Origin of the sequence: Paenibacillus sp. SC116 (assembly GCF_024733555.1) — a bacterium.
Taxonomy (GTDB): domain Bacteria; phylum Bacillota; class Bacilli; order Paenibacillales; family Paenibacillaceae; genus Paenibacillus_B.
This window is the reverse complement of the sequence record NZ_JANIOF010000006.1, coordinates 1-230,686: the sequence shown is the minus strand read 5'-3', so window position 1 is coordinate 230,686 and position 230,686 is coordinate 1. Positions and strand designations below refer to the sequence as shown.

At 44.4% G+C, this 230,686-nt stretch carries 211 protein-coding genes, 5 tRNA genes, 4 riboswitches and 1 other annotated feature (1 of these 221 cut by a window edge); of the genes, 54 read left to right on the top strand and 162 right to left on the bottom strand.

Features of this window, described 5'->3' with window-relative positions:
* From lonB to NQ117_RS21090, 8 genes are all read right to left on the bottom strand, one after another.
* Positions 1–1,114 carry the 5' portion of an ATP-dependent protease LonB gene (gene lonB, locus NQ117_RS21125; RefSeq protein WP_258279992.1) on the bottom strand. Its footprint begins 626 nt before the window's first position, so 1,114 of the gene's 1,740 nt are visible here — the first part of the coding sequence; the start codon lies at positions 1,112–1,114; the stop codon falls past the left edge of the window.
* A 15-nt stretch (positions 1,115–1,129) separates the two neighbouring features.
* Positions 1,130–1,258, bottom strand: coding sequence for a hypothetical protein (locus NQ117_RS21120; RefSeq protein ID WP_258279991.1), 129 nt, complete (start codon positions 1,256–1,258; stop codon positions 1,130–1,132).
* Between the two features lie 48 nt (positions 1,259–1,306).
* Positions 1,307–2,743, bottom strand: coding sequence for an alanine/glycine:cation symporter family protein (locus NQ117_RS21115; RefSeq protein ID WP_258279990.1), 1,437 nt, complete (start codon positions 2,741–2,743; stop codon positions 1,307–1,309).
* A gap of 418 nt (positions 2,744–3,161) precedes the next feature.
* Complete coding sequence (gene ispG, locus NQ117_RS21110) at positions 3,162–4,262, bottom strand: flavodoxin-dependent (E)-4-hydroxy-3-methylbut-2-enyl-diphosphate synthase (protein ID WP_258279989.1); 1,101 nt, start codon at positions 4,260–4,262, stop codon at positions 3,162–3,164.
* A gap of 121 nt (positions 4,263–4,383) precedes the next feature.
* Entirely contained in the window at positions 4,384–5,637 is a 1,254-nt protein-coding gene (gene clpX, locus NQ117_RS21105) for an ATP-dependent protease ATP-binding subunit ClpX (RefSeq protein ID WP_258279988.1), read from the bottom strand.
* A gap of 13 nt (positions 5,638–5,650) precedes the next feature.
* Positions 5,651–6,244 (bottom strand): ATP-dependent Clp endopeptidase proteolytic subunit ClpP, encoded by a 594-nt coding sequence (clpP, locus tag NQ117_RS21100; protein ID WP_258279987.1) that lies wholly within the window; start codon positions 6,242–6,244, stop codon positions 5,651–5,653.
* A 363-nt stretch (positions 6,245–6,607) separates the two neighbouring features.
* Complete coding sequence (gene tig / locus NQ117_RS21095) at positions 6,608–7,888, bottom strand: trigger factor (RefSeq protein WP_258279986.1); 1,281 nt, start codon at positions 7,886–7,888, stop codon at positions 6,608–6,610.
* Positions 7,889–8,047: 159 nt separating this feature from the next.
* Entirely contained in the window at positions 8,048–8,905 is an 858-nt protein-coding gene (locus NQ117_RS21090) for a hypothetical protein (RefSeq protein WP_258279985.1), read from the bottom strand.
* Between the two features lie 275 nt (positions 8,906–9,180).
* Here NQ117_RS21090 and NQ117_RS21085 point away from each other — a divergent pair.
* Together NQ117_RS21085 and NQ117_RS21080 are read left to right on the top strand one after the other, a co-directional pair.
* Positions 9,181–9,257: transfer RNA gene (locus NQ117_RS21085), tRNA-Arg, on the top strand.
* A 337-nt stretch (positions 9,258–9,594) separates the two neighbouring features.
* Positions 9,595–9,891, top strand: coding sequence for a magnetosome magnetite crystal formation protein family (locus NQ117_RS21080; RefSeq protein WP_258279984.1), 297 nt, complete (start codon positions 9,595–9,597; stop codon positions 9,889–9,891).
* A gap of 98 nt (positions 9,892–9,989) precedes the next feature.
* On the opposite strand, the gene NQ117_RS21075 is transcribed toward NQ117_RS21080, so the two are convergent.
* Genes NQ117_RS21075 through NQ117_RS21065 form a run of 3 tightly spaced genes read right to left on the bottom strand, consistent with a single transcriptional unit; the run spans position 9,990 to position 10,838 of the window.
* Positions 9,990–10,136 carry a hypothetical protein gene (locus tag NQ117_RS21075; RefSeq protein ID WP_258279983.1) on the bottom strand — a complete coding sequence of 49 codons (147 nt, stop codon included), beginning with the start codon at positions 10,134–10,136 and terminating at the stop codon, positions 9,990–9,992.
* A 36-nt stretch (positions 10,137–10,172) separates the two neighbouring features.
* Positions 10,173–10,520, bottom strand: coding sequence for a carboxypeptidase (locus NQ117_RS21070; protein ID WP_258279982.1), 348 nt, complete (start codon positions 10,518–10,520; stop codon positions 10,173–10,175).
* An 18-nt stretch (positions 10,521–10,538) separates the two neighbouring features.
* Positions 10,539–10,838 (bottom strand): hypothetical protein, encoded by a 300-nt coding sequence (locus tag NQ117_RS21065; RefSeq protein ID WP_258279981.1) that lies wholly within the window; start codon positions 10,836–10,838, stop codon positions 10,539–10,541.
* Between the two features lie 143 nt (positions 10,839–10,981).
* Here NQ117_RS21065 and asnB point away from each other — a divergent pair, with 143 nt between their 5' ends.
* Positions 10,982–12,835, top strand: coding sequence for an asparagine synthase (glutamine-hydrolyzing) (gene asnB / locus NQ117_RS21060; protein ID WP_258279980.1), 1,854 nt, complete (start codon positions 10,982–10,984; stop codon positions 12,833–12,835).
* A 74-nt stretch (positions 12,836–12,909) separates the two neighbouring features.
* On the opposite strand, the gene NQ117_RS21055 is transcribed toward asnB, so the two are convergent.
* The 4 genes from NQ117_RS21055 to NQ117_RS21040 all read right to left on the bottom strand — a co-directional run bounded on the left by NQ117_RS21055 (position 12,910) and on the right by NQ117_RS21040 (position 17,045).
* The gene (locus NQ117_RS21055; protein ID WP_258279979.1) at positions 12,910–14,211 is read right to left on the bottom strand and encodes a homocysteine synthase; all 1,302 of its coding nucleotides are present in this window, start codon (positions 14,209–14,211) and stop codon (positions 12,910–12,912) included.
* A gap of 184 nt (positions 14,212–14,395) precedes the next feature.
* The gene (rdgB, locus tag NQ117_RS21050; protein ID WP_258279978.1) at positions 14,396–15,052 is read right to left on the bottom strand and encodes an RdgB/HAM1 family non-canonical purine NTP pyrophosphatase; all 657 of its coding nucleotides are present in this window, start codon (positions 15,050–15,052) and stop codon (positions 14,396–14,398) included.
* Between the two features lie 4 nt (positions 15,053–15,056).
* Positions 15,057–15,818 (bottom strand): ribonuclease PH, encoded by a 762-nt coding sequence (gene rph, locus NQ117_RS21045; RefSeq protein WP_258279977.1) that lies wholly within the window; start codon positions 15,816–15,818, stop codon positions 15,057–15,059.
* Positions 15,819–15,953: 135 nt separating this feature from the next.
* Positions 15,954–17,045, bottom strand: a complete 1,092-nt coding sequence (locus tag NQ117_RS21040) for a GerMN domain-containing protein (RefSeq protein ID WP_258279976.1) — start codon at positions 17,043–17,045, stop codon at positions 15,954–15,956.
* 190 nt (positions 17,046–17,235) lie between these two features.
* On the opposite strand from NQ117_RS21040, the gene NQ117_RS21035 reads away from it, so the two are divergent.
* Complete coding sequence (locus NQ117_RS21035) at positions 17,236–17,832, top strand: phosphatidylglycerophosphatase A family protein (RefSeq protein ID WP_258279975.1); 597 nt, start codon at positions 17,236–17,238, stop codon at positions 17,830–17,832.
* Between the two features lie 127 nt (positions 17,833–17,959).
* On the opposite strand, the gene NQ117_RS21030 is transcribed toward NQ117_RS21035, so the two are convergent.
* The 7 genes from NQ117_RS21030 to NQ117_RS21000 form a co-directional block, all read right to left on the bottom strand.
* Positions 17,960–19,051, bottom strand: coding sequence for an MBL fold metallo-hydrolase (locus tag NQ117_RS21030; RefSeq protein ID WP_258279974.1), 1,092 nt, complete (start codon positions 19,049–19,051; stop codon positions 17,960–17,962).
* 97 nt (positions 19,052–19,148) lie between these two features.
* A complete protein-coding gene (locus tag NQ117_RS21025; protein WP_258279973.1) occupies positions 19,149–19,883 on the bottom strand; it encodes a class I SAM-dependent methyltransferase in 735 nt (244 codons plus the stop codon).
* Positions 19,884–20,219: 336 nt separating this feature from the next.
* Complete coding sequence (locus NQ117_RS21020) at positions 20,220–21,281, bottom strand: Gfo/Idh/MocA family protein (RefSeq protein WP_258279972.1); 1,062 nt, start codon at positions 21,279–21,281, stop codon at positions 20,220–20,222.
* A gap of 79 nt (positions 21,282–21,360) precedes the next feature.
* Entirely contained in the window at positions 21,361–22,086 is a 726-nt protein-coding gene (locus NQ117_RS21015) for a ThuA domain-containing protein (RefSeq protein WP_258279971.1), read from the bottom strand.
* 256 nt (positions 22,087–22,342) lie between these two features.
* Positions 22,343–23,311: a sugar phosphate isomerase/epimerase family protein gene (locus tag NQ117_RS21010; protein ID WP_258279970.1), complete on the bottom strand. Its 969-nt coding sequence runs from the start codon at positions 23,309–23,311 to the stop codon at positions 22,343–22,345.
* Positions 23,312–23,392: 81 nt separating this feature from the next.
* On the bottom strand, positions 23,393–24,475 hold the full coding sequence (locus tag NQ117_RS21005; protein WP_258279969.1) for a Gfo/Idh/MocA family protein: 1,083 nt from the start codon (positions 24,473–24,475) through the stop codon (positions 23,393–23,395).
* Positions 24,476–24,558: 83 nt separating this feature from the next.
* On the bottom strand, positions 24,559–25,317 hold the full coding sequence (locus tag NQ117_RS21000; protein ID WP_258279968.1) for a sugar phosphate isomerase/epimerase family protein: 759 nt from the start codon (positions 25,315–25,317) through the stop codon (positions 24,559–24,561).
* 286 nt (positions 25,318–25,603) lie between these two features.
* Between NQ117_RS21000 and NQ117_RS20995 the strand changes: the two genes are divergently transcribed.
* The 5 genes from NQ117_RS20995 to NQ117_RS20975 all read left to right on the top strand — a co-directional run bounded on the left by NQ117_RS20995 (position 25,604) and on the right by NQ117_RS20975 (position 30,620).
* Positions 25,604–26,446 carry a helix-turn-helix domain-containing protein gene (locus tag NQ117_RS20995; protein WP_258279967.1) on the top strand — a complete coding sequence of 281 codons (843 nt, stop codon included), beginning with the start codon at positions 25,604–25,606 and terminating at the stop codon, positions 26,444–26,446.
* Positions 26,447–27,252: 806 nt separating this feature from the next.
* A complete protein-coding gene (locus NQ117_RS20990) occupies positions 27,253–28,110 on the top strand; it encodes a MurR/RpiR family transcriptional regulator (RefSeq protein ID WP_258279966.1) in 858 nt (285 codons plus the stop codon).
* Between the two features lie 7 nt (positions 28,111–28,117).
* Positions 28,118–28,846, top strand: a complete 729-nt coding sequence (gene nagB / locus NQ117_RS20985; RefSeq protein WP_258279965.1) for a glucosamine-6-phosphate deaminase — start codon at positions 28,118–28,120, stop codon at positions 28,844–28,846.
* Positions 28,839–30,014 (top strand): N-acetylglucosamine-6-phosphate deacetylase, encoded by a 1,176-nt coding sequence (gene nagA / locus NQ117_RS20980; protein WP_258279964.1) that lies wholly within the window; start codon positions 28,839–28,841, stop codon positions 30,012–30,014. Before nagB ends, nagA begins: the two co-directional genes overlap by 8 nt.
* A 357-nt stretch (positions 30,015–30,371) precedes the next feature.
* Positions 30,372–30,620, top strand: a complete 249-nt coding sequence (locus NQ117_RS20975) for a hypothetical protein (RefSeq protein ID WP_258279963.1) — start codon at positions 30,372–30,374, stop codon at positions 30,618–30,620.
* A gap of 254 nt (positions 30,621–30,874) precedes the next feature.
* Here NQ117_RS20975 and NQ117_RS20970 read toward each other — a convergent pair whose 3' ends face one another.
* Both NQ117_RS20970 and NQ117_RS20965 read right to left on the bottom strand, forming a co-directional pair.
* Positions 30,875–31,099: a helix-turn-helix domain-containing protein gene (locus tag NQ117_RS20970; RefSeq protein ID WP_028594140.1), complete on the bottom strand. Its 225-nt coding sequence runs from the start codon at positions 31,097–31,099 to the stop codon at positions 30,875–30,877.
* A gap of 203 nt (positions 31,100–31,302) precedes the next feature.
* Positions 31,303–32,025 (bottom strand): YhcN/YlaJ family sporulation lipoprotein, encoded by a 723-nt coding sequence (locus NQ117_RS20965; RefSeq protein WP_258279962.1) that lies wholly within the window; start codon positions 32,023–32,025, stop codon positions 31,303–31,305.
* Between the two features lie 250 nt (positions 32,026–32,275).
* Here NQ117_RS20965 and NQ117_RS20960 point away from each other — a divergent pair, with 250 nt between their 5' ends.
* Complete coding sequence (locus NQ117_RS20960; protein WP_258279961.1) at positions 32,276–33,364, top strand: glycosyltransferase family 4 protein; 1,089 nt, start codon at positions 32,276–32,278, stop codon at positions 33,362–33,364.
* A 66-nt stretch (positions 33,365–33,430) separates the two neighbouring features.
* Here NQ117_RS20960 and NQ117_RS20955 read toward each other — a convergent pair whose 3' ends face one another.
* Together NQ117_RS20955 and NQ117_RS20950 are read right to left on the bottom strand one after the other, a co-directional pair.
* Positions 33,431–34,360 carry an NAD-dependent epimerase/dehydratase family protein gene (locus NQ117_RS20955; protein ID WP_258279960.1) on the bottom strand — a complete coding sequence of 310 codons (930 nt, stop codon included), beginning with the start codon at positions 34,358–34,360 and terminating at the stop codon, positions 33,431–33,433.
* A 69-nt stretch (positions 34,361–34,429) separates the two neighbouring features.
* A complete protein-coding gene (locus NQ117_RS20950; RefSeq protein WP_258279959.1) occupies positions 34,430–34,786 on the bottom strand; it encodes a hypothetical protein in 357 nt (118 codons plus the stop codon).
* Positions 34,787–34,980: 194 nt separating this feature from the next.
* On the opposite strand from NQ117_RS20950, the gene NQ117_RS20945 reads away from it, so the two are divergent.
* Together NQ117_RS20945 and NQ117_RS20940 are read left to right on the top strand one after the other, a co-directional pair.
* The gene (locus NQ117_RS20945) at positions 34,981–36,186 is read left to right on the top strand and encodes a glycosyltransferase family 4 protein (RefSeq protein ID WP_258279958.1); all 1,206 of its coding nucleotides are present in this window, start codon (positions 34,981–34,983) and stop codon (positions 36,184–36,186) included.
* A 48-nt stretch (positions 36,187–36,234) separates the two neighbouring features.
* Positions 36,235–36,420, top strand: a complete 186-nt coding sequence (locus NQ117_RS20940; protein ID WP_258279957.1) for a hypothetical protein — start codon at positions 36,235–36,237, stop codon at positions 36,418–36,420.
* 118 nt (positions 36,421–36,538) lie between these two features.
* Here the strand turns inward: NQ117_RS20940 and NQ117_RS20935 are convergent, their stop codons facing one another.
* The 29 genes from NQ117_RS20935 to NQ117_RS20795 all read right to left on the bottom strand — a co-directional run bounded on the left by NQ117_RS20935 (position 36,539) and on the right by NQ117_RS20795 (position 76,489).
* On the bottom strand, positions 36,539–36,853 hold the full coding sequence (locus tag NQ117_RS20935; RefSeq protein ID WP_258279956.1) for a YbjQ family protein: 315 nt from the start codon (positions 36,851–36,853) through the stop codon (positions 36,539–36,541).
* A 148-nt stretch (positions 36,854–37,001) separates the two neighbouring features.
* Positions 37,002–39,428: a heavy metal translocating P-type ATPase gene (locus NQ117_RS20930; protein WP_258279955.1), complete on the bottom strand. Its 2,427-nt coding sequence runs from the start codon at positions 39,426–39,428 to the stop codon at positions 37,002–37,004.
* 294 nt (positions 39,429–39,722) lie between these two features.
* Entirely contained in the window at positions 39,723–40,442 is a 720-nt protein-coding gene (locus NQ117_RS20925; RefSeq protein WP_258279954.1) for a glycosyltransferase, read from the bottom strand.
* A gap of 10 nt (positions 40,443–40,452) precedes the next feature.
* On the bottom strand, positions 40,453–41,418 hold the full coding sequence (locus NQ117_RS20920; RefSeq protein WP_258279953.1) for an NAD-dependent epimerase/dehydratase family protein: 966 nt from the start codon (positions 41,416–41,418) through the stop codon (positions 40,453–40,455).
* Positions 41,400–42,230, bottom strand: a complete 831-nt coding sequence (locus NQ117_RS20915) for a dTDP-4-dehydrorhamnose reductase family protein (protein ID WP_258279952.1) — start codon at positions 42,228–42,230, stop codon at positions 41,400–41,402. Before NQ117_RS20915 ends, NQ117_RS20920 begins: the two co-directional genes overlap by 19 nt.
* Positions 42,230–43,213 (bottom strand): polysaccharide biosynthesis protein, encoded by a 984-nt coding sequence (locus NQ117_RS20910; RefSeq protein ID WP_258279951.1) that lies wholly within the window; start codon positions 43,211–43,213, stop codon positions 42,230–42,232. Before NQ117_RS20910 ends, NQ117_RS20915 begins: the two co-directional genes overlap by 1 nt.
* Positions 43,206–44,297, bottom strand: a complete 1,092-nt coding sequence (gene wecB, locus NQ117_RS20905) for a non-hydrolyzing UDP-N-acetylglucosamine 2-epimerase (RefSeq protein WP_258279950.1) — start codon at positions 44,295–44,297, stop codon at positions 43,206–43,208. The genes NQ117_RS20910 and wecB overlap by 8 nt, the downstream gene beginning before the upstream one ends.
* Positions 44,298–44,308: 11 nt before the next feature.
* The gene (locus tag NQ117_RS20900) at positions 44,309–45,832 is read right to left on the bottom strand and encodes a glycosyltransferase family 4 protein (protein WP_258279949.1); all 1,524 of its coding nucleotides are present in this window, start codon (positions 45,830–45,832) and stop codon (positions 44,309–44,311) included.
* A 174-nt stretch (positions 45,833–46,006) separates the two neighbouring features.
* Positions 46,007–48,370 (bottom strand): universal stress protein, encoded by a 2,364-nt coding sequence (locus NQ117_RS20895; RefSeq protein ID WP_258279948.1) that lies wholly within the window; start codon positions 48,368–48,370, stop codon positions 46,007–46,009.
* A 48-nt stretch (positions 48,371–48,418) separates the two neighbouring features.
* A complete protein-coding gene (gene kdpC, locus NQ117_RS20890) occupies positions 48,419–49,057 on the bottom strand; it encodes a potassium-transporting ATPase subunit KdpC (RefSeq protein WP_309137901.1) in 639 nt (212 codons plus the stop codon).
* A gap of 419 nt (positions 49,058–49,476) precedes the next feature.
* Complete coding sequence (kdpB, locus tag NQ117_RS20885; RefSeq protein WP_258280043.1) at positions 49,477–51,486, bottom strand: potassium-transporting ATPase subunit KdpB; 2,010 nt, start codon at positions 51,484–51,486, stop codon at positions 49,477–49,479.
* A gap of 107 nt (positions 51,487–51,593) precedes the next feature.
* Complete coding sequence (gene kdpA / locus NQ117_RS20880) at positions 51,594–53,270, bottom strand: potassium-transporting ATPase subunit KdpA (protein ID WP_258279947.1); 1,677 nt, start codon at positions 53,268–53,270, stop codon at positions 51,594–51,596.
* 73 nt (positions 53,271–53,343) lie between these two features.
* Positions 53,344–53,475: a K(+)-transporting ATPase subunit F gene (kdpF, locus tag NQ117_RS20875; RefSeq protein WP_258279946.1), complete on the bottom strand. Its 132-nt coding sequence runs from the start codon at positions 53,473–53,475 to the stop codon at positions 53,344–53,346.
* Between the two features lie 229 nt (positions 53,476–53,704).
* Positions 53,705–53,891: riboswitch (cyclic di-AMP (ydaO/yuaA leader) on the bottom strand.
* A gap of 72 nt (positions 53,892–53,963) precedes the next feature.
* A complete protein-coding gene (locus NQ117_RS20870; protein WP_258279945.1) occupies positions 53,964–54,407 on the bottom strand; it encodes a hypothetical protein in 444 nt (147 codons plus the stop codon).
* Between the two features lie 79 nt (positions 54,408–54,486).
* A riboswitch (cyclic di-AMP (ydaO/yuaA leader) is annotated at positions 54,487–54,710 on the bottom strand.
* A 246-nt stretch (positions 54,711–54,956) separates the two neighbouring features.
* Positions 54,957–55,124: a hypothetical protein gene (locus tag NQ117_RS20865; protein ID WP_258279944.1), complete on the bottom strand. Its 168-nt coding sequence runs from the start codon at positions 55,122–55,124 to the stop codon at positions 54,957–54,959.
* Between the two features lie 12 nt (positions 55,125–55,136).
* Positions 55,137–56,297: a CgeB family protein gene (locus NQ117_RS20860; RefSeq protein ID WP_258279943.1), complete on the bottom strand. Its 1,161-nt coding sequence runs from the start codon at positions 56,295–56,297 to the stop codon at positions 55,137–55,139.
* Between the two features lie 12 nt (positions 56,298–56,309).
* Complete coding sequence (locus tag NQ117_RS20855; protein ID WP_258279942.1) at positions 56,310–57,452, bottom strand: CgeB family protein; 1,143 nt, start codon at positions 57,450–57,452, stop codon at positions 56,310–56,312.
* A gap of 70 nt (positions 57,453–57,522) precedes the next feature.
* The gene (locus NQ117_RS20850) at positions 57,523–57,825 is read right to left on the bottom strand and encodes a hypothetical protein (protein ID WP_258279941.1); all 303 of its coding nucleotides are present in this window, start codon (positions 57,823–57,825) and stop codon (positions 57,523–57,525) included.
* Positions 57,826–57,852: 27 nt separating this feature from the next.
* On the bottom strand, positions 57,853–58,089 hold the full coding sequence (locus NQ117_RS20845) for a hypothetical protein (RefSeq protein WP_258279940.1): 237 nt from the start codon (positions 58,087–58,089) through the stop codon (positions 57,853–57,855).
* The gene (locus tag NQ117_RS20840; RefSeq protein ID WP_258279939.1) at positions 58,086–58,433 is read right to left on the bottom strand and encodes an alpha-helical endospore appendage domain-containing protein; all 348 of its coding nucleotides are present in this window, start codon (positions 58,431–58,433) and stop codon (positions 58,086–58,088) included. Before NQ117_RS20840 ends, NQ117_RS20845 begins: the two co-directional genes overlap by 4 nt.
* Positions 58,434–58,476: 43 nt before the next feature.
* Positions 58,477–58,770 carry a nucleoside-diphosphate sugar epimerase gene (locus tag NQ117_RS20835; protein WP_258279938.1) on the bottom strand — a complete coding sequence of 98 codons (294 nt, stop codon included), beginning with the start codon at positions 58,768–58,770 and terminating at the stop codon, positions 58,477–58,479.
* A 219-nt stretch (positions 58,771–58,989) separates the two neighbouring features.
* Entirely contained in the window at positions 58,990–60,420 is a 1,431-nt protein-coding gene (locus tag NQ117_RS20830) for a glycosyltransferase family 2 protein (protein WP_258280042.1), read from the bottom strand.
* 20 nt (positions 60,421–60,440) lie between these two features.
* Positions 60,441–61,589, bottom strand: a complete 1,149-nt coding sequence (locus tag NQ117_RS20825; RefSeq protein ID WP_258279937.1) for a GT-D fold domain-containing protein — start codon at positions 61,587–61,589, stop codon at positions 60,441–60,443.
* Complete coding sequence (locus NQ117_RS20820) at positions 61,586–62,320, bottom strand: sugar phosphate nucleotidyltransferase (RefSeq protein ID WP_258279936.1); 735 nt, start codon at positions 62,318–62,320, stop codon at positions 61,586–61,588. The genes NQ117_RS20825 and NQ117_RS20820 overlap by 4 nt, the downstream gene beginning before the upstream one ends.
* A gap of 12 nt (positions 62,321–62,332) precedes the next feature.
* A complete protein-coding gene (locus tag NQ117_RS20815) occupies positions 62,333–63,097 on the bottom strand; it encodes a glycosyltransferase family 2 protein (RefSeq protein ID WP_258279935.1) in 765 nt (254 codons plus the stop codon).
* On the bottom strand, positions 63,094–64,473 hold the full coding sequence (locus tag NQ117_RS20810; protein WP_258279934.1) for a glycosyltransferase family 2 protein: 1,380 nt from the start codon (positions 64,471–64,473) through the stop codon (positions 63,094–63,096). Before NQ117_RS20810 ends, NQ117_RS20815 begins: the two co-directional genes overlap by 4 nt.
* A 5-nt stretch (positions 64,474–64,478) precedes the next feature.
* Positions 64,479–65,429, bottom strand: a complete 951-nt coding sequence (locus NQ117_RS20805) for a glycosyltransferase family 2 protein (RefSeq protein WP_258279933.1) — start codon at positions 65,427–65,429, stop codon at positions 64,479–64,481.
* Between the two features lie 151 nt (positions 65,430–65,580).
* Positions 65,581–75,270, bottom strand: coding sequence for a WIAG-tail domain (locus NQ117_RS20800; protein WP_258279932.1), 9,690 nt, complete (start codon positions 75,268–75,270; stop codon positions 65,581–65,583).
* Positions 75,271–75,313: 43 nt separating this feature from the next.
* The gene (locus NQ117_RS20795) at positions 75,314–76,489 is read right to left on the bottom strand and encodes a glycosyltransferase family 4 protein (RefSeq protein WP_258279931.1); all 1,176 of its coding nucleotides are present in this window, start codon (positions 76,487–76,489) and stop codon (positions 75,314–75,316) included.
* Between the two features lie 129 nt (positions 76,490–76,618).
* On the opposite strand from NQ117_RS20795, the gene NQ117_RS20790 reads away from it, so the two are divergent.
* Both NQ117_RS20790 and asd read left to right on the top strand, forming a co-directional pair.
* Positions 76,619–77,740 (top strand): YheC/YheD family endospore coat-associated protein, encoded by a 1,122-nt coding sequence (locus NQ117_RS20790; RefSeq protein WP_258279930.1) that lies wholly within the window; start codon positions 76,619–76,621, stop codon positions 77,738–77,740.
* A gap of 154 nt (positions 77,741–77,894) precedes the next feature.
* Positions 77,895–78,707, top strand: a complete 813-nt coding sequence (asd, locus tag NQ117_RS20785) for an archaetidylserine decarboxylase (RefSeq protein WP_258280041.1) — start codon at positions 77,895–77,897, stop codon at positions 78,705–78,707.
* A gap of 112 nt (positions 78,708–78,819) precedes the next feature.
* Here the strand turns inward: asd and NQ117_RS20780 are convergent, their stop codons facing one another.
* The gene (locus tag NQ117_RS20780) at positions 78,820–79,161 is read right to left on the bottom strand and encodes a DivIVA domain-containing protein (RefSeq protein ID WP_309137899.1); all 342 of its coding nucleotides are present in this window, start codon (positions 79,159–79,161) and stop codon (positions 78,820–78,822) included.
* A gap of 141 nt (positions 79,162–79,302) precedes the next feature.
* Positions 79,303–80,088, bottom strand: a complete 786-nt coding sequence (locus NQ117_RS20775; protein WP_258279929.1) for a helix-turn-helix domain-containing protein — start codon at positions 80,086–80,088, stop codon at positions 79,303–79,305.
* A 248-nt stretch (positions 80,089–80,336) separates the two neighbouring features.
* Between NQ117_RS20775 and NQ117_RS20770 the strand changes: the two genes are divergently transcribed.
* Together NQ117_RS20770 and NQ117_RS20765 are read left to right on the top strand one after the other, a co-directional pair.
* Positions 80,337–81,647 carry an aminotransferase class I/II-fold pyridoxal phosphate-dependent enzyme gene (locus NQ117_RS20770; protein WP_258280039.1) on the top strand — a complete coding sequence of 437 codons (1,311 nt, stop codon included), beginning with the start codon at positions 80,337–80,339 and terminating at the stop codon, positions 81,645–81,647.
* A gap of 7 nt (positions 81,648–81,654) precedes the next feature.
* The gene (locus NQ117_RS20765) at positions 81,655–82,035 is read left to right on the top strand and encodes a YybH family protein (RefSeq protein ID WP_258279928.1); all 381 of its coding nucleotides are present in this window, start codon (positions 81,655–81,657) and stop codon (positions 82,033–82,035) included.
* 135 nt (positions 82,036–82,170) lie between these two features.
* On the opposite strand, the gene NQ117_RS20760 is transcribed toward NQ117_RS20765, so the two are convergent.
* The 7 genes from NQ117_RS20760 to NQ117_RS20730 all read right to left on the bottom strand — a co-directional run bounded on the left by NQ117_RS20760 (position 82,171) and on the right by NQ117_RS20730 (position 88,687).
* On the bottom strand, positions 82,171–83,460 hold the full coding sequence (locus tag NQ117_RS20760) for an ABC transporter permease (RefSeq protein ID WP_258279927.1): 1,290 nt from the start codon (positions 83,458–83,460) through the stop codon (positions 82,171–82,173).
* A complete protein-coding gene (locus NQ117_RS20755) occupies positions 83,450–84,235 on the bottom strand; it encodes an ABC transporter ATP-binding protein (RefSeq protein ID WP_258279926.1) in 786 nt (261 codons plus the stop codon). Before NQ117_RS20755 ends, NQ117_RS20760 begins: the two co-directional genes overlap by 11 nt.
* Before the next feature lie 113 nt (positions 84,236–84,348).
* A complete protein-coding gene (locus NQ117_RS20750; protein WP_258279925.1) occupies positions 84,349–85,764 on the bottom strand; it encodes an ABC transporter substrate-binding protein in 1,416 nt (471 codons plus the stop codon).
* A gap of 378 nt (positions 85,765–86,142) precedes the next feature.
* Positions 86,143–86,388: a hypothetical protein gene (locus NQ117_RS20745; RefSeq protein ID WP_258279924.1), complete on the bottom strand. Its 246-nt coding sequence runs from the start codon at positions 86,386–86,388 to the stop codon at positions 86,143–86,145.
* A 49-nt stretch (positions 86,389–86,437) separates the two neighbouring features.
* The gene (locus NQ117_RS20740) at positions 86,438–86,599 is read right to left on the bottom strand and encodes a hypothetical protein (RefSeq protein WP_258279923.1); all 162 of its coding nucleotides are present in this window, start codon (positions 86,597–86,599) and stop codon (positions 86,438–86,440) included.
* A 26-nt stretch (positions 86,600–86,625) separates the two neighbouring features.
* The gene (locus NQ117_RS20735) at positions 86,626–86,865 is read right to left on the bottom strand and encodes a hypothetical protein (RefSeq protein WP_258279922.1); all 240 of its coding nucleotides are present in this window, start codon (positions 86,863–86,865) and stop codon (positions 86,626–86,628) included.
* Between the two features lie 418 nt (positions 86,866–87,283).
* Positions 87,284–88,687 carry an ABC transporter substrate-binding protein gene (locus NQ117_RS20730; RefSeq protein WP_258279921.1) on the bottom strand — a complete coding sequence of 468 codons (1,404 nt, stop codon included), beginning with the start codon at positions 88,685–88,687 and terminating at the stop codon, positions 87,284–87,286.
* A 466-nt stretch (positions 88,688–89,153) separates the two neighbouring features.
* On the opposite strand from NQ117_RS20730, the gene NQ117_RS20725 reads away from it, so the two are divergent.
* Complete coding sequence (locus NQ117_RS20725; RefSeq protein ID WP_258279920.1) at positions 89,154–92,297, top strand: collagenase; 3,144 nt, start codon at positions 89,154–89,156, stop codon at positions 92,295–92,297.
* 97 nt (positions 92,298–92,394) lie between these two features.
* Here the strand turns inward: NQ117_RS20725 and NQ117_RS20720 are convergent, their stop codons facing one another.
* The 3 genes from NQ117_RS20720 to NQ117_RS20710 form a co-directional block, all read right to left on the bottom strand.
* Complete coding sequence (locus NQ117_RS20720) at positions 92,395–93,702, bottom strand: DEAD/DEAH box helicase (protein ID WP_375163107.1); 1,308 nt, start codon at positions 93,700–93,702, stop codon at positions 92,395–92,397.
* Positions 93,703–93,808: 106 nt separating this feature from the next.
* Complete coding sequence (locus NQ117_RS20715; RefSeq protein WP_258279918.1) at positions 93,809–95,290, bottom strand: sensor histidine kinase; 1,482 nt, start codon at positions 95,288–95,290, stop codon at positions 93,809–93,811.
* A complete protein-coding gene (locus NQ117_RS20710) occupies positions 95,290–95,973 on the bottom strand; it encodes a response regulator transcription factor (RefSeq protein ID WP_258279917.1) in 684 nt (227 codons plus the stop codon). The genes NQ117_RS20715 and NQ117_RS20710 overlap by 1 nt, the downstream gene beginning before the upstream one ends.
* A gap of 251 nt (positions 95,974–96,224) precedes the next feature.
* Here NQ117_RS20710 and NQ117_RS20705 point away from each other — a divergent pair, with 251 nt between their 5' ends.
* On the top strand, positions 96,225–96,899 hold the full coding sequence (locus tag NQ117_RS20705; RefSeq protein ID WP_258279916.1) for a YceI family protein: 675 nt from the start codon (positions 96,225–96,227) through the stop codon (positions 96,897–96,899).
* Positions 96,900–96,979: 80 nt separating this feature from the next.
* Here NQ117_RS20705 and NQ117_RS20700 read toward each other — a convergent pair whose 3' ends face one another.
* The 3 genes from NQ117_RS20700 to NQ117_RS20690 form a co-directional block, all read right to left on the bottom strand.
* The gene (locus NQ117_RS20700) at positions 96,980–97,774 is read right to left on the bottom strand and encodes an SDR family NAD(P)-dependent oxidoreductase (protein ID WP_258279915.1); all 795 of its coding nucleotides are present in this window, start codon (positions 97,772–97,774) and stop codon (positions 96,980–96,982) included.
* A gap of 68 nt (positions 97,775–97,842) precedes the next feature.
* A complete protein-coding gene (locus NQ117_RS20695) occupies positions 97,843–98,298 on the bottom strand; it encodes a chemotaxis protein CheX (RefSeq protein ID WP_258279914.1) in 456 nt (151 codons plus the stop codon).
* Between the two features lie 194 nt (positions 98,299–98,492).
* Positions 98,493–99,815 (bottom strand): glycoside hydrolase family 125 protein, encoded by a 1,323-nt coding sequence (locus NQ117_RS20690; protein WP_258279913.1) that lies wholly within the window; start codon positions 99,813–99,815, stop codon positions 98,493–98,495.
* A 272-nt stretch (positions 99,816–100,087) separates the two neighbouring features.
* Here NQ117_RS20690 and NQ117_RS20685 point away from each other — a divergent pair, with 272 nt between their 5' ends.
* Positions 100,088–101,101: a zinc dependent phospholipase C family protein gene (locus NQ117_RS20685; protein ID WP_258279912.1), complete on the top strand. Its 1,014-nt coding sequence runs from the start codon at positions 100,088–100,090 to the stop codon at positions 101,099–101,101.
* A gap of 150 nt (positions 101,102–101,251) precedes the next feature.
* Here the strand turns inward: NQ117_RS20685 and NQ117_RS20680 are convergent, their stop codons facing one another.
* Positions 101,252–102,796: a Ppx/GppA phosphatase family protein gene (locus NQ117_RS20680; RefSeq protein ID WP_258279911.1), complete on the bottom strand. Its 1,545-nt coding sequence runs from the start codon at positions 102,794–102,796 to the stop codon at positions 101,252–101,254.
* A 363-nt stretch (positions 102,797–103,159) separates the two neighbouring features.
* Here NQ117_RS20680 and NQ117_RS20675 point away from each other — a divergent pair, with 363 nt between their 5' ends.
* Positions 103,160–105,889: a calcium-translocating P-type ATPase, SERCA-type gene (locus NQ117_RS20675; protein WP_258279910.1), complete on the top strand. Its 2,730-nt coding sequence runs from the start codon at positions 103,160–103,162 to the stop codon at positions 105,887–105,889.
* A gap of 81 nt (positions 105,890–105,970) precedes the next feature.
* Here the strand turns inward: NQ117_RS20675 and NQ117_RS20670 are convergent, their stop codons facing one another.
* Together NQ117_RS20670 and NQ117_RS20665 are read right to left on the bottom strand one after the other, a co-directional pair.
* Positions 105,971–106,786 (bottom strand): GNAT family N-acetyltransferase, encoded by an 816-nt coding sequence (locus NQ117_RS20670; protein ID WP_258279909.1) that lies wholly within the window; start codon positions 106,784–106,786, stop codon positions 105,971–105,973.
* A gap of 32 nt (positions 106,787–106,818) precedes the next feature.
* Positions 106,819–108,087 (bottom strand): MFS transporter, encoded by a 1,269-nt coding sequence (locus tag NQ117_RS20665; protein ID WP_258279908.1) that lies wholly within the window; start codon positions 108,085–108,087, stop codon positions 106,819–106,821.
* A gap of 429 nt (positions 108,088–108,516) precedes the next feature.
* Between NQ117_RS20665 and NQ117_RS20660 the strand changes: the two genes are divergently transcribed.
* From NQ117_RS20660 to NQ117_RS20650, 3 genes are all read left to right on the top strand, one after another.
* The gene (locus NQ117_RS20660) at positions 108,517–109,419 is read left to right on the top strand and encodes a LysR family transcriptional regulator (RefSeq protein WP_258279907.1); all 903 of its coding nucleotides are present in this window, start codon (positions 108,517–108,519) and stop codon (positions 109,417–109,419) included.
* 47 nt (positions 109,420–109,466) lie between these two features.
* Positions 109,467–110,282: a histidinol-phosphatase gene (locus NQ117_RS20655; protein WP_258279906.1), complete on the top strand. Its 816-nt coding sequence runs from the start codon at positions 109,467–109,469 to the stop codon at positions 110,280–110,282.
* Between the two features lie 272 nt (positions 110,283–110,554).
* A complete protein-coding gene (locus NQ117_RS20650) occupies positions 110,555–111,508 on the top strand; it encodes a cation diffusion facilitator family transporter (RefSeq protein WP_258279905.1) in 954 nt (317 codons plus the stop codon).
* Between the two features lie 167 nt (positions 111,509–111,675).
* Here the strand turns inward: NQ117_RS20650 and NQ117_RS20645 are convergent, their stop codons facing one another.
* A complete protein-coding gene (locus NQ117_RS20645) occupies positions 111,676–112,425 on the bottom strand; it encodes a metallophosphoesterase family protein (protein ID WP_258279904.1) in 750 nt (249 codons plus the stop codon).
* A 160-nt stretch (positions 112,426–112,585) separates the two neighbouring features.
* A complete protein-coding gene (locus tag NQ117_RS20640) occupies positions 112,586–113,581 on the bottom strand; it encodes a metallophosphoesterase (RefSeq protein WP_258279903.1) in 996 nt (331 codons plus the stop codon).
* Between the two features lie 143 nt (positions 113,582–113,724).
* Between NQ117_RS20640 and NQ117_RS20635 the strand changes: the two genes are divergently transcribed.
* The gene (locus NQ117_RS20635) at positions 113,725–115,086 is read left to right on the top strand and encodes an aldehyde dehydrogenase (RefSeq protein WP_258279902.1); all 1,362 of its coding nucleotides are present in this window, start codon (positions 113,725–113,727) and stop codon (positions 115,084–115,086) included.
* Between the two features lie 132 nt (positions 115,087–115,218).
* Here the strand turns inward: NQ117_RS20635 and NQ117_RS20630 are convergent, their stop codons facing one another.
* The 4 genes from NQ117_RS20630 to NQ117_RS20615 form a co-directional block, all read right to left on the bottom strand.
* Positions 115,219–115,596 carry a hypothetical protein gene (locus NQ117_RS20630; RefSeq protein WP_258279901.1) on the bottom strand — a complete coding sequence of 126 codons (378 nt, stop codon included), beginning with the start codon at positions 115,594–115,596 and terminating at the stop codon, positions 115,219–115,221.
* 423 nt (positions 115,597–116,019) lie between these two features.
* Positions 116,020–116,784, bottom strand: a complete 765-nt coding sequence (gene sdhB / locus NQ117_RS20625; RefSeq protein ID WP_258279900.1) for a succinate dehydrogenase iron-sulfur subunit — start codon at positions 116,782–116,784, stop codon at positions 116,020–116,022.
* Between the two features lie 2 nt (positions 116,785–116,786).
* On the bottom strand, positions 116,787–118,544 hold the full coding sequence (gene sdhA / locus NQ117_RS20620) for a succinate dehydrogenase flavoprotein subunit (protein ID WP_258279899.1): 1,758 nt from the start codon (positions 118,542–118,544) through the stop codon (positions 116,787–116,789).
* 17 nt (positions 118,545–118,561) lie between these two features.
* Positions 118,562–119,236, bottom strand: coding sequence for a succinate dehydrogenase cytochrome b558 subunit (locus NQ117_RS20615; protein ID WP_258279898.1), 675 nt, complete (start codon positions 119,234–119,236; stop codon positions 118,562–118,564).
* Positions 119,237–119,580: 344 nt separating this feature from the next.
* Here NQ117_RS20615 and NQ117_RS20610 point away from each other — a divergent pair, with 344 nt between their 5' ends.
* Positions 119,581–120,498 (top strand): LysR family transcriptional regulator, encoded by a 918-nt coding sequence (locus NQ117_RS20610; protein ID WP_258279897.1) that lies wholly within the window; start codon positions 119,581–119,583, stop codon positions 120,496–120,498.
* Positions 120,499–120,794: 296 nt separating this feature from the next.
* Here the strand turns inward: NQ117_RS20610 and NQ117_RS20605 are convergent, their stop codons facing one another.
* Positions 120,795–121,460 (bottom strand): potassium channel family protein, encoded by a 666-nt coding sequence (locus tag NQ117_RS20605; protein ID WP_258279896.1) that lies wholly within the window; start codon positions 121,458–121,460, stop codon positions 120,795–120,797.
* 98 nt (positions 121,461–121,558) lie between these two features.
* On the bottom strand, positions 121,559–122,917 hold the full coding sequence (locus tag NQ117_RS20600; protein WP_258279895.1) for a TrkH family potassium uptake protein: 1,359 nt from the start codon (positions 122,915–122,917) through the stop codon (positions 121,559–121,561).
* 63 nt (positions 122,918–122,980) lie between these two features.
* Positions 122,981–123,138, bottom strand: a riboswitch (cyclic di-AMP (ydaO/yuaA leader).
* Positions 123,139–123,402: 264 nt separating this feature from the next.
* Here NQ117_RS20600 and NQ117_RS20595 point away from each other — a divergent pair.
* Positions 123,403–125,130 (top strand): CPBP family intramembrane glutamic endopeptidase, encoded by a 1,728-nt coding sequence (locus tag NQ117_RS20595; protein WP_258279894.1) that lies wholly within the window; start codon positions 123,403–123,405, stop codon positions 125,128–125,130.
* A gap of 159 nt (positions 125,131–125,289) precedes the next feature.
* On the opposite strand, the gene uvrC is transcribed toward NQ117_RS20595, so the two are convergent.
* Both uvrC and trxA read right to left on the bottom strand, forming a co-directional pair.
* A complete protein-coding gene (gene uvrC / locus NQ117_RS20590) occupies positions 125,290–127,515 on the bottom strand; it encodes an excinuclease ABC subunit UvrC (RefSeq protein ID WP_309137898.1) in 2,226 nt (741 codons plus the stop codon).
* A gap of 189 nt (positions 127,516–127,704) precedes the next feature.
* Positions 127,705–128,025: a thioredoxin gene (trxA, locus tag NQ117_RS20585; protein ID WP_258279893.1), complete on the bottom strand. Its 321-nt coding sequence runs from the start codon at positions 128,023–128,025 to the stop codon at positions 127,705–127,707.
* Between the two features lie 244 nt (positions 128,026–128,269).
* On the opposite strand from trxA, the gene NQ117_RS20580 reads away from it, so the two are divergent.
* Entirely contained in the window at positions 128,270–128,419 is a 150-nt protein-coding gene (locus tag NQ117_RS20580; RefSeq protein WP_258279892.1) for a YqzM family protein, read from the top strand.
* A 243-nt stretch (positions 128,420–128,662) separates the two neighbouring features.
* On the opposite strand, the gene dnaI is transcribed toward NQ117_RS20580, so the two are convergent.
* From dnaI to NQ117_RS20555, 5 genes are all read right to left on the bottom strand, one after another.
* The gene (gene dnaI, locus NQ117_RS20575) at positions 128,663–129,643 is read right to left on the bottom strand and encodes a primosomal protein DnaI (RefSeq protein WP_258279891.1); all 981 of its coding nucleotides are present in this window, start codon (positions 129,641–129,643) and stop codon (positions 128,663–128,665) included.
* Between the two features lie 83 nt (positions 129,644–129,726).
* On the bottom strand, positions 129,727–131,295 hold the full coding sequence (locus tag NQ117_RS20570; RefSeq protein ID WP_258279890.1) for a DnaD domain protein: 1,569 nt from the start codon (positions 131,293–131,295) through the stop codon (positions 129,727–129,729).
* A 136-nt stretch (positions 131,296–131,431) separates the two neighbouring features.
* Positions 131,432–131,974 carry a flavodoxin family protein gene (locus tag NQ117_RS20565; protein ID WP_258279889.1) on the bottom strand — a complete coding sequence of 181 codons (543 nt, stop codon included), beginning with the start codon at positions 131,972–131,974 and terminating at the stop codon, positions 131,432–131,434.
* 161 nt (positions 131,975–132,135) lie between these two features.
* Positions 132,136–133,971: an ABC-F family ATP-binding cassette domain-containing protein gene (locus NQ117_RS20560; protein ID WP_258279888.1), complete on the bottom strand. Its 1,836-nt coding sequence runs from the start codon at positions 133,969–133,971 to the stop codon at positions 132,136–132,138.
* Positions 133,972–134,456: 485 nt separating this feature from the next.
* Positions 134,457–134,738: a YuiB family protein gene (locus NQ117_RS20555; protein WP_375163106.1), complete on the bottom strand. Its 282-nt coding sequence runs from the start codon at positions 134,736–134,738 to the stop codon at positions 134,457–134,459.
* Between the two features lie 291 nt (positions 134,739–135,029).
* On the opposite strand from NQ117_RS20555, the gene hemQ reads away from it, so the two are divergent.
* On the top strand, positions 135,030–135,779 hold the full coding sequence (hemQ, locus tag NQ117_RS20550; RefSeq protein ID WP_258279886.1) for a hydrogen peroxide-dependent heme synthase: 750 nt from the start codon (positions 135,030–135,032) through the stop codon (positions 135,777–135,779).
* 140 nt (positions 135,780–135,919) lie between these two features.
* On the opposite strand, the gene NQ117_RS20545 is transcribed toward hemQ, so the two are convergent.
* Together NQ117_RS20545 and NQ117_RS20540 are read right to left on the bottom strand one after the other, a co-directional pair.
* Positions 135,920–136,171, bottom strand: a complete 252-nt coding sequence (locus tag NQ117_RS20545) for a hypothetical protein (RefSeq protein ID WP_258279885.1) — start codon at positions 136,169–136,171, stop codon at positions 135,920–135,922.
* 3 nt (positions 136,172–136,174) lie between these two features.
* Positions 136,175–137,371, bottom strand: coding sequence for an NAD(P)/FAD-dependent oxidoreductase (locus tag NQ117_RS20540; protein WP_258279884.1), 1,197 nt, complete (start codon positions 137,369–137,371; stop codon positions 136,175–136,177).
* 590 nt (positions 137,372–137,961) lie between these two features.
* Between NQ117_RS20540 and NQ117_RS20535 the strand changes: the two genes are divergently transcribed.
* Positions 137,962–138,897, top strand: a complete 936-nt coding sequence (locus NQ117_RS20535) for an NAD(P)/FAD-dependent oxidoreductase (protein ID WP_258280037.1) — start codon at positions 137,962–137,964, stop codon at positions 138,895–138,897.
* A gap of 435 nt (positions 138,898–139,332) precedes the next feature.
* Here the strand turns inward: NQ117_RS20535 and sda are convergent, their stop codons facing one another.
* The gene (gene sda / locus NQ117_RS20530) at positions 139,333–139,473 is read right to left on the bottom strand and encodes a sporulation histidine kinase inhibitor Sda (protein WP_192025528.1); all 141 of its coding nucleotides are present in this window, start codon (positions 139,471–139,473) and stop codon (positions 139,333–139,335) included.
* Between the two features lie 288 nt (positions 139,474–139,761).
* Complete coding sequence (locus tag NQ117_RS20525) at positions 139,762–140,424, bottom strand: YheC/YheD family protein (protein ID WP_258279883.1); 663 nt, start codon at positions 140,422–140,424, stop codon at positions 139,762–139,764.
* 258 nt (positions 140,425–140,682) lie between these two features.
* Here NQ117_RS20525 and NQ117_RS20520 point away from each other — a divergent pair, with 258 nt between their 5' ends.
* Positions 140,683–140,898: a hypothetical protein gene (locus NQ117_RS20520; RefSeq protein WP_258279882.1), complete on the top strand. Its 216-nt coding sequence runs from the start codon at positions 140,683–140,685 to the stop codon at positions 140,896–140,898.
* Between the two features lie 83 nt (positions 140,899–140,981).
* On the opposite strand, the gene NQ117_RS20515 is transcribed toward NQ117_RS20520, so the two are convergent.
* Positions 140,982–142,484, bottom strand: coding sequence for a thiol-activated cytolysin family protein (locus NQ117_RS20515; RefSeq protein ID WP_258279881.1), 1,503 nt, complete (start codon positions 142,482–142,484; stop codon positions 140,982–140,984).
* A gap of 326 nt (positions 142,485–142,810) precedes the next feature.
* Positions 142,811–143,170: a HesB/IscA family protein gene (locus tag NQ117_RS20510; RefSeq protein WP_258279880.1), complete on the bottom strand. Its 360-nt coding sequence runs from the start codon at positions 143,168–143,170 to the stop codon at positions 142,811–142,813.
* A 286-nt stretch (positions 143,171–143,456) separates the two neighbouring features.
* Between NQ117_RS20510 and mqnE the strand changes: the two genes are divergently transcribed.
* Both mqnE and NQ117_RS20500 read left to right on the top strand, forming a co-directional pair.
* Positions 143,457–144,581, top strand: coding sequence for an aminofutalosine synthase MqnE (mqnE, locus tag NQ117_RS20505; protein ID WP_258279879.1), 1,125 nt, complete (start codon positions 143,457–143,459; stop codon positions 144,579–144,581).
* Positions 144,582–144,770: 189 nt separating this feature from the next.
* The gene (locus NQ117_RS20500; RefSeq protein ID WP_258279878.1) at positions 144,771–145,844 is read left to right on the top strand and encodes an NAD(P)/FAD-dependent oxidoreductase; all 1,074 of its coding nucleotides are present in this window, start codon (positions 144,771–144,773) and stop codon (positions 145,842–145,844) included.
* A 41-nt stretch (positions 145,845–145,885) separates the two neighbouring features.
* Here the strand turns inward: NQ117_RS20500 and NQ117_RS20495 are convergent, their stop codons facing one another.
* On the bottom strand, positions 145,886–146,140 hold the full coding sequence (locus NQ117_RS20495; protein WP_028594058.1) for a YuzB family protein: 255 nt from the start codon (positions 146,138–146,140) through the stop codon (positions 145,886–145,888).
* Positions 146,141–146,230: 90 nt separating this feature from the next.
* Here NQ117_RS20495 and NQ117_RS20490 point away from each other — a divergent pair, with 90 nt between their 5' ends.
* Entirely contained in the window at positions 146,231–146,473 is a 243-nt protein-coding gene (locus NQ117_RS20490) for a NifU family protein (protein ID WP_144993888.1), read from the top strand.
* Positions 146,474–146,608: 135 nt separating this feature from the next.
* The gene (gene pnuC / locus NQ117_RS20485; RefSeq protein ID WP_258279877.1) at positions 146,609–147,256 is read left to right on the top strand and encodes a nicotinamide riboside transporter PnuC; all 648 of its coding nucleotides are present in this window, start codon (positions 146,609–146,611) and stop codon (positions 147,254–147,256) included.
* Between the two features lie 205 nt (positions 147,257–147,461).
* Here the strand turns inward: pnuC and NQ117_RS20480 are convergent, their stop codons facing one another.
* The 13 genes from NQ117_RS20480 to NQ117_RS20420 form a co-directional block, all read right to left on the bottom strand.
* Positions 147,462–148,604 (bottom strand): glycerate kinase, encoded by a 1,143-nt coding sequence (locus tag NQ117_RS20480; RefSeq protein ID WP_258279876.1) that lies wholly within the window; start codon positions 148,602–148,604, stop codon positions 147,462–147,464.
* A 21-nt stretch (positions 148,605–148,625) separates the two neighbouring features.
* Positions 148,626–149,894 carry a GntP family permease gene (locus NQ117_RS20475; RefSeq protein ID WP_258279875.1) on the bottom strand — a complete coding sequence of 423 codons (1,269 nt, stop codon included), beginning with the start codon at positions 149,892–149,894 and terminating at the stop codon, positions 148,626–148,628.
* A 244-nt stretch (positions 149,895–150,138) separates the two neighbouring features.
* Positions 150,139–151,302 (bottom strand): sugar diacid recognition domain-containing protein, encoded by a 1,164-nt coding sequence (locus NQ117_RS20470; RefSeq protein WP_258279874.1) that lies wholly within the window; start codon positions 151,300–151,302, stop codon positions 150,139–150,141.
* A 66-nt stretch (positions 151,303–151,368) separates the two neighbouring features.
* On the bottom strand, positions 151,369–152,094 hold the full coding sequence (locus NQ117_RS20465; protein ID WP_375163105.1) for an SDR family oxidoreductase: 726 nt from the start codon (positions 152,092–152,094) through the stop codon (positions 151,369–151,371).
* Positions 152,095–152,453: 359 nt separating this feature from the next.
* Positions 152,454–152,948 carry a DoxX family membrane protein gene (locus NQ117_RS20460; protein WP_258279872.1) on the bottom strand — a complete coding sequence of 165 codons (495 nt, stop codon included), beginning with the start codon at positions 152,946–152,948 and terminating at the stop codon, positions 152,454–152,456.
* A 481-nt stretch (positions 152,949–153,429) separates the two neighbouring features.
* Positions 153,430–153,828 carry a hypothetical protein gene (locus NQ117_RS20455; protein WP_258279871.1) on the bottom strand — a complete coding sequence of 133 codons (399 nt, stop codon included), beginning with the start codon at positions 153,826–153,828 and terminating at the stop codon, positions 153,430–153,432.
* A gap of 294 nt (positions 153,829–154,122) precedes the next feature.
* Positions 154,123–155,163 (bottom strand): hypothetical protein, encoded by a 1,041-nt coding sequence (locus NQ117_RS20450; RefSeq protein ID WP_258279870.1) that lies wholly within the window; start codon positions 155,161–155,163, stop codon positions 154,123–154,125.
* A gap of 483 nt (positions 155,164–155,646) precedes the next feature.
* A complete protein-coding gene (locus tag NQ117_RS20445; protein WP_258279869.1) occupies positions 155,647–156,486 on the bottom strand; it encodes a MetQ/NlpA family ABC transporter substrate-binding protein in 840 nt (279 codons plus the stop codon).
* A gap of 42 nt (positions 156,487–156,528) precedes the next feature.
* Entirely contained in the window at positions 156,529–157,203 is a 675-nt protein-coding gene (locus NQ117_RS20440) for a methionine ABC transporter permease (RefSeq protein WP_258279868.1), read from the bottom strand.
* Entirely contained in the window at positions 157,200–158,228 is a 1,029-nt protein-coding gene (locus NQ117_RS20435; RefSeq protein WP_258279867.1) for a methionine ABC transporter ATP-binding protein, read from the bottom strand. Before NQ117_RS20435 ends, NQ117_RS20440 begins: the two co-directional genes overlap by 4 nt.
* 174 nt (positions 158,229–158,402) lie before the next feature.
* A riboswitch (SAM riboswitch) is annotated at positions 158,403–158,551 on the bottom strand.
* 225 nt (positions 158,552–158,776) lie between these two features.
* Complete coding sequence (locus NQ117_RS20430; protein WP_258279866.1) at positions 158,777–159,829, bottom strand: glycosyltransferase; 1,053 nt, start codon at positions 159,827–159,829, stop codon at positions 158,777–158,779.
* A 35-nt stretch (positions 159,830–159,864) separates the two neighbouring features.
* Positions 159,865–160,941, bottom strand: a complete 1,077-nt coding sequence (locus tag NQ117_RS20425) for a glycosyltransferase family 4 protein (protein ID WP_258279865.1) — start codon at positions 160,939–160,941, stop codon at positions 159,865–159,867.
* 164 nt (positions 160,942–161,105) lie between these two features.
* Complete coding sequence (locus NQ117_RS20420; RefSeq protein ID WP_258279864.1) at positions 161,106–161,822, bottom strand: Cthe_2314 family HEPN domain-containing protein; 717 nt, start codon at positions 161,820–161,822, stop codon at positions 161,106–161,108.
* A gap of 242 nt (positions 161,823–162,064) precedes the next feature.
* Here NQ117_RS20420 and NQ117_RS20415 point away from each other — a divergent pair, with 242 nt between their 5' ends.
* Positions 162,065–162,217, top strand: a complete 153-nt coding sequence (locus tag NQ117_RS20415; protein WP_258279863.1) for a hypothetical protein — start codon at positions 162,065–162,067, stop codon at positions 162,215–162,217.
* A gap of 134 nt (positions 162,218–162,351) precedes the next feature.
* On the opposite strand, the gene NQ117_RS20410 is transcribed toward NQ117_RS20415, so the two are convergent.
* Both NQ117_RS20410 and NQ117_RS20405 read right to left on the bottom strand, forming a co-directional pair.
* Positions 162,352–163,284 carry a COX15/CtaA family protein gene (locus NQ117_RS20410; protein WP_258279862.1) on the bottom strand — a complete coding sequence of 311 codons (933 nt, stop codon included), beginning with the start codon at positions 163,282–163,284 and terminating at the stop codon, positions 162,352–162,354.
* Positions 163,285–163,527: 243 nt separating this feature from the next.
* A complete protein-coding gene (locus NQ117_RS20405) occupies positions 163,528–163,866 on the bottom strand; it encodes a thioredoxin family protein (protein ID WP_258279861.1) in 339 nt (112 codons plus the stop codon).
* A 173-nt stretch (positions 163,867–164,039) separates the two neighbouring features.
* On the opposite strand from NQ117_RS20405, the gene NQ117_RS20400 reads away from it, so the two are divergent.
* On the top strand, positions 164,040–165,302 hold the full coding sequence (locus NQ117_RS20400; RefSeq protein ID WP_258279860.1) for a DUF2515 domain-containing protein: 1,263 nt from the start codon (positions 164,040–164,042) through the stop codon (positions 165,300–165,302).
* 141 nt (positions 165,303–165,443) lie between these two features.
* Here the strand turns inward: NQ117_RS20400 and NQ117_RS20395 are convergent, their stop codons facing one another.
* The 6 genes from NQ117_RS20395 to NQ117_RS20370 all read right to left on the bottom strand — a co-directional run bounded on the left by NQ117_RS20395 (position 165,444) and on the right by NQ117_RS20370 (position 172,818).
* A complete protein-coding gene (locus NQ117_RS20395; protein ID WP_258279859.1) occupies positions 165,444–167,075 on the bottom strand; it encodes a putative polysaccharide biosynthesis protein in 1,632 nt (543 codons plus the stop codon).
* Positions 167,076–167,157: 82 nt separating this feature from the next.
* The gene (locus tag NQ117_RS20390; RefSeq protein ID WP_258279858.1) at positions 167,158–167,643 is read right to left on the bottom strand and encodes a DUF456 domain-containing protein; all 486 of its coding nucleotides are present in this window, start codon (positions 167,641–167,643) and stop codon (positions 167,158–167,160) included.
* A 57-nt stretch (positions 167,644–167,700) separates the two neighbouring features.
* Positions 167,701–168,435: a Cof-type HAD-IIB family hydrolase gene (locus NQ117_RS20385; protein WP_258279857.1), complete on the bottom strand. Its 735-nt coding sequence runs from the start codon at positions 168,433–168,435 to the stop codon at positions 167,701–167,703.
* 613 nt (positions 168,436–169,048) lie between these two features.
* On the bottom strand, positions 169,049–171,115 hold the full coding sequence (locus NQ117_RS20380) for a peptidoglycan D,D-transpeptidase FtsI family protein (RefSeq protein WP_258279856.1): 2,067 nt from the start codon (positions 171,113–171,115) through the stop codon (positions 169,049–169,051).
* 93 nt (positions 171,116–171,208) lie between these two features.
* Positions 171,209–172,372, bottom strand: coding sequence for a transglutaminase domain-containing protein (locus NQ117_RS20375; RefSeq protein WP_258279855.1), 1,164 nt, complete (start codon positions 172,370–172,372; stop codon positions 171,209–171,211).
* Positions 172,372–172,818 carry an ATPase gene (locus NQ117_RS20370; RefSeq protein WP_258279854.1) on the bottom strand — a complete coding sequence of 149 codons (447 nt, stop codon included), beginning with the start codon at positions 172,816–172,818 and terminating at the stop codon, positions 172,372–172,374. The genes NQ117_RS20375 and NQ117_RS20370 overlap by 1 nt, the downstream gene beginning before the upstream one ends.
* A 180-nt stretch (positions 172,819–172,998) precedes the next feature.
* On the opposite strand from NQ117_RS20370, the gene NQ117_RS20365 reads away from it, so the two are divergent.
* Together NQ117_RS20365 and NQ117_RS20360 are read left to right on the top strand one after the other, a co-directional pair.
* Positions 172,999–174,174: an MFS transporter gene (locus NQ117_RS20365; protein WP_258280036.1), complete on the top strand. Its 1,176-nt coding sequence runs from the start codon at positions 172,999–173,001 to the stop codon at positions 174,172–174,174.
* Positions 174,175–174,590: 416 nt separating this feature from the next.
* Positions 174,591–174,950 carry a toprim domain-containing protein gene (locus NQ117_RS20360; RefSeq protein ID WP_258279853.1) on the top strand — a complete coding sequence of 120 codons (360 nt, stop codon included), beginning with the start codon at positions 174,591–174,593 and terminating at the stop codon, positions 174,948–174,950.
* A gap of 26 nt (positions 174,951–174,976) precedes the next feature.
* On the opposite strand, the gene NQ117_RS20355 is transcribed toward NQ117_RS20360, so the two are convergent.
* The 3 genes from NQ117_RS20355 to NQ117_RS20345 form a co-directional block, all read right to left on the bottom strand.
* Positions 174,977–175,630 (bottom strand): SCO family protein, encoded by a 654-nt coding sequence (locus NQ117_RS20355; protein WP_258279852.1) that lies wholly within the window; start codon positions 175,628–175,630, stop codon positions 174,977–174,979.
* Positions 175,631–175,695: 65 nt separating this feature from the next.
* Positions 175,696–176,625, bottom strand: a complete 930-nt coding sequence (gene cyoE / locus NQ117_RS20350) for a heme o synthase (RefSeq protein WP_258279851.1) — start codon at positions 176,623–176,625, stop codon at positions 175,696–175,698.
* Positions 176,626–176,773: 148 nt separating this feature from the next.
* Positions 176,774–177,067 (bottom strand): hypothetical protein, encoded by a 294-nt coding sequence (locus NQ117_RS20345; RefSeq protein WP_258279850.1) that lies wholly within the window; start codon positions 177,065–177,067, stop codon positions 176,774–176,776.
* A gap of 104 nt (positions 177,068–177,171) precedes the next feature.
* On the opposite strand from NQ117_RS20345, the gene NQ117_RS20340 reads away from it, so the two are divergent.
* Complete coding sequence (locus NQ117_RS20340; RefSeq protein WP_258279849.1) at positions 177,172–178,158, top strand: metal-dependent hydrolase; 987 nt, start codon at positions 177,172–177,174, stop codon at positions 178,156–178,158.
* 213 nt (positions 178,159–178,371) lie between these two features.
* On the opposite strand, the gene NQ117_RS20335 is transcribed toward NQ117_RS20340, so the two are convergent.
* Positions 178,372–178,605, bottom strand: a complete 234-nt coding sequence (locus tag NQ117_RS20335; protein WP_144993843.1) for an alpha/beta-type small acid-soluble spore protein — start codon at positions 178,603–178,605, stop codon at positions 178,372–178,374.
* Between the two features lie 161 nt (positions 178,606–178,766).
* Between NQ117_RS20335 and NQ117_RS20330 the strand changes: the two genes are divergently transcribed.
* Entirely contained in the window at positions 178,767–178,991 is a 225-nt protein-coding gene (locus NQ117_RS20330) for a hypothetical protein (RefSeq protein ID WP_258279848.1), read from the top strand.
* A gap of 128 nt (positions 178,992–179,119) precedes the next feature.
* On the opposite strand, the gene trpS is transcribed toward NQ117_RS20330, so the two are convergent.
* Positions 179,120–180,106 (bottom strand): tryptophan--tRNA ligase, encoded by a 987-nt coding sequence (trpS, locus tag NQ117_RS20325; protein ID WP_258279847.1) that lies wholly within the window; start codon positions 180,104–180,106, stop codon positions 179,120–179,122.
* A 137-nt stretch (positions 180,107–180,243) separates the two neighbouring features.
* Positions 180,244–180,517, bottom strand: a binding site (T-box leader).
* 210 nt (positions 180,518–180,727) lie between these two features.
* On the opposite strand from trpS, the gene NQ117_RS20320 reads away from it, so the two are divergent.
* Both NQ117_RS20320 and NQ117_RS20315 read left to right on the top strand, forming a co-directional pair.
* Positions 180,728–181,693 (top strand): aldose 1-epimerase, encoded by a 966-nt coding sequence (locus NQ117_RS20320; protein WP_258279846.1) that lies wholly within the window; start codon positions 180,728–180,730, stop codon positions 181,691–181,693.
* A 160-nt stretch (positions 181,694–181,853) separates the two neighbouring features.
* A complete protein-coding gene (locus NQ117_RS20315; RefSeq protein WP_258279845.1) occupies positions 181,854–182,093 on the top strand; it encodes an alpha/beta-type small acid-soluble spore protein in 240 nt (79 codons plus the stop codon).
* Positions 182,094–182,235: 142 nt separating this feature from the next.
* Here NQ117_RS20315 and NQ117_RS20310 read toward each other — a convergent pair whose 3' ends face one another.
* A complete protein-coding gene (locus tag NQ117_RS20310; protein ID WP_258279844.1) occupies positions 182,236–183,456 on the bottom strand; it encodes an MFS transporter in 1,221 nt (406 codons plus the stop codon).
* Positions 183,456–185,264 carry a M3 family oligoendopeptidase gene (locus NQ117_RS20305; RefSeq protein ID WP_258279843.1) on the bottom strand — a complete coding sequence of 603 codons (1,809 nt, stop codon included), beginning with the start codon at positions 185,262–185,264 and terminating at the stop codon, positions 183,456–183,458. The genes NQ117_RS20310 and NQ117_RS20305 overlap by 1 nt, the downstream gene beginning before the upstream one ends.
* Before the next feature lie 212 nt (positions 185,265–185,476).
* On the opposite strand from NQ117_RS20305, the gene NQ117_RS20300 reads away from it, so the two are divergent.
* From NQ117_RS20300 to NQ117_RS20290, 3 genes are all read left to right on the top strand, one after another.
* Positions 185,477–185,653 carry a YycC family protein gene (locus tag NQ117_RS20300; RefSeq protein WP_258279842.1) on the top strand — a complete coding sequence of 59 codons (177 nt, stop codon included), beginning with the start codon at positions 185,477–185,479 and terminating at the stop codon, positions 185,651–185,653.
* Positions 185,654–185,655: 2 nt separating this feature from the next.
* A complete protein-coding gene (locus NQ117_RS20295; protein WP_258279841.1) occupies positions 185,656–185,895 on the top strand; it encodes a hypothetical protein in 240 nt (79 codons plus the stop codon).
* Positions 185,896–186,193: 298 nt separating this feature from the next.
* Complete coding sequence (locus NQ117_RS20290) at positions 186,194–186,967, top strand: class I SAM-dependent methyltransferase (RefSeq protein WP_258279840.1); 774 nt, start codon at positions 186,194–186,196, stop codon at positions 186,965–186,967.
* A gap of 159 nt (positions 186,968–187,126) precedes the next feature.
* Here NQ117_RS20290 and NQ117_RS20285 read toward each other — a convergent pair whose 3' ends face one another.
* Together NQ117_RS20285 and NQ117_RS20280 are read right to left on the bottom strand one after the other, a co-directional pair.
* The gene (locus NQ117_RS20285; RefSeq protein ID WP_258279839.1) at positions 187,127–187,861 is read right to left on the bottom strand and encodes a DUF2225 domain-containing protein; all 735 of its coding nucleotides are present in this window, start codon (positions 187,859–187,861) and stop codon (positions 187,127–187,129) included.
* Between the two features lie 32 nt (positions 187,862–187,893).
* Positions 187,894–188,274: a globin domain-containing protein gene (locus tag NQ117_RS20280; RefSeq protein WP_258279838.1), complete on the bottom strand. Its 381-nt coding sequence runs from the start codon at positions 188,272–188,274 to the stop codon at positions 187,894–187,896.
* A gap of 419 nt (positions 188,275–188,693) precedes the next feature.
* On the opposite strand from NQ117_RS20280, the gene ylbJ reads away from it, so the two are divergent.
* Positions 188,694–189,947: a sporulation integral membrane protein YlbJ gene (gene ylbJ, locus NQ117_RS20275; RefSeq protein ID WP_258279837.1), complete on the top strand. Its 1,254-nt coding sequence runs from the start codon at positions 188,694–188,696 to the stop codon at positions 189,945–189,947.
* 125 nt (positions 189,948–190,072) lie between these two features.
* A complete protein-coding gene (locus NQ117_RS20270) occupies positions 190,073–190,885 on the top strand; it encodes an NAD kinase (RefSeq protein WP_258279836.1) in 813 nt (270 codons plus the stop codon).
* Positions 190,886–190,993: 108 nt separating this feature from the next.
* Here the strand turns inward: NQ117_RS20270 and NQ117_RS20265 are convergent, their stop codons facing one another.
* Positions 190,994–191,806 (bottom strand): YutD-like domain-containing protein, encoded by an 813-nt coding sequence (locus tag NQ117_RS20265; RefSeq protein WP_258279835.1) that lies wholly within the window; start codon positions 191,804–191,806, stop codon positions 190,994–190,996.
* A 92-nt stretch (positions 191,807–191,898) separates the two neighbouring features.
* Complete coding sequence (gene lipA / locus NQ117_RS20260) at positions 191,899–192,786, bottom strand: lipoyl synthase (protein ID WP_258279834.1); 888 nt, start codon at positions 192,784–192,786, stop codon at positions 191,899–191,901.
* Between the two features lie 210 nt (positions 192,787–192,996).
* On the opposite strand from lipA, the gene NQ117_RS20255 reads away from it, so the two are divergent.
* Positions 192,997–194,046, top strand: a complete 1,050-nt coding sequence (locus NQ117_RS20255) for a M23 family metallopeptidase (RefSeq protein ID WP_258279833.1) — start codon at positions 192,997–192,999, stop codon at positions 194,044–194,046.
* Positions 194,047–194,379: 333 nt separating this feature from the next.
* On the opposite strand, the gene yunB is transcribed toward NQ117_RS20255, so the two are convergent.
* Complete coding sequence (yunB, locus tag NQ117_RS20250) at positions 194,380–195,471, bottom strand: sporulation protein YunB (protein ID WP_258279832.1); 1,092 nt, start codon at positions 195,469–195,471, stop codon at positions 194,380–194,382.
* Between the two features lie 175 nt (positions 195,472–195,646).
* A complete protein-coding gene (locus tag NQ117_RS20245) occupies positions 195,647–196,015 on the bottom strand; it encodes a hypothetical protein (protein WP_258279831.1) in 369 nt (122 codons plus the stop codon).
* A gap of 168 nt (positions 196,016–196,183) precedes the next feature.
* Between NQ117_RS20245 and NQ117_RS20240 the strand changes: the two genes are divergently transcribed.
* On the top strand, positions 196,184–196,909 hold the full coding sequence (locus NQ117_RS20240; RefSeq protein ID WP_258279830.1) for a 4'-phosphopantetheinyl transferase family protein: 726 nt from the start codon (positions 196,184–196,186) through the stop codon (positions 196,907–196,909).
* Positions 196,910–197,016: 107 nt separating this feature from the next.
* Here the strand turns inward: NQ117_RS20240 and NQ117_RS20235 are convergent, their stop codons facing one another.
* From NQ117_RS20235 to NQ117_RS20205, 7 genes are all read right to left on the bottom strand, one after another.
* On the bottom strand, positions 197,017–197,769 hold the full coding sequence (locus NQ117_RS20235) for an iron ABC transporter ATP-binding protein (RefSeq protein ID WP_258279829.1): 753 nt from the start codon (positions 197,767–197,769) through the stop codon (positions 197,017–197,019).
* Positions 197,766–198,830 (bottom strand): iron chelate uptake ABC transporter family permease subunit, encoded by a 1,065-nt coding sequence (locus NQ117_RS20230; protein WP_258279828.1) that lies wholly within the window; start codon positions 198,828–198,830, stop codon positions 197,766–197,768. The genes NQ117_RS20235 and NQ117_RS20230 overlap by 4 nt, the downstream gene beginning before the upstream one ends.
* Positions 198,827–199,843: an ABC transporter permease gene (locus NQ117_RS20225; protein ID WP_258279827.1), complete on the bottom strand. Its 1,017-nt coding sequence runs from the start codon at positions 199,841–199,843 to the stop codon at positions 198,827–198,829. Before NQ117_RS20225 ends, NQ117_RS20230 begins: the two co-directional genes overlap by 4 nt.
* Positions 199,844–199,862: 19 nt before the next feature.
* Entirely contained in the window at positions 199,863–200,876 is a 1,014-nt protein-coding gene (locus tag NQ117_RS20220) for a siderophore ABC transporter substrate-binding protein (protein WP_258279826.1), read from the bottom strand.
* A 238-nt stretch (positions 200,877–201,114) separates the two neighbouring features.
* Entirely contained in the window at positions 201,115–201,987 is an 873-nt protein-coding gene (locus NQ117_RS20215) for a DUF4097 domain-containing protein (RefSeq protein WP_258279825.1), read from the bottom strand.
* A gap of 87 nt (positions 201,988–202,074) precedes the next feature.
* Positions 202,075–202,779 (bottom strand): ABC transporter permease, encoded by a 705-nt coding sequence (locus NQ117_RS20210; protein ID WP_258279824.1) that lies wholly within the window; start codon positions 202,777–202,779, stop codon positions 202,075–202,077.
* Positions 202,772–203,500 carry an ABC transporter ATP-binding protein gene (locus tag NQ117_RS20205; protein WP_258279823.1) on the bottom strand — a complete coding sequence of 243 codons (729 nt, stop codon included), beginning with the start codon at positions 203,498–203,500 and terminating at the stop codon, positions 202,772–202,774. The genes NQ117_RS20210 and NQ117_RS20205 overlap by 8 nt, the downstream gene beginning before the upstream one ends.
* 165 nt (positions 203,501–203,665) lie before the next feature.
* Between NQ117_RS20205 and NQ117_RS20200 the strand changes: the two genes are divergently transcribed.
* Both NQ117_RS20200 and NQ117_RS20195 read left to right on the top strand, forming a co-directional pair.
* Positions 203,666–204,394 carry a response regulator transcription factor gene (locus NQ117_RS20200; protein ID WP_258279822.1) on the top strand — a complete coding sequence of 243 codons (729 nt, stop codon included), beginning with the start codon at positions 203,666–203,668 and terminating at the stop codon, positions 204,392–204,394.
* Entirely contained in the window at positions 204,391–205,485 is a 1,095-nt protein-coding gene (locus NQ117_RS20195) for a sensor histidine kinase (RefSeq protein ID WP_258279821.1), read from the top strand. The genes NQ117_RS20200 and NQ117_RS20195 overlap by 4 nt, the downstream gene beginning before the upstream one ends.
* A 262-nt stretch (positions 205,486–205,747) precedes the next feature.
* Here NQ117_RS20195 and NQ117_RS20190 read toward each other — a convergent pair whose 3' ends face one another.
* Both NQ117_RS20190 and NQ117_RS20185 read right to left on the bottom strand, forming a co-directional pair.
* Positions 205,748–206,566 carry a TrmH family RNA methyltransferase gene (locus tag NQ117_RS20190; protein ID WP_258279820.1) on the bottom strand — a complete coding sequence of 273 codons (819 nt, stop codon included), beginning with the start codon at positions 206,564–206,566 and terminating at the stop codon, positions 205,748–205,750.
* Positions 206,563–207,231: a potassium channel family protein gene (locus tag NQ117_RS20185; RefSeq protein WP_258279819.1), complete on the bottom strand. Its 669-nt coding sequence runs from the start codon at positions 207,229–207,231 to the stop codon at positions 206,563–206,565. The genes NQ117_RS20190 and NQ117_RS20185 overlap by 4 nt, the downstream gene beginning before the upstream one ends.
* Positions 207,232–207,406: 175 nt before the next feature.
* On the opposite strand from NQ117_RS20185, the gene sspI reads away from it, so the two are divergent.
* Positions 207,407–207,628, top strand: a complete 222-nt coding sequence (gene sspI, locus NQ117_RS20180) for a small acid-soluble spore protein SspI (RefSeq protein WP_144993785.1) — start codon at positions 207,407–207,409, stop codon at positions 207,626–207,628.
* A 131-nt stretch (positions 207,629–207,759) separates the two neighbouring features.
* On the opposite strand, the gene NQ117_RS20175 is transcribed toward sspI, so the two are convergent.
* Both NQ117_RS20175 and NQ117_RS20170 read right to left on the bottom strand, forming a co-directional pair.
* The gene (locus tag NQ117_RS20175) at positions 207,760–208,980 is read right to left on the bottom strand and encodes a MerR family transcriptional regulator (RefSeq protein ID WP_258279818.1); all 1,221 of its coding nucleotides are present in this window, start codon (positions 208,978–208,980) and stop codon (positions 207,760–207,762) included.
* 193 nt (positions 208,981–209,173) lie between these two features.
* Complete coding sequence (locus NQ117_RS20170; RefSeq protein WP_258279817.1) at positions 209,174–210,760, bottom strand: peptide chain release factor 3; 1,587 nt, start codon at positions 210,758–210,760, stop codon at positions 209,174–209,176.
* Between the two features lie 160 nt (positions 210,761–210,920).
* On the opposite strand from NQ117_RS20170, the gene NQ117_RS20165 reads away from it, so the two are divergent.
* Entirely contained in the window at positions 210,921–212,270 is a 1,350-nt protein-coding gene (locus NQ117_RS20165; RefSeq protein WP_258279816.1) for a flavin-containing monooxygenase, read from the top strand.
* A gap of 172 nt (positions 212,271–212,442) precedes the next feature.
* On the opposite strand, the gene NQ117_RS20160 is transcribed toward NQ117_RS20165, so the two are convergent.
* The 9 genes from NQ117_RS20160 to NQ117_RS20120 form a co-directional block, all read right to left on the bottom strand.
* Positions 212,443–212,913, bottom strand: coding sequence for a hypothetical protein (locus tag NQ117_RS20160; RefSeq protein ID WP_258279815.1), 471 nt, complete (start codon positions 212,911–212,913; stop codon positions 212,443–212,445).
* 63 nt (positions 212,914–212,976) lie between these two features.
* Positions 212,977–213,966 carry an ABC transporter ATP-binding protein gene (locus tag NQ117_RS20155; RefSeq protein ID WP_258279814.1) on the bottom strand — a complete coding sequence of 330 codons (990 nt, stop codon included), beginning with the start codon at positions 213,964–213,966 and terminating at the stop codon, positions 212,977–212,979.
* A complete protein-coding gene (locus NQ117_RS20150; RefSeq protein WP_258279813.1) occupies positions 213,953–215,038 on the bottom strand; it encodes an ABC transporter ATP-binding protein in 1,086 nt (361 codons plus the stop codon). Before NQ117_RS20150 ends, NQ117_RS20155 begins: the two co-directional genes overlap by 14 nt.
* A 190-nt stretch (positions 215,039–215,228) precedes the next feature.
* A complete protein-coding gene (locus NQ117_RS20145) occupies positions 215,229–216,074 on the bottom strand; it encodes an ABC transporter permease (protein ID WP_258279812.1) in 846 nt (281 codons plus the stop codon).
* 15 nt (positions 216,075–216,089) lie between these two features.
* Entirely contained in the window at positions 216,090–217,040 is a 951-nt protein-coding gene (locus tag NQ117_RS20140; RefSeq protein ID WP_258279811.1) for an ABC transporter permease, read from the bottom strand.
* 111 nt (positions 217,041–217,151) lie between these two features.
* The gene (locus NQ117_RS20135) at positions 217,152–218,741 is read right to left on the bottom strand and encodes an ABC transporter substrate-binding protein (RefSeq protein ID WP_258279810.1); all 1,590 of its coding nucleotides are present in this window, start codon (positions 218,739–218,741) and stop codon (positions 217,152–217,154) included.
* A gap of 412 nt (positions 218,742–219,153) precedes the next feature.
* Entirely contained in the window at positions 219,154–219,777 is a 624-nt protein-coding gene (locus NQ117_RS20130) for a cyclase family protein (protein WP_258279809.1), read from the bottom strand.
* A 22-nt stretch (positions 219,778–219,799) separates the two neighbouring features.
* On the bottom strand, positions 219,800–221,341 hold the full coding sequence (zwf, locus tag NQ117_RS20125; RefSeq protein WP_258279808.1) for a glucose-6-phosphate dehydrogenase: 1,542 nt from the start codon (positions 221,339–221,341) through the stop codon (positions 219,800–219,802).
* A gap of 122 nt (positions 221,342–221,463) precedes the next feature.
* Positions 221,464–222,267 (bottom strand): YwmB family TATA-box binding protein, encoded by an 804-nt coding sequence (locus NQ117_RS20120; protein ID WP_258279807.1) that lies wholly within the window; start codon positions 222,265–222,267, stop codon positions 221,464–221,466.
* A gap of 114 nt (positions 222,268–222,381) precedes the next feature.
* Between NQ117_RS20120 and NQ117_RS20115 the strand changes: the two genes are divergently transcribed.
* The gene (locus tag NQ117_RS20115; RefSeq protein WP_258279806.1) at positions 222,382–222,852 is read left to right on the top strand and encodes an LSm family protein; all 471 of its coding nucleotides are present in this window, start codon (positions 222,382–222,384) and stop codon (positions 222,850–222,852) included.
* Between the two features lie 92 nt (positions 222,853–222,944).
* On the opposite strand, the gene NQ117_RS20110 is transcribed toward NQ117_RS20115, so the two are convergent.
* From NQ117_RS20110 to NQ117_RS20050, 13 genes are all read right to left on the bottom strand, one after another.
* Positions 222,945–223,595, bottom strand: coding sequence for a response regulator (locus NQ117_RS20110; RefSeq protein ID WP_483874620.1), 651 nt, complete (start codon positions 223,593–223,595; stop codon positions 222,945–222,947).
* The gene (locus tag NQ117_RS20105) at positions 223,555–224,682 is read right to left on the bottom strand and encodes a sensor histidine kinase (protein WP_258279804.1); all 1,128 of its coding nucleotides are present in this window, start codon (positions 224,680–224,682) and stop codon (positions 223,555–223,557) included. The genes NQ117_RS20110 and NQ117_RS20105 overlap by 41 nt, the downstream gene beginning before the upstream one ends.
* 36 nt (positions 224,683–224,718) lie before the next feature.
* Entirely contained in the window at positions 224,719–225,366 is a 648-nt protein-coding gene (gene liaF / locus NQ117_RS20100; RefSeq protein ID WP_258279803.1) for a cell wall-active antibiotics response protein LiaF, read from the bottom strand.
* A gap of 121 nt (positions 225,367–225,487) precedes the next feature.
* The gene (locus NQ117_RS20095) at positions 225,488–226,171 is read right to left on the bottom strand and encodes a PspA/IM30 family protein (protein WP_258279802.1); all 684 of its coding nucleotides are present in this window, start codon (positions 226,169–226,171) and stop codon (positions 225,488–225,490) included.
* A gap of 1 nt (position 226,172) precedes the next feature.
* Positions 226,173–226,658, bottom strand: coding sequence for a PspC domain-containing protein (locus NQ117_RS20090; RefSeq protein WP_258279801.1), 486 nt, complete (start codon positions 226,656–226,658; stop codon positions 226,173–226,175).
* A 7-nt stretch (positions 226,659–226,665) separates the two neighbouring features.
* Positions 226,666–227,334, bottom strand: a complete 669-nt coding sequence (locus NQ117_RS20085; RefSeq protein WP_258279800.1) for a PspA/IM30 family protein — start codon at positions 227,332–227,334, stop codon at positions 226,666–226,668.
* 51 nt (positions 227,335–227,385) lie between these two features.
* On the bottom strand, positions 227,386–227,685 hold the full coding sequence (locus NQ117_RS20080; RefSeq protein WP_258279799.1) for a LiaF transmembrane domain-containing protein: 300 nt from the start codon (positions 227,683–227,685) through the stop codon (positions 227,386–227,388).
* A 256-nt stretch (positions 227,686–227,941) separates the two neighbouring features.
* On the bottom strand, positions 227,942–229,483 hold the full coding sequence (locus NQ117_RS20075; protein WP_309137897.1) for a flotillin lipid rafts scaffold protein FloT: 1,542 nt from the start codon (positions 229,481–229,483) through the stop codon (positions 227,942–227,944).
* Between the two features lie 69 nt (positions 229,484–229,552).
* Complete coding sequence (locus NQ117_RS20070; protein ID WP_258279798.1) at positions 229,553–230,074, bottom strand: NfeD family membrane protein; 522 nt, start codon at positions 230,072–230,074, stop codon at positions 229,553–229,555.
* A 184-nt stretch (positions 230,075–230,258) separates the two neighbouring features.
* A tRNA-Leu gene (locus NQ117_RS20065) sits at positions 230,259–230,341 on the bottom strand.
* 14 nt (positions 230,342–230,355) lie between these two features.
* Positions 230,356–230,432: transfer RNA gene (locus NQ117_RS20060), tRNA-Arg, on the bottom strand.
* A 21-nt stretch (positions 230,433–230,453) separates the two neighbouring features.
* Positions 230,454–230,527: transfer RNA gene (locus tag NQ117_RS20055), tRNA-Cys, on the bottom strand.
* 3 nt (positions 230,528–230,530) lie between these two features.
* Positions 230,531–230,605, bottom strand: a tRNA-Gly gene (locus tag NQ117_RS20050).
* Between the last annotated feature and the right edge of the window lie 81 nt (positions 230,606–230,686).

The window sequence follows — 230,686 nt, the reverse complement described above, 5'->3', positions numbered from 1 at the left end:
CGATCTCAAGCAAAGCCCCCATATTAGGGCCGTAGACCGCTAATCCGTTTACAAGTCCCACCTGTGGTGCTGTACCCACTTTTCGATCAGGCCGCGGTGTAAGCTGACTGCTGTTGATAACCCACTCTACATCAGCTGCCACTAAGGAAGAACGATGCTCTGACAGCGCTAATCCAACAGCCAACTGAATAATGTTAACCGCTTCACGACCATTTGTTGCGTATTTTTTCAACACATCGACCGCTTCTGGCGCAGGAGGAAATCCTATTTTTTTCACGGCATGTTCAGCAATACTCTCAATTTCTTCAGGCAGCAGCGGTCTAAAAAATATTTCCATGCAGCGCGAACGCAAAGCTGGCGATATTTCTTGCGGCGAACGCGTCGTTGCTCCAACAAGACGGAAATCGGCCGGCAGACCATTTTCAAAAATATCATGGATATGCGTGGGTATATTAGGATCTTCACTATTATAGTAAGCACTCTCTAGAAATACTTTTCGATCTTCCAACACCTTCAGCAGCTTGTTCATTTGAATCGGGTGAAGTTCACCAATCTCATCAATAAACAATACGCCCCCATGAGCCTTCGTCACTGCACCAGGCTTGGGCTGAGGAATGCCCGCTACCCCCATTGCACCTGCTCCTTGGTAAATTGGATCATGCACAGATCCAATGAGTGGATCAGCAATACCACGTTCGTCAAAGCGAGCTGTAGTGGCATCGATTTCTGTAAATTTTGATTCAAATGTAAATGGAGAGCTCAGGTTTTTCTTTGCTTCCTCTAAAATAACCCTTGCCGCAGCTGTTTTGCCAACTCCAGGAGGACCATAAATAATGACATGCTGCGGATTAGAACTGCATAGCGCCGCTTTCAGCGCACGCAGACCATCACGTTGGCCAACCATGTCCTTCATGGATGCAGGTCTTGTTTTCTCCGAAAGCGGCTTAGAAAGCGAGATCGACCGCATTTTGCGAAGTTTGTCCATTTCTTTGCGGGACTCCCGATCAACAGCAGTACGGTTGGACTTCTGGCTCTTCAGCAAATTCCAGAAGTATACTCCAATAATAATGGCGAAAAAAGCATTGATAAGCATTAATATCATGCTAAAATTCATCGTGTTACTCCTCCTTTAAGTGCATGTTCGCAAGCTCTTTTGCAGCACACTGAACAACTCAAGACCCATTTCACGGCATACAAAAAATCCGGTGTAGTTCAATACTTGGTAGTATTGCCCTTCACCGGATTCCTTATAAGTCATGCGAATATCTCATTATTCACACAATGAAATTGTAATTGTTTCAATCATTTATACTTTCTTGCGTTCCCAACAATCTGCATGTTTGAGGCCAGGGATCGAGTCTGCATAGAATACAGGCTCTTTACCAGCCTTACGCTGACGATTATAATCTTCCAACACTTTAAATGCCACTTTACCGAGCAGCAAGATAGCAATAAGGTTAATAAACGCCATGAAGCCCATAAACGTATCAGCCAAGTTCCAAACCAAAGAAATTTTTGCGACTGAACCCACGAGGACCATTGCTACTACAACAACACGATACGTGAGCAACCAACCTTTTTTCTTTGTAATGAACTCGATGTTACTTTGTCCGTAATAGTAGTTACCTATTAACGAAGTGAACGCGAACAGGAAGATCGCAAACGCGATGAAGTATTCTGCCCATGGACCAATTTGTGACGCTAATGCAACTTGAGTCAATTGAATACCATCTGTTTCTGTGGACAAATGTGCACCAGAGAACAAGATAATAAATGCAGTCGAGCTGCACACAAGCAATGTATCTACAAATACACCAAAGGATTGAATAATACCTTGCTTAACTGGATGACTAACTGTTGCCGTTGCCGCAGCATTTGGAGCACTACCCATACCGGCTTCATTCGAGAACAAGCCTCGTTTGATACCGTTCATGATTGCAGCACCGATACCACCGCCAACTGCTTCTTCCCAGCCAAACGCATTCATAATGATGGAGCTAAATACGGCAGGAATTTGTGTATAGTTCATCGCAACAATATAAAGCGCAATTCCGATGTACGCTAATGCCATAATCGGTACGACCGTAGCAGATACTTTTGCAATACGCTGTACGCCGCCAAAGATCGTAATCATCGTAATAACAGCCAAAATGATACCCATTGTTATTGGCTCAATGGTAAACAAATCACTGAAAGCAGCTGTTACTGTATTCGCCTGCACCGAGTTAAACACGAAGCCATAAGTGACCATAATGAGAACAGCAAACACGATGCCGAGCCAACGCGCATTAAGCGCTTTTTCCATATAGTAAGCTGGACCGCCACGGAATGCCTTTCCGTCTTTAACTTTGTACACTTGGGCTAATGTAGATTCAATAAATGCAGAGGAAGCTCCGATGATGGCAATAACCCACATCCAAAATACTGCTCCAGGACCACCTGTCTTAATTGCAATTGCAACGCCAGCTAAGTTACCGATACCAACTCGTGATGCTGTACTCATGGCAAATGCTTGGAAAGAGGATACTCCACTTTTCTTATTAGGTGTTGTCGTATCTTCTTCATTATCATTAGGGTTTCGTTCACGAACCTTGAATAGTCGGAAAATTTCCTTAACGGTTCGCACTTGAATGAACCCAGTGTTGAAAGAAAACCATAGTCCTGCACCGACTAGAATAAAGATCAGCATCAGGTACCATTTATCATTAAATAGAACAATCCATGATTCCAAAGTGTCTAACATATATCGCACCCTTTCTCTTGTTGACATTTTTCTGGATGAATCAGGTATATGTTAACTTTCTTAACATAACTTTTAAATTAATTTTACCTGATCCTTTAATAAAGTAAAATAAATAAAAGTAATGAATATGATAGAATTTATTAATCATTAGCAGCATTTTCTTGAAATATAGTGTTAAATTTATGCCTATCTTGTTATATTTGCACACCCAAAGGCAGAGAACACTCCTTATTATGAGCTTCTTTATGCCTTTTTTACTCACTCAATGATGCTATATATGTTAATTAACCTAACAAATGATACCAGAAACAACTTTCTATTACCGAAATGAATCAAAATAAACAAGCCGTACAACTGTAAAATTCACAGTGCACGGCCTGTCCTCTAACAAACTAGGTGCACAATGCACCCTTTTCTGTTAATGTCTTTCACGTCCAGGGATTTTACCTGTACGCTCATATTCGGCTACGATAATGTCAATTTCCTTTTTTAACTCTTCAACCATATCAGCTTCAGGTACTTTGCGTATCATTTGGCCATAGCGGAACAATAACCCTTCCCCTCTTGCACCAGCAATCCCAATATCAGCTTCACGCGCTTCACCAGGACCATTTACAGCACAGCCAAGCACGGATACTTTAATCGGCACCTTAACGTTTGCAATGTACTCTTCCACCTCATTCGCGATGGAGAACAAATCGATATCCAAGCGTCCACATGTCGGACAGGATACAAGTGTAGCTGCATTCGAAATCAAACCGAATGATTTAAGAATCTCACGCGCCACCTTTACTTCCTCTACCGGATCTGCACTTAAGCTGATACGAACAGTTGAACCCAGTCCCAAGGATAACAAAGCTCCAATTCCCGCGGCACTCTTACATGTTCCCGAGAACAGCGTTCCTGCTTCAGTAATTCCCAAGTGAAGTGGATACTTAATTACTTCGGCAGCTTTGGAATAAGCGGCAATTGCCATCGGTACATCAGAAGCCTTCAAGGATACGATAATATCGTGGAAATCCAACTCCTCAAGAATGCCAATGTGGAACAATGCACTTTCAACCATAGCTTCAGGCGTAGGGTATCCGTATTTCTCTAGCAAATGATTTTCCAATGAGCCGGCATTTACACCGATACGAATCGGAATTCCACGTTCTTTACACGCTTTTACAACCGCCTCAACCTTCTCACGACGGCCAATGTTACCAGGATTGATACGTACCTTGTCGATGCCGTTTTCAATCGCTTTAAGCGCCAAGCGATAATCGAAGTGAATATCCGCAACCAGCGGAATATTGATACGCTTCTTAATCTCTTTAATCGCATCTGCCGCTTCTTCATTGTTCACGGTAACGCGTACGACTTGACACCCTGCCTCCTCCAATCGGAGAATCTCAGCAACGGTCGCTTCAACGTCTGCCGTCTTCGTCGTACACATACTTTGAATGATGACCTCGTTATTACCACCAATCGTTACATTCCCGACTTGTACAGGTCTTGTCTGATGTCGTAGATACATGTTTATTCTCTCCCAATTCGGATAACAACGGAAAAGCGCCTAGCGGCGCTTTAGCTTGGACAACCACCTATTCATTCACACTCGCTGTACAGGCGGCTGCCCCTGCTAGATTCAAGCGTTATTATGCGCTCTCTTCCTTTTTCTTCTGATCCGTTGTTAGTTCCGGAATGATACGTTCACGCACAACTTGTTCTGTAATGACACAAGTTGTAATATCGTCACGGGATGGCACTTCATACATGACATCCAGCATAATTCCTTCAATAATCGCGCGTAGTCCGCGTGCACCTGTGTTTCGCTTGATCGCTTCGCGAGAAATAGCTTCCAATGCACCTGCTTCGAACTCAAGCTTCACATTGTCCATTTCCAACAGCTTCTGATACTGCTTCGTCAAAGCGTTCTTAGGCTCGCTCAAAATACGCACAAGCGTTTCTTCATCCAACGGCTCCAATGTAGAGATTACCGGTAGACGACCTACGAATTCAGGGATTAGACCGAATTTCAGCAAGTCTTCTGGCAACGTCATGGACAAATATTCACCCGGTTTGAGATCCTTTTGTCCGCCTTCTGCTGCGTTGAAACCGATAATTTTCTTACCTACGCGGCGCTTGATTAATTGTTCTAGACCATCAAATGCTCCACCGCAGATAAACAAAATATTTGTTGTATCAATCTGGATGAATTCTTGATGTGGATGCTTGCGACCGCCTTGCGGTGGCACAGAAGCAACTGTTCCTTCAAGAATTTTCAGCAATGCCTGCTGTACGCCTTCACCAGAAACGTCACGAGTGATAGATGGGTTCTCGGATTTACGAGCAACCTTATCAATCTCATCGATGTAAATAATGCCTCGTTCAGCCTTCTCAACATCGTAGTCTGCAGCTTGGATAAGCTTCAATAGGATGTTTTCAACATCCTCACCTACATAACCTGCTTCAGTCAAAGAAGTTGCATCTGCGATAGCAAATGGTACGTTAAGAATCTTAGCCATCGTTTGCGCAAGCAATGTCTTACCAGAACCAGTAGGACCTACGAGCAAAATATTACTCTTATTCAGCTCAACATCCTCAATCTTGCTTTGGGTGTTAATGCGCTTGTAGTGGTTATATACTGCCACAGACAAAGATTTCTTCGCTTGATCTTGACCAATAACATATTGATCCAAAATCCCCCGAATTTCCTTTGGTTTCGGAATATCCTTGAGATCAACCTCTTCTTCATGACCGAGCTCTTCTTCTACAATTTCATTGCAAAGCTCGATGCACTCATCACAAATATATACACCAGGACCCGCTACCAACTTGCGTACTTGTTCTTGAGACTTTCCGCAGAAGGAGCATTTCAACTGGCCTTTTTCTTCATTAAATTTGAACAATGCGCTTCCCTCCTTACTTCAAAGCTGTGCCGGAATGAATTACAGCATCTACAAGGCCGTAGTCTTTCGCTTCATCCGCACTCATAAAGTAATCGCGATCTGTATCGCGGTCAATCTTATCATACGGTTGGCCTGTACGGTCAACATAGATCTGATTCAGCTTCTGCTTCGTCTTAATGATCCAATCCGCATGAATTTTAATATCTGTAGCCTGCCCACGAACACCACCAAGCGGTTGGTGTATCATTACTTCGGCATTAGGCAACGCAAAGCGTTTGCCAGGCGCTCCTGCTGTAAGCAGCAACGAGCCCATGCTTGCAGCCATCCCCACACAGATTGTAGATACGTCAGGCTTAATATGTTGCATTGTATCCAATATACCAAGCCCAGCCGTAACTGAACCACCCGGAGAGTTGATGTATAAGTGAATATCCTTTTCTGGATCGTCTGCTTCCAAGAACAACAATTGAGCAATAATGCTATTAGCAACATCATCATCAATTGCGCTTCCTAGGAAGATGATGCGGTCTTTCAGTAATCGGGAGTAAATGTCGTATGAGCGTTCGCCCCGATTGGTCTGCTCGATGACCATAGGAATCAAATTCATGGTACCGACCTCTTTTCTTTATCAGGCTATACTAGCTTATTTTATCACGTTCCGTAATCAATGTCATATTCACACCGTTATTACAGTGTATGACGCTATGTTATGTATTTAGTCTCATTCCTCAAAAGTACAAAGGAATTGCTCAACTGGCGGAACATCCAGCGATATTCATGGTTTGTTCATGAAGCAAGAACGTATTAAATATGTACACTGTTTTCAATGGAGTCAAACGATATGGTAAAAGACGCTGTACATACTCATTAGGAGAAGCGCCTATAAAAAGGAGGAAAAACAAGGCACGCAATACGTGATTGACGTGCCTTGTCATGTTGTGCCGAGGTTTAACCCTCAACTTGTATGTGATTAGTTGTTGTCAGCAAGAAACTTGATTGTCTTGCGGAGCAGCGCTTCCTCACGAAGGTTGTTGATAGTACCATTCTTCTCCAAGATCGTACGGATCTCATCCGCAGGACGTTGGTAAGCTTGTCCCATCTTTTCAAGCTCTTCTGCTAGCTCTTCATCAGAGACAGCAAGGCTTTCAGCCTTCGCAACTTGCTCAAGAACGAGGTTGTTTTTCACACGAACGTCTGCTTCATTCTGCATTTGCTCACGAAGGTCAGCAATTGTTTGTCCAGAAAGAGTCAAGAACATATCCATGTTCATACCTTGCATGCGCAGACGGTTGTCAAGATCTTTAACCATGTGTTGAATCTCGGATTCGATCATGGAACGTGGAATCTCAACTTCAGCTTTAGCAGATACTGCTTCAACTACTGCTGCTTCACGTGCTGCTGCTGCTTCACGGTCTTTGCGTTCTTGAAGCTGCTTGCTCAAATCAGCTTTGTACTCATCAAGCGTTTCGAACTCGCTCACATCTTTAGCGAACTCATCATCCAATACTGGAAGCTGCTTGCGCTTGATTTCATGCAATTTCACTTTGAACAGAGCAGGCTTGCCTGCAAGGTTCTCAGCATGGTAGTGTTCTGGGAATGTAACTTCAACATCTTTGAAGTCACCAGTTCCAAGACCTACCAATTGGTCTTCGAAGCCAGGAATGAAGGAGTTGGAACCAAGTTCCAAGCTGTAACGCTCTGCTTGTCCACCTTCAAATGCTTCACCATCAACGAATCCTTCGAAGTCGATAACAACTGTGTCACCGCTCTTCGCAGTATCTTCGTCAACGATTACAAGCTCAGCATGACGCTGTTGCAAACGCTCCAATTCAGCGTTCATGTCTTCTTCTGTTACTTCCGCGGATTGTTGCTCCACGCTAAGACCTTTGTAGTCGCCCAATTTTACTTCAGGCTTTACAGTTACTTTAGCTTTGAACTTGAACGTTTCGCCTTTAGCGAATTGCTCAACATCAACTTCTGGTTGATCTACAGGTTGAATCGCTGTTTCTTTAACTGCTTCAGCGTATGCTTTAGGCAGCAAGATGTCGATTGCGTCTTGGTATAGGCTCTCTACACCGTATTTTGATTCGAAAATTGTGCGAGGCACTTTACCTTTACGGAAGCCAGGAACGCTTGCGCGCTTCTGAACTTTCTTAAATGCTTGATCCAAAGCTTCTGTTACACGCTCTGCGTTAACTTCAACTTCAAGTACACCAACGTTACTCTCTATTTTTTCCCAAGTTGCTTTCATTTTATGCCTTCCCCTCCAAAAAAATCACATGGCTAGATCATAGCTTACACGTTCTTGAAATAACCATTACATTATAGCCGAAGCTATAGTGTTTTTCAAGGCAACACCTTTGCCATTATGTGTGCCTCAGGCCATGTTGTCAAGCCTCGCTATAATTCGTCAAGATTCTGCTCGAAACGACTTCGCCAATGATCGCAATGCCTGTTCATAAACGATACGTGAATCACTGTTTATATGATAAATTTGCTTTACTACCGATTCTTCCTCTTGAAGTTGAAGCAACCCAGCTACTATGCGATGAAGTGCTGCCGCCCAGGCATTCGCCTCAACTTCTGTGCCACTGCGCAATTGAGCATACTGCGACGTTCCATAAATAGCCTTTATAAATTGATGCCATATTTCTTGAGCAAAGTAGGCAATGGACGGTTCACGAAGCGCAACAACCTCGTGCACCCGCTCTGCTGGTGCTAATAAGGTTGAAGGATATGAGGCATATTCGAGAGGCGTATGTTCAATGTCTACTACACACTGCTCATTTCCACGGTAAAAGGTAACAGCACCTGTCATTCCTCGCTTGCAAAGTGTCTGTAAAATTCCGAACTGAACAATGGGATGCAGTTTCTTCGTTTCCAATAAATAGATCAGCTCATCATTCAAGTTAGCATCTTCCGCTACAGTTAGCTGCTCCAATATGAACCATTTTCTTTCATCAAAAGGAGTTTCTTGCAACCGTTCAAGCATCTTCGCTATGTATTGTTCATCCATCTGCTGTTTCTCTAACACTTGTGAGCGAACCACATCTTGCTCAGACACATCTTCTTCCGCTTGCTGAATATTATGTATAGAAGGTTGTTCTGTCTCATCTTGCAGGTATGGGAAAGCTTGCAGCAGCCATTCGAGCAGTGCTTGCCATTCCATACGGCTCTCTTCATTGTCTCCACTGCATTGTAATAGGAACTTTAACAGCGAAACAGCCTCGGCATAGCGCTCAGACTCCAGCATACGCGTCAGTTCCATTTGATAATACTCGTATGTTTTTGGAAACAATACGACATTCGGTTTCGATCGATTATGTTCCGTAATAAGTAGCACCTACCTTCTTGTCAGCTAGTCAGCTGTTCAGGTCACATGGTTCCCTTCGTTATTGTCGGGTTTGTTCATTATACCATACACTGGGATACTGCTGACATTACACTGTTTTGCTTCTGTAATAAATTGAAAGAAAAAAAGATAACTAAAACTGTTGCATCGCTGCTCATTTTTTGATATTATCAGTCATGTTGTTATTATTTGTCCCAGTAGCTCAGCAGGATAGAGCAACGGCCTTCTAAGCCGTCGGTCGGGGGTTCGAATCCCTCCTGGGACGCCAGTTATTTAATTTTAATCGATATTTAACCATACATCAAACCCCTAGAAACCTTTGTGCAACAAGGTTCCTGGGGGTTTTTATGTTTATACATTACCCCGAAGATCGCTGAATTAAACGAGTTGTATCAGAAAAAACGAATTTAAAAGCACCTAACTTTCACCAGATTGTTATGTATAACTGCAAAATAATTATCAATTTATCCATACAAGCTCTTCTACAATACCGATACTTTCATGCTTCTACTTTTGTTACAACCTCTCCAAAATGGGTAAACTCTAGAAAATAAACCATCCTATTTCGCATATGCTACTTTAGAATAACTAAAGAGGTGATCCTTTTGTCTTCGAAACATTTGCTTGCTGCCTTATGTTACTTCAGCATTTTTTTCGCAGGGGTGCTGCTTCCGCTGGTCGTGCTGTTCACCGCTGATCACGGCTATACCCGCAAGCACGCAAGCTACGCTTTGATTTCTCAGCTGCTGCCTTTCGTCTTTATCGTATTCGTATTCATCTCCCTGTTCAGCGGAGAATTTGTTATTAGCTTCGGCTTTACTCTTCTAGCTGCTATTTTGTCATTCTTTATATTTGTCTGGAACATCATTATGGGAATCAAAGTTCTTCGAGAAGCAAATTAATGTTTGGTTTCGCATGAAAAAGCAACAGGCGGGCGCTGCCTCTTTCATGAACACAACGCTTCGCCTGTTGCCTCTAACAAATTGGTTTTCTTCTTAGGCTATCCTTTTTTACTGCTATCCCGTTTGCTGCCATCCCATGGATTTTTTTGCGCAGGATGCTTTACATTTTTCATAATGACATCATGAGCATGATTTTGTTGATGAGCGTATTTATTTCCTTTGGTGTCTTTGAATGATTCTGTCATATTTTACGCCTCCTGTTATGGGTATAATCATGACTGCTATGACTGCTCGGTAAGAGAATCAAGTTGGGAACGCACTTCAGAGCAAGCTAATAAATTATCAAGGAAATGCGCTTTCGCCTTCCAGTCGCACCCAAAGCTATCATCGCTAAATTCTTCTTCTGCCACTGACTCCAGCGCTTGATGAACATCAGGTACCACTTGAGCAGCATCTCCACCTGCATGAGCCTGCAACACCCTAACAATTTCGTAGCCACCATGTGGAATCGCAGTTACATAAGCAAGCAAATTCCCTGTTCGGCCAAAAGGAATGATTTCTACTTCTGCGCATAATTTCCCGTCGACTGTTGTCGTTTTTTTAAAATGAGCTTGTTGAATATCAATCACCGCTATTCTCCCCCTTCCTCAATCCCGTATTTGGGACAGAGTTTGCTTCGTCGCTGACGTCCCTAGCTTGGCTATGATGTTGTAGATATCATCAACAACCTGTTGACTGCGAGCATTAAGTTCCACTTCAGGCACATCGATGACCGGGTTAAACCCACGGTATAGCGCCTCTGTCTCTGCCTCTTCCAGCTTGGAGAATTGACCCAGAAGTGCTGCCGCTTCATCCTCTGTAGCATGAATGGTCCACTCATCGCCTTGTGTGGAATAAGGGAGCACGGTTCGCGCATGAACCGAAACATAATACGTATGACGACTCACATCACCCCTCCTTTTTTGTTAGCTTCCCCTGATGGACATACATCTTATCCCGGTTCCTGCATACCCATGATATTATCTTGATTTATAGACAGCTCGGTCATCGGTCTTCTCGGTAGTATCGGAGCAGAGAGGATGAACAACGTATGTGTGGAATAACAGGATGGATCGATTGGAACCGCGACCTCACCTCGAACCATAATACAGCCATCGTTGAGCAAATGACGGAAACATTGACAGCAAGGGGACCAGATGCAAAAGGAACTTGGTTTACAGGGTCATGTGCACTCGGCCATCGCAGACTAGCTGTCATTGATCCGACGAATGGCGCTCAGCCTATGGTCATTCATCACGAAAGCAGCACTTATGCAATTGCGTACAATGGTGAACTTTACAACGCAGGTGAATTGAGGGAGGATCTGCTTCATAAAGGTTACAAGTTCCGCACCCATTGCGATACAGAGGTACTTTTGATCGCATACATCGAGTGGAAGCAAGCCTGTGTGGAACGATTAAACGGCATTTTCGCATTCGCCGTGTGGGAAGAAGCCGAGCAGAAACTATTTATGGCTCGTGATCGGCTTGGAGTTAAGCCTCTTTTTTATGCAGAAGGGGAAGGCTGGTTTGCTTTTGGCTCTGAGCCTAAAGCATTGCTGAAACATCCTAACATATCACCAATTATCGATTCAGAAGGGGTTGCAGAAATCTTTATAGTTGGTCCTGCCCGCACCCCTGGACATGGCATATACAAGCAACTGCGGGAAGTAAGACCTGGCAGGACACTGACCTACGATCGCAACGGCAGCCGTTCATCCACCTATTGGCAGCTTGAAAGCTATGAACACGAACATAATGAAGAGCAGACGGCCCAACATGTTAGAGAACTATTACTGGATACAGTAGAACGCCAACTTGTATCTGATGTTCCCGTCTGTACCTTGCTGTCTGGAGGTCTTGATTCCAGCGCATTAACTGCACTGACTGCCATGCATTACAAGCGGAATGGATTGGGTCAGGTAAACACCTTCTCCGTCGATTACGTGGACAACGATAAACATTTCAAAGCACATAGCTTCCAACCCAATGCGGATGAGCCTTGGATTCAACGGATGGTGGAAGAGCTGCAAACGAAACATCATTATATTAAATTTGATACCCCTGAATTAGTCGAGTCTTTGACAACAGCCGTTCATGTCCGAGATTTGCCCGGAATGACGGACATTGACGGATCGCTGTATTTATTTTGCCGTGAAATAAAAAAACACGCCACGGTCGCTTTATCAGGAGAAGCCGCTGATGAAGTGTTCGGAGGTTATCCTTGGTTCCATAGAGAAGAAGCATTATCTGCCTCCACCTTCCCATGGGCCTTATCCGTGCCCCTCAGAAACAGCTTACTAAAGCCAGAAATTGCTGAGGCGATAAAGGGAGAACAGTACGCAGCTGACCGTTATGCCCAAGCTGTTGCAGAAGTACCCCTACTTAACAGGGAAGATGAAGCAGCTAGTCGCATGAGAAAAATGTCTTATTTGAACATCACAAGATTTATGCCTACTTTGCTTGATCGTAAAGACAGAATGAGCATGGGTGTTGGGCTTGAAGTGCGTGTTCCTTATACCGACCATCGCTTAGTGCAGTATGCATTTAATGTGCCATGGTCCATTAAAACACATGGCCATCGGGAAAAAGGACTGCTTCGTAAAGCATTGGAAGGGCTCCTCCCACATGACGTTTTATATCGCAAAAAAAGTCCTTATCCAAAAACGCACAATCCAAGCTATCTCAATGCCGTTCGTAAACAAGTATTGGAACGATTGGACGATCCGAGCTCTCCTCTCCATACGTTCATTCAAGCTGATCGCATTCGCAGCATCGCTGCTTCAGAAGAAGCCAGCTCCAACCTGCCTTGGTTCGGTCAGCTGATGTCTGGACCACAACTATTCGCTTATCTGCTGCAAATCGATTATTGGATGAGAACTTATCAGGTCCAAGTTCGATTCTAGTCAAAAAAGCCGCTTTTCCTTTAGCAGGCAACTCCTGCGGGGAAAGCGGCTCTTTCATTTTTTATAACAATGAATCACACTCGTGCTAATTGGCTAGCTGCAATCGCTTGACCAAGGTCATGAATTATATCTTTAATGGATTCCGTACCAACGGATAAACGAATAAGTCCAGGAGTTACTCCCGCTGACAACTGATCTTCTGCTGATAGCTGCAAATGCGTTGTGCTCGCAGGATGAATAATGAGCGACTTCGAATCTCCGACATTGGCTAAGTGAGAAAGCAGCTTGACGTTCTCAATCACTTTGCGGCCTGCTTCCACTCCACCTTTAATTTCGAATGCCACAATCGCTCCTTGGCCATTCGGCAAGTATTTCTGCGCTAGGGCATAGGAAGGATGACTAGGGAGGCCGCTGTAGCTTACCGATTGCACAGCCTCATGCTGTTCAAGGTACTGAGCTACCTTTAAGGCATTTTCACTATGACGTTCTACACGTAAATGAAGGGTCTCCAATCCTTGCAACAGTAAGAATGCATTAAATGGTGACAAACTTGCACCAAGATCGCGCTGCAATTGAACACGTGCCTTAATGATGTAAGCAAGCGAACCTACAGCCTCTGTATACACGATGCCGTTATAGCTCGGATCAGGCTGTGTCAAACCAGGGAATTTGTCGGTTGCAGCCCAGTCAAAGCGACCGCTATCAACAATGATGCCGCCAATCGAAGTACCGTGACCGCCAATGAATTTGGTAGCAGAATGAACAACAACGTCAGCACCATGTTCGATTGGGCGCAATAAGTAAGGACTAGGGAATGTATTATCTACGATGAGAGGAATATGATGGCTGTGTGCTACTTCGGCTACTGCTTCAATATCAAGCACGTCGCCTTTTGGATTGCCTATGGATTCGGCAAAGAGCGCCTTCGTCTTCGAAGTAATGGCCTTACGGAAGTTTTCTGGATTACTTGCATCCACGAAATGAACTTTAATACCCAGTTTAGCTAATGTATTGGCGAATAAATTATACGTTCCACCATACAGTGTCGAGGAAGAAACGATCTCATCTCCTGCCCCTGCAATATTCAAGATGGCAAATGTAATTGCCGCCTGACCAGAAGCCGTCGCTAAACCGCCTACACCGCCTTCCAATGCTGCCACACGCTTCTCAAACACATCCGTAGTCGGATTCATAATGCGTGTATAGATGTTGCCAAATTCCTTCAGCCCGAATAGATTGGCCGCATGGTCGGTGTCTTTAAAGGTGTAAGAGGTCGTCTGGTATAACGGAACTGCTCTTGATTGTGTTACTGGGTCCACTTCTTGCCCTGCATGAATAGCTAGCGTCTCCAACTCGTACTGATACTCCTCACTCATCTTAAACCATCCTTCCCCGTCCACAATTTGGAATTATATTGATGTGAAGAAAGGCACCTTTACACATATACGCTGCAAAGGTGCCTTTATGTATACTACCTTATCGGAAGACCGTTCAGATGTCTATAGGATAAAGGAATATTTTATACTTTTTCACTCGGAATTATCGGCATTAAAGAAAAGATTAATGTCCTACACCAAGTGATATACGCTGCATCAATAGGCGCAACGCTTCACCTCGATGGCTTATGCGTTGTTTTTCCTCTGGAGCCAGCTCTGCCATCGTCCGCTCATAAGATGGAACGTAGAAATGTGGATCATAACCGAACCCATAGTTTCCACGCGCCTGTTCAACGATGACACCATCACAGGTTCCAACTGCTTCGTAGGATTGCTTCGTGTTCGGATCATACAGCACTAACGCGCACACAAATTGCGCGGAACTAAGTCCTACAGCTTCTTCCCCATCCGCCAGCATATATTGCTCGCTATCAGCCTTTAATGCTGTCAAATTATCGATTAGGCGGGCATTGTTCGCTTCATCGTTGCCATGCTCGCCTGCGTAGCGGGCCGAGTATACACCTGGCTCACCATTTAAACGCTCAACAGCAAGTCCTGAATCGTCTGCCAGCACAGGAATTCGAAGTGCCTCAGCAACAGTCATCGCTTTCTTGAACGCATTTTCAAGAAAAGTTTCACCGTCTTCGTCTACATCAGGAATCAGAGGATAGTCTGCTAAGCTCTTCACTTGAAGGCCAAGCGCGCTAAACGCAAGCGTAAACTCACGCACTTTTCCGGCATTTCGTGTTGCAACAAGGATTGTATCTCCCACGACAGGCATTAGCTTATGCCTCCTTGTTGGAAGCTGCTGCAGGCAAAATCTTGTCTGCAATCGCTCCAAGCGCTTCTTTCTGGTGCCCGATCATGTCGAGAACCCCTTTCTCACCCAACGCAAGCAGCTCATTCAGCTCTTCACGTGAAAATGGGCTTTCTTCACCCGTTCCTTGAACCTCTACGAATTTGCCGCTTCCCGTCATCACAACGTTCATATCGACTTTCGCTGTGGAATCCTCATCATAGTTCAAATCCAATACAGCCTTTTCCTCGACAACACCAACGCTAACCGATGCGAGGAAATCTGTAATAGGGAACTTCTTCAACGAATGCTGCTCAGCTACTTTGTTAAGCGCGATAGCCATTGCTACAAAAGCACCTGTTATCGATGTCGTACGTGTTCCACCATCCGCTTGGATGACATCACAGTCCAACGTAACGGTACGCTCACCCAGTGCATGCAAATCTACTACCGAACGCAATGCACGACCGATTAGACGTTGAATTTCCATTGTACGCCCCGTTAATTTACCTCGATTGGCTTCACGCTGATTTCTCGTTTGTGTAGCGCGCGGCAGCATTGAATATTCAGCTGTAACCCAGCCTTTTCCTTGTCCTTTAAGAAAGGGAGGAACGCGTTCATCAACCGTTGCCGTACACAAAACTTTCGTGTCGCCTACTTCAATGAACACCGATCCTTCCGCATATTTATTCGTATTCGTACGAATTGTAATCGGGCGGAGCTCATCCGCCTTTCGTCCGTTGCTTCTCATTGTTGTGCCTCCTACATTACTTCAACATGACCACCATTTAGTTAGAACATTCCTATTTTAACAAAGTCACGGATGAAAAGCATCTTTGGCATTCCAAAAATCAAGCCTCAGCCCGCTACAGCCGACAGTCCCACACTAGCCTTTCCAGACAGGAACCACTTCTACACGCGATACTGGCTCGGAGTAGTTTTTGTTATCTGTGCCTTTAATATCCTTAACTCCGTTCACAAGCACTTGAACTTTACCAATGTCAGGACGCTCCGTCAACGATAATACAACTGCTTTAATCAATTCAGACGGAACCTTGTCACCTTGCTCAAACATCGTATCTTCCAAGTTGATTGTCACGAGATCACCTTTATGCTCAATCTTTCCGATCTTCGTCTCTTCAGTCAGCACCCGTGACAATTGATTAGGATTAAGCGGGCCTGCCACCATCTGCTCTAGTGTTGCTGTCAAAGGATCATTAGATGGTGCAATCAACCTTGTAATCGGAACATAATATGCTTTCCCCTTCTCAGTAAGAGCAGTGAAGTATAATGTAACTGGCGTGGAGTACATATCACTTACTCCGTCCGCTCTTTCTAAATTAATGCCGAAGTTCCGTGATAAACGGCCATCAATCGGTGTATCACCTACTGGCATTGCCGTTAGGCGCTGCCCATTCATCCATAACTGGACATGCTTCACATCAGTCAGTGAAGTTAGCGTCCAAACGATGGACTCAAGTACTTTACGCTCATCTTCTACCTTGTACTGATGGAACTCATCAGAAAATTCTACAATAGCAAGCTGCTGCTCAGGCTTAATGGACAACTGTGTCACTTTTGTTCCTTTTGGGATTGTCGCCTTAAAATCCGCAGGTAGCTTCGCCGCATGAGCCCCACCTTCAACAAGAAGTTCCAGCGCCGCCTTGCCCAGCTCATCACTGCTCTTCGCTTCCCATTTATACCCGATAGGAGCTAAATATCCATATCGATCGCGTGCATACACGGTCATATTAGGCTTCGCTTGTTCATCTCCGATTTGGAGGCTTGTCCCTTGTACACCGCTCGCATTGTTTTCAATTTGCTGAAGCATTTGCATTTCCACATCCAATGGAGGAGCGTCGATAGCACTTTCGCCACCGCATGCAGTCAAGCCAACGGTCACAGTTAATATACCAGCCAACATTCCAAGACGTGACAGACGGGAGCGTGAAGATACAGGAGTAGATTCATGATTCATTATTATATATTCCTCCTTGACCTGTAGTGATGCGGAAGACCAACAGCCAGTCAACGCACCTATTTGTCCTATATATACGAACAAGCAGGCAGGAACATGACCAGATTTGCAATTTTTGTTGGAAAGATGCATGCTTAACTTGTAGGATAAATCGGTAATACATGAAAGAACATATAATGAGGTGACTTACATGAGCACAGAAAACAATGCAAAAAAGCCATACAGTTTGAATAGCGAATTGGTAGAATCGGTGACAAGAGACTTACTTAAGAAGCGAGGCATCGAGCTTGAACATATTGCTGAGCTCGTCTTGTTCTTACAAAAAAAGTATTACCCTGAGCTTACATTGGACTATTGCAAATATAGTGTGGATCAAGTCCTTCGCAAACGTGAAGTTCAAAACGCTATTTTGACAGGTATCCAATTAGATATGATGGCTGAGGAAGGCAAACTCATCCCCGCTCTGCAAGAGATGGTGGAAAATGATGAGGGCTTGTACGGCGTAGATGAAATTTTAGCTTTTTCTATCGTTAACGTGTATGGAAGTATCGGATTTACGAACTTCGGTTATGTAGATAAAATGAAAGCCGGTGTCCTCGAACGCTTAAACGACAAAAGTGACGGACAAATACATACCTTCTTGGATGATATTGTCGGGGCAATAGCAGCTGCTGCAAGCAGTCGTATTGCACACCGTAAGCAAGCAGAACGCGAGGAAGATATGGAGCATATGCGTCAATTAGCGGAGCAGCAAGCCGCTGCAGCAAAGGCACAATTAGAGAGCTAATTTCAACTTAGCCCTGAATGGCTTACTAATTTAAAATTAAATACGTGCAAATCAAACAAGGTTGTCCGAGGCACTGGTAAGAGCGCCATACGGACAACCTTGTTGTTTCATTAGAATCGTTCATTTATTAGCTAATGGTACACTCAGCTCGCTGTGTACAAGAACTCCACACACGGACGTCTCCAACCTGCTCCAAAGACTGCTCACAATTGACTTGCCCACGACGTTCCAGCTCTATCAAATGAGATAGTGTCTCTCCCATCGCAAATCGGAATTGGTGTACTGTAAGCCGTCCGATATTCCCAAAAATACGCGTACATAACTGATACGCTGTCATCGGTTCACGCACAAGCATTGCATGCCATTCAGCCAAACGCTCTTCATGATGCTGAAGTAAATAATCAATTCGCGAACGATATTGATAAAATGGATTTCGGTGCCCAGGCAATACCAGTTCCACCTCTAACGCCGACAGCTTTTTCAATCCTTCCAAATACAACTGCAACGGTTGCGGATCGCTGCCTGGTATATAGCTTACATTGGGTGTAATTTGTGGCAGCACATGATCGCCTGCAAGAAGCAAACCATGCTCTTTATGATAAAAGCTTATATGGCCAGGCGCATGACCATGCGTTTCAATAGCTGTCCATGTTCGCCCACCAAACACAAGCTCATCTCCATCATTTATATATGTCACCTCTGGAAGCGGGCTTACACAGGCCTCAAAGCTATCCATATGTTCCCCAAGCGTCTCCATTACCTCTTCAGGCGCACCATGCAGACGCATTACCTGCTGCATCTGTTGTGCCATTTGATTACCGTCACCCCATAGCATAACAGCATGCTGCCAGCCGATGCGGGACAATACGACCGGTACTTCATGCTTCTGCTGCAGCAGCCCTGCCATACCTAGATGATCAGGATGATAGTGAGTTAAAATAATTTGACGCAGAGAACCAGTATGTATAGACAACTTGTCCAACACTTCTTGCCAAGCCGCCTCTGCCTGTGGGGTTCGCAAGCCAGGGTCTACAATGGTCCAGCCTGTATGATCCGATTCACGCATCGCATAGGCATTCACCCACCGAAGCGAGAAAGGCAGTGGTATACGAATCTGATAAATGGGTTCCAATTGCTTATGCTCATCCTGCCAAACGGTAATGCTCCAATGTTCACCTTCAGCAAAAGCCTGACCTTGCCAACGCTTCGCCTCTGCCATCCTCTCAACTTCCTCTCTATTTTAGTTAAAGTCTAGGGATTCCTCTAAACAGATGTATACATGCATAAATAATGGAGCTTGTGAGTGTAAGTAAGGATTAACGTTTATGCCCAATCATGATCAATCTTTTTGATGTCTCTGAATCGTAAGGCGCACCGTCGTAACCGCCAAATACGGCATCCAGCTGCAATCCTGCTGCGGAGAACATCTGTTCAAACGGCTCTCTTCCATACAGCTTAACCCGCTCATCATAATGACGAATATCGCCCGTGTCCAAATGCGTAAGCATGATGTGTTTCTTTACACAGCCATCCTCAATCTTGCGCGTTTCCGTGATTCGATTGCCTTCATCCACCCGTTCGGACTCCGCAACTAGATGATTTTCTATATAGGTAGGATTTAAAAAGTCGATCAGAAACGGTGCATCTGGCTTAAGCACTCGACTTACTTCTGCAATAACTTGGCCGTTCTCTTCATCTCGCTCGAAATAGCCAAACGAGGTAAATACGTTGACAACCGCATCAAAAGTATTTTCAAACGGCAGCTTCCGCATATCACCGTGAACGAACTCTACTTGCTCTGCTTGGTCCTGAAGACGTGCCTCACGAAGCAGTACCTCTGACAAATCCATCCCTGTTACCTGATAACCTGCTTCTGCGAGTGCAAGCGAGTGACGCCCCATCCCACAGCACAAATCCAATATATGAGCGCCTGTAGGGAGTTCCAGCCAACTTACCATTCGTTGAACTTCCTCTACAGCACCCTGCATATCGCGATGCTTGTATACTAGCAAATAATCTTCACCAAAACTTTGTTCATACCATGCCTTCATATTCATTCACCTCAATAAAATACAACCATAGACATGTAAGCGGCATATGAATCATACGTGCGACACGCATAGTTTCACTGTATGCCCATCATGCTATTCCACTATTGTACCTGTTAGGGAAGCATTTGTTAACTGTGCTTACTCGATTCTCTTACAACCGAAAACCTCCACATCACATCTTCATCACCTATCCAAAAAGAAAAGACTGCCCAGAACAAGTCGCAGCCAATCCTTGCAACTCGTTATGCAACAGTCTCCTATTTTCTACTCACTTCTCAAATGGTTAGCTTTCTGCTTATCCGAATCTGAAACAACTTTTAACATTACTGTGATCGCCTAGTCCAGCCGAATTTCACGGCCTTCACGCGCTGACTGATACATCGCATCTAGAATACGAATCATATCTACGCCTTGATCCGGCGTAAACTCAGGCTCCGCTAAACCAAGCACGGCATCAACAAAATGATTTACATTTTCTTGATGTCCCCAGCCGCCAATCGGAATTTGCGGTTCTGAATTAACCGATTGTCCACCGATATCGGTAAACAACTTGAATGTCTCATTGCGCATAGAGAAGCCGCCCTTGGTACCACGCATTTCCACGAATACATCATCTTCTTCAATATGAGAGGCCCAGCTGACCTCTACTTGGAGCGTTGCTCCATTATCAAAGCGAATAAAGCCCGTAGCCAAGTCCTCAACGTCATACGTGTTCCCTTCAACATGGCGGGATTCACCTTCGATCTTCGCTTGAGCAAAGTGACTGTATGTCGCGCCTGTTACCGCAATCGGCTTCGGATTGCCCATGAGCCACATCGACAAGTCAATCATATGAACACCAAGATCAATGAGCGGTCCGCCACCAGAAAGCTCTTTCGTCGTAAACCAGCCGCCCTTTCCCGGGATACCCTTGCGTCGTATCCATCCACAGCGGCCTGTATACAGATGACCTGCACCGCCTTCCGCAATCCACTGCTTCAGGAACTTCGGACGTGAGCGATAACGGTTATTGCGCATGACCATAAGTACTTTGCCGCTCTTCTCCGCCGCTTCTTTCATACGAAGCGCTTCTTCAGCATGAATCGCATCCGGCTTCTCACAGAACACATGCAGGCCGCGCTCCAAAGCCGCAATCGCCAATGGTCCATGCAAATAGTTAGGCGAGCAAATATCGATAATGTCGAGCTCTTCTTGCTCCAACATCTCTTCCCATTCTGTGTACACGCGGACTTGTCCGATCTCATCCGCTACGGCACAAGCGGAAGGCTTATGCGTATCGCATACCGCGACGATCTCCGTATGTGGATTTTCCAGAAAAGCAGGCATATGAGCACCGCGGAAAATGCCTCCCGTTGAAATTACACCTACACGCAACTTGCGTTCCATATTTGCTGTCATCTTGCTCACGTCCAATCTCTATGAATAGAAATATGATAACCTGCCCTCATCGAAGGCAGGTTATCGACTTGCTTATCTATTAACCGTTCAACGGCTCTAGCGGTTGTGCATGGCCATACGCTGGATAGCTGCGAGTGGACGGCTTCGCCCACTCGACTGCATTGCGGATGACACGTTGAATTTGTTCGTTATGATACGTAGGGTAAGTCTCATGACCTGGACGGAAGTAGAAGATCTTCCCTTGACCACGCGTATACGTGCAGCCGCTGCGGAACACTTCTCCGCCAGTGAACCAGCTGACGAATACAAGTTCATCAGGCTGTGGAATATCAAAATGCTCGCCGTACATTTCTTCGGCTTCAAGCTCAATATATTCACCGATGCCTTCTGCAATCGGGTGGCCTGGAGCGACAACCCATAGACGCTCCTTGTCGTTTGCTTCACGCCATTTTAAATCGCAAGATGTGCCCATAAGCTTCTTGAATATTTTTGAAAAATGACCAGAGTGAAGAACGATTAGTCCCATTCCGTGCAGAACACGGTTGTACACACGCTCCACGATCGCCTCATCCACATCTCCGTGTGCCAAATGGCCCCACCAAAGCAAAACATCGGTGTCATTAAGCACTTCTTCTGTCAATCCATGCTCAGGCATATCCAAAGTTGCGTGACGAACTACGAACGAGGAACCAAGTCCATCGCCGATTGCACCATGAATGCCGTTCGGATAAATCTCTGCTACTTTGGGATTGCGTTTCTCATGCTGATATTCATTCCAGATCGTAACTTTAATCGGTTGTGTCATGATGGCTCCGCTCCTATTATCTATGTTATGAAATATAGTAGATCCTCGTCAGATTAACGTTTAACGACAATTATGCAGTTATTTAATGTCTAAATGCGCCCATCGTTGCTAATATCCGCAAAAATACACTTATTTTCGTAGCCTCGCCTTTTTCAATGCATATTTGAACGAAATAACAGCAACTTTGTCCTTATTTATCGCAAAATGATGATTTCTACTTAAATTAGCTGCAGTTTTGTCCATAAAGACTCGAAACTTACACCCACCACATTTCGCCTAACGGCTCTTTCATCAAAATAGGCTGCAAAGCTTGAACGGCCTTTGTGAAGCCTTCATCGATCGACATCAAGCCATCTTCATGCTCAATACTAATTACGTAATCGTAGCCTACTAACCTCAGCGCACTAATGATATCCGCCCATGTCTTCGCATCATGTCCATAGCCGACTGTACGGAACTGCCATGCACGGTCCAGCATGTTAGAGTAAGACTGCATATCCGTAATACCATGACGATGCACATTTACAGGATCGATTGTTGTGTCTTTCGCATGGAAATGATGAAGCGCATTTTCACGACCTAGAATGCGAATCGCCTGAACCGGATCGATACCTTGCCACCACATATGGCTCGGGTCCAAGTTAGCCCCAATCACTTCGCCTACTGCTTCACGCAGTTTGAGAAGAGTGGCAGGAGTATGGACGGAGAAGCCTCCATGCAATTCCAGACCAATTTTCACATTGCGCTCAGCTGCATATTGGCCAACTTCCTTCCAATAGGGAATGACCTTCTGCGACCACTGCCAGTCCAAAATTTCTTGAAAATCATTCGGCCACGGTGCCACAGGCCAGTTCGGATACTTCGCACCTTCATGATCGCCAGGGCAGCCAGAGAATCCATTTACTACAGGCACACCAAGCTCTGCAGCCAAGTCGATCGTTGCCATGAAATCATCATGGAACGCTTTCGCAATCGGTGCTTGCGGATGAAGCGGATTGCCGTGGCAGCTAAACGCGCTAATCGTCAAGCCTCTGGATGCAACCGCCTCGCGAAATGCTTCCAACTTCGCACGATCCGCTAGCAGCTCATGCGGATTCGCATGCTTGTTGCCTGGGTAGCCTCCTGTTCCGATTTCAACCGCCTCAACCCCTTTAGCAGCAATGGTATCTAACGCCTCTTCTAATGGAAGCTGTCCATACAACACCGTAAATACGCCCAGTTTCATTGCAATTCCTCCCCTGATTTCCCTGCGTGATATGTTGCTTATTCGCTATAATGCTGTTTTGTTTATAATCAAAATCTTTTATTATTCGAAGTATACCGCTTTGCCTGTGCGAGCAGATTCATATACAGCTTCAAGTATTTCAGATACAACACAAGCTTGCTTTGGTGTAACAACCGGCTCTTTATCGTTCTCAATCGCATCGATCCATAGACGCATTTCAAGATCAGGTGCACTTTCTGTTTCACCGTCGTAGAACGCAACCCCACCGCTATTCATTTCAATCTTCTGCTCATACAAACGGCTGTGCTTCTCGCCATTAATCGTCAGGCCGTTCCACATATCTGCGCCGCCTTCTGTACCGCTCAATGTACACATCGCTTCACCAACTTGTGTAACATTAAGCGCCCAGCTTGATTCCAACATAATTGTCGCACCATTTTTCATAACGATCATACCGAAAGCAGAATCTTCTACTTTGAACTTTTCTGGGTCCCATGGTCCCCATGCATTTGCTGCATCTTTACGGCTGCCAAGCTTATGGAATGACGATCCAAGCACAACCTTTGGCTCGTAGTTGTCCATCATCCACATTGTTAAGTCCAACGCATGTGTGCCGATATCGATCAAAGGTCCGCCGCCTTGCTTCTCTTCGTCAAGGAATACGCCCCATGTCGGAACTGCGCGACGACGAATGGCATGCGCTTTGGAGAAGTAGATGTCGCCAAGATCCCCGGCTTCACATACTTTCTTCAAATACTGGCTGTCCGAACGGAAACGATTGTTGTAACCCACCGTCAACTTCATACCTGTACGCTCAGCTGCCTCAACCATTCGGCGTGCATCTACTGCTGTCTTCGCCATAGGTTTCTCACACATGACGTGCTTGCCGTTTTCTAAGAAATCAATTGTAATTTCTGCATGGGAATCATTTGGTGTACATACATGAACGATATCAATCGTCTTATCTGCAAGCAGTTCGTTGTAGTCTGTAGTTACTACCGCATCAGCTGTTCCATATTTCTCTTTCGCTTCCTGCGCACGCTCTTCCTCAATATCACAAAATGCTACCATTTCAACATTTTTAAGCTTTGCCAAGGAAGGCATATGCTTGCCGTTCGCAATACCGCCACAACCAATAATCGCAATTCGATACATTTTAGACATAACGATTCCTCCTCATATTTGGACAGCCGCTGCTGTTTACATTTTAGAAATAATATTATCCATACATTTGTAACGACCTTTAACTAACTCAAATGGAGATGATTCTTTATCCAAGCCAAGTTGGCTGCCGAGCTTTCCATTGCACATCGCTGTGTATTGTCCTGCTCAACAATAAGCCATTCCACACCAATCTCTTCAGCGGTACGAGCAATCGCCGCTAGATCCAGCTCGCCTTGTCCTAGCTCTACGGTAAGCGGACCTTCCGGCGTACGTTTTAAATCTTTATAATGAATGAGCGGCAGCCGTTGCGCATGCTGCACGATCACATCTAGCGGCTCGAAGTCTGCATACTGAATCCAGCATACGTCTAGTTCCGCAAGCAATTTTGACGATGGCACAAGCTCAAATATCCAATCATGCACAGTCTTTCCTGCTACTGCTGTTGTAAATTCAAAATCATGATTGTGATATACAATTTGAAGACCGTGCTTACCAGCCTGATCCGCTGCTTGCTCCAATATAGATGCTGTATGTTTCAACGCATCCATCGTTTCGTATTGCGCTTTATCCAACCACGGGCAGATCAAATAACGATTGCCAACAGCTAAGCTCATTTCAATATGTTCATCTAAATGTTTGTGCAGCTGTTCTAAGCCGACATGACTCCCAGCTACCTGCAAACCATTATTCTTAAGCACTGATGCCAGCTGCTCCGGCTTCAGATCGCCATAACCAGCTAACTCAACGCCTCCATACCCCATCTCAGCCACTCGAGCGAGCGTGCCAGTGAAGTCACGTGCTGCCTCTTCCCGAACGGTATACAGCTGCAAGCCAATTTGCATGCTAATCCACCTCATCGTCTTTGGAACATATTTTTTAAAACGCCGTTTAAAACATCCTGTAATGATTCAAATTCAATCATGTAAAATAGTAAATTAGTTCTGTACTCGGTAAAAAAGCGATGCTAAAAATATGAAAGTAAAGCGCTTTCTTACTGATGGTTTCATTGTGCCACATCCATCTCTAACTGAGAATGAAGGATATAGTCTATACATGAACAATTCTGCTGCGTATACTAATAATTAAGGTGAATGCTGTATACAACTACGAATGAAATGAGGCAGTGGTATGGAACAACAACCGGCGACGACAACACAACCCATCGATGTTTTATTTTCTGGACATGCCCGTCATTCCAAAGCACATAATCTAATTATCCCGGAAATGAAACACTACTTAATTCGACTGCAGCTAGAAGGCAGCGGTCATACAACCATAGACGGAACAGATAAGCCAATTAAGCCCGGAAGCCTTTTGCTGCTTAAACCCGGGGAATATTATAACTTGAAAATTGGCTACACCGATCCCAAACTACTGATCCCGCTAACCAAAGTACACAGTCTTGACTACTACTTAATTATTAATGGCCCTATGGTAAAGCAATGGTGGGCAGAGCACGTTCGCGAACCGCTCGTTGAGATTGATTTGGAAGATCGAATGTTAGCCATATGGCGAGAGATAATGATGGAGCATCGACTGGACCCTACGAACATGAACGATATCGTTGAGCATTTAACATATGTATTGTTTCGCTACATGGAACGAACGTTAGCGGGGCCTGAAGGTAACGCAGCACATGACTTGCCGCGGACTGTGCTCAAAATGAAGCAATATATTGAACAATCAGCCGCTGATCCGTTCACGATTAAAGACGTTGCAGACTATGTTCAACTTAGTGAATCTCGCGCCTCCCATCTATTTAAGGGAGCAACAGGCCAGTCGATTATGGATTACGCAATAGAGTGCCGCTTGAATATGGCATGTGAACGGATACTGCATGGCTATATGTCTTTGGAACAAATCGCAGAGATGTGCGGTTTCCAGAGCTATACGTATTTTCATCGCACATTTAAAAAGCGACTTGGCTTGTCCCCTAGCCAATACCGTGAACAACGAACGCTAGGAAGATAAGCGTTAAGGGTAGCTAGGAGTTGTTCTTCAAATAGAGGAAATAATGATGAAGCAGACAAAAATGCAGTTATTTTATTTAGAAATCTGCGATTAGATACAAATAAGGACAAATGTGCAGTTATTTTCATCGAAAATGCGCTGTAGGAGATTATGATGCATAAATAACTGCACATTTGCGGAAATTTCCCCTGATAAGCTCTACTGCAGACTAAATAAATGCACATTTGTCACTAGTTTAAACAGTTAGCCAAGCCCCCCATTACAAATCTCATTCTTATGAGAAAACAATCACTCCCTCCACTTCAAAATCGCTTGTGAGGGCCCACTAGTGATCACTAGAGATCTTTTAGAGTCCCCTGGGTCCTTTAGTAGGGGCTTTAGAGTCCCTTAGTATGGCTACAGAGTCGGCTACAGAGTCATCTCATTTAAAGCCCTTTAGAGTCATTTAGAGCCCTTTACTTTTTAAAATTGGAACGTACACGCATCATGCGAACACTTTATGAACAGCCCTCCTATTTATTTAAACAGCCCACTTATATATTCAGAGGATTTTGATTTTGATTTGCATGCAAGAGGGACAATCTAACATACATGCACCACTTTAGTTAGGAATATTTTGTTGGAGCTTTAAGCTTTTGTGCATCATTTTTATCAGAGAATTGGTATTTCCATGAACTTTCTTTAGAGCTATTGCAACTGGGGGGAATGTCTTATATGCTAGGGGTATACTCATTAAAATAATTTTCACATCAACGATCTTATTTACGAAAATGATTTTTACATCAATATTGTAAAGGTTGATAGCTTTGTCTAGTATTCTACATGCTATAGAGCAGCGACATGATCAGTTCCATCAACAAGAAAGTAAACTGGCTGCGTACATTCTGCAGTTCCCGAGCAATGTAATCAATATGGGAATAACAGAATTGGCAGAACAGTCTGGCACCTCAGCAGCTACCGTGACGCGCTTTTGCAAGTCGTTCCATTTCCGTGGATTTCCTGACTTCAAGACGAAGCTTGCTGCCGATCTTGCCCAACAGACATCTCCGCTAACATACCAAGATATTATTGCAGGCAATCCGCTAGCGGACATCGTCAAGGCAATCGAGGCCAATCATCTCCGTTCTATCGCAGATACCACTCGCCTCTTGGATATACCGTCCTTGACACGGGCAGTAGCTGCATTGAATGGAGCACGCCAAATTGATTTATATGGAGTTGCTACCTCAGGTATCGTAGCGCTTGATTTCTATCAGAAGCTGATTAGGATTGGCAAACGAGCTACTGCATTCCAGGATCCTCATATGCAAATTACATCAGCGGCCAATTTGACAGAGGAAGATGTCGTCGTCGCTATTTCCTATTCAGGGGAAACACCTGAGACGATTGAAGCGCTGCAATGCGCGAAAGAGCGCGGCGCTACAACGATATCTCTTTCCAAGGTTGGCTCCAGCCGATTAGCAGAGCTGGCTGATATTAACTTATTCGCCTCTTCATTAGAAGAAGGAATGCGCAGAGGAGATATGGCTTCTCGAATCGCTCAGCTGCACGTGATTGACACGTTGTTCGCAGCCATGGTCAGTGAAGCATTCGACGATCACATTCCGATGCTAGAGCAATCGTATCGCATGGTACGCAAGTACCGTAAAGATAAAGGGAGGTAATGGCATAATGAATATTATGACTTTTAACACAAACGAAGAATTGAACCAAATCGCAGCAGGTATTTTCGCAAGCCTTATCCAAACGAAACCTACTGCTGTTCTTGGCTTGGCAACAGGCAGCACGCCAATCGGCATTTACCAAGAGCTTATTCGGTTGAATGAGAAGGGCTATGTTGATTTTAAAGACGTAACCTCTTACAACTTGGATGAATATTGCGGACTTCCAGCCGATCACCCAGAGACATACCGTTCCTTCATGAACGTGCAATTGTTCAACCATATTAATATCGATAAAGCACAAACGCATGTACCTAACGGTAATGCAGCTGACTTGGAAGCAGAAAGCAAGTCCTATGATGAGCAGCTCGCTAAAGCTTCCATTGATCTTCAATTGCTCGGTCTTGGCCACAACGGTCACATCGGCTTCAACGAACCAGATGCAGAGCTACATGCAGGAACGCATGTCGTGAACTTGAAAGAAGAAACTCGTCAAGCTAACGCTCGTTTCTTCAACTCGATTGACGAAGTTCCTACACAAGCAATTACAATGGGCGTAGGCTCTATTCTTAAAGCGAAAATGGTCATGCTTGTCGTACGCGGCGCAGAAAAAGCAGACATCGTTCACCGCGCTTTGACGGGTCCAATTACGACGGAAGTGCCAGCATCCTTGCTGCAAACACATCCTAACGTGGTGGTACTTCTCGACAAAGAGGCGGCGAAACATTTCCATGCATAATACAACTTTTACGATTAAAAATGCTCAAGTTGTGACGTTGAACGGCGTTATCTCTAACGGTGTTGTTCGTATCGTTGATGGTCGTATTGCCTATATCGGCACGCAAGCACAACTAACAGAAGCAGACCAAGTGTGGCTGTCCGATGCGATCGATGCTGACAACGGCTACTTGCTGCCAGGCTTCATTGATGTTCATGTCCATGGCGGTTTCGGCGCGGACTTTATGGATGCAACGGCAGAAGCATACGACACGATTACAAAATTCCATATGGAACATGGCACGACAGCAATGCTGGCAACGTCGATGACACAGTCCCGCGAAGCGCTTAGCAGCGTAGTAGCAGCAGTAGAGTCCTACATCAGCAACGGCTCTTCCTACGCGCAGCTGGCAGGTCTACATTTGGAAGGACCATTCGTCAATCCAAAGTATAAAGGCGCTCAAAACGAAGCTTACATGATGGACCCACAGCTAGAGTGGCTGCAAGAGTGGCATGAGAAGCATCCTGGCATTATGAAGCAGCTCACACTTGCTCCAGAGCGCAACGAGTCGCTCGAAGCGATTCGCTGGTGTCGCGCTCACGGCATTAACGTTGCTGCTGGGCATACAGGAGCAACGTACGATGAGATGACTGTCGCTGCGAATGCAGGCTTGAATCAAGCTGTGCATACGTTCAATGCAATGACAGGCGTTCACCATCGCGATCCTGGCGTAGCGGGTGCAGTTCTAACAGATGACCGTATCACGGCAGAAATTATTGCCGACGGCATTCACGTTCACCCCGCATGCATCAAACTGCTTGCTCGTTCCAAAGCACCCGGCAAACTCGTGCTCATTACTGACGCGATGGCTGCTGCTGGCATGCCTGACGGTCAATATGACCTTGGCGGCCTTGCCGTAACAATGAAGGATGGCGAATGCCGCCTTACAGAAGGCGGTGCACTTGCTGGCAGCACGCTGACGATGATCGAAGCGGTTCGATTCGTCATCAACCAAGTAGGTTTGTCGCTTGAAGAGGCTTCCCGCCTCGCAAGCATCAATCCTGCCCAATTAATCGGCATTGACGAAGTGACAGGCAGCATCGAAGTTGGCAAGCAAGCTGACCTCGTGTTAACAGACCGTGACCTAAACGTTAGAGACGTATGGGTAAAAGGAAATACAAAAGCTTAATATGACGTTAGCAAAGCGCTAATGTAGTAATCATACAATAAGAACCTTCAATGCCACATTTAACGGGCTAAATCCCACCAGTGGTATTGGAGGTTTTTTCTGCATGAATTTAAGAATGCCTTCCTTAGTTCGCAACAAACGCTGCCATAGCAAGTATACATAAAAGCATGCTATAATCATTTTTTTCTTTTAATAACAGGCATATTTTATATAGTTGAAGTAACTTTCATTGAAACAGGTGACCTATTATCATTCTATTCTTATATCCATTCACGCTCACGCTCTGCCTGTAGACGAATAACGAATACCCTTGGTGTCCTCTATGGGCGGAGCCTCTTTCCAAGGGAGCGTGATGGCATGAAGCCTCAAAACAAAAATCGCAATAAAGCCTATGCTAGACATCAAAGAAAACGAATCATTCAGCGCAAGAAGCTGATAGCTGCTCAGCGGGATTGGTTAGTCAAAATCGAAGGGCGTTTTGCCAAAGGAAAAGTACATTGTTCTTGCGCGATGTGCAGCGAGAAGACCAAACAGCACGGGTATCCAAAATCACAATTGATAAAAATGATAAACTGTCATGAGCAGTTGTTTGATTACGATTATTAAATTAGCCTTGAATACAAGAGTGATTACCTTATTAGGTAGTCACTTTCTTTTTTATAAAATAAGTTTGTATGATAGCTTCCTCACAAAAAAATAAAGCGTCCCCGCCAGTACCCGCGAAAGTACTGTGTCGGACGCTCAATTATATCTGATGCAAGCTGCTTGAACTTGCTCATCCCATAACCTTTTTTCCTGCTTACCGTATTGACAGTAAAGGCAAGATTACAAAGGTTAAACGATAAGGGCGTGAACTGCTATCAGATTTTTAACTCCCCAAGCTTGATAAGCTGGACAACCGCTTGTGAACGACCTTTTACATTTAGTTTCTGCATCACATTCGAGATGTGATTTCGAACCGTCTTCTCGCTGATGAATAACTGTTGCGCGATATCGCGGGTCGTTTTGTCTTGTACGAGCAATTCAAAGACTTCACGTTCACGGTTGGTTAAAAGGAATTTGCTCTTGTGATCGCTGCCCTTCAAGTGTCACCCCTCCTTGCCCGAGTTTTGTGTAGATTTAACAAGGTTAAGGGATACAGTCAAAGTTATAGTATGAAGGGCACTTACACTTGGTGCTGAGCACAGTAAAAATGGGCTGTATCCTATACGCTATACCAAAAGCATAATTGCTTATGACACAGTGTATCTGATGACAGCCCACTATTAGGGAGACGTAAGCGATGTTGTTATTTCACAGCATGCCCTGCGTTCGTTGGGAATATCCGTCTCGTCATATCATTAAATTCAACAGCAAAGCCTTGGAACGGATGACCTGCTTTTACATGCTCAGCATACTGAGACATACGATCTACAAAATGCGGATCTTCTGATACATGTACATTTTTGACGTTAGGGGAAGCTTTTTTCACTTCATGCGCAATCTTGGTCTTCAAATCCTGAGATATCGCTTTGTTGCCTGTATTCGCTTTATTTACGCCACCTTGTCTATGCGCAGATGCTGTTGTAACGGCAACATAAGCACTGTCATTGCTTTGTACAACGTAAGCACGATGCACACCTGGAATCGCAGCCACTCTATCAGCCGCTTTTTGGCTCAAAGTCATGTTTTGGCCAGTATACGGCATATTGCGATTCGTATTATACCCACGGTATCCACCATGGTTATACCCGTTTTGGTTATACCCGTTGTAGCCATAACCGCTTATGCCATCATTGCGATTAGAATTACGATAATAATTTCCATCCGTATTATATGGAGTGCCATATCCATTAGGGTAACCATATCCATTCGTGCCCTGTGTCCCGTATGGAGCCATTCCATTTTGGTAATTAGACGTCGTATTCGGGTACGCACCTTTTGTAGTTGTTCCGTTATTGTAACATCCCGTCAAACTTGTCATCATGACCATTGCTGCTGTCATTGTCAGTAGCGCTGCCTTCATACGCATGAATGTGATCCTCCTTATGATGAGTATTGATAAGGTGCTGCCATCTGTTATCATGCTCATCAGGCACGCTGCAAATGCTACTAAAAAGTTGGCATTGAACGGACGATAGTATGGTCAAATACTGCGATACTGCACCCTTCTGAACGACCGTGGAGCAAGACAACTTGCCCACACCGGAGTCGATTCAAGCTCATACAATGCTAACAAGCATTCGGAGGTATTCACGCCACATCGCTGGAGGCGGATAAGATTGAAGATTCTATTCACGTTCTACGTTCCAAGTGGAGGAATTGATACGCTAAATCGACAACGCTGTCAAGTACTCAAACATGTAGGTATCGAAGGCCATCTCCTATATACGACTCCCGGAAGCGTTATCCACAATCCGACCTCGATTCCTATGTATACGACATCTTATGACGAAGATATTTCCCAGCTTATTCGTACTCACCGTTATCAGCTAATTATCGTTTCTTCAGATTATTTAATGCTGGAGCGACTTCGCAGGCTAGGTTACAGAGGGCCTATTCTGTACGAGGCACAGGGACTTGGGCATATTAGCCTTGCGGAACGAACTGTACAGGAAGCTGTCCCGTACTTAAGGCAATATGCTGCTGGCGTTCATCTCCCCAAAACAGCCCATCTTGTCCAATTGTTTCGTAAATACTGTCCATGGCTGCCACAGTACTCCTTCCCTAATGTAGTAGACACAGATAAAATTCATTATAAATACAATCCGCCAGTGTCTAACCCTATTATTGCTTGGGTGGGGAGATTAGAAGCGAACAAGAACTGGAAGCACTTTTTAGAAATCGGCTATTGGATGCATTACTATATGCCCAATGTCCGTTTATGGATGTTTTACGATTCGACGATATATGTGGAACAAGATCTGCAAGAGTTCGAGCCATTTATCCAAAGGCTGAACTTGCAACATATTTTGACGATTCGTGATCGTGTGCCTCATTCACATATGGCGGACTACTACTCCATGATCGGTGACTCGGGAGGATTTCTGCTCTCTACGTCCCAAGCCGAGGGGTTCGGCTATGCGGTTGCTGAGGCCATGTGCTGCCGTTGCCCTGTTCTAAGTACGGATTCAGATGGCGTCCGTGCCTTTATCACCCATAATATAACTGGAAAATTTTATCCTTATGGCCACATTGAACAGGCTGTCCAAGAAGGTCGCTCGCTCATTTCCGATCAAGCTTTACGAGCCAGTATACAAGATCAAGGGATTCTTCATATTAAAAATCATTTTTCACCAAGCAAATATCAAGCTGACTTTCTCCATATGGTGAACCAAGTACTCGTTCTCACTCACAACAAGCGGAAATAAATAAACATCCAATCCTATGTAACTCTTCCTCAATAGGATTGGATGTTTTTGTTTTATCCTAGACGGCTAGCCAGATGGAAGTGCTGCTGCGGCATACTGCCATGTTAATTCCAGTCCTTGATGTAAAGAATAGCTAGGCCGCCAAGAGGAATGATGCTGAAGCTTATCCGCACTTAGGCAGCTATGTCGAATATCACCGATTCGCTTCATTCCCCGCTGCCGTTGAATACTTTTACCTGACAACTGTTCATAGATAAGGCTTAGCTCGTTAATGGAAACCGACTTTCCTGTACTAACGTTGAACGTATCATACAAGCGATGAGCAGCAACGGATTGGATGGCGCTTGACACATCTTTTACATAAATAAAATCCCTTGTTTGCTCACCATCTCCATGAATAAGGATCGGTTTATCGTGCAAAATACGATCAGTGAACAAAGCGATGACTCCGCCTTCACCTTTCGGTGTTTGACGGGGCCCATATACATTTGCAAATCGGAGTATGGAAGTATGAAGCTCGTGTTGCTGCGAAAATAAGCGAATGTACTGTTCAGCTGTCCATTTGGATAACCCATAGCATGAACTTGGATGGAGAGAATCACTTTCGCTGATCGTTGTGTGGGACTGATCGCCGTACACGGCAGAAGTGGAGGCAAAAATAAAGTGAGTATTTGATAAAGAGGCGCATGCTTGCAGCAATCGAATCGTGCCACTTGCATTTACGTCTAAATCGTCATAAGGATCTTCCTGCGACTTCTTCACATCAGCTTGGGCTGCTAAATGTACAACCACATCGGGCTGTAAAGATTGGATAAGAGATACAACAGCACGTCGGCGAATATCACCGTCATGCGTAATGGCTGAAGGATGTATCCAGCTGCGACTGCCCGTACTAAAATTGTCTAGCACATGTACTTCATGGCCATTCGATATCAAATCTTCCACAACGTGAGATCCGATAAATCCGGCCCCTCCTGTAACAATAATTCGCATCATGCCACTCTCTTTCCTGTGAGGGATGTATGAGCTGAACCTCAATTCCAATTCCTTATCAAAGGTACCCTCTCAATTCGTAAATTCCGTAAAAGATACCATGCCCCATTCATGAATAATGTGTCCTCTTCGGTTGTACACTCGAAGAATAATATCTAGTGGATGTTGGCCTGATATCGTCGTATACAGCTGGATGACAATTGTCCCAGCTATAAGCCGAATATCAGATAACTGCACTTCACAATTGGGCAACCCCGCTGGCGTTAGCCGATGCAAATGTTGAGCAAATACGGCGTCATTGGCCGTCAGCCTAACAAGTAAGTTCGATTGTTGAGGACACTGATTGCGGACAAACAAGGTGATTTTTTCATAGGGAGCTTTTCCGTTCCGTTCCACATTATCAATTAGCTGCGAGTAATATACACTCATCGTATCTTCTCCTCGCTTTATTCAGCTTTCATTAGCGATATCGTGATTACGATATGCTAGCTATAGCTGATTGGCAACGTACTCCTTTTCCATCTTCCGTCCATTTCCCAGCTTATCTAGGTGGACTGCCTATACAACTTTGCTATGCTTCCCATATATTAGAGCATCTAACTATGACAGCAGGGGGGTTGCGAATGAAAATACTGCTAGCGACATATTGGGAAATTCCCCATCTTGGCGGTGTATGGCCCCTAATGGAACGTCTAGCAAATGATCTCCGGGCTAGAGGCCATGAGGTAGACATATTCGGCAACAATGTTCATTACTATCATCTCGTCAATCAGCAGCGCCGCTTCATCAAGTCCCATTATTCACCGTTGATCGAAACACATTTGAATCATACTCCCCTCAGTGCCAATGCTGTCGTCTATCATACAGAAGTAGACCGTTTAATCATGGAACTCACTGCATCAACACTAAACCTAGGCCAGTACGATCTCATCCATACGCAAGACGCTATTTCTGCCCGCTCCATCGCTCGGGTGAAGCCTCCTCATGTCCCGCTCTTAGTTAATCCTCACGGATCACTGCTTGGCGAGATTAAGCTGCTTATCGACTCCAATGCTTTGCCTAGCAGCAACTTTGATCTGCTCTACGCTTACTATTTCTCGCTAGAAAAAAGAGGCATCCTATCAGCCAATCACGCGCTGTCCGCCTCCAATTGGCTGAAGCAAATATTAGGCCAAGATTACCGAGTTCCAGAAACACATGTAAGTGTTTTTCCATACGGAATCGATACGGCCCATTTTCACGCCCAGATGCATGTGCCTAACGAAGCTGTTGTTCCTCCTTATAAAAAAGTCATTACCTACGCAGGTCGCTTCGTCCATCTCAAAGGCATTCAAATATTGCTCAAAGCATTGTCTTCCTTAAAACAAGTTAGGCAGGACTGGGTGTGCTGGCTTATTGGCGAAGGTGATAACAAAAGTGAGTATATTCAGCAAGCCGAATCGCTCGGAATAGGTTCCGATGTTGTATTTTGGGGAGCTCGCTCTGACGTCCCTCGCTTCATGGCACTGACTGATATCTATGTGCAGCCTAGTTTGCAAGATAATCAGCCGCTCTCTGTTATTGAAGCGCAAGTTGCTGGCTGTGCTGTCATTGTCTCTTCGGCGAGCGGATTGCCAGAGATGGTTCAGCATGGGACAACAGGAGTCGTAGTGCCTACTAATGATAGTAATTCATTATTCCGTCATTTGCACCATTTACTGCAGTATGATACGCAAAGAATTCAAATTGGACAGCATGCTCAACATGTCGGTATGCATCATTGGTCTCTGGCACGTTACAATCAAGATATGTTTCATTTATATCAGCGTATTACTGGCAAGCCAGTATAACGATTCTATTTATACAACTTCTGTGATTGGAAATAAGGTGGTGCGCATATGCGAGTGCCCGGTCAATTGTACAGCAATTTATTTTTAACCACGTCATCAGTTCCCGAACTGCTTGTCGAAGATTCCATTTGGAATGAAGTATACCACTGGCTGCCGAAGTATTATTCCATCCCTGATCTTGATGTAATTGCCCCCGTCTTGGAACAATATAAAAAACAAATTGGAGAAGGTTAAGCGGCAATATCATGCTGTGTTGCATCTCTTAGCTCATCACAAAAAAAGAAGTACCGTCCAAAGCCTCCTGTAGGCGGACGGTACTTCTCCATTTCATTTTAATGAGATTGTCTGACTATCATCTAAGAACGACAGCCGTTCCGCTGGCTGCTACCATAAGCATGCCATCACGTATCACTTCATAGTCAATATCAATGCCGACTATCGCATTTGCACCGCGCGTACCTGCTTGATGTTTCATTTCAGTAAGAGCGATGTCACGTGCTTCTTTAAGTTTGCTCTCATAGGCACCTGAACGTCCGCCTACAATATCTCTTACCGAAGCAAAAATGTCCCTCACGACGTTTGCACCCATAATCGCTTCACCATTTACAATGCCGACGTACTGGACAATATCCTTGCCTTGAATCGATGAAGTCGTTGAAAGAATCATCGGTTACTGCCTCCTATTTGAAGTTCGTATTTCGCCTTAGTATACATAGTTGAAGCTATTTTTATCAGAAGGCGAGTATGAACTCCATGATGGAGGCAGTATCATTACCGATAGGATACTAATTAACGAATGCGATATCGTCGCTTTATTATAGTTTCACTCGCTGCAAACGAAGCGCATTTAGAACTACGGATACGGAGCTTAGTGCCATTGCCGCACCCGCCAACCAAGGCGCCAACAGGCCGATTGCCGCAATTGGAATGCCCAGGGAATTGTATGCCAACGCCCAGAACAAGTTCTGACGAATGTTGCGCATCGTTTTACGGCTCATCGTGATCGCATCTGGAATGCTTCTCAAGTCGCCGCGCATAAGCGTTACGTCAGCAGCTTCCATTGCCACATCTGTACCTGTGCCGATTGCCATACCGATATCGGCTGTAGCTAATGCAGGCGCATCATTGATACCATCACCGACCATAGCGACTTTTTTGCCCTGTGCTTGCAGCTTCTTAATTTCGGCAGCTTTTCCTTCAGGAAGCACTTCAGCAAGAACATGATCAATACCCGCTTGCTTCGCAATTGCTCTCGCCGTACGTTCATTGTCACCCGTCATCATAATCACTTCAAGGCCAAGTTCCTTCAGGCGTGCAATCGCCTCTTGGGATGTTTCTTTAATCGTATCTGCCACCGCCACCAAGCCAGCGAATTGGCCATCGATAGCAGCAAGCATCGCCGTCTTTCCTGTATCTTCAAGCTCCTGCATCTGCTCAAATGCTTGCTCGCAAGCGATATTGTACTTCGCCATCAACTTACGTGTACCAACCAATACTTCACGGCCTTCCACTACCGCACGGATACCATAACCTGGGATCGCTTCAAACTGCTCGGAAGCTGGCATTTCAATTCCTTTCGCTGCAATGCCTGCTACGATTGCTTCTGCCAACGGATGCTCCGAGTTCTTCTCAGCAGAACCTACCCAACGTAAGAATGATGCTTCATCTACATTAGCTGTAACAACGTCTGTCAACTCAGGTTGGCCTTTGGTAACCGTACCTGTCTTATCAAGAACGACTGTCTCAATGCGGTGCGTAGACTCTAAGTGCTCGCCACCTTTGAACAAAATACCTAATTCTGCAGCGCGTCCCGAACCAGCCATGATGGATGTTGGTGTTGCCAAACCTAAAGCACATGGACAAGCAATAACCAGTATAGCAATTGAGATTTCAAGAGCTGTGCTGAATTCACCCGGGGCTACCCAGAAGAACCATACAGCAAAGGCAATCACACTTATAGCTACAACAATCGGAACAAAAATACCCGAGATTTGATCCGCCACACGTTGAATCGGAGCTTTGGAACCTTGCGCTTCTTCTACTACTTTAATAATTTGAGCGAGTGCCGTTTCTTTACCAACCTTCGTTGCACGAATACGAAGCACGCCATTTTTATTAATAGTAGCCCCAATAACCTCGTCGCCTGCTTTTTTCTCAACCGGAATACTCTCTCCCGTCAGCATCGACTCATCAATGGATGAAGTACCAGCTACCACGACTCCATCGACAGCTACTTTCTCACCTGGCTTAACAACGACAATATCATCAATTACTACTTCATCCGTTGGAATCGTTATTTCTTGACCATCTCTGATTACGAGAGCTGTCTTCGATTGCAATCCCATTAACTTTTTAATTGCTTGAGAGGAGCGGCCTTTTGCAACCATTTCAAACAATTTCCCTAAAATAATCAACGTAATCAATACAGCACTTGTTTCATAGTAAAGGGCAGGTGCGTGTCCCTGATGGGCGGACGTAGACCATTCGAATGATAAATACAAACTGTAGAAATAAGCGGCTGACGTTCCTAATGCAACGAGAACATCCATATTTGCACTCTTATTACGCAAAGCCTTATATGCACCAACGTAGAACTGCCAACCGATAATAAATTGAACCGGTGTCGCCAACGCGAATTGGAACCACGGATTCATAAATATTTCTGGTAGCCATATAAACGAAGTAAAGGAGAAGTGGCTCACCATCGCCCACAATAGCGGGAATGAAACAATGGCAGAAACGATGAATTTGATCTTTTGCGTCTTAATTTCCTTCTCGCGATACCCCTCTTGGGTATCTGAATCCGACTTGCGATGTGCTTTATATCCCAGTTGAGCTACCTTGCTCTGAATGTTATCGACCGATACTTCCGCACCGTTAAACTCAATATGAGCCGTCTCTAGAGCAAAGTTAACAGAAGCATTTGTTACACCAGGAAGCTTGCTTAACCCTTTTTCAATTCTCGTTGCACAAGCCGCACACGTCATGCCTGTTATCGCAAGATCGACATTTTCTTTAACCGTCTTGTAGCCTAGTTTCTCAACTGCCTTTTCAAGCTGCTCCATTTGTACTTGATCAGCTTGATACGTTACAGAGGCGCGTTCCAATGCGAAGTTTACATTCGCATCGGTGACGCCTTCCAACTTCTTCAAACCTTTCTCAATGCGGTTCGCACATGCCGCGCAGGTCATACCTGATATTTGCAGCGAAGTTTGTTTCAAACTAGCCGATTGCTCCGACATACTTATCCCTCCAGCTTAAATAGGATTATGTTAATTAAAAATTGCTATCCGCAGCAGCCTTCCATTCTGCTCGGCTACCAACTTGCGCTTGCTTCGATACTCAAATAATATACCCCCTACCCCTATGTTGTCAACCCTATTATTTCCTATATTTTTTCCTTTATGCTGATTCAAACTTTGAAGTTGCCGGTTTATGTACGAACAAACATAACCCTCTGGCACACAAAGGAACGAATGCTTCCTAGTATGACAAAGGGCCTGTTTTCTCTCTATAACGTTCACGATGCGCACCGTTCAACGTCTAGACAATTGGTTAATCAAATGCCTTAAGTGAGGATGATAACATTGATTCGTCCTTTTCAATTCCTGCTGTATCGAAGTTTGATGGCGTATCGTTCCCATCGCTTCATGACGACGATATGCTGTTAGCGAGGCATTCAGAAACTGAATTTTATACCCCGCCAACATTGTACGATACCATAAATCCAGATCATGCGTATAAGGCAAATGTTCATTGAACACACCAACGCGTTCAAACAAACTGCGGTGCATCATTACGGTGCAACCGTTAATCGGATTGGAATGCAGGAAGCTTCGATAGAAGTCCAGTTCACTATGAAATAAGAGCGCGGCATTCGTAGACGTCACGTTATCAAAAGGATCAATATAGTCGAAGTTCGTATAGCTGATAATTGACTGTCGCTCCTGCATAAATTGTACTTGCTGGCGTATTTTATCGGGATAGAAGCGATCATCTGAACTCAACCAGGCGATATACTGTCCTGAAGCATATTTAATCGCATGATTTAAGGCAGATGCCGTACCACCGTTTGCTTTGCCCAAATAATGAACTCTCGGTACAAATTGACGCACTCGATCCGCATATTGAGTAGAGCCATCATCAACGATGATAATTTCAATATTCGGGTAGCTCTGATTCAATGCACTTATAACGGCTCTATCAACGTAAGGATCATTATAAAAGGGCATAATAATCGTCACTAAAGGCTGCATTGTTTTTCAGTCACCTCCTCAGTTGGCGATAATACTTCAAAATGTCCGCTACTGATTCTGTAAACGAATATTTCGGTGTCCACCCCCAACTCTCAGGCAAAGGCAGCACCTCCAGCTGATCCTTATTTAATTTGACGCTGTGCTCTATTGGCTTTGTCTCAGATGACAATTCAGACAGCGGTGCCGGATCTTTCCATTGGTAAGGAATACTCGCTGCCGCCATCTCTTGAAATACTTCCGATACTTCCTCCAGCGATCTCACTCGTCCGCTCTCTACTCGATAAATGCTGCCGCTTGCACCACGCTGCAAAATATGAGCGTATGCTGCCACAGCATCTCTTACGTCCAAATAATCTCTCCAATCCGCCCGCGAACTAAAGGTAAAAGGCTGGTCATGCTCCCCTCGCTCACATCGCGCCACATAGCCCCCCAGCAAAGCACAAATGCCTGTCGATGGTCCAGGCCCAATCAGATTGGACGGTTCGGCCATCATAATGTTCATCTGATATAGTTGAGACCATGCTAGTGCAGCCTGTTCTTGGAACCATTTGCTGATGGCATACGGATGCAAGTTGGAGCGGGAAGCAGTTGGTGCAGATTTCAGCTTTGACGTAATGACGAGCACTCGTGTATCTGGCAGTTCCCGCACCGCCTCCAAAACATGCACGGTTCCAAGCATATTAATGTGCATCGCATCTGCAGGTGCTCGCCAAGACTGCTGCACAGCATTCATTCCTGCCAAATGCAGCACATATTGCGGCGATACTTGCTGCATAAAGTATTGAAGTGCCTTCGGCTTCAACAAATCTACTTCAATTTGATGAATCGCTAATGCTGGATCAAATGAAACTCTTCGTCTCACGAAAGCAGTTACTTTCATGCCTACAGCAGCAAGTGCCTGACACGCATGCAAACCTGTAAACCCTGACGCTCCTGTCACTACAATCGAAGCATCCTTCATTTGCGCTTCATCCAATCCGCTAATTCTTCCAACATAGCCGGATATGGTTTGACTCTATAATCAGCATCTTCGCGTGTATTTACTAGTGATTTATCCCCTTCATATATCGTATCAGGCACAATATTCACATCCTGCTTGCCAAATGATTGTTGGAAAAGACTCAGCAGCTCATACTTGCTGATTGGGATTGGATACGAGAGATGAATCAATCCGTAAATAGGACGCTGCAAATAATAGTCAATCGCTTTCGCCAGTTCTAGCGTCGTGACGCCGTTCCAAAACACTCTTTTATAGCCTTTCACTTCCCCTTCCTGCTTCAAAAACCATTGCAGCAGTCCAATTCCGTGGGGACGGATTTCAGGTCCAACGATGGATGTGCGGATCGTTACATGAGGATTATATTGTTTTAATTCACCGAGTGCTTTCGTTACCGAATACACCGACGTCCCATCCGGCTTGTCATTTTCTATATATTTGCCGCTCTTTCCTGAGAACACGCAATCTGTACTTATGTGTATGACTTTAGCGCCAATATGATCGGCTTTCCGTCGCAGCTGATGCGGCAGCCATGCATTTACTTGATAAGCTTCAAGTGGGGCACGCTCTGCCTCTTCATTTAGAATACCTGCAGCATTAATAATGACGTGGGGACGTACCGTTTCCATTAGCGTATCGAGATTCGTTCCGTCTGCGACATCAAGCAATAAGGATTGTTCATCTTCAATGTCTCGTGAAGTGTAGAACACATGATAATCAGGCTTCTGACGGAAATAACGGACCAATATATGGCCCGCCATCCCGTTACCGCCTATAATTAGCAGCTTCATTAAAGGAAGCCCCCTCGTTGCAGCATCAGATGGATTTCTTCCTTGCTTATGACATTTTGCTCGGAGCTGAAGCTATTGAATTCAACGGACGGGTACAATGCATATTTCTCTCTCAGCCCTGGAATATCAAGGGTCGGTAGAATGACAAGATATTGTTCATCGTAGACGACCGTAGTCAAGCTTTCATAATCACTCATCAATATTTCATGAATTTTCTCACCTGGCCGTATCCCTTTCTCAATAACAGAAACCCCTTCTACATTCGAGGCTTCAATAAGCACCTCTGCAAGATCAACGATTCGGCAAGTTGGCATTGTCATCACAAAGATTTCACCGCCATGGCTTTCTTCGGAAGCCTTAAACAGCAGCGTTATTGCATCTTGAAGCGTTAAGAAAAATCGGGTCATTTTCATATCGGTAATGCCAACTTGACGCTTGCTATGAATCTGATCTTTGAATAGATGTACAACTGAGCCATTCGTGCCAAGTACATTGCCCCCGCGCACACAGACGAATTGAGTGCTGGAAGGAAGCAAGTTCGCATAAACGATAAGTTTCTCACCGATAGCTTTCGTCATTCCGTAAAAATTCGAAGGGTTAGCTGCTTTGTCCGTTGAAATGTAGATTACTTTTTTGACCCGATTTTCAATCGCAGCTTCGATAACGTTCTGCGTTCCAACGACATTTGTTTTTAATGCCTCATACGGCTGTTCTTCACATACAGGAACATGCTTAAGCGCAGCAAGATGGTACACATAGTCCACGTCTTTACACGCTGCTCGAAGCGCTTGTAGGTCCCGGATATCTCCAATACAGAAGCTAAGACTGCTATTTTCGAATTCTCGGCTCATTGCAACCTGACTTGATTCGTTACGTGAGAATACGATAATCTCCTTCGGATGCTGAGGCAGCAATTGACGAATCAGTTCATATCCCCACGATCCCGTACCACCGGTCACAAGGATGCGCTTATTCTTAAACATCCATTTTCCCTCCAAGCAAAAATTTCACCACAGTATGTGAAACATGGGGCTCTAAGTACCCCTTTGGACATTCCCAACTCGTCGGGAGTGTAGTCATAACGCCAATCGATTCTACAATTTGTTTCACCTTTAGTCCGCTCACTACGTTACTCCCACAATCGACTGTCTCAGGACGTTCTGTCGTGTTGCGTATCGTCACAGTAGGAACATGAAAAATACAGCATTCTTCTTGGACTGTACCACTATCTGTAATCGCACAAGCTGCATTCTGCTCCAGTTTCACGAAATCAAAAAATCCAAACGGCTCATAGCATTCTACCAACGGGTTCAGCGACAACTGTGGAGCATTCTCCATCCTTGCTCTCGTACGAGGATGAACACTACAAATGATTCGCTTGCCGTACCGTTCAGCCGCCTCATTCAAACTTTGCATAATTTGCTGAAGATGCTCTGGGCAATCCACATTTTCTGCACGATGGGTTGTCACTATAAAATAATCGCCACGCTGCAAGTTCAGCCTCGTCAAAATCGTACTTGCTTCAATTTGCGACTTATAATGATTCAGCACCTCATAGATCGGGTTGCCTGTGAGTATAATTCGTTGACTTGGAATGCCTTCCTGAATAAGATGCTTCTTGCTCTGTTCGGTGTACGGCATATTGATGCTTGATACCGTATCAATGATGCGCCTATTTTTTTCTTCAGGAACTCGCAAATCGAAGCAGCGATTGCCTGCCTCCATATGCACAACTGGGATCCCCAGCCGTTCCACGACTATCGCACTCAATGCACTGTTCGTATCGCCGAGCAGAAGCACGCGATCTGGCCGCTCTTTAAGACATATTTTTTCAATCTCACGAAACATAATCGATAGCTGCTCACCTACACTCTGCTGCTGATCGAACAACTTATAGTCGGGGGAGCGCAGTCCCATTTCCTCGAAAAAGATATCACTTAACGTGTGCGTGAAATTTTGACCGGTGTGCACAACGATATGTTTCTCCGCCAATTGATCAAGCTGCTTCATAATAAGGCTGAGTCTAATAATTTCTGGCCTCGTACCCAAAATAGTCATAACTCGCATCGCTTCCTCATTCACCTCCTGCTCGCAGTCCGCAGCACTTTACGCATTCGTCTAACGTTCTTCCTTCGATTTCGCTGGATCGATGGCCGTGGCTTATGCTGTCTGGCTGCTCTAAACGCTTTACGACGAATTCGAATAGATTTAGATTTGCGCAACGCTTTTGGGGAATGTCGACCTCTTCGAGATCTTCGACGCTTGTGGATAGGCTTCTGGGGTCGGGAACGTGCGGACCTGATCACCTTACTAGAAACATTAGGAACATTAGAATTACTAGGAACACTAGGAAGGTCATATTGACTGTCAATTGAATCTGTCTGCACAGGAATAATTCTCCGCTTATGTTCTCGAAAGAGATTCCAAAATGCAGCCAACAGACTTCGATAATGCTCGATACCATACACTTGTCTAACTACGTTGTAGTTATGAACCCCTGCTGCTATCCGTTGCTCTTCACTGTTAATCAAACTGTTGACAATGACGGCTAATTCACGCCAGTTACCTACATCGGCAATATAGCGCTCATTCCCCGTAGATTGATGTATTTCTTCCAATCCTCCTGAACGATACACAGCGACAGGCTTGCCGAAGATAAGGCCCTCAAGTGCTGTCAATCCAAATCCTTCAGGAAAGAGACTTGGAGTCACGACAATATCAATAGCGGGATATAAATGCTGTATCTTGTTCTCAAAACCAACAAAATGGAATTTTTCCTTTAACGAAGAGCGCTGCACGAGCTGCTGACATCGCTCGAAATAATCTTGATGAGCGGGGCATCCGATAACGATGAAGCGGGTTGAAGTATTTCTTTCTGCTAGCTGCATCGCCATCCACACGAAATGTTCCAGTCCTTTTTGGGAAGTTATCGTTGCAGCAACAAACCCAACTAAGCACGCATCTGGAGCGATGCCTAATTCGGCCCGCTTCTTTACCCTTGACTGGTGCCATAAGTCAGGCTCCAATGCTTTATCGTCCCATGAAGGCGGAAGTGTAAACAGAACAGGGGGCTCAGAGGAGGGGCAAGCTTGAGGACAGCCTGTCAAAAAGGCCAATGCGGATTGAGATATACCGATAACTGCATCCGCAAACCGATACACGATTGCTGCCGCATGGATCGTATATGCATTGTCCGGAATCTTCTCCGTAATCTGCCAAATAACAGGAATGTTTAGCGATTGAGCTGCTACTGCTGGGATGGCATGCACACACGTGTTTGTCAGTACGTAATCAGGGGCTAGACGCTGAAGCAAACCGACGACCGCGTCCCACTCCGAATGTACGCGTATTTGCTCCAGTTCATCATGAAGGGCAGCGTGAGGCTCCATCATTGAGTAGAACAATCGGCATGGCTGGACATAATAAGGAATGCCTGCATTTGCCGCCTCTTGTGACAATATCCCTTCCTGAGGCACGATCAGAATGCATTCAAAGTTGAAGTTCGAACGAAGCTCACGCATGAGAAAGAGGATCAATTTCTCTGCACCTGTAATATAAGTTTGATTACATAGATGAGAGAAGCACACGATACGTGATATCATAGCAGTTACCTGTCGACCGATAGGTCACAGGGTCAGTCCCCCCTCTCTTCACCAATTTACTTCAATATATTAGTACAGGTCACATATCGGCACGACATTTGAACCTTATCCAAGTGTACAATTTACTTGCGTCAGCCTATAAAAACAGCAAAAACGGCCGATTTAAATCAGCCGTTATACCCTTTCATTATCCGTAACCACTAATACATCCATATGACGGGCGATTCGCATTAACATCCGCATACGCCCCATATACGATTTACGCATCCGCCGCGCGGGGACACCTACTATCATTTGAGAGGCTTTATGTTCATCAGCAAGGCGAACCGCTTCCTGCGCCCAGTGTCGACGCCGGACACTTGCTTGAATACAAAACGTCCCCCCAAGCCTTACTGTTAATGCTTCCGTTTGCTCAGACCATTTCAGAAATGGTTGGCTCGTAGTATTCTTAACTCTAGATGATGGAAGCAAATTCGATACAGGAAGACAAACAACATGCAGCTCCGCCTTTAGCCGATGCGCAATTCGAAATCCGTGACGCACAAGACGTTCCGCACGCTCGTCAGGTTCAACACAGACAAAGATAACCTCTTTGCGTCTCCAAGGACCCCGCAGTAGTGCACGCCGCTCCCACGATTCCAAGCGCTCATCGACATCATCGGCCACTTCACGCAAGGCAAGCTCACGAAGCCCAATCAAGTTAGGTATGCGAAAAAAATGGTTCAATGCTTGATCAACCTTGTCTTTCGCATAAATCAGCCCATCTTGCATTCGTTTTTGAATCGTAGATGGGGTAACATCGATCAGTTCCATCTCATCTGCGAGACGAAGCACCCCATCAGGAACAGTTTCCCTAACGCGCACCCCTGTTAAGTGCTCCACCGCGTCATTCAAGCTCTCAATATGCTGGACATTTACTGTCGACATGACCGAAATGCCCGCTTCCAGCAATTGAATGACATCTTCATATCGCTTCGTATGCACACTGCCCGGTACATTCGTATGCGCCAATTCATCAACAAGCACCAGTTCTGGCTTTCTCGCTAAAATTTCTGCTACATTCATTTCTTCTAATAAATAACCTTGATATTTGATTTTCTGCCGCTCAATCCATGGCAAAGCCCCGACCTGAGCAGCTGTTTCGCGTCTTCCATGCGTTTCGAGAAGACCAATGACGACGTCGACCCCTTGCTCCAGCAGTCGATTGCCCTCCTGCAGCATTTTATATGTCTTACCAACACCAGGCGCTGCACCAATAATAATTTTAAAATGTCCACGCCTCAGCCCATCCGCACGTTCCGCAATCTCACCTGCTGTCCAACGCTTAAATGCTTGTACCGGCAGCCTTTGCTCCGTCTTTACGGGAAATACACGTTCTCCTTCGCGTTCTGAACGATCCGCAACAAAGAACAAGTCTGTATGCTCCACCATGCGCAACAAGCCATTCACAAGTGAACCATGCAACCATTCCTGCCACCTCGACTGGCGTGAGTGGCCTAATACGATTCGAGTCATGCTATGTGTCCATGCATATTGGGACAACAGTCCTGCCATCCGCCTGCGAGAGGACAGCGGAACTTCCTCCCAGGAAGCGCCTATCTTTTGCACCAGCTTCTTCAATGATCGTTGGAACGTTAGCTGGAGCTGCGTTAAAGGTACATCAGGATCGACAAACGATAAAATGAACAACTCTCCGTTCAGCCGTTTCGCCACCTGTTCACCACGACGTACATGAATAGAACCGTTCCATCCATATTGAGCGAGGACGAGAATCCGTTCCGTCACACCAGATGGCCCCTCCAATCCAAGCTCATGACGATGCTGCTCCAACGAGCCATTCACATCATTCGCTATCGTGCGCAAAGCCAGCTCACGCAAAATGCTGAGCCGGCTTCGTTCAGAAACTCGTTTACTATGCCCTTTCTTATTTGTCGCTGCGAACGCTATACGTTCCTGTTGCGAATGAACTTGCCTTCGCTCCATCAACGTCTCTGCGGTTACATCCAGTAAGCGGACCTCATCGGCTGCCTGCAGTACCTCTGCAGGCAAAGTCCATTTCGGATCGACGCCAGCAATCCGACGAGCCTGTTCACTAACACGCTCATCTTCATAGGCATTCATCGTCGCAATGACACTAATCCCGTGCTGCAACAAAAATCGTACATCGTCCAAACGGCGTGGTCGTTCTGCTTCGGGGCGATTCGGCTGGGCTAGACCATCTACCAGCACGATATCAGGCGCGCGTTCGCACAAACGCGCTACATCCAAATCTTCCAATTGCAAGTTGCCACGAGCCCATCGGATGGCTGCAACAGCCTCAATTGATGCCGCAGCGGCTTCTTGCTCTGGCACGGAAGTTCCCCAGATAACATCCAAACCTTCTTTCACTTTTAGCTCGCCTTCATGTATCAATTGAGTCGTCTTCCCAGCGCCGCTGGCCACTGCCACAAGAATGCATAATCGGCCGCGCCGCATCTCCTCAATGAGCTTAAGAAGCACTTCGGGCGAACGCCTGCGATAAGCATCACCTTCTTTCATGACCAACCTCCCGCCTCGTTGATGTGAGATCCATTCCTATTGCTATTTTTATTTCAATAGTTGTTCTAATTCTATATTCAATAACAGCACGTTAACTCTAGTTTCACCAAATACCCCAAGGTCAGGCCCTTCCGTATGCTTATCCACTAACTGCATCAATTGATGGTCAGACAGCCCTGTCGCCTTGGCGATACGCGGAATTTGCACGTTCGCTGCCTGAGGAGTAATGTGAGGATCAAGGCCCGAAGCAGAGTTCGTCATCAAGTCCACTGGAACTTCGGATACCGCCACTTGTGGGTTCTGTTCCTTCCAATCACTCATCGATTGTTCAACACGCTCTGTCAGTGCTTCGTTCGACGCTGCTAAGTTGCCTGAGCCAGAACCAGCTCCGTGATATTCAATACTGGATACACGTCCGTGAAAATATTTTGAATCCGTAAAAGACTGGCCAATAAATGCTGATCCGACAACTTGACCATTGTCATTCTTTATTAAACTGCCGTTCGCTTGATGAGGGAAGAGCGCTTGTGCTGCCGCTGTCATGACAAATGGATACACAATTCCGCATAAGACCATAAGGCCGATGCTCATTCGGATAATGGTGCCAAGTCCCCCCCCCTGCTTATTTCCTTGAGCTTGAGAGCTAGACGATTCACGGTTCATTGATGGTGTGGCGTGTGTGTTCATGCATAGCCATCCTTTCGCGTATTTACGCATGATATCCTTGTTAGTTGAAATACGAATCTATTTTTTCTATGTCTATTTATACCTTCATTCCGTAATCTTTTTTATAAACAAGCCTTTTTCATATCTTATTTATCTCTATTTAAGTTGAGTTAAAATGAAGTAATTTAATAAAACAAATAGTTGCCTTTACTTTTAAATAGCAGATCCTGTTTCCGATCGCTGTTGTATTCGAGTTCTTTGGATTAGACAATGTGGTTAGAACTCGAATACAAAGGCGAACACTTCGTTTCTTCAACAGAATTCTGCTCTCTTTCTTTTAGGCAATAAATATCAAATAACTATTCAAACAATTTCCGTTTTAGTCTGAAGTCAAAACCATGTTAATTAATAATTCCAATTTAATATCTCTTACGTGTCTCCTATAGGAAAACACCAACAACCAAGTCAATGAGCTTAATGCCGATAAATGGTGCTATGAGACCGCCTAATCCGTAAATCAACATATTGCGGCGCAGCAGCTGTTCTGAACTAAGTGGTTTGTAAGCTACCCCTTTCATCGCCAACGGAATTAATAGCGGAATAATAACCGCATTGAAGATGAGTGCAGAAAGTATGGCTGACATCGGTGAATGAAGGCCCATTATATTGAGAGCGGACAATTCAGGAATTGCGATCATAAACAAGGCTGGGATAATGGCAAAATATTTAGCCACGTCATTTGCAATACTGAATGTAGTCAGCGCGCCGCGCGTCATAAGCAGCTGCTTGCCAATCGCTACTACTTCGATCACTTTCGTCGGATCAGAGTCCAAATCGACCATGTTGGCAGCTTCTTTCGCTGCGGTTGTACCGCTGTTCATCGCAATACCGACATCCGCTTGTGCCAAGGCTGGCGCATCATTCGTTCCATCCCCCGTCATCGCAACAAGTTTACCTTCTCCTTGCTCCTTACGAATCAAAGCCAGCTTATCTTCCGGCTTGCTTTCTGCAATAAAGTCATCCACCCCAGCTTCACGTGCAATCGTAGCAGCTGTCAGCGGGTTGTCACCTGTACACATGACCGTACGAATCCCCATTTTGCGCAGCTGTTCAAACCGTTCGCGCATGCCTGGTTTTACCGTATCCTTCAAATAAATAACGCCATAAATCTGATCATCTACCGCAACAGCTAGCGGTGTACCGCCTGCCTTCGCAATTTTTTCTGTAACCGCATCAAGATCAGCTGGAATTACCCCGCCTTTGCTTGCAACCCATTGTTTAATCGCATCTACCGCACCTTTTCGAACGAGTCGTCCATCTGGCAAATCTATACCGCTCATCCGCGTCTCTGCTTTGAATGGGACAAACTCACCTTGCTCAGACAGCTCACGATCATAGCTAAGGCTATGCTTCGTAAGCCACTCCAATACGGAACGTCCTTCCGGCGTTTCATCTGCATGAGATCCTGCAGCGGCCCAACGTGCTACTGTCTGCACACTATTGCCATTGACCGGAATAAGATCATCCGCAAGACGGTTACCGTACGTAATCGTACCTGTTTTATCCAAAATAATGGTATGAATATCTCCGCATGCCTCTACTGCTTTACCAGAGGTAGCAATGACATTGAAGCGAGTAACGCGGTCCATACCAGCGATCCCGATTGCAGAGAGTAGACCACCGATGGTCGTCGGGATAAGACAAACGAGCAGGGCGATTAATTCCGCAGTATGCAGCGTAATATTCAAATATTGGCCAAAGAACGGCAGCGTAACGACTACAATCAGGAATATAAGCGTTAAGCTCACAAGAACCGTATGCAAGGCTAATTCATTTGGCGTTTTTTGACGCTCTGCTCCTTCAACCAAGGCAATCATACGATCCAAGAAAGATTCGCCCGGATCGCTCGTAATACGAACTTTTACCCAGTCACTGACGACACGTGTACCAGCCGTAACGGAGCAGAAGTCACCGCCTGATTCCTTTAGTACAGGAGCCGATTCCCCGGTAATCGCAGACTCATCTATCGAAGCCAAACCTTCAATCACTTCCCCATCCCCAGCAATGGTCTCACCTTCACGAACGATAATAATATCTCCCTTTCTCAAGCTTGCTGAAGATACGCGAATCGTACCCGCTGTAGTAACCTTTTGCGCCCATAAGTCTTTCTTCGTCTGCTTCAAGGAATCTGCTTGTGCTTTCCCTCTGCCTTCCGCCAACGCTTCCGCGAAATTCGCAAACCAGACCGTAACAAACAGAATCAAACTAACAACTCCGTTATACCAGCGAGGTGCTGCGCTCCCAAACGCATCAGGGACAAACGTTAACAATAAAGTGATGACGAAGCCAAGTTCCACAAGGAACATCATCGGATTTTTCACCATAAACTTCGGATGGAACTTACGCAAAGCATCTATAGAAGCTTGACGAACGATGTCTCCACCAAACATCGACTTCGATTTTTTTATTTCACTTCGAGACCCGCTATCATACGATGACGGAGTTTTCATCGATTGTACCGTACTCATTGCTTATTTCTCCTCTCGTTCGCAAACGATTATTTCCACAGCGTCAAATGTTCTGCAATCGGTCCAAGCACAAGAATCGGGAAGAACGTCAGGGCACCGACAATGAGAATCGTACCGACGAAAATCGTACCGAACGTTGCATTGCTCGTCTTGAATGTACCTGATGTTACCGGCACTGGACGTTTCGTCATCAGCGAGCCAGCTACAGCCAGCATCGTAATCATGCTAATATAGCGTCCGAAGAACATAACTAAGCCCGTTGATATATTCCAGAATGGCGTTGCATCGCCAAGTCCTTCAAATCCTGACCCGTTGTTAGCAGCCGAAGAAGTATATTCATATAACACCTGTGAGATGCCATGGAAGCCAGCATTGGAAATCGTTTCTGGATAAAATACAAGTGCAATCGCAGTCGGCACCAAAATGAGAATTGGCTGAATAATAAGTGTTACCGCAATAAGCTTCATTTCCCGAATTTCCAGCTTACGCCCCAAAAATTCAGGTGTGCGTCCCACCATCAAGCCTGACAAAAATACGGCAATCATTGCATACATCAACACGTTTACAAATCCTACACCAACACCGCCAAACACCGTGTTGAGCATCATATTGCCTAACGGAACTAATCCACCGAGCGGTGTCAAAGTGTCGTGCATCGTATTCACTCCACCCGTTTCAGATGCAGTCGTCACGACCGCATACAAAGCCGACTGAGCTACACCAAAGCGCACTTCTTTACCTTCCATACTAGGACCAGCCATGTCCATCTGATGTAAAGCCGGGTTACCAGCTTGCTCTGCTGTTGTCGCAATGCCAAGCATCATTAGGAACATGATCGACATAGCAACAAAAAGCACTCTGCCTTCCTTAGCACTTCCAACCATTCGTCCATACGCAAATGGCATCGATGTAGTTAGCAGCATCATAAGTACGATATGAAGCAAATTGCTTATACCGTTTGGATTTTCAAACGGGTGTGCTGAGTTTACAGCCATAAATCCGCCGCCGTTATTACCTAGCTCCTTGATCGACAGCAAGGATGCGACTGGACCGCGTGCAATTTGCTGTTCTGCGCCTTGCAATGTCGTTACCGTCTCTGTTGGAGCAAACGTCTGAGGAGCCCCTAGAGCAACGAATAGAATTGCTGCAACGATAGCAATCGGCATCAGCACACGCACGATACTGCGAACCAAGTCAACGAAGAAGTTGCCTAGCGGTTTGCCCGCAATTCCTCTCATAAAAGCAAATGCGATAGCAAAAGATGTGGCCGGTGCCGTAAACATCATAAACGTAATGCCTAATGTCTGAGACAAATAGCTCAAGCCGCTTTCACCGCTATAGTGCTGCAAGTTCGTATTGGCCATAAAACTGATCGTCGTATTGAAGGCCAATGTAGGCTCCATACCCGCTATGCCGCTTGGGTTTAACGGAAGACTACCTTGCAAGCGCAATACTGCATACACGAGCAGCATCATAAATAGGTTGGTTGCAATTAATGCTGTGGCATAACTTTTCCACGTCTGATTCGTTTCTTTAATTCCAAATAGCTTAAACAACAATTTCTCTATCGGTCCAAATATACCGTTAAGCGGCATCCTCGCCCCTTCACTATGAAATACTCGTGCTAGATAAATACCTGTTGGTCGCGCCAACGCTAGCACTAGCAGTAGAGTAAGGCCAATCGATACCCAGCCTAGTAACGTCATCTCTCGTTCCACCTCTCTAGATTTAACCCCGCTTCGATCATTCAAATTCGCAATTTGCTCATGTACTTCTCGACTAGAACTTCTCAGGTTTAACTAACGCGTATGCTAAGTATAGAAATAGTGCTGCAACCACAACGCCCAGCGCGATCATCATTTTAATCACCTCATCTATCGATTTCTTGCGAGCACCAATGTATGACGACATATGCTGCAATGCCTAACATCAACAGTAAAATACACATCACCGCATCAAACATGTACCATTCCTCCCTTTGTCTAGTCAGATGCTGTTGCGCTTTCTTGATTTTTCGCTCTTGCCGGCAAGCATACTGACTTGTCGGGACGCAAAAAGGCCACGCGGAAGGAGGTCCCCTTTCCGCGTGGCCAAATAAACACAGTTATAGAAACCGTGCATCGATCCACGACGAAATAAGGCTGCCTCTACGGACGCTTACGAGGTTAGCTGACGGATTCGGACGCAAGAGTCGCCCTACCAGATGTTGATTCGACGATCCATCTGTGTGATGGAAGCCGAGTCGTTATCTGGACTCACCCCAGACATGCAGTGCATGTCGATTGGTTCCCCCGTTCCCTTTTAAAGGGACTCAGCGATGAGCAAAGCCCAAAGCTATCTGATTGTATTTCGATCATCACCTGTGCCGTATGTGTCACAGCTATGAACGATTGAAACGTTCAAGCAGGCTGATGGCTGTCTTGACTTAATAAATCACTCAATAGAAAGGACACTTGGTCTGACTGCGTATAGATGACCATGTCTGCACCTAACATCCGATAAATCGACTTCGGATAATCTTGTCTCGTAATGACCGTAATCATTTCATCTGTCCAAGGACGGCACTGCTGCAACAAGCGGCAAGTAAGAGCGAAGCTTTGTTCAAATACATACATGCGCCCCACAGCTACAGGAGGCAACGCCATTGTCTTCCTTTGCGATGTTGTTTTCACGTTGCAAATATGCTTCACACCTAATCTCTCCATGCTTGCTGTTAGACGAGCATTGTTCGATATCGCTGCGACGGATACATTTGCCCCTCGAAGCTGCTTCAAAAAATCAATGCCCATCGCATTGGGAGCAAATACAGTAACCATGCGTCCCTCAATATGCATCTTGTTCATTCCTCCTGAAATCCGTACAACGATCCATTTCGGGTGTGAGGCAATTCGAAATGCGCCAGTATACATAACGGTATTCAGGCACGCCTCTCCTCGGACGCTTACGAGGTTAGCTGTCGGATTCGGGCTCGAAGAGTTGCCCTACCAGTTCTTTGCACCAATTTCAGCGATAAGCTGGAACTGTGTACCGAGATCTGGATTCACCCCCACAAACGATTACCTGCACCTCTCAACCTCAGACAGGCAGTCGTTTGCATTTGGTTCCCCCGCTTCCGCACCTTATGCGGAACTCAGCGATTACAGACGCTACGGAATGTAGTTGCTATTGCTGAACTGAATCTTACTCCTCTGCTCTGAGACTGTAAATGAATCACAGCGCTCATTTTAGACAATCCCTATTTATGGCAGTCATATAAACCATTTCAATCTTTTATTTTCATATCATTTACTCGCTCAATCTCACGCTTTCGCTATTCTTAACGAAAATGAAAGCTAGAAAGAGATAATCAGCAAATGAGCCATATAATAACGCTTTCTTGGCCACCAATCCTCTTAAAATCGTAAATTACTGCCGATAATCATCCATTCTTCAAAATAGACCTCCCATCTGGAAACAAACACCTTTTCCCATGTTCTACAATAGTGCCCGCTTATTGAATGGACAGCAAAAATACCCCCACCTAATCGTTCTAGGCCGAGGGCAAAAAACAAGCTCCACACGGAAAATTCTCCTCACTTCGCTTGACGATCGAATATAATGCTCAATAGCTGCTGAATACGTCTCACATAGCTATGATCTTTCAACGTCCGTGCTAATCCGCGCAGGGCAATCTCTCTACGTTCCTCTTCGTGAGTTAAATAGTAGACCGCTTTCTCCAGCAAATCGATGGGTGTTTCATACGTAACAAGTTCAACCCCTGGCACATAAAAACTAGCTAGATCACTCCGAGCATCTGTCAACTGCAGAGCCCCGCACCCGTTAATTTCAAATGTGCGTGGATTAGGCGATGTTGCTCTAATTTGATTAGAATTTTGGTTTACAGTCGGGTCATCATGATCTCTATGCATATTTATTATAACTTTACTACTATTATAAAATTCCGCTGTTTCTTTCGGTCCCATCCAAAGATCAAGTTTAATCGATGACTTATACCGCTTATATTGAGGAAGCCGATCCCACCATAATCCTGAGAAATGGGTATTGTATTTCATAAGGCGATCCATAATCGGCTCAAAGAAGTGAATTCGGTTCCAATAACCAGAGCCTATAAAACAAAGGTCATGCTGAAATGGGGCTGGTGATGCCCTAGGTGTGAAATGTTCAGGAAAAGCAGCAAAAGGCAAATGATGTACCTGCCGGCATCCTAAAGACTGATAGTACTCAATAGCAGTAGATTCTAAGGTGAAAATATAATCATAATGCGGAGCAACTGCTGTCATCCGATCTGTATAATAAGGATCATCCGTTATCCATAGAGCTGTACGGATAGCAAGAGACTTCAGCTCAATCAACTGCTCAGCAGGAAAATCCATGCCATCTAGAACGAGAACCAGATCTGCTCGATATTCAACGGCGCTTACAGATATCGGATCTTTTGGCCCTGATACCCGTACTTCTATTGCCATCGATTGCAAAGTTGATACAACAGCTTCATCAAGCGGCGAATAAGGGAAGCCTTTGCCTGATGATACGTAAATAATACGTAATTGGCGCTGAGGAGCATGTTCGGTAAGTGTATGCACAAGTGCTTGCGCTCTTCCACGAAAGTAACCTTCTCCGTAGCCTCGTTCGTGTCCTACACGCGCTCCTTTATGGCTAGCTGACTGCACCTGATGCAGCAATGTTGGCCGGGATTGCGTGACTATGCCTTTTTTCGCTGTTGCACCAGTCATTCTATTCCTCCTTCACTGCATGCTTTGACCGTTTAATAAAGCTACTGTTGATACCGAGTAGCCCCTCTCTATAACATCCAGCATGTGACGCACCCGATGCTCAAACGTATGGCGCATAAATGTGGTCTGAAGGGAACGCATCGCGATACGCATTCTCTCTTCTTCATGAGTTAAGTAATATTCAATTTTTTGCATAAGTTCTTCGCCTGTCTGGAAGGTCTCTATATCCCAACCGGGCGTATACATTTGGGTCAGATCGCTCCGGATATCGGTAAGTTGGAACGCACCACATGCAGCAATTTCATAGGTACGGGGATTAATCGACTGTGCTGGCAGGTCAAATGTATTTCGATTGTCAGCCCCTTGTTCATGTGGACGGTGAATATTTAGGATAATTTTAGATGAATTGTAATAATAAACACTTTCCTCTAAAGGAACCCATCCTGAACGGAGCCGATCTCCCCACCGAGCATGCGTTACCATCCGATCCCAATAGCCTCCGGCAATACAAATATCGTATTTCATAAGCTGCTCCGCATAACTGTCGAAAAACGCTACTCGATTCCAAAAGCCGTTGCCAATAAAGCAAATATCATGGCAATAACGATGTTCTGATCTAACGGGACGGAAACGTTCTGTTGCTGCCGCTAGAGGAAGATGATAAACATGCCGGCAGCCTAACTGCTTATAGAAGGGAATACATTTCTGTTCATGGGTGAACACGAAGTCATAATACGGAGCTAGCACCGCTGTATCTTGAGTGAAGTAAGGATCATCTACAAACCATATTGCAGTCCTGATACCTTGCTGCTTCGCCCATATGATATGTTCGGGGTGTTCTTGAGGAAACACATGGAGGGCATTCAGAACGACAATGAGATCTGGCTTAAAACGCTGCGCTTCATCTACAAGTCGAGAAGGATGTGCCTCCGCATATGCACTGCTCATTTTACTCAAAGCAATGCTGCATCCGTGGTCAATCGCTTCAAATCCTTGTGGAATATATAGAATTCGCATCGGCGACGGATTTGTCGGCATCATTGGAATTTGTGACACGACAGCTTCAGCCGTACCAAGGCGATAACCATGCTTATATCCTGAGGAGAAGCCGTCCCGTCGTCCTTTTGCACGTTCTTTCTGTCTAACTTGCTGCATGGCATCACCTGAGATTCAGACATATAATCATTCCGTATCTTGATACATGAAAGTTGTATCAAACCTTGTATTAAGCCTGCTGGCTATATACGATATGGTGTCCATCTTCGAAACCTTTTGCAAATCCTTCGTTAAAGCCTTGATTGAATGCTTCATTGTAGCTTTTATCATAGGCGTGATTTACTCGCTTCTTAGATTTGGCCGATAATTTGGAATTCGTTGTCCGTACACGCTTCTTGGATAGACGCCGTTCTATTGTCTTTTTCTCAGGGGCAGGTTTGGTTTTTTTGTTACTTTGCTTTGTCGATTGGCGCCGAATACGCGCTTTCCGCCGTGGCAAATCCGTTCGTTTTTTCTTCGCTCGTTTCTTCATCTATTCCATCCCTCCCTGCATATAGAATTATGTTTTCTCCTTTTTGCACGTGGATAAGTGCTCAATGTGGGGGGAAAACCGTTCCAGAAGTGAGCTTATTGCAGCTTGACTCCGTTCAATCGCCCCCAGCAGATGAAGCTGAGCTACGATTGCTCGTTCTGATCGATAGTTGCGACGAAGATCATCGATGACAGATCGTTGTTCTTTTAACTTCACTGCATGCTCTGTGACTTGATTTGACGCTTGCTTGTAAAGCTGCGTCATGCCATTTCTTCCAGATCAAGTTGACCTTTAAATGCACCGCTATTCGCATGACCCGCCCCTTGTTCATCCTGTGCATCAGGATCAAGAATCGTTTGCAGATTACGGTTCAAACTTTGCTGCAATCTTGTTAGTCCAGCAATAACCTCTATAACTTGAGTATGGACATCTAACGCATCTTTCGTTTGTTCATAAGCATCCGCACTGTCACTCGCAATCATGTGATTCAGCAGCCAATTGCGCACTTTCTCTGCTTCCAATGTTTTAGCTTCCAGTATAATCGCAATATTCCATTGCATGTCCGCCATAGATTCCAAAATTCGAATGTTGGCATGTTCACGATCCAAATGAATCCCTCCTTACTGCTCATGAAAAAGGAAAACTACTTTTTTATTCCTCTTCGGGCTCATGCAGGTCCTTCAACACCAGCTTCAATTGATCAGCCATCGCTTCTTCCAGCTCAGCAATGCTTACCATATAATCGATAAGGCAGCGCGTAACTTGTCCTGATTGCATCTTAACCTCAGATACATGCTCGATTTGAGGAAGTTCATCCGGAACAGCATGAACAAGCTGTGACATTCTAACGGCAACCTGACGCTTTGCCTGCAAAATTTTTGCCATCTGATTATGCGTGTGTGCCATATGGACAATGATTTCATTCACCTTATCTTCAGGCTTCATCGGGAATACCTCCGTTCATTCGATGGTCCCTTTAGCATGAAATAGAGCTCGCTGCCCTCTATTTCGTTCTAGATTGATATACGATATGCCGCTCATGAGCTAAAGCTCACCGTCATCAGCCTATCAATTGCTACTGTATATAAAATGATTATTAATCGACCAGCATGCAGACATCGAAATTCCACTATAGCCTGCATGCCCAAGTCGATTTTATACCGCTCACAAGTTACTGTTAACGAGGAGCGGAGCAGCCATAATCGGCAATCCCTCTTCCCACAACAACTTCTCGGCCTCTGATCCTGACATTACCCGTTCACTCAGTTTCCAATGCTTAAGCGCATATTCACTTATAAAAGCACGACATGTAATACCATCTCGCTGAAACCAATGACCACGCTCTGTAACAAAAACGCCCCCGTCAGGTATAGAACCATCTTGTTTCGTCGTTTTCCGCCACTTCTCTGCCGCTATGTCCGCTTCTATATCCGAACCTGTCGGCCATGACAATAGTTCAATTTGAGACAACTTAACACTAGGAAATGGATAAGCACCTCGAATAGGATGCTTTATGCCCTGTTCCACCCAGAAAACCGTTCCATTCAATCCCGTAACCGCAACATGTGTCGGATAGAAGGAAATCGCTCGCAGGGGTGATTCTGCCTTCACCTCGTTTTCTGTTGACACAGATATGGATTTAGACTCGAGCCATCTCATAACTCGCTGAACCCACTCGTAGGGGTTGCTCCATTTCTGCTGATAAAAAGCTTCATTTTGTTTATAAATGTCTTGCAGTCGCCCGCCAAGCTCTTTCATACTTTGGCTGCCAAAATGATGAATGAAGCAATCGCCAGCAATCGCTAGCTTGCGACCTGCCAAACGTGTACGAATGACGAAATCTTCATCCTCAAAGTTCCCAATCTTATACCCTTCATCTAAGTAGCCGATCTGTTCAAAAAATGTTTTATGGAACAGCATGCAGAAGCCAACTATTCGCTCAACGATTTTCCATTTGCTCGAATCCTGCTCATTGTACTGTCTTGCAAACTGCTGCATTTCTTGATTCGTGCTGTACGAAACCTCAATTTGTTGTTCGCCACTAATATAATTGGTGACGGGACCAACCATGCCAATCGCAGGATCGCTTTCTAAACAGTGCAATAAATTACCCAGCCAATTCGTCGTAACGATAATGTCGTTGTTTAACAAACATATTGTTTTGCCTTTTGCCATTTTCAAACCAGTATTAATCGATCCTGCAAACCCGTAATTCTTATCATGAATGTGATAGCGAATCTGTCCTGCCATCTTGCGTAAATAAGCAGCTGTCCCATCCGTTGACGCATCGTCCACTACAATAATTTCGTGCGCCTCCGATGTATACTGCTGAATGCTAGCAATACATTGCTCGAGCATGTTTAACTTGTTGTAAGTCGGAATAATGATGCTAGTTCCCTCTATATGATGATCAAATTGCTCCCTTCCTGAAGCAATGCCCATTTGGTAGCCCGCATCATATCCTTTTTTATAGTGTTCATTGGCAAGTCTCAGTCTGTGATTAGCGTGTTTTAATGGTGTACTACGCAACTTACGATTACGCTTCTTTTGACCAGCACGTTTAAGTTGCTGAGATAGTCGTGACAATACGTCCACCTCCATTTCATCAGCGGTCCCTAAAAACTCATCTCTCCTTCTGCCAACCTATTTGCTAAATGACCAAAGTCCAAAGCGACTTTACCCAGCTCTGAAGCGATGCGTTCCGCTATAATAACAGCGGGAATGCCTGCCGACACTAAAGCAATTTCAAAGGGTATTGAAGCTGCTTCTCTCATGACACGAGGTATGTCCTTCATTCCTGACACAGAGGCAATCATACCGCTAATGATGACACCTCGCTTTGAGAGCACCCTCCCTAGCTCTTGAGCTGCATTGCCTATAAGCAGTACATTTCTACCTTGCAGTAGCTGTTGCAAATATCCAAGCTGAGCAATTAAATAATTCACCGTCGAATAGGTGATTCGCATATGCTGCAAAGATAGACCATACTCACGACAAACAGGATACAAAAGACCTTGAAAGTAAGGCAGTCTCGAAATTGGAACGCCTACATAGGTAGCTTTTCGTACCGATTCCGCCAGTGCTTCACGCCCTGCGTAATCAGGCACCGTCATACCAGATGTGGCAACGAACGGGGAGTACTTACGAATTTCTTGAGAGGATATGAGTCGATCATGTGCTAATGCCAAAAGTTCCCCATCTCCAAGTCTAACGACCGATAGCGGTCTCCCCTCCAACAGCGCTTGTTTCATCTCAACAAAGATGACAAAAGGATCAGTAAGAGGCAGCAGAAGATGTTTAACTTGTTCAAATCCCAAAGATATAATATGGTCCAATGAAATATCCGGTAATATAAGATGTTCTGGAATGAGCTGCGACAGTAAAGCCTCTCCTCCATCGTACTTTCCTTTCATATAGGCTTTCCTATACACTTTTTCTGACTCTATTTTGGGTTCGACCTGAATTACTGCAGGTTCTGTTGATAGATTCGCTATGTCGGCTTGGGAAGGATTTGAGGGCTCATGAGCAGAAGGCAAAGCATTTGCAGGAGGCGAATCGATGAGATCACCATCGGGTTGGGGAGCAACATGTTGTCGTTTCAAAGTAGAGGAGCGGCGAGCAAGTTGGCCGCGTGTACGTGAGCGTACTCTATTATGCTCACTTCTATGACTCGTGCTCTTCTTCACACGACGTCTTTTCCGGCTCCCTTTCTCTTTGACAGCAGAACGCCGCCGACGGTGTGAAGAAGCTGTAGCAGGGCTCATCGTTTCCCTCTCCTTCCAAGTTTAATACGCGCAGCATGCAACGATTCATACGTTCCGGCGTCCGTCCACCAACCATTCAAAATATTATATTGCAGCAATCCTTTAGACGCATAGGCATTATTCACATCTGTAATTTCTAATTCGCCACGTGCAGAAGGAGATATATGGCGAATATGCTCAAAAACTGCTGTGTCGTACATATAAATGCCTGTGACACAGAAGTTAGATTTGGGCTTGCGAGGCTTTTCTTCTATTTTAATAATGCGTTCAGGTTCTTGCTCATCCAGCACAGGAACCCCGTAACGATGCGCATCCTTCACTTTTTTAAGCAGCACTCGCGCCTCACCATTGCCTTGGTTCTCATATTGCTGCAGATAAGGTTTTAGGCTATCGTGAAATAAATTGTCTCCCAACAACACAACAAAACGTTCAGACGGAGCTAGAAAAGGTTCAACTAAAGATAATGCTTGAGCGATTCCGCCCGCTTCCTCCTGGATTAAAAAAGATACATGCACACCTAGAGACTGGCCGCTTCCGATGAAGTCTGCATATAACGGTACGGACTTACTGCCAATCACAATAAACAGATCGGTAATGCCCGCTTCCCTCAATCGTTCAATCCCATAGTAAATCATGGGGAACTTGCCTATCGGAATCAGGTGCTTATTCATCATCTTTGTTAAAGGCAGTAAGCGTGAACCAGTTCCACCGGCTAGAATGATCCCTTTCACCTTTCTCCCTCCTTAAATGAACTGATGTGGATCTATGTTCCATTTTTCCTTGAAGCGCTCATAACTGCGTGCAATTATTTGATCCAACTGTTCTTGGCCATGCTCTTTGAAGCTATGGCTGCCGTAATGATGAACAAGCGCATCTTCACATACAACGAGTTGGAAGCCATTCATTTTGGCACGTAGACAATAATCATCGTCTTCATAGTGACCAGGACTAAAGCGCTCATCCAAATAGCCAACTCGTTCCATAACAGCACGCTTCATAACGAAACATAGTCCTACAACCCGCTGTACGCGCAGCCATTTGGACGGATCAGGCTTTTGATTCACTCTATAGGCGATATGTTGGAATTGCTCTACCGTATCGTAAGGATGGTGGACTTGCTGCTTGCCACTCGCATAATTAGTTACAGGACCAACGATACCAATTTGAGGTTCTGACATCAGCGCAGCCAACAGTTGGTCCAACCAACGGTGAGCAACAATAACATCGTTATTCAACAAGATGACAACGTCTCCAGAGCTTAAACGCATCCCTGCATTACACGCATATGGAAATCCTGTATTTGATGGCAATGAAATGCACGTAAGCCCTTCCTCTAAACAATACGATAACGTGTGGTCTGTGGAACCGTTATCTACGACAATAATTTCATAGGGTGTATGGGTATAGGTCTTGATTGCTTTAATACAGGAACGAAGCAGCTCGCAACGATTGTATGTTGGTATAACAATACTTGTTAAGGGAGCTTTCTCTTGCAGGAGAGCCATCATTTATTCCTCCTCCAAGCAATATCGGCGCGTACCGATTGTACGGCATTCAATTCGTCTCGCTTCCAATTCCACACGGCTTCCAACGCTTCCATATGGTCACCGATAATAAGCTGGGCTACTGGGTTTCCTATACCAATATTCGTAGTACGCAAACGATTCTGTGTAATTACGTCTACTGCACAAGCTGTTTGCACGTTCAAGCCATGCAGCACAGCCAATGCATGTGCTCTCGGTGGCACACATAACGCTTCATAGCCAATCGTGTGAATCGCTTTACTGCTCAATGCATGGGGAATTGCTGTCATGGAATTCATCGCCAAGTCAGGACGCCCAAGCTCCTGATTAACCCACTGTTTGCAGTAACTAATACCATCCTGCTGTTCGAACCTATCCAAGAAAGGCCGGATATCATTTAGTGCCACATCTACACCAGAAACGACACTCCATAAATAAGCTCCTAGTTGCTCCGCATCTATCATAAAGTCACAATCTGTAAATAATACCGCGTCCACTTGCAGCATCTTAGCCCCTATTGCTCGACCTACATCATGGCCTAACGGCTTTTCAAAATGAACGACAATTGCTTCTGGCAGTGACTTTCTAGCAAGCTCAAACGTTCGATCTACAGAACCGTTCACGACGATGGCAATCTCATCCAACGGTAATCTAGCAAGCTGCTTCAACGTTGCCGCAATGCAATCCTGTTCGTTATAAGCACATAGGACCGCACCCAGCTTCACAGATGTCGGAAGCAGAATAGCGTCTGCGCCAACACCATTACGAATATCCGCATATCCCTCAGCATAACTACGGCCTAGCGCGATTATATCGTCATAGCTTGTATGGGCATCAGGAGTAGATGCAATGCCTTCTAGCTGCAAGGATTGGATAAAACGCTGATTTATTTGGCGTGTAAGCTGCAAAGGAGACAGGTCTCTATCTGATTCCCCCCATTGAACAGCATCTCTATTTCCTGCTGCTCGGAAGGAGTTTTTACTGTACATTAGCTGGCTAACTGCTGACCGCGTTTGCGAAGAGTCCCCTCGATATAATGACAAATCGTCTACTTTTCGTTCTGGACTGAGCGCCTGAGTCAGTCGATCATGACGCTGCTGATTGCTGCGCTTCAAACGCTGCAACGTCTTCGGTAAACGCGACTTTCTTACTGCTCTCGCACCCTGCACACGTCTTAACGTAGGATGTTCTTTGCGTTTTTGACGAGAAGTTCGCCGATCACGACTTTGTTCGGGGGATCGCTTATGCAACCGTAATGGAGACGACTGTGACTTACGCCGCTGCACAGCTGCTGTTCTTCTGCGTTCCCGAATGAAGACGCCTCGCCTCCTAAATCTCCGTTCACTTGCCGATGCCTGCATGCCAATCACCTCACTTGCTGCCGCTGCCGATTCAAGTCTGTTAATCCACCCCGACGGTCTGTATTCTCCAGCAGCCAACGAACAGCTTGCATATGATCGTTGTCCACAACTAGCTTCAATGGATCTGCAGCAGTCGAACTAGCACGGCGCATATTCAGCTTACCTACAGGAATATACGTACAACCTCTCACTTTTAAGCCCTTTTGCAGAGCGATAGCATGGGCTACAGGTGGGGTAGCAAGGTGCTCTACACCTATTATTTGGAGAGCACTGAGACTCAACGCGTGTGGAACAGCTGTCATCGACATTCCACGCAATTCTGAATGCTGAAGCAGTGCGTTCAGTGCATATTTAGCCAATACAACAGGATGTATATCTCTTTGCTGCTGCGGACCAGAATATTGGTTTAATGCTACATCCGCCCCATCTTTTATCGCCTGCACGAATGGTCTTAGTTGCTTAGCAGCAAGCACCATATCTCCATCTATAAATAACAAAATGGAGCCTTTTGCCACTTCTGCACCAGCCTTACGACCGACATCGTGTCCAAGCGCTTGCTTGTATCGCAGCACCTTGGCTCCCGCCCGTTCCGCTAAACGATCCGAGCCATCTGTCGTACCATTGGAAACAACGATAACTTCCGTGTTCGGATGAATACGTCGTGCTTCTAGAACGACGCGGCGAATTGTCTTCCGTTCATTCAAGACAGGTATAATAACAGACACGACTGGATTGTGACGATGAAAATCACGCTCATGTGAGGAATCGTATGTGTCGGCTGTTAAAAGCGGTGGCTGCTTGCCGCTCTTCTTGGCAGCATAACGTACCGTATTTGTACGGTCGCGCTTACGACTTGTACGTTTCAATCGACGCTGCTGTGTGGCTCGTTGCTTACTTCTTAACTTCGCTTGGACACTCCCCCTGCTCCGCTTTCCACGCTTCACCCTAGGCATCATCTTCCTCCTTACATCCTTTATCGTGTATCGCTATCCATATTGTATGGTTATATGCGCACACGGTAACGGCAAGCGTACAGACGACCTTATTTCTCAATGGCAGCACACAAATAGGCTGGATGTGTTATACATCCAGCCTACGTTCGTTCATTTAACCGATCGCAATCCAAGAGAGCTGTCCTTGAGGCGTCGGGCTTATTCTCGTACGAATCAGCTCCACTACGGCATGCGTTGGATACTGTTCTTTAAGGACCGCATAGCACGAAGGGTGATTAGCGGTGACAACGACAACGTATTGACCATCTTCGTAAGCTTCATCGAAGGTCAAGTTCACTTCCAATGTTTCAGAGAAGTTGTCGAACGAAAAAGCAGATTTGCCAAACTGCTGGAGCGGAGCTTTATGCTCGCCTACCGAGTGTACAGCGATGGAAGGAGAAGCAGCCGCCAATTGTCCGGATGATTCCAGGCTCGCAAGTTTTTGTTTGAGCGATTCATCCAACTGATTCCAGCCTACCGCAAGCGGAGCGATTTGCGTCTTCGTTACACTTCCATCTGCCAAGTGAGAGGTTTGAATTGCACCCTCAGTCAACTTTTCGCCGCCAACCGATTGGTCGAGCAGCTTCGTTCCACTCAAATCTTCCAAGTTGAGATGCTTGAATTGAATTGCACCTTGTTGAATATGCTCTGCACCGATAGACTGAGGCTGAATGTGGACGCCTATAATTTCTCCAACCCCAACATGCCGCGCTTTAACAACACAAGGTGATAGATGAGAAGACTGTACCGCTTGAGAACCAATATGCTCACCTGCTACTGCTTCAGCTGCGAGATGAGAGCTGCTAACCACACCATGCTGAATATGACTGCCTGCTACGGATTTATCAGTAAGATGACGCTCCAAGATCGCATGGTTTTGAATATGCCCATCACTAATGCTGTCTACCGCTATACGGTCTCCATCCACTGCCCCCATCGTAATATGATCGCGGATGACAGACAGCTCTTGCAGGTGATAGGAGCGAATGGCTCCATCTGTAATATGCTGTGAAGCCACAGACAATTCCGCAAGGTGATCGCCCTGCACGGATTCAAGCGCCAGCTTGGATGAGATGACACTGAAATCTGCAATAGCATCTGTTTCTACTGCGCCCGTTGTCAAATGCTCAGCTAGCACGGATTGGTTTGCGATATGCTCCGCCTGTATGCTATCAAGAGCTAAATGGGAGGATTGCACATTTCCCTTGGCGATATGAGCCGCTTGCACGCTGCCGTGAGCAAGATGCACGGCCAGCACGTTGCCATGGGCGATTTGCCCTGCTTGCACACTCCCATGTGCAATGTGACCAGCTTGCACGCTGCCATGAGCAAGATGAACAGCGGTCACTGCACTTGGGGCCAACTTGCTTGAACCAACACTCCCCTCTTGTAAATGTTCATTTGCTATCGCTTCTGGCTGAATATGCTGTTTGCTAATAGCATGAACCCGCACATGATCGGAACTGATCAAGCTAGGAGTAAGATGGGATGATTCAATCGACAACGGCCGAATCGCACGGGCAGTAACTGCACCTTCTTGCAAATGATCGGCACTAATGGCAGACGGTGCTACATGCTCTTTCGTTATACTTTGAGGCTGCAAATGCTCATTCTTCACCGATTGATAAGCTAGATGGCGTTCTTCAATAACCGAATCCTGCAAATGTCCTGATTCGATTACGTAAGGAGCAATATGAGCCCCTTGTACAGCCTCCATTGTCATGTGATACTCGCGAATGACACCAGCGGTCAAATGTTCTTGATTAATCGACATCGGCTGAATGTGCGATGCGCGAATGACACCCGTACCAACATGATTAGAGCGAATGACTTCATCTGCCAAATGATCAGACTGTACGGCGCAAACAGACAACTTATCACTCGTGACAGACTTAGGAATAAGTGCACTTGTAGATACCGAGTTCTCACCCAAATGATCCTCACGTATCGAATCAGCTGCCAGATGATCCTCGCCTACAGCACCGAATGCAATTTTTTCCGAGGTAATCGCCTGTTTCTGTACATGCTCAGCAGCAACCGTATTCAGCTGAATATGCTTCGCCTGTATCGAATCAGCTTGCATCTGTTTAGCGCCAATTACTTCATTGGCAAGATGAATGCTCTCTACAGAATGAGGACGAATGGAATGGCTTGTTACCGATCCCTCCTGAAGATGTTCTCCACTAATTGATAAAGGCGAGAGATGTTCTGCCATAATACTGAGCGGTCTTACATGCTCCCCACCTATGACGTGATCTCCGATATGGCGCTCTTCGATCACCATATTTTGCAAATGAACAGCTTGAATGCTCTCAGGGGCAAGATGAATGCCTTTTACTGCTGTTGCAGCCAGATGGCGTGATGTTACAGCGTCCACTTGAAGATGCTCTCCGCCAATACTATCCGTCGCAATCTGTTCACTATCTACTGCTCGGTGGGCAATGTGTTCCCGTAGCACAGACAGTTCTTGCAAGTGCCCTGAACGAATGGCTCCTTCTGCAACATGAATGGAATGAATGGCAGCCCCAGCTAGATGGTCAGCTTGGATGGACCCATGGACCAACTTTTGAGCAGTAATGCTGGCGTCTGTCAGCTTCTCCCCGCTGATTGCACCTTCTGCAATATGCCTGCCTTGTATATTTTCATTCATGATATGGCCACTGCGAATAGAAGTCGGTGCTAGATGCTCCGCATGAACGGATTCAACCGATAGCTTCGCACGTGTTATCGCTCCATCAGCAAGCGATTCACCTTGTATACCAAGATCCTCAATCTGCTTGGATGTAATCGTATGCTCAACCAAATGTTCGCCATTAAGCGTACCATCGAGAATAAAAGAGCCATCTAAGCCTTGATCATCTCCACATAGATGCTCCAACTGGAAGACGCCCGGTTTTAAATGTTCTGGACCTATCGCCTGAGGCTGCAAATGCTCAGCTCGAATCTCACCAGCACCAATATGATGAGCGTTTATCGCGTGTACCGCAAGATGTTCTGCCCGTATCGCTTGAGGGGAAACATGACTGCTTTCAACAGCACCAATCGATAGATGTTCTGGTAAAATCGTATCAGGTGCAACCTTATCACTTGTGACTGAAAAGGCACCAAGCACATAGGACGACACTGCTCCCTCTGCCAAATGCTTGCCTTGTACAGCCTCCAGCCCCATTTTGCTGGAAGTCACTGCTTGATCTTGAAGATGGAGAGAAGTGATCGCATTAGGCCGTACATGTTCAGCGTCAATAATGCTAGGTTGAACATGATCATGGCCTACAGCTGCATGAGCAAGATGAGTGCTATCAATAGAGGAAGGATGAATAGCTCTGGAGGTGACTGCTCCTTCCTGTAAATGCTCCTCCCCGATCACGCCTTCTGTAAGGTGGTCAGTTGCAATGCTATGAAGCTGGATATGCTCGCCTTTAACCGAATTTGGGGTAAGATGGCGCTCCTCGATTACCGCTTCTTTTAAATGTCCTGCATGGACAGAGTCTTGAGCAAGATGGTGACTGTGTATCACTTCTTCTACTAAGTGATGTCCCTGAACAGACAAAGCAGATAAATGCGATGAATCAATGGCTTCAGCCGTTATATGCGCACGTGCTATCGTATCTGCTTGAATATGCTTACCAGATACCGCATCAGGAGTAAGATGGCGAGTGCTAACAGCTTCATTTTGAATGTGCATGCCTGTTACGCTGTCTATGGCGATTCGGTCACTGTCTACAGCTCGATGAGCAATTTTCTCACGGACAACAGAAGATTCGAGAAGATGATTCGAATGAATCGCCTCATCCACAATATGCTGAGACCATACAGCCATATCGGCCAAATGACTAGAACGGACTGCACCAGCAGCCAACTTCGCAGCGCTAACACTCCAATCTGCGAGTGCATCGGTATTTACCGCGCCTTTTGCAAAATGTTCGTTCTGGACACTAGCATCTGCAAGGTGATCCCCCCGAACCGATGAAGGCGCAAGATGCTCAGAATGAACAGCTTCATGCGAAATACTTTCTCGCGTCACCGCTCCAATCGCGAGTGACTCCGATTCAATGCCATAAGGTTCGATCTGCTCGGATGTGATCGTATGATCCGCCAACTGCTGATGCGTTATGGAACGATCATTGATAAAGCTGCCATCCCATTTTTCCGTAAATAAATGCTCTAGCTGGAATACGCCTGGCTTCAGATGTTCTGGACCAATCGACATCGGGCGCATATGCTCCGCTCCGATTTCGCCATCTTGGATATGTTGTGCTAGGACAGATTGTGGTGCAAGATGAGCAGACTTCACAGCCTGAGAAGCGAGATGCTCTTCCTGTATCGATTGAGGTGCAATATGCTCTGACGCTATCCCTTCAAGAGCTACTTTCTCCCCAGTTACAGCTCCAGGGGCGATTGCAGTTGATGACACTGCTGACTCTGCAAGCAAATCACCACGGATCGCGCCGCGAGCAATCTTTTCGGCTGTAACTGCCCCTGCTGACAGCTTTGTTTGTGTAACTGCCTCATCATGAAGATGTTCAGACATAACCGCGAACGATTGCAAATGATGCGGCCCTATCGCTTGAACTTCAATATGATCGCTGCGGACTGCCCCGTTTGCAATATGGGAGGAATCTACGGCTTGCGCTCGCAGCGCACGAGAGTTGACAACGCCGCTGCCTAAATGCTCAGACAGAACCGACTCGTTTCGCAAGTGAGAAGAGTGAATCGACTCTGAAGCAATTTTCAGTCCTGTAATAGCTCCATTCGCAATTCTTTCGTTATCCACACTGTTCGGTTGAAGCATAGCTGTATGGATCGCTTCATCTTGTATATGCTCAGATCCAACTGACTTCAGTGCTAGCTTTTTACTATGAACAGCTCGATTTTGCAGTTTCTCGGACCCAATCGACTCATCCACGACATGTTCCGTACGAATCGCAGATTGCTGGATGTGAGAAGAAGCCACGGATTTCTCTTGCAAATGCTCGGCTGTTACAGCACCATCTAGAATATGGTGTGCATGAATAGCTTGGGATGCGAGCTGTCTAGATCCGACAGCCCCCTCAGCAATATGCTCACCGCTGACTGCATCTGGTACGATATGAACGGCGTTCACGGCACCTTTGCCAAGCTGCTCCGAGCCAACGCTATGCTGGCCTAGCTTATCGCTTGTTACTGCTCCATCCTCAATCAAAGCAGAATGAATCGCTTGAGGCTGAATATGAGCGCTTGCTACGGCTCCCACAGATAAGCTTTCACTTCCTACAGAGCCAGGCCGCAGCTTGTCGCTCGTGATCACATAATCGTTCAAGTGTTCGGTCTGTATGAGCCCCCGCTGCAAATGCTCCCCTTGAACAGAAGCTTCTGCTAAATGATGATGATTGATTTCCCCTTCACCTATATGTTGGGTACGGATCGCAAAGTCTGCAATATGGCGGGATTCAATAACACTATTGCCGATAACCTCAGATTGGATGGACTGATTCATCAAGTGGGAACTGCTGATTGTACGTTTGCCGATTTTCTCCCCATTTACACTGCCATCAGCTAGCTTCTCTGCAATAATGCTGTTATCTTGCAACATGTAGGAGCTTATCGCGTAAGGCTCTATATGTTCACTGCGTATCGACTTCGGTGCTATTTTGTCACTTGTAACAGCATGCTCGCCTAATTTCTCCGTTGAAACTACTTCATCTTGCAGATGCTCGCTGTGAATAATGCCTTCACCAAGATGTCTAGAAACAATAGACATCGGCTGCAAATGCTCACTCATAATTTCCAACGCACCAATATGCTCGCCTTCCACAGCACCTTTGCTAATATGATGGCTCTCAATTGTGTTCTCTGCGATATGGGCTCCACTAACCGATTTCTCAGCAAGCTTACTCTTACTCACAGCACCATCGGCAAGCTTTGTATTATCGATTGCACCATCTTTGATCATATCCGAGCGAATCGAATTGGATTGAATATGAGACTCTTCGATAATTTGCTCATGCAGATGATGTGGAAGTACAACGCCTTCTGTTAGATGTTCTGACGTCACAATGCCTGGCTTCAAATGACGTGCATCGATGAGTTCAGATTGCAGATGAATGGAGCCAATCGCAGAGGGCTGAATATGATCCGCACTTACAGCACCCAAAGCAATATGCTGACGTGCAACACTGCCTGGCTCCAACTGATCGGTTCCTACTGCCTGAGGGGTTAAATGAATGCGATGTATAGACTGCTCTTCAATGGCCTCTGCTTTAATGGATTTCGGAGCATAATGCCTGGCTTCGATTTGTCCGTGTGCAATGTGATCGTTCTGAACGGCGTCGCGCTGGATATGGGCGGTAGATACTGCATCGGACTGGATATGTTCTGTCTTAATCGCTTTCGCTTGAACATGTTCACTGCCAACAGCATGATCCGCAATATGTCTCCTTGCAATCGCCTGATCTGCAACGTGTTCCGTCTTTACAGCTTCTTGCTGTATGTGAATGGACTGTATGGCTTCCTCTACGATATGTCCGCTCGTAATCCCTTGAGGCCTCAGCTTGCTTCCAGCAATGCTCTGATCTGGCCATTGATCACCACTCAATATGTCAGATGCAAGATGCGATGTATTAATGCTGCCTTTTTTAATGTGATAGCCTTGAATGGCATCCACTCTTACATGCTTACCAGAAATCGTTTCTAATGCAATGTGCTTGCTGAGCACAGCATTGGCATTAATTTTATCGGAAGTGATGCTGTTGTCTTGTATGATATCTGCTGATACGGATTGCGGCTGCAATTGCTGTTCACCAATAAGCCGCTCAGTCAAATGACTCTGTTGAATGGAGCCTGGTCCAATGTGCTGCTCCTGTACCGCCTGCTCCCTCAAATGCGTGGAAGATATGCTGCCTTCTCGAATATGTGACTCACTAACGCTATCGAGCTGCAATTGCGCTGCACCGACACTACCTTCAGATAATTGCTGCTCGGTAATCGCCTGTAGTTGAATATGGGAAGTACTTACACTGTTAAGCTGCAAATGCCCGCTGCTAATGGATTCATCTGCGATATGTGGAGAACGAACACTGCCAATCGCCAATTGTTTCGAGAGAATGCTTTGTGGCGCAATCTTTTCCGTCGTAATCGCTTCTGAAGCAATATTGTGCTCCGCTACAGCTCCTGCCTGTAAATGCTCCGTAGCTATAATGCCTGTGGTCAAGTGACTAGACTGAATCGCATGATTACTTACGATGTCACTCGTGACAGCCCCCTCAATAAGATGGGCAGTCTCGATACTGCCTGCGGCAATTTTATCTCCAGTCACGCTTTGCTGAGCGATCTTGCTTGCCGTTACGGCCATATCGCTAATTTTATCTGTAGATACACTTTCTGGCGATAACTTGAGTGAGGTAACGACGTAGTCTGCTAAATGATGAGAGAATACAACACCAGGACCAATATGACGATCTCGAACGACTTGAGGCATCAGCTTGTCGCTAGAAATGCTTTCATTTCTTAGCATGCCTGTATCAATGGATTGGGCGCGGATATGGCTAGAATGGATAGCGTCGGGTGCAATGTGTGTATCAAGAATGGAACCAGATGCGATTGCTTGTGAAGTGACAGAGCTTTGCTGCAAGTGTCGTGATTGTACACTATCATCGGCCAGCTTGGCGGATGTTACGCTCCAATCTGCAAGCTTGTTGCGAGTTACTCCTGCATCGGTTAAATGTTCGGTTACAATAGCGCTCGTCGCAATTTGAGGAGTATGAATAGCACTGTCTTGAATATGTTCGGTAGCTACGGCTCGCTTGTCGATATGATGTGATTGTACCGCTTCGGGAGCAATAATGTATGCAGTAACTGCGCCATCACTCAAGTGTCGCTCATCGATGGACTCATTTTTAATATGCTCACGCCGTATACTATCCTGGCTAATATGTTGGCTTTCTACTGCAGCAGGGGCAATATGTGGAGCCTCAATCGATTGTCTCGCAATATGGCGAGATTGAATGGCTTCTTCTGCTATTTTAGATGGAACGATACTTTGATCAGCTATTTTAGAAGAAGTAATTGCTTGTTCTACAAGCTTGATCGTCGTAACCGCTTGATCGGCTAGTTTGCCGGAGGTAATGGCATGATCGGATACGTTCCAGCTTTGAATTTCTCCTTGGCCGATATGTTCTTGACGAATCGCATATTCTTGCAGGTGTTGAGATTGAATCGCGCCAACTGAGATATGCTGCCCTTGTACGGCGTTTTTTTGGATATTTTGCGCGCTGACTGCTCCCGCGGCCAAATGTTCAGTCAGCACTTGCTCTTCAGCAATATGCCGGCTTTCTACCGTATGATCGGCAATTGCACTGCCTGACACGCTGTTATTCGATAGATGCTCCTTATTAATACTTCCTAGGGCAAGTTTCTCCGCAGTAACTGCACCATCTCTTAACTTAGACGTCGTAACTGATTCTTCTCCAAGCTTGGAAGTATCCACGCTCTCGTTCCCGAGATTCTCGGTATGAATCGAGCCGCTTCGGATTTTATCTGAGGTGATGGAATGATCTTGGATCAGTTCATTCGAAATAATGAGCGCCCGCAAATGTTTCGTGTCAATTGAACCTTCTGCAATTTTAGAGGAGTCAATCGTTTTATCAGCCAGCTTCTCTGATGTTATGCTGCCATCTCGAATCTTCTCGCCTGTAATAGAACGATCCCGAATTTTCCCGCCAGAAATGGCATTGCGAATCAGATGCTCACCTGCGATCGACTCTAGTGCAAGTTTTGATCCCGTCACTGCACCATCTGCTATTTTGATCGCATTTATCGCGTAATCGCGAATCGTATCCGTGTCAACGCTCTCGCGCTTCAGCTTGCTCCCATCGATGGCATGAGGCGCTATTTTCTCCGTGGTTACCGCTTCAGCTGCGATGTCATCTGTGTAAATAAATGCTTTAGAACGCTGAGATCCCCGCTTCTCCGCAATCCACTGCTCTTTATTCGCAGTTTGCCGTTCCTCTTGCACTGAAGTGGTGGAATGAGATTTATCTTCTTGCACAGATGTCGTCTTTTTCCGTGATCCTTTTCCATCCGACTCTACTTCATGATCAGACGACGAAGCCGGTACGGATTGATGTTGCTCTGATTCCGTGTTAGAGTCTGCTGAATCGTCTTCTTGAACAGCCTTCTCTGATTCTCTGCGTCTTGAACGTTCTTGATGTCGATCCTGTGAACGCTTCTGGGATCGATCTTGTTCTGAACGACCGGAAGCAGTGGCTGAAGAGGCTTCTTCCTCTTCCGAGGCCTCCCGTTTTACTCTCCGTTCATTTCGATCATTACGTTCATAACGCTCTCTCCGTTCTCCACCTCTGCCTGCTTCCCGAGATGAAGTTTCCGATTCACGTTCTCCTTCTTCCAACTCCTTATCATCTGCTGATGGAGTTCTATTCCCATGCTCATGCTGCTCATCTTTATCTTGATGGGGGGCGGCAGAAGTGGCTTCCGTTCCTTCTATTCCATCCTCCACAAAAACATGATCGCTTACATCGTCGTGCTCCTCCGTTGCAAATTCATCCGATGAATGGCGACCTGACTTTGCAACGAAACCGTCTTCTTGATCTTCCATCAAATCGATCTCATCCAACTCTGAAGACATACCTGGAAATTCAGCCAAAGCGTTGAGCTTTGCCTGCTTATGTCTCGTGTCCTGCCCTTTTTTCTTCATCATCTTATCCAACATTCCAAGCTCAGATGTATGTGGATTATCAACGTAATAGAGTGGTTTTTTCGGTTTTTGGGCAGTAGGCTGAAGAGGTCGTGTTATTTTCTTCTTCTTCATGAGTTCTCTCCTTTCTTGCGGGCTGCAGTCTAAGCCTAGGGTATCATATGCGGGCTGGTGTACCGCTGTCACTTGCCCGGACCTCATTCATCCAACGCTCTGCTGTATGCTCCCATGTAAAAAGTTGTTCAACACGCTGCACACCCGCACGGCCCATTCGTTCTCGAAGCTCAACATCCTGTAAAAGTCGGGAGACCGCATTGCCTAATTGCAACTTTAACTGGGTAGATGATACGAGAATCCCTGTCTCCTCATCCATAATTACTTCTTGAATCCCCCCTGCCCGTGAAGCAACAATAGGTACGCCTGTTGCCATGGCTTCCACGTTTACGAGACCGAATGCCTCCTTATCAACAGACGGTACAACCACAACATCAGCCATTGCATACCACTTCGGGACATCTTCATGCTGTACATAAGGGATGAACCGAACATGATTGGGGTAACGCCTCCCCCACTGCTCCAATTTGCGCACATATTTCGTCTTACGAGTTGAGCCATAGAAAGCGCTGCCCACTACAACAAACATCGTATTAGGATGCTTTTCCACTAATTGTGGAATGGCTTGCAAAAAATAATGAACTCCTTTTAACGGAATGAGACGTCCTACATACAAGACAACGTGCTTATGCTCCCATCCGTTTGATCGCTTGCCTTCGACATGCGCTGCAGCCCCTTCCAAGCTCCAGCGCGACTTGAACCGCTTTCTATCAACCCCAAGCGGGTTAATTACTATTCGAGAAGAGCATGAGGGAACCAATGCAGCTACTTGGCGGTATAAATAATGACTGTTCACCCAAATCCGATCCACTTTCTGAAACAACTCTGCCAACACATGTCTTGGTACATATTTTGGCGAAATAAACGTTAGCGAATGCAGATTCAACCATATACGTGCATGGGGAAACGCCCGCTGCAGCATGCGTATAAAACGTGGTCTATTTTCAATCTGAATAATATCCGGCTTATAAGTGCGCAACTGGCGTATAACTTGCTTTACATACGCTCGACCGCCTGACGATGAAACTCTCACGCAAGGCACGTCTGCCACATAGCCATTCGAACTTTGCCCAGGCCAACGCCTGCTATAAATAATTGCCTGCATCGAAAATTGAGACAAACTGACTACATGCTCAACGACTCGCTCAACTGAACTGCTGGAACCAGATGGTATAGGAAAAGTACCAGGTGTAATGATAGCTACTCTTGGAATTCGCACAGCACACCTCCTTTCCTCAACAATGTTCATATCGCTCATCTGCACAAGCCCAAACAAACTTATTCTTGCATGCATACAATGGATTCGGAAAGCTTACATAAAAGATTATCCGAGTGAGGTGCATTGTCTATGTCCAACAGTTCCATGTATAAACGTATCGGTATATTGTTCAATGATCGTATGCTTCGAGGCGTAGCTGTTGGCAAGACAGGTCAAGAGAAGTTGGCATGGTATGAGGAAGCAGCCTACCGGCATGAGGTTATCCCTGTCTACTTTCGACTTGAAGACGTAGATATGCATTCTATGCAGGTGAAAGCCTATATGCGCCAAGGCAAGCGTTACGTCTCTCGAAAAATTGCGCTGCCTCGGGTTATTCATAATCGAGCCATTTATACAAATCCCCGCTACGATCGAAAGATTCAAACGATCATTGATCGTGGCTACATCTTATACAATCAAGTGAATCGCTACGGAAAAATAACCATTCATGAAATACTGCGTAAAGATCCTTACCTCTATCCGTTCCTCCCCGAGACCGAGATTGCCTCTGAAGAAACCATTCACACCCTTATGAAACGGCATCATTCTCTCATCTTGAAACCAAATAATAGCAGTGTTGGTAAAGGCATTATGAAAATGGAACGCACCTCCCGCGGCTGGCAGGCTATCTATCCTACTACTCCACGATTGGGTAAACAGCTCTGGCAGCAACAGCGCACGACAGGAGAGGTCATCCCACAAGTCATTCTTAATCGAATACGAAAAACGAAAGCCACGTATCTCGTTCAGCAAACCTTGCCCCTATCCAAGTATGCCGGAAGGCCATTCGACCTGCGTGTCTCCGTACAGAAGTGTTCAGACCGGAATTGGAATATCACCGGTGTTGTCGGCAAAGTAGCTCCTACCACAACCTTTGTAACGAATGTAGCCCAAGGAGGAGCAGTTGTTCCTTTCGAGCAGCTAGTCGGAGCGTCACTTCCTAATTTCACTGCCGAAGTTCTATTGAATCGTGTATCCAACTTCTCGCTTCACATTGCTCATGTGCTCGCCAATACCCTTCCGAACGTCGCTGATTTTGGGCTTGATATCGGCATATCACCTGATGGTTGTCCACTGTTTATCGAGTGCAACGGACGTGATCAGCGCTATAGCTTCAAAGAAGCAAAGCTGCTTCAATTATGGAAAGATACGTATGAGAACCCTATTGCATATGGAGCCAGCCTGCTCCGATCACCATCTTCTTCGTCCTAAACGATTGAGTGATTCAGAAGCTCAATATACGAATGCCAGATCCGTTATTGAAAATTAAGACGTTCTATGTCAAGATAGTCGAAAGGAAGCGACAGTTTCCATGATGACTACGGACGCCTACTGAGGCGCCCAACAATATAGGTGATAACAAATGATGATGAAGCGATTGTTGCGTCTGCTGACGGAGCTGTCATCCCGCAAGTGGGTGTCACAAGCAGCAGGGTCGTTTGCCAACTCTCGAGCTAGCCGCCGCCTTATTCCAAGGTTCGCCAAGTCGTACGGAATTAACGTGGGAGAAGCTGAGAAAGCTTTGCATGAGTATGCGACGCTAAATGATTTTTTCACAAGAAAGCTAAAGCCAGGCATGCGTCCACTCGTACAGGAGACCGACAGATTGCTAAGTCCTGTTGACGCGCTTATTACTGGAATGGGTACGATCAAGGAAGGTGTTATTCTTAATGTCAAAGGACAAGATTACACCTTGGAGGAGTTGTTGCATCAGTCTCCTCATGCACAGAAGTACAAGAATGGATTTTTCTTCGTTCTGTACTTGAGCCCTACCGATTACCATCGAATCCATGCCCCTGTAACAGGCACAACTGTCGAAAGCGAGCATGTACCAGGTAAGGTTTATCCCGTTAACGACTTTGGCCTGCGCCATATGCCAAGAGTGCTCAGTCGCAATGAACGACTGATAACGTATATTCGTCACGAGCAGGGTGAGGTATCCGTCGTCAAGGTTGGCGCATTGAATGTAAGCAGCATTCGTTATGCGGACGATGCCGTGCTTCCTACCTATGAGCGTGGACAAGACATGGCATATTTTGAATTCGGCTCTACGATCGTGTTGCTTACCGAGAACGGCACATTCACGCCTAGTTCCGAGCTAGAGCTTGGTTCACGCGTAAAGATGGGGGAATCGCTAGGTACCCTTCATGCCAAATCTACGAAACGACCGACACACTAATTAGGCAGCTTTCAAGACGAAGCACGCAAAAAAGCATCCTGTATTACGATGTAAAATCGTATACGGGATGCTTTTTTTGCTTACATAGCTAGGTTCGGAATCTGTTTATTCGTTACCCTTTTGTTCGTCCCCAACAATGAAACTCCAAATCGCGAACGCGATTCAACAAATCTTCGATTTGCGGTGACTGCTCTGAGCTTGGCGTAGAAGCACTGAGGCTCGCAGGAACTATAGGAGGTGTCGATTGATTTAATTTGCGCTTCAGTTCTTTATTTTCTTTCTCTAGGTCAGTAATTACATGTTCAAATGCTTGATAATCTTTAATAATTTGGTCTAAAAAAAGATTGACCTCATCTGCATCGTAACCGCGCATACGAGAAGAAAATTCTTTGCCGTGAACTTCGATTGCGGTTAACAAAATGCCATACTCTTTCAAATTGCTTTGATTAGACAAGTTAATCCCCTCTTTAACTATAAAGTTATGTACGCTTATTCTATCATAGAAAGAGGCTGTGTTTCATTCCTCATACCAGCAACTGCTTCCACAGCGCTTAAATATGTACGCAGTATCGTGTAAAAAGTATCACCGACTTTGCTATCTTATTTCAGAAGGGCTTCTTCCGGTATACTGCTTGAACTGCCTGCTGAAGAAGAAGATATCTCGATATCCTAAGGCGTCAGCTACCTCCGTCACATTCATGCCTGCATGATGAAGCAAATGCTCAGCCCGTTCAATACGTGAACGAATAATATAATTTTGCACAGACACACCGATCAGCTCTTTGAATTTAACAGAGAAATAACGAGGCGACAGCTGTGCCCGCTTGGCTAGATCTTCGATCCGATGAGAAAGTCCTGGATTTTGCCGGATATAGTTAGCAACCTCATGAACAGACATCGTTAACTGCTGGCTCAATTTCCGATCTTGGGGTTCTTCACGTTCGTCACGCAGCAGGTGTATCATCAGCTGCTTCAATACGAGCTGTGTTTCTACTTCAGCTCCGAAAGGCTGAGTCACATGCAATCGAACGAATCGTGCCAGCAAATGTTCAAAGTCTACCGTCTCCGTTAGCTGTCGATAAGGCTTCGGTATAGCTGTAACATCAGCATCAATATTAAAATGAATATAGGTAAGCGTTAATGGCTTCTGTGGATGATGTGTTGCACTCGTATGATCGCCAGGTCTGAATAAGAAGCAGCTCCCCTTACTTACTTCATAAGGTTGATCATTGAGCACGACTTGTCCTTCTCCACTCCAAACATAGAATAAGTCGAAGTTTTCCAGCGGCTTCTCCCGCTTTAGCCATTTCCAATTCGGCTCACAAGTAATTTTAGCAATTCCTGGCTTAAGTACATAAGAAGTCGCTGATGCGTGCAGCAATCCGTATACTCCCCTTTCCGTGCTTATACTAATACTATTTCATTTATATAAGCATAAGCTTTTTTCCTGTTCATTTCGATATATAATTACATGTTTTCACCTTATCAACTGTCCAATTTTTTCTTTTTTGAAGTACTATCCATTTCACACCCACCCTTTTCCAATACGACGATGACGATCTCTCATGCTAGTGCTATAATAAAGGCATTGTGTAACCGATTATTATGGACGCTGGAAGGATGAAGATGATGAACCCACTAGCTCAACAATTGAATGAATCCATTCGTCAAGAAAATGAACACGTGTACAGCATGTTGTCCCGCCTCGGACAGCTTATTTATTTCCCTAAAGAAGGGATTTTGAGCCAGTCTGCTGAGGCATCGGCTAAAGCCAACAAATTCAATGCTACAATCGGTATTGCTACAGAAGGCAAAGGACCCATGCATCTAAAAGTCATCCAAGATCAACTGTCCGCATTCGAACCAAAAGACATCTATCCGTATGCTCCTCCTGCTGGAAAGCCTGAGCTTCGCAGCATTTGGAAAGAAAAGATTTTGAAAGAAACACCTTCCCTAGAAGGGAAGCTTATTAGCAATCCTATCGTGACGAACGCTTTGACACATGGTTTAAGCATCGTTGCAGATTTATTTGCAGATGAAGACGACATCGTCGTTATGCCTGATAAGAACTGGGAAAACTATGAGCTGACTTTCAATATTCGTCGCGGTGCACAAATAGCTTACTATCCTTTATATAATGACAATATGCAATTCAATAGCGAAGGTCTTCGCCAGGTGCTTCAAACGCATACTAGCAAAGGAAAAGCAATCATTTTGCTTAACTTTCCGAACAATCCGACAGGATATACACCGGGAGCAGAAGAAGCACAAGCTATCGTGTCCGTTATTCGCGAAGCAGCTGAGAACGGAATGAAGCTTGTCGTCGTCTCCGACGATGCTTACTACGGCTTGTTCTTTGAAGATTCCGTGCAAGAATCTCTATTCGGGGCGTTGGCCTCTCTGCATCCAAATGTACTTGCAGTGAAGGTAGACGGCGCAACTAAAGAAGAATATGTATGGGGCTTCCGTGTCGGGTTCATCACCTATGCATCCACTTCTGAGAAGCTGCTTGCTGCCTTGGAGCAGAAGACGATGGGTATTATTCGTTCGACCATTTCGAGTGGCCCTCACCCTTCTCAAACTTTCGTGCTTAAGGCACTTCAGTCACCTGCCTATGCGGAACAGAAGCAAGAAAAGTTCAACATTCTGAAAGCTCGTGCGAATGTCGTCAAATCCTTGCTCGACAGCGGCAAATATGAGGGTGCTTGGACCTATTATCCTTTCAATTCCGGCTACTTTATGTGTTTGCGTCTAAGCAAGGTGTCCGCGGAAGAGCTACGTGTCCACTTGCTGGAGCAGTACGGTATCGGCACGATTGCTCTAGGTGAGACGGATCTTCGCGTCGCGTTCTCATGTATCGAAGAAGTTCACTTGCCTGAGCTGTTTGATACCATCTATCAAGGGGTGCTTGATCTAACATCATCGAAGGTGAGCAAGTAACGACGATATGAGCAGCTATGAACTTGCACTAACCAGCTATATAGAAGCCACGAACACCCATGATTTCAATCAAGTTCGTGCCCTGCTGCATCCTGATGCGCTCTACTGGTTCTCTAATGAATCTTGCAAGACTCATGATGAGATACAGCGCTATTTCGATCAAGCGTGGGATTTCGTACGAGATGAAGTATACGCTGCCTCTGATGTGCAATGGATTGCCGTGAGTGAGGTCCAAGCTACCTGCTTGTATACTTATCATTGGGAGGGTTATATCCATGGCCAATTTGCATCTGGAAGCGGACGAGCAACCAATGTATTTGTTCGAGACGATCATAACCAGTGGAAATTGATCCATGAACATTTAAGCGGAATGCCTAATGAATCCTAAATGTTTTTTACTGATATTTCTAGATAATCATTACTCAAATGTGTTCTGAAATAAACTTTACATCATGATAAAAGCCGGAGCACAAGCGTTCTACCGATTATCGGTAAAGAAGCTTGTACTTCCGGCTTATTTCAATTAATCCTCATCCTCTTCATCCAACTGCTTAGAACGTCCGCGAGACCAACGAGTACATCCTACAATCAAAATAGCGATCCCAACTGCTGCCAATCGATACATGATCGAAGTCGATCCCAGTATAACTGGCACAAGTAGGATTAGTGCAGATATAAAATGAAAAGCTGTACTATAAGTTAGTGCAGCATCCTTCTTTGCACTAGGAGATAACGGATATAATTGATACCACACGTCATGCTTATGGAGTTGAAACAGTGTCCGATTTTGCGCACTGATGGCTATAAGAAATAGCAGCAGCAGTACTCCGTTCCAAGGGGTATCTTTTGCAAATGTGATAAGCAGTGTTCCAATCACCGTTAAACGCATCCATATGCCCAACCATTCGCTGCGTACAATGGTCTTTGCCAACATGTAGTGATACGCATACGATGGACGGAATGCATAGCGATTGCCGAGCAGATTCAACCAAGGTCGAGCGTATCTTCGCTCATCCATAGCAGGCAAGTCTACAAAGCTGCTTAAAAATTGCATAATTCGCTGTTGATGGACACGTTCAGCCTCCATATGTGCGTCCCAGGCAAATGATAATACAGGCATACGACGGAGTGCCAGCAAATAAACAATGCCAATCACACCTGATATCACACCTGCAGCAGGTATCGGAAACCACAACCAAGCCCAGATAAATAGTATGCATACGATTTTGCGTGACCAATCAAGCCAAAACAGAGAATTTTTATCAGTCACATGCCGCTCGACCCACACTCCGTAAGCTACGACCAGCTTCAATATTAACAAAACGATAAGCATTAACAAATAAGGCTTAGGCGATACCTCCACCCGCTGGTATAAAGGCCAAATGACTGTCCATGCAGTTGCCGTAAGCAGCAGACGAGGGATAAGACTATAGCGAACACTTCGTCTTAAATACGGCTGCATTTTATGGGCAATCCGCAGGAAAAACACACGGTCTGCTTCCACGATAAATGTTCGATACGTCATATTAGCTATCGTAGGCGCTAAAATAACTAACGCCAACAAGCGAACAGGAAAATCTGCTGGTACACGCTCCAAATATGATGCATATAGGGCTGTTCCTACAACAAATAAAAAGGCGATCAAAAACCCAAATCCACTTCGTACCACATATCCTAAGTAAGGAATGATCGACAGCCAATACGACGCTACTCGATCCGCCCATAGCTTTTCTGGATATATCCACTTGCGCACTTCAGCTTGTTCGTATGAGTTTCGAGAATGATTCGCTGAACGCTCAACGCTATCTCTCATCAGGAACCTCCGACGATACGCTGTCTTCCCCGACCCAAGCATAGAACGCATCTTCTAAACGAGCTTGCTCTGACATGGCTACCCCACGAGTTTCAAGACCTGATTTCAATTGCTGTGATGTACCATCAATAAGCACCTTGCCATGATGAAGCAGGACGAAACGATCACAATATTGCTCGATTGTAGAAAGAATATGCGAGCTGACAAGCAAAGAAGCTCCTTCTTCCTTCATCCGTTTCATATATTGAAGCAGTGAGCGAATACCAAGCGGATCCAGCCCTAGAAACGGCTCATCAATAACGTAGAGTGGAGGACGTGCGATAAACGCACACATTAGCATCGTCTTCTGCTTCATCCCCTTAGATAAATGCTGCGCGGCCTTATGTAAATGAGCTTCCATCTGAAACAGCTTCGCAAGCTCATCAACTCGCTCTTCAAATTGTTGTTCGGTTACGCCATAAGCGGTAGCAGACCAGACTAAATGCTCATATACGGTTAACGCGTCATACATGAGTGGCGATTCCGGTACATAAGCAATCGCTGCCCGATACGCCTCAGCCCCGCTGCTAAGCTGCTTTCCATTGACTAGCACTTGTCCCTGCTGTGGATCAAGCAAGCCTAATATATGCTTCATCGTCGTGCTTTTGCCTGCACCATTCAGGCCGATCAAGCCGACCATTTCACCAGGCTTCACAGCAAACGATACCTGATGCACAACTGGCCTGCCAATGCTGTATCCACCTGTTAACTGATTGACCTCTAATAAAGGATTCATCTTCCATTCACCTCTCTATGCCATTATATCGAATCCTCCACCTATAAGCGAATAAACAAAGCACGCCCTGCATGCTATTTGGTAAGCTGCTGGGCGTGCTTCTCGAACGTTCGCTATTTTTTTGTCTTCTCCTTCTCTTTGGCTCCTTTTTGCTTCGCCTCTACGAGGGTCTTTTGCAGTTCAGAGATCAGTTCCGTATAAGCTTGATCGGCTGATTTCTTGCCGTCTGCCACACTTTTAAGTGCCTCATCCAACTTCATAGTTAAAGTCTGGCTGAATTCATAAGATACATCATTTTTTTCTAACGTACTGTAAAGGGAATAATTATTTTTCGCAGGACGCAGCATTGTGAAGGCCTCCATGCTCTTGCCTTCTTTTTCTTTCTGGTAGTTTTTCCGCGCCGTTAATTTCCGAGTAGATCGACCATTTATTTTAGCCATTTCCGGACCTGTCGTAAATTCAATAAATTCCCATGCCGCCCGCTTATCTGTCGCATGATTCGTAATCGCAAATATCTCACCTAAGCCCACACTCGAAGATTCATCAGGGTTAGCTGGATCAACAGGAACCGTAACCATATTCCACTCAAATGGTTTACTTGGCTTGCCGTCTGGACCTTCACGACGGGATGCATACTTCATTTCTTCGAACATCCATGTATGACCGAGAACCATAGCTGCCTTTCCAGCAGAAAAACCAGTTCCATAAGATCCACCTTGATTATTCATGTCTATCATATTTATTTTATTGTCTTTCATTAATTCAGCATAACTAACAAACAACTCTTTCCAAGCTGCACTGTCCATAACGACTTTCTCAGCTTTCTGGTCAATGACTTGAAGGTTGGACATTTCACCAAGCGATAACATATGGTCACCTACAGACCGATACTCCGTATGGATTCCATAAATACGTTCCTTTTCATCGGACCCACCTGGGAATCGCTGCGCAAGGTCGAGTACTCGTTGAGGCGACATTTTATGTGTAGGAACCTCTACACCTTGCTTCTTAAATAAGTCCACGTTATAAAATAGAGCCATAGAATTTATCCCGCTAGGCAGCCCATATATCGCATTGCCTCCTTTTTCACGAAGCAAATCAACAATACCAGGATAAAAATCATCCATTGGATACTTCTCATCTTGAATAATCGTATCCAGCTTGTACAGAACCCCTGCTTTGGCCAACTGCTCGTATTCCATTTGATGTGTCAAAACGACGTCTATTTTTTTATTTTTAATAAATTCAGCAAGCTTCTTGTCGGCATCTCCCTCTTGTGGTTTGAAAGATTGATAAAACTCATCAGACTCGACGACTTGAAATTCAATCTCGGGATATTTCACATTAAACGTATTTCCCAGCTCACTCATGAATGAATCTGCACTCCAGTGCATAACCGTAATTTTCCCCGCTCCATTTTCAGGAAGGTCAGGAAGTTCGCTCTTACTTCCCCCAGTACACGCGGCTAACAACGAAACGACAAGACTTAACACAACTACTAGCTTTACTTGACGAGTCCAACTCGACATATTCATTCCCCTCTCTATTAAGGCAAATACTATAGTTATACTGCGTCTTTTGAGTCGATGAAGGTGAGGGTCTTGATGTTACGAATGACACAGCCGTACTATCAAAAGAAAAATATATTTGATAAAGGATGATATTGAAATGTGTATCTAAGGTGGATTATTCAGATGGGTCGCAGATAGAATGCTAGACTTGGAGGAAGATCGTTAAACAAAGCATCCGGATTGCTTTGAAAACATATATGTACCTAGCAACATGCTCAAGTTAAATTATATATCCATAATTTTCACATTACAACTAACCCTTACAAAAATGAAAAAGCCCCTTTGCATGCTTATTGATAAGCTGCGGGGGCTTTGCTAACATGATCCTTTATGAGGCTATTTTTTCTCTGCTTTCTCCTTGGCGCCTTTTTGCTTCGCCTCTTCCAAGGCCTTCTGCAGCTCTGGCAGCAGATCCGTATAAGCCTGTTCCGCTGATTTCTTACCATCTTTCACTGCCATTAACGCTATATTTAATTTCATCGTAAGTATAGAATGGAAATCCATCGATACATCATTTTTACTTAATGTTTCGTATACAGAATAGCTATTTTTAGCAGGCCGTAATACCGTGAAAACTTCCATACTTTTTCCGTTTACTTCTTTCTGATATATCGTTCGAGTTGTTAGCTTTCTAGTAGAGCGTCCATTGCTGTCCAATTCCTAGAGCCGACTTGCCACCAGCAAAGCCCGGATCATAACCTCTGCTAGAACTCTGGTCATTTATATTGATTTTCCCACTCTTTACAAGCTCAGCATAGTCAATGAATAACGTTTTCCACGCATCGCTATCCATAACCACTTTTTCTGCTTTTTGATCAATTATTTGCAGATTTGACGCATCTCCAAGATGGAGCAAATAATCTGCGATACTTCGATATCCCGTGTGAATGCCGTAGAAACAATTTCAAACTCAATATCGGGATACTTCACATTGAACGAGGATCCATAGTCTTTCATAAACTGCTCTTCGTTCCAATATAGAACTTTAATTACTCCTTCTCCACTCTCAGGCATAGGAGGAAGTTCACTCTTACTGCGTCCCGTACAAGCTGCCAGCAACGTGACAACAATACTCCATACAACAGCCATTTTTGTGCTAACGGACCGTTAGAAAGATCACCCGAGATCGGACGAGTTCCGATAGAGTGATGCTGAAGGACGGGCAATCTTCTTCTGATGTATTTTCGTATATAACTGTTCATCAACAGACGTAGTTTTCATGCTATTTCCTAATCGTCTTATCTCTATAAACAAAACGAATGCTGCACTTTGTGACAGCATTCGTTGTTATTAGAAATGGGAGATCCATCTTTCGGTTTTATCAACCCTTAATATTCTCAATAAATTACATACAGATCGATTGTTTGGTCATAAATTTGTATATTCTTAATTTTATTCACCTCTTCGACGCACAAAAATAGCACGTCCTCCCACTCTAATAGAAGAGCTGTTGAACGCGCCTTAATAGCTACTACTTTTATTTTTCCGCTTTTTTGTCTTCTCTCTTGTTCTTATCTATATCTAGCTGTTTCTGAAGCTCCGGCAATAATTGTTCATAGGCTTGCTCAGGCGATTTTTTCCCATCAGCAACAGCCATAATAGATTCATCTAGTTTATTATGAAACGCTGAGAAAAACTCATCGGATACTTTATTTTTACTAAGCGTCTTATATAGAGCACGAGCGTTTGAGCCTGGCTTCAATAAAGTGAATGCCTCAGGACTTTTTCCCGCTATCTCCTGTTGGTATTTCGTTCGCGTAGTCAATTTACTAGAGGCGCGCCCATTTATCCTAGCCATCTCAGGACCAGCACTGAACTTCACAAACTCCCAAGCAGCATTCTTGTTAAGGGAATCTTTCGGAATGGCAAAAATACTGCCCAACTGGACCATAGGAGATTCATCCGGATTAGCTGGATCAACTGGCACCGTTACCATCCCCCACTCAAACCCTTTCTTCTTTTCTCCATCTTGGCTATAACGATGAGCATTCTCAATTTGAGCGATCATATATGAATTCCCGATGGTCATTGCTACATTTCCTTGTGCAAAACCCTGGCCAGGTCTCATATCATCATTCGATTTTATTAGATTCGTCTTTTTCTCCTTTACTAGCTCTGCATAGCTGACAAAAATAGATTTCCACGCTTCGCTATCCATAACGATTTTGTCTGCCGTGGGATCAACAATTTGTAAATTCGACATCTCTGCTAGCAGAAGCAGCATTTGTGAAGGAGACATATATTCACTGTGAAAACCATATGTACGATCTTTATCACTATTGGATTTACTAGGGAATTGCTCTGCAAGCTCCAACATTTCCTGTACAGACATTTTGTGACGTGGAGGATCTACCCCATATTCCTTGAACAATTCTGCATTATAGAACAAGGCAGAAGATTGAAATTGAGCAGCTACTCCATACAGCGTATTTCCGCCCTTTTCACGCAGCAGATCGATCACGCCAGGGTGAAAATCGTCAATGGGATACTTTTCATCTTTAATAAGCGACTCGATGGGATACAGGATACCAACGCTAGCTAAATGTTCATAATCGGATTGGGCTAACATCACAACATCGAGCTGTTTATTTTTAATAAATTCAATAAAATTTTGATAGTAATCTCCATCCTTACCTAATGATTTAAAGAGTTCTCTTGTCGGTAAAATTTCAAATTCAATCTCAGGATATTTAACATGAAAGGCATTTCCGTACTCACTCATAAATTGTTCTTCATTACCGAATAAGATTCGAATTGTCCCAGAACCATCCTTAGGCAAAGGAGGCAGCTCACTCTTGTCCTCACCTGTGCATCCAGCCAATAATGTTATAGCTAAACAAAATACAACAACGATTTTCCAATGACGAGCATACAAAAACAAATGGATTCTCCTCTCTTTTCATACATCTAAAAAATAGTAGATTGAGTTTTGAGGGTTTACACTTGCTGTCGGATAAATATAAAAGCCAGCTAATTATTTACATGGTTCAGCATCTTTCTATGAGTATATAGATATTTTTCCATATTTCAACACTAACTGCATATAACTACCGTGTACACCATGCTCAACCATCTATTGAAATGTGAGTAGTCTCAGTCTTCTAACCTTCATTAGCTAAATAACAAGCTTCGACACGGAATGGAGCGGAACAATGGGACTTGGGAGGCCGTTTCGCTGCCCAAATTTCAGGACTCCAGCATGTTTACCATACTAAAGACCTGCTCATATACGTCAAAACAGTCATATAGTTGCATGTCATCCAGCCCTTATGATTCCGATATATTAATTAATGTTCATATAATCAAATGAATATTAACCTAATACTCACAAAGGGGAAATTGGCATCATGAGAACAAAAAGTTGGTCAACATGTACGGCAATGTTTATTGCAGCGGTTGTTGCGATAAGTGGTCCGGTGGCAGTAGCCGCAGAAAGTGCGACAAGCAGCAGTAAGACAGGCAATCTCTCGGCAGGCAACAAAGTAGACGTTGGTATATCACCAAGGGTGGCAAGTCATGATCTTATGAAAGCGTTATCAGAAAATGATGTGCGAGCAGAGGTACTTGCAGACCCGATTGGCAGCGTAGATCAGCAGCAGCCTCCTTCTCAGCAAAAGAGCAGATCCATTCAGCGCAACAAGCAGTCGACCTATAGTATGGCGCAATTAAACGCGATGCCATACGATCAGTTAACGGATCTACTAATGAGCATCGAATGGACGCAAATGCCTGAGCTATTTAAATATAATGACGATGTACAGCGTTTCTATGAGGATGAAGCGCGCTTCCAGGCAATCGTCGATCAGCTTGCAGCAAGTGGGACCTCTTTTACAACTGAAGATGAAAAAGGTATTAACACTTTAGTAGAGGTACTCCGTTCAGGCTATTATTTAGCTTTCTATAATGAAGGGTTGTCTAAACTTAATACAGCAGCATATCGTGAAAAAGTGATGCCTGCTATTACGGCTATTACTCAAAATCCAGCGTTTACGTGGGGAACGGAAGTTCAAAACAAAGTCATTGGCTCGACAGGTAAAATGATTTCTAATTCCACCGTTGATGTGGATACGATTAACCGTTTGACGGAAGTTGTGAAACAGTTTGTCGACCGTGTAGATGTTTTGGCGAACGACAATATTGCAGCAAATTCTTACTTTAGTCTTATTGATGGTGTGGGCTACAATTTGATGTGGCGTATGGATGATAAAAGTCACGAAGCTTCGTTCAAAGGGGCAATAGACGGCTACCTGGAGCAATTTTTCCGTTTGTCTCAATACGGTCCGCGTTCAGAAGACCATGTATGGCTAACGAACAATGCGATTTACTTCACCGGGGCGCTCGGTCGATATTATAGCGATCCGACGCAGGCGAATCGTATCCTTACAGATGTCATGAAGAAAGAGTCCGCACTTAGTGAACTATATTTTGAAGCGGCAGCTCAGATTGAACAACATTATGCACAAGTGGATGCTAACGGCAAACAAGTAAATATCGACGCGCTGAAGCAAGCGGGAAAAGATAAATATTTACCGAAAAAGACTGTTTTTGATGAGGGCAAAGTTGTGTTTAAGACGGGGGGCAATCTGAGCGATGATCAGATCCAACGTTTGTACTGGGCAGCGAAGGAAGTAGAAGCTCAATTTTTCCGCGTGACAGGTAATGATAAAGCGTTGGAGCCAGGCAATGTGGACGATGTGCTTACTGTTGTCATTTACAACAATCCAGATGAATATCGGATGAACAAATATTTATATGGGTACGAGACAAACAACGGTGGTATTTACATTGAAGGCGACGGGACGTTCTTTACGTATGACCGCACAGCTGAACAAAGTATTTACAGCCTAGAAGAATTGTTTAGACATGAAGTTACGCACTATTTGCAAGGACGCTACGGTGTACCAGGCGGTTGGGGACAAGGTCAGCTTTATGATGGAGGACGTATGCCTTGGTTTGAGGAAGGCGGGGCTGAATTCTTTGCAGGAGCTACACGTCTTGAGGGCATTAAACCGCGTAAATCAGTCGTAAGCAACATTAAAAATGATAGAGGGACACACTTTACCGTATCGGACACTGTAAATGCGAAGTATGGGACGTGGAACTTCTACAACTATTCGTTTGCTCTATACGATTACTTGTATAACAACGATATGATGCAGCTCGACCGCATTCATACGGCAATTCGAAGCGGAAGCGCAGAAGCCTATAATGAGCAGCTTACTTACATTAGCAGCAATGCTCATACGAATGAAGCATATCAACGTTCCATCGCGGAACATGTTGCACAGTATGACAACATGACGGTGCCGCTTGTATCTGACGACTATATGAGTCCGCTTGCGCCGAAGACTGCCTCTTCCATTTACGATGAGATTACACGTGTGGCTCAATTGAGCAACGTCGTTACGCAAGAGAAAAAGTCTGCCTATTTCAATACATTTGAGCTTAGAGGAACGCATACGGGCGGCATATCTACTGGAAAAACAGGCGACTGGAAAGCGATGAGCGAGCTCACAGATGGCTTCCTGCGCACGTTGTCGGAACAACCATGGAACGGATACAAGACGGTAACCGCTTATTTTACAAACTATCGTGTAGATAATGAAGGAAGATTTGTTTATGATGTTGTGTTCCACGGCAAGCTCCCAGAAGGTGAAGGTACTGGTCAACAGCCGGATGACGGTGGCCAAGATGGTAATGGGAATGGTAGCGATAACGGTTCGGGTAAAGAGGATGGCAACAACGGCCAACAACCTGACGATAAGCAAGTAAATGTAGATGCTGAGCCTAACAACAAGCCAGAAGAAGCAGTCGTTGTGGATGGTTCGGGGAAAATCGTAAGCGGTAAAGTGAACGACGAGGACTACATGGACATTTACCGTTTTGAAGTAAGCAAAGAAGAAGATTGGAGCATTGAGCTGGAAGCAGCCAATCAAGATGGCTTAGCATGGATTGCTTATCATGAATCGGATATGACCAATTATGCAGGTTACCCGACACAAGTTGAAGGAAATCACTTAAATGGTTCTGTATCCGCTAAGTCGGGGACGTATTATGTATACGTGTATAAACTAGGTGCTGGCGAGCAGCCTTATCAATTAAAAGTGAAGGCAGCATCTACACCGGATGGTGAAACAGTGTTAGAACCACTGGTTGAATCTGAGCCTAATGATACGCCTGATATAGTTAGCAATCTGTTACCGATGAATCGGACGACGCTTGGGGCGCTTGAAGGTACAGATACGCAGGACATTTTCCGCGTGAACGTGGACAAGCCATCCGCACTGCGCATTGAGTTGGAGAAGCAAGCTGGCGAAGGTGTAAACTGGATGTTATTTAAAGAAGGTGACTTGGATCGCCCAGTTGCGTATCCACTTGAGCTGGAAGGTCGCGGCATGAACGCTTCGTATGAAGCGGAACCGGGTCAGTATTTGTTGTATGTGTACAAGTTTGCAGATGAAGATGTTCGTTATAAATTGCACGTTCATTAATAAAAAAAATGCTAGCGCTTAAGGCGCTAGCATTTTTTAACTATTATGGTGGGCGACCCACTTTTATCTATAGTATGTGACCCACTTTTATCCCCTGTTATTGTTGAGGGCGGCCTTTATCCCCGTTGTCTTGCTGCTTCGCTTTCAACCACTTCGGCGCACCTTTACTCTTCTTATCGCGATGACGATCATTCGGCTTGCGCTGGGAACCAGCTTGTCGAGTTTCAACTGGCTTGCGCGCTTGAGGCTTGCGCTTGACCGCTCCCTCTTCTACAAGACTTACTCTGCCATCATAGTACGACCATTCTTGAATTTGAATATTAAGCTCGCGCTCGAACTTGCGCATAATGAAAAGCTCACGTTCCGTAATCAGGTTTACAGATATCCCTTTACGGCCCATACGACCTGTACGCCCAGCACGGTGTACATAGTGCTCCGCGTTGATTGCAGGCTGCAAGCTGAATACGACATCGAGTTCAGCGATATCCAAGCCTCTAGCAGCTACATCCGTCGCGAGCAGCAGTTGGAACTCCCCTTCACGGAATCGGCGCAGTACCTGAACGCGTTCTTGCTTCGGAGCATTCCCATATAAAGTACCTACTGATAAATGAGCATATCTCAACTTCGATTCCCACTCGCCGATCATGTCTGAATCATTGACGAACACAATGGAGCTCTTCGGGTTGTAGTGGCGCACAAGACGTCTAAGCATGTCTATTCTGTCGCGCTCCTCTGATACGATAAAGGAGTGCGTAATGGTATCCGCAACACGCTTGTCTGGTTCAATACCGACATTTACGGGATCTTTCATCCATTTCGAGGCAAGCTTTTTCACTTCAGCAGGCAGCGTCGCAGAGAAGAATAACAGCTGACGATCACGCAGTGCACGGTTCATGATATGCTCAGTATCTCCTGCCCCGCTTTGACGCAGCACATGATCTACCTCGTCTATGATGATCGTGCGAACTTCGTGCATTTTCAGCTTCTTCATATCCAACAGCTCGCGAATACGCCCTGGCGTACCTACTGCAAGTTGTGGACGCTGTTTCAGCTTGTCCAACTGACGGTTCAAGGCAGCGCCTCCGATAAGCGGCGCCACGATAAGCCCTTCTGCGCCTGCTAACGCTTCTGCCTCGCGCACGATCTGCATCGCCAACTCTTGCGTAGGAGCGACGACGACCGCCTGCAACGCACTTTGATCCAGCTGGATACGCGCAAGAACAGGCAGTAAGTATGCCAACGTCTTACCTGTTCCTGTCTGGGATTGAGCCAGTACATCGCGTCCTTCAACAGCAGCAGGGATTGCCTCCGCCTGTACAGGAGACGGCGTTACGATACCACGCTGCTCCAATTTATCTGCATAGATCGTATCTATAGGTAATTGTTTAAATGTTAATGTCACGATTCATTTTCCTCTCTTCTGCATCCCATCGATGATTGCTCTTCCTACCATTATAACGAATGGAACACCATCCTCCAACTTTCTTCCACGATTCGAGCAACCATTTTATTTATTTAGCACCTGCTGATTGGTTCACAGAAGGGAGGATCACGCGGAATAACGTACCTTTACCAAGCTCACTTTCTACCTGCAAGCTGCCATTATGCTTATCAACAATCGACTTGGTAATGGACAGCCCCAAGCCCGCCCCACCCCATTTACGAGTGCGAGATGAATCAATTCGATAAAATCGCTCGAATACATGGGGCACATGTTCTGGCGCAATCCCAACCCCATTGTCTTTTACATCAATTTCAACACGGTCCTCTATATGGCGCAGCGTCAATAAAATAACGCCTTCCTTCGCGTTTGTATGCTGCACCGCATTATGGAACAAATTGAGAATTACTTGCTTTATCATGTCTCTGTCAAACCATACTTGCACATCTTTCTCGATATCTAAACGCACCTTGCGATCACCAGCCAGCAATAAGAGCTGATGCTCCATATCGAAGATGACACGATCGATCGGTCCTGACTGCAATTGAATAATAGGTTCGCGATCCAACTTCGCCTGACTCAGCAGATCCTCTACGAGCCTATGCAAGCGTTCTGCTTCTCCGTGCATACTTTTCAAGGCTTTGCCCAACCGTTCTGGATTGGAAGCCGCCCCTCGCATCAGCACCTCCAGAAAGCCACGAATCGAAGTCAAGGGCGTACGAAGCTCATGAGAAGCATCCGCAACGAAACGGCGCATCTGTTCCTTCGCTTCCTGTTCAGACTTAAATGATTGTTCCAACCGCTCAAGCATGCCATTGAATGCAATCGATACACGATCGATTTCCAATTGTCCTTGATCAACAGGCAGCCGCTGCGCTAGATTGCCCGAATTGATATGCTCTACCGTTCTCTCCATATGCGACAAAGGATTCAACGTACGGCGCAGTACAGACAAGTACATGAACAAGCCAATCAGCAGTGCAAGTAAAGAAGCACCTAAAAAGGTAATAAGCTGCGGAATAAGCACATTCGTCAAGGAACCGATTGGTGAACTGACCTGTACAATGCCCGTTACTTTGTTGTCCGTCTTAATCGGCTGCAGCACAACTAAATGCTCTCCACCATGTTCGTCCTCCGTTATTTTATATTTGAAGTCGCATATTCCACTCTCAAGCACTTCCGTATAGATGGCTTCAGGCATACGCGGCGTTCCTTTTTTATAAGGGTCAACAAATAAATCTTTTACATAGCCATCTGTGTACACAAGGGCAAATTGGACATCTGGCGTACGAAGAGAGAGCAGCGCATCCACATATTCATTTTTCCCTTGCATTTGATCCGTGTATTCCCATAGTTGATACGGAATATTACGCACTTGGCTTAGCAAACTTTCCGCTTTATTTTGATACAGGAACTGCTTCATAAAAGTATACTGCACAATACCGATCAGCAGCAGCAGTCCAGATAACACAAACAGCGACCGCGACAGTAATTGAAAACGCAACGAGTTCGGTTCAAAAAATCGACGCATACGATCTTGTTTCTGCTTCATCACTGAATCTCCACCCAATACCCGGCACCTCGCCGAGTTCGAATTATTTGATGCTCTCGATCGTTCAACTTGTCACGCAGGGAGCGAATATACACCTCCACGATATTGTCATCTCCACCGAAATCATAACCCCATACATGATCCAAGATCATGGATTTGCTCAATACAAGACTATGATTCGTCACTACATATTTCAGCAGCGCATACTCCGTTGGAGACAAATCCAGCACCTGCTTGTTATAACTAATCTCCAGCTTTCTATCATCAATTCGGAACGGTCCGATAGCAACTTCACTTAACAAATGTGGGTAATGATTACGAATTCGAGCATGAATGCGTGCAAGCAGCTCTTCAAAGCTAAACGGCTTGATCATGTAATCATCGGCACCTAACGTAAGCCCTTTGACACGATCCCCGACTTCATCTTTCGCGGTTAACATAATGATTGCTACATTGTGCAGCTTCTTTAGCATTCTGCAAACTTCGAAACCATCCATACCCGGCATCATTACATCAAGGATGACAACATGAGGCTGATGCTCTTTGACCATCGTAACGGCACTCATACCATTTTGAGCCGTAAACACTTGAAAGCCTTCGTTCTCCAATCCCATTTCCAAAAACTCTAATATATTCGGCTCATCATCAACAAGCAATATTTTAATTCCTTTTACCAGAAGCAAACTGTTCTCCCCCTTCCCTCTATTGTACACGATCAACAACGACATAACTGAATAACTGCTGAATGCCTGCTGAGTACAAACTTAATGTTTATGTTGGATATGACCAAGCAACGCACTGTAGTTACCCTTGAACGCATTCAGGAAACTTTCAGCTACCGCTCAAGGCCATCTCAGCTTAATCCATTACTATGATATCTATAATCCACACGAGGCAAGCCATTTAAAAAACTATTTAGGTTTGGGAGGCAATTATGAAGAAGAAAATAATGATCATTGGGGTTGCGGCAGCCGCTGCAATCGGAATTGGTGGTTATGCACTGTACGACTACTACGTAGGCAACCATATTAACATCAAGGCATCTGCCAGCGAAAATACGAGCAATACGAGCGAAGCATCAACGGTTACAGCTGATCAGTTAAATAAAACATGGACGATAAACAAAGAATCCAAAGTGTATTTCTCGGTTACAACATCCAAGGAAACTGTCAATTTTGAGATGAATGGGATTACCGGCACATGGGACTTTAACTTGCAGGATCCAGCGGAGATGAAAGCTATTGCCAAAGGCGATATGAACCAAATCAACTCAGGTAACAGCGATCGTGACGGTCATCTGAAAGCCGCTGAATACTTTGATGTAGCTGCACATCCTGAAGCTGTATTCGAGACCGTATCATTTGAACAGTGGAATCCAACTTGGACAGAGGGTAAAAAACAAACGTTTATTATCAACGGCAAATTGACTGTAAAGGGTAAAGCGAAAGAAGTTCGTTTCGAAGCAGAATCGATGTTCAAAGACGGGAAGCTATATCTCGATGGAGCCACAAAAGTAACATTTGGTGATTTCGGCATTAAAGCGCCGGATTCAGTAGTAGCGAAAACGCAGGAAGAAATTCAACTAACTCTGCGTACCGTGCTGGAATAAATTTTTTGGAGTAAACTTAGATTACGTTTTGAGTAATTATGCGTATATTCATATAAAAAAGGCAGCCAGAGCGGCTGCCTTTATTTTTTGTTCAACATACGTCCTGCAACGCGACTTGATAGTCCAGGGAACAATTGCATCAGCTTCGTACCGATTGCTCCTAGCAAAGGCAGATCTACTTCAGCAGTCTGACGTTCCATAACACGAATAATGCGACGAGCAACTTTCTCCGGTTTCATCATAAACCAGCGCACGTTGTTCACATATTGCCCGCTTGGATCAGCTAACTGGAAAAATGGAGTATCAATTGGGCCTGGATTCACCGCAGACACTTTTACACCGGTTTGCGCCAGCTCCATGCGCAGCGAATTCGTAAAGCCGAGTACCGCATGCTTAGATGCCGCATATCCTGCAGATTTAGGAGTCCCTACTTTTCCAGCCATTGAAGCTATGTTGACGATATGTCCCGTTCGACGCTCTAGCATGTGCGGCAGCACTGCCTTCGTACAGCGAACAAGCCCCATATAATTCACGTCCATCATCGCTTCAAAGTGTTCAAGCCCCATCTCATGTGTAAGCTCGAACAAGCCAAAGCCCGCATTATTCACTAAAATATCAAGTTGACCGTAACGGTCGATTACATCATGAATGACCCGTTCTACATCCGCTGCATCCGTTACATCCAAGGTGATACATTCATGTCGTTGTGTAATTTGACTCGACACTTCTGCTAATTTCTCTGCAGATCGCGCAGCTAGAATAGGAACGGCACCTGCTTCTGCTGCATATCGAGCTATTAATGCACCTATGCCACTCGATGCACCCGTAATAAGAATAACTTTATCTCGCAATGAATGATTGTTCGTAATACTCATAATTCCACCTCTTCTGTACAGCAAACTTCATTTCAGGACCATTGATCCATCATGAATACAAACTGTGCTTAACCTTGTATTTTCATCATAATATCCAGACGACCTACATTATGTACATGCAATGGAACTGCCATTGCATTGGTTCCACAGTTCGGTATCGATTGAAGTGGAACGAGCTGCGGCGGCAAAATATCAACATGGATACCTTGATTGAATAGCATCGTTGAAGCATTGCCACTAATCATATTGCCCAACTCCGAGATCGCACTTTCCCCCATTGCGTCTAGAGTTTCTAATGGATAGCCTCCCATCATCGCGGAGGCCATCTTCACTGCTGCTCCTTCATTTAATCCAAATGCAACAACTCCTGACATCTGACCAGTCATGCCAATTTGGATATGTAGATCATGAGTCCCATGCCAAGCTAGCAATTCAAGTTCCCCACGCTCTGGGCGAACTTGTAAGATTTGTTCAATAACGCTGCATGCAGACTGTAAAAAAGGATGTACCCACTCGGCTTTCATCTTACATCTTTCGCCCCTTTCTGACACCAAGAAGTATATTCAAGATGTAACATACGTCCTATACACCCGAAAACACTAAGACTATTATACTGAAATCAGCCTATAAATCACTACTTCCATTACATATTTATTTCAAGTTTCTTGAATAAAAAAGAACGAGCAGCGCTCGTCCTTACTGTATATTCCATTTTATACTATTTAAGCAACCCACTTTGCATCGCTTTGAGAACAAGCTGAGCGAACAAACTGTTCGACCAAGCAAACCATGGACGTGTAAAGATAGAAGGATCATCAGAATGGAAACCTTCATGCATATAGCCTGTATCCGCATCTGTCGCTTCAAGCATCGCAAGCATGTCCAACATTTCCTCATCAGAAGAAGCTGTCAGTCCCTGCATGGAGAGCGCCATATGCCAAATATAGCCGTCTGGTGTATGCGGGCTTCCAATTCCCTTCGCTGCTTTTCCTTCAAAGTAGAACGGATTTTCCTTACTTAAAATAAAGCGGCGCGTATTTTGATAAATCGGATCATCAGCTGACGCATACCCGATATACGGAATCGAAATTAAGCTTGGTGTACCCGCATCATCGAGCAAGCAGTTGTTGCCGTATCCATCTGTCTCATAAGCGTAAATGCGGCCATAAGTCGGATGCGTCACGACACCGTACAACTGAATACCATGATCAATTTCTTTTTCCAGCTTATGCATCTCCGCTACGAAAGCTTCATCTCGGAAACCGTATTTCGCGATTTCTTGCATTTGACGAAGCGATACGACGGCGAACATATTAGACGGAATATGATAATGGAAGTCACAGGCATCATCACTAGGACGGAAGCCAGACCAAGTCATTCCTGTATAGTTAACAGGCATGCCCATCCCATCATTGCGCAAGGTATCAATGTCTGGACAATTTTCACGATGGAAGCGATACGGTGATTGCTCAAAGTGACGCTGCTCCGTTTTCCACACATCTATTATTTTTCGCATCGCTGACTTAAAGTTGGTGTCAAAAATATCGGTGCGCCCCGTCTCCTTCCAATACATATAAGCAAGACGGATTGAGAAGCACATGGAATCCAACTCGTACTTACGCTCCCACACCCAAGGGGACATATCGGTTTGATCGTTCGCATCCCAGTGCCAATCATTTGCTGTTTCGTTAAATGCATTTGCGTACGGATCCAAGTTAATATAGAACATATGACGCTTAATAAGACCGCCGATAATGCGTTGAAGATCTGCATCGTCTTTAGCAAATGGCACATAATGAATGACCTGTTCCACAGAGTCACGCAGCCACATAGCTGGAATATCCCCCGTTAGAACAAAGGTAGTGCCATCATCCAATAGCTTTGTTGTCGTTTCGAGTGTGTTAGGGAAACAATTTTTGAACATTTTCAGCAGCTTCGGACGATGGGCTAATTGCACCTCCGCTTCAGCCAATACCTGTTTTACTGCTTTAGGCAGCTCCATCTTAGGCACGTCAATTTTCGGTAATCGGAACTGTTCCATACTTCTCTCCACCTATCTCTCCACATATTCTCTAAGCAACCGTATGAAAGTTCACATATGTTAACGCTAACACATATGAACACTACTTAGTGTACATGTAAACGCTTTATCATGCTAGTCTGCAATTGTAGCTATTGCTCATGATCCGTTTGGAATAAACCGATTTACATAGAGAAAGGGTTGACAATAAACCATGAGCCGTTCATCTTTGTAGAGTATAGAAGGTAATCGGATTACAGATAAAAACATGACATATTCAGGGGGAAAGACTTATGCCTAACATTTGGACTCATATGATTTTTGGCCAAGAAGTAGTAAAGGAGGCAGGCCTTTCTTCGTGGATGGAAGACCATTCGTCTAGCAAATGGTTCAATATGGGCTGCCAAGGCCCAGACTTCTTGTTCTATCATCATTTCCTGCCTTGGAAACAAGACAAGACGATGAACAAAGTCGGCAGCGCCATGCATAATCAACAATGTGGCCCTGTCTTGATGGATCTACTCACTCGTTCTAATCCTGCAGATCGTTCCGATGCGGTATATGTGCTCGGATTTTTGCTGCATCATATTCTCGATCGTCATATGCACCCTTACGTATTTGTACGGTCAGGATTCAAGAAATGGGATCATCAACGCTTTGAGGTGCTGATGGATACTCATGTAGCTAAGCGCAAGCTGGGGGTGGAAACGTGGCGAACCCCTGTATGGAAGTGGATTGACGTGGGCCCAAGCTTCTCAGCGAACATGCTAGATTCGTTTGAAGCAGTCGTAGCAGCTCATTATCCTGAATTTGATGGACTGATACGTCGTGAGGCATGGAATGAATCCATACGTGATATGGTGCAAGCACAGAAACTCTTCCACGATCCATATGGCTGGAAACGAATTGTTACATTCAATCAGATTGAGCCGATGATGTACAAGAAAAAAGTAGCTCCTTATGACGTTATGAACGAAGCACGCCGACCATGGCCTGATCCAACAGGTTTGGAGCAGCTAACAAGCACAAGTGTGTGGGATATGTGGGAGACAGCTGCCGAGGATGCAGCGCAGGCCATACGGGCTGCTCTAACCTATTGGCGAGCACGAGAGCTTGCCTCCGATACAGATAATGATAAGGGAACGCATTGGAACGACGTTTCTTGGATTCACAATGCGCAAATACCAAATGTAGCTGCTGCCAAACAAGCACTCCAGCAGGCCGTTGGCAATCACTCCTACGAGACAGGGCTTCCACTAGAACACAACCGTCCTATCGTAATTGAAGATCCTATTTGGTCTTCTTAATCGGTTCTGGCACGAAATTTAACTTATCAGATACATGTAACGCTACAACAAATAAGCCGCCCTCCAAGCCAATAATGCTTGTCCATTTTGAGACAGCAGGCTTGTGGGCGGCTTATTGTTTATAACTCATTTTCTATTGCTTTATCCTGATTAGGACAGCTTCAATTCTCGTTTTAACCAACGACGGAAACCAGCGCGAAGTGCATACATATCCGTCCCCCGCCAAGACATATGGGCAGCAGCTCCTTGCAGCATAAGAATGATTTCTCCATCCTTAACCGTACAGGAGACATCCTCTGCTGTTTGGCAGCCGTATGTGCGTGTTAGGTCAAGCGCCAAGCGCATAATCAAACCCATTTTAGCAGCCATCGTCTGATCTCTAGGTTGAAGAATGGCTTCTACTTCCGCCCACTCTCTAGGAACCTTATGCTTAAAGTCCATCGTAGCTACGAGGGCGCTCAATGCAATTTGGCGAGGGGTCAGGCCATACAACTCTGCATGACGAATCATGTAAAAGGTATGACGTTCCCGTTCCATATGACTTACAGATACGCCAATATCATGCAGTTGCGCAGCTGCATATACGATTCGCTTCCATTCCTCTTCCCAACCAAGTATAGGCTGGAGCTCTTGCATAAGAGCATTGGTAAGCTGCCATAACCGATCAGCTTGTATACGATTCAAGCCCAAACGATGCTGAAGATGATAAATGCTGAACTTCAGTGGATGATCAATGTGTATCCCTTCTCCACGCAGCATATCGAACAGCACACCTTCGCGCACACCTTTGGCGCTAACCATTACTTTTGATGAGTCGAACCTAAGCAAGCATTCATTTATAAAAGTTAGAGATCCCGTCAGTATAGCCGCACGATCCTTAGACAAACCAGGCAGCGCCTGCTTCTCTTCCAAGTCCATTCCTTTTATACGCTGATGCCAGTCTTCGACCTCTTCAGGCATAAATTCATAATGATGCAGGGAGTCGACACCATACTCCCGTTCATCGATATCCATCTTCGCTAACGTGCGAAGCGTCCCTCCAATGGCCACCAGCGGTAACCCTTGGGCTTCCTTGAGCCAATGTACATGCCTTAACCAATAGCGGGTCATCGATCGAAGATACGTCTCCGTATCTGCTGTCAGTGCATTTTCTACTTCGTAATCTTCCGCTATCGTCAACGCTCCGACTGGCAGACTAATACTTTCCTTGAACTGACGGTTCTCCATCCATATAAATTCCGTAGAACCGCCGCCCATGTCCATAATGACTGCATCTTGAACATCCACTGTTGATAGTACAGCAACATAATCGAGATATGCTTCGCTATCCCCACTAATCATTTGCACGGTAATGCCTGTTTCCTCATAAATTCTACGAACGATATACTCACTATTCGCAGCTTTGCGCATGGCTGCGGTCGTAACTGCTATCCATTCACAACGCTGATAATTTTCTCCGAGCTGTTTGAATCGATGAATGACCGACAGCAGCTCGTCCACCTTCTGATTTGGAATACTCCCTTCTTCGTCATATCCAGCTCCGAGCCGTATCGTTTCCTTTCCTTGATCCAACATATGAAAGGTACGATTCGCATACAACTTAGCTATCATATAACGGGCGGAGTTCGATCCAATATCCATAATGCCGATGTGGCGAATCGAAGCCTGTTCATCGCTGCAGACAGAATCGTGCATCTCCCGCTCCTCCTTACCAATAACGAACTTTTCATTAAACTTTTCATCAATAATTTTGCTAACCTTGCTCACGTATAACTCTATTTAACCATGAACGTTCCCATTTGACTAAACATATATGATAAGCGAATGAATTTGTACGTTTTTCCACATGCTATTGTGTGCCGTTATGCAATCACGGTCCGAGTTCCGACCCAGTTTCGCAGCTTCAAATCTTGTTAATGACGTTACTATATCTTATCGATACTTATTGGATCGACGCTAGGTAAATTGAACGCCGAGTCTCTAATTCTATTCGAGGGCTTGTACGGTAGTACACGGCCTCGTCCTATGTACAAGACTAATCCCTAGGAGATGACATCAGTGGAACAAGAACAGAAACAGCAAGAACATACATCCTCGCAAGAGGCTTATTACACACTATCTTACGATGAGACCATTGCCAAGCTTGATTCTTCGCGGAACGGCCTTACAGAAGCCGAAGCTGCCGCAAGACTAGAGCGATACGGAAAAAATGTGCTGCAAGAAGCAAAGCGTAAGTCTATTATCGCAAAGCTGATCGCCCAATTCAAAGATGTGATGATTATTATTCTGCTTGTAGCGGCTTTAATATCCGGGATTCTTGGCGAATTGACGGATGCGATCATCATTCTTGTCGTTGTCGTACTCAACGCTGTACTCGGTGTACTGCAAGAGAACAAGGCGGAACAAGCGTTAGATGCGCTTAAGCAAATGTCCTCACCGAACGCCCGCATTATACGTGATGGCAAGACAATTGAAGTAAAAGCAGAAGATCTTGTACCAGGTGATATTGTCGTATTAGAAGCCGGCAATGTTGTACCTGCGGATATAAGATTGATTGAATCAGCCTCTCTTAAGATTGAAGAAGCTGCATTAACTGGGGAATCAGTACCCGTTGAGAAAGATACAGCTCCTTTGGACAAGCCAGATGTCGTCATTGGCGATCGAAAAAATATGGCTTATATGTCAAGCAGTGTTACCTATGGACGCGGTGTAGGTATCGTCACAGGAACAGGTGAAACTACGGAAGTCGGCAAAATAGCCAGCTTTATTTCGCAAGAAGATGAAGATATCACCCCATTGCAAAAAAAGCTTAATGAGTTGGGGAAATACTTCACCATCATTATCATTGTTGTAGCGCTCATCATATTCGGTGTGGGCATGTTTCAAGGGCGAGCGTGGCTGGAGATGCTGCTCGTATCCATCTCCTTAGCAGTAGCGGCGATTCCAGAAGGACTGCCAGCTATCGTCACTATTATATTGGCACTTGGCGTGCAGCGAATGGCGAAGCGCAAATCGATTATTCGCAAGCTGCCAGCAGTTGAAACACTCGGCAGTACTGAAATTATTTGCTCAGACAAAACAGGAACGCTTACCCAGAACAAAATGACGGTGAAGCAGGTCTATGTCAACAGCGGGCTGCAAGATGAGCAAGCTGACCTGAACACGATATCAGGGAGCGATATTCTACTCCAAGTCATGACGTTATGTAATGATACGAAAATGACGGAAAGTGATACGGATGCGGATAATTCTGATCATTCCGGGAAAAAGCGAATCAAGTATATAGGTGATCCTACCGAAACGGCGCTTGTTGAGTTCGCCCTACATCGGAATTTTGATAAGCGCGAAGGAGAAGAACAGTATCCTCGTCGAGCTGAGCTGCCATTTGACTCAGATCGCAAGTTGATGACGACGGTACATGAAATGCCGCACACGGAAGGTAAAAAAATATTTCGTGTCATGACCAAAGGCGCACCCGATGTGCTTTTAGAACGATGCAGCCATATTCGCATTGACAATCAAACGGTCGATATGTCGGAAGAGCATCGGCGCAATATTGAGGCAGCCAACAAATCGATGGCGCAAAAGGCACTGCGCGTGCTTGCCCTTGCCTACACCGATAAGCCTGATCTTCCGCATTCTATGGAACCAAACGAGGTTGAAGCCAATCTGACCTTTATTGGATTAGTCGGCATGATTGATCCACCGCGCGAAGAAGTAAAGGAAGCCGTTCGCATATGCAAAGAAGCTGGCATTCGTCCGATTATGATAACTGGCGACCATCGTGATACTGCCGCCGCTATTGCGAAGGAACTTGACATTATTCAAGATGAGAGTGGCGTGCTCACGGGACGTGAACTTAATGAGTTGGATGAACAAACGTTCATGAGCAAAGTAACCCAGTACTCGGTCTATGCTCGCGTATCTCCTGAGCACAAAGTACGGATCGTCCAAGCTTGGAAAAAACATGGTAAAGTCGTTGCGATGACAGGAGATGGTGTCAATGATGCGCCAGCACTAAAGGCATCGGACATCGGGATTGGCATGGGGATTACAGGAACGGATGTATCCAAAGGCGTTTCGGATATGGTACTGGCGGATGACAACTTCTCCACCATTGTCGTCGCAGTAGAAGAAGGGCGAAAAGTTTACAGCAACATTCGAAAAACAATCCAGTTTCTACTCTCTGCCAACTTAGGTGAGGTTATCACGTTATTTATTGCAACGTTATTGAACTGGAAGATCCTGTTTCCAATCCACATCCTGTGGATTAACCTCGTCACCGATACGCTGCCAGCACTCGCGCTTGGGTTGGAGAAAGCGGAACAAGACATTATGAAGCAGCCACCGCGCAGTTCTGCGACAAGCGTATTTGCAGATGGCGTTGGCACCAGCATTATTTATCAAGGAATACTGGAAGCAGCTTTAACCTTATTCACCTATTGGTGGGGACATACTCATTATGATGAATCTGTCGCTGTTACGATGGCCTTTGCAACACTAGGCCTCATTCAGCTCACTCATGTATTCAACGTTCGCTCCAATACAAAATCGATATTCACGATTGGTGTCTTCTCCAACCGATACTTGAACTGGGCAGCACTTGCAGCAGGTGTCCTTGTATTGGTCGTCATTTGGGTACCCTATATGAACGACTTATTCAGCGTTGTGCCTCTAAATAGCGAGCAATGGTTGATTGTCGTGACAGCTGCAATTAGCATTGTGCCAATTGTAGAAATCGTGAAACTGTTTATCCGTACGAGCAGTCGAAATAAAGGAAGAGAGTAACCCTCATCTTATACAAAAAGGCAGTTCCATCCCCTGCACATTGCAAGGACAGGAACTGCCTTTTCCATTTTCACGGCATCTCTATGCTTTATTGCTATTCGCTTTAACACGGTACCAGTACGTATAGATCTCTTTATACCCCAACTTCTCATACAACCTTTTCGCACTATGATTACCCTGTACGACAAGGATATAGCTTTTCTTCACACCAACTGATAAGGCCCAGTTTAATATCCCACGAATGAGCTGTTCTCCGTAGCCTTGGTTGCGATAGGGCTCAGCAGTAACGATGTCATAGAGACCGATATACTCCCCTTCAATTACACCTAATCCGCAAGCAACAGGAACAGATTGCACATATAAAATGAAAAATCCTTTCCGCAGCAGCGAGTTCGATAATAGTTGTCTTGTAATTTGGCGATTATGGGTGGAAAGATGATTAAAGTCCGCTACGATATCCAGCCACTTTTGGCTTATATACTCGCATGCTTCCAATTCTATTCCCAATTGCTCTGCTTGTTCACCATACGCCGTAAGCCCGTTCAGATCGTACAACGATTCAAGTACCTGTACACTGGAAGGTTCAACATATTGATACCCTTCATCAGCTAACAGAGCATCAAGAGAACTAGGTACAAAAGGAGTCATTTTAAAAATAACATCAAGACCCATACCCTCGTATAATCTTTCACAGATGTGGATCTTTTCTAATAGCTGTTCGTAAGATTGGACTTCTGACTGATTATAGATAGCGCTCACTGAATTAGAACGCTTTGTATATCCATCAGCAAAACGAAGCAACCACCCATCAAGCACATTCGTCTGGAGAGCTGGCCAAGCGTTCAAGGCATATTGTTCAATACGGCGATTACGATCGATATCCTTGATCAATTCCACGTTCGAGTCCTCCCCACAGCTACATAATGATGTTAGGACAAACTTTCCACTGCTTCCGTTTTTCCTTTTGCGATATCTACTCTCATTAACAACAAAATGCCTAAAATAAAGAACAATAAAATGGATAAAATAGCTAATCTTGTAGAACCTGTTAACAAGCCAACTACCCCGAATACAGCTGGGCCAATGGAAGCTGATACTTTGCTCGAAAGGCTGAAGAAGCCGAAAAATTCAGACTCTCGTCCATTGGGAACTAACTGACTAAAGATCGAACGTGCTACTGCTTGACTTCCACCTTGTACCATGCCCACCATAAAGGCAAGAATGTAAAAATGAACTGCATTTTGCATATAATAACCGAGCAGCACGATAATCATATATATCGATAAGGAGATATACAATGAACGCTTAGAGCCAAGACGTTTCGCAAATCTAGCAAATAAATAGGTGAAAGGAATGCCCACAAACTGTGTAATAAGAAGTGCAGCAATTAAATGCGTTGTTCCTATGCCAAGTTGAGCTCCATAAATGGCAGCCATACTAATGATCGTAGTAATGCCATCGTTAAAGAACCAAAATGCCAGTAAATATTTCAGCAGTTCAGGATAACGACGAATTTCACGAACGGTACGAATGACACGCTTGAACCCTTGATTCGCATAAAAGCGAACCGCTTTCCTGTTCCACTCTTCAGGATCTTTTATGGTACGGAACAACGGAATCGAGAAAAGGAACCACCAGATCCCAACAGATACAAATACAATCTGTGTAGCTACCAGCTTATCGGAAATACCGAACCATGTATATTTTTCTAACATCAAAATGTTCAGTGCGAGCAATATGCCTCCACCGATATAGCCATACATATACCCTTTAGCCGATAGTTCATCCCTTTGTTCAGATGAGGCAATAGTGGGAAGCAACGAATCATAGAAGGTGTTACCACCAGAAAAACCGAGCGTACCGATAATGAACAAGGCGGATACGAGCAGCCAATCACCAGTGCCAGCTAAGCTCATAAGCACACAACTTAGCGCACCTGTCCATGCGAACGCTCTCAAAATAGCCATTCTACGCTGTGACAAATCGGCCACTGCCCCAAGCATGGGAGAAATGAGCGCAACGAGAATCATGGCCGTTGTCTGTGTGAAAGACCAGTAGCTAGTCGCCACATGTTTGTCGAGTGTAGAAGCTGCCACTGTTTGATAAAAAATCGGCAGCACAGCCGCTATCATCGTTGTAGCAAAAGCAGAGTTAGCCCAGTCATACATCATCCAACTGCGTTGCTGCTTTGTAATCATTCTTTTCCTCCTCATGAGGCTCATCCATCTGTTTGATTATCGCTATTATATGCTGCTATTGGATGGCCATCACTATATTTGAGCAAGCGAGCGATTATTCATATTTTGAGGTAAGATAAACCTTGCGTCAATAAAGACTTACAAGGATAAGGAATCAATTTCTCACTTGTTATTCCAAGCTTTCCTATCTGGGAATAAGATGAAAACTTTTACTCTTAAATGGAAGAAATGGCTAATTCATTGCCCATTTCCACCCCTTCATCTATAATAATCATTATGACAAATTTTATTTACAAAGCACGGTGTGGTTTAACTTAACTTGTTCACGCTTGTTCACGCTTGTTCACGCTTGTTCACGCTAACTAACGTAACAGGTCAAGGTTCTTGTTTCTACATATAAATCCGGTATCAAGAGGAGGACTGACTGTCATGAACTTGAGCCAACTGGAAACACTACTGACAATCTCAAAAACAATGAGCTTCCGCAAGGCTGGAGAATTGCTTAATCTTACTCAGCCCGCTGTGTCTGCTCAAATTAAGAGCTTAGAAGATGAGTTTAAGACCGTTCTAATTGATCGCAACCAGCCTGTTACACTAACGGACAGTGGCAAGCTATTTTTGGAACACGCTGAGCAAATTCTGAATACAGTAGATAACCTTAAGCAGAAGCTTGCTGATTTGAACCAAGTGCCGCAAGGCCATATCGTACTTGGCACGACGACATCGATTGCCATTCAAATATTGCCGCGTATCTTGTCTTATTTTCAGGATCAATTCCCGCTAATTAAAACAACGATATTGTCTATGTCATCCTCTCAAATCGTTGCTCAGATCGAGAACGGAACCGTAGATATTGGCATTGGCTATTTGTTGGAGAAAAGTCCGAGCTTAGTATCTTCCGTTCTTTATTATGATACGTTTGAACTCGTCGTTAGCCCTCAGCATCCGTTAGCACAGCACTCTCATGCAACGATGGACATGCTTAAGGACGTTCCGCTTATTATGCTGTCACCTGACACCGTTGGCAGAAGATTTGCAGATGACGTATTTCGCAAGCACAACATTCATCCGCATGTCGTCATGGACTTATCCAGTAGTGAAGAAGTAAAGCGGATGGTTGAGTTGAATCTTGGTGCTGCCATTGTATCCAAACTAACGATTAGCAATGAGCTAAAACGCGGCACATTGAAATTTGTGCAAGTCCATGAATTAGAAACAGCCCATCCTGTTGGTGTGATGTACCGTTCGGGACGTTATTTAAATTCAGCCATGCAACAATTTTTGAATGACTTGAAAGGTATGCCTGAGAATCAATTTGTTAGTTCCGAGTAAAAATAGGAAGAGTCGGTTCACAACAAGCAGAGGAGGTGCAGTACATCATGAAGTTCGATTTACATACTCACCACGTTCGATGCGGTCACGCTAACGGCACGATTAGAGATTATATTGAAGCTGGTATAGCTCGAGGCCTACAGGTGATCGGTATTTCGGATCATACTCCATACTTTGGCTATGAAGAGGAACAACCCTTCCCAAAGATTACAATGCGTAAAAGTGAACTGCCCGCCTATGTGGAAGAGGTCCTTACGTTAAAGCAAGAGTATGAAGGCCGTATCGATGTGCTGCTTGGGATTGAATCAGACTTTTTCCCAACATATGCGAAGCTGTATCATGAGATATTATCCCGGTACCCATTTGATTATATTATCGGTTCCGTTCATCATACTTTTGATATCAGCATCTTCAACAAATCACGCTGGAAAGACTTGAACACCGCTCAGCACCTAGAAGTCAAAACGGAATATTACCGACTTATTCAGGAATCAGCACGTTCGAAAATGTTCCAAATTCTCGGGCATATTGATGCTATGAAAGGAAACTATCCAGCATTCTCCGATATCGATGCGCCAGATGTGATAGATGAGACTTTGCGAACTATCGCTGAACAAGGAATCGCAATCGAAGTCAATACTTCGGGCAAAACAAAGAAAAGTGGTGGCTGGTATCCTTCAGACGCTATTTTGGAGCGCGCGCTTTATTTTGGAGTGGATATTACATTTGGTTCTGACGCACATAAGCCAGAACGCGTTGGAGATGAGTGGGAAGAGGTACAGGCTCGCTTACAAGAAATTGGCTTCTCCTCTTGGGTGTACTACAAAGCAAAACAAAAACAAATTGTCCCGCTACATACCTGATTGCGTAAGCTGTTCTTATCACTCATTCATTCGAGTTGAAGAACAGCTTTATTTTTGGAGCGATTTACAAACTGCTTCATCTATCACGAACATCGTCATTAAGTCCGATAAATAAAAAAAGAACCTGCCATCGCAGGTTCTATTCAAGGGATATATATTCATCAAAAGGGGGTCTTGCTATTATCTTACCCTCAGAACATTATGTGACGTTAACAGCAATATTACGGTTGTGTAACAAAATGTAAAGTAAATGTAAAATGAGGTGATTTGAAATGAAATCTGCTCCATTGCCGTCCAACGATTATCACCATTTAGAGCACGCCAAAGTACAATCCTCTTCTTTAAAGACCTTATGGGTTACGCTTCTGCTCACATTATTTTTTACGATTGTCGAGATTATCGGCGGCATTATGTCTCGCTCACTAGCTCTCTTATCTGATTCAGCCCATATGATCTCTGATGTCATTGCACTCGGTTTAAGTATGACCGCTATTTATATGGCAAGGCGCGCATCTAACTCCCGCTACACATTCGGTTACTTGCGCTTTGAAATTATTGCGTCCTTTCTAAATGGCTTAGCATTAGCGATTATCGCGGTAGGTATCTTTATCGAAGGGGTACGCCGCTTCCTTAATCCTGTCGATATCGACTTCAAACTGATGCTTATTATTAGCAGCATCGGACTTGTCGTCAATATCGTTCTTACGATCGTACTGAGCCGCAGTATGAAAGAAGAAGAAAATTTAAACGTACAAAGTGCGCTGTGGCACTTTATTGGAGACCTACTAAGCTCCATTGGCGTTATCGTTTCTGCTGTGCTTATTTACTTTACAGGCATGCTCTGGTTCGATCCGTTCATCAGTATCGTAATCGGCTGCATTATTTTCCTTGGGGGAGCACGTATAATTCGGGAATCGTACCGTATCCTGATGGAAGCTGTACCTGACAAGTTCGATCTTGAACAAATTCGCGCCGATATTCATGAAGTTGAAGGTGTGGAAGATGTTCATGAGATGCATTTATGGGCAATATCCAGCGATCACTATTCGTTGACAGCTCATGTCTTTGTAAGGGAAAATATTCAGCCATATTGCGTCATATTGGCTATAAACGAGACACTTAAGGAGAAGTACAATATTACTCATTCTACCATCCAAACCGAACACGTAGATATTCATCCTCACGGTGAATATGGAAAAATATTCGCGAAGCGAAGTCGAACGTAACTTTTAAACATACTACAGGCTTCAAGTACGCGAACCATTCTTTGTAGCAAGGAAAACGGTCTTACTAGAAGGACAACTGCCCTTCCAAGTAAGACCGTTTTTTTACTTAACGTATGCATATTATAAAGCAGCCATGATTAACCCATAGTGTTGCAACATAGACAGGCTCACTCAGGCTTCTGCAAGCCTCTGTACACACCCGTTCTCAATTCACGTACATAAGGCTTCATTGCCGGCATATCGCTTTTCTCAGCTGCTCGTACGGCCTGTTCGATATCATAAGGCACACGACAAAATTGAACGGAGAACGAATCTTGTTCAATACTGCCAATTTGCCCTGTAATCAGCACATAGGAAGCTTGCGTCATATCAAGGGGATTGCCGACACTTCCGCAATTCAATAACGTACGACCTTGAATATGTTGTAAATAGGCTTGATGAATATCACCATATATGACAACATCAGGTGACTGACAAGGATGAAGCGGATCATTCAACTGTGCTGTAAATTCAAACATTCCTAGACGCTTCTCCAGATCATCCCACGGCTGTACACGGTGGTAAACACTTTGTGGAGAGGCATGCAGCATTCGCACATGACGTCCGCTAATAATGCAGTCATAGGAAAATGGCAGCTGCTTGAGCTTAGCCAGCCTCTCTACACCTAACTTATCCGCATGCCAGCGAAATTGCTCATCCTCTTGTATGTTAACAACGAGTTCATCCCAATTCCCTCGCACAACAACATCACACTGTGCAAAAATCAAATCAGTCACTTCTGTAGGGTTCGGTCCTTTACCAACGAGATCGCCTAAACAAATGATTTTATCAGCACCCTGCCGTTCAATGTCCAGCAAAACGGCTTCCAATGCTTGCATGTTGCCATGTATGTCTGATAAAACAGCTATGGTCTGCATAGTTGGTGCTGCCTCCTCTCAAATACGCAATTCTGCTCTTCTAATTAAGATATTACCATGATCTTAATAGATTTGCAGGGAGCTCGGCAATAGATAATTATCTCATCTTAACGCTAACATTTCTAATCCCGGTATTTTTTTGAATCGTATCTACTTCATCTTAGGATGTAGATGATGTCGTTACTCGTCGTAAGGTGATAAGCGTCCATTCAGGTGGGCAAAAGAACCGAATCGGCATAAGCGTCATGCCTACTCCTCGGCTTGTATGTAATTGCAAATTTGGTCTTCCAGGAACTTTCGCCTGATTTCGCGAAATTTGATACATTCCATCAGGGTATTTCTTGGCCATCAAAGGAAGCATAAGCGGACCGACTATCGGAACGCGGACCTGCCCGCCATGACTATGTCCCGACAGCTGAAGATCGATAGGATACCGACTCGCAATATCAGCCCAATCCGGCTCATGGGCCAGTAACATACACCATATATTCGGGGGGCATCCGCGTAATGCTGTCTCCATATCAGGGTTGCCTTCTAGTGCATCATCAATACCAACCACTGCTATAGATGAGTCTTTATAATGAATTTGATGATGCTTGTTCGTTAGTACACGGAAATTGGAGGCTTCCAATGAAGCGGTAACGAGATCTTTTAGATCACTACTAAGATAAGTACGACTATCTCTCACATAATCATGGTTGCCTAACACTGCATATTTACCTAATGGAGCATGCAAGTTATGCATCAATTCGATGATAGCCTCAGCAGGCATGACATGGTCTTCAACCAAGTCGCCAGTAAAACAGATCATATCAGGCTTACTAGCCATTATCTGTTCGAAAATTTTGGCTACATGATGCTTCGTCACGAATTCACCGTAGTGAAGGTCTGACAGGTGCGCAATGGTCACCCCATCAAAGGAGGCCGGAATGTGTTCAGACGCTATCGTCAGCGTCCTCCTTTTAAGCTGATAAGGTTCCACCCATTTCGCGTAAGCTCCACTTAACAGAGGTATTCCAGCCGCTGCGCCAATACTATACTTCATAAATGTTCTTCGGGTCATCTTCTTGGAAGTCCATGTCGCCGGCTGAGTCTGATCCGTCGGTTTCTGTGCTGGTTCCAGCCTTGTAGACGAGTTGCTCGGGCGTGGTGCCAAAGATTATCCCTACTTTCATCTGATATGTATTTATTATGACGGACGACTGTTGTCAATGCAAACCTACCAAGTCTCTTTTGAATACTATCTATTAAATGTGATTAAATAGTTATATACATAACAGCTAAGGAGGCCGGACAGCAATGGAACAGCTATTACAGAGCCAACAGCAGTATTTCCACACAGGACGAACACGTGATGTCCAGCAGCGGCGTCAAGCATTGCAGACACTCATTGAAGGGATTCACCGGTATGAGTTAGAAATTGCGGAAGCACTACATCGTGATTTGGGCAAAAGCCACACAGAAGCCTATGCTACGGAAATTGGAATCGTCCTGCATGAAGCAAGACAGGCACTGAAGCACGTTGGAAAATGGGCAAAGGCTAGACGAGTTCGCACGCCTCTTACTCATATAGGCAGTAAAGGGTACATTATCCCAGAACCCTATGGGTCTGTACTCATTATCGTGCCTTGGAATTATCCTTTTCAACTGGCCATCTCTCCACTTATAGGAGCTATCGCAGCAGGCAACACAGCTGTAATCAAGCCTTCAGAACTGGCACCCCATACGAGCGCCTTGCTGACGCGCCTTATTCAAGATCTGTTCCCTCCTTCCTTTGTTTCTGTCGTTGAAGGTGGAATAGAAACGAATGAAGCGCTGCTTGAGCTTCCATTTAACTATATTTTCTTTACGGGTAGTACAGCTGTTGGCCGTATCGTGATGCAGGCTGCTGCGAAGCGATTGATCCCAGTAACCTTGGAGTTAGGTGGAAAAAGCCCTTGCATCGTGCATCATGATGCTGATATCGATCTAGCTGCCAAGCGCATAGCTTTCGGAAAATGGACGAATGCAGGGCAGACGTGCGTAGCCCCTGATTATGTCTACGTTCATCGCTCTCAGCACGATGCTTTGATTTCACGTTTACAAGCAGTTGTTAAGCAATTTTACGGGGATGAGCCTCTAACGAGCGATAACTATCCTTCGATTATTAACGATAGGCACTTTACCCGACTTGCCTCCTATGTAGAAGGTGAAAAGATCGCTTTTGGTGGCCGTCATGATCGGGAAAAGCGTCGAATCGAGCCAACTATCCTGACAGATATTACGTGGGAAAGCAGCGTCATGCAAGATGAAATTTTCGGCCCGATTCTACCGATCCTTCCTTATGAGGATTTGGAAGAAGTGATAAAGGTGATAACAGACCGACCTAAACCGCTTGCCCTTTATTTGTTTACACGAGAGCATGCCGTACAGCAGCAAATAACAGATCGAATATCGTTTGGTGGAGGTTGTATAAACGACACCTTGATGCATCTAGCAACTCCCTATTTGCCCTTCGGCGGTGTCGGTGAGAGCGGTATAGGCAGTTACCATGGCCAATTCAGCTTCTCCACCTTCTCTCATGAAAAAAGCTTACTCGTTCAATCTAGTTGGCTGGACATTCCTTTCCGATACCCAGGTGCTAGACATGCATTAAAATGGCTAAAGCGGTTTATGAACTGAATATCCAGCTTGTTTTTGAGCAGTTGCGAGCAAAAAGAGTGTGAACCCTTCCGTTACGTCGGAGGTGTGCACACTCTTTTCTTTCATAAGGATAGATTTGATGCTTGTATGGTTTCATGTAATCATTTATATCTAGTTAGCCTTCGTTCTGCAAACCTCAATAAACTTATGTACCTCAAGTTCAAGTGTTTCACGGTGGGTACATAGTACATAACAGAACTGATCAATATGCTCATGCCAAAGCTCTGCACGATCTCTTTTCATCATGCATGGCCCTATTCCAAAATGGCCTTCAATAAAAGAACATAAATCATGTGTTAATTGTGAGCGGTTCCAATCTTCTAAGCATCTTTCCATCAGGTATAATGTTAAACAGTCATACTCATCATCAGGTGCGCCCAAAGCAAGTAATCCTAGAGGATCCCATTCATCTACCAATGGTTTAATACATCGATACAAACCATTCGAACCCCATGTGACGTTTTCATTTTCGCACCATTGAACCATCATGAATGATGCCCCCCCGTTATTCAAACTCAAATCCCAATTAAGAGCGCGTACCGATTCATTTGTATGTCTTTCCTCACACTAGTAAGCACTGTCATTTTTGCACGGAATAATTTGTATATCGGTAGGAACGTTCTAATCGTTAACTCCAAAAGCCACATTTTTTTCTTTATTTGGATAAAGTTAGCACGCTTTTACTTTTAGACGAGGATGTCTGAAATGTGTAGTGTACAATGTATTACTCACTATGAGGTAAAAAGTTACGATCTTGAGAAAATTTTGTAACCGCTTTAATACACTTTTGCTTCTTTCAATATATTTGACAAAATATCTAATATTCCTGCTACCAATCGTCACATTCATATAAAAAAATACACTCCCCTGCGGATTAAAGTATTTAGTCGCAGGGGAGTGCTCGTCGTATGATTAAACTTTGAACCAGTTCTTAAACATAAGCTTAGTTGTATCTCGATTCATCTCTGCAATGGATGTCGTAAGCGGAATCCCCTTCGGACATGCACGCACACAGTTCTGTGAGTTACCACAGCCCTCAATGCCGCCATCATCCAACAATGTCTCCAAACGCTCATCTTTGTTCATTTCACCTGTTGGATGAGCATTGAACAAGCGAACTTGGGAGATTGGAGCTGGACCAATGAAGCTCGTCTTGTCATTTACGTTCGGACAAGCCTCCAAGCAGACACCGCATGTCATACATTTAGACAATTCATATGCCCATTGACGCTTTGGCTCAGCCATACGTGGACCTGGTCCCAGATCGTATGTTCCATCGATCGGAATCCACGCTTTGACTTTCTTCAAAGAGTTGAACATGCGCTTACGATCAATAACCAAGTCACGTACAACTGGGAACGTGCGCATTGGCTCAAGTTTAATTGGCTGCTCTAGCTTATCGACAAGCGCTGTACATGCTTGGCGAGGTTTGCCGTTAATGACCATCGAGCAAGCACCGCACACTTCTTCCAAACAGTTCGATTCCCAACAGACAGGAGCCGTTCCTTTGCCTGCGTTGTTTACAGGATTACGTTGAATTTCCATAAGCGCACTAATGACATTCATATTCGGACGGTAAGGAATTTCGAACTCTTCCGTATATGACTTCGCATCCGGAGCGTCTTGGCGCGTCACAACAAACTTAACTTTTTTTGTAGCTGTCATCGATTCCGCCATCGTTATTCCCCTTTCTTCTTGTCCGTCGAATAGTCACGTTTACGCGGCTTCAACAAGGATGTATCTACTTCTTCATAGCTAATGACAGGGCCATCAGCTGTCCATGAAGCAATGGAAGTTTTGAGGAACCGGTCATCATCGCGTTCTGGGAAATCTGGCTTGTAGTGAGCGCCACGGCTCTCATCGCGAAGCAATGCGCTCAGCGTCATCGCTTCTCCAAGCTCAAGCATGTTCCACAACTGACGAGTAAACGCCACGCCCGGATTGTTCCAACGAGCCGTATCATGAATGTTGATGTTCGCATAACGGCTCTTCAGCTCTTTGATCTTGTTAATCGTTTCTTGCAATTTATCGTTGTAACGAACAACAGTCATATTGTTCGTCATCCATTCGCCAAGCTCTTTATGAAGCACATACGCATTTTCTTTGCCGTCCATTTTAAGCAACTTCTCGTATTTGTCAGATTGCTTATTCTTCTCACGATCAAATACGGTAGAAGAGATGTCTTCAGCAGACTTGGACAAGCCGCGTACATATTCTACTGCCTTAGGACCTGCAACCATACCACCGTAGATTGCGGACAACAAGGAGTTCGCACCAAGTCGGTTAGCACCGTGATATTGGTACTCACACTCACCAGCAGCAAACAAACCTGGAATGTTCGTCATTTGGTTGTAATCTACCCACATACCACCCATCGAGTAGTGAACGCCAGGGAAGATTTTCATCGGGATTTTACGAGGGTCATCCCCCATGAACTTCTCGTAAATTTCAATAATACCGCCGAGCTTAACATCCAACTCTTTTGGATCTTTATGGGACAAGTCCAAATAAACCATGTTCTCGCCGTTGATGCCGAGTTTCATATCAACGCACACATGGAAAATTTCTCGAGTCGCGATATCGCGCGGAACAAGGTTTCCGTATGCTGGATACTTCTCTTCAAGGAAGTACCAAGGCTTACCGTCTTTATACGTCCAGATACGACCGCCTTCACCACGAGCAGACTCAGACATAAGACGAAGCTTATCGTCTCCCGGAATTGCCGTTGGGTGAATTTGAATGAACTCACCATTTGCGTACTTAACGCCTTGTTGGTATACAGCAGCAGCTGCTGTTCCCGTATTGATAACGGAGTTGGTCGTCTTACCGAAGATGATACCAGGACCACCTGTAGCAAGAATAACGGCATCAGCTCTGAACGTAAGCGTCTCCATCGTGTGTAGATCTTGTACAGAAATACCGCGGCAAACACCATCATCATCGATAACAGCCGATAAGAACTCATGATGCTCGTACTTGGATACGAGACCTGCTGCTTCCCAACGACGAGCTTGCTCATCCAAGGCATACAACAGCTGTTGTCCCGTTGTTGCTCCAGCAAATGCAGTACGATGGTGTTTCGTACCACCGAAGCGACGGAAATCAAGCAAGCCTTCAGGCGTACGGTTGAACATAACGCCCATACGGTCCATCAAGTGAATAATGCCCGGTGCCGCGTCACACATTGCTTTAACTGGCGGTTGGTTCGCTAGAAAGTCTCCGCCGTATATAGAATCATCGAAGTGCTCCCATGGAGAGTCGCCTTCACCTTTTGTATTTACAGCTCCGTTAATGCCGCCTTGCGCGCACACAGAGTGAGAACGTTTAACAGGTACCAAAGAGAACAGATCAACATGCACGCCTGCCTCTGCTGCTTTAACGGTAGCCATCAAGCCAGCTAGACCGCCGCCTACGACGATAATATTCTGTTTAGCCATTGTGAGTTGCTCCTCCCTTAACCAATAACCGATTTAGCAGACGCGAAGATCGCGCTTGCCGCTTCGAACTCTTCTTGACGCATGCCGACGATCGCCAACACGAACAACACGGACATAACAACGAATAAGCCCATACAAATCTTTGCGAATACTTTTTGTGAACGAGGTCCTACAGTAATCCCCCAGCTTACAAAAAATGCCCACAAACCGTTCGCGAAGTGATACGACGCTGCAACAGCACCGACAACATAGAACGCCAACATGAACGGATTCGCGAAAATACTATTCATGTGAGTTCCTAGGTCTTCAGAACGCAGATTGCCGAGTGCAATTTGAACACGCGTTTCATAAACATGCCAAGTTACGAAGATAAATGTAATAACTCCGGTTATACGCTGCATTAAAAATGCAAAGTTGCGGCCGTAATTGAAATTGCCTACGTTGTTGCGTGCTGTATAAGCAATGTACAATCCGTACACCCCATGGTATAAGAGTGGCAGCCAGATTCCGAATATTTCTAAGACAAGCACTAACGGCAATCCGTTAATGAGTGCTACTTTGTCCTGAAAAGAATCAAGCCCGCCTTCGAATGCAGAGAAGTTAGAAACCATGTGCGTGATCATAAAGAAGCCCAATGGTATAACTCCTAGTAACGAGTGTAACTTTCGAGAGTAAAAATAACCTCGTTTCATTCTCTGTCGTTTCCCCTTTCCGTTGCGTGCATGTAGTTTTTGGTAGATTGGCATCCTCATTTTACTAGTCACTGTCGAAAGCGTCAATAATTTGTCACAACCATCCGCACTCCTTATTACCCGCTAATTCGACAAATAGACTGCTTTTCTGCAAGCGCTTACCGCTTTTTTGTACTTGTGAACAACTTGTGACACTTCCATCATACTCCTTCTACACTTATAATGGAATTGCAATGTTTTTATAATTTTAATAACCTATATGCATAAGGGTATGTCTGAAGAAGGAATCCTACTGTTTTTTCAAATATAGAGACAAGATCATTGATCACAGGAGGAAACGGTCCATGTTAGATTTGCTAGAGACGTTTGCCACAGTCGTAGACCACACCAGCTTGAACCAGGCAGCTAAACGGCTCAATATTTCACAGCCCGCCCTTTCCCGCCAAATCGGGAGATTGGAGCAAGAGCTAGATGTACAGCTCTTCAATCGACAAGGCAAGCGACTAGAGTTGACAAAGGTCGGTCAAATGACCTATGAATTTGCACTCGACATCCGCAGCAGACAACTAGACTTTATGAAATCGATTGCTGCTTATAAATCAGAAGGACTATCTACCGTAACCATCGGGGCGAGTCTCACGACACTCCAAACAACGCTGCCTTTATTCGTCGAGGTGTTTATGCAGCAATGTCCCGATGCCCAATTAAAAGCCGTCACCGGCAAGACCCATGAAATTATTTCGTATGTAAGAGAGAAGCAAGTCGACTTCGGCTTAGTTGCCGATGCCATTAAGGAACAAGGGCTCGTATCTATACCTTTGCTGTCTGACCATCTGATGCTAGTCGTCCCTCGCACGCACGAAATGGCTCCGTTGGAACAATGGAAAATGGCCCACCTAAATGCACTCCCGATGGTTCTGTTCTCCCATGGAACTTGGTACCGCAAGTTGATTGATGACCTATTCCGCAAACATCGTATTATGCCAGACATTCGTATGGAGATCGACTCATTTGAAGCTATCATACGGTTGCTGTCTACAACGCAGGCTGTTGCTTTACTACCCAAATCCTATTTGCGCAGAGCATCGCTGGAGGACAACAATTTGATTGCTGTCGATATGGAAGAACTGAAACATACTGAGCGAGTAACCTCGCTTGTCTACGCAGAGCAAGCGCCACTAGGTGAAGCACTTCGCCTCTTTATGTCAGAGGCTGCCCATCGCTCAGAATCATGGAATACGGATGATTTAGCGTCTTCTTAGTACGCCGCTTTTGCCAAATCACAGGCGTATCTCTAAAGCGTTTCTATTTAAATATTAGCTGCTTCATCTATAAGTAATACTTGAATAAAATAACACTTCATACAAAAAAACAGCGTCTATTCTCGACTCCTTCTACAGTGCTTTGGAGATGAAAATATGACGCTGTGTTTTTGTATGTTCATTGAATATATTACGAAAATGATTGAATAGCTGCTTTCCAAATAAATTAGAACCGCCCCCTGAAGGAAACGGTTCTCATTGGCTTCATATTTATCTTTAACTTTAACCTACTATTATTAATACATCATATCTTCTTCAAATTCTTCAATTTGCTGATTCTTTCCGATCATAACCATCACATCGTTCGTAGCCAGCACATCATCTGCTGTCGGAGCGATGATAACATCACCGTTTGGCTTGTTCAAAGCAACAATACTGCAACCGAAACGTCCTCGCGAGTCGAGCGCCTTGAGACTAACACCATCCAAGCATTGTGGTACACTCAATTCTGCTATTGTGTAATCTTTGGACAACTCTATATAATCAACCAAGTTTGGTGAAACCAGATGGTGTGCCATTCGTATACCCATATCCCGCTCTGGATAAACAATACGATCCACTCCCAAGCGCTCAAGCACCCTGCCGTGAAGCTCAGACAGCGCCTTGCAGACAACCTTCTTCACACCTAGCTCCTTCACTTGAATACTTACTAGGATACTCGTCTGGATGTTATCCCCTATGCCGATAATAACGCAGTCGAAGTTGCGAATTCCAAGTGAGCGAAGCACTTCTTCATCTGTTGCGTCAGCAACAACCGCATGGGTAATATCATCAGCAATTTCTTCGATTGCCTCTTCACTTTTATCAATACCGAGCACTTGATGACCAAGCTCCATTAACTCACGAGCCAAACTGGAGCCGAAGCGTCCCATTCCGATAACAGCAAATTGTTGAACTTCCATAGTGTATAATTTCTCCTCATCCATTAAAGCTTGCTTTAATCTTTTCTACGTTCAAACATCTATATTGGTCGTAATAAATACGATTACCCATTTTTTCATTAACCTATCGTTATTTTGCCTTCTGGATGTCGGTATAATTCACGTTCCGACTTCGGCCCTAGCGCATACGCCAACGTAAGCGGCCCTAATCGCCCTGCAAACATCGTAAGACTAATGAGCACCTTGCCAAACGTAGATAACTCTGGCGTTACCCCCATAGACAAGCCTACTGTGCCGAAAGCCGATGTCGCTTCGAATAGGATCGCAAGAAACGGCTGATCTTCTGTCGTCGACAGAATCATCGATACCGATAATACAAGCCCGAGTGCAAGCAAAGTTAACGTAACCGCTTTGAAAATACGATCTTTAGCCAGACGGTAATTAAACATGACGATATCTTCTTTGCCACGAATCATAGCTAGTACAGCACCGATTAGAATCGAGAAAGTCGTCGTCTTAATACCGCCCCCAGTAGAACCTGGAGATGCACCAATAAACATCAAGATGACGATAAAGAACTGAGACGCCTGCCGCATATCGGGGATATTTATGCTGTTAGCCCCTGCTGTTCGCGGTGAAACCGACTGAAAGAAGGACGCCCAAATTTTATCTATCAAAGGCATATTGGCCATCGTCTTCGTGTTCGTAAACTCGAAAATAAAAATGACAACAGCACCAACCACGATTAAAAAGCCAGTCGTCGACAACACGACTTTACTGTGTAAAGACAGTCTACGTATACGTCGATAATCATACAATTCAGATAGTACGATAAATCCGATACCCCCGGATATGATTAAGAACATCGCTACTAGATTTACAATCGGATCACCCACATAACTAGTCAAGCTTGAGAACGGTCCCGTAATTGGCCCGAACAAATCAAAGCCCGCATTGTTAAACATGGAGATTGCATGGAAAATACCATAATAAACAGCTTGTCCAATTGGCATGTCATAAGAAAACCGAATAAAGAACAATAACGCGGCTACACCTTCTATGACGAGCGCATATCCAATGACTTTACGAATTAATCGGACAATCCCTTCCATGGTGCCCTGATTCATCGCTTCTTGAAGAATTAGCCGCTCACGCAGCGATATTTTTTTCCGAAATGCAATTGCAAACATCGTCGCCATCGTCATAAAACCAAGACCGCCTATTTGAATGAGCATCAACAGAACGATCTGACCAAACATCGTAAAATGAGTGCCTGTATCCACCACGACAAGACCGGTTACACACGCGGCTGAAGTCGCTGTGAATAGCGCGTCGATAAAGCTCAAGGACTTCCCAGCTGCATTCGATATAGGAAGCATAAGCAGGAACGCACCCAATAAAATAATAAAAGCAAATCCGCATACAAGCACTCTCGGAGGCGTTAACCGCCAACGTTGTTTTTTGCTGGGATCTCTCATGAGAATCACCTCTTTTTGTTAAAAACCATCACAAAAAAAGCACGGGATACCCCAATGCTTGCGGAATCCTGACGCCTTCGCCTACGAGGTTAGCTGACGGATTCGGGCACGTCCAGGCTGCCCTATTCACGATAACGACAATTACAATCGTTTCGCAAAATTCACCCCTACTAATCGGGTCCCCCGCTTTCATCAATGATGAAACTCGGCTCTATATCGCTCATAACGAGATTATATATCTTTCATGTCTCACGCACAAAGTCACCATTCGTGCAAAAACATAGTAAAACAGCGAAAAACGCCGTCATTAAGCGCTTACAATTCCTTGTTTTCTCTCCGTGGTTCATCCGCGCGCGCGTTTGCTTGACGTAGCTATTTCTAATCGGCTAATCTGGTTGGAAACGAGAAAATCATTTGAGTAAGTCACGTTGCACACTATGTAATAGCAGTCATAATATATCTATCGTTATAAAGGAGGATTGAATTTGTCCATTTCGCCAGCAGACCATTTTCACACTGCCAAGACGCGCAAACCATCAACAACATGGATCGCGTCGTCTGTACTCGGATTTATATGCTTTGTATTATTTCAGATTATTTGGCCTTATTACGTAGGAAATGATGCGGCAGCAGAAAAAATCATTACAGAGCAGCAGGCGATACAACGAGCGGAAGCTTTTTTACTTCAGCCTGAAATTGCTGCGTTTATCCAGCCCCCTGCAAAAGTATCAACGACAAAACGAATCGAAGCTTATTACCATACAAATGATGAACTATCAGGTTATATTAGCCGCTCTGGCACAGAAAACACCTACCGTTCTTGGGAGAAAAAAGCCCCTTATGACGTTTATCGTGTTCTTGTTCTTGAACGCGAAGACAAACATCCGCTGTCATCTTCGTTCCCTTATGAACGATTAACAAAGTTAGATATACATATGAGAACAGGGCAAATCGTAGGCTTTCAAACGGAATCCAACAACAGCCCCTCGTCGCAAGACGCACGAATCGAACCGAACGACCAATGGAAACAATCCGATCAAATATTACGCCTGTTTGGCTGGTCAACAGAGCAAGTGAAGCGAGTGCCACTAACATCGGAGGATGGAAGCTCTGTTTATTACGAAGTGCCGCGTGCTGCTGTTGGTGAAGCCAAGCTGGAGCTTCAGTTGGAGTGGAGAGGGCATTCACTGGTACAAATGCTGCCTCATTGGCAGATACCCTCATCCTACAATAACTTGATGGCCCAGCAGCAATCAAGCGCAGAGCGTATTCACAATTTTGTGTATGTCGGCATGTCATTACTGCTTTCCATAGCATCCATCATTATTACGATCATTTACCGCAGACAAATATCGTTCCGCTCGCGAACATTAATTTTGCTAACCATCATTTCCTGTTCCATTTCGATTGCTCACGTCTGGAATATGACCGAAGGATACTTTATGGTATCTGAACATCAAATATTACCTGAAAATAACCTGCAAACCGCTATCATTGTCCAAGCTATTATTACGCTAATACAAGCAGGATTCGCTCTTTATTTCTCTCTTTTAGCTGGGCGCTGGATGTGGCGGCAAACGAAGTTCAACACGATCATACCTAGCTGGAGTGATGACAACTTTGGCGAGCATCTCGTCCAAGCATTTTGGAAAGGGATTGGTTGGACCGGTATATTGCTAGGAGCACAGACCCTTATTTTTGGCATCATGGAAAAAGGGTTGAATACATGGGTGTCTACAGAAGCGCTTAACTCACCACTTAATCTTCAAGCACCTGTATGGTTTCCGCTATTAGCATGGGTTGCTGCCATATCGGAAGAAGGATTTTTCCGTTTATTCGCCATCGGCCTCTTTCATCGTTTTATTCGCAACGTGTGGATCGCGAGTCTTATACCAACGTTCGTCTGGGCGGCTGGACATGTCATGTATCCGATCTACCCGTTCTATTCAAGACCTGTAGAGCTGATGATTATCGGTATGTTGTTTGTTTGGATGATGCTGAAACATGGCTTCTGGACTGCTGTAGTGGCTCATTTAATGTTTGATACCGTGTTAATGGCCATCGGATTCCTATTCGGAACAGATTGGACAGATATTCTGATTGGCGCTGCCTATATACTGTTCCCGCTGACGGTTGTGTACGGGATTCACTATTTGCACAGCAATCGGAAACAAGCACCGATAACGGCTCATCAGCAGCCTCCTCCATCATAACTATAATAAAAAGACTCCCTTCAGCCTGACTTTACGTCGGACTGTTGGGAGCCTTTTTTTGTGAATTGAATTATTTTTATATCATTGAATACAATTGGCCAGCAAGCAATACCACGAACATCCGATTACAGTATTAAGAGAATACCCGTTCAGCAGCTATTACTCTTCAGCTTCCTCTGACTCTAACACCTGTTCAACATCTGCCTGCTCTTCCCGTAACGATGACAAAATCGTCCGGGCCAACTTATCGCCAATTCCAACTTGACGGAACTCTTCTACTGAGGCTTCGCGAATTTTCTTTAAGGAGCCGAAATGCTTCAGCAGCATTTTGCGGCGCTTCTCCCCGATGCCAGGAATGGAATCCAATGTTGACGTTACCATCGACTTCGCCCGGCTCTCACGATGGAATGTAATCGCAAAGCGGTGTACTTCTTCCTGAATGCGATGCAGTAAATAAAACTCTTGGCTATCGCGCGCAAGCGATACGGGTACTGGCGGGAAGCCTGTCAGCAGCTGAGCAGTCTTATGCTTCTCATCTTTGACCAACCCGCATACAGGCACATCCAAGCCAAGCTCATTTTCCAACACGTCCAAGGCAACCGACATCTGGCCTTTACCGCCATCCACGATAATGAGATCCGGCAGTTCCAACCCTTCCTTCAATACACGCTCATAGCGACGACGAATGACTTCGCGCATCGTTTCGTAATCATCAGGCCCTACCACCGTACGGACTTTGAACTTGCGGTACTCTTTCTTGGCTGGCTTGCCATCAATAAAGCACACCATAGCAGATACAGGGTTCGCACCTTGAATATTGGAGTTATCGAACGCCTCGATACGCTGTGCATTTCCGATTCCCAACGCTTCTCCTAGTCGCTCCGCTGCACGGGACGTGCGCTCTTCATCACGCTCCAGCAGTTTAAACTTCTCTTCCAGCGTGACACGAGCATTATCAATAGCCATTCGTACCATCTGCTTTTTCAGACCACGCTGCGGTAGACGCACTTTTACATTCAACCATTGCTGAAGCGCTTCTGCACTTGATATTTGCTCGTCCTCTTCGCGTGAAGCTTGCTCAGAATCGTTGTTATTTATGCGTTCGTCACTAGCAGCCCCATCCACGGAATCAGAAGAAACAGCAGCATCCGCTTCGAGCCCTTCATCTTCCTCATCCGCAGCCAACAGCTGCTCTTCAGACCAGAATAGAGGCCGTGCCAAAGCTTTCGCATGAGGATCTACGATCCGAGGAGTAGATGGTTGCTCTGATTCCTCCTCTTCTACAGACCACTCACTGCTGTTCGCCTGCGGCAGCAAAATCTCTTTCGGCAGCGCAGGATTATCACTATAGTACTGCGTAATGAACGACATAAAGTCACCATAAGCATCTCCGTAAAATGGAAACGTAGTTGTGTGTCGCTCCACCATTTTGCCTTGACGAATATAAAGGATTTGTACACTCATCCAGCCTTTGTCGATCGCGAACCCAAATACGTCTCTATCTTTCAGATCCGCCGAATTAATCGTCTGCTTCTCATTAATCGCCTCGATCGCCTGCAATTGATCGCGATATTCCTTGGCACGCTCAAAATTCAGTTCTTCTGCAGCCTCACTCATCTTGCGCTGCAATTCCTTCTTCACTTCTTCTTGGCCGCCGCTCAAAAATTGCGTAATCTTCAACGTCACCGCTTCATACTCTTCTAGCGATACCTCTCGTGCGCATGGTCCTATACACTGTCCGATATGGTAGTACAAGCAAGCTCGCCCCTCTGTACCGCTGCACTTTCGCAATGGGTACAAGCGATCAAGCAGCTTTTTGGTCTGATGCGCCGCATAGGCATTTGGATAGGGACCAAAATATTTCGCCTTATCCTTCAGCACACGTCTAGTTACTTCCAGCCTTGGATGGCGCTCATTCGTAATCTTTATATAAGGAAAGCTCTTATCATCCTTCAGCAATACATTGTATCGTGGATGATGCTTCTTAATTAGGTTGCACTCCAAAATGAGTGCTTCCATATTGCTTCCCGTGACGATATATTCAAAATCCCGTATTTCCGATACGAGACGTTGGGTCTTGCCATCATGACTTCCTGAAAAGTAGGAACGAACACGATTTTTCAGCACTTTGGCTTTACCCACGTATATGATCGTTCCGTCCTTGTTCTTCATCAAATAACAACCTGGCAAATCCGGCAGCAAAGCCAATTTGTTATGAATTCTCCCCAACGCTTGCTCCCGCTCTGCTATCTCTTCAGCTGCTAAATCCTGTTCTTCTGAAGGGGCATAACGATCATTCCAGCGTTCCTTCCAGCGTTCTGATCGCCAATTGGCTGCAGACTTGTCTTCTTTAGCAGCTTGATCATTCGAATGATGCTCACTCAATCTGTTCCCTCCTCCCCACTTCCCAAAACAGCATTGCAACGTTTATTTCTCTTTCTATTTTAAACGATAGACCTTTACAAACAAAATCCTTTGCACTCGAAATATTTGGGTAAGAACATATAAAAAATAACCCCTAAATCATCCGCAACGAAATTGCGGAGTTAAGGGGCTATTCTTTCAAATCAGCTCTTATTTGTGCTTGTCGATAAGACCTTTAAGCGCTTCTTTGGAGTTTAGACCAACTACTTTATCAACAGGTTGACCGTCTTTGAAGACGATAATAGTCGGGATGCTCATTACACCAAAACGGGATGCAGATTCAGGGTTCTCATCCACGTTGATTTTAGCAACAACTGCGCCGCCGTTTACTTCTGTATCAAGCTCTTCAAGAATAGGAGCGAGCATTTTGCAAGGACCGCACCAAGGAGCCCAGAAATCAAGTAATACTACACCTTGCTTATTTTCTACGTCTGCTGAAAAAGACTGATCAGATACGTTTACGATAGCCATAAGTAACTTCCTCCTTTATAGTAAATAACAGATTATCACCTTATACATGTAAAGTATACCACAACTCGAAAAGCTATGCGCAATATAGATGTTGATTTGTTTAGAATTTGTCACAAAATCGACAAGGTTAAACTTTACAGCTGCCTAGTGTGTTCGCTATACTAAAAAATAATTGGATTAAAATACCTGTTCAGATCATGACCTACGTCACAGCAGCTGAACGATACAGTTAGGAGGAACGTCGATGAAAGCGAATACAGTAGATCCTCGTAATCATGTGAATGAAGAACCACGCAATGACTTCTCAGATACGTTTATGGGCTTCGGTGTCATGTTTGGCTTTATGGCAGTTGTCTTTTTTGGCATGGTCATTATAAAGTTCATCATATCTTAACCTTCATTCGACGTTACCCGTAATACCGTGATCAATTACTTAAGTACACAAGAAGTCCGGCTATCTATTCGATCAGCACGGACTTCTTTGTTGTCTATATCCTATTATGCTCCGTCATGTCCAGCTCATGTGTACTGGAACAAAGTTCACTTAGTTTCCATTAAACGAGTGCACGAGCGAACGGGAAATGCAATGCAAGTTGCTGTCTTACGTTCAAGTCCTCGCTTATTCGCGCCGTTCCAATTATATATAGTGATTGGTATCCGAGCTATCGCTGCTGCCGCCACGCTTGTTCCGGCCACTAACTTGTACCATATCTACGTATGGTCTAATCCGATCCATTAACCGCTCTGCCTTATGAATATCTTCACCTTCACGCGTATAGCTGAAATGCCTCAGCAAAGCATCAAAGTCATAATTCGAAGTAAAGAACGTTGGCTTATTGTTCATTCGATAATTCAAAATCGAGCCAAGCACATGGTCACGTACCCACGGCGTCATATTTTCTGCACCAATATCGTCAAATACGAGCAAATCGGTCTCTTTCATCATTTCGATGGTTTCACGAAGTCGCTGCGGTTCTTGGAACATGGATTTCAAGTCTTCCACGAAGTCTGGCATATAGACGATCACGCCTGTATGATTCTCCTGCGCCAACTTATGCAGCATATAGCCCATCAAGAACGTTTTCCCCGTACCAAAGGAACCTGACAAATACAATCCTCGTGATGATAATCCATTCTCTTTCGCTTGCACAACATAGTCCATTACCTGTTGAACAGCAGGTCCACGTTCATAGTCGATCGTTATCATCTCAGCTGCTGAGTAGCCTTGCTTCAATGCTGTTTCATCGACAAAGAATGAACGGACACGCTTGCGTACAACCTGCTGGCGATCATGGGCCGCTTGTCTTTGGCAAGGCACTTTGCGGTCATCAATAATGACCCGCCCATTCAAGGTAGTAGCAGAGAGCTTCGTAAAATGCCCTGGCAAATCATTACGGCATTCCGCCAAGCTGGGGCAATTGCTGCATCCGTCATGTTCTTTTACATACTGATACAACTTATTAATGTTTATTCTCATCGTACTTTGATCAATCTCAGGATGCTGCTTCCACCATTCCTGAACTACCGGGTGACGCAGCAGCTCTTCAATTTTGGCTTCTGCTTGCTGACGCCGATGCGAAAGCGGTAGTTTCTTCAACACACTACCTAGTGATTCCATATTGTTCACCTCTACGTTCTCAGCATCAAGGTTGCACGCTGCACGCGATATCTAGCAGCTTAGCACCTTATGTCAATGAACCGTCAACTATTTTCATCCAATCGACGAGCCAACTCCAACGCCCGCTCCCGGTCAGATTGGGACCAAGCAACGGATTCCGTCGAGGGCTGCACAACTGGGATTGCTGGACGCTGCTGCTTCGCATAGCGTGAATTGCTTCTTCCACCTGCGGCACGCGGCTTCGATCCAGCTTGTCCTGTACGACTAGCCGATTCCGTCGTCAAAGATGATTGAGTTCTAATATATTGAACCGCTTGTTCATAAGTTCGAACTTGTTTCACAAGCATATTCGAGGCAATACGCTCAACGAAATTGCCACTAATGCGCTGTGTTCCTTCTTGTGTGGTCAGCGTCATAATATAATGAATAAGAACATTAATCACTTCGTCAGGCAGCTTATAATTCAAGTCAATTTTCGTAAACATATCTAAAAATGAGTCTGGCACTGCCCCAGGGAAATACTTCTCCAGCAGCTTCGTATAGGGAGCGTTGCGAAGCATCATATTGTATTGATGAACATCGCACTTATCCTTACATTGCGGTGCAACTTCTACATAGAACTCCATCTCTACAGCGACTTCCTCTTGTATCTCTGCGGCAGCTCGATCTAAGGAATGCATCTCATTAGATGCTGAACGTTGACCTTTTTGTTCCTTCTGCACTTGTTCTATCTTCTGCTGCTCACGCTCACGCCATTCCCCACGGCGCTTCGTCTGACGGAATTGCAGATGTGCTCGATGCTGAAGCTCGTCAAGGACCAGACGTCCTTCCGTATTAAACACGCCATCTTCATCAAGCAAGCGACAAATTTCTACCGGAGTAAGCTCGAACTTGCGGGCGATATAATCTAGAATACCCATCCCTTCACGATCCAAGCGCAGCTTCTCCACATAAGGGCGATTGTACGAATATTTCGGGAAGCGCGTAATGATATCTGCGTAATTCAATACTGGTTCTTCTTGTGTAGAATCTTGTGCGGTCGCACCTCTTCGGCTTGGAGCTACTTCATGCAGCGCCTGCTCCAACTCATAATCAATGACATGCGTATTTAAACGGAACATTTCATAGAAAGGCACCGATATATTTTCGCGATGCGCTTCTGCTTGGAGCTGCGCAAAAGGCTCGTCCGTCATAAATTGTTCTCGCAAGGACAACACCGTATACTTCCCAACCTTATCACGAAGCAACAGCGTTAAATGCTGTGTACTGAAGAATTCATCTGGTGACAATGGAGACTGCAGCGCATATTCGAACATGTAATCTTCCGAATCCTGAAACATAAGACGGGAAGTTTGCAGCAATCCAACGGCCTCCAGCTTTGTTGTCTGCTCAATAAAATAAGCTCTTCCCTTTTCGCTAGGCTCAATCCCTAGCAGCAAGAACAGCTTGCGCTGCGAGTCCATCGCAGAATATCCTACCTTATCTGCGGCGATATGCTGATACAAGAAGTGATACAAACCAATAGCAAACGCCCCTATTATCGGCTGGTAAACTTGTGAGAGCATACGTTGATCAAGCTGACTAAGGCTGAATTCCCTGTAAGCTACATAACGATGATGCTCGGTAAAATGAAATAGGTTGTTCATTCGCATTGGCAGTACACCTCTCCTTCCGTAGTCATTTCTCTAGTGCAACTATTGTAACATAAAAAAAGTCCATTCGTCTGACAAAATGGTGGTAAGAGACGAATGGACACTATTGTTGTCTACTGCTGTCTAATTCGTTTAATTAGCTTTGCAATTGACGGAATTGCAAATTAAGCTGCTGAACTTCTGCAATGGTTTGCTTATCTTCCAACACATCACCAGGCTTTGAACCACGCCCGATAATCCATCCTTCGAACGACATCCCCATAAACTCACAAATATGACGGAACTGCTGCACGAACGCCAACCCTGTCATTTTCGCATTCGGTCCACCAACGACAACAAGGTACACTTTTTTTCCTTTCATCCGCTCTTTAAATTGAAGCTGCTCATCACGTAAACATTGGGACCAACGATCAATGAACACTTTCATTAATCCAGACATGCCGTACCAATATAGCGGTGTAGCAAATACAAGCGTATCATGTTCCAGCATCTGCTCTACGATTGTACGCAGCTCGCCCTCAACAGGCTCAAATCCTTCAGTCGCGTGGCGCTTATCTACAATTTGCTCAATCTCATATTCGCACAATCGGATAGTCGTTGCATCCAAGCCTTCTGTAAGAAGCTCTGTCAACTGTTCTGTATTCCCTTGTTCACGCGCACTGCCTTGAATAATAAACATCGTATATTCCCTCCACCCTCTCCTATTATCAGAAATCATTTATCGTCATCATAGCAAGATCAGAGGGCAGCAACAAGCAATGATGTTCGCCTGTTCGTCAGCGCTATCCTTTTTTGTTTACTGCAATTCTCTTGCATTTGCTTTTGCCTGCTATCACGCGATTACAACTTCAAATTTCTCCGCTGCACAAGAAGCTGGCTGTACTGCTGCTCCAGTTCTGCTTTGGCATCGTCAGATTGAGGAAGTGATAATGCTGACAGCACACGATTCCATTCCAGCTCAAATCGCATGCGCTCTTCTTCATTCGGCTTAGCTGTCACTGATCCGCTACCCTCGATCGCACCTACGGATTGCCCATTTTGCTGTGTATGCTCCGGTGCTCCATTCACATTCACGTCGTCCATTGCTGTAAAATAAGGTGCCGTATGATCAACACGAAGCTCATGTGTAGCTACAGCCGATACGAATGCGCGGTCATGGGAGACGAACAACACGGTTCCAGGGTAATCTTTCAGTACCCGCTCCAGCTGTTCACGAGCTTGAATATCCAAGTAATTTGTTGGCTCGTCAAGAATTAGCACATTGCAGCCGCTTAGCAGCAGCTTAATAAGCTGCACCTTTACTCTTTCCCCGCCGCTCAATGTACCTACTGGCTGCAATGCCAAGCGCCCCGATAGATGCAGTCTTGCGAGTGCAATCCGAACGATTGACTCTGAATAAGAAGTCGTTGTCCGCACTTGTTCCACAGCATGTTTATTTTTATCCAATTGGTCTACACGCTGATCAAAATATCCAACCTGCACTCGAGGAGACAGTCGCCATTGACCCTCTGCAAGAACTCCCTGTTCTTTTGGTTCGGCTGCTCGCTTCCATTCTCCATCCTGACAAGCTTGATCATATGCGTGCAGCAGCGTATGCAAAAGCGTTGATTTGCCTGACCCGTTGCTTCCGGTAATCGCTACTTTCATCCCTGGGCGAATGCGGAACGATAGGGGGGACAACAAAATCCTGCCTTCTTGGGATGAATCTGTACCTATCATTCGAGAAGTGCCGTCACCAACATCTGAATCTGAATCAGGTGATGCTGAACCTGACATGAGATCCGAAGACAGCCGCAGTTGTAAACCTTCACCCTCTAACAGCGTCTTGCTTCGTATAGGATTGTGGTAATTCACATCAAATACAAGCTTCTCTTCCTCATACGGGCGCGGCACAGAAACCAATTTGCTTAGGCGCTGCTCCATTGCTTTAACCGTTTTTTCCTGCTTTGCTTGCTTGCGATTAAAATGAGGCCGAGCAAGTCGCATTTCTTTACTGGTCAGCCCCTTTTTGGGTCTGCTTGCTTTGCTTGCACTGCCCTTCTTCTCTCCAATCATCTCTTTCAGTCTTTCTCGCTCTGCTTCTCGATTATGATAAGCCCGCCACATTTCCTTATTTATCCGCTCTTTTTCTTCTCGGTATTGCTTATAGGCACCTGGCCGTTCACCGCTGTATATGTGCAGTTTCTGATCTTCAAGCTCCCAAATTCTCGTACACACCTCATTCAGAAACGTTCTGTCGTGAGAAATAACGATAATGAGCCCATCATAAGCACGAACTTGCTTCTCAAGCTCGTGAATCGATTGAACATCTAGATGGCTCGTTGGCTCATCAAACATCAATATATCGGCTCCTGTTGCCAAGGCTGCCGCAATACGTCGCTTTGTCCATTCACCACCGCTTAACGTTTGAATTTCAGCTGACGACTGCTCCATTTGACTGCGTTCATCCCATTGGCCGACGACCTCAATAGTACCGCGACGCAGTACATGACCCGCATCGGCTTCCAACTGTCCTGCCAATACGCGCAATAACGATGTTTTCCCTGCTCCATTTTCGCCAATTAAACCAATACATTCTCCACGATACATACGTACTGCATCTGGAATATGAGCTATAAGTCGGTCCCCGTAATAGACCTGAAGTGCATTTATTTCAAGTAACATAGTTGTTGTCATAAAAAAACCTCCCTAGGATGTCCTAGAGAGGATAGCTATGCGATATTTACATCACCTGCAAGACGAATAGGCAGGATGTACGACACTTCTGCAATACGTAATAATACACTCCCATACCTTCACAATAAACGTGGGAAATGATTGTACTCATAATTACGTATTTGCATGGCAAAACTGTACCTTCGTGTACAGCGCCTAGTATCATCATCAAGAGTCGTACGAGTCGATGTAAATAGACAGACTAATCCCCTCAGAACTATCATTAAAGAATCGATATGTGATTCAAAAATGCAGTTATAAACTGATTCGAATTAGTTAGTTATCCATCGTCCGGCGTACCTTACCCTTTCCTTCGTCTTGTACAGTAAATAAGACCAAACACTGTTGCCATTATTATATAAAAAGATGCTAAAAACCGTCAACCCGCATTTGACCTATACGATATTGTTTCTCGGTAGGCTGAACTTTTATTCAAATAAGTATGTCTAGAACATTTTATATCCACCTACTCGCAAATACCCAATTGTCTTGCCGCTAATATACGCGCCAATCAATCCTGATACAGCAATTAAAATGTCAACAAAGCCATAGTTGGTCACATTCCCCACAAACGTCAAGGAACTATCCCACATCGTCCACATCGCTAATGGAATGACTAAGACCACATAAAGCACCATCGGAAACCAAGTCGTCTTCATAAGCATATTTAAAATAAATCCGATACCAAACATCATTACAAATAGCAGTACCATTAATACGATATACATTAACCACTCCACTTATTTAAGCCCCCTCTGCTGCAAGTCATGGAATCTTGAATCCAATTGCTGAGAACGAGAACAACTGAACATCCCGTCTCAATCGACATTTCTCAACATTTACCTATTTCGCGATTCATTTTACTTTTCCTTCCTTCAAAAATCAACGAACATTCGGTGACATTTCTCACAGGTACATTGCCGCGCCTACTTAGATAAGCTACAATGTGGATAATGTTTGGAAACGTAATCAACACTAGTATATAGACAAATCTCATGACAAAGGATGGTGCATACATAATGAGTGAAGCAACAAAAACACTTGAAGGTTGGTACGCCCTGCATGATTTCCGTACGATGAACTGGGCGCTTTGGAATAAAGCTGACGAGGAAGAACGTGCTCATGCATTAGATGAGTTGCAAACGTTATGGGAACAGTGGAAACAGACGGAGAATGATAACCAAGGCAGTACAGTCGTGTACAGCATCGTTGGTCAAAAGGCAGATTTCGTTATCTTCCACCTACGCGAAACGTTGGAAGAGCTTAACGCGCTGGAGACTGAGTTGAACAAGTCTGCGTTTGCTCGCTTTACGATCCCGACTTATTCTTACGTGAGCATTGTTGAGCTCAGCAACTATATGACGAAGCCAGGTTCAACAGAAGACCCGATGGAGAATCCAGAAGTGCTAGCACGTCTGAAGCCGATCCTTCCTCAGGCGAAGCATATTTGCTTCTATCCGATGAATAAGAAGCGTGACTTGCAAGACAACTGGTACATGCTGTCCGTCGAAGAAAGACGCGGCATGATGCGCAGCCACAGCATGATTGGTCGCGGCTACGCAGGCAAAGTAAAACAGATTATTACAGGTTCTGTTGGCTTGGACGATTGGGAATGGGGCGTAACATTGTTCAGTGATGACCCGCTTCATTTCAAGAAGCTTGTGTACGAGATGCGCTTCGATGAAGTTAGTGCTCGCTTTGGTGAGTTCGGCTCCTTCTATGTCGGTAACCGACTAACGCCTGACCATCTTAAAGATATGTTGAAATAAATATCAATAAGCGTACGAAAGCCCTCTAATCTGAATCAGATAATGAGGGCTTTTCCGTTTGGTTATATAAAACGCAGACGCTAATAACCATATAGCAAAAACCGCCCTAAGATAAGTTATCCTAGGGCGGTACATTTCACTTAGTCATCATCGTCATCTTGTTCATCCATTGATGCCAAATATTGCTCGGTCATTCGATCCCGTTCACGACCTTTTTCTTTCAGTCGTTCAATGCCTGGCTGAATGAGCAGATCAACTTCTTTCTGCACCGTATAAGCCAGATCATGACGGTTCTGCGACTCTAGAAAAGAGCCAACTTCCATGAGCGCGTTATAGCGATCAAGCTCATCACGCGTCAACAATCCTCGAACTTGCACGCTGCAGTGTCTCATCGCTTAGAAGAACTTCCCTTTGCGAAGCGCCAAGGAAATACCACCGATGATGAACAACCAGCGAATATCAATTACTTTTTTCAGTTGTGCTGCCATGAAACCTGTAAGCTTCGTATTGCCAACAACACCAATTGCTTGGCCTTTACCCAAAGATGCCACTGTTCCTTTGTTCTGGAACGCGAACGTCTTAAGAGGTTGCTTACGGATAGAAGCAACGATGTTGCTTGCCGCAACTGGTCCTTGCTGCATCGCCATTTGAGCTGTAGGAGGATAAGGACGGTCGATAGCTGTATTAATCATCAAAGAGTTGTCTCCGATAATGAATACATTGTCATGTCCTGGAGCACGCAAATGCTCATCCACTTTTACACGACCGCGCATTGCTTCGAAGCCTGCTTGCTCGATCAAGCGGTTACCGCGTACGCCACCTGTCCATACAACAGTAGCAGATTTGATTTCTTCTTCAGTAGCCAAAAGAACGCCTTCTGGTGTGCACTCTTTAATCGCAGTAGCGATTTTGAATGTTACACCTTTGTCTTGAAGCACTTTCATTGCATAGTCAACCAGTTTAGGATCGAAACCTGGAAGAGCAGTTGGAGCTGCTTCAATGTTGTATATTTTAACCAAGGAACGGTCGATATTGTGCTCACGGCAAAGCTCAGGAATGCGATCAGCTAGCTCACCAACGAACTCGATACCTGTGAAGCCTGCACCGCCGACAACAAACGTCAAACGATCAACGCGAGTTTGATCTTGTTTGAACAATTTGAATTGCTCTTCAATATGCTCACGAATAGCTTTAACAGAGTTAATGCTGCGGATAGTCATCGCATGCTCAGCCAAACCTGGAATGCCGAATGTCTCTGGCTCTCCGCCAAGACCGATAATCAAGTAGTCGTAAGACAATGCGCCATCTTCAAGAACGACTTTCTTTTCTTCAGGACGAATTTCCTGTACTGCAGATTTGACGAAGTCAATTTTGAATTCATCAATCACTTTTGTAATTTCTACATAAGAGTTCTCCAGCTTGTCCGTACCCGCAGCTGGCATATGAAGATGAGTTGTGAAGTAGTGGTACTCATGCTTGCTGACTAGTGTGACATCAGCCTCGTTATAATTCAATTCTTTTTGTAGACGCTTAGCGGCCATAAGACCACCGTAACCTGCACCTAGAATAACAACCTTAGGAATATGGCTCATTATTGTCTCGTCTCCTTCCGCGTCGATTCGGCTGAACATCTCTGTTGATACACCATTTGCCCGATATATTAATGTGTGAAAAACACCACATAAATGACTATACATGCTCATGGTCCTGTAACATGTCAGGCTTACAGTATTACATCGATCACATACAACACCGAACGATCCCGATACGATATATTGGGGTAATCCATACAATTCTCATCATCCGTGAAAATTGCAAATCCAACTGCAATCATAACGATTATTTGCTGAAAATACAAGAAAAAAATGATCCAACATCTATTTGTAAGCGCTTAAAATTGAAGATTCTTAATAATTTGTTACCCATTTTATATTTCAATACGGTGTCACGAAATAGCTTTTGCATTATTGAAGGTTTTTATTTTGGGGTGTCATTGCATATTATGTAAATGTGCCATTTGATAATTAAAACGATAGGATTATAATAAATACATATTTATATCCTAACCAATGTGCATCCATATTTATGGTCACCCACTATTTTGGAGGTGTGCAATTTGACGACAACATCTACTCATCAAGATATAACTGACATCATTATCATCGGCGGCGGCCCTGCGGGTATGTTTGCGGCTTTCTACGGTGGTATGAGGCAAGCATCCGTACGAATTATCGAAAGTATGCCCCAACTTGGCGGACAGCTTGCTGCATTATATCCAGAAAAATATATTTATGACGTTGCCGGCTTTCCTCAGGTTACTGCTCAAGAATTAGTAGATCGCCTCAAAGAACAAATGGATCACTTTAACCCTGATGTACGTCTTGAAGAAAAAGTACATCAAGTAAATAAACTTGATGAGCGTTTATTCGAAGTTAAGACAGATAAGGAAACACACTACGCACGCGCTGTTATCATCACAGCCGGCATCGGAGCTTTCGAACCACGCAGACTTGACTTACCTGAAGCAGCTTCATTTGAGAAGGCGAACCTTTATTATTTCGTTAATGACTTACAAAAGTTCAAAGGACAGAAGGTTCTCATTAGCGGTGGCGGTGATTCAGCTGTAGACTGGTCGCTTATGTTGGAGCCTATCGCTGAGCAAGTTACCCTTATTCACCGTCGTGACAAGTTTCGTGCTCATGAGCACAGTGTTGAGCAATTGATAAACTCCAAAGTTAACGTGATAACACCTAAAGAGATTGTGCAACTGCACGGTGAAGCACGCATTGAGCGAGTGACGCTTAGCGATGTAAAGACAAAAGAAACAACTGACATTGAAGTAGATGCGGTTATCGTCAATTTCGGATTTGTATCTTCATTAGGGCCTATCTCGGAATGGGGAATACATATCGAAGGTGGTTCAATCGTGGTTGATTCACGTATGGAAACGAACGTTGCGGGTATTTTCGCGGCGGGAGATGTTACCACCTATCCAGGTAAACTTAAGCTTATTGCGGTTGGCTTCGGTGAAGCACCTACTGCCATTAACAATGCAAAAGTGTACATTGACCCGACAGCTAAGCTTTCTCCAGGACATAGCAGTAATATGAAACGCTAAGCCGACACCAGCCATATACAAAGGAGAAAGCTTCAACGCTTTCACTATCTCATAATAAGCATAAAGTAAGGGTATCCTACTCCATATATCTATATGTGGAGGTAGATACCCTTGTTTAATGTTTGTCCACTGTGCAACGGCTTCGTCAGTCCGGAGTGGTTATGCCCTAACTGCTTGAACCCAGCCGTCGATTGCGGCAAACGAGATGACTACACTGGACCGTATGAACCTTATCAAGAATCGCCGTCAATACCAGCTCCTGCTCTATCGAGTTTCGCCTCAACAGGAGAAGACAATAACGGAGTTTGCCTGCATCTGTTCTATTGCGCATCCTGCCAAAACCTCTCTTACGTAAATGGTCATAAATTCGAGGATGGACAGCATATCATATAGAACAACAGGATTCTCTCTACTGGGAAATGTGCCTCATGAGGATCAATGATACTGCGGGATGGTCGGACGGAAACGGCGTCTTTGCATTTCCGCGAGTAACAATGCAATGAATTCCTCATCCAGTTGCAAACGTACCGCTTGAGAATACGATTCAAAAAGCATCTCATCGGAAAGTAATGCCATCACAACCACAACCTTTCCTCATATTTCCTTACAAATTCACTATAGCATGGCCTTATTTCTCAGAACAAGCGTTCTGTTATCCACAGCAGTTTGTGGAAAAATTGTGCATACAATGTTGATAACTGTCGGAATCGCCTATGCATTAGGTGGTATAATGTGGATATTTATATTCACATCTTTTTGCTGTTTTCTAACATAAAAATGTTTAATCAATTTTGAATTCTATAAAAATAGAATCTATCAACTTATACATAAGCTGATAGATTCCTATTCAATCCTATATTTTCATCACCGTGGCCTTGTATTCACTTCCAATATCCATATGACCCCGTCTTGATCAATGCCGTAATCAAAACCCAATCTACCCAGACCAGGAAACCTTTCATCCATGATTTCGGTGCAAATTCGGGTTAGCTGCTTCATTTCCTCTCTTTTCGTATCTACTACATCCTCAGATAGCGAGAGTCTAAGCGCTTCGCTAGAAGTAAGCTGCGTTCCACCTTTACTTAAATTCGTAACGAATAGTCCATTTTTCGCTAATCGACCTACAATCGCCCGAAATACCCAAGTGGCGTCCTTCTTAACGACTTTTACCCTATAATCAATTGGCCTTCCTGAAATAGTGGCCAAATGAATACCTTGTTGAATCAAATATTTACGCTTCTTTTTCGCTGTAGCTAATGCTCGAATAAGAGCCTGAAAGGAAGAAAAAGTTCGCGTACTTGATAACGAGGTAAAGGAGTAGGAACTATGTGTTTTCGTAACTTTTATAACACCGTAACCACCACCACCTACGACCGGCTTGATGACCACAAACCCAAACTCATTTAACATCCGCTGCAGCTGATCAGGCGAATAAATGCGGGTTAGCGGTATGTGCGAGGCTACACGAGCGTCGGATAGAAGTGCCTCTGTCTTCAACCACTTGCTGGCAACTTGTGTCCCCTCCATCCTAATCCCCCTTTCCCGTACCGACATTCTATACAGTACTCAGTGTACATGCCCGCTTCTTGTACCCTAGTCCAAGTCGAGAGCCTAATTATTTTTTCAGATACTTTTTTGATTCATTCATACATTCAGGGATTGTCATTCCCAATATTAGGGTGGTATCGTAGAGAGGATATATAAATTTAGGCTCCATGTAGAATCTTTGAATCTTTGAATCCATATTTCAAAACAACATACCTTCATAAGCAAGGAGAGAACGAGATGGAAACAGCAGAACTTTTCCGTATTTTATATTGGATTGCAATTGTGTCCATGTCCATTATATTGGTCGTTGTTAACGCGGGAATTTTTATTATTAGCATTCGTTTTATGCAGCAGCGTAAGATTGGTCTTGGCATTGGAGCTACTGTGTTCTCTGTATTTTGCTTCTATCTCATTGTCATCATGCTGGGCAAAACATTCCCCGGATTGTTTTAGACTGACAGGTGTACGAAAACAAAACCGCGCGTACCCATTCATCCGGGACGCGCGGTTTTGTTTCTCGTGATTCGTAGAAATGACTAGTAGCTAATGGAACCTGTTGGGTGCAGTGTTGTTCCACCAATAGAAACCTGAATATGGTTCGTTAATGGGACATTCGTTTCATGAATAACGGTTCTCCACCAATCCCAAGCAAGACCAGTGCATTCTCTTGCTACAATTTTTATATTTTTAGCATTAGGTGGGAGTGGAATCTCTGTCGAGAAAGGTGCTGTTTTATTCCAACCATTTTCTTCCCACACTTTATGAGTAATGATTTCTTGGCCATTTGCATCATAGGTAACTTCATCCCAAGATACTTCAAACTCAGCTACATATGCGCCCCAATGATTTAGCGTAATCTTACCTTTCGTATATTCGGTCATTTTCGTCTCGATATACTCCGTATTGTTGCGAACCGCTGCAACCGCATTATCTTTCAAAAATACACTTGTATAGGAAATTGGATAAGCTGGATTTTTTGGGCTAAACTGTGCATTGTCTTTAATGATATTTTGGATGACATCAAAGTCCTTCGTGACGATCTGGTTATGTGTCTGTGCATCCCCGCCTAACACAACAGCAGTAAAGGAACTGTTCTCATAAATATCTTTGTACTGTCCACTGGATTGAACGCTAGCATCACGGAGCAGCGCTTTGAATGCTGCTTGCACATCACTGCTCTTCGAAGTTGTCTCCAACTTGACGTAAATCGTTCTGCCATAAGCAACATTGGAAACCATCAGTGGTGGAGATTCATTGCTTACGCCTTTACGAATTAATTCGTTGAAGGTCACGCTTGGATCAAATAGGTCCGATGGATTGTTAGGAAGAGCTGCATTTACCGTATAAAAAATTTGCTTATACGCAGCTACCATCACTTTTTTCTCGCCGCTTTCAACTGCATTAAAGTCGATTCCTAGCGTATTGTTAAGTACTTGAGCGTTCACATTAAGCGCGCTCGCAATTTGATTTTTGCTGTGAACCATAGATTCTGCATATTGGAGCCTAGCAGGCAATGTATGAGTGGACGAATATTTATCAACCCAAGTCGATACTAATTGGTCAACTGCACCAGAAACACTGCTGTAAGTTGGATTTTGAACTGCAATGGTATTTTCATTTTTCAATCCAGGCAAATCAATGCTGATATCTAAAGGCTGCCTCCGGGCCATAATCAGGTCTGGCTGATTATCCGCGAAAGACTGATTGGCAAGCTGCAGTGCGCCAGGATACGTTCGATTCGTCATCGAATCAATAATGGATATATCTACTGGTGAAGTTGCGAGTGACTTTTTCTCGCGTTCCACCACAATAAATTTACCATTTGACTGGAGACCTTCTTTCGGAACAAAACTACTGATCTGATCACCATTTACAGCTAAGACTGCATTGCGATCATAGTTTAGATTCGAGATACCGGTATCAATATCGGTAGGTTCGTTCGATGCTGCATAGGAAATACTGGAGTAAGTAAATAACTGCAAAATAACCAATAAACTTGCGAGCGCTTTCATTTCCTTGCCATGTTTTGAAACTCTCATATAAAGCCTCCCCCTTCTTTTCAAAAAATATGTAAAATAATAGTTCTTTATACTAACTATATCGGTGTTTTTAACTAAAAATATTATATTTTTCAGGTAACATTTTCTTAAGAATTTGGATAGCACTTTACTATGTAAACGCCAAACTACTGCAATAAATTTCCCCTATAAGATAAGACTGAACATGATAAAATGAATCATCAGCTTCCGTAATTTTTTTGAGCATAAAAAAACGCCTCCACACGAGTTAATTTTATCGAAAATTAACCGTCCAGAGACGTCATTCTACAACCCACATTCACATTAAAACCGCATCAAATCAACGATTAATCGTCACACTTCTGCGCTTTGCCTTCCGCAATTGCCGTACGGAACGATGCTCCGCAGCCGCAAGTTGCTGTAGCATTAGGGTTGCTTATTGTAAATCCGCCAGACATACCGGATTCCTTATAGTCGATTTCCAAACCTGCCAAATGCGGAATGCTTTCTTTATCCACAATGACCTTCAATCCACCTGTTTCTACAAATATATCTTGGTCTGTTTCTTCATCATCAAGCCCCATACCATAGGAGAAGCCGCTGCAGCCGCCTGGATGAACGCCGACACGTAGAAACATGTTCGGGTTTTCTTCGTTGGCGAGCATTTCTTTTATCTTCTCAACCGCGAATTCGCTGATTGTAATCATGCATATCCCTCCTCATATTTCTAAGTATAACCATCCTATTGCATCTGTACAAGATAACCTCCGTCCATGGAAAATGATGTCGATTGTCTTTGCTGGATGTATTGCCCCCATGTTCAGGCAGGGGTATAATGGAGTGGTATGTGATATGATTCACTGCATGCTCAAGTGGCTTCATTTCTTTTATTAACGTATGCAAGCCATTCGAATGAATACACAATGAGCAGTTTCGTATAACGTAACGATGTGCAATTATATACGACTTACTTTTCAAGAGGGGGGTACACCAATGATTCTTACACCAACAAGACATGCAGATCCACGTATGGCAGAAATCGCTGATAAAGTAGAGCGAGGCGAACGTCTATCCCTAGAAGACGGCGTGTACCTGTACCAATCGGACGATATTTTGACCCTTGGTCAGCTGGCAAATCTCGTCAATATGCGCAAGAACGGCAACAAAGTTTATTTCATCGAGAATATGTCTCTTTACTTCACCAATGTGTGTGAAGCGCACTGCGCGTTTTGCAGCTTCAGACGCGATGCTGATGCAGAAGGAGCCTACACACTAAGCGGTGAAGAAATGATCGCCTATGTGGACCAGCATATTCATCCTGAAGTGCGTGAGTTCCATATCGTAGGCGGGCACAATCCTAACGTACCGTTCCAATACTACGTTGATTCCTTGAAAGCTCTTAAGGAACGCTATCCTCAAGTAACACTCAAAGCTTACACAGCAGCTGAGATCGACTTCTTTACACGCATAAGCGGATTGAGCATTAAGGAAGTTCTCACTACCCTCGTCGATGCAGGACTAGAATCATTAACAGGCGGTGGAGCTGAAATCCTATCTGACGAATATCGAAAAAAAATGCGTGTTGATAAAGCAGGTGTTGACCGTTATTTGGAAGTTCACCGCACAGCACATCAACTTGGCATCAAAACGCACACCACGATGCTTTACGGTTCAATCGAGACTCACGAAGACCGTATCCGTCACTTGATCAAAGTTCGTGAGCTTCAAGATGAAACGAATGGATTCCTTGTCTTCATTCCATTGTCCATGCAGCCGAAGAGTCCGAAGGCGGGCATTAAACGCCGTAATTCGGCTTATGAGGATCTCAAAACAATCGCGATTAGCCGCCTCATGTTGGATAACATCCAGCATATTAAGGCGTACTTTATAAATATCGGTACTCAACTCACTCAGATGGCCCTTACTTTCGGTGCTTCTGATGCACACGGTACCATTGTGAAAGAGCGTATCAGTCATGCCGCAGGTGCATTAACACCAGAAGGTCTGACGCGCGACGAGCTAATCTGGCTCATTCAAGGAGCAGGACGCATACCTGTTGAACGGGATACGTTCTACAATGAAATCAAAGTGTATGAGCCAAAGTCTAACAAAAAATAGCTACTATTAACCAACTTACAGATAGATATAAGTCAGACCTTCATCACACAAGAAATCTTATGAAGCGACAGACCGAATAAAGGATTCGTGGGTGGAGCCGTATCATGCTGTACATCAAGTACCCCTGTTCTCATCATGGGCGAACAGCGGACAGCACATATTAACGGCAACATAGGGGGATATCCGGATATGAAACGATTTGTAGTATGCGGCGGCGGCTATGGTGGACTTGCGATCATTGATCGTTTGCTGGCGGGCGGAATGCCTGAAGATGTAGAAATAGTTCTCATTGATCGTATGCCATTTCAGGGTTTGAAGACGGAATACTATGCATTGGCCGCTGGTACAGTGACTGATTTAGACATTCGTGTTGCCTTCCCAAAGAACGATCGTGTTCGAATACATTATGGACAAATTACAAGCATTGATCTAGACAATAAACTTATTCATTTGCGCGAAGATGATCCTATTGCTTATGATCAAATGGCTATTGCACTCGGCTGCACAGACCGCTACCACGGGATCACAGGCGCCGAGGAATTTGGTAATAGTATTCAATCCTTATCCAGTACTCGACGTACGTACCAATTGTTGAATGATATTAAGCCTTATGGACAAATGACTGTTGTCGGAGGAGGATTAAGCGGTGTAGAGATGGCTGCAGAACTGCGTGAGAGTCGGCCTGATCTCAACATTCGTATATTGGACCGCGGACCGCGTGTGCTGTCCTCATTCCCAGTAAAGCTGTCCAACTACGTCTCTGACTGGTTCAACGAACATAATGTCGAGCTTCGCTCTCATATTAACGTATGTCAGTTAGAGCAAGGCGTCATTTATAATAGACGTGAGCAGGATACCGAAGCGATCCAGTCCGATGTAACGGTATGGACAGCAGGTATACAGCCGGTGAAAGTCGTTCAAGATTTGAACGTTCCAAAAGACCCGCAAGGTCGTGTAATCCTTAATTCCTATCATCAAATTGAACAATATCCTGAGGTATTTGTCGTTGGGGACTGTGCCAGCCTGCCGTTCTCGCCAAGTGCACAAGCAGCAGGTGCCCAAGGCGAGCAAATCGCTGATGTCGCACTTGCTCTATGGAAAGGTGAAACGCCTAAGCTTGGTCGTATTAAGCTTAAAGGCGTACTTGGGTCACTCGGCAAAAAGTCGGGATTCGGCATGTTCGGCAAACGCCCTATGGTTGGTTATGTGCCACGGGTCATCAAAAGCGGCGTGCTGTGGATTTCCAAAAACCATTTCGGATAAGTCATCATATTATTTTCTTACAACAATGGGAGCAATCGATGTTAATCTACATCGATTTGCTCCCATGCTTTTAGTTCAGCAATTTTTTCATTAATTTTACCTGTTAACAATTCTGCGCTTTCTGCAACGATAATCTCGCCTTCTACATAAGCAAATGGAGCTAAGTAACATTCGCCGCAATTACCCAGGCATCCGTATTCCACGACATCATAGTCTGGGTTTTGTTCAAAATGCTTCATTACTTCATCCGTGCCGTGATGCATATTATTAACGCAAAATTCGATGATCGGTCTCACTGTATAACCCCCTTTTTGCGTGTATCTCTTTGATTTCAATTAGCTTTATAATATAATAAAAGCAGTATGTATGAAAGGAGTTGGAATTAAATGAGTGAACAAGTACAAGTCAATTATGACGAAGTATTGGAAGTGTTAGATAAACTTCGTCCGTTCCTGCAACGTGACGGCGGCGATGTTGAATTGGTAGATGTAGAAGATGGTATCGTTAAGCTTCGCCTTATGGGCGCATGCGGAAGCTGCCCGAGCTCTACAATTACCTTGAAAGCAGGTATTGAGCGCGCGTTGGTTGAGGAAGTAGAAGGCGTGAAAGAAGTCGTTCAAGTATTCTAAGTTGAACGTGCTTCAACACTAGAATATGAGGCTTCGACGTAGGAGTCATCCGAATATCTCGAATCGTCTCTAACGACGGTTCGGGATATTTTTGTGTACATCCACTCGTGCTTAGCTTCAACAGGGGAGAGCGTTATGTTAAAAAATCCGTTATTTCTATTGTTAGCCAGCCTTATTACCTTGTTCGTTGGTTGGTACATGGGATCAAGTACGATTGAAATTGTTGCTTCTGTTGTAGGAATTATTAACGTGTGGCTTCTCGCAAGAGAGAAAGTACTTAACTTCCCCGTCGGGATCATTGCAGTAGGTTTATTCTTATACATATTTTGGGGGCAAGGCTTGTACGCGCTAGTTGTACTAAGTGCGTGCCAAATCATCTTTAACATCTTCGGTTGGTACTACTGGCTTACTAACAAGGGCGAAGGTGATGTAAGCCCTACCGTTCGACTAGACGCTAAAGGCTGGATTATCTATGGTACCGTTATCCTTGCAGGCTGGCTTGCATGGGGATATTATCAAGTCCAATACACAGAGTCTACACTCCCTTACTTGGATGCGTTAACCGCTATCCTAGGTCTTGTTGCCCAGTTCATGCTCAGTAAGAAAATATTCGAGAACTGGCATTTATGGATTGTCTACAACATCGTCTGCATCGCAATTTATATCTATTCTGATTTGCATGTCATGATTATTTTAGCTATCGTCAATTTGTTCATTTGTATAGATGGTTTGTTGGAATGGAGACGCGGCTATATGCAGCGTGCAGCCAAAAACCATGCGTAATGAAATACGCCCCACATTTGATCAAACTCCCATTTAAGACAAGACCGTAGTTAAGCTATGGTGCTGTACAAATGAAAAATCCCCTAGCTCATTAAGAGAAGGGGGATTTTTTTGTTATAGCTACTTTATTATCAAAGCTGAATATACTGCATGTCCTTATTTTCTAGTGGTAGGAGCCTATATTCCTATCCTTCCCCTGTTAGCTTTAACGAAGCTGCTGACCTACTTGCATCATTGCCGCAACGTTGTGTGCCGTACGTTCCAGATTAACTGCTGCCTTCTTGAGCGCTTCATCTAGTGTACATACCCCAGGCACTAGAGAAAATACGATATCGATGCCATGTTCATGCACAGCTTCATAATCTGTCCCGAGTGAACCCGCAATCGCGACCACTTTTACCTGTTGCTCCTGCGCTGTTTTGGCAACACCGATAGGTGTCTTCCCATATATCGTCTGACCATCGATGCGTCCTTCGCCGGTAATAACGAGATCCGCTCCTTGTACATGATGCGCCAAGTTAGTCGCCTCAATTACGATATCCACACCGCGCTTCAACTCTGCGCCGAGAAATGCAATAACGCCTGCGCCAAGCCCACCTGCAGCGCCCCCTCCTGGAACAGTTGAGACTTCCATTCCTAAGTCAGAGCGGATGCACGTGGCCAAATGCTGCAAATGATTATCCAGCACTTCAACCATAGCTGGAGTAGCTCCCTTCTGTGGGCCAAACACTGCCGAAGCTCCCTTCGGACCAATCATAGGATTGTCCACATCACAAGCGGCAATGAACGTCGTCTCTTTCAATCTTGGGTCCACATCATCCGTAATGATGCTCTCAATGTGTCCAAGATTTCCTCCACCTGGCAATACCTCTTTTCCATTGACATCCACAAAGCGATAGCCGAGCGCTTGAGCCATTCCAACTCCACCGTCATTCGTAGCACTGCCACCGAGACCGAGCATGATATGTCTTACTCCTGCTTGTAGGGCATGACGGATGAGCTGTCCTGTACCATAAGTCGAAGTAAGGAGCGGATTTCGCAAATCCTTTGGAACAAGAGCAAGTCCAGAAGCTGCTGCCATTTCGATGATGGCCGTCTTTCCATCGCCTAACAACCCGTAAAATGCTTCAATTGGCTGTCCCATGGGATCCAATACACTGCATGTGACAATACGCCCGCCGGTAGCATCTACTAGTGATTGTACAGTTCCTTCACCGCCATCTGCCATCGGTACCTTAACGATATCTGCCTGAGGATAAACCTGCCTAAATCCTCGTTCAATTGCTTCACAAGCCTCTAATGCAGTTAAGCTTTCTTTATATGAATCGGGAGCTATTACTATTTTCATCTCTCACCACTCCTCTGCTATTTATAAGAACCAACCAAATACGCCGTAGATTAACGTCGACACAAGCGCCAGTACCAATCCGATAGCTGTTTCATAAGGAATGAGACGAAGACGTTCCTTCATTTGCATATTCACGCTGCCGCCTGTCGCGTGGAAGAAGCTTCCGTGCGGCATATGGTCAAACACCGTTGCCCCTGCGTGTATCATCGCAGCTGCTCCCAGTGATGCAATCCCTAGCTCCATAATAGTCGAGCCAAACACCGAGCTAGCTACCGCAGTACCCGCAGTCGTCGAGGCTGTCGCCAGTGACATGAACGCACCGCTGATTGGAGCCATCAAATATGCTGGTAGACCTGAAGCTGCTAGGCCATTCGTAATAACATCCTTTAGCTGTGAGTTGGAAATAATCCCCGCTAATGTACCTGTACCGATAAGCATGACGGCAACGCCTGTCATTTTGTTAAGTCCAGCAATCGCATAGTTGTTGATTTGTTTCCCTTTCCCCATCACAATGGCACCTACTAGACCTCCAAGTGGTAGAGCAATCATCGGGTCGATGACGATACCTGCAATCGGTCGTAGTGCAAGTAGGACGATAGCTACAGCCGGAGCTACAATCGATGCAGCGAAGCTTGGAAGCTTACTGTCCGTTTTGTCTGCTACTTCAGACAACGCGACCATCGATCCCTTGTTAGTGAGTCGTTTCGCGAGCAAATACGTAATCGCAAGTCCGAATATCGCAGGGATAATTCCTGCTGCCATTACCGAAGTTAACGGCACATTGAAGGCATCAGCAGCCGCAATCGCATTTGGATTCGGAGACATGATGTTCCCTGCCTTACCGCCACCAATCATCGCGAGCAATATCGCCAATTTAGACAAATTGGCACGTTGTGCAATTGCTAGTGCAATGGGTGCTACGGTAATAACAGCTACGTCAATAAAGACGCCAACTGCGGTCAATATCATGGTTGCAAAGGCAAGAGCGAACAAAGCACGTGTCTCGCCGACTTTTTTGACGAGCGTCTCAGCTATCGTCTTCGCTGCGCCCGATTCAATTAATACACCAGCTAAAATACCGGCTGCTAATATTCGAAGCACGGCTGGCATCATTGTCTTGGAACCATCCATCATTAGCGTTACGGTATCAACTAGACTAACTCCACCAACAACGCCCCCTACTAAGGCACCAATCATCATTCCGTACGCAGGTGGCACTTTACGCAGAATCAACACAATAGCAACTACCAAAGCAGCAAGTGCGCCGAGAACGCTTACAGAAACCGTCATAAGTCTCATCCCCCTATGCTAAATCTTGTCGTAAGTACATAAAAACGATAGAACTAGGAACTAAGAACTTCACTCTATATACTAGAGATTGATTTACTTTACATATTTAATGTAACCCAAAAATGTAAGCGCTTCATTGGGCAAAAAAATAAACTCCTCTCTGTTCTCAGCACTGTTTTTTGTGCATTTGAACAAAGAGGAGTAACTTGCCTGCCCATCAGATTTATATCTGCATCCCGCTCTATTACAATTCCACGTCAGCGGCCCCTTGGAGCCTATAGAGCCATTGTGCGCTAATAAGCGAGAATAACTCATCATAACGCTTCGGATCTTTGCCTGTAAGCTCTTGAATACGCTGCAAACGATAACGCAGCGTATTACGATGAATAACGAGCCTGTCCGCCACCCGATTCAATTCTCCATGCTCTGCAAAGTATACAATAAGCGTTTGGCGCAACTCACCACTGCGATCCGCTTCCATGAAGGCAGACCATAACTGAACTAACTCTTCTGTTATCCAGCTCGAATTTGCATTGACCATCAATGCCTCATTAGGTAGATCCTCACTATAATAAACCGTTTGATTAGAATAAATAGCTCTCCCTGCACGCATCGCATCCTCAGCCGACTGGTACGATGCAACCAGGCCCGCTATTCCGCTGCCTGATTTGCCTACTGCAATTCGCATGGAAGTAATTTGTTGTTCAGCAAGCCATGAACGTATTTGATGAATCCCTTCACAAATATCTTCACCAGGCTCCCGCTTATGTAGCTTCTCTTTAAACAGTACAATTTGACGGCCATTGCGGATCGCAATTAAGCGAATCATCGAACGCTTCTCAAGTACACGAACAACTTGCTGCAGCATCTCGCTCGCCAATTCATGATTATCTTCTTGCAGTTCTATTAAACACGCCGTATGCACATGATTGGCCTGAAACCCGATCCGTTCAGCCTGTACACTTAATGCCTCGTGCTGTTCTTTTTTTGCATGTACAATAGATAACACGAAATCTTCTTTAATGCGCTTGTCCCACTGTGCCTGCTCAATGAGGTGTGCCTGCTCCAGATGCATCTCTGCTGTCATCTTTACAAGCTCACCATACTTGGTTACTTCTCTAGGGTCACCCGTAATCCCAATTACACCAACGATCTCGCCTTGAAAGTAAATGACCAAGTTCGTTCCTGGCATTACTCCTTGCAGCTTAGAAGCACTCTCCTCATCAATCTCAAACCTTCCGCGACGTTGTATGGCGATAAGTGCCCCTTCATGAGATTGATGCAGTCGACTCCGATCACCTGAGCCAATAATTCGACCATTGTGGTCCATAACGTTTACATTATAACCGATAACATGCATCGTACGATCTACGATGTTTTGTGCTAGTTCCTTCGTCAACCGCCCCATGTAGGACACCTCCATTTCAACTAAAGACAGGCAAAGTGTTAAGCTTCCATTATCATTATCGAGCAGTTAAGCGTGCTTGTCGATCATGACACGAATCGGATCTAAGCCGCCAGATACATCAATCGTATTACCTGTCACGAAATCCGACTTATCTTCACATAAGAAACGAATCACTCTGGCAATATCTTCACCAGATCCCGGACGGCCTCGCGGCGAAGATTCATCCTCAATATGAAGCACCTCGTCAATATTTTTTTCTTTATAATCCCCGCGGATATCACCAGGACAGATCATATTGACGGTAATGCCGAACTGCGCCTCTTCCACGGCTAACGTCTTTGTAAACGATACCAAACCTACTTTGGCTGCAGCGTATACGGCGCGATGCGGCCAAGATCTGGCCTCAGCAGCATGTCCAAATCCGTAATGAATAATCCGACCCCAGCCCTTCTCACGCATCGAAGGCAGCACCATATGGTCCAGAAGCATAACACCCGTTAAATTTCCGTTAACTAAATATAGAATCTCTTCTTTTGAATAATCAGCAAAACGTTTGCGTTCCCGTATAAAGGGACCTGCATTGTTAACGACAATATCTGGCATGCCAAACGTACCTTGCACAGCATCAATAAGATGCTCAACCTCATTTGGAACTGCAATATTAGCCTGTACACACATACACCCTACACCGAACGACTCAATGTCCCGCTGAAGCTCCAGCGCTTGATCGGCACTATGCACATAATTGAGGATAATATCGCAGCCCGCTTCAGCTAGTGTAAGTGCAGTCATCTTACCTAACCCTTTTGCGCTCCCAGTGATTAGCGCTACTTTCCGCTGTTGTTCCACGTCAATTCCTCCTTTGAGCACTACGAACGATGTCAACGATCAGTATAAAATATTTGCCAAGTTAGAACAACATTACATCTGCTTCCCCATTTATATTCAACTATTATTCAATCATGCTAAAAGAATTAGATATTTTATTCACTCCATCCCTATGAATGAATATAAATATAGATTTGGAGCACATGGACATTGTCATGTATGTCAGTATATATGGAAGAAACGCAAAAAGGCAGCCATAAGCTGCCTTTTTTTCATTAATCATTGCTACGTATATAGAGTTAAGCAGACGATTGGCGTACAAGCTACACTGTACTCGTTTGATTACGCTTAAAGAGTGTAGGTTGCTTCTTTCTGATGATGCCATCTACGCCTACTTTACCTGACTCATGCAAGGAAACGAGAACAAATAACGATAAAACAATCATGACCGGATTCGCGCTTACCGCTCCGCTCAAGACGAACGCAAAGTTCATTAAGAGGCCGAAGAAAATCGCCGTTCTTGTAAAGAGACCAATAATCAAACCAAGACCAACCAACACCTCACCAAGAGGTACGATGAAGTTAAATAAATCAACATTTGGCAGTGCGAACGATTCCAAGAACCCGCCCCACCAATCTGGTATTGTTGGTCTTTCACTATTCGCATTTGCGATCGCGCCCTTCAATAAGCCGCTGGAATCGAAGCTTCCGCTTTGGTATTTTTTAATCCCTGCGCTGAGCCATTTCCAGCCTAAATATACTCGGATGAGCAGCAATGCCCACTTTACAAACGGATTCGTACGTAAAAAATCAATCATTAATAATTCCCCTCTCCAATTTTAAAATGATAAAAGCTAACTAATATACGCAGAAAGAGTAAATCACCTCATTTTATGGATCTTTTTTGGACAATAGAAATCACATCGTTCAACCGCTTTTATTTTTAAAGTAGTCATGTTGGAAAATGAGTTGGCTTCATGATGGGTGTTTGAAGAGGTTGAAACGAATGTGGTAACAACATAACAGGAATACCTTTCGTGGATGTAACGAAAACAAAGTGTTTTAGCTAAGTGTTGGCGTTGTTCATAAAACCAGCTCTTGCTTGTAAAAAAATGCGTCGTTCCAAACTAAGCCTCACATTATCATGATGTAACATTGCAATTGCAGTCTTACCTTACTGATAGCAGTTTGTTCTCCATGACAGCTTCCTTATGTAATCCGCCACTGTATACGTTTATGACCAACATGCATCCCCCCCTTCAAATATGTCTTCCATAGTGATATCGGTTAAACAACAATTCACTTCTTCCTGAGAAAACTTACTGACAAATAACCTTTTTTAGTCTCTATAACCACACCATACTCTTCATCCATTTCATTACCTTCACTTGATCGCATGCTGTAAATTGAATCGCCAGCCTTAATCTCCATTTCTCGATGAACACGAGGGTATACAACATCGCCATTTTTCTTTAATCCATTTCCAACCTGATGCACTGTACCAATTTTTTCACCAACCAAATGACTCTCAATACTTCCAGAACGTATCCCATACAGCCAATCATTCCAGTACAGGTAACCAACAAAGCCATCTGCAATTTTATCTGCGTCAACGACAAACTCTTTTTTTTCAGAAGAACAAGCAATTAAAAGCACCACACAACTTATACAAATTACTACTTTGTATATGTGTTTCATATATACCTCCCAATCTGAGTGCAACCATTGTGTTTTTTCACCAGAAAGCTACTTGCTAAAAAAGATACCACTAGAAGGATAATTTTACAACATGAAAAAAAGCACATATTGTTTGTGAAAATCACGTAGATCATAGAATACCTCTTCTTTACAAAAAATAATTTGTAGTGAAAAGTCTGTAAACAAAAGAGCCGAGGAATAGTATCCCGCGACTCTTTTGTTTACATCAAAATACTCAACTGCTGCCAAGTCAAATACTACTCCATTGATACAATAACCATTGGATTACTTCTATTATGCAATGAACTCCTCGAAATTTGCTCCATTACTTGATTCGGCAGATTGTAGATAGTTAAGTGTTTCAATATTTCCTCCAACACTTACAACCTTTAATTTAAAAGAAATGTAGTCCCCAATTTTAACACGATTTGTTAGATTACCTTTGAATTCCCATGGTACTTCACCTTTTTCAGTAAGGAACACTAACTTAGTCGTATCATTTTGTGGATTATAGCTAATATTTCGAATTTGATCTTTTAGAATAAAATTATCTCCAGGATTTAAACTTTTGAAATTGTTAACATGTATTTGGAGAGACTCGTCCCACAAATCTTTATCCAAGTCGCTCATCGTATATGTTTGTGTTGTTTTTACAGTTTGTGCTGCTTCGTGCGAAAAAGAAGGTGTTCTATACACTTTGTTTCCGAAAGTAACAAGATTAGTTTCGTTTATAGAATTTCCTTTTGTAAATGTCGGAGTAGGGCCGTTCGGGTCGTATCTATGTGTAAATAAGAAATGTAGGTCCCATGTAGCAGCATCAGTTGTCGACCATTCAATCCAATATTGCCCTAAAGTGTTTGGATTGAAGGTTGCCATCTCATTAGGCGTTACAACATCGGTAAAAACAATATTTCCTTGTCCCCCCTTATGTCTCACTGAAATAGCTATTTTTCCAGTAATTAATGGGGTTCTCGTTCCGTAAATAGAAGCATACTGACCAGCGTACTGATTGAGTACTAACTCCTTGCGCACAATTGGTCCAACATTCCCTGTGTTAAATTTAACTGCTCCTGAACTTACAAGCGTTGATCTTTGATAACGAGTAATCGCGGGATCACTATGATATACCCAAAAATCTGAAGTTGAGGTGGCCACATATTGGAATGCATTGAAAATCCAATTGCCAACTGATAACGAATTGATTTGTTTTTCTACAGCATAATTCTCTATTTGGGGTTGAGAAGAACTATTAATAGATTGTGCATTAATTAAAGTATTAGGAATCATTAAAAACAATAGTAGAGCAACTAACATAAACTTCGCATACTTATTCATAATAATCATTCCTTTACCAATTATATTTTTTGGCCTATATCTTACCGAATGATGATCCTGATGTATTTGAAAACTACTTCTAACTCTCCTCACTAAATGCTGTTATTAAGTTAAATACATTTATTCACTACAAAACTATTGGGATTTATTGTTGCTACTTAGTAAGGCCAGGTACCTATTCTTAACTCTTATGCAATATGCCACCACCACCGATTTACTTATATTTTAATTTACACCTTTAACTTCTATTTGATAGCAAGAATTTAATCATTTGATTAAATTCTCCATATAACCAAGGGATATTTTACCATATTGAATATGTATGTTACAATACTAGAATTGTTAGCAAAACAAAAAAATCCCCGGCGCCGTAAGGCCCGGGGTAGAGTTTAGGAGGAAAGCAAGAAAACCTGTCATGCTAGTAATACGTTTCACTTCAGTGTTTCAGTACTGCTTGTTCAAAAAAATCTTTGAACGATATGATTAGAACGCAGGCAGAATAGCGCCTTTGTACTTATCTTCAATAAATTTCTTTACATCATCGGACTGAAGCGCAGCTACTAGTTTCTTGATCGCTTCATTGTCTTTGTTATCTTCACGAACTGTCAAAATGTTCGCATATGGAGAATCTTTTGCTTCAATTAGAAGCGCATCCTTCAACGGATTCAGACCAGCATCGATAGCAAAGTTCGTGTTGATTAGCGCCAAGTCGACTTCAGGCAGAACGCGTGGCAGCATTGGAGCTTCCAGCTCTTTGAACTCCAAGCCCTTAGGGTTATCTACGATGTCTCTAACCGTAGCAGACAAGCCAGCGCCTTCCTTGAGCTTAATCAAACCTTCCTTTTCAAGCAGGAGCAAGGCACGTCCACCGTTCGTTACATCATTCGGAATAGCTACAACAGATCCGTTAGTTAGCTCTGTAACAGCCTTAATTTTTTGTGAATAAGCTCCGATTGGCTCCAGATGAATACTTCCAGCGGACACTAGCTTGAAACCATTTTTCAAGTTTTGATCGTCCATGTAAGGAATGTGCTGGAAGAAGTTTGCATCCAAATGCTTCTCATGCAACTGTACATTTGGCTGGATATAATCCGTGAACGTCTTAATTTCAAGCTCGATTCCTTGCTCTTTAAGCTTAGGCTTAATATGCTCTAAAATTTCAGCATGTGGTACAGGAGATGCACCGACAACAACCTTCGTCGCTTGCGCGGCACCGCCTTGAGTACCCGAAGTCGTGTCTTTGCTTTCACCTGGTTTGCTGCCGCATGCAGCCAATACCGCTACTAAGCTAATTAACGTCAATACGATTGCCCACTTCTTCATTTTCATCTGCCCCTTCCAAATTCACAATCATTTATAGTTTGATTACTTGCGTGTATAGCGACGAACGAGTGCATCGCCAATCCATTGCAAGAGCTGAACTAACACAACTAAGACAATGATAGCTACGATCATAATCGTTAGCTCATAACGGTGATAGCCATAGCGTATTGCCAAGTCACCAAGTCCACCGCCGCCTATCATACCAGACATTGCTGTGTAGGAAACGAGTGTTACAGCCGTAATCGTCGTACCTGCAATAAGACCTGCACGCGCTTCCGGCAAAAGCACTTTGTAAATAATTTGCCACGTATTTGCGCCCATCGCTTGCGCAGCTTCGATAACGCCGCGATCCACTTCACGAAGAGAAGTTTCTACAAGACGAGCGAAAAATGGCGCCGCCGCAATGACAAGCGGTGGAATCGTTCCTCTTACCCCTATCGCCGTACCAAATACCTCACGAACAATCGGGATAAGCGCCACCATCAATATGATGAACGGTATAGAACGAAAAATGTTGACGATAAAAGATACGACCGTGTTAATGGTACGCAACGCGACGTTCTGAGATTTGCCGCTTAAGAACAGAAGAATACCTAGTGGCAAACCAAAAATAAAAGTGAATAAGACGGAAAACCCAAGCATAAGCAGCGTATCTAAGCTTGCATCCGTAATCATCGTCCAGTCGATGCTTGAAAAATCTAGCTCGAAGTTGTTCATGCGATTACCTCCACTTCAAGCCCGCGCTCTTGCAGCGCGTTTATCGCTTCTTTAAGCTTTGCAGCATCGCCATCTAAACGAACAACGAGTTGACCATATGGCGTATCTTTCATCTTCGATATCGTTCCCTGAAGAATGGCGAATGATATGCCTGCTGTATTCAGTACATGATGGAGTACAGGCTCATACGTCACATCACCCAAGTAATTAATCTTTACCACTTGTGAGCCTTCACCAGCCTGCGTCTTGAACGCTGACCAAGGCTGTACCTCATCAGACTGAGATTCTTCCATAATAAATTCTCTTGTAACAGCGTGCTGTGGTTTCAAAAACACATCTACAACGTTGCCTTCTTCTACAATACGACCACCATGGATGACAGCAACCCGATCACAAATGCGCTGAATGACGTGCATTTCATGCGTAATTAGTGCAATCGTAATCCCGAATTCTTTATTAATTTTCAGCAACAAGTCCAAAATGGAGTTCGTCGTTTGCGGATCCAAGGCCGATGTCGCTTCATCACACAATAACACTTTCGGATCGTTAGCCAGTGCACGAGCAATACCGACACGCTGCTTTTGACCACCTGACAATTGCGCTGGATATTTATCGCGATGATCTTCCAATCCTACTAATGCTAAGAGCTGATCCACTTTTGTCCTGATCGCCTGCTTTGTTGTGCCAACAAGCTCCAACGGAAATGCGATGTTATCATATACCGTTGCCGAGGACAGCAAATTAAAATGTTGGAATATCATCCCTATTTTGCTGCGTTGTTTCTGCAAAGCCGCTGTAGACAATGTCGTTAATTCCACATCATCGACGATAACCGTTCCTGATGTCGGATCCTCGAGCAAGTTCATACTGCGCAGCAATGTACTTTTACCAGCACCTGAATGGCCGATAATTCCGTAAATCTCACCTTTTGCTATATGAAGATCAATATGATCCAGTGCTAGCATTCCTTCTGCGCCTTTGCCTTGAGAAGGATAGCGCTTGGATAGTTGTTGTATGCGTATCAAAGATCTATTCCCTGCCTTTCTTGTTGCTAAGCTTCCTTTATCAAATAAATGCAGCAACGGTCAATTACCTCTATAGTGTGTGAAGATCGCTACAAAAAAAGCCCCCTTTTGGCAGCTGCCAAAAGGGGGCTTCGTCGCTCACGTTAAATGTCGAAAAAAATCGAAGCTCACCTTTTCTCATCTGCCAGAACATATATATGTCCTGAAGGAATTAGCACCATAGACATCATGCGAATTGCTGCGCTCGTGCGCTGCAATGACCGGGTCGCATAATCGGTTGCCGGGCTTCATCGGGCCTGTCCCTCCGCCACTCTTGATAAGAAAACTGATTATTTGCTATAAAGTTAATACGAAGTATACGGCACGTTTTTGCATATGTCAACTGCAATAATCATATTCTTTCTGGAATTTACATGAAACTAAGGAAACGAACACACAACAATCATATGTCGTTCCATACATCCAGACGCAAAAAAGACAACCTGTTTTTTGGTGGTTGTCCTGAATCAATAGCAGTACGAGATTAAGTCGAATTAGCCATTTTAGAATTAAGACTGGTATATAAATGATGGAGAAATTGGCTCGTTTTCAATCGGCTTTTGGATCTTTTTATTTGAATGCAGTCGTATCACTTTACTGTATATATCCAAATAATTTTCTGTCATTTTTTCATTTGTAAACCACTTCACAACGTATCGTCTCAGCACACGCGAACTTGGATACTTTTTCAATTTCACCTTCCGAATCATCTCTCCCACCGTCTTGCACACAAAGGAAGGGAAACCTGCCAACACTTCTGGAACTGAGCCATTATTTAACGCTAAAACAGGTGTACCACAAACTAACGCCTCAATCATTACTAATCCGAACGCCTCTTCCATTAAGGTGGGAAACAACAAGCATTCGGCATGTTTCAATAAATTTTGCTTCTGTCTGCCTTGCACGGCACCGACATATTGAATATTAGGATTTTTGACCATACGAGGCTTAATCTCTTGCCTAAAAAACAACTGGGAATTGACTGGCCCAGCAATGACGAGCCTCTTGCCCGTCTTTTCTGCTACTTCAATGGCCTGCATTACCCCTTTGCTTTTAATAATCCGTCCCATAAATAACAAATAGCCATGTTTATCTGAGCTGTACTCATATTCGTCTGGATTGATGCCATTATATACATAGAAACCTCGATTTTTACCGTTCACTTTCCGGGCTCTTTTACTCACATATATGGGGTAGTCCGCTTTATTTTTTACAGGCATGTGAATCGTACATACAGTAGGAACTTTTCGATAACTGCCTAAAGCTGAGTGAAAGGTATGGTCGTGAATAATATCTGTATGTTTGGGCAATTTGCTCAGGACGAAGGCTCCAATACTACTTTTTTTCAATGACCTTGGGTACTGTATAAGCTTAGCACTGCTCTTGCTGCCTTGCGCCGCAAACAAATATACATCATGTCCTCGCCGAACCAGTTCTTCTGTCAGCTCATACACGATCTTTTCTGTTCCTCCTTTATGTGACGGCACCGGGTGAGCATTAGGAAGATTAGAAATGACTTGAACGATTGTTAAGCGCTTTTTATTAAATCTAGGTTCTTTCATTCAAGCTCTCCTCCCTTTTTACCATGCAGCAGCCTTTATCCAGCACTAATTCGCTTATATACCTTAATTAGATTCGCTACGGTGCGCTTCCAGCTAAAACGTTCAACCGCATCCTTCCTAGCTTGCTTTGCAAGCTTATCAGCAACCTTCTTGTTCATTGCAAGTGATATAAGCCATTTAGCATGGGCTTCAAACTTGGTATAAGGATTAACTAAATATCCATTGGAGTCATGCTTTACGATTTCTTTTATTCCTCCGATATTGGAAGCCACAATAGGCAGCCCTGATGACAATGCCTCTACATTAACAAGTCCGAAGGCTTCATGCTGCTGGGATGGACAGACAAAGCAATCCGCCGTTCGATACATCATACCCATATTTTTATGCGACACACGTCCCTTGAACTCTACATCTACGTTATGCAGCTTCGCTAACGCCTTTAGTTCTTTCAAATAACTTGCTTTGCCTGTACCGACGATGATGAGTTTCGCATGTGGAACCTGCTTGCGAACCATGCTCATCGCGCGTACAATAACAGGCACTCCTTTTCGCGGAATAACCCTTCCTGCAAAAAGAACATGAAAAAACTTTCTCCGCCCCCGCTCGGAGGATGGAGTAAAGGCTTCTATATCAACACCAAGGTGAATCCGTTCTAATTTATGTGCCACTTGCGGGAAGCGTTGTGCGATTCTGCGTTTGAGAGAGTCGCTGTTCACAACGATACAATCGGAGAAGGTTAAACTTCTTGATACAGCCTTTGAAGCTGGTACGAAGGTCAACGAGTGGAGAAACAGAGTAACAGGGGTGTCTGGCTTTGCCTGTTTAATGGACGCCATATAATGCGGACGGTTATCTACTTGAATCAGATCGTATTGCTTATCTTCAATATAGTGAAGAACAGATGAGAGATACGTCTGAGAACTTCCTCCTGGGACACGAACAATGGTTAAATTACCTAACTTGCTTAACGGCTGCAAACCTGTGCTTTGTCGGCTAACGATCGTTACGTTCTCGGTTTTGGCAAGCTGCTTCGCAATCGCAAGCATACAAATTTCCACTGAACCGTTACCCGGAACTGGTATTTGCTCAGGTGCAACCATTAGAATGTTCATACCGAATCCCACCCATTTGGTTTGGTTTCTACCTATCTCTTTACGATATGCATATAAGATCAATTTGTCCTAGTGAAACGGTGGAATATATACAGGTACAAAAATAAAAGGGTTCAAGCACCGTGATTGCTCTCAGGCACTTGAACCTATTGATAACTCTTTATTTATTGTTGTGTGGATCGGGTTTTTGCCTGACATAAGTGTTCAAATATATATACGATCGCCTGACAAACCATCGTTAAGCTTTTCTGCAAATCTCGCATATTGGCATGTATATCTTCTAGCTTCACCTTGTCATTAAGACTTCGATGACGCTGCCATAAATCATCCTGCATTTCTGTATTCATATGATGAATTTCCATGTTTCTGCGTTTGCGAAGACGATGCATCTCTTCTTTGTACGTTTCCTTAACGCCAGAGAGCTGCTCTAGAAGGATTGGAGCTGTATGTAAATAGCCCATTTGACGTAACACCGTAAAGAAGGAAAAATGCTGCTTTACCTTTTCCGTATGCAGTGACAATACCTCGTTCAGTAATGTCCCTAATTTGTCTAAAATAGAAAACACGCGAATAAAGCCATTTTTATAGAAGTATACATGCCGATAATAGTCGTCAAGCTCTATCTCGCTCATTTCTACTTGATACTGCTTCGTTACGCGATCAGCAAATCGTCCTGAAGCGTATACACTTTGCTCCAGCTCGTCCAACGACGTTTGCAAGCCTACTGCCCATACCTCCACTTTACGCCAATCATGCTTAGGATCACCACTCTTAGCCATATATTGTCGAACCAATGCCAAATAATGATCCATGCTTGCCCACGCATCTTTCAATTCGCCCTCATCTATGCGAGGCGCTTCACCGAACAACATTCGGAGCATAATACGTCCTCCATCCGTTAATGAAATGACGGTAACCCTCTCCCTCTATATGGTTAACATGACTCTAACAGCCTCGCTTCATACTCCATCCTTTCGAAACAAATCGCCAAGTTACGATATTGTAAGCTTGGAGTAAGTCGGTTCGATGGTTTGTCACAATACGAAACGCTACAATAAAGTCATCAAGGAACACCACGAGAATACAAAACAAACAAAACGAAGACAACATGGAGGTATTACTTATGAAAACAACACAGAACGTTACAACTATTCAAACGGCAACCATCCAAAATCAAGGACAACAAGCCCAAACAAAACTTATATGGAACAATCGCTGGATCGTCGTAGCTAAAGCTGTTGCAGCTGTCGTATTTTTAGGCCAAATGGCAGAGTAAGCGATGCTCATCTTCTACATGCTGCATGCGAAGGAGCGGATATCGGCAATGATAGTTAACACTCGGATTACAAAGAAGCAGACCAGATGACACGTATCCAAGTGATAAACGTGCAACGGTCTGCTTTTGTGTTATTATCTCTTCGTTCGCAGCTGCCACACACGAATGCTAAGGTGACAAAGTACGCTAAATAATAAGCAAATAAGTACGGTATGAAGCAATCCTGTGAACAGGAACCAGTTCTTGTTCGTAACGGTAAAGACAACGAGCGCTCCGCTTAACACTTGCATAACCGTAAGTATAAGTGCCCAAATGCCACAAAGCTGGATTTCACGATTATCTTTATGAGAATGATAAGCAAAATGAGACATCGCTGCTACGACGAGAACTAGCAGAGCTGCTGCCACACGATGCAAGAAGGCAATGAGCGTACCACCCGTTAATTCAGGTATAAGCTCTCCATTGCACAGCGGCCATCCGAGACAGCCTCCGCCAGAATCGGTATGTCGAACAAAAGCCCCTACATAAATGACGATATATGTATACAATAATGTAAACCATACTCCGTAACGGAATGTGTCGCTGACAGGGGTTCCCCCAACAATCTCTGTAGCTTCAGGATTGATCGCATATCTTCGTATTGCTAGGCAGAGCAAGAACGATGACGCGAATGCAATAATCGAAAACCCAAAGTGTAATGCCATAACCGCTGGGACTTGCACGTACATAACTGCAAGCGCTCCCATTAACGCCTGAATTACGGTAAAAATCAAAGTTAAGGATGCATAGAACACGGCATCTTTCTTCTTAAGCTGACGGATAACCCATACGAAGATTGCAATGACTAGCAGGCCTTCGATCCCACTAACCAATCGGTGCGAATATTCGATCATGGATTCAATCGTGTAAGCGGGTATAAACTCTCCATTACAGAGAGGCCAGTCTGTCCCGCAACCTTCGCCTGATCCGGTCTTCGTTACGACTGCTCCGTTGAGAACGACGAAGAACATCCCGAAACAGACAAGGTAGGCAAATCTCTTCAGCTTGGTGAGCTGTTTGCTATCCACATTATTCACCTGACCTGTCGTTCATTTCAATTTCATGGCTATCCCCTCATAAATACACTGCATTCATTACTAAGCATTCTGCCCCCAGAACGCTCTATGGGGAAATATGACAAACTGTGCCAATGAATTTCATTATAACGGAAAACGTATATAAAAGAACGACTTTTTTGTGACAAAAATTGCAAAACAAAGCCCCCTACCCTTACATAGCAATAGGAGGCCTCACTGCATGACTTTATTTCCTTAATTTAATGCTTCCGCCACAGCTAATGCACGTTGAACGAACTCTTCAATCTCCGTACGCGACTTGCGCAGCTTATTTACAAAGCGAATCGTTTCTTTGCCGCCCTTAAAAGCAACGAAGCTAGGGATGCCCATGATGTTAAGTTCGGAAGCAACATCTTGCAGCGCTTCTGCATCAACCTCAATAAAAGTTGCTTTGTCATAAGTTTGGATAACTTCTGGCATAAATGGATCGATAAAATGACAATCTGGGCACCAGCTTGTCTTAAATACAGCAATCGTTGTTCCTTCTTGAGCAATTACTTCTTTAAAACGTTCCGTTGTTGATACTTTTTCCATACCAATTCACTCCTCTTTGTTGTCCATAAGCGATTTATCATTTTATTGTTTCATTATTTAACTACTTCTGTCAAACCTCTTGTTACAAACCTTCTTCCAATGGGTATACTAACTTCATCATCTCACTTCGGACGTAAATTAACTATTCTTTTTGGAAGGAGCCTTGTGCTGCTTTGAGCAAATTAAAGGGAATACCTTGGAATGAAGTCATCAAACTTGCACAACAGTTCATTCGCACTGCCTATAACACGATACGTCGTTTTATCCAAAACGCAATGGCCCGCTGGCTCCCTCAGCGTCCACGTACATTAGAATGGAACGATGCCCTCGTTATACGCATAGAGGAAAATCTAAAGCGGTATTTCCTGGAACAAGGGAAACAAAAAAGCGCCGATTCCTTATTCCACACGATACACCGCCACCATCTTAGCCGCGATGAACGAGAGCTTATACAGTATATTAAACGAAGTGTACGCAATGCGAATCGGAGCAATATTACTCGAACGGCTGCTTATTTGCGGATATACACATCGCACCCGGAGTTGCATTGGGCATTGCTTGCCCATATGGTATCCCGCAATGGCGGCTATAATATGACCGATCTGAAAGGGGAATGGCTGCCAGCCTTCATGAACAGCGAATATCGTCACTGGAGCTATCGCATGTTGGAAAGATGCAACGCTTTAATTTTTCATGACGCCTATTGCCAGCTATTGTTGTACGCATCCAGCCGTAAGAGTGGTAAAAGCCTGTTTCATTTGCTCCCGTTCTTTGGCGTATCTGCCTTTATGACGCCGGTATGGGATACATTTTGGATTCAGCCGAATAGCCCGCTGCTGACGATCTCTCTCATTATTAACGAACAGAATGTGATCGAAGGTAGAGTTGTCCAGAATCCTGCCTTTCAGCAGCATATTATACAGCGCAAAGACTTTCTAGCTCATGGCCTTATGCAAATGAATCAGATCGTCTTTCCGACTCAAACGCCTCATGTCACCTCTCCAGCGCGATTGGTGGGATTAACGCTGGAACGCTTCGATAATCTAGAAGAGCGGATTGCATTCGGGAAACAGTTGTACACCATTATGTTTGACATCCCAGACGTGCTTGAAGGCGTGCAGAAGTTCGCACGCGCCGTTCCACACACAGGATCAAGAGCAGATTACTGGCCTCATCGATTCACGCTTGATAAGCTCGCTCTGCGACGTGACCGTACCATGAATGTTGCCTACAGCCCACGATTGGTAGAGGTATGGCAGGACGAGCAGCATGCACCTATCGAAGTCGGTGATTGGCTCCATGACGAAAGGGCTGTACATGATCTATATTTGCCCACCGTCCCTCATGCTATCGACATGAACGATGCTCATAATCAACTGCTTAACGAGATGCAGTCCATGGCTCGTATCGCAGCCCATAAGAGCAGCATGAAGTGATAGATGTGATATTCTAATTAACAGTACCTACCCGTACAAAAAAAGACCATCTCGTAAAGAATCAGCTGCTGGCTGTTCTATCGTCGAGAAGGTCTTTCTTGATCTAACCTTATTTGGTCTTATAATAACCGAGACTGCATGCTACTTGCTTGCACGACTTGGCTGTAAACGCATGAGCGGCCGCAGCAGCTTCTGTACAGCTTTTGGATAGCCTGATAATTCCTCACCCCGTATAACACGGAAAATAACCAAACCAACCACAAACAGAACGAGAACTGTAATAGATACGAATGCTGCTGTGAAGAATAGACCAAGCTTATCAGGTACTGGCGTGTGCAGTGCAATTTGTTGGCCAATGTACTCAACCGCATAACCTGTACCGCCTGCCATCAATGTCGCCAATATAAATCCTGGCCAACGTTTGCCGATAACCGAGAATTTGACTACCTTCTTCAGCACGCGCAAGTTTAAATACGTGATAACGAAAAATGCAATCATGGTAGCTGCAATAATTCCGTATATCCCCAAAAATTGAACTAGCACTAAGCTCATTACCAGCTTCAAAATGATACCCGCTGATACACTAATCATCGCAATGTATGGCTTGCCTAGTCCGATCAAGATCGAGCTGGACGTCATCATAGAGATTTGGAATATGGTAGCGAGCGTCTGCATCGAAATGATGCTTGCCCCATCCATTGTGCTGAAAATAAATCCATTCACAGAGAACGCCCCAACGCTAAGTGCAAGCACTAGCGGCATGCCGCTCAATACAGAAATGCGCATGGCAAGCGTAATCTGACGCTGCAAATGCGGCATATCCCGCTTCGCATAAGCCGATGAAATAACTGGAATCAAGGATGTACTTAGTGCTATTGCCAATATTGGCGGTATCCCTGCAATAGACTGTCCTCGCTGGCCAAGTATACCGTACAAGTACGTTGCTTGAGCTTCCCCAAGGCTAGGCGTCAATAACGGTATCGTGAGCGTCGAGTCAATCATATTCACGGCAGGTACTGCCAACATCGAGATAACTATCGGAACGGAAAGGGTAAAAATAGATGCGAATATATCGCGCAGCGGAACAACTTGTCCACCCATGCTGCGAGCACGAAGTCCTGCTTCGCGATCCGCTTTGCGCAATTTGCGCAAGTAGTAAACCATGACGACAAAAGCACCGATGCTTCCAAATACGCCGCCGAACGAAGCCCCTGCCGCAGCATACCCTTGCGAAGCACCGCTATTCACCAAGATCAGCGCAAGCGCGATAGCTGTAACCACACGCAATATCTGCTCGACAATTTGAGATATACCGCTTGCCTGCATCATATTACGTCCTTGCGTATATCCCCGCATCATCGCCAACAGCGGGAACAACAGCAATGCCGGCGCCAATGCTCGTATCGCTGGTGCCGCTTCGGGCTGACCAGCAAGATTAGCATACCAAGGCGCAAATACGATAAGTAGAACCGTTACGACAATACCGGATACTAAGCCGAACAACAGTGCTGCATAATAGATGCGCTCAGCTTCTCGCACTTTGTTCAAAGCGTATTTTTCCGACACCATCTTGCTTAATGTACTTGGTATACCAGCTGTGGCTACAGCTAGAATAAGCAAATAGACATTTTGCGAGGTGGCGAAGGCGGCATTGCCTACAGGTCCCAGCATATGCTCAAGCGGTACGCGCTGGAATACGCCTAACAGCCGGGCTACAAGCGTAGCCGCAGCAATAATAAGCGTCCCCTTGATGAATGTTTCTTTTTTCGCCAACAGGTTTCCCTTCTTTCTCTATTAATGCACCATTCACAAAGGTAATTCAGAATTGAGAACTTACAAATTGTTCAAGACGCCCTTAGAACATTGCGATCCATACAAAGAATAGAATAATCATAACTAGCTGCAAAATAACCGTAATAACCGAACTTGTAAACAAGCCTACAACCGCGCCCAATGATGCCTTTGCGGAACGCTGCACATCAGAGCCTGTAATCATCTCTCCTATAAATGCACCAAGAAACGGACCAATAATAAGACCGAATCCAGGAATGACGAACGGACCGATGATGATCCCAATCGTACTACCAATCACAGATGGGCGTGATCCGCCAAATCGCTTGACACCCCATGCACTAACTGCATAATCCGATACAAACAATGCCACGACGATTAACGTCTGAATCGTCCAGAACACCCAACCAAACGATTCGAAGCCGAAGAACCATCCATACACGAAAAATGCCCCGTAAACTGCTACTGCTGCAGGCAATATCGGAAATATGGCTCCTGCCATACCGATGACAAACAGCGCGATTACGAGTACCCAACCGAGAATGTCCATGCGTGTTTCCCCTCACAATCTCTATATTCTCTTGTTCAAAATTAGAAATACAACTCGTTACAAAATAAAGCGCCGTATGACTTCAGCTACACCATGCTCGTTATTTGAAGCTACGACGACATCCGCAGCTTGCTTCACCGCATCCTGCGCATTCCCCATCGCAACCCCTAATCCTGCTTGCTGAATGACAGCGAGGTCATTCAAACTATCGCCAACTGCGATAGCTTGCGACATTTCAATTCCAAGCAGCTCACATACCGTGCGAATGCCCGATGCCTTCGATATTCCCGCTGGATTAATCTCGATATTCGTTAGCGCGGAATTGGTCAGCTCTAGGCCGCCTATCGCTTGCAGTTCTGCCAACACGGCCGCAAGCACGTCAACATCTTCATTATAGTAGCCGAACTTTAGCCAATCCTCTTGATTGACTTCTCCAGACCACTTCTCTCGGTTGTACAAGGCCTTGGTTGAATATGCCCAGAACCATGTATCGTATTTCTCCGACAAATTAAGCATTTGTTGAACCGCTTCGCGATCCAGCAAATATCGCATGTACAACTCCTGTGGATTGCGCCAAATCTCACTTCCGTTAACAACAACTAAAGGTCCATTCAAGCCCAACTCCTCTGCATAAGGAAGCGCATTCTGAATGGCCCGACCTGTAGAGAGCATCACCGTTACACCCGCCTGCTGAGCTTCGGCGATAGCACTGGCTGTCTCCTGACTTACAACATGATCATCATCCAAAAGCGTCCCGTCCATGTCGAGAGCTAATAATGCATATTTACTCATTGCTGTCTTCACTCCCGTCTATATGACAACCACTCAGCTCATCAACCCTTCGCGAACATTGGCGACAAGCTATGTCAATTATTTGTTATCCAATTACACATAACGATATTGTAACATAACGGAACCTGCACAACCAAGCAATTCGTAGGTCGCTGTCCCTACAAAAAAGAGACTGCCATAGAAGCAAATAAATAGCTTCAAGCCGCCTCTTCAACATGCATGATATCGAATAATCATCCATCACCATTCAGTTCCCTTATATAGAAGACATAAAAGTTAAGAACAACACCGCCATGACAAAGCGTTTGATGGCAGAATTCCATTTGACAGCCTTTTTTGTTATCTTCCTCTGTTTTGTCTTCACCTTGTCACCCTCTCAAATATCGTATCGTTGCTACGTTGCTATTTCTTTGATCCGCACAATAATGTTACCTTCGAGCTTCTTTTTTCGATATATACAATACTTTTTCTCTAATGCAACATTTACTTCAAAAAAATATATTGATGATGTTTCATTGTTATGTTACGACTTTCCAAATTGTGCGGATTAGCTCTACAAATAGGCAATAAAAGACCCCTCCATAGTGGAGAGGTCTTTTGACTTTGTTTACTGTTATCCTGCTGGCTGATCGTTATTAGCAGCGTTTGTTGGGCTTTCCGCCTTTTTGCGAGGAGTGCCAGTCAAACCAACTTCTTCGTCATAAGCGTCAAAGATCGCACGTGCGATTGGAGCAGCAGAGTAAGATCCATATCCGCCCTCAGGGACAACAACTACTACCGCCAGCTTAGGTTTTTCCGCTGGAGCATAGGCAATAATTACCCCGTTCTCAACAAGCTTGCCACCCACCTGCTGCTGGGACGTACCTGTTTTACGATAGAAAGAATATGGGAAACCATCGAATCCATGAGCGGTTACATTGCTCATGCCATCTTCGATTTCTTTCCAATATGCATCGTTAAATTGGGCCTCGTTCAGTATTTCCGGCTGGAACTCCTTAACGGTGTTCCCATCGCCATCCGTAATCTTACTTACAAACTGAGGCTTCAGACGTTTGCCGTGATTGGCTAACATAGCTGTATACTGCGCAAGCTGAAGTGTCGTATATTTACCCATCTGACCGAAGGATGCACTTGCAAGTGCGGATTGAGCACTATAACGCTTGGCATCTTCAATATATTCCTTAACCCCTGTGCTTTCTCCAGGAAGCCCGCTTCCCGTCAATACACCGAGTCCAAACATCTCCATATAGCTGTCCCATACTTCCAAGCCATTTTTATCTGTACGACTAAACAATCGTTTACCGACCATGTCGATCATAAATGGATTCGAAGAAACTTGAAGAGCACGAGCTGCATCCATCGCACCGTATACTCGACGATTGGAGTTCCAAATTTTACGTTCATATCCTTTACGCCCAATTTCAGCATATCCACGATCATAGTAAGTTTCGTGCAGTCCAAACATCTGCTCTTGCAAACCGACAAGTACAGTTAGTGGCTTCATAACCGAGCCAAGATACACCAAGGAAGATGGATGCTTCATGCGTTCACGATCATCCTCATAAGGTGGATACACTTCTCGAATCGTACCATTACCCATATAATACTGATTTGCTTTATGATCCTCAGGTGAAATTGAACCATTACGCCATACGTTCGGATCATAGTCTGGCATACTTGCCATGGACACAATGTTACCTGTATCCACTTCCATCGCTACGGCATAAGCCGTTTTGGCGTAAGGAGCCCGTTCAATCGAGTTAGGCGAATTGCGCAGCTTCTCTAAATGCTTCGTAATCGCTTCTTCCGTCTTTAGTTGCACATCTCGATCGATCGTTAAATGAAGATTATGCCCGCGCTCAGGCTTCGTCATCTCCATCTCTCCAATGACTCGTCCTGCAACGTTAACCGGGAATCGCTTCAAGCCGTTCTTCCCGCGCAGCTCTTCCTGATACATATACTCAAGTCCGTCTATACCAACGTCCTCATGTTCCAAATAGCGCAATTCATCCGGCATCGTGTCGCGATTTTCATGTACGTTCTTATAGTAATCGTAACTCTCACGAACACCCTTGAACTTCTTCAAGTATCCAACGAGCTGAACAGCCACGCCATCTTTATCATAGTTGCGGACGCTATCCTCAATAACCTCCAGCCCTTTAAGATCAGGCTTGTTCTCAAGGAAGAAGGCCACTTCTTTTTGACTGAGCCCCGTCTTAATAAGCCGCGGTACAAAGGTATAGTTGACGCGCCCCGTCAAATCCATACTCTTCACGATTTCATCCGCTGTAGGCTGCTTTACATTTGGATCGCCGTAATTTTTGAAAATGGTTTCCAATTGCTTGGCCAGCTGTTTGGCTTCTGCCAAATTTTCTTCCAACTTGTAGTTCTTCTCAATCGTGAAGTACAAAGATTGTGTAGAAGTGGAATAAGCAATCGGCTCGTTCGATGCATCATAAATCGTTCCACGCAATGGTGGAATTGCCGTTGTTTTGTACCCAAGACGAGTTTCTTTCTCTTTCATGGAAGGCCCTTCAACAAATTGAAGGAAAGCCAATCGTATAATCAGCACGCTGAACACGGTAAAAGTTACAAAAAAGAACGCATTCAAACGAAACGAAAAGTGGCGCCTATTGATTATTTCCCGCTTCTGCGGATCATCTCTGTGTGGATGACTCAATCCCCTCATCCTTCCTGCTGTCATCTATCATCATTACTGTAAAATAAAGTGTAGCACATTTCTAGGACAAGCTTCAAAGGGTTGCGTGCTGCACTAGTCAGGAATATGTGTTTTAGAAAAATCAGGGCGATCAAACCAGTCTCCAGAGCTGGCCCAAGTTGTATCAAGCAGGATCCATTTCTCTTCTTCTGTCAAATACACACCATTCCAAGCATGGGGGCCATAACCGCCTTTACCGTCATATCCGACCCCTGTAATCACTTTAACTTGCAGATCGACTGTACGAGCCATCATCGCATATAAACGTGCATAGTCGATGCAGACCCCTGTTTTCTCCTTGAATGTATCAGCAGGAGATTGCTCTTTCCATACACCATTATCTAAATAGTTATTGGCTTTGTCCCAATCGTACTGAATACGCGTCCCGATCCAATCGTACAGCTTTCTAGCCTTTTCCTTATCAGAAGCAGCACCTTCTGTTATTTTCACTGCTGCTTGTTCGATATTTTGTGGGATTTGCTGATCGATCACTTCATAGCGACGATGCATCATCTCCTTGAACTGCTGCTCTACTTGAGATGACAGCACCGGCAGCTTCTCTGTAATCCAACTTCCGGCTACTGGCTTTACAATACGATTGCTGACTTCCTGATACAGATCCGAAGCTTGAATAGCCCGACTAAAGCCTCCGCTTGGTTGCAGCGTTACGACACCAAACAACAAGGCCACAATAATGACTAAACGAATGGCACCTGTTACTATACCAACAATCGCTCCAATCGTACGACTGAGCAAACGCTGAGGCCATGTCCGCCCCTTTGTTCTTACATGCTGCTCATCTAAGTCATTGCTAGATGGCACCCATATTAGAATTAACAACCGCTCCACCACATTCAGCAAGAGACGGACAATAAAGTACAGCACAACAAATAATATCAACACGCGCATAAAATCAAAGTCACGAATGCTAGTCATGACGGCTAAATAAGTCCGTTCCCACCAAGATGGCTCTGCTGGAACTGCAAGCTGCATCTCTTGAATCCAAGCTGCCACTATAGGTGACAACTGATTTGCTAATTGATAAGCGATGAACATCGATGCCAACGTCAGTACCGCATGAATAGCAAAAAAGAAGAGGTGCTGCATCGACCCTGAAGCGCCTCTGCTCACCCCTTGCCACACACTGACGAATAGAACAAGTGCAAGCAGGAGTGTTACTATAGTGCCAGTTCCCCCTTGCATCAATCCATCCATCATTATTTTTTAGCTCCTTCAATGAATTGACGAATCATCTCTGTAGCTTCCCATTCACCTAGTGATACTCCGCCAAGGGAAACATGCACTTTCGTACTACCCGCTTGTCCTTTAAGCTCTAGGCTTGGTGTCTTAACCGTATAGGAACCGTCTTTATTACGCTCATATGTAGCTTTGCTCGCTTCATCCTTCATCGCTTGGATCGCTTGATCTTTAAGCTTAGCTACCGTTTCATCCTTCACGGTTGTAACAACTTGATCAATATCTTTCCATGTAACCCCGCTATATACGGCCACGCCAGCCACAATAACAATAACAAGCGCCCATTTAATCATCGTCTTAACAAAGCTGATAATAACAAACAGCACAATAAGTGCAATTAGAAACAGCATCCAGTTCTGCTTAATGAACTCAAATAACGTATCCATCTGTATATCCATCTTGTACATCTGTCCTTTCTCGTTTTTCTTAGCGTATTATACATCATTTCCAATATGGACGTAAGAGCATACGTTCATTCCTCAAAATTACGATTTCCTATTTCATCTGCCACGATCACTGAAAGTACTAAGTTCGTCCCATTACGCGTACAAGTATAGAATAAATGAATTCCATGGGAGGTGATGATGTTGCGATCTGTCGTGTGGCTCTATTTATTTTTGTTCGTAGCCTTCTTCGATTTGCATGCCCAATATCCGATTTTAACGCCTTTCGCTGTATCCCTTGGTGCTGCTCCTTCTTTTATAGGACTGATGATGGGCTTATATTCCTTCACCCATCTACCTGGGAATTTACTGGCAGGGTACGGTGTTGATCGTTACGGTAGTCGTATATTCATTATGTGGAGTCTAATGGGTGCTGGTGTACTGTTAATTTTACAAGCCCATGTTACTGATCCATGGCAGCTGCTTATCGTCCGTTCCATTAGCGGTTTTGTACTGGCCTTTCTCTCCCCTGCATGCTTAGCACTGCTCGCTCGCTATGCAGAGGATCAAGTACAGCAAGGTAAGCTGATGGCAGGCAATGGACTAATCCATACCCTTGCTTCCGTTGTATCTCCTGCTGCTGGGGCTTATCTTGTATCCAAGCTCGGATTCACGATGGCTTTCCAGGCACTAGGAATTGGTCTGCTTATTATCGGAGCACTGGCATCAGTTCTCATACGTCCGCCACAGTATGCGAAACCTCAATCCAATCAAGCTGGTCACGAAATAAACGCAGCCCAAACTAGCGCGCAAGCTGCTCCCGTACAGCCTATACCGCTAAGATTTTTTCTACTTCCTTTAGCAATCGCTTGTTCACAAGGCATTTTATTTTTTGAGCTTCCTTTCGCAGCCAACGCTCTACATTCCGTAGTAAAGACAGGAATGTTGTTCACCGCTGTCAGTTTAGGTGCCTTATTCACGCTCAGCTTGTTGTTTTTGAATCGATACTCAGCCTTCCTGCGAACTTGGCTTGGCTCATTTTGCTTAGCTTTGCTTTTCTTCTGTATGGCCATTGATACACCAATACCGTTATATGTTACTTTATTTCTTATCGGCATGACAAAAGGAGTTACGCTACCAGCGCTTTCTGCCCACCTTCTACAGCTAAGCGGTGGTGCTCGCTATGGCCGTATTTTCTCAACGTTGTCTATTGCCTTCTCCATCGGTTCATTTCTCGGTCCGATGTTGGCTGGGCAGCTCCGGTCATATGTATCTCCATTTTTCATTGCCTTTATCATTTTAATGACTGCGATCACATTTATGCCGTGGTATCGCCCTTGGCAGGCGATAACAGTCAATTCCAAACTGCAGCGCACTTAAATCACCTTACATACAGGGCGAATACCTATCTTAACTAGATCTGGGTAAACACACAGCACGACTGCTGCCCTGCTTCATACAATACATTGTGTTCGATGATAAGAGCTGAAAGAGGTGAACAGAATGTCTCATTGTGTGGATCCTTGCAATGTTAATCCTTGCTTCGGTGGTAATAATTTTGGTGGTGGATTATCAGGGGTCGGTTGCGTCCTCGTACTCTTCATCTTATTAGTTATCATTTTAAGAGCTGTCTGTTTCTAACAGTGTCACACTCTCTCCCTCATGCGGCTTGCTGGCTAAGCAAGCCGTTTATTTTTATTCAGTGCGTTCGCTGCGCAATGTTTTCTCACAGTTGTGATACACTATATAGACCAAACGGACATGTTTAATCATTGCAATGTAAAGAAGGTGCGCACATGAATGACACTGAAATTGTAATTGTCGTAGAGGGCAAAAATGACCGCAGCAGACTGCGTCGCTTATTAAATGATTACGTTCTTATTCTATGTACATTTGGAACTTTGAACACAGCCAAACTGGAAACACTTATCAAACAAGTTGGAGACCAAGAAGTTTTTTTGTTTATGGACAATGATGCTTCTGGGAAAAAAATACGCGGTGTTTTAAGAGACGCATTTCCAGATGCTGATCATATTTATACACGTAGAGGTTACGCAGGAGTGGAAGGGACACCCGATGAATACGTCATTCAGCAACTAGAAAAAGCGGGGCTGGAGGAATACATTGTGTATCCGGCTCCAACCCCGTATGAGTAACATAACGATTCAATCAAGATAAAAGATTACGATTCAAGCAGCTTCATGACACCAGCAGCAATTGTTTCTGCAGTAACGTCATCGGAGTCCATTTTGACATTGTAAACTTTGCGAATGTTGCCCTCTCCATCTACGAGCGTGACATAATTCGAATGCGAGAAGTTGCCGTCCTTGTCCTTAATCACAAGTGAACCGAACTGTTCCATCCATTCTGCGGTCTTCTTCTCATCCCCTCGCAAAAAGTACCAGCCGCTTAAATCCGCTTTATTTTTCTCCAATGCCCATTTCTTCAGCACTTCTTTTGAATCTCGCTCCGGATCAAAGGTAACCGAATGAAAGGCAACATCTTTGCCAAATACACCTTTCTCCTTCAATATATCCTGAGCTTCTGTCAGCATATAAGTGGTTGGAGGGCATACATCTGGACAGCTGGCAAAGAAGAAATAGAACAAGCGAACTTTGCCTTCGGTATCCGCTAAGGAAACCGTCTTACCATCGACATTCTCCAATTGAAAGTCTGGAGCTTGCTTAATAATTGAAAAATCAGCATTTGGATCAGATTGTCCTGCATTCTCATTTAGCATGCCGGACCCGTATATCCATGCTGCCGCAATACCAAACAAAAACACCAATGAGAATAAAAAGATTTGTAACGAATACCTTTTCACAAAAGCCGCCACAGCTCCCGCTCCCCTTCGCATCATCTTTTCTTGAATGTCTCTCCGCTTGCATTACATTTGTTCTGTTACTTGCCCATCGTGTCTAGAATGATAACAATAAGATGCAGCATAATAGCATAAATAGAAAGAATAAAGGCTTTGCGTGCCCAGACCTCGTTATTAGAAGTACGTAAGCCTGAAATACACACATACAGCCAAGCTGCATTAATAATCGTGCCGACTATCGCGTATACGATGCCTGCGTAGCCATACCAATAAAACAACCACGAAAGTGGAAGGAGCAGCACAACGTAAGGAATCATTTGCCACTTCGTGCGCTTGATGCCCTTTACAACAGGCAGCAAAGGATAACCTGCTGCGCGATATTCTTCTACTCGAAGTACACCCAGTGCCCAGAAGTGCGGCGGCTGCCATAAGAACAGCAAAGCAAACATAAGCACTGCACCAAGATCAAGTGATCCTGTTACCGCTGTATAGCCGATAACGGGAGGCATTGCTCCTGGTATCGCCCCTACAGACGTACTCCAAGTCGAAGTGCGCTTAAGCCACAGCGTATATACAACAACGTATCCAAATACTCCTATAAGTCCAAATAGTCCTGCTACGGGATTGACGAGTAAAAATAATACGAGTAGACCTGTAATACCGAGAGTAATGGCATATCCTAATACAACATGAGGCTGTAACCGACCTGATGGAAGCGCGCGATTCTGCGTCCGCTTCATTTTGGTGTCGAAATCACGGTCAAAATAATTATTAAACACACAAGAAGAAGCCATTGTCAAAGTGGCTCCTACAATCATCCACAGCAAAGTCCCCCACGGTATATCCCACTTAGCCGCGACCCAGAAACCCGCTACCGCTGCCAATAAATTAGAGCGAATAATGCCTGGCTTCGTGAGTTGAATAAACTCCTTCCATAATCCATCCCGAGCTGGCTTCTCGGTTATCATTGCGGAATCTGGTGAAGTTCTATATGTGATTTGCTTATCCACGTATCACGTTCCTCCTTGTTGTTCTCAGAACGAGCAGAATTTCTTGTCTCCTGCTGTAATCTTCATCATAGCAAATTAGATCAATTGATGACAATGTTCATTGCAATCGTTCATCAATTTGACAATTCAATGGATGGAGTTTCATATTTCATATTTGGACAGGTACACGAGCAAACTCCCAAATATGAAGTTTTGCTTTGCCACCTGGAATACAATCTGTCAACTCATCCCATTCACTTTGCTCTCCTAAACGCAATTGCTTCATTGCCTCGTACTGCTCCACTGTCGTATTGAGCCATTGTTCTACAAATACATTAGGTTGGTCTGTTCCTTCGTACCACAGCACGTCCTGCCTGCTAGCCAATTGCTTAGCAGCCTTCTTTAAATACATTTCCCGCTTAGCAGGATCGATTCGATATTCGACAAATATAATGCGTTCCATGACCATCCTCCATTGATGTTCGGACCGTTTCTTATGCGGCCTTGTCTTTTTATTTATATTTTGCTTCAAGTCTGACCACAATACAACAGCGGAGGTGCAAGTCAATGGATTCTATATCGCATCTGGCTATTGGATTAGGCTTAGCAGGCCTTTCACAAATCGATCCCGTTGTCGCAGCAGACACTTCGACAGCAACTGCTGTGTTAGCAGGAACGATCATCGGCTCTCAGGCTCCTGATTTCGATACCATTTTTAAATTAAAAGGAAATGAAGCTTATGTACGCAACCATCGTGGTTTCTCACATTCACTTCCTATGCTGATCGTCTGGAGCGTTCTCATTACCGGCGGATTGCAACTGCTTATGCCTACGAATCACTGGAGCCATGTAATGCTATGGACTTCAATTGCAGTTGTACTGCATGTATTTACAGACTTATTCAACACGTACGGTACGCAAGCGATGCGCCCATTTTCAGAACGATGGATTTCGTGGAACATCATCCCCATTTTTGATCCATTTATATTTACTTCTCATCTTGTGGCTGTTGCCATATGGATGTTTGGATGGGTGGAGCCTGCCGTGCTATTTCCCGTCCTATACATCATACTAGCTGTTTACTACGTATGGCGTACGCTAACTCATCGCTTACTTATAAAGAGATTGCCAAAGCTCGATAACGAACATAAACTAGGGGAACGATATACGTTGATACCCACCGTTGTCTGGTCACAATGGAATCTTGTAAAGAAATGCAAAGATGGCGTGTTTCGAGTAGGTCAGCTCCATAAAAATCGTGTAGTTAGTTGGACAGAAACGGCTAAGTGCGACGAGCATCCTGCCGTAGAAGCATCTACAAACGAGACGGTCGTGCAGACCTTTCAATATTTCACACGCTATGGCTGTGCAACCGTGCAACCAACGGGATATGGCTTTGTCGTACGATGGGTAGATGTCAGATATCGTCACCGTAAACAATATCCGTTTGTGGCTGTCGTCATGATGAATGCGCAATATGAAACACTTGATACGTATATCGGATGGTTAAGTGAAGAGAAGCTTTATAAACGATGTGGATTAGAACCTGTGTAAGCTGGAAGTTCCTTCTTTATTCCAGAACTAAAACGTGTTACATTGTTACTAACATGCATTCTATAGCATGCGGTCGTTCCTACGTCCGTATGTTTTTTGTGAGAGCTTTTTGTCATGGCCATAACAAAAAGCTGCCCCGCGCGCTGGGACAGCTGTCTGCCGCTCCTAAACTAAGAGCGTGTTGTATAACTCGAGAAAAATGACTTGGGACAATTAACGACCTGCGCCACCTGCGCCGCCGGACAATTGTTGTTCCCCGATTTGCACTAGACGCTTCGTAATGTAACCACCGATAGTTCCTGTATCGCGAGTCGTGTAGTTACCGTAGTAGCCGTCTTGCGGAATTGGAATACCAAGTTCCTGTGCAATTTCGTATTTCAATTGTTGCAAAGCTGCAGTCGCTTGTGGAACGACCAAGTTGTTAGTACGAGATTGATTGTTTGCCATGATAAGAAAATCCCCTTTCACTATGGCTCTTCGGTTATGCAAGCTTGCAAGCTTATTTTGTCCGCTTCTTTCATTGTTATTCTTAAATATTTATCATTTTCGAAAATAGTTGCAGCGCTAAGGGAAGCTTACTCAACTGTGAACAAAAAGGAGAGATTACAATGCCCAAACGATTAGCTTTATGGTTCGCCTTCTCCTCCATCATCCTCTTAACGATAACCAGCATTACTTTAAGCTCCAACGGTTGGATTTCCTTGATATGTGCTGTCTTAGCGTTCTTCAATGTAGGATTTGGATTTATGTTCAAAGCAAAATATCGTAAAAAAGCAGAACAGGAAGCAGCTTTAACAGCTAAACAAGCTGAGCCTTCACAAGCCACAGAGTAGACGATGTTTCGTCCGTTCAGAAACATTGTGAACATAGATGATGCCAACAATAAAAGACCGGACGTTTGCCACTATGGCTCGCATCCGGTCTTTTCCTATTGATAACTTACAGCTTGTAGTAGCTGTACTTAGCGTGGCATTACAAAGCCCATGCGTTTCTTTACATCATCAAGCTTTAATTGAGCAACTTCTTGCGCACGTTCCGCACCTTGTTTCAAGACATCATACAATTCGCCTGATTGTCTCACTTCACGATAACGAGCTTGCAATGGCTCTAAGAAGTTAGCAACAAGCTCAGCCAAATCCTTCTTGAATGGCCCGTACATTTGACCTTCATACTTCGCTTCAATCTCAGCAACGCTCAATCCAGCAATATGGGAATAGATGCCCAATAGATTACTGACCTCAGGCTTATTCTCCGGATCAAACTTCACCAATGCTTCCGAATCTGTCTTCGCACGGCTAATTTTCTTGCGGACAATAGCAGGATCATCCAATAGAGCAATATAGCTACCTGCATTAGGATTACTCTTGCTCATTTTCTTAGAAGCATCATCAAGAGACATAATGCGCGCCCCTACTTCAGGCATATAAGGCTCTGGCATTTGGAATGTATCTCCATAGCGATGGTTAAAACGATTGGCTAGATCACGAGTCAATTCCAAGTGCTGCTTCTGATCGTCACCTACAGGGATCAACTCCGCATTATACACAAGAATATCTGCTGCCATTAATGCAGGGTATACGAATAATCCAGCGGGTATAGATTCTTTCCCGGCAGACTTTTCCTTGAACTGCGTCATGCGCTCAAGCTCGCCCATGTTCGCAATCGTCGTCATCAACCAGCCAAGTTCAGCATGCTGTGGCACATGGGATTGTAGGAAGATAGAAGCTTTGCTTGGATCGATTCCAGCAGCTAGGTACAATGCCGCTACTTGCTCGGATTGCTCGCGAAGCGCAGCTGGATCTTGGGGCACCGTAATTGCGTGCAAATCCACGATCATAAAGAAGCACTCATGATCATGCTGCAATTTCACAAAATTCTGCATCGCACCTATATAATTGCCAATCGTCAACTGGCCGCTTGGTTGAATACCTGATAATACGCGTTTCATTTCATCATCGCTCCTTATTGGATTATTATAGTTGTACTTTGCTCATTGCACCTTAACAGAGATATCGTGAATCGGATTGGGTCCTTAGAATTGTGCATCCAGCATCCATATGAACGCAAAAAAGGCCTTTCGTCTCCACAAGGGACGAAAGACCGTGTTGCCACCCTAATTCACTTCAATGTCATGATGTCATGTCAGCATATTGCATCTGATTACACACAACACATTACATGAAGCCTCTTCTCCGTAACGCAGAGCTGCGGTCATAGCATACTAATATGCTTCATCAGCATACGTTCCTCAAGACACTCCGAGGTCCATTCAATCACGACGCCCGCACCGATTCTCACCTACCATCGGCTCTCTGCAGCGAATTCATCACGATCTACTTACCCTCATCAACGATTTCTGTTCCGTATAAGCAAGGAAATAGTTATCTGTTAGATTATCAGCCGTATCGTTATTTGTCAATCAATTACATGCTGAGCTTACAGCATATTGTGCTCAATATCCCGTTTTATCGCTATCTTTGCAATACTAGGAGCGAATAAGCAGTATGACATTACGCCTGCCATTTGCTATCATTAACCTATTGATTGCTTACATAAAGGAGACGATTCCATGCATCAAATTACTAAGGGAACTTGGAATGGACACGAAACGATCATCATGCACAGCGAGACACTTGAGGCGACACTGCTGCCGAGCCTAGGAAACAACATTATCCGCTTGTGGGACAAGCAAGCGGAACGTGATGTGTTGAGAACACCAGCCGAAAGCGACTTGGATTATTACATGACCAAGCCATATCACTTTGGCATTCCAATGCTAATGCCGCCTGGACGCATTCGTCGTGGTCGCTTCTCCTATGCAGGGGTCGATTATCAATTCGACCAAAATACAGCTAACGACAATCATATCCACGGTCTGCATCGTACTCAGGCTTGGACGGTACAATCTGCTGTTGTGGAACATGATCAATGTATCGTCACTACGGTATTCCGCACAGAAGAAGATACAAATTGGATGAGGCAGTATCCAACCCCACTTGAGTTGAAGCTGACACATATTCTAAAGGGGAATCGATTAACGCAGAAGCTCGAAATGACCAACATCGGCAAACAACCTGCGCCATTTGGCTATGGTACGCATACATGGTTCCAACTCGACGGCGAACCTGAGAAATGGAATCTTCAAGTCCCTGTTTCTGGCATCTATGAACTCGACAATGAGCTTATTATGACAGGCAGAACGTTGCCACTAGGTGAGCACGAGGGCTTGAATAAAGGGCAAAATCTGCAAGGAACCAACTATGATACTGTTTTCAGTACTGGTGGACAGCGTCCAGAAGCATGGCTGACCCGCGAAGATGGCTACCGTATTCGCTATGCGGGCAACGAGCCTTACTTCAAACATTGGGTATTGTACACTCGCGGCGAAGCAAATGAAATTATTTGTGTAGAGCCGTATACGTGGCTGCCTGATGCGCCAAATCTTCCTTTCGATCAGGAGACAACGGGCCTTATTGAATTGCTGCCCAACACTCCGGTTGAACTCGTCCTTGAGTTGGATATTATCCATCCATAGAGTCCCTTGATTGATCCGAACTATAGATATTCAGATACTGTAAAAACAATAATGCCAAGCATCCAACTGATGCTTGGCATTATTTACATTTACCATCCTATTAACCGTATGCATATTTACAAATTACTTTTCCATACTAACTTCATAGGAGGTGAACAACATGGCAGGAAATCAAACTAACAACCAAAGCCGTACGAACAACCTCGTTGTTCCACAGGCGACTGCAGCTTTGCAACAATTGAAATATGAAATTGCACAAGAGCTAGGAATTCCGATTCCACAAGATGGCTACTATGGCAATTACACCACTCGTGACACAGGTACTATTGGTGGTTACATCACAAAACGCCTTGTCCAAATTGGTGAACAGCAATTAACTGGTAGCCGCAATACGCGCTAACTAGTTGTATCAATGTGACGCATCTCTACCTATATACTTAACTCCTAGTACCGAAGAAGCTCAACTTGAGCTTCTTCTTTTTGTTAGGAAGTAAGTATGTTACCCGTTCGCCGCCGTTGTCTTTTGTATGCAGTCTTCTTTGTTAAATAGATGAGACCTGCTTGCTGCTAACCGTTTCGTATTTCTGCTTGCGAACCTTGGATGAATTGGACCAGATCATAAATCCAATCGCAGCTAACCCGGCACTCACGATACCGAAACTGTACATCCCAGTTCCACCATATGATTCATGTAGTGCTCCACCAATTGAACCTCCTGCAATGCCAGCGACACCGATGAACAGCATGTTCAAAAGCGCTTGGCCCGTTGCATTCATCTCCATTGGCAAAATCCGTGCAACGAACTCAATAGAAGTCACCCAAACGGCAACAAAAGTAATGGCATGCATAGCTTGAATCGCCACAATAGCCCACGGATCCGTAAACCATACACATAGCACCCATCGGATTGTATATAAAATAGATACGATAAAGAGCATGCGCTGCATCGTAAACCTTTTCACAATATTGCCCATAAAGAAAAATCCAATAATTTCGCTCGCTCCAGCCACTGCCCAAGCCCATGAAATATGATTGCCCGTCCCGCCTTCAGCTTGAAGGTGAATAGTAAGCAAACCATCATTCATGCGATGAGGGATTGCAATCAGCATAAGCATCCCGAAGAACACTAGCAAGGTAGGGTTCGAAAATACTTGTCGAACAGACTGCCAATTCAAAGTACGAGGCTTACCTGCTGCTTCCACCTTTTCTTCTCCAGAAGTTATCGCTTCTGGTTCACGCATAAGCAAAAACATGATCATGACTCCAGACCAAATGCTAAGGAATACCCATAAGAGAGCGCTAACCCCACCAATTTGATCGAAAAACATGCCCATTCCTACAAGCATGAGACAGAAGCCAACAGATCCCCACAATCGAATCGAGCTGTAAGAAGTGCCTAGCACGGGGGCCATTTTCACAGTAAGGGCATCCAGCAACGATACCGTCGGCATGAAAAATACATACATGATTAATAAACTTGCAATGGTTATGTAAGAATCAGACGTTAGAAACAATGTTGTTCCGCAAATCCCCATTAACAGCCACAGCGACAAAAGGAGCGGACGAACCGCTCCAATTCTATCGCTTATCATTCCTGCCACTGGCTGAGCAAACATAGCAATAAAAGGTCCGAGCATAAGCAATGTACTCGTCTCAGTCGTACTGAACCCTCTTTGCAGAAGCAGCAGCGGTAAGTAAGGAATAAATACAGAGTTTGTTGAATGGAACAACGTGTGTACCATTTTAAACTGGATCGAATTCACTATTTTACTGCATCCTTATTGTCCGTCATCGCTAAGAACTGCTCAATATCTTGCACTGTTACATCAATTGCACTTTGCCAGAAATCTGCTTGTGTTAGATCAACACCAAGATGCTTCTGAGCCAAATCTTCTACCGTCATACTGCCCGTATCGCGCAGCAAATCATCATACTTCGCCGCGAACGTTGTACCTTCTTCCTGAGCGCGTGCATACAAGCCCGTGCTGAACAAGTAGCCAAATGTATACGGGAAGTTGTAGAATGGAACACCGGTCAAATAGAAGTGCAATTTAGACGCCCAGAAATGCGGATGATACGATGATAACGAATCACAGTATGCTTCCTTCTGTGCTTCTTCCATAAGTGTGTTCAATTGCTCAACAGAGAGCAAACCTTTGCGACGCTCTTCATAGAAGCGAGTTTCGAACAAGAAGCGTGCATGAATGTTCATAAAGAATGCTACAGAACGCTGAATTTTGTCTTCAATCAAGGAAAGCTTCTCTTCCTCATTCTTCGCTTGTTTCACTGCCGAATCAGCAACGATCATCTCAGCAAAGGTTGAAGCCGTCTCTGCCACATTCATCGCATAATTCTGCGCCATTTCTGGCAAATCATCCATAACAAATTGATGGTATCCATGACCCAATTCATGTGCCAACGTTGATACATTAGATGGCGTACCTGCATAGGTCATAAAGATACGTGTCTGCTTACTTACTGGAAGTCCTGTGCAGAAACCACCTGGACGCTTGCCAGCACGATCTTCTACCTCAATCCATCCATTTTCAAATGCATGTACAGAAAATTGCGCCATTTTCTCACTGAACTTATTGAACTGCTCAACGATCATTTCTGCGCCTTCATCATAACCAATCTTAGACTGCGTGCTGCCGATTGGAGCATCTACATCACACCAAGACAAACGCTCTACACCTAGTAACTTTGCCTTGCGCTCCAAATACTTCACAAACGCAGGCTTGTTCTTCACAATCGTATCCCACATCGCGTTCAATGTGTCCGTAGACATACGGTTAATAGCCAACGGTTCCTTCAGCGCATTTTCCCAACCACGATGTTCATATAGCTTCAAGCGGAAGCCGCCAATACGGTTCAACGATTCTGCACAGAAGTCAGCTTGTTCGGACCAAGCATTTTCCCACAACTTGAATGTCTCTTCACGAACTTCACGTACAGGATGGGAAAGACGGTTGTGCGCTTGCCCTGCGGACAATTGCAATTGGGCACCGTTATCTTCTACCTCGATGCGAATTTGTGACACGATGCGGTTATACAATTCTCCCCACGCATGGTAACCATCGACAGATAGATCCCCAATTAGCGCCTCTTGCTCTGGAGAAAGCTTCTCACGTGCCCAATCTCGACGTTCATTCAACGGAAATTGAATCCCCTGCATATCCGGCAATGCAATGTATTGCTTCCAGAGTTCATCGTTCATTGCACTCCACTTCTCATCAAACAACGTGTTCAATGTAACTAGCTGTGCACGCAAGCTTTGTACACGCCCTGTTAATTGAATCGCCTTCTTGTCTCTCACATCTTGCGAAGTCAAGCAGCCGATGAAGCTTCCCACTTCGTGCGCCCGCGCTGAGATATCCTGCATGTCCAACGTCTTTGCTGCAAGCTTATGTACGTCTTCTGTTGTTTCAATGGCAGAGAGCTTCTTCAATGTCTCATGCAAAGCTTGCATGTCTTTCTCCAATTGAGTCATAGACTGTTGAAGCTCTTCTGATTCAGAGCCTCCGGAGAAAATAACTTCCAAATCCCAGGTTTGCTGTAGAGGTAATTTCACGATGTACACACCTTTCTGAATTGGTATAACTGTAGCAGCACGAACCGATGATAATCATGTTGTCCATTCTTAGCTGTACTCATTTGTATTCGGAATTGCGCAATTCCCGATTTGTCAATTCGGTGCTGAACGTGTATAACTAGACTATAATCCATATTACACCCGCAGTCCTGCTTGGTTCAACAAAGATATTATTTGAAGGAGATCTAAATATGAGACCATTACAAATATCAGCTGACACCGCTGTTAAGCTGTCTGAAGCGCTTGGTGTCCCTCTTGAGCACTTGATGCATATGCCGCAGCACATCTTGATGCAAAAACTTGCGGAGATAGCTGCCCAATCGTCAGAGCATGCAGCAGAAAAGAAAGTCGACGGTAAGGAGGCTTAAGTATGATTCCATTTGAAAATACACTTCCCTATGACGAGCAAATGGGAGATCTATACGCGCAACACTGCCCTTATTGTCATCAAAAACATGTGCTATTGCCGATCCGTCCTGATGAGCTGCCTGATATCCATGATGGCAAAAAACGTCTGCTCGTATTCCCTTGCTGCAACAGCAGTGTAACGATTGTGGATGCGGACAGCGATTATTTGCTTGCTAATAAGAAATTGCCGAGAAGACCTTAATCACTATGAATTAGGTGTTCTATTCCTATTACAATGAATTTGCAATCCATTCAATTACCTTCAATTGCGATTATGCGGTCTTATAAAACAATTTGCCCCGGATTGACTCTACCCAAGAGCGCCGGGGTTTTGTGCGTTCCCCTCATTTATGCGTTCATCCTTCAAATTAACAATATGCCAAATATGACTATACAAAATTCCCCTTTACACGTTTGGAACAATTTAGATATAATCCAGTTGTAATATTAATGAAACTAAGTTTCATGGAGTGGAACTAATTGAATGAGGGGGCGTATCCATGGATATCAAAAAGCAAGTAATGCAGCAGTTCGGTCAACATGCATCGAAATATGTTTCAAGCCATACTCATGCAAAAGGGAAAGACTTAGATCTGCTCGTTATGCTGGCATTAAGTGAGAATCACTCTTCTGTGCTCGACATTGCCACTGGAGGCGGGCATGTTGCCAATGCATTGGCACCGTATGCCAAGCATATTATCGCTTATGATATGACACCTGAAATACTTGCAAGTGCGGAATCTTTTATTACGGGTAATGGACATCAACATGTCCAGTTTGAAGAAGGCGATGCGGAACAGCTACCGTTTGCAGACCACAGTTTTGATATTGTCACCTGTCGGATTGCCGCTCACCATTTTCCTAATGTCCACTCCTTTATTCAAGAATCATACCGTGTTCTTAAACGTAATGGTCGACTGTTGATTATCGATAATGTAGCGCCAGAATCAGACCAGCTTGATCATTTTTACAATACTGTTGAGAAGAAGAGGGACCCTAGCCACAACCGCGCTCTAAAAAAAGGGGAATGGTTTAGCATGTTGGAATCCAGCGGATTTACAATTGAAAGTATGTATACGTTCCCTAAAACATTTGCATTTGATGAATGGTTTAAGCGTATGGGCCAATCTGATCAAGTACGGCAAGAACTCACTCAACTAATGTTGGAAGCTCCGCATGAGACACAACATCATTTCCGAATTCAAACGAGTAAGCAGCAAATTATTAGTTTACGTGGTCAATCTGCACTTATCCAAGCCAAAAAAGAAGGTTAGATTGCTTGCTATCATAAACAGTACAGGTATACCTGATAGTAAAAACACACAAGCCATCCTGAATACGCTGCGGCGCATAATAGGATGGCTTGTTCTATCATTTAAGTTCTTATATTTCATATTTCACTTCTTATGATCAATTATTCATTTAAATAAGCCTTATAATACAATCCGTTTTTCTTGGAACATATCATCTGGGGTTTCTAACTTCTGTGCTTGCATTTCTTCACGCATAACCGCCCACTGCTCACGTGCTGCACGAATCATTGCAGCATCCAAAATTTTCTTATCATGAATGAGCCTTGCAAAACATTTAGCAGCATCCTGATATTGACCAAGACGACGATACAACTCACCCATTATATAAATAAGTTTCGCATCATTTAGCTCGGTAGCTTCTTTTTCAAAGACAGATACATAGGCTTGCAGGGCAAACTTCAAATACCGCATTTCTTGTTCTATATTGTTCCGATACCGATGCAGCCATGCTGTATGATGAAGCAACCCGGCCAGCACTCTGTCGCTCTCTTGAATCGTTTGTGCGGTCAGTACCGCCAACTGGTACGTTTGCAAAGCCAGCTCCCAGCTCCGCTCTCCCCCATAATCACGTGCAGTCCACTGCTTGCCGATCCGCTCTTGAAACTGCGACTTCTGCTTGTCCGTCCATTGCTTCTTGCTATTCTCTGTCGTCGCACAGCCACAGTGAGCACATACATACACCACATAATAGTCAGGATTATAGCGCTCATTCGTATAGTGCTGACAAAAGTCGCTGTCCACCTGCTTCGCATGCTTAAATCGGGAGCGAACTCTTGATGTTCGATAAGTGGCCTCACATTGAGGACAGTGAACATCAATTTGATACAAGGGCTCAACTTCAGCCGAGGAATTCATTTACAATATGCCCCCTCTTATTTGTTGACTGACTAAGATTGATTCACAAAGTGATACGCCGGACCACGCAAACGTTCAAGAATATAGTGTGAAAGTTCTGGATCAATATTCACTTCTTGCATTGCGGCTTCCATACAGCTTAACCACGCATCTGCATGCTTCGGAGTAATTGGAAATGGAAGGTGCCTAGCTCGCATCATTGGATGCCCGTATAATTCCGAATAAACGGCAGGACCACCAAAAAATTGAGTTAAAAATAATATCTGTTTTTCTACAACAGGATCAATATTTTCAGGGAACAATGGCCCAATTAATGGATGTGCTTGTACTTTAGGATAGAACGTCTCTACCACTTGGCGGAGTACCGCTTCTCCTCCTAATGCTTCATATATCGTACCAGGATACCGCTTCACTTTCTCACCTATCTTTCTATAAAGTGACCATAAGTTTCGGCTCATTATATCACAAAAAAACGCCGAACGGTGTGTTCAGCGTCATGGTTATCAGTAGTATTTCCACTCTTCTTCAGTAGGACTAATCAATGACTCTCGAATGACGTATACGAAAGCACAAACAAGGATACCAGCTATAATACTCATTCGACTCCCCCCTATTTAACCCCAAGTAGTTAGGTTACTTTAGCGTTTCATCAATTAATTAATGAAATTGTATCATAAGGATAGCCGTTTTTATATTAAAAAATGCAAGCGGTTTCTTTACATTTTGATTACAAAGCCCTATTCCATTGTCATGTTTGTCCAATTCCGCTCATATGATCCTTTGGGACCTCTTGTCCACAGATATCCTTACGGTACGCGGAGGGAGAGCATTTATGCCTTGGTATACTAAGATAGGGATCATTGTCCGCTTTATGTTGTTAAGCGCAATATTCGCCCTTATGTTGCAATATCCGGCATCTATTCTGCAAGCGGCCTTGCGTGGAGTAGGTATATGGTGGGACGTGCTGTTCCCTTCTTTATTGCCATTCTTCATTATATCGGAAGCATTGCTAGGTTTCGGCATTGTTCATGGAATCGGAGCACTATTAGATCCCATTATGCGGCCGCTGTTCCGTGTACCAGGGGTAGGTGGATTCGTCGTAGCGATGGGATATGCTTCAGGCTATCCTGTAGGAGCCAAGTTGACAACCAGACTCCGATCTGAGGGACTGCTTACGCGCGAGGAGGGAGAGCGACTCGTCTCATTCACAACCACATCGGACCCGATCTTTTTAATAGGAGCAGTTGCCGTGGGGTTCTTTGGAACCCCCGCTCTTGCTTTGCCACTTGCCATTGCTCATTACGGGGCTGGCCTACTTCTTGGCATTATAATGCGGTTCCATGCTTATCGTTCCCCCCCAACCGCAGCCACTAATCATTTATCCGCTGGCACAGCTGAACAATTAGCATCACGTTCATCATCAATATGGATTACAGCTTTTCGAGCAATGCATACAGCCCGGTTGCAGGATGGAAGACCATTAGGGACGTTATTAACACAAGCCATCCAATCTTCCTTAAAATTAATGATGGTTGTGGGGGGTCTTGTCGTTTTCTTCTCCGTCATGATGGAGCTGCTCAGTTCTGCTGGCATTATGAAAGCATGGGACTATATGCTTCGAACGGTATTATCATGGATACACTTGCCTGAATCACTTGCACCTGCACTATCTGGCGGTATATTTGAAGTTACGCTTGGTGCAAAAGCAGCTGGAAGCGCAGAAGGCGCTGACTTGCGCATGCAAGTTACAGCAGCAGCTTGGATCGTATCGTGGGCAGGATTGTCTGTACATGCACAGGTGGCAAGTTTGCTAAATGAATCAGATTTGCGTTATACTCCATTTCTTATTGCACGACTTATCCATGGCATACTTGCTGGATTGTTTGCTTATCTGCTATTTCCATGGCTAGCTCCATACTCAGCAGCATGGACATCATTTTTATTGCCAGCAACTCATTTAGAACCACATACCAACTGGTCATGGGTTGTCCATTCCCTTCAATGGGGAGGATACCTAACATTAGGAATTTGCTTATTACTCCTCTTCGGGTCCTGCATCGTTCGCATTATTCGCTTATTGCGATAAAAGTTGGCGATTGTTTTCCTATGAAAGACATATTAAGATGAAGATGACTAAATGACTGGAAGACCTCTTTTTAAAGAGGACATGATCGTTCATAAACATGTACAACACACAAAGGAGCCAACGCTTTGAAATACGCAATCTTGAATCGCGGAGATGAGTTATCACTCGAGTTAACAGAACGATTTCATTATTTGGCAGCCGAACAGCAATTAATTCATCATGACGAGTCGCCTGACATCGTTGTTTCCATAGGCGGGGACGGCACGATGCTGCAAGCTTTCCACCGCTATATTGACCAGCTTAACAGTACAGCCTTCGTCGGTATTCATACAGGGCATCTTGGGTTCTATGCGGATTGGAAAGCCGATGAGATTGAACTTCTCGTTCAACTAATGGGCAATCACCATCAAGCTGAAACCTTACAGCCTAGGATCGTCAAATATCCATTAATCGATCTTATTGTGACTACACATCATCAAGAAACAACCAGGTATACAGCACTTAATGAATTCACTTTAAAAGGAATAGACGGAACACTTGTAGCCCAGATCGACATCAATGACCAATTGTTTGAAATGTTTAGAGGAGACGGTATTTGCGTGTCTACCCCATCAGGGAGTACTGCATACAACAAAAGTTTGGGCGGCGCCATGGTTCATCCATCGATCGCTTCTATACAACTAGCGGAAATTGCCTCTATAAACAATAGGGTATTCCGAACATTAGGCTCTTCGCTCGTTTTACCTAAGCATCATCACTTTGATATTTTCTCACGCAAGGAGCAACGTTTGCTCTTAACTATTGATCATTTGAATTCAACATTAGATAATTTATCGTCTATTCGCTGTCAAGTATCCGATCAAACCGTAACCTTTGTTCGCTACCGGCCATTCCCATTCTGGAATCGCGTACGTGAAGCATTTCTTGGCTACGAGTAATACAATTCTGAAATTCCTGAAGATTGATATCACTTATCATCATGAAAGGGCTGTCCCTCAAGTAGTAATAGCTACTCAAGGGACAGCCCTTTCTATGTGATAATTGTATTACGTTGTCGTTGGTGGACTTGATGGGCGTGAATCTGGGGCAGCTCGGTGAGCGTTACGGCGTGAGCCACCATCTTTATTCGGCTTATTAGGCTTGTTCGAGTCTGCTGAGCTTGGATTGACTTGAGCCTTCGAACGAGCTTTGGTCCGATTGCGATTCGGCTTGTTGCGTTCCGTACGTTCATTCCGATCTGGACGCTCTTGCCGCTCAAGATGATCCGTTTTCTCCGCGCGTTCCTTCTGATCCTGTCGACCTTGGCCTTGTTGTGGCTTATCTTCACGAGCTGAGCGATTATAACGATTACGACCACGCTCATGGCGTTCAGGACGGGCATGCCGCTTAGAACGATTAGGCATCATTCCGGCTGCAACCGTTTCATTAGCATCCCCTTCCTTTATGGAAGAGCGAACTGGAAAGCTGATGCCTTCAGGTTTGGTTTCTCCATCACCATCAAGCCTTACTTCCTCCAAAGCCGCAGCGCCTTCCTGCTCCGCTTCTGTAGGCAGTTCTGTCCAATCTGCATTTGTACGTCCATCCTTATTAGCCACTCGTTCTAGGACAAAATAAGCACAACCAAAATTACAGTACTCATTTACATAATCCATCATACTTGCAATTGTCGTCTCTTTCGATGACTTTGGATGGCCTTCTTTAAAAAATCCCTTTAATCGAAGTTGATTGTAACCCCAATCACCAAGTATATAATCATATCGCTCTAGAACTTCGCTGTATCGTTCGCGGAAAAAATCCGGATTCCACGCATTTCTATATTCATGAACAATCTCATACGTTCTCCCGCCGATATGAATCACGTTCTATTCCTCCTTCTCCGAGCCGCGGTACTATTCCGCCCGCAGCATAACGGCGAAGCGCGTCCTACCATGCATAAATGTTTTGAATTGCGTTATGCCTTGGCCGCTACGTTCTCCTGCGCTGACTTAACTTGCTCATGCGCATGATAGGAGCTGCGTACAAGTGGTCCCGACTCAACATGGCTGAAGCCGCGCTTTAATCCTTCTTCTTTAAGCTCTGCAAATTGTTCTGGTGTGTAGTATTTCTCTACAAACAGATGCTTAGGAGTTGGCTGCAAATATTGACCGACCGTCAAGATATCACAGTTAACTGCACGCAAATCATCCATCGTTTGAAGAATTTCGTGCCATTCTTCTCCGACCCCGAGCATAATACTGGATTTAGTCGGAATCTCAGGCTGCATTTCTTTAGCACGACGAAGAAGTTCTAAGGAACGCTCGTATTTCGCCTTCGCACGTACACGATCCGATAGACGTTCTACCGTCTCTACATTATGGTTCAAAATATCTGGTTTAGCGTCCATTACGATTTTCAATGCATCCCAGTTGCCCATAAAGTCAGGAATCAGAGTTTCAACTGAGCACAAAGGCAACCGACCGCGTACCGCCTTGATGGAGCCTGCGAATATAGATGCGCCCCCATCTTGGAGATCATCACGAGCAACAGATGTAATTACACAATGACGCAATTGCATTTGCTCAGCTGCTTCTGCAACACGCTCTGGCTCTTGAAGATCCAGTTCAGTCGGCATCCCTGTATTAACCGCACAGAAACGACATGCACGTGTACAAATATCGCCGAGAATCATGAAAGTTGCAGTACGATTAGCCCAGCACTCATATATGTTGGGACAGCGCGCTTCTTCACAGACCGTATGCAGCGTCTTACTGCGCATCATATCCTTAATTTCGGAATAATTTTCACCTGTGGTCAGCTTGATGCGTATCCAATCGGGTTTAGCTTGCGCTTTTTTCTTCATGAAGTTCTACTACCTTCTTTCTCGGTTCGCTTGTCCTTGACCTAATTCAGTATCAGTATTATAACATGAATGGTTAAAAATCCATACCTTTGCCTGCACGGAATTCATTAAGATTTAAGTCAATTTGACAGCATAAGAAATCGATTGTGGCACATGCTACATATAGTGAACATTCTGGTTACATGCAGCTATGGTTAGGAGGTATCCCCATTGCCACGTCCCTTTGTCCTATTGGTATTCGTACTGATTGCCGCCATAGGTTGCGGGTCACTTAGTAAATCAACGGCGGCCTATAGTAAGCCCGCTTCCTCAGCAGCTGAAGTTCGAAAAACTGAAAATGATGATGCTGAACGACGCATCCTATACGATAAAATGAGCGCTGTTACAGGTATTCCTTGGTATCGTTTAGCAGCTATCGATCAGTATGAACGAACGATAACAATCGCGAATCCGAAGAAGAGAGAACGATCCGCTCCCGTCGTTAGTATTGTAATCGAGCCTCCCCAATGGGCAGGCATGCTCAATCCCGATATGAGTGACAACAATCCGAAGTCAATACTTTTATTCAACGGTATTGGACGAGACGGTTCCGGGGATAATCGAGCTGAACGAAATAATGATTTTGATTTGCTCTACAGCGTCGCCAACTTTATCGGATCTTATGGCTTGCAGGAAGAAGACTTCGCTAATGGCTTGTGGAATTACTATCAGAATTCAAGAGCTGTCCAGCGCATAAGGCAATTCGCTAAAATTTATGAGCGCTTTGATCAGCTGAATTTAAAAGATCGCGCTTTCCCACTGCCAGTGCAATCGATATATTCCTATCGAAGCACATGGGGAATGGGGCGCCATTACGGTGGATTCCGCATACACGAAGGAACCGATATATTTGCCAGACACGGTGTGCCCGTCCGAAGCACATGTTACGGGGTTGTAGAAATTAAAGGCTGGAACCGCTACGGCGGATGGCGCATTGGCATTAGAGATACGGACAACCTGTATCACTATTACGCTCACCTGTCTGGGTTTCAGAAAGACTTGAAAGAAGGGGATATCGTCTCTCCTGGCCAAGTTATCGGCTGGGTAGGCAGCTCAGGTTACGGCAAACCCGGAACACAGGGCAAGTTTCCTCCCCATCTTCACTTTGGTATTTATCGTGACCGCGGCCTAATTGAATACGCCTTTGATCCGTATCCATCATTGAAACAATGGGAGTCTATGGACAAGCGTAAGCTGCGCAAAGATAAAAAATCTTCATGAATGTAAGGATTCAATAGTGGAATAGAAACTGCTTTAGAAAAACACTGATCTAAAATTAGGTTGGGCTATGAATTTCGAATGTCGTCAATTTTAGGAAAACATTCTGCACATGTCCTTGATAAAAAAGGTCGAGTTAAGATTCTTTTTCGAATCCTACACTCGACTTTTTAACATGGCAGCATCGTTATATCATTTTAAAAAATGTCACAGATCTTTATCCTCATAACAAATACTACACTAAACGAATAAATGCCCGCCCTATTTTCAAACTACTAAATCGTCTGTATCTGTTCCATTTATACAATCCTCTGTCTTACTAATAATCGAATGACCTCAATGGCCTTCGCCTGTGGATACTCCCTCACTTATTCCTGAGGATGAATCGTTTCCGCCCCCCTGAATGGAACCATTAGATGGCAACGTCACATCTGGTGATACCGTAATTCCTCTGCTTTGTTCTGGAGCAGCAGGCGGTTGCGCTGGCAATGACAGCGCTGGAGCTTGGTCCGAATTTGTACCGACCGGCTTCCCATTGCCATCATAGTAATACATCGGTACATCTCCCACTACGAGCATATAGGAAATAGGTATTTCCGTTTCTACTACCTCAGGCTCCATATCGAATGGAATCACAATCGCTATCTCTTCCACAACTTTAATATACACTTCAACGAGCACCATATTGATGCCCACTTCCATCGGCCTTGTATCCAATTCAACCTTCACAGCGCCTTGCGGCTCCATCTTTACAGGGATGCGAGGACCAAAAGAAGCGATCAAAGCACTACCTAATGCTTGACCGAGCGGAATATGGTCATGGAACTCTTCTGTGGAACGAAGCGCATTTTGAACAATATTAGCCGTCTCCGAAGTAATCCGCATATGTTCATTATAATTTAAGATGAAACTCGTTACCTTTCCTCGATTATCCGTCTTCCATTCAATGAGCTTATCCAATTTTCTTCCTTGCGCTACTTGGTCACTTATCGCTTTGTTGATCGCTTTCGTTGCCATCTGCTTAATGCGGATTTTTGCCAAATGCATAACTGGCCCGCGAACATGCTTATCCACATAAAGAAACAACTGAACACTTAGCAGCACAAAAATAATGAATGCGATAAACCATGCCCTTCTTCTGCGTTTTGGTTTGGGAGGCGCGCTTTTCCAACCAGCTCCTGCATAACGCATAGACTTTGCAGATGAAGATGAAGATGAATAGTCAGAGACAGCTACTTCACGGCTTGATTCCTTACTCGCCGACGAAGAACTTGATGACCAGCGCCTCGTTCCTTTCCATCGCTTCTCATTCCATTGGTTATGCACTCTCGGCTTAGTAAACAGCGCAGGTCGTCCCCAGCGACGATGCCGTTTCATCGACAAGCTCTCAAGTATACGCTGTAACCACGATCGTCTTCCCCAGCCCATGTCGTTCCCCCTTTTCCCGCAAGCTTGGGCAACTGTAATGTTCCAATGTATGCACACATGAAGCAAAAAAGAAGACAGCCCCAACTGACTTCGTCTGGATCACTAACAATCCAGACTCTAATCAGGTGTGCTGTCCTAATCTTTCTCGTATTTCAATAAGCTTGGAAGTCGCTTATTAATATCCTCTATATGCAGGGTTATAGACTTGATTTGAGCTTGCATGTTGGTTTGATTGCTCAATATAACTTACATGCGGCTGCACATGAGCTACCAATCCCGTTGAAGAATAACCGCTCTGCGCCGAATGTGCTTGATGTGCAAGATGAATAATTTGCTGCAGCTGCTGTACCGCTGTTTGATGGCCTTGAAGTGCAGTTTGAATTACATTAGCTGCATGCTGTTCAATTTTTGCAAGCTCTTGCAAGCGTGCAGCGTTCTGCTGCTCCTGATGCAACAGCTGTTGATACTTCTGTGTTGCAGCATTCGTTTGCTGAATTAATTGCTGCGCAAGCTGTTCAATTTGATACGTATTTGTATGTGTCATTAGGCGTTCTCCTTTTCAATCATAATTTGGGAATGGCATCCTTTATATCGTGCCTCGCATGTCTTTTTTTATGCACACTCTATATTCTTTTTCTACCTCCCTGCACCATGTCATGATATATAATGAATAAATATGTTACACAACCTATTACTGGGGGCTCAAACCGATATGCAGGAAATAATCGCTGTAACCGCATTTGCTGATATGGATGAAAAATGGTTCGAACAGTCGCTACAGCTTCTGCCGACGGACAAGCAGCAAAAAATATCACGCTACATGCGCAAACCCGATCAACTTAGAGCTCTTATTGGCGAAATAACGGTTCGTCTTAATGCGATGTCTAGAACGGGGCTATCCCACGAACAATTGCATTTTGATACTAATACATATGGTAAGCCCTTTTTAAGGGACATGCCTTCGTTCTCATATAACGTATCTCACTCAGGGGATTGGGTCGTATGCGCGATAGATGAGACAGAGGTTGGTGTCGATGTGGAGAATATTCAACCTATTGATCTTGCTATCGCAGAACGCTTTTTTTCAAAGGAAGAAGTGAACGATCTATTTGCGTTGCCTGAGCACGAACGACAGGCCTATTTCTTTGACTTATGGACATTAAAAGAGAGCTATATTAAAGCAGTCGGAAAAGGATTATCCATTCCTCTTAATTCGTTTTCTTTTAAACGTATAAATAATCAATTCACTTTTCATTCTGATACTGATCCTACTCCTAGATATGTGAAGCAATATCAGTTAGATCCGCAATATAAGCTGGCTGTTTGTGCGAGGCATGAACGGTTAGCAGATCACCCGATTAAGCGTGATGCCGCTGAGCTTTGCGAGGAGTTTATAGAGAAAGTAACTTGTGTAAATTGTGATACTAGCTCCATTTAAGTTTATGTAATATGTAAAGAGCCCCTAAGGCGTTTGAACAAAAAATCCTTCAAACGCCTTAGGGGCTCTTTAGCAAGAAACTTACAGTAAGTTCAGCATGTATAAAGCTAATAAATAGCTATTGGACCATAAGGACCATCGAGAATTTCTATTTTCGTTTCAAAAATATCGGTCAAAATTTCTGGCTTCATAATCTCATCCACTGTTCCAAAAGCGGCAATTTGTCCATCCTTCATAGCACAAATTCTATCCGAATATTTGGCTGCAAAATTTATATCGTGCATTACAGTCAGAATTGTTCTTCCAAATTCATTAGCAGCATGTCTCAAATGCTCCATCATTTGAACAGAACGAGCAATATCAAGATTGTTCAGAGGTTCGTCCAAAAGTACATATTCAGTCTCTTGGCACAAAACCATTGCAACATATGCCCTCTGCCTTTGACCACCTGAAAGCTCATCTAAATATCTATTTTCTAGATCAGTCAAATCTAAAAAATCGATATATTTTGAAATAATAGCCTCATCCTCTTTCGTTAACCTTCCCTTTGAATAAGGAAAACGCCCAAATCCAGCTAGTTGTCTGACAGTAAGCCTCGTTACAAAATGATTTTCTTGTCGCAAAATAGTCACGATTTTGGCTAAGTCATTCGATTTAGACTTGGTAACATCCATATTGGCCACCATAATTTGACCTTCATCCATTTCCAAAAGTCTTCCAATCATCAAAAGCGTCGTAGACTTTCCAGCACCATTGGGTCCAATTAAAGAAGTGAATCCAGCCTTTGGTATTTCAATATCCAAAGGCCCTATTTTAACCTTATCCGTATAAGACTTTCTAACATTATTAATTTTTATCATAGAGCCCTCTTCCTTAAAATCACAGATAAGAATAAGATGCCACCGAACAGTTCGATAATAACTGAAACTACGCCTTGAGCATTGAATACATGATACATGAGAAAGTATGAACTCGTTAATATCAAAAATCCTATCGCAAGAGCCATTGGAAACGTATATCTATGGTCATAAGTTGGCGCTGCTTGATAACTCAATGTTGCAACTAAAAATCCATAGAAAGTAAGCGGTCCAATTAAAGCCGTTGAAATTGACATCAAAACAGAAACTAATATAAGCGTATAAATGATACTAGATTGATGTTTAACTCCAAAAGAAGTAGCGGCATCTTTTCCAAGTGACAATACATTTAATTTCTTAGCATAAGCAAGCAGTAACAATGCTGCAACGATTACGATTGGAATTACAATTGGATAATAATCAGCATCTGCATTATTGACAGAACCAAATAATCTTGCCTGTAAAATATCAAACTCAGACGGTGCAAGAAGTCTTCTCATAAATGTTGATACAGAGTTCAGTCCCGTACCAATAATAATGCCAACCAAAAGCATAAGTTGTAAGTTCCCATACTTTCCAGAAAGCAACCATCCATAAAGGATCAAACTCATCAAAACCATAAGAATGACTTGAAATAGAAATGATCCAATACCACTAAAATTGATCAATGCACCAGCACCAAAGAAAAATATTGTACTTGTATGAATGGTTGAGTAAAGGGATTCAAACCCTAGCAGTGAAGGAGTTATAATCCGGTTATTCGTAATCGATTGGAAAGCCACTGTCGCCAAGCTCTGACAAATTGCAGCAATAATCATTGCAATAAGAGCTTCTATCCTTCTTTGAACGACTGGAATAAAAGAAGGTGAATCTATTGGAACCGGATTATTATAAACTAAAAGTCCGTAGGCTGAAAAAAGGCCCAAAACAATCAAGGTAATTAGCAAAATCCAATAACGCTTTTCATCTTTCTTAGAACGGAAAGCTCTAGCTGATCTATTTTTATTATGAAGGCTAGAATAGATTTCGACATTTTCTTTATTTCTATATTCCAATGCGTTCATCTTAGCCCCCTAGATTTTCTTTGTCTCAATAAAATAACAATAAATACGATTGAGCCTAATGTTCCAAGTATTAATGAGACAGGTAATTCAAAAGGCATTATAATGGTTCGAGAAATAATGTCACAGAAAGTTACCGTACCCATGCCTATCACGCATACCCAAGGCAAATTACTTCTAAGATCATCTCCCCTAAACATGGAAACAATATTAGGGACAATTAAGCCTAAGAAAGGTAAGTTGCCAATAACAGCCGCAACAATGCCAACTGCAAGAGAAATAAGACCCGTAGCAAACAGAATAAGCCTACTATAATTTACGCCAAGACTTGTTGCTACATCTTCTCCTAGTCCAGCCAAAGTCAATCTATTAGCAAAAATAAAAATGAGAATAGTAACGATAACGATTATCCATAAATATTCATATCTTCCAATTTGAACAGACGCAAAAGAACCTACAAACCAACTTTCAATACTTTGCGTCTTTTGAAACAGAAGTCCCAGAAAAGTGGAAACTGCAGAAATGACTGCTCCAAGCATCAGCCCAATGATCGGGACAATTAAAGACGAACGAAGCTTAACTCTTCTTAAAAATAAAAAGAAAATCATAGTTCCTATGAAAGAAAAAAGGATTGCACCAGTCATTCTTAGAACTAAACTTGGGGCCGGAAATAATAAATAAACCGTAAGGAGTCCTAAACCTGCCCATTCAATAGTTCCCGTTGTGGTAGGTTCAACTAAACGATTCTGTGTAATAAGTTGCATGACGAGTCCTGCCATTGCCATGGCAGCACCAGTAAGCATTAATGCAGCTGTTCTCGGAACACGAGTTATCAAAAACATATCCCATCCATCTGCTTGTCCACGTATATCATAAACTCCAGTAAACAGTGATATAACCCCTAAAGTAATAACAACGATAATTGCTAGTATAAACGGTTTTGTCCATATTTTATGGTGGTTATAAAACTGGGGTTGAGAATTAATCTCAACCCCAGTTCTAATATTTTTCGGCACTATGTTATACTCCTTTACACTACTTAGCTAATGTGTTTGCAAGGTTTTTGAATAATTCCAAGTAAGTTTGGATGGATTCATTTACATAAGTGTCAGTTGGTGCATAAACAATATTTCCTTTAGAAACAGCCGTTGTTTTTTGAAGTGCCGGAGATTTATCAATAACATCCTGAGCAGGAACTTTATTCGTTTCACCAGATACTGCAGCATCACGATCTAGTACGAAAATCCAATCAGGATTACTTTGTGCAATTGCTTCAACAGAAATTTCATCGCCTTGATGATCGGTAGTATTATTTTTTACTTCCAATGCCGGAGTCCATCCAAAAATCTCATACATTGGTCCCCAAACACGTCCATTCTTAGGAGCTGAATAACCAATATCTCCACCAGAAACGATAACGCTCATCACTTTATCTTTTCCATTATAGGCAGCCTTAGCGTCTGCGATAGCTTTATCAAAATCAGCTGTTAATTGTTTAGCCTCTTCATTTTTATCAAAAATTTTCCCCAAAGTAATTGTAGAACTTTTAAGTCCATTTACCAAATTTTCTCCAGGTTTCTCAGCGTCCTTAGAAATATCTACATTCAGATCAATAACAATTGCATCTGGCACTAATTTTTTAATATCTTCATAATGGCCAGCAAATCTTTGACCAACAATGACAAGTTCAGGGTTTGCAGCTGCAATAACTTCAAGATTTGGTTCACGGTGATTTCCAACATCTTTAACTTTTTCGTTAGTCACATAGGGTGAATCCGCAGGCATTACAGGCTTTGGAACAGCCGCTAACTCAATATTCCAATCAGCTAAAGTTTCAAACGTTCTATTATCCAAAGCAACTACATTTTTAGGGTTTACAGGAACATCAACCGTTCCGTGAGCATCAGTGATTTGAACGGTTGCAGGTTTAGCAGCATCGTTTGCTTTCCCAGTAGTTTCCGTTTTACTAGCTTCATTACTTGGATTTGAGCAAGCTGCCAACATTACGACCAAAATTGCCATAAAGACAGTGAATTTAAACTTCTTCATTTCTTTTACCTCTCCCCTTATATGTAAACTCTATAAACAAACCACAATTATTGAATTGATAAAATTAATGATAATGATTATCAATTTCATATTTAATTATATCAGGTCAAAAAATATTATCAACCCCGAATTTTCACCAAACTATATAAATTTCGACTAAAAAGCTTTCGTAATACTTAAATTTCGAAGGAAAACTTGTGAATTTCATCATTTATTTCAATGAAATGTCCCCCACTCCCTAACGTACATCAATCGTTCCCATTTCACTTGCAAGCTCCAGTTTATTCTGCCCCTTACCAATTACGCCTGTTTTCGATTGTTCTGTACTTACGCTTTCCTTAAAGCCATCCAGCTGAACCGTTATATCAGATAAATGGCTGCTAGCGCTAACAGATAATGAAGTTGGAGCTTCCTTAAACGACACGGCGATATCTCCTAATTTCGTTTGTACAACTACGGACTCGCTTTCGTTTGCGTCTTTAATCGAAATGGCCCCATTTGTGCTCGTTATTTTCATGCTAGAGCTCGTCACATTAGTCATATCGCTGTCTCCTGTAGTGGAAGTTGCCGTTAACTCTCTTACCGAACTGTCTCTCATACCTAATGGTCCGTTTTCGGATGTTACCTTTCCTATATCTGCTGTAAGACCTTTAACCATCATTGAACCAGTCTCAGTAGAAATATCAACCGTATGGAGCGCTATATCATTCCACTCCATATCTCCAAATCGATTATCCACTGTTATCGTGTCCACACTATGTCTAGGAATAGAAATAGAGATTGTCCCTTCTTTGCCAAATTTGAAATTATCCATAAACCCAGCCTTATGGTTTTTCTGAGTAATTAAAATTTTATTCGTGTCCTCTTTTATAACGACAGGATCGTTTTTCTCATCTTTTTGTTTTCCTTCTGCTGTAATTGTGATTTGATTGGAATCCGTGCTTTTGAACTCAATATCCCAAGATTCATTATTGATATCGATTGCTTGAATGCTGCCAACTTGAAACGATTGTTCGATTTTAAACGAATGGCCTGCTTCTCCCAGTACACTACACGCCGATCCGATAATTACAATTAATACGAGAGAAATTACTAATAATGCATTCTTCATCGTTATCCTATTCTCCATTTCTCTTAATCAGGTGTTCAGATCGCTGTAATCGCCACCACTATGCAATTACATGTACTTAACTTTAAGTTACGCCACATCAATCTTGTCCAATTTATAATAAGAAAGATAACCAATCGTAAGACCTACAAGGCACATCGCGATAGGTACGGCAATGAACTGGAACAGACTTGTCGAAGCGGCCTCAGTTGAAACATTTGCATTAATAGCAAAGCCAATCAATACAGCCCAAGTTATCGTTGCCGGAGCAGATTTTTTTCGCATGCCAAAATATAACGGAATTAAGCTCATTCCCGCAATCATAAGTGCGTTTAATATCGTGGTCGGAATAGAAGCGACCATATCGCCGACACGAGCAGATGCCTCAAACAATGGAAGCAATGGATTTAGGAACAATACGAGCAGATTGATGATCATCGTCGCCATAATAATGCTAAAAAAACAGAAGCCAAAGACAATCGCGAGCTTGGCCTGCATTAACTTTTTTCGCTGCAGCGGATACGTATATAGCAATTGAATCGTCTTATTTCTGTATTCGTCGATGACGATACGAGACAATAGTACACTTGAGAAAATAATAAACACGATGCGAATAAATATATTCGTCAATGACATAAATTCTTCATAATCAGGAAACAGCGGTATACTCTCTCTTCCGGAAGTCCATGCCATAAGCGCAACTGCCCCAAAAATCGCCACGATACAAATTACTAGCGCTTTAAAATAACTGTTAACGCGATGTTTCTTCCATTCTAATTTCATCAATTTAAGCATGCTGGTCATCTCCCATAATAAGCTGTAAAAAATACTTTTCTAAATGGCTATGTTGTTGTCTGATATCATCCATCTTCACTTCTGTTAATAATCGACCACGATTAATAACACCTATCGTATCGGCAATAGATTCAATCTCTGAAACGATATGACTTGAGATGAGGATCGTCACACCTAACTGCTCTTTTAAATGGACAAGCAGTTCTCGTATATCTTTAATACCGATTGGATCAAGTCCATTTATCGGCTCATCCAGAATAAGAATGTCCGGCTTCGTCACAATTGCCCGGGCTATCCCTAATCGCTGCTTCATTCCTAGCGAAAATTCAGAGATTTTCTTATCCCCCACATTACTAAGACCAACAATCTCCAACGCTTCCTCTGCCACCCCTTTATGGGTATAGTCAGCATATTCACAGTGTATCTCTAAATTTTGCTGTGCCGTTAATGCGTCATAGAAGACAGGATTTTCAATAATGCTGCCTATTTTCTTTAAATACTGATACGAGGTAGGCAGCACAATCTCGTTTAACACAGTAATCTCACCAGAGGTTGGCTTGACTAAGTTTAAAATCATCTTCATGATCGTCGTTTTCCCCGCTCCACTGGGCCCTAAAAAGCCATAAATCTCGCCTTTCTTAATGTTCATATGTACGTTTGAGACCGTCTCAATCCCCTTGTATGTCTTACACAATTGGCTGATACGAATGACCGATTCCATTTTGTACGTCCCCCTAATCTCCTATCGATTCCTTACCTTAAGCTTAATCCTTGAAAGTAAAAACAAAGTAAACAGCAGGGAAATTACTAGTAATATTTTGAGTTAGGGAAACAAATTTAAAAATGGAATTGATATAATGAGGAGGAGAAATGAGGGATATACACCATGGAATCTGCAAAGATATTAGCCGTCGATGATGAAGTAGGCATTTTAAAATTGTTAGAAATCACGCTTAAGAAAGAGCATTTTACGCATATCCAAACGGCAGCTACAGGAAAAGATGCCTTGCAGCGTATTAAAGCAAATACATACGACATTATATTGCTCGATATTATGCTTCCTGATATAAGTGGCTTTGAACTTTGTACGGAAATCCGCAAATTAACGAACACACCCATTATTTTTATTAGCGCTCGCTCTACTGACTTCGATAAATTAACAGGGCTGGGGATTGGCGGGGACGATTACATTACAAAGCCTTTTAACCCTTTAGAGGTGGTAGCAAGAATTAAGGTCATCCTGAGGCGGAAGCAAATGTATGAGAATACACAACAAGCACAACAGCAGCAGCACAGTGCTTTATTTGATTATGGCTGCTTTACGTACGATCCCGATTCTGCAACGTTAACCGTTAACAACTCAATTGTAGAGAGCACCGCCAAAGAGCTGGAACTGCTGCATTTCTTCTGCAAACATCCAAATCGTATTTTCACAACGGCTCAACTATATGAATTCGTATGGGGAAATGATGCGTATGGCGAGGAAAAGACCGTCACGATCCATATTGCCAAGCTGCGAAAAAAGCTCGGAGATGATACGCGAAACCCAAAAATAATCGTCAACTTACGGGGAATCGGCTATAAATTCATTCCTACTAATGAGGACCGAAAATGAGAATAACAACTCGATTTATAGTTCATCTTGCACTAGGACTTGTTTTTTGGATACTGGCGTCTGGCCTCGGCATTCCCATCATTGTAGAAGGTATCCTTCCTCTGTTCGATCTCATTGTTAATGAAAATACAGAAGGATTGCTCGTAGGATGGATATTTGGAGGCAGCACAGTCGTGTGCATTGGGTTGTTCGGTTGGTATTTTGGCGGTCCGATCGGATTTATTATGAGTTGGATCTATCAATTATCGCAGCACAACTACGAGAAGCCTATCGGCTTGCAAAAAATTTATACTCGCAAAGGGAAGCTCCGCATGCGTTACCTTCTATATAAAGAAGTATTGCAGCAGCTACAAGCTCTGGCTTCCACTTTACAGGCTAATGAAATCGAGCGACGAAAAATTGAACAGGCAAAGCAAGAGTGGATCGCGGGGATTTCACATGATTTGAAAACACCTCTAACCTATATCACAGGCTACTCTACACTTTTATTGAATAGTCAGTATGAGTGGTCGAAGGAAGAAGCTCATTCTTTTCTCCAAGAGATTCACAATAAAGGAATACATATGGAGGAGTTAATCCAAGATTTCAGCCTTGTTTTGCAGCTCAATCATGCTGACGGGATGTTATCGTCACATAAGACAGCGCACGATATCGTTGAATTTACGAAAAGGGTTGTTGCTGACATTAGTAACAATCCACAAGCAAGCAGCTATATGCTGCATTTCAAGACAGATACACCCGAGATTCAAGTTGAGTTTGATCACAAGTTCATGCATCGCATCTTGCAAAACATTTTAATGAATTCGATTCTGCACAACCCTGAACATACGGATATTTATACGGAACTCTCAAGTGAAGAGAATGTGGCAGTTATTCGCATTGCCGATAACGGCGTAGGTATGTCCACCGAGATGGTGAGCAACCTTTTTAAACAATATTACCGCGGCACCACAACGGATGCTTCTTCTGAGGGTACCGGGCTTGGTATGGCAATCGTTTATAAGCTTGTTCAAGCTCATCAAGGTACGATTTCTGTAGCGAGCAAGATTTCAAAAGGAACAACATTTGAAATTAGATTTCCGAAAAGCTAACTGAATATTTGCAAACAGTTAATCTCCTAGCTTAGGCTAAAGATTTACAATCAGCCAAACATTCTCAGTTATAAACAAAGTCCGTGCAGCCCTATTTAAACCTGACTCATCTTTATGAGACAGGGGCTTAAACAGAGTATGTAAAAAAAATTCTGAACCATACAAATAAAAAAAGCTGTCGAAACTTTTCGACAGCCTTGATTATCAAGCTCCTTATACTTCCTTACGCTATAAGGAGCTTCGCCATGTATCACATTACTTGCTAGCTATAATGCCGCTGACGCATCGCCTCATACAGCAGCACGGTAGTCGCCATAGCGACATTCAATGACTCCGCTTGTCCCTGCATCGGGATAATAACAGACTCGTCTACCAGCGACTGCACCTGCGGCGAAACTCCTTTGCCTTCGTTGCCTACAACGAACCATGTCGGCTGACGGAAATCGAAAGAATAACAAGAATGCTCCGCTTGCAAGCTCGTGCTTACAACGCACACACCCTGCTTCTTCGCTTCTGGAAGCAGTTCCAGCAAATCACCTTCCACAACTGGAAGATGGAACATCGAGCCCATCGTCGAACGAACCGTCTTGCTGTTATATACGTCTACCGTCCCCCGACCAATAAGCACGCCTGTCGCCCCTACCGCATCAGCAGAACGAATAATCGTACCAAGGTTGCCTGGATCTTGAACGCCATCTACAACAACGACCAATGCTTGCTTGTCTTCAAATAGCTGTCTCCAGTTCAATTCAAGCTTGCGCATGACCGCAAACACAGATTGAGGTGTTTCTGCATCCGTGCACTTGCGTACTACTGCATCCGTAACAGCAATCCATTCAATTGGTTCGCTACTTGCTTCCTTTTCCTTCACATATGAAGTTAGTTCCGCGGGCAGTCCCCGATCCTGATCGAACACGACGCTCTCTACGAATGCGCCAGAACGCAATGCTTCCTGTACAAGATGAACGCCCTCAGCAATATAGCGACCCTCGCGATTGCGGTACTTGCGATCTTGCAACTGTGCCCACTGCTTAACACGTGGGTTACTTACTGATGTTATTGTTAAAAATGATGTACTCATAATTCCGACAATGCCAACTCCAATTTATTAAGATGATCATTTTGACCGACGATGACCATCACGTCCCCTTCACGAAGACGGTAATCAGCTAATGGTGAAATATTAATATGCCCATTATTTTTGATCGCCATGATGTTGCAGCCGAAGCGCGCACGAATATCCAGCTCGATTAAGTTTTGTCCGATCATGTTTGTCGAAGCACGCATATCTACAATACTGTGATCGTCAGACAATTCGATGTAGTCCATAATGTTCGGCGAAATTAAGTTATGCGCCACGCGCGTTCCCATATCTCGCTCAGGGAATATAACCTTATCCGCACCGATCTTGCTCAACACTTTACCATGAAGCTCATTCTGTGCTTTCGCTACCAGCATCGGTACGCCAAGATCTTTCAGTATCAGTGTGGTCAAAATACTTGCTTGAATATCCTGTCCAATGGCAACGACGACAACGTCAAAATTGCGTATACCAAGTGCCTTAAGCGCCTCTTCTTCAGTAGAATCGGCTGATACAGCATGTGTTACCATGCTCGCAACTTCTTGTATTTTCTGCTCACTGGAATCGATCGCTAATACTTCAAAGCCCATCTTGCTCAAGCTATTAGCAACACTGGACCCAAAGCGGCCCATGCCGATTATCGCGTATTGCTTCTTGACTGCCATCGGTTCACCTTCCCGCTCATTTCGGTTACATGCTGCCATTATTATAGCACAGCCCTACAATGCTTGTCCCAGACCGCTCTGTCGTATAGGTTTCCTTTATGCGCCTTTCGCATACATGCATTAGAGACAACAAGGTTAAGCTATAAGTGATCAAGATGCAAAAGGAGGTTGTTTCGTGAACGTACTTATTAACTTGCGACAAGCTATAATGCAAAAAGTAGCAAATCAATCAGATGCAGATATTAAAGATATGATTCTGGGCTCTGTAGATGGAGATGAAAGAGCACTGCCTGGACTAGGTGTTCTGTTCGAGGTCATATGGAAACAAAGCAGCCCTGAACAACAACAACAGTTCATCCAAGTGATCCAGCAGAAGCTTAAAGACTCACCTGCATAGGATTAGAACATTACATTTATTATCGAGCTCTAATTGTTCCAACACCTATAAATCAAATTGAGTTGCTTATCAGCTACTTATGTTCAACTACAACATAAAGACACGGCTCGCCAACTGCAAGCCGTGTCTTGTCATCTCTGTTTGATCGCGTACACGATAGAAGTCATTGCATCCAACTGTTCCATCTCCGCTTCGTATCCGTTAGATTTTAGCCAATCCAACAGCTTGGCACGATTCGGATAATCTACCTTGCTCATTTTCTCGATTTGATCCTCTCGTCCTGATTGCAATACATCTGCATAATAAGCTTGTCGATGAGCTTCATCTTCAAACATCAGATCAACAAGAACAACTCTGCTACCTTGTACTACGACTTGATCGATTTCTTGCAGTGCGATTTGCTGCTGCTCTTCAGTCATATGATGAAGCGCAAAAGATGTAACAACGAAGTCAAAAGTCTCATTCACAACAGGCAAAGCCATCATATTGCCTAACAATAGTCGAACAGAAGGCCATTTTTCCCGGCACCGTTCAATCATCTGCTCCGATTGATCAACCCCTGTCATAATAGCTCCCTTACTCAAACAATAGGAGGATAAATTACCCGTTCCAATGCCTAAGTCTAGTCCGCGATGACCTGGTTCAATGTTCGCAAGCTCACTTGCACGCTGTAAAGCTTCGCTATAATTTACAGGACCATGTGAATGATCATGCCCATGTCCATGTGAGTGACCATGATGATGAGAATGTCCCTGATCATGGGAATGACCGTGTTTATGTGAGTGCCCACAACCATGATTACTTCCTTCTGAATGATCGTGAACATCTGATTGTGCATGCCCTTGCTGCTCACATGTAGGTGTATGCTTATGCTCAACATCCTTCACTTTCCTATCGTACTGTTTCGCTAAGCTATCAAAGTCCCATTTATCCTCCCACGAGTTACGCACTTTATCAACACGCTTCGCTTGTTCTGCCGCTTGTTCTAATTTCATCGCTAACCATGTCCCTTCCGTATTTTCTGGTATATGAATCAATTGATCCATCTGTTGAATGAGCATCTTCAGCTGCACAATCTCCTCAACAAATGCTTTCCGTCGCCGCATCATATGAACGCGTATCGCTGCCATGTCTCCAGCTACCGCCTCGTCTAAACAATTGTGTATATCCTCAATGGACATCCCAAGTTCGCGCAGCCAGCCAATAAGCCTTAGCCGCTCCACATCCTCCTCGCGAAACAAGCGATAGCCGTTATCCTCCTTAGAAATAGTCCCTAGAAGTCCACGCTCTTCGTAATAGCGAATAGAACGTGTAGTCATTCCTAGCTGCCGTGATACATCTTGTATTTTCATAGTGACGTCACCCCATCAAAATGTTCCGTTAACACGTGTTAGCTATATTGTAAACATTGACGCAGCGTTAATGTAAATCAGTTATTTATTTCCTAATGACTCAAATATGAAAAAAGAAAACAAAAAAGCTCCCCACCTTATCGGCGAAGAGCTTTTCTTATTTTTAAAATCCGACATGATAAAGGTAATCGACTTAAGGTGCAGTCTCTAAGAACTTCAGATCTGGCATTTTATCCATAGCTGTACGCATCGCGTACTCATTTTCGAACAGTGCAACAAAATTATCTTTTTTATCTTTAACAAGCTGAGAGTTGATACGGAACTTCGTCGGATCAATTTGTGGACCTACTACCCAACGGGCAAACTGGAATCCTAGTCGCTGCAACTGCACTTCTACCCCGTATTCTGCTTTCATACGATGCTCGAATACTTCGAACTGAAGTTGACCAACAACGCCGAGGATCGTCTCATCGAACACACCTGCGTTGCGGAAGACTTGAATCGTACCCTCTTCCGTCAACTGATCAACGCCTTTTTGATATTGCTTATGCTTCAAAGCATTTTTCACCGTTACACGAGCAAAGATTTCAGGCGAGAATGTTGGCAGCTCATCAAATACAATCTCAGAGCCTTGGCTTAAGCTATCTCCGATACGGAAAATACCCGGATCGAACAAACCGATAATATCGCCTGGGAATGCCTCATCCACAATATCACGATCCTGTGCCAAGAACTGCTGTGGTTGTGCCAGCTTAATGTCTTTACCAGCACGAACATGCCTTACGCTCATACCGCGTTGGAATTTGCCTGAGCAAATACGCAAAAATGCGATGCGGTCACGGTGTGCCGGGTTCATATTCGCTTGAATTTTGAATACGTAGCCTGAGAACTTCTCGTTCGTCGGTTCAACCTCACCGCTAGTCGATTGACGCGGAGCTGGCGATGGTGCAAGTTTAAGGAAGTTTTCCAGGAATGTTTGCAAACCAAAGTTATTGATCGCGCTTCCGAAAAATACAGGCGTCAATTCGCCGCGCTTCACTTTTTCGTAGTCAAACTCGTCGCCTGCTACATCAAGTAGTTCCAATTCTTCGCACAGTTGATCGTGCAAGAACTCACCAGCCATCTCGCGGATATGCGGATCACGGTAGTCTTCGACCTTCTGTACTTGAATGTTGGAATGATCGTCGCCTTGGAATAGCTCGACCTGATTATTCATGCGGTCATAGACCCCACACAGACCACGGCCCATACCAATCGGCCAGTTCATCGGCACAGAACGAATGCCAAGCACTTGCTCCAGCTCTTCCAAGAGCTCGAACGGACTGCGGCCTTCACGGTCTAACTTGTTGATAAAAGTAAAGATCGGAATTCCACGCTTCGCACATACTTGGAATAGTTTAATTGTCTGAGCCTCGACACCTTTAGCTACGTCAATCAACATGACCGCGCTGTCCGCTGCTGTCAATGTACGATACGTATCTTCACTGAAGTCTTGGTGACCAGGTGTATCTAGAATGTTAATGCGATGCCCGTTATAGTCAAACTGCATGACGGAGGAAGTTACAGAGATACCACGCTGCTTCTCGATCTCCATCCAGTCACTTGTTGCGTGCTTACTTGCTTTTCTCGCCTTAACCGTACCTGCAAGACGAATCGCTCCTCCGAATAGAAGCAGCTTTTCTGTCAATGTTGTTTTACCCGCATCCGGGTGAGAAATGATAGCGAAGGTACGACGCTTCTCAACTTCTTGCTTTAATTGTTCCGTTAAGGATTTGCTCATTATTTTAGCCCTCTCATCACAAAATCACGTATCTCCTATTGTAACACAAAATAGAAAGCCTCATAAATGGGGCGACCAATTCTTTTTCTTATTTTTCTTATATTCAAATAATATTAATAATGTTATAATGATAAAAAGTTTCGTATGGAGGCTGTACGCTATGAGAACCGTAACGAACATAAACGTAGCCCATTTATCGGCACACACAACGTATTCTTCACAATCAAGTCAACCTAATGTGTCTGTCTTATTTAAAAATAATGCACGTTCACTAACAAGCTTGTCCCATCATACGCCTATTTCCTCATTTAATCCCGAAGTTATCCATAACTACATATCTGAACATGAATCTCTTGACCTTGTCATTATCGGTGCAGGACAGGCGGGCTTAGCTCTCGGCGCACAAATAAAAGAATGGAAACCAGCAATGTCCACGCTCATCTTGGATCGATACGTACGGACTGGCGACAGCTGGCGCAGCCGCTATGATTCCTTGCAGTTATTTACACCGCGCAAATACAGCCAGCTACCTAACCTCACATTGCATGGTGACCCAGAAGGCTTCCCTAACAGAGATGAAATGGCCGACTATATGGAGCGTTATGCAGCTCATTACGATCTACCGATTGTAGTAAACTGTGATGTAACTTCCGTTCATCTCATCAATCAAAATGATACAACAAGCATACTCAACCAAAAGCCTCAGCAAGAACAGTTTAACGGATCATCCACACAAATACAGATCGACCATCCATGCAATGGCAGATTTCATCTCACGATTCATGGATTCGATAAACCATTGTGCTGCAAACAGCTCGTACTTGCACACGGTGCCTTTTCTGCACCTGCAATTCCCGAATGGGCCCAGCATATCGATTCATCCATTGTGCAGATCCATTCCAGCTCCTATTTGCGACCCGATCAGCTGCCAGCAGGTAACTTACTTGTTGTAGGCGGTGGAAATTCAGGAGCACAGATCGCTGTTGAGCTGTCACGCACACATCAAGTAAGCTTTTCCGCACGTTCCTCTATCCGTCATCTGCCGCTGCGAATGTTCGGGCGAAGTACGTTTGAATGGATGGATGCACTTGGTTTTTTGCATGCCCCTACCGATAGTTGGCGAGCTCGCATACTGCGCAAACAAGGTGATCCCATATTCGGTTATGATTTAAAAGAAGCGCTGCGCGCTGAGAAAATTCAGTTGCTAAGCACAACCATTAAATGGAATCCATCTTCCGCATCCGTTGTGTTCGCTAACGGCTCTACCATGTCCCCCACTTCAATTATATGGGCAACTGGATTTAAGCAGGTTAATGATTGGCTCAAGGTTCCTAATTTACTTAATGTGAAGGGACAAATAATTTACCGTGGTCATCATACCCAGATTCCCGGACTTTTTGTCATCGGCATGCCATGGCAGCAAGCAAGAAGCTCCGCCCTCATCTGTGGAGCAGGCCGAGATGCAGAGAAGCTCGCCTCTGATATTTTAGCAAACGATGAAATAAGATAAGTTAACATACGGATCAAACGCAAAAAGAGTTTTTACATAATGAGGGCGATAGATAAAATGAATATGACGTACTTAGCAAAACTTTTAGAGATATAAAAAAGCAGAGTGAACAAGCTCTTCTAAGCTCACTCACTCTGCTCTTTTTAATAAGACTTGCAATTATATCGTTACGTTACGCTTCGGTTAGCTTCGCTCTAACAGCAACGTCGATCACTCGATTTTGTACGGAACCATCAGGCCCATTCTCAGCTTCATCAATAACGACCCAGTTGCGGGCAATGACTTGCTTCAACTCTACGATTTGCGCAGCATTCAACTTCAAACCATTGAAGCGACCATCGCCGACCTCATAATCCTCTTCTGCCACGATATCGTATTTGTAACGCAGCCACCATTTTAGACCGTTAACCGTATTAAATGTCAGACGATAGCCTTCTCGAATCGCCTGCTCCAATGGTTCGCCATGCTCTTTTGCGTAAGAAATCCAATCCTCATACGTAAAATGTTCCGTTGCCGCTCGCTCCAGCCTTGACTCATCATTTGCTGCAACAATGTCAAGCAGCTCTTCAGTCGTAAAACCTGCTTGACGTGCACGCTCCAATAAAATGGCTGTACTTTGCGAAATTGCCGCCATAATTGTCATACTTATAACACGGCTCCCTTCCTGTCTCATGGTATTGTGATGGTACGATCCTGATATAATTAGCTACGCCTCATGAAGATGGCAGGACGCATAATGCTGAGGTGCAATTTCACGCCACACCGGTGTTTCTTGTCGGCATCGTTCCGTTGCATATGGACACCGTGATGCAAACGAACAACCAATCGCCATGCTCAGCGGACTTGGAAGCTCACCCTCCAGAATCGGAGGAGGCTGCATTTCCTGCCTCGGATCTGGATGCGGAATGGCCGCAAGCAACGCTTGTGTATACGGATGGGCTGGCCGTTTATACAATTCATCACTTGGCGCAAGCTCTACCAGCTTGCCCATGTACATAACGCCAATCCGATTCGAAATATGACGCACCATCGACAGATCATGGGCAATAAACAAATACGTTAAGCCCAGTTCCGATTGAAGATCCTCCAGCATATTCACAACCTGTGCCTGCACCGATACATCCAAAGCCGATATCGGCTCATCACACATGACGAACTCTGGCTGCACCGAGAGAGCACGTGCGATACTTATACGCTGCCGCTGGCCGCCACTGAATTCATGTGGATACCGGTTCGCATGTTCAGGTTTCATGCCGACCTTGTCCAGAAGAGTGAGTACACGCTCAAGCTGCTCAGCCTTTGTTCCTTGCCGATGAATGTCCATCGGCTCGCTGATAAGCTGCGTCACATTCATACCTGGATTCAATGAAGAATACGGGTCCTGAAATATCGTCTGCATTCGTTTGCGGAATGGCTTCAATTCCCGCTCATTCATATTCGCTACATTATGTCCATCGAACCAAATCTCCCCGTCCGTCACATCATGCAGCCGAACAATACTGCGCCCAGTCGTTGACTTGCCGCAGCCCGACTCACCTACTAAGCCGAACGTCTCTCCACGATGAATAGTGAAGCTAACATCATCGACGGCTCTTACGACTTGCTGCGAACGACCGAACAAGCTCTTTTTAGCAGCATAATGCTTCTTAAGCCCTTTTACTTCAATCAACACATCTTTAGAATTATTCGTGCTCATGTCCACCGACCTCCTCGTGCACAGCCGCCTTATCGGTTACATCCAGCGATATTTCCATACTTGCTCCAATTCCGCCTGCCAAATAGTCTCCACCTGAAGCTTCTTCCTGACCCGCATACCAGCACAAGGCACGGTGAGAAAGACCCGCTTCTACATAAGGTGGAAGCTCATGACAACGCTCGGTTGCAACTGCACACCGTTCCATGAATGGACAACCAGCGGGCGGATGCAGCAGGTCTGGCGGCGAACCCTCAATCGCCATTAACCGTTCCCGCTCACCTTCCTGTACACGTGGTATCGAACGAAGCAGTCCCTTCGTATACGGATGCTGTGGACGCTCGAAAATATCTTCTACTGTACCTTCCTCCATAATGAGGCCGCCGTACATAACAATAATCCGTGTACATACTTGCGCAACTACGCCTAAGTCGTGTGTAATCAACAAAATCGATGTTTTCGTTGTATCACTTAAACGCTTCATCAAGCTTAAAATTTGAGCTTGGATCGTTACATCCAAGGCCGTTGTAGGCTCATCGGCAATTAGCAAATCCGGTTCACATGAAAGAGCCATCGCGATCATAACGCGCTGCCGCATCCCACCGCTGAACTCATGCGGATATTGATCGATGCGCTTTTCAGGTGAAGTGATACCCACTTGCCGCAGCAATTCAATCGCCTTCTGGCGAGCTTCTGCACGGCTAAGTTTGCGATGCCGGCGAAGCACTTCCATCAGCTGCGATCCGGTCTTAATTACTGGGTTCAGTGCTGTCATCGGGTCCTGCGAGATCATTGCAATTTGATTGCCTCGAACTTCACGAAGCCGCCGTTCAGACATTTTCAGCATATCTTCCCCGCGGAATTGCACGACTCCGCCCTTAATAACACCAGGCGAAGGAATCAATCGCAAAATGGATTTCGCCGTAATTGTCTTCCCGCTTCCCGATTCACCGACTATGCCGACGATGTCCCCTTCACGAACCGTGAAGCTGACTCCACGAACCGACTGGACTTCACCAGCTTGCGTATGAAACGACGTTTGTAATTGTTGAACAGCTAACAATGGTTCAGTCATAGGACTCACCCCGTAGTCTTATATCGTCTTTTCTCACAAAACATTTCTACTATTATCAAAATTCTATATAAAAACTTCATTTCAATTGTTCCAGCTCACCATTAACTACTGCTATAACTATTCACAAAGCTTCTCAGATCAAGTAACTGCTGAATACTTGCGTCTTCATGCTAGTTACACTTGCGCATACCTATCTGCGATTCGCCTTCGGTTCAAATGCAGTACGCAGTACGTCTCCCAAGAAGTTGAATGACAGCACCGTCAACAATATCAAGAACCCTGGGAACAATGCCATATAAGGCGCATCTCCGATATATCCTTGCGCATCGTTCAACATACTGCCCCAAGAAGAATTCGGCGGTTGAATCCCTAGCCCAAGGAAGCTGAGCGATGATTCCATCATAATGGAAGAAGCAATCGAGATCGTCGCCGCCACAATAATCGTTGGCATCATGCTCGGCACAATATGCTTCACAATGATGTTGAATGTACTTTGACCTGACACACGCGCATACAAAACATACTCCCGCTCTTTCACAGACAGCGTTTCAGCCCGTACAATACGCGCAATATTCATCCAACTGAGCATCCCGATAATGATGATAATCGTCGTAATGCCCGGCTTCAAATACGCATTCAAAATAAGCATTAAGAAAAAGGACGGGATCGACATCAATACATCAACCAAGCGCATCAGCACATTATCTACCCAGCCCCCAAAGTAACCACTAATCGTTCCTACGGCTGTACCAATGCCAACTGCAATAATCATCGAAAGAAATCCAACACTAAGAGATACTCGAGCACCATATAGCGCACGAGACAAATAGTCTCGCCCATGTTCATCCGTACCGAACCAATGCGTCGCACTTGGCGATTGCAATCGTTCCGTCACTACCAGTTTGTTCGGATCATAAGGCGACAAAAAGGCAAATATCGAAGCCAACGCAAACACCATCAACACAACGATCGCGGCGAGAGCCAATTTCTGATGCTTAAACTGTGTAACTACCTGTCGTAACTTCAGTGCATTCATGTTCTAGTCACCTCATTACCTCATCGTTTTAATACGCGGATCAACGATCCCATACAAAATATCGGCCAGCAAATTCCCTATCACAAGCATCACTGACGATATCATCGTAATACCCATAATGACAGGATAATCGAGTGCAAATACGGACGTAATGCCTAATGCACCCATGCCTGGCCACGAAAATACCGACTCTGTAATGAACGCACCCGCAATTAATTCTGGAAATGACATTCCGAAAATAGTGATGACTGGTAGCAGCGTATTTTTAAGTACATGACGCACCAATACCGTACCTGTAGTTGAACCATACGCATACTGAATTTGCACGTAATCTTCTTCAAGCTGACTAATCGTCTGCGAACGGATATATCGCATATACACAGAAACATTCATAAATACGAGTACCGTACATGGCAGAATACCATGCTTCACTACATCCCAGAACGAATTCACCCCAATTGTTCGCATGCCCATGCTCGGCAGCCATTGCAGCTTAACCGCAAATAAATAAATTAGCATAATACCGAACCAGAAACTCGGAATCGAAATCCCGATATACGAAATGAGGCTTAGCACCTTGTCCGCAGCCTTATTTTTACGAGCAGCCGCATACATACTTAGTGGTACCGAGATCAGTAATGACAAAAAGAGAGCTGATCCCATTAGACCAATCGTCGCCGGCAGACGCTCCATAATGAGAGTCAACACAGGACGGTGGTTTATCAAGGAATAGCCCCAATCACCGGACAACATGTTCACAAGCCAATGCCAGTACTGCACATAAATAGGCTGGTCCAGCCCCATGTTCTGGCGGATTCGCTCCACATCTTCAGGACTCATATCAGGAGTCACGAACGAGCTTACAGGGTCCCCTGGAGCGAGTTTAATGAGTGCAAAGGATACGATTGAAATGACGATTAGGAGCGGTATTGCCTGCAAAATGCGCCGTAAAATATATTTGTGCACAGGGAGTTCCCTCCATAAGGGAGCGCTGGCAAAATGCCAGCGCTCATCATTGTGTTAGTTCAATTGTTCATGATTCATATGATGCAAATAAATCGTATACACTCGTATGAATTACTGTTGAATAAATACTTTGGACAAGTCTTCAAACATAACGACTGGCTTCGGACCAGCTTCCTGCAATCCGCCAAATTTCTTATCAACTGCAATAATGGCATTGTCATAAGCAATTGGATAGATTGTCATTTCGTTAGCGACTGTCTGCTGAATTTGCTTATACAGTTCGCCGCGTTTAGCAGTATCCATCTCTATTGCCGCTTTATTCCACAAAGCATCGAACTCTGCATTTTTATAATGAGAATAGTTATACGCTGCATCACTCAAGTACAACGATTTATAACTATCTGGTTCATGTCCCATAATGTAACCACCAAAGGACAGATCATATGCCGTATTGTTCATATCCAACGACATATTGCCAAACGCGCCTGAATCCAAGGCCATCAACTCTACAGTAATGCCGATTTCCCCTAGTTTCTGCTGTACATACAACGCCTGTGTCTCATGAGCTTTATTCGTATTCACATAAGCTAAACGAAGTTTCAAGTTATTCGCTCCCGCTTGTGCCAGCAATTCTTTCGCACGGTCAACATTGTGCTCATACGTTTCTACTTCAGATGTATGATACATCGTGTCTGGCGTGAAAATAGAAGCTGCTGGCTTCGCAAACTCTTCCGACAAATAAGTTGCTGTAATCAGCTCTTTGCGATCCAATGCATAAGCAATGGCTTGACGAACTTCTTTCTTCTTCATCACGTCAACATTCAAGTTGAATGCCAAATAGTTAAGACGACCTTCTGGGTATGTTACCATGTTAAAACGATTAGTGCTGTTCAACTTGTTGTGGTCAACCGCATCAATTTTGCGCATTTGCAATTCACCATTTTGCAGAGCCATATTAGCCGCATTCGGATCTTTTGCGATGCGATACGTAACCGTATCCAGCTTAGGCTTGCCTGCAAAATAGTTGTCAAAGCGCTCAAGCGTTACATACTCGCCAGCACGGTATTCTTTAAACTTAAACGGGCCAGAACCAATCGGCTTCTCATTTTTTTTGCTCTTCTCTAGGTCAGCTTCTCCTTCGAAGACATGCTTCGGAATTGGAATAAAGCCAGCCAACACGCCTTCAAATGCGGCAGATGCTTGCGGAAGCTTGAATTCAACCGTCAGCTCATCTACTTTTTTCACCTGTAGAGGCTTGCCATTGAACACATAATTCGCACGATCAGAGCTGTGCTGTTTTTCATCGAGTACACTTTCCATTGTAAATACTACATCGTCCGCAGTAATTGGCTTGCTATCATGCCAAGTCAATCCTTTGCGCAGCTTTAACGTGTACGTTAAGTTGTCGGCTGATGGCGTCAGGCTTTCAGCCAAAACGAACTTTTTCTCTCCATTATGGTACGTGTATAAGTGCGAGAATAGTGACTGATTGATCGTCAGTGTTACACGATCGCCTGCATACACAGGATTTAATACACGAGGATCTTCTTGAACCGCTACAATCAATTGGCCGCCTGTTTGCGCTTGGCCAGTTGTAGTTGCAGCAGTCGAATTACTCGCAGGTGCATTTCCTCCGCATGCAGTAACGATAACAGTAACTAATGTTAATAATGCTGTTAACGATAACAATTTTCTCTTCATTGTGCTTCCCCTCTCTCGATGAAAATGAACCCCTACGTTCATCATGTCAATTCAGTCATAGCTTGGTTACTTGTTAAAATTAACTAACCAATCGTTAGAATAAGTATAGCAAGGATTTGAAAAATAACAAGGATTTTTCCCTAGTTATTCGATAGGAATTAAAATTTTGTGAATTTTTACATAGCATGCTATATTGTTCACATGATTACTATTATGAAATAGGAAGCGAACACGAACAACGCGCACTCCGAATCTGGCTCTGTTCCTGTTTCTGCCTACATCCAATTGGCGATGCTGTACCTCTACTTTTTCTGAACGAACGGGCTGAACCTCCCTTAGCAAGTATTCTCGCAAATGCAAAAACACCCCCTGCGAACAACCGCAGGGGGTGAATAACAATAACAATCACATCTTATTTACCGATCAGTAATGCTCGTGCTGGAGCAGCTTCAATGCCTGTCAGCTTCAACGGTGCAATAACCATAAAGTATGTGCCTTGCTCTACTTCTTTGAGGCGCAATCCTTCAACGATAATTACGTTATTGTTGAACAATGGACGATGTGTCGTATATTCAGGCTGTGCACGCTCAATACCTAGACCGTCTGTACCAACACCTGTTACGCCTAGCTCAATCAAGTACTGCGCGCCATCTTCAGCAAGATAAACGAACTCGAAATCAAACTCTTCGGACAAGGAGTTGCGAGTTTTCAACAATACCCAGTCGCCACGCTGAAGCCCAAACGGCTCCAAATCCGCACGACCAATACCGCCTTCTACGTGTGTCAAATCAACAACACGCGCATTGCCAACTAGCTTGTCCAAGCCAATCGTTTCAATCGTTTCACCGTTCTCAATCATATGGAGCGGTGCATCGACATGCGTACCGCAATGTACGTCAATATCAATACGTGATTCGTATGCTTTCGCATTCGAGAAGTTTTGCACGTTACGAATAACAGGCTTCTTCTCTTCCTTGTTTTTGTACACTTGTATATTTTCATCTATCGTCATGGAAATATCATAAATTTTGAACAATTACATTACCTCCTCTGGCTGCTTACTTCCAAACAACCGTATCCTCTTCTTGTCCGTTTACTGGCCACCAATGGAAGCCATCTTCAGCTAACAATTCATTAGCGCGTTCCGGTCCCCATGAACCTGCAGGATAGAAGTGCAGATCCTCACTCGTCTTCTTCCAAGCTTGAGCAATGCGATCTACAAACGCCCATGCCTCTGATACTTCATCCCAACGAGTGAAGTACGTGGAATCGCCACGTGCTGCATCAAAGATAAGACGCTCATAAGCTTCCGGCGTATTGATGCCAACGATACTGCTCTGACAGAAGTCCATCGCAAGCGGCTGAACGCCACCCTCAGAGCCTGGTTTCTTCCCGTTAATCCGAACATAGATGCCTTCCATTGGATTAACGCGGATAACAAGCAAGTTAGGCTCTAGATTATGCTTGGAACTCAAATACACTCTAGAAGGAATGCTCTTGAATTCTACAACCACTTCCGTTGTTTTTACCGGCAAACGCTTGCCTGTTCGAATATAGAACGGCACTCCTGCCCAGCGGAAATTATCTACATAGACACGTGCACCCAAGTAGGTCTCTGTGGTCGACTCAGGATTTACTTTGTCTTCTTGACGGTAACCTGGCAAGTCTTTGCCTTTTAAGGATCCAGCAGAATATTGTCCACGGACAACATTTCCAACCACTTCCTTATCAGACTCATAGGTCCGCAAGGAGCGAAGCACTTTCACCTTCTCATCCCGAATATCTTCAGGATGCAAGCGGCTTGGCGGCTCCATCGCAATCATCGTGAGCATCTGAAGCATATGATTCTGAGCCATATCACGCAATGCGCCCGCTTGATCGTAATATCCTCCACGCTCTTCAACACCAACCGTTTCAGATAACGAAATTTGCACATTAGCAATATGTTTGTTGTTCCACAAAGGCTCAAAGAACGCATTAGCGAAACGAATCACTTCAATATTTTGAACCATCTCTTTGCCTAGATAGTGATCAATACGATAAATCTGATCTTCTTTAAACACAGAACGAAGCTCTTCATTCAATTGTTTAGCAGATTCCAGATCATATCCAAAAGGCTTCTCAATCACAAGTCGTGACCAACCTTTCGTATCCAACAAGCCACCGTCGCGTAAATTGTATGACACTGCACCAAACAACTCTGGTGCCAATGCTAGGTAGAACAGACGATTGCCAGGGATATGGAATTCATGCTCCAACTGTTGGGATTGCTGCTGCAATTCACGGAATCCTTCAACATTGTTAATGTCGAGAGGTTTATATTCGAAATGCTTCGCAAATTCATTCCAATCTTCATCCTGCTGTACATCATAGCGACAAAACTCATCAATTGCTGCACGAACATCCTCACGGAACTGCTCTTGCGTACGAGGACGGCGAGCTAAACCAACAACAGCAAAGTTCTTCCCAAGCTTGTCCTCACGGTACAAGCTGTAAATGGCAGGGAACAGCTTCCGGCGGGCCAAATCACCTGTAGCGCCGAAAATATAAAATATCGCACCTTCAGCCAGCATGGTCTCTTGATTGTTCATCTCTGTCATCTCTCTCCATTCCTTAACACTCGTGTATGTAAACCTTCTGTTAAATTCGAATGTGATGCCATTTTAGCATATAACATTCATCTATTCCATATTTCCTAGTATATCGACTTTAATAATTCACTTTAATATTCACCGGCAATTAATGGAGTACCTACGGTAAGTCTCGTTATCCCTTCCGCAGGCAGCTCATGTACAGCCATTTGCAGATTAGCGACACCAGACTTCATCTTAATACCATCCCCCATATAATCCGTCTCATACGATACACTGCGAGTACCGTTATCTTCATAATGATCTAGAGGCTTCACACGCCCTAGCAACTGCATCTTTTGCTGCATCTGTCCCCACATAGAATCTAGTGTCCCCACTGATTTCGTACGAATTTCACTATTCCACAGCACAGAGAAATTATTGGCTTGAAGCGCCTTATGTATGTTCTCCCCTTCTGCTACAATATGATCCTTGCCATTCAGCTCCACTCCGGTTAAGTGAACGGTAAAGTACAATCTCCCGTCTTGTTCAGCAAATACAAGTATTTCCCTCTTCCAGTTCGCTCCTTGAAAAGTGGATCGCAGTACCTCCATCCCCCGCTCCTCTTTAGCAACGAATGGTGTCGTAACACGTATACTCTCTTTCCATTTCAACGCTTCCTGCTTCCAATCCTTAGTATTAATCAGATAACTGCCCTGCATAATTATCTTCGTTTCAAAGCTTTCCCCACCGCTATGCTGCGCAAGCTCCCACAGTTTGTTAACTCGCTCTGTAATAGAAAGTTGTACAACATGCCCCGCTTCATTAGACTCTCTCTGACTTGAAACATTGCTAAGAGGCGCACTATCTTTTATAGCGATTAGGACTGTGATTAAGGCCAATAGTACAATAACTCCACCACTTACTCGGAAAGCCCGACCTTTTCGCTTACCCATTCTGCTTCGCTCCTCCTTATCACATATAAAATATATAACTAGGTAATCGTCTATACACATTTGACTATCCGCGAATAAACTACCCCTGTACTGTATTTGAAAGGAGGAACTTACATGTTACCTATTCAAGTGGATGAAAATGAAATAAAAAAGTTTTGTGGACGGCCCGTTTGCGTCGTTACAAAAGACGGCAGGCGTTATGTGGGACGACTTAGCTCTTGTGATGGGGGCAAGCTGATCTTAAACGACAACCCATTTCATGCTCAGTCTCACAGTAATATTCCCATCCTAACGGACACCCAGACTAAAACGAAATCCGATCATACAAAGAAAAAGAATACGAACTCCTCGCCTAAAAAGAAAGGAACAAAAGGAAAAACAGCATCAGAATCTGACTTTCATCCTAACTTTGACAACCAAGCTTTCAATCCGTATGAAGGCAACCCGTATGGAGAGCCATATCCTAATCATTTCCCAGGACCAGCACCCGAGGGATTCCCTCCCCCTTATCCCTATCCTTCAGGTAGAGGAGCATTCGGATTTGAATTGGCTGCCATCGCGTTCCTGTTTCTTCTGCTTTTATAATGATTCTGCGATACGTACATTCAGCCGTCAAAGGGAGTTGCAACAATACAACAACCCGACGGCATTATGTCGTCGGGTTGTTCATTCTGTCGTTATTCAGCTAATCCATTCTTATATGCATAAATCGCAGCTTGCGTGCGATCTTCGACTTCCAACTTAGCTAATATATTCGTTACATGGAACTTAACAGTCTTTACGCCTATAAAGAGCTCGTCAGCAATATCTTGATTCGATTTGCCTTGAGAGAGCAACCGCATTACGTCCATCTCACGATCCGTCAACTGTTCATGAGCCGCTTGCGCTTGCTTTGGCTGGCGGAAACGATTCATCATCTTGGAAGCCACTTGCGATTCAAGTACAGATTGACCACGTGCTGCTGCTCGGATAGCATCGGCAACCTCATTTGCACGCGACGTCTTCAACAAGTAGCTGAATGCTCCTGCTTCAATTACAGGATACATTTTTTCATCATCAAGATAACTAGTAAGCACAATTACTTTGCAGTCAGGATATAATTGCAGCAGCTTGCGTGTCGTCTCAATACCATCCATACCATCCATAACCAAGTCCATGAGGACGACATCAGGCTTATATTCTTGAGCTAAACGTATACCATCCATCCCGTTCCCCGCTTCACCAACGACCTCAATCCCGTCTTCTGTACTTAATACAGCGGCTAGACCTATACGAACCATTTCATGATCATCCACCAATAGAACCCGAATGCTCTCTGAACTCTCCATATCCGTCGTCTCCATTGTCATCTCCTTCAATGTCCTCCTTCCAGATTGTATTATCCGTCACAACTGGTACACGAATCTCAATTCTAGTTCCTTTTTTCGGAGCCGTAACGAACTGTATAGAACCTCCCACCTCGTGGACTCGTTCTTGCATCGTCCTTAAGCCGTAACTGGTTTGCTTTGAATCCTGCCACTCAAAACCCACACCATTATCTCGAATCATTAAACGCACATGGTCTTCACGATTCTGTATTCGAATCTCCATTCGCTCTGCCTTAGAATGACGAAGTGTATTAGACATTGCTTCTTGGATAATACGGAAAAGGTGGTTCTCTACACCTTTAAGGAGTTGAATATCATCATCCACTTCACATTGAATTTCGATCGGAACCTTCAATTGCAGCTCACGGACCAATTCCTGAACACCTTGGATAAGTCCTTTACCTTCCAAATGTACTGGCCGTAAATGCAAGAGCAAGGCTCTCATCTCTGATTGGGCCACAGAAGCCATCTCTTCAATCAATTCAACTTGACGCTCAGCGCGATCAAAGTCGCGACTAAGTGTACGCTTTACTGCTGTCGCTGTCATAGATATCGCGAATAACTGCTGACTAACGGCATCATGCAGCTCCCGCGCCAATCGTTGGCGCTCTTCAATAATAGCTGTTATACGTGCTTGTTCGGCAAGCTGAGCATTATTCGTGGATAATCGCTGTAAAGAAGTGACTTGATCTTCCCAACGCTCGCTCACTCTCCCCAATTGTTCAGCCAATTGACCAAGCTCGTCTGTCCCTAGTTGAGGTATAGGGCGGGATAAGTTTCCCTTTTCTAAGAGCACCATTGATTCGCGCAGCAACTCAATTCTTCGTTTTGTCTTATAACCTTGATAAAAGGCAAACAAAATCGTCACTGTACATACAGCGAATAGCGTCCACAATGTTGCAATTACGCCTTCCATCCACGTTGCAAATGGTCTTACATATCCAGCTGACTGCAGCATATATACAATGATAAAAAATAAAACAACGGAAAAGAGAAGTGTCTCCCCGATCGTGCGGAAGACCATGTTTCCTGATTTTTTAGGGTGCATAGCGACCTTCTCTCCCTTCTATTTTACCCTAATAGTTTAATGGATTCGAATATCAATGTCTCCTACGATGTAAGACAAGTTCAACTTAACCTTCTGTTCCGTTGAATCATAGTGTGGAGAACGCCATGTCCATTTATTGAAGAAGCCTGTTTCTTTGTTATGTTCTACATCGATATGGCCAAATAGAACAGTTGCCTCAATTTCAACGCCAATATGATCTGGGATCGTAATGTCTACATCCCCCATTACTCCTTGGAAAAACAGAGTCGTTTCAGGTTCATCCAGCATCGCTAACGATAAGTCGATATCACTTTCCCCAATTACATGCCACAAGCTCTGGCTTTGTAAATGAAAAGGTACACGATCCCATTTTAAGCTGCTAGCGAAACTATGCCGCTTCATCATTTGCTTATGTCGCTGCACAGCACGCATTCGAAAATAAAATACGCCTAATGACAGAAGAACAATGCCTATAAACAACGCCAGATGCTCAAGGAGCAAAATGGCTCCACCGATTGCGATTAACGTATAGCCAATCTTCACATCCGTCGTTCTTACCTTACGCACGCCAAATATAATCATAACGAGAGCTAAAAACGTACCGAAGGTAAGAAACTTGCCAATAAGAATGATAATCCCGGCGAAGATGAGCACATAAGCTAGTATTCGATTGTCTGTTTTCATGCCGCACCTCCTGTCATCAATAGTCGGCTCTTTTACCCAACGGCACGAATGGCGATGCATTCTGCATCGCCATTCAGTCTAATTACTACAATATCATATATTTAAAATGAAGCGAATACGTTTATTCCTTTTTACCAAGCTTTTGCTTAAGAGCAGCCAATTGCTCTTCTACCGCCAACTCTTTAGCTGGGTCAACTGGTGGCTGGAAGGAACCAGCACTTTGGTAAGAACCGTAAGGAACACGCATTACTTCTGCTTCTGCTTCCAATTGCATAATCTTTTCTTCCATACGGTGGAAGCCACGAGATGCACCGCCTGCTTCAATCGTATGCAAGGAACTGATAGAGTTCATTTGCTTGCGAGCTTTTGCCATTTGTGCACGTGCAGCAAGCTCATTACGCTTGTTACGAAGCTTGTAGAACTCATCTTTCATTGTGTGCAATTGGTGCATCAGTTCTTGTGCTTGAGACTGAGACTGCGCATGCAAATCACCGAACTCATTAACCTTTTGATCGTAGTACAATTTTTCTTCAAGAAGCTTGCGAGCTACTTCTTCTTGACCAGTTTGCAATGCACGACCAGCTTGTGTCTCACGGTCCACAGAAATACGAAGCGCTTCATCATAGCGATGCTTAATGCGGCGTTCATTTGCCATTTGCTTAGCAACTGTTACCTCTGCTTGATGAATTTCCAATTCCATATCACGCAGGTATTGATTCAACATCATTACCGGATCTTCTACCTTATCTAACACTTCATGTACCGATGCTTTAGTCATGTCTTTAATACGTTTAAATACTCCCATTTTACTTGTCCCCTTTCTCGTGACGAGCTAAGCGCTCTTTCAATTGTTCGATTTCGCGTTTCATTGCTTTCTTTTCGATGTCTTCCATCATCGAATCTACGGAAGAACGATTCATTCCACTTTGGTTGGACTGGTTATAAGACTGTCCTGCAAATTCATTGCCATTGCGGTAACCGTTTGGTTGTTGTGAACCATAGCCATTAGAGAAATCTCCACCTGGCGTATGAGTACGGCTGTTATAATTATTAGGCTCATAATAGCCATGCGGACCTTGCTGCCCATATGGTCCGTAAGGATTGCGAGGCTCCTTCGGAACAACAAGTGCTACTAGGAAATAAGCTAGCAACAACGTTCCTCCGGAGAAGACCACACCCAGTACGAACAAAATTCGTATAAAGGATGCGTCAAATCCGAAATACTCGGACAAGCCTCCACATAGTCCGCACAATTTAGAATCGCGTGCGGAGCGATAAAATTTCTTCTGCATACCTTACTCACTCCTTCGAGGTGTTCAACTTCTGCTTCAAGCGCTGTAGTTCCTGATCCAGCTTCGACTCACGCTCAAAGCCCCCGTTGTATCCGCCATTCATTCCGCGAACATCACGGATACTATTCGTTTCCCATTCCATATCATTTACGCGATCTTCCAAGCGACGGAACATGCCGTTCACTTGTTGATGACCGTATTGTCCAGTACGCTCATTCATACGCTGTTGCAAATGAATGGTTTGCATACGAGCAATGTAGATTTGTCGCTTATCATACGCAGATTGGAACTCATTCTTCAGTGCTTGCAGTTGAGCTTCTAATTCCAGAATCGCCTGCTTGCTCTTTTCATACAGCTCTGTATAGTGAATGACTTTCTCTTCATGCATCATCTTCTCTTGCAAAGCGAGCTTGGCAGCAAGTTCTTCGCCAGCTTTCAATGCCATCAGAGCCTGTTGTTCACGGCGTTCACGCAACTCCTCTGCTTGATTGAGTTGGCGCTTCATTTGATTCGCATGAACTAAGTATTGGTGGTATAACCGTTCTGCTTCCTCTATCTCATGTCGAGTTTTCAAGAGGAAATTATCAATAACGCGAATCGGGTCCTCGGAACGTTCTAGATGATCATTCAACGTTGCCAATGTAATATCCCGTACTCGCTGAAATATATTACTCATGCACTGGGTACCTCCTTTGTGCTAGTTATACAGTTTCTGTCATGGTGTGAGTTAATAACGGTAGTTGCGTCGATCCTTCAGCATCTTTACACCAAATCCAATCATCGCGATTGCAATGATTAATCCGATGAGCCAGGCAAATTCGCCAATTAAGGAGAAGGCACCGATAATAATAAACAACCCACCAAAGAATCGATTGCCGGCCTTCACACCATAATAACCAAGAGCGATCAATGCGATAGGAATTAAGTACTCCATCAAGCCACCAAGCAACCATCCTAGCTTACTTAGCAAGATAATTCCTCCGATACCTATCAAAAGCAGGGCTATCGTGTTTCCTTTTCTCTCCACGCTGTTCGTCACCACCTTTCTGTGTCGTTTGCTTATGTCTTTATTTTAGGTTGTTTGCCATCGATTCAAAACAGGCTGGGGACGGTATTTGCACCTAGACTCAAGTCGGGGTACCTCACCAACCTACGATAGGCTCTGCTCCCAAACCTAGTTACGCCCTGTCGGCATGCTGCCTTCAGAGCCGCTTACAAACTGCTATAAACCTTACATTTTACCTCCTAACCTTTCTACTCACTTATCATGTACTGCTTATTCCCTAAACCTTAGAAATATCTTCAGAAGTAACAGCGATGTGTGTGTTTGGCACTTTAGGTTGCTGTATGTGCTGCTTGATCAGTCCATTGTCAGCAGTAGGCCCATCCGTTAGACGCTTTACTATTTTCTCAATATCGAGCCCAGATACATCTTTTAGCATTTGTGGAGCTGTAGCCATAAGCTCAGTAACATAGTTACTAACACGTGCGGCGCCTTCTCCTTTGCCTGTGTCTACTACTGTCAACTTATCAATCGAACGGAGAGGCTCCGCAATTCGACCTGCTAATTCCGGGAGCATCTTCATCACTATATCCAATACGGCAGCTTCACCGAACTTCTCAAATGCTTCTGCTAATTTCTGCTTTGCCTCTGCTTCTGCGAGACCACGCAGGCGAATAACTTCCGCTTCAGCCGTACCACGTGCACGTTCTGCATCTGCATGCGCCAAGCCGTCCAAACGCTTCTGTTCCGCTTTCGCTTTAGCTTCTGCTTCGATTCGGTACTGCAATGCATCCGCTTCAAGCACTTGGCGAGCCTTTTCTGCTTCTGCCGCCTGAACGACAGCATAACGTTCTGCATCCGCCTTCTTTTTCATTTCCGCATCATACTGTTTTTCCCTACGCAAAATTTCTTTTGCTTCGAGGTCGATCTCCCGTTCTCTGCGCACAATTTCAACCTGCATCTGTTCTTCCACAACCGTTTGTTTGGAACGAGCCTCTTGAATATGATACGCCTGATCTGCCTCCGCTTTAGCGGTATCCTGCTCTCGTTTGAAGGCAGCAATCTTCAACTCTTTTTCTTTCGAGGCCTCGGCAACATTTGTATCACGCAGCAGTTCAGCCTTCATTCCTTGCTCATCTGCATTCGCTTTTTGAATACGAGCGTCTCTCACAGCTTCAGCCTCAGCAACTTCAGCATCACGCTTTACTGCTGCAATACGCGGCTTACCTAATGCCTCTAGGTAGCCATGTTTATCCCTTACATCTTTTATCGTGAAAGAGACGATCTGCAAACCCATTTTCTTTAAATCTCTAGCGGCGACAGCCTGCACTTCTTGAGCAAATCGATCACGATTGCGGTATACTTCCTCTACCGTCATGGAACCAAGTATCGCTCTAAGGTGTCCCTCCAAGACTTCTTGTGCCTCACTCTTCAATGCTTCTGTTGGCTTACCAAGAAACTGCTCTGAGGCAGTCGCAATGTCCTCTACAGAGCCTCCTACCTTAATAATGGCAACAGCATCAGTTAGAACAGGAACCCCTTGCTCTGTATAAACTTCAGGTGTTGTAACGTCTAACTTATGAGATAGCAACGATAGAAATTGCGCCTGCTGAAAAATAGGGATAATGAATGCTCCACCACCACGGACAATTTTCATACTCCGTCCAGACTCGTCTTTGCTTACATTCTTAGTTCCGAGATACGATCCAGTTACGATCATGGACTCATCTGGGCCTACTGTTTTGTATCTAGCCCAGAAGGCTAAAGCAATAACGACGAGCACCCCTACTACGATTAGCGGAATGAGAAACACATCACTCATACAATCTCTCCTTTTTTCAATTATTGATAAACGACCCTGAGCGCTTATATCATGCCTATAAGAATGATCTTACAAGCGCCGCAGTTCCTCCATAGGAGATACGTAGGTCGTATGATCTCGAACATCAATAATGACTACTTTCGTATTTGAAGGGATATCAATACCATCGAACGATGCTGCTATCTGATTGGTTGCACCTGTCTTGGAATAAATAATGATTTCCCCAAAACCTTGTGAAGGAATAGGAGTATGAACCTCTGCTATGCTTCCGATAAGATCATTGAGGGAAAAAGCGATCGAGTGCTCACTCTTTGCGATCGACTTGATATAAAAGAAGTACATAATTGTGGAGACCACGACTGCAGCGCATAATGAAAGCACAAATATAAGCCATGGTAATAAGTCTGAATAACGTGTGAGTAGAATACCAGTTGCACCTAACGAAGTAAGCCCACCGAGTAAAACAGCAGGTTGTAGAAATGGAATATGTATAATTTCACCGATTGCGGCATCCCATACATCTCCAAATAATAGTGTAATAGCGGCATAGATAATGCCTAGAATCAATAAACTCCAGTATAGAACTTCCATAGCTTCACTCCTTCGTTATTTGAACTTAGGCAGCGATACAGATTAGGTAGTAATATAAATATGTAGGGTACACTATACATTACGAATCTGTACAAAATAAGTTTCAAAATATGGAAGCGAATAAGAAAGAAAAGACATACAAAAAAACCCTTGAGATAATCTCAAGAGTTGTACTTGTTAAATATGGTGCCGGTGAAAGGACTCGAACCTTCACGGTTTCCCTCACGATTTTGAGTCGCGCGCGTCTGCCAATTCCGCCACACCGGCATATTCAATTTAAATGGCGCGCCCTAAGAGATTCGAACTCCTGACCTTTTGATTCGTAGTCAAACGCTCTATCCAGCTGAGCTAAGGGCGCTCAAGCACATAACAAGTAAAATGGAGGCGCCACCCAGACTCGAACTGGGGGTAGAGCTTTTGCAGAGCTCTGCCTTACCACTTGGCTATGGCGCCTAATGGAGCGGACAACGGGATTCGAACCCGCGACCCTCGCCTTGGCAAGGCGATACTCTACCACTGAGCTATGTCCGCAATTAAATGGCTGGGGATATAGGATTTGAACCTATGCATGACGGAGTCAAAGTCCGTTGCCTTACCGCTTGGCTAATCCCC

Coding starts and splice junctions, on each gene's coding strand:
- NQ117_RS20690 (WP_258279913.1), bottom strand. CDS start 99,815: ATGGAACAGTTCCGATTACCGAAAATTGACGTGCCTAAGATGGAGCTG.
- NQ117_RS20760 (WP_258279927.1), bottom strand. CDS start 83,460: ATGAGAGATAGCGTTGAGCGTTCAGCGAATCATTCTCGAAACTCATAC.
- NQ117_RS20790 (WP_258279930.1), top strand. CDS start 76,619: ATGTCCAACAGTTCCATGTATAAACGTATCGGTATATTGTTCAATGAT.
- NQ117_RS20145 (WP_258279812.1), bottom strand. CDS start 216,074: ATGAATGCACTGAAGTTACGACAGGTAGTTACACAGTTTAAGCATCAG.
- NQ117_RS20665 (WP_258279908.1), bottom strand. CDS start 108,087: ATGATTACAAAGCAGCAACGCAGTTGGATGATGTATGACTGGGCTAAC.
- NQ117_RS20570 (WP_258279890.1), bottom strand. CDS start 131,295: ATGCGAATGAACAACCTATTTCATTTTACCGAGCATCATCGTTATGTA.
- NQ117_RS20800 (WP_258279932.1), bottom strand. CDS start 75,270: ATGAAGAAGAAGAAAATAACACGACCTCTTCAGCCTACTGCCCAAAAA.
- trxA (WP_258279893.1), bottom strand. CDS start 128,025: ATGGCTATCGTAAACGTATCTGATCAGTCTTTTTCAGCAGACGTAGAA.
- NQ117_RS20580 (WP_258279892.1), top strand. CDS start 128,270: ATGAAAGCGAATACAGTAGATCCTCGTAATCATGTGAATGAAGAACCA.
- NQ117_RS20430 (WP_258279866.1), bottom strand. CDS start 159,829: ATGAAAGAACCTAGATTTAATAAAAAGCGCTTAACAATCGTTCAAGTC.
- NQ117_RS20370 (WP_258279854.1), bottom strand. CDS start 172,818: ATGTACAAGATGGATATACAGATGGATACGTTATTTGAGTTCATTAAG.
- NQ117_RS20475 (WP_258279875.1), bottom strand. CDS start 149,894: ATGACGGTTTCTGTAAGCGTTCTCGGCGCACTTGCTGCTTTGGTAGTT.
- NQ117_RS20725 (WP_258279920.1), top strand. CDS start 89,154: ATGAGAACAAAAAGTTGGTCAACATGTACGGCAATGTTTATTGCAGCG.
- NQ117_RS21035 (WP_258279975.1), top strand. CDS start 17,236: ATGAGCACAGAAAACAATGCAAAAAAGCCATACAGTTTGAATAGCGAA.
- NQ117_RS20330 (WP_258279848.1), top strand. CDS start 178,767: ATGCCCAAACGATTAGCTTTATGGTTCGCCTTCTCCTCCATCATCCTC.
- NQ117_RS20340 (WP_258279849.1), top strand. CDS start 177,172: ATGGATTCTATATCGCATCTGGCTATTGGATTAGGCTTAGCAGGCCTT.
- NQ117_RS20950 (WP_258279959.1), bottom strand. CDS start 34,786: ATGAGTGTATATTACTCGCAGCTAATTGATAATGTGGAACGGAACGGA.
- NQ117_RS20555 (WP_375163106.1), bottom strand. CDS start 134,738: ATGTATATCGTATTAATGGTACTGCTATTTGTAATGATGTTTGGTATC.
- NQ117_RS20770 (WP_258280039.1), top strand. CDS start 80,337: ATGAACCCACTAGCTCAACAATTGAATGAATCCATTCGTCAAGAAAAT.
- NQ117_RS20170 (WP_258279817.1), bottom strand. CDS start 210,760: ATGAGCAAATCCTTAACGGAACAATTAAAGCAAGAAGTTGAGAAGCGT.
- NQ117_RS21030 (WP_258279974.1), bottom strand. CDS start 19,051: ATGGCAGAGGCGAAGCGTTGGCAAGGTCAGGCTTTTGCTGAAGGTGAA.
- trpS (WP_258279847.1), bottom strand. CDS start 180,106: ATGAAACGCGTATTATCAGGTATTCAACCAAGCGGCCAGTTGACGATT.
- NQ117_RS20705 (WP_258279916.1), top strand. CDS start 96,225: ATGAAGAAGAAAATAATGATCATTGGGGTTGCGGCAGCCGCTGCAATC.
- zwf (WP_258279808.1), bottom strand. CDS start 221,341: ATGACAGAGATGAACAATCAAGAGACCATGCTGGCTGAAGGTGCGATA.
- NQ117_RS20195 (WP_258279821.1), top strand. CDS start 204,391: ATGAGAATAACAACTCGATTTATAGTTCATCTTGCACTAGGACTTGTT.
- NQ117_RS20360 (WP_258279853.1), top strand. CDS start 174,591: ATGAATGACACTGAAATTGTAATTGTCGTAGAGGGCAAAAATGACCGC.
- NQ117_RS20605 (WP_258279896.1), bottom strand. CDS start 121,460: ATGGAAGTTCAACAATTTGCTGTTATCGGAATGGGACGCTTCGGCTCC.
- NQ117_RS20630 (WP_258279901.1), bottom strand. CDS start 115,596: ATGATGGTTCAATGGTGCGAAAATGAAAACGTCACATGGGGTTCGAAT.
- NQ117_RS20150 (WP_258279813.1), bottom strand. CDS start 215,038: ATGACTGAACCATTGTTAGCTGTTCAACAATTACAAACGTCGTTTCAT.
- NQ117_RS20200 (WP_258279822.1), top strand. CDS start 203,666: ATGGAATCTGCAAAGATATTAGCCGTCGATGATGAAGTAGGCATTTTA.
- NQ117_RS20085 (WP_258279800.1), bottom strand. CDS start 227,334: ATGAGTAATATATTTCAGCGAGTACGGGATATTACATTGGCAACGTTG.
- NQ117_RS20525 (WP_258279883.1), bottom strand. CDS start 140,424: ATGGAGGGGACACAAGTTGCCAGCAAGTGGTTGAAGACAGAGGCACTT.
- NQ117_RS20445 (WP_258279869.1), bottom strand. CDS start 156,486: ATGAAGAAGTGGGCAATCGTATTGACGTTAATTAGCTTAGTAGCGGTA.
- NQ117_RS20315 (WP_258279845.1), top strand. CDS start 181,854: ATGGCAGGAAATCAAACTAACAACCAAAGCCGTACGAACAACCTCGTT.
- NQ117_RS20165 (WP_258279816.1), top strand. CDS start 210,921: ATGAGAACCGTAACGAACATAAACGTAGCCCATTTATCGGCACACACA.
- NQ117_RS20535 (WP_258280037.1), top strand. CDS start 137,962: ATGTTTGCGGCTTTCTACGGTGGTATGAGGCAAGCATCCGTACGAATT.
- NQ117_RS20750 (WP_258279925.1), bottom strand. CDS start 85,764: ATGTCGAGTTGGACTCGTCAAGTAAAGCTAGTAGTTGTGTTAAGTCTT.
- NQ117_RS20425 (WP_258279865.1), bottom strand. CDS start 160,941: ATGAACATTCTAATGGTTGCACCTGAGCAAATACCAGTTCCGGGTAAC.
- NQ117_RS20120 (WP_258279807.1), bottom strand. CDS start 222,267: ATGGGTAAGCGAAAAGGTCGGGCTTTCCGAGTAAGTGGTGGAGTTATT.
- NQ117_RS20810 (WP_258279934.1), bottom strand. CDS start 64,473: ATGCAGGCATCGGCAAGTGAACGGAGATTTAGGAGGCGAGGCGTCTTC.
- NQ117_RS20210 (WP_258279824.1), bottom strand. CDS start 202,779: ATGCTTAAATTGATGAAATTAGAATGGAAGAAACATCGCGTTAACAGT.
- sdhA (WP_258279899.1), bottom strand. CDS start 118,544: ATGGCTAAACAGAATATTATCGTCGTAGGCGGCGGTCTAGCTGGCTTG.
- NQ117_RS20930 (WP_258279955.1), bottom strand. CDS start 39,428: ATGTCGGAGCAATCGGCTAGTTTGAAACAAACTTCGCTGCAAATATCA.
- NQ117_RS20070 (WP_258279798.1), bottom strand. CDS start 230,074: ATGGAAGTTCTATACTGGAGTTTATTGATTCTAGGCATTATCTATGCC.
- asnB (WP_258279980.1), top strand. CDS start 10,982: ATGTGTGGAATAACAGGATGGATCGATTGGAACCGCGACCTCACCTCG.
- NQ117_RS21090 (WP_258279985.1), bottom strand. CDS start 8,905: ATGGAACTGACGCGTATGCTGGAGTCTGAGCGCTATGCCGAGGCTGTT.
- NQ117_RS20375 (WP_258279855.1), bottom strand. CDS start 172,372: ATGATGGATGGATTGATGCAAGGGGGAACTGGCACTATAGTAACACTC.
- dnaI (WP_258279891.1), bottom strand. CDS start 129,643: ATGGAATCACTAGGTAGTGTGTTGAAGAAACTACCGCTTTCGCATCGG.
- NQ117_RS20565 (WP_258279889.1), bottom strand. CDS start 131,974: ATGTTTATTATTCAAGGCAGTGCGCGTGAACAAGGGAATACAGAACAG.
- NQ117_RS20700 (WP_258279915.1), bottom strand. CDS start 97,774: ATGAGTATTACGAACAATCATTCATTGCGAGATAAAGTTATTCTTATT.
- NQ117_RS20405 (WP_258279861.1), bottom strand. CDS start 163,866: ATGGAAAAAGTATCAACAACGGAACGTTTTAAAGAAGTAATTGCTCAA.
- NQ117_RS21115 (WP_258279990.1), bottom strand. CDS start 2,743: ATGTTAGACACTTTGGAATCATGGATTGTTCTATTTAATGATAAATGG.
- yunB (WP_258279832.1), bottom strand. CDS start 195,471: ATGGGCTGGGGAAGACGATCGTGGTTACAGCGTATACTTGAGAGCTTG.
- NQ117_RS20685 (WP_258279912.1), top strand. CDS start 100,088: ATGCCTAACATTTGGACTCATATGATTTTTGGCCAAGAAGTAGTAAAG.
- NQ117_RS20230 (WP_258279828.1), bottom strand. CDS start 198,830: ATGAACGCATTGGAATATAGAAATAAAGAAAATGTCGAAATCTATTCT.
- NQ117_RS20510 (WP_258279880.1), bottom strand. CDS start 143,170: ATGATTACAATCAGCGAATTCGCGGTTGAGAAGATAAAAGAAATGCTC.
- NQ117_RS20680 (WP_258279911.1), bottom strand. CDS start 102,796: ATGCACGATTCTGTCTGCAGCGATGAACAGGCTTCGATTCGCCACATC.
- rph (WP_258279977.1), bottom strand. CDS start 15,818: ATGAGAAGCAACGGACGAAAGGCGGATGAGCTCCGCCCGATTACAATT.
- NQ117_RS20450 (WP_258279870.1), bottom strand. CDS start 155,163: ATGAATAAGTATGCGAAGTTTATGTTAGTTGCTCTACTATTGTTTTTA.
- mqnE (WP_258279879.1), top strand. CDS start 143,457: ATGATTCTTACACCAACAAGACATGCAGATCCACGTATGGCAGAAATC.
- NQ117_RS20845 (WP_258279940.1), bottom strand. CDS start 58,089: ATGACGCAGCTTTACAAGCAAGCGTCAAATCAAGTCACAGAGCATGCA.
- NQ117_RS20110 (WP_483874620.1), bottom strand. CDS start 223,595: ATGGAGAGTTCAGAGAGCATTCGGGTTCTATTGGTGGATGATCATGAA.
- NQ117_RS20835 (WP_258279938.1), bottom strand. CDS start 58,770: ATGAAGCCTGAAGATAAGGTGAATGAAATCATTGTCCATATGGCACAC.
- NQ117_RS20935 (WP_258279956.1), bottom strand. CDS start 36,853: ATGATTCTTTCAACGACTTCATCGATTCAAGGCAAGGATATTGTCCAG.
- NQ117_RS20420 (WP_258279864.1), bottom strand. CDS start 161,822: ATGCTCCGAATGTTGTTCGGTGAAGCGCCTCGCATAGATGAGGGCGAA.
- NQ117_RS20660 (WP_258279907.1), top strand. CDS start 108,517: ATGAACTTGAGCCAACTGGAAACACTACTGACAATCTCAAAAACAATG.
- NQ117_RS20715 (WP_258279918.1), bottom strand. CDS start 95,290: ATGAAGCAGAAACAAGATCGTATGCGTCGATTTTTTGAACCGAACTCG.
- NQ117_RS20295 (WP_258279841.1), top strand. CDS start 185,656: ATGATTCCATTTGAAAATACACTTCCCTATGACGAGCAAATGGGAGAT.
- NQ117_RS20995 (WP_258279967.1), top strand. CDS start 25,604: ATGGAACAACAACCGGCGACGACAACACAACCCATCGATGTTTTATTT.
- NQ117_RS20600 (WP_258279895.1), bottom strand. CDS start 122,917: ATGAGAGATCCCAGCAAAAAACAACGTTGGCGGTTAACGCCTCCGAGA.
- nagA (WP_258279964.1), top strand. CDS start 28,839: ATGCATAATACAACTTTTACGATTAAAAATGCTCAAGTTGTGACGTTG.
- NQ117_RS20965 (WP_258279962.1), bottom strand. CDS start 32,025: ATGCGTATGAAGGCAGCGCTACTGACAATGACAGCAGCAATGGTCATG.
- NQ117_RS20460 (WP_258279872.1), bottom strand. CDS start 152,948: ATGATTGATTTTTTACGTACGAATCCGTTTGTAAAGTGGGCATTGCTG.
- NQ117_RS20190 (WP_258279820.1), bottom strand. CDS start 206,566: ATGAGTACATCATTTTTAACAATAACATCAGTAAGTAACCCACGTGTT.
- NQ117_RS20850 (WP_258279941.1), bottom strand. CDS start 57,825: ATGAAGAAACGAGCGAAGAAAAAACGAACGGATTTGCCACGGCGGAAA.
- ispG (WP_258279989.1), bottom strand. CDS start 4,262: ATGTATCTACGACATCAGACAAGACCTGTACAAGTCGGGAATGTAACG.
- ylbJ (WP_258279837.1), top strand. CDS start 188,694: ATGCCTTGGTATACTAAGATAGGGATCATTGTCCGCTTTATGTTGTTA.
- NQ117_RS20740 (WP_258279923.1), bottom strand. CDS start 86,599: ATGGATAGCGATGCGTGGAAAACGTTATTCATTGACTATGCTGAGCTT.
- pnuC (WP_258279877.1), top strand. CDS start 146,609: ATGTTAAAAAATCCGTTATTTCTATTGTTAGCCAGCCTTATTACCTTG.
- kdpB (WP_258280043.1), bottom strand. CDS start 51,486: ATGTTTGGTGGAGACATCGTTCGTCAAGCTTCTATAGATGCTTTGCGT.
- NQ117_RS21040 (WP_258279976.1), bottom strand. CDS start 17,045: ATGAATCATGAATCTACTCCTGTATCTTCACGCTCCCGTCTGTCACGT.
- NQ117_RS20610 (WP_258279897.1), top strand. CDS start 119,581: ATGTTAGATTTGCTAGAGACGTTTGCCACAGTCGTAGACCACACCAGC.
- NQ117_RS20825 (WP_258279937.1), bottom strand. CDS start 61,589: ATGAGCCCTGCTACAGCTTCTTCACACCGTCGGCGGCGTTCTGCTGTC.
- NQ117_RS20185 (WP_258279819.1), bottom strand. CDS start 207,231: ATGGCAGTCAAGAAGCAATACGCGATAATCGGCATGGGCCGCTTTGGG.
- NQ117_RS21075 (WP_258279983.1), bottom strand. CDS start 10,136: ATGACAGAATCATTCAAAGACACCAAAGGAAATAAATACGCTCATCAA.
- NQ117_RS20345 (WP_258279850.1), bottom strand. CDS start 177,067: ATGGAACGCATTATATTTGTCGAATATCGAATCGATCCTGCTAAGCGG.
- NQ117_RS20220 (WP_258279826.1), bottom strand. CDS start 200,876: ATGAAGAAGTTTAAATTCACTGTCTTTATGGCAATTTTGGTCGTAATG.
- NQ117_RS20515 (WP_258279881.1), bottom strand. CDS start 142,484: ATGAGAGTTTCAAAACATGGCAAGGAAATGAAAGCGCTCGCAAGTTTA.
- NQ117_RS21020 (WP_258279972.1), bottom strand. CDS start 21,281: ATGACAGCAAATATGGAACGCAAGTTGCGTGTAGGTGTAATTTCAACG.
- NQ117_RS20480 (WP_258279876.1), bottom strand. CDS start 148,604: ATGAAAATAGTAATAGCTCCCGATTCATATAAAGAAAGCTTAACTGCA.
- NQ117_RS20870 (WP_258279945.1), bottom strand. CDS start 54,407: ATGAACAAGATGCATATTGAGGGACGCATGGTTACTGTATTTGCTCCC.
- wecB (WP_258279950.1), bottom strand. CDS start 44,297: ATGCGAGTTATGACTATTTTGGGTACGAGGCCAGAAATTATTAGACTC.
- NQ117_RS20465 (WP_375163105.1), bottom strand. CDS start 152,094: ATGACTGCACTTACACTAGCTGAAGCGGGCTGCGATATTATCCTCAAT.
- NQ117_RS20470 (WP_258279874.1), bottom strand. CDS start 151,302: ATGGGGCGGTTGACGAAGGAACTAGCACAAAACATCGTAGATCGTACG.
- NQ117_RS20440 (WP_258279868.1), bottom strand. CDS start 157,203: ATGAACAACTTCGAGCTAGATTTTTCAAGCATCGACTGGACGATGATT.
- NQ117_RS20655 (WP_258279906.1), top strand. CDS start 109,467: ATGAAGTTCGATTTACATACTCACCACGTTCGATGCGGTCACGCTAAC.
- kdpA (WP_258279947.1), bottom strand. CDS start 53,270: ATGACGTTACTAGGCTGGGTATCGATTGGCCTTACTCTACTGCTAGTG.
- tig (WP_258279986.1), bottom strand. CDS start 7,888: ATGAAAGCAACTTGGGAAAAAATAGAGAGTAACGTTGGTGTACTTGAA.
- kdpC (WP_309137901.1), bottom strand. CDS start 49,057: ATGAACACACACGCCACACCATCAATGAACCGTGAATCGTCTAGCTCT.
- NQ117_RS20745 (WP_258279924.1), bottom strand. CDS start 86,388: ATGGAAGTTTTCACGGTATTACGGCCTGCTAAAAATAGCTATTCTGTA.
- NQ117_RS20755 (WP_258279926.1), bottom strand. CDS start 84,235: ATGAATCCTTTATTAGAGGTCAATCAGTTAACAGGTGGATACAGCATT.
- NQ117_RS20290 (WP_258279840.1), top strand. CDS start 186,194: ATGGATATCAAAAAGCAAGTAATGCAGCAGTTCGGTCAACATGCATCG.
- NQ117_RS20650 (WP_258279905.1), top strand. CDS start 110,555: ATGAAATCTGCTCCATTGCCGTCCAACGATTATCACCATTTAGAGCAC.
- NQ117_RS20390 (WP_258279858.1), bottom strand. CDS start 167,643: ATGGACATTCTCGGTTGGGTACTCGTAATCGCGCTGTTTGTCATCGGT.
- liaF (WP_258279803.1), bottom strand. CDS start 225,366: ATGAAAACAGACAATCGAATACTAGCTTATGTGCTCATCTTCGCCGGG.
- NQ117_RS20300 (WP_258279842.1), top strand. CDS start 185,477: ATGAGACCATTACAAATATCAGCTGACACCGCTGTTAAGCTGTCTGAA.
- NQ117_RS20155 (WP_258279814.1), bottom strand. CDS start 213,966: ATGAGCACGAATAATTCTAAAGATGTGTTGATTGAAGTAAAAGGGCTT.
- NQ117_RS20940 (WP_258279957.1), top strand. CDS start 36,235: ATGCGAGTGCCCGGTCAATTGTACAGCAATTTATTTTTAACCACGTCA.
- NQ117_RS21015 (WP_258279971.1), bottom strand. CDS start 22,086: ATGACACAACCGATTAAAGTTACGATCTGGAATGAATATCAGCATGAG.
- NQ117_RS20235 (WP_258279829.1), bottom strand. CDS start 197,769: ATGATAAAAATTAATAATGTTAGAAAGTCTTATACGGATAAGGTTAAA.
- NQ117_RS20335 (WP_144993843.1), bottom strand. CDS start 178,605: ATGGCAAACAATCAATCTCGTACTAACAACTTGGTCGTTCCACAAGCG.
- NQ117_RS20855 (WP_258279942.1), bottom strand. CDS start 57,452: ATGCAGCAAGTTAGACAGAAAGAACGTGCAAAAGGACGACGGGACGGC.
- NQ117_RS20490 (WP_144993888.1), top strand. CDS start 146,231: ATGAGTGAACAAGTACAAGTCAATTATGACGAAGTATTGGAAGTGTTA.
- NQ117_RS21010 (WP_258279970.1), bottom strand. CDS start 23,311: ATGAAACTGGGCGTATTTACGGTGTTGTATGGACAGCTTCCATTAGAA.
- NQ117_RS20910 (WP_258279951.1), bottom strand. CDS start 43,213: ATGTTTAAGAATAAGCGCATCCTTGTGACCGGTGGTACGGGATCGTGG.
- lipA (WP_258279834.1), bottom strand. CDS start 192,786: ATGAAGAAAAAAGCGCAAGCTAAACCCGATTGGATACGCATCAAGCTG.
- kdpF (WP_258279946.1), bottom strand. CDS start 53,475: ATGTCGTCATACATTGGTGCTCGCAAGAAATCGATAGATGAGGTGATT.
- NQ117_RS20215 (WP_258279825.1), bottom strand. CDS start 201,987: ATGAAGAATGCATTATTAGTAATTTCTCTCGTATTAATTGTAATTATC.
- NQ117_RS20455 (WP_258279871.1), bottom strand. CDS start 153,828: ATGAAACACATATACAAAGTAGTAATTTGTATAAGTTGTGTGGTGCTT.
- NQ117_RS20240 (WP_258279830.1), top strand. CDS start 196,184: ATGCAGGAAATAATCGCTGTAACCGCATTTGCTGATATGGATGAAAAA.
- NQ117_RS20175 (WP_258279818.1), bottom strand. CDS start 208,980: ATGAAAATACAAGATGTATCACGGCAGCTAGGAATGACTACACGTTCT.
- sda (WP_192025528.1), bottom strand. CDS start 139,473: ATGGCATTACTTTCCGATGAGATGCTTTTTGAATCGTATTCTCAAGCG.
- NQ117_RS21000 (WP_258279968.1), bottom strand. CDS start 25,317: ATGCAAATTGGCTTGCAGCTGTATACCGTTCGGGAAGAGGCAGCACGT.
- NQ117_RS21005 (WP_258279969.1), bottom strand. CDS start 24,475: ATGTCTAAAATGTATCGAATTGCGATTATTGGTTGTGGCGGTATTGCG.
- NQ117_RS20115 (WP_258279806.1), top strand. CDS start 222,382: ATGTTACCTATTCAAGTGGATGAAAATGAAATAAAAAAGTTTTGTGGA.
- NQ117_RS20915 (WP_258279952.1), bottom strand. CDS start 42,230: ATGAAGCTGCTAATTATAGGCGGTAACGGGATGGCGGGCCATATATTG.
- NQ117_RS20075 (WP_309137897.1), bottom strand. CDS start 229,483: ATGAGTGATGTGTTTCTCATTCCGCTAATCGTAGTAGGGGTGCTCGTC.
- NQ117_RS20945 (WP_258279958.1), top strand. CDS start 34,981: ATGAAAATACTGCTAGCGACATATTGGGAAATTCCCCATCTTGGCGGT.
- NQ117_RS20500 (WP_258279878.1), top strand. CDS start 144,771: ATGAAACGATTTGTAGTATGCGGCGGCGGCTATGGTGGACTTGCGATC.
- NQ117_RS20815 (WP_258279935.1), bottom strand. CDS start 63,097: ATGATGGCTCTCCTGCAAGAGAAAGCTCCCTTAACAAGTATTGTTATA.
- NQ117_RS20160 (WP_258279815.1), bottom strand. CDS start 212,913: ATGACAATTATGGCGGCAATTTCGCAAAGTACAGCCATTTTATTGGAG.
- clpP (WP_258279987.1), bottom strand. CDS start 6,244: ATGAATTTGATTCCTATGGTCATCGAGCAGACCAATCGGGGCGAACGC.
- NQ117_RS20860 (WP_258279943.1), bottom strand. CDS start 56,297: ATGACTGGTGCAACAGCGAAAAAAGGCATAGTCACGCAATCCCGGCCA.
- NQ117_RS20105 (WP_258279804.1), bottom strand. CDS start 224,682: ATGCACCCTAAAAAATCAGGAAACATGGTCTTCCGCACGATCGGGGAG.
- NQ117_RS20695 (WP_258279914.1), bottom strand. CDS start 98,298: ATGAAAGCCGAGTGGGTACATCCTTTTTTACAGTCTGCATGCAGCGTT.
- NQ117_RS20895 (WP_258279948.1), bottom strand. CDS start 48,370: ATGAAAGAAGGTGATGCTTATCGCAGGCGTTCGCCCGAAGTGCTTCTT.
- NQ117_RS20765 (WP_258279928.1), top strand. CDS start 81,655: ATGAGCAGCTATGAACTTGCACTAACCAGCTATATAGAAGCCACGAAC.
- NQ117_RS20540 (WP_258279884.1), bottom strand. CDS start 137,371: ATGAGCCATATTCCTAAGGTTGTTATTCTAGGTGCAGGTTACGGTGGT.
- NQ117_RS20135 (WP_258279810.1), bottom strand. CDS start 218,741: ATGAAGAGAAAATTGTTATCGTTAACAGCATTATTAACATTAGTTACT.
- NQ117_RS20615 (WP_258279898.1), bottom strand. CDS start 119,236: ATGAAACGAGGTTATTTTTACTCTCGAAAGTTACACTCGTTACTAGGA.
- NQ117_RS20560 (WP_258279888.1), bottom strand. CDS start 133,971: ATGACAACAACTATGTTACTTGAAATAAATGCACTTCAGGTCTATTAC.
- NQ117_RS21120 (WP_258279991.1), bottom strand. CDS start 1,258: ATGACTTATAAGGAATCCGGTGAAGGGCAATACTACCAAGTATTGAAC.
- nagB (WP_258279965.1), top strand. CDS start 28,118: ATGAATATTATGACTTTTAACACAAACGAAGAATTGAACCAAATCGCA.
- rdgB (WP_258279978.1), bottom strand. CDS start 15,052: ATGCCTGTCGTGGGAGATACAATCCTTGTTGCAACACGAAATGCCGGA.
- NQ117_RS20320 (WP_258279846.1), top strand. CDS start 180,728: ATGCATCAAATTACTAAGGGAACTTGGAATGGACACGAAACGATCATC.
- NQ117_RS20205 (WP_258279823.1), bottom strand. CDS start 203,500: ATGGAATCGGTCATTCGTATCAGCCAATTGTGTAAGACATACAAGGGG.
- NQ117_RS20415 (WP_258279863.1), top strand. CDS start 162,065: ATGAAAACAACACAGAACGTTACAACTATTCAAACGGCAACCATCCAA.
- asd (WP_258280041.1), top strand. CDS start 77,895: ATGATGAAGCGATTGTTGCGTCTGCTGACGGAGCTGTCATCCCGCAAG.
- NQ117_RS20095 (WP_258279802.1), bottom strand. CDS start 226,171: ATGGGAGTATTTAAACGTATTAAAGACATGACTAAAGCATCGGTACAT.
- NQ117_RS20090 (WP_258279801.1), bottom strand. CDS start 226,658: ATGCAGAAGAAATTTTATCGCTCCGCACGCGATTCTAAATTGTGCGGA.
- NQ117_RS20545 (WP_258279885.1), bottom strand. CDS start 136,171: ATGAGACACTGCAGCGTGCAAGTTCGAGGATTGTTGACGCGTGATGAG.
- NQ117_RS20900 (WP_258279949.1), bottom strand. CDS start 45,832: ATGATATCACGTATCGTGTGCTTCTCTCATCTATGTAATCAAACTTAT.
- NQ117_RS21025 (WP_258279973.1), bottom strand. CDS start 19,883: ATGAAGGCATGGTATGAACAAAGTTTTGGTGAAGATTATTTGCTAGTA.
- NQ117_RS21055 (WP_258279979.1), bottom strand. CDS start 14,211: ATGAGTGAGGAGTATCAGTACGAGTTGGAGACGCTAGCTATTCATGCA.
- sdhB (WP_258279900.1), bottom strand. CDS start 116,784: ATGGCGGAATCGATGACAGCTACAAAAAAAGTTAAGTTTGTTGTGACG.
- hemQ (WP_258279886.1), top strand. CDS start 135,030: ATGAGTGAAGCAACAAAAACACTTGAAGGTTGGTACGCCCTGCATGAT.
- NQ117_RS20645 (WP_258279904.1), bottom strand. CDS start 112,425: ATGCAGACCATAGCTGTTTTATCAGACATACATGGCAACATGCAAGCA.
- NQ117_RS20955 (WP_258279960.1), bottom strand. CDS start 34,360: ATGATGCGAATTATTGTTACAGGAGGGGCCGGATTTATCGGATCTCAC.
- NQ117_RS20635 (WP_258279902.1), top strand. CDS start 113,725: ATGGAACAGCTATTACAGAGCCAACAGCAGTATTTCCACACAGGACGA.
- NQ117_RS20245 (WP_258279831.1), bottom strand. CDS start 196,015: ATGACACATACAAATACGTATCAAATTGAACAGCTTGCGCAGCAATTA.
- NQ117_RS20385 (WP_258279857.1), bottom strand. CDS start 168,435: ATGAGTAAATATGCATTATTAGCTCTCGACATGGACGGGACGCTTTTG.
- NQ117_RS20285 (WP_258279839.1), bottom strand. CDS start 187,861: ATGAATTCCTCGGCTGAAGTTGAGCCCTTGTATCAAATTGATGTTCAC.
- NQ117_RS20520 (WP_258279882.1), top strand. CDS start 140,683: ATGGAAACAGCAGAACTTTTCCGTATTTTATATTGGATTGCAATTGTG.
- NQ117_RS20975 (WP_258279963.1), top strand. CDS start 30,372: ATGAAGCCTCAAAACAAAAATCGCAATAAAGCCTATGCTAGACATCAA.
- NQ117_RS20925 (WP_258279954.1), bottom strand. CDS start 40,442: ATGCAGCCTTTAGTGACGATTATTATGCCCTTTTATAATGATCCTTAC.
- NQ117_RS20805 (WP_258279933.1), bottom strand. CDS start 65,429: ATGATGCCTAGGGTGAAGCGTGGAAAGCGGAGCAGGGGGAGTGTCCAA.